The 224,391-nt window shown below is 69.9% G+C and carries 220 protein-coding genes, 2 tRNA genes and 1 pseudogene (2 of these 223 only partly in view); 87 read left to right on the forward strand and 136 right to left on the reverse strand.

Features of this window, described 5'->3' with window-relative positions:
* From J2Y42_RS02915 to nirB, 3 genes and pseudogenes are all read right to left on the reverse strand, one after another.
* On the reverse strand, window positions 1-170 hold the start of the coding sequence (locus J2Y42_RS02915; RefSeq protein ID WP_309854874.1) for a uroporphyrinogen-III synthase. It extends 985 nt beyond the left edge of the window; only the first 170 of its 1,155 coding nucleotides appear in the window; it begins with the start codon at window positions 168-170; the stop codon falls past the left edge of the window.
* A 1-nt stretch (window position 171) separates the two neighbouring features.
* Window positions 172-936: pseudogene (gene cobA / locus J2Y42_RS02920) on the reverse strand (uroporphyrinogen-III C-methyltransferase); the annotation flags it as partial.
* Between the two features lie 8 nt (window positions 937-944).
* Window positions 945-3,536, reverse strand: coding sequence for a nitrite reductase large subunit NirB (gene nirB / locus J2Y42_RS02925; protein WP_309854880.1), 2,592 nt, complete (start codon window positions 3,534-3,536; stop codon window positions 945-947).
* 221 nt (window positions 3,537-3,757) lie between these two features.
* Between nirB and nirD the strand changes: the two genes are divergently transcribed.
* The 5 genes from nirD (at window position 3,758) to J2Y42_RS02950 (ending at window position 10,078) form a co-directional block, all read left to right on the forward strand.
* Window positions 3,758-4,129: a nitrite reductase small subunit NirD gene (gene nirD / locus J2Y42_RS02930; protein WP_309854883.1), complete on the forward strand. Its 372-nt coding sequence runs from the start codon at window positions 3,758-3,760 to the stop codon at window positions 4,127-4,129.
* Window positions 4,126-4,848 carry a CbiX/SirB N-terminal domain-containing protein gene (locus J2Y42_RS02935; protein ID WP_309854886.1) on the forward strand — a complete coding sequence of 241 codons (723 nt, stop codon included), beginning with the start codon at window positions 4,126-4,128 and terminating at the stop codon, window positions 4,846-4,848. The genes nirD and J2Y42_RS02935 overlap by 4 nt, the downstream gene beginning before the upstream one ends.
* Before the next feature lie 111 nt (window positions 4,849-4,959).
* Window positions 4,960-6,375: a glycoside hydrolase family 43 protein gene (locus J2Y42_RS02940; RefSeq protein WP_309854888.1), complete on the forward strand. Its 1,416-nt coding sequence runs from the start codon at window positions 4,960-4,962 to the stop codon at window positions 6,373-6,375.
* A 129-nt stretch (window positions 6,376-6,504) separates the two neighbouring features.
* Entirely contained in the window at window positions 6,505-9,270 is a 2,766-nt protein-coding gene (locus J2Y42_RS02945) for a LamG-like jellyroll fold domain-containing protein (protein ID WP_309854890.1), read from the forward strand.
* Window positions 9,236-10,078 carry a hypothetical protein gene (locus J2Y42_RS02950; protein WP_309854892.1) on the forward strand — a complete coding sequence of 281 codons (843 nt, stop codon included), beginning with the start codon at window positions 9,236-9,238 and terminating at the stop codon, window positions 10,076-10,078. The genes J2Y42_RS02945 and J2Y42_RS02950 overlap by 35 nt, the downstream gene beginning before the upstream one ends.
* An 11-nt stretch (window positions 10,079-10,089) precedes the next feature.
* Here the strand turns inward: J2Y42_RS02950 and J2Y42_RS02955 are convergent, their stop codons facing one another.
* Window positions 10,090-13,332, reverse strand: coding sequence for an alpha-L-arabinofuranosidase C-terminal domain-containing protein (locus J2Y42_RS02955; RefSeq protein ID WP_309854894.1), 3,243 nt, complete (start codon window positions 13,330-13,332; stop codon window positions 10,090-10,092).
* Between the two features lie 122 nt (window positions 13,333-13,454).
* On the opposite strand from J2Y42_RS02955, the gene J2Y42_RS02960 reads away from it, so the two are divergent.
* Window positions 13,455-14,471: a LacI family DNA-binding transcriptional regulator gene (locus J2Y42_RS02960; RefSeq protein ID WP_309854896.1), complete on the forward strand. Its 1,017-nt coding sequence runs from the start codon at window positions 13,455-13,457 to the stop codon at window positions 14,469-14,471.
* Here the strand turns inward: J2Y42_RS02960 and J2Y42_RS02965 are convergent.
* The 7 genes from J2Y42_RS02965 to J2Y42_RS02995 form a co-directional block, all read right to left on the reverse strand.
* Entirely contained in the window at window positions 14,468-15,286 is an 819-nt protein-coding gene (locus tag J2Y42_RS02965) for a carbohydrate ABC transporter permease (RefSeq protein ID WP_309854898.1), read from the reverse strand. The two genes, J2Y42_RS02960 and J2Y42_RS02965, sit on opposite strands and share 4 nt — an antisense overlap.
* Window positions 15,283-16,239 (reverse strand): sugar ABC transporter permease, encoded by a 957-nt coding sequence (locus J2Y42_RS02970; protein WP_309854900.1) that lies wholly within the window; start codon window positions 16,237-16,239, stop codon window positions 15,283-15,285. The genes J2Y42_RS02965 and J2Y42_RS02970 overlap by 4 nt, the downstream gene beginning before the upstream one ends.
* Window positions 16,240-16,321: 82 nt before the next feature.
* Window positions 16,322-17,584 (reverse strand): extracellular solute-binding protein, encoded by a 1,263-nt coding sequence (locus J2Y42_RS02975; RefSeq protein ID WP_309854902.1) that lies wholly within the window; start codon window positions 17,582-17,584, stop codon window positions 16,322-16,324.
* 15 nt (window positions 17,585-17,599) lie between these two features.
* Window positions 17,600-18,493 (reverse strand): family 43 glycosylhydrolase, encoded by an 894-nt coding sequence (locus J2Y42_RS02980; protein WP_309854904.1) that lies wholly within the window; start codon window positions 18,491-18,493, stop codon window positions 17,600-17,602.
* Between the two features lie 104 nt (window positions 18,494-18,597).
* Entirely contained in the window at window positions 18,598-19,530 is a 933-nt protein-coding gene (locus tag J2Y42_RS02985; protein WP_309854906.1) for an arginase family protein, read from the reverse strand.
* The gene (locus tag J2Y42_RS02990; protein WP_309854908.1) at window positions 19,527-21,011 is read right to left on the reverse strand and encodes an MFS transporter; all 1,485 of its coding nucleotides are present in this window, start codon (window positions 21,009-21,011) and stop codon (window positions 19,527-19,529) included. The genes J2Y42_RS02985 and J2Y42_RS02990 overlap by 4 nt, the downstream gene beginning before the upstream one ends.
* Window positions 21,011-21,448: a MarR family transcriptional regulator gene (locus J2Y42_RS02995; protein ID WP_309854910.1), complete on the reverse strand. Its 438-nt coding sequence runs from the start codon at window positions 21,446-21,448 to the stop codon at window positions 21,011-21,013. Before J2Y42_RS02995 ends, J2Y42_RS02990 begins: the two co-directional genes overlap by 1 nt.
* 55 nt (window positions 21,449-21,503) lie before the next feature.
* Between J2Y42_RS02995 and J2Y42_RS03000 the strand changes: the two genes are divergently transcribed.
* The gene (locus J2Y42_RS03000) at window positions 21,504-22,058 is read left to right on the forward strand and encodes an isochorismatase family cysteine hydrolase (RefSeq protein ID WP_309854911.1); all 555 of its coding nucleotides are present in this window, start codon (window positions 21,504-21,506) and stop codon (window positions 22,056-22,058) included.
* A gap of 28 nt (window positions 22,059-22,086) precedes the next feature.
* Window positions 22,087-22,623, forward strand: a complete 537-nt coding sequence (locus J2Y42_RS03005; protein WP_309854913.1) for an MOSC domain-containing protein — start codon at window positions 22,087-22,089, stop codon at window positions 22,621-22,623.
* A gap of 210 nt (window positions 22,624-22,833) precedes the next feature.
* Here J2Y42_RS03005 and J2Y42_RS03010 read toward each other — a convergent pair whose 3' ends face one another.
* A complete protein-coding gene (locus J2Y42_RS03010) occupies window positions 22,834-23,859 on the reverse strand; it encodes an aldo/keto reductase (RefSeq protein ID WP_309854915.1) in 1,026 nt (341 codons plus the stop codon).
* A gap of 157 nt (window positions 23,860-24,016) precedes the next feature.
* Between J2Y42_RS03010 and J2Y42_RS03015 the strand changes: the two genes are divergently transcribed.
* Window positions 24,017-24,640 (forward strand): TetR/AcrR family transcriptional regulator, encoded by a 624-nt coding sequence (locus J2Y42_RS03015; RefSeq protein ID WP_309854917.1) that lies wholly within the window; start codon window positions 24,017-24,019, stop codon window positions 24,638-24,640.
* Window positions 24,641-24,677: 37 nt separating this feature from the next.
* Here J2Y42_RS03015 and J2Y42_RS03020 read toward each other — a convergent pair whose 3' ends face one another.
* The gene (locus J2Y42_RS03020; protein WP_309854919.1) at window positions 24,678-25,058 is read right to left on the reverse strand and encodes a MerR family transcriptional regulator; all 381 of its coding nucleotides are present in this window, start codon (window positions 25,056-25,058) and stop codon (window positions 24,678-24,680) included.
* Window positions 25,059-25,115: 57 nt separating this feature from the next.
* On the opposite strand from J2Y42_RS03020, the gene J2Y42_RS03025 reads away from it, so the two are divergent.
* Entirely contained in the window at window positions 25,116-26,327 is a 1,212-nt protein-coding gene (locus tag J2Y42_RS03025) for an MFS transporter (protein WP_309854920.1), read from the forward strand.
* 304 nt (window positions 26,328-26,631) lie between these two features.
* Window positions 26,632-27,621 carry a diacylglycerol kinase family protein gene (locus J2Y42_RS03030; protein WP_309854922.1) on the forward strand — a complete coding sequence of 330 codons (990 nt, stop codon included), beginning with the start codon at window positions 26,632-26,634 and terminating at the stop codon, window positions 27,619-27,621.
* Between the two features lie 36 nt (window positions 27,622-27,657).
* Here J2Y42_RS03030 and J2Y42_RS03035 read toward each other — a convergent pair whose 3' ends face one another.
* On the reverse strand, window positions 27,658-28,410 hold the full coding sequence (locus J2Y42_RS03035) for a GntR family transcriptional regulator (RefSeq protein ID WP_309854924.1): 753 nt from the start codon (window positions 28,408-28,410) through the stop codon (window positions 27,658-27,660).
* Window positions 28,411-28,605: 195 nt separating this feature from the next.
* On the opposite strand from J2Y42_RS03035, the gene J2Y42_RS03040 reads away from it, so the two are divergent.
* From J2Y42_RS03040 to J2Y42_RS03090, 11 genes are all read left to right on the forward strand, one after another.
* Window positions 28,606-29,685 (forward strand): substrate-binding domain-containing protein, encoded by a 1,080-nt coding sequence (locus J2Y42_RS03040; RefSeq protein ID WP_309854925.1) that lies wholly within the window; start codon window positions 28,606-28,608, stop codon window positions 29,683-29,685.
* A 33-nt stretch (window positions 29,686-29,718) separates the two neighbouring features.
* Complete coding sequence (locus J2Y42_RS03045; RefSeq protein ID WP_309854927.1) at window positions 29,719-31,227, forward strand: sugar ABC transporter ATP-binding protein; 1,509 nt, start codon at window positions 29,719-29,721, stop codon at window positions 31,225-31,227.
* Window positions 31,224-32,225, forward strand: a complete 1,002-nt coding sequence (locus J2Y42_RS03050) for an ABC transporter permease (protein ID WP_309854929.1) — start codon at window positions 31,224-31,226, stop codon at window positions 32,223-32,225. The genes J2Y42_RS03045 and J2Y42_RS03050 overlap by 4 nt, the downstream gene beginning before the upstream one ends.
* Window positions 32,222-33,268: an ABC transporter permease gene (locus J2Y42_RS03055; RefSeq protein WP_309854930.1), complete on the forward strand. Its 1,047-nt coding sequence runs from the start codon at window positions 32,222-32,224 to the stop codon at window positions 33,266-33,268. Before J2Y42_RS03050 ends, J2Y42_RS03055 begins: the two co-directional genes overlap by 4 nt.
* On the forward strand, window positions 33,261-34,133 hold the full coding sequence (gene lsrF / locus J2Y42_RS03060; protein WP_309854932.1) for a 3-hydroxy-5-phosphonooxypentane-2,4-dione thiolase: 873 nt from the start codon (window positions 33,261-33,263) through the stop codon (window positions 34,131-34,133). The genes J2Y42_RS03055 and lsrF overlap by 8 nt, the downstream gene beginning before the upstream one ends.
* 1 nt (window position 34,134) lies before the next feature.
* Window positions 34,135-35,799, forward strand: a complete 1,665-nt coding sequence (locus J2Y42_RS03065; RefSeq protein WP_309854934.1) for a glycerol-3-phosphate dehydrogenase/oxidase — start codon at window positions 34,135-34,137, stop codon at window positions 35,797-35,799.
* Window positions 35,796-37,289 carry an FGGY-family carbohydrate kinase gene (locus J2Y42_RS03070; RefSeq protein ID WP_309854936.1) on the forward strand — a complete coding sequence of 498 codons (1,494 nt, stop codon included), beginning with the start codon at window positions 35,796-35,798 and terminating at the stop codon, window positions 37,287-37,289. The genes J2Y42_RS03065 and J2Y42_RS03070 overlap by 4 nt, the downstream gene beginning before the upstream one ends.
* A complete protein-coding gene (locus J2Y42_RS03075) occupies window positions 37,286-39,241 on the forward strand; it encodes an SDR family NAD(P)-dependent oxidoreductase (RefSeq protein ID WP_309854938.1) in 1,956 nt (651 codons plus the stop codon). Before J2Y42_RS03070 ends, J2Y42_RS03075 begins: the two co-directional genes overlap by 4 nt.
* Window positions 39,242-39,312: 71 nt before the next feature.
* On the forward strand, window positions 39,313-39,915 hold the full coding sequence (locus J2Y42_RS03080) for a helix-turn-helix domain-containing protein (protein ID WP_309854940.1): 603 nt from the start codon (window positions 39,313-39,315) through the stop codon (window positions 39,913-39,915).
* Complete coding sequence (locus tag J2Y42_RS03085; RefSeq protein WP_309854942.1) at window positions 39,912-40,754, forward strand: class I SAM-dependent methyltransferase; 843 nt, start codon at window positions 39,912-39,914, stop codon at window positions 40,752-40,754. The genes J2Y42_RS03080 and J2Y42_RS03085 overlap by 4 nt, the downstream gene beginning before the upstream one ends.
* Before the next feature lie 131 nt (window positions 40,755-40,885).
* Window positions 40,886-41,896: an aldo/keto reductase family protein gene (locus tag J2Y42_RS03090; protein ID WP_309854944.1), complete on the forward strand. Its 1,011-nt coding sequence runs from the start codon at window positions 40,886-40,888 to the stop codon at window positions 41,894-41,896.
* 39 nt (window positions 41,897-41,935) lie between these two features.
* Here J2Y42_RS03090 and J2Y42_RS03095 read toward each other — a convergent pair whose 3' ends face one another.
* The gene (locus J2Y42_RS03095; protein WP_309854946.1) at window positions 41,936-42,301 is read right to left on the reverse strand and encodes a hypothetical protein; all 366 of its coding nucleotides are present in this window, start codon (window positions 42,299-42,301) and stop codon (window positions 41,936-41,938) included.
* Window positions 42,302-42,429: 128 nt separating this feature from the next.
* On the opposite strand from J2Y42_RS03095, the gene J2Y42_RS03100 reads away from it, so the two are divergent.
* Complete coding sequence (locus J2Y42_RS03100; protein ID WP_309854948.1) at window positions 42,430-42,690, forward strand: zinc-ribbon domain-containing protein; 261 nt, start codon at window positions 42,430-42,432, stop codon at window positions 42,688-42,690.
* Here the strand turns inward: J2Y42_RS03100 and J2Y42_RS03105 are convergent.
* Window positions 42,671-43,468, reverse strand: a complete 798-nt coding sequence (locus tag J2Y42_RS03105) for a hypothetical protein (protein WP_309854950.1) — start codon at window positions 43,466-43,468, stop codon at window positions 42,671-42,673. The two genes, J2Y42_RS03100 and J2Y42_RS03105, sit on opposite strands and share 20 nt — an antisense overlap.
* Window positions 43,469-43,676: 208 nt before the next feature.
* Here J2Y42_RS03105 and J2Y42_RS03110 point away from each other — a divergent pair, with 208 nt between their 5' ends.
* Both J2Y42_RS03110 and J2Y42_RS03115 read left to right on the forward strand, forming a co-directional pair.
* Window positions 43,677-45,128: a basic amino acid/polyamine antiporter gene (locus tag J2Y42_RS03110; protein WP_309854953.1), complete on the forward strand. Its 1,452-nt coding sequence runs from the start codon at window positions 43,677-43,679 to the stop codon at window positions 45,126-45,128.
* A gap of 21 nt (window positions 45,129-45,149) precedes the next feature.
* Window positions 45,150-46,406 carry an arginine deiminase gene (locus tag J2Y42_RS03115; protein WP_309854956.1) on the forward strand — a complete coding sequence of 419 codons (1,257 nt, stop codon included), beginning with the start codon at window positions 45,150-45,152 and terminating at the stop codon, window positions 46,404-46,406.
* 7 nt (window positions 46,407-46,413) lie between these two features.
* Here J2Y42_RS03115 and J2Y42_RS03120 read toward each other — a convergent pair whose 3' ends face one another.
* Complete coding sequence (locus J2Y42_RS03120) at window positions 46,414-46,989, reverse strand: dihydrofolate reductase family protein (protein ID WP_309854958.1); 576 nt, start codon at window positions 46,987-46,989, stop codon at window positions 46,414-46,416.
* 312 nt (window positions 46,990-47,301) lie between these two features.
* On the opposite strand from J2Y42_RS03120, the gene J2Y42_RS03125 reads away from it, so the two are divergent.
* Genes J2Y42_RS03125 through J2Y42_RS03135 form a run of 3 tightly spaced genes read left to right on the forward strand, consistent with a single transcriptional unit; the run spans window position 47,302 to window position 49,240 of the window.
* Window positions 47,302-47,757: a hypothetical protein gene (locus J2Y42_RS03125; protein WP_309854960.1), complete on the forward strand. Its 456-nt coding sequence runs from the start codon at window positions 47,302-47,304 to the stop codon at window positions 47,755-47,757.
* A gap of 56 nt (window positions 47,758-47,813) precedes the next feature.
* Window positions 47,814-48,254 carry a MerR family transcriptional regulator gene (locus J2Y42_RS03130; RefSeq protein WP_309854962.1) on the forward strand — a complete coding sequence of 147 codons (441 nt, stop codon included), beginning with the start codon at window positions 47,814-47,816 and terminating at the stop codon, window positions 48,252-48,254.
* Complete coding sequence (locus J2Y42_RS03135; RefSeq protein ID WP_309854964.1) at window positions 48,251-49,240, forward strand: NAD-dependent epimerase/dehydratase family protein; 990 nt, start codon at window positions 48,251-48,253, stop codon at window positions 49,238-49,240. The genes J2Y42_RS03130 and J2Y42_RS03135 overlap by 4 nt, the downstream gene beginning before the upstream one ends.
* Before the next feature lie 6 nt (window positions 49,241-49,246).
* On the opposite strand, the gene J2Y42_RS03140 is transcribed toward J2Y42_RS03135, so the two are convergent.
* The 7 genes from J2Y42_RS03140 to J2Y42_RS03170 all read right to left on the reverse strand — a co-directional run bounded on the left by J2Y42_RS03140 (window position 49,247) and on the right by J2Y42_RS03170 (window position 57,378).
* Window positions 49,247-50,314 (reverse strand): LacI family DNA-binding transcriptional regulator, encoded by a 1,068-nt coding sequence (locus J2Y42_RS03140; protein ID WP_309854966.1) that lies wholly within the window; start codon window positions 50,312-50,314, stop codon window positions 49,247-49,249.
* Window positions 50,315-50,333: 19 nt separating this feature from the next.
* Window positions 50,334-51,896 carry a sugar ABC transporter ATP-binding protein gene (locus J2Y42_RS03145; protein WP_309854968.1) on the reverse strand — a complete coding sequence of 521 codons (1,563 nt, stop codon included), beginning with the start codon at window positions 51,894-51,896 and terminating at the stop codon, window positions 50,334-50,336.
* Between the two features lie 49 nt (window positions 51,897-51,945).
* Window positions 51,946-52,977 carry an ABC transporter permease subunit gene (locus J2Y42_RS03150; RefSeq protein ID WP_309854970.1) on the reverse strand — a complete coding sequence of 344 codons (1,032 nt, stop codon included), beginning with the start codon at window positions 52,975-52,977 and terminating at the stop codon, window positions 51,946-51,948.
* Window positions 52,974-54,020: an ABC transporter permease gene (locus J2Y42_RS03155; RefSeq protein WP_309854972.1), complete on the reverse strand. Its 1,047-nt coding sequence runs from the start codon at window positions 54,018-54,020 to the stop codon at window positions 52,974-52,976. The genes J2Y42_RS03150 and J2Y42_RS03155 overlap by 4 nt, the downstream gene beginning before the upstream one ends.
* Entirely contained in the window at window positions 54,017-55,516 is a 1,500-nt protein-coding gene (locus tag J2Y42_RS03160; RefSeq protein WP_309857997.1) for a sugar ABC transporter ATP-binding protein, read from the reverse strand. The genes J2Y42_RS03155 and J2Y42_RS03160 overlap by 4 nt, the downstream gene beginning before the upstream one ends.
* Window positions 55,517-55,615: 99 nt before the next feature.
* Entirely contained in the window at window positions 55,616-56,593 is a 978-nt protein-coding gene (locus J2Y42_RS03165; RefSeq protein WP_309854974.1) for an ABC transporter substrate-binding protein, read from the reverse strand.
* A gap of 254 nt (window positions 56,594-56,847) precedes the next feature.
* Window positions 56,848-57,378, reverse strand: a complete 531-nt coding sequence (locus tag J2Y42_RS03170) for a hypothetical protein (protein ID WP_309854976.1) — start codon at window positions 57,376-57,378, stop codon at window positions 56,848-56,850.
* 162 nt (window positions 57,379-57,540) lie between these two features.
* Between J2Y42_RS03170 and J2Y42_RS03175 the strand changes: the two genes are divergently transcribed.
* From J2Y42_RS03175 to J2Y42_RS03185, 3 genes are read left to right on the forward strand one after another with little or no spacing between them, the layout of a single operon-like run.
* Window positions 57,541-57,873, forward strand: coding sequence for a heavy-metal-associated domain-containing protein (locus J2Y42_RS03175; RefSeq protein WP_309854978.1), 333 nt, complete (start codon window positions 57,541-57,543; stop codon window positions 57,871-57,873).
* Window positions 57,870-60,101 carry a heavy metal translocating P-type ATPase gene (locus J2Y42_RS03180; protein ID WP_309854980.1) on the forward strand — a complete coding sequence of 744 codons (2,232 nt, stop codon included), beginning with the start codon at window positions 57,870-57,872 and terminating at the stop codon, window positions 60,099-60,101. The genes J2Y42_RS03175 and J2Y42_RS03180 overlap by 4 nt, the downstream gene beginning before the upstream one ends.
* A gap of 9 nt (window positions 60,102-60,110) precedes the next feature.
* Window positions 60,111-60,734, forward strand: coding sequence for an NAD(P)H-dependent oxidoreductase (locus J2Y42_RS03185; RefSeq protein WP_309854982.1), 624 nt, complete (start codon window positions 60,111-60,113; stop codon window positions 60,732-60,734).
* 35 nt (window positions 60,735-60,769) lie between these two features.
* On the opposite strand, the gene J2Y42_RS03190 is transcribed toward J2Y42_RS03185, so the two are convergent.
* On the reverse strand, window positions 60,770-61,432 hold the full coding sequence (locus J2Y42_RS03190) for an NAD(P)H-dependent oxidoreductase (protein ID WP_309854984.1): 663 nt from the start codon (window positions 61,430-61,432) through the stop codon (window positions 60,770-60,772).
* 78 nt (window positions 61,433-61,510) lie between these two features.
* On the opposite strand from J2Y42_RS03190, the gene J2Y42_RS03195 reads away from it, so the two are divergent.
* From J2Y42_RS03195 to J2Y42_RS03205, 3 genes are read left to right on the forward strand one after another with little or no spacing between them, the layout of a single operon-like run.
* Complete coding sequence (locus J2Y42_RS03195) at window positions 61,511-61,846, forward strand: helix-turn-helix domain-containing protein (protein ID WP_309854986.1); 336 nt, start codon at window positions 61,511-61,513, stop codon at window positions 61,844-61,846.
* 55 nt (window positions 61,847-61,901) lie between these two features.
* Window positions 61,902-62,495, forward strand: coding sequence for a sigma-70 family RNA polymerase sigma factor (locus J2Y42_RS03200; protein WP_309854988.1), 594 nt, complete (start codon window positions 61,902-61,904; stop codon window positions 62,493-62,495).
* Window positions 62,492-64,105: a PQQ-binding-like beta-propeller repeat protein gene (locus J2Y42_RS03205; protein WP_309854990.1), complete on the forward strand. Its 1,614-nt coding sequence runs from the start codon at window positions 62,492-62,494 to the stop codon at window positions 64,103-64,105. The genes J2Y42_RS03200 and J2Y42_RS03205 overlap by 4 nt, the downstream gene beginning before the upstream one ends.
* A gap of 25 nt (window positions 64,106-64,130) precedes the next feature.
* Here the strand turns inward: J2Y42_RS03205 and J2Y42_RS03210 are convergent, their stop codons facing one another.
* Window positions 64,131-64,508: a VOC family protein gene (locus tag J2Y42_RS03210; RefSeq protein WP_309854992.1), complete on the reverse strand. Its 378-nt coding sequence runs from the start codon at window positions 64,506-64,508 to the stop codon at window positions 64,131-64,133.
* A gap of 107 nt (window positions 64,509-64,615) precedes the next feature.
* Here J2Y42_RS03210 and J2Y42_RS03215 point away from each other — a divergent pair, with 107 nt between their 5' ends.
* Window positions 64,616-65,695 carry an ankyrin repeat domain-containing protein gene (locus J2Y42_RS03215; RefSeq protein ID WP_309858000.1) on the forward strand — a complete coding sequence of 360 codons (1,080 nt, stop codon included), beginning with the start codon at window positions 64,616-64,618 and terminating at the stop codon, window positions 65,693-65,695.
* 51 nt (window positions 65,696-65,746) lie between these two features.
* Here J2Y42_RS03215 and J2Y42_RS03220 read toward each other — a convergent pair whose 3' ends face one another.
* Window positions 65,747-66,106: a hypothetical protein gene (locus tag J2Y42_RS03220; protein ID WP_089878774.1), complete on the reverse strand. Its 360-nt coding sequence runs from the start codon at window positions 66,104-66,106 to the stop codon at window positions 65,747-65,749.
* 208 nt (window positions 66,107-66,314) lie between these two features.
* Here J2Y42_RS03220 and J2Y42_RS03225 point away from each other — a divergent pair, with 208 nt between their 5' ends.
* Entirely contained in the window at window positions 66,315-66,905 is a 591-nt protein-coding gene (locus tag J2Y42_RS03225) for a sigma-70 family RNA polymerase sigma factor (protein ID WP_309854996.1), read from the forward strand.
* Window positions 66,902-67,507: a hypothetical protein gene (locus J2Y42_RS03230; protein WP_309854998.1), complete on the forward strand. Its 606-nt coding sequence runs from the start codon at window positions 66,902-66,904 to the stop codon at window positions 67,505-67,507. The genes J2Y42_RS03225 and J2Y42_RS03230 overlap by 4 nt, the downstream gene beginning before the upstream one ends.
* 505 nt (window positions 67,508-68,012) lie before the next feature.
* Here J2Y42_RS03230 and J2Y42_RS03235 read toward each other — a convergent pair.
* Entirely contained in the window at window positions 68,013-68,648 is a 636-nt protein-coding gene (locus J2Y42_RS03235; RefSeq protein WP_309855000.1) for a hypothetical protein, read from the reverse strand.
* Window positions 68,649-69,112: 464 nt separating this feature from the next.
* Here J2Y42_RS03235 and J2Y42_RS03240 point away from each other — a divergent pair, with 464 nt between their 5' ends.
* A complete protein-coding gene (locus J2Y42_RS03240; RefSeq protein ID WP_309855001.1) occupies window positions 69,113-69,490 on the forward strand; it encodes a hypothetical protein in 378 nt (125 codons plus the stop codon).
* A gap of 480 nt (window positions 69,491-69,970) precedes the next feature.
* On the opposite strand, the gene J2Y42_RS03245 is transcribed toward J2Y42_RS03240, so the two are convergent.
* On the reverse strand, window positions 69,971-70,690 hold the full coding sequence (locus tag J2Y42_RS03245) for a DUF3800 domain-containing protein (RefSeq protein ID WP_309855003.1): 720 nt from the start codon (window positions 70,688-70,690) through the stop codon (window positions 69,971-69,973).
* Between the two features lie 166 nt (window positions 70,691-70,856).
* A complete protein-coding gene (locus J2Y42_RS03250) occupies window positions 70,857-71,201 on the reverse strand; it encodes a hypothetical protein (protein WP_309855004.1) in 345 nt (114 codons plus the stop codon).
* 234 nt (window positions 71,202-71,435) lie between these two features.
* Between J2Y42_RS03250 and J2Y42_RS03255 the strand changes: the two genes are divergently transcribed.
* Window positions 71,436-72,056, forward strand: a complete 621-nt coding sequence (locus J2Y42_RS03255) for a hypothetical protein (protein ID WP_309855006.1) — start codon at window positions 71,436-71,438, stop codon at window positions 72,054-72,056.
* A 74-nt stretch (window positions 72,057-72,130) separates the two neighbouring features.
* Entirely contained in the window at window positions 72,131-72,445 is a 315-nt protein-coding gene (locus tag J2Y42_RS03260; RefSeq protein WP_309855008.1) for a hypothetical protein, read from the forward strand.
* Between the two features lie 202 nt (window positions 72,446-72,647).
* Here J2Y42_RS03260 and J2Y42_RS03265 read toward each other — a convergent pair.
* The 9 genes from J2Y42_RS03265 to J2Y42_RS03305 all read right to left on the reverse strand — a co-directional run bounded on the left by J2Y42_RS03265 (window position 72,648) and on the right by J2Y42_RS03305 (window position 80,054).
* Window positions 72,648-72,736: transfer RNA gene (locus J2Y42_RS03265), tRNA-Ser, on the reverse strand.
* 70 nt (window positions 72,737-72,806) lie between these two features.
* Window positions 72,807-73,451: a DUF2510 domain-containing protein gene (locus J2Y42_RS03270; RefSeq protein WP_309855010.1), complete on the reverse strand. Its 645-nt coding sequence runs from the start codon at window positions 73,449-73,451 to the stop codon at window positions 72,807-72,809.
* A gap of 7 nt (window positions 73,452-73,458) precedes the next feature.
* Window positions 73,459-73,782: a hypothetical protein gene (locus J2Y42_RS03275; protein WP_309855012.1), complete on the reverse strand. Its 324-nt coding sequence runs from the start codon at window positions 73,780-73,782 to the stop codon at window positions 73,459-73,461.
* Window positions 73,783-73,846: 64 nt separating this feature from the next.
* Complete coding sequence (locus tag J2Y42_RS03280) at window positions 73,847-74,722, reverse strand: serine hydrolase (RefSeq protein WP_309855014.1); 876 nt, start codon at window positions 74,720-74,722, stop codon at window positions 73,847-73,849.
* A gap of 4 nt (window positions 74,723-74,726) precedes the next feature.
* Complete coding sequence (kdpC, locus tag J2Y42_RS03285; RefSeq protein WP_309855016.1) at window positions 74,727-75,344, reverse strand: K(+)-transporting ATPase subunit C; 618 nt, start codon at window positions 75,342-75,344, stop codon at window positions 74,727-74,729.
* 20 nt (window positions 75,345-75,364) lie between these two features.
* Complete coding sequence (gene kdpB / locus J2Y42_RS03290) at window positions 75,365-77,536, reverse strand: potassium-transporting ATPase subunit KdpB (RefSeq protein WP_309855018.1); 2,172 nt, start codon at window positions 77,534-77,536, stop codon at window positions 75,365-75,367.
* A 2-nt stretch (window positions 77,537-77,538) separates the two neighbouring features.
* Window positions 77,539-79,215 carry a potassium-transporting ATPase subunit KdpA gene (gene kdpA / locus J2Y42_RS03295; RefSeq protein WP_309858002.1) on the reverse strand — a complete coding sequence of 559 codons (1,677 nt, stop codon included), beginning with the start codon at window positions 79,213-79,215 and terminating at the stop codon, window positions 77,539-77,541.
* Between the two features lie 14 nt (window positions 79,216-79,229).
* Complete coding sequence (locus tag J2Y42_RS03300) at window positions 79,230-79,319, reverse strand: potassium-transporting ATPase subunit F (protein ID WP_309855020.1); 90 nt, start codon at window positions 79,317-79,319, stop codon at window positions 79,230-79,232.
* Between the two features lie 291 nt (window positions 79,320-79,610).
* Window positions 79,611-80,054, reverse strand: coding sequence for a DUF6069 family protein (locus tag J2Y42_RS03305; protein WP_309855022.1), 444 nt, complete (start codon window positions 80,052-80,054; stop codon window positions 79,611-79,613).
* 91 nt (window positions 80,055-80,145) lie between these two features.
* On the opposite strand from J2Y42_RS03305, the gene J2Y42_RS03310 reads away from it, so the two are divergent.
* Window positions 80,146-80,733, forward strand: coding sequence for a TetR/AcrR family transcriptional regulator (locus J2Y42_RS03310; RefSeq protein ID WP_309855024.1), 588 nt, complete (start codon window positions 80,146-80,148; stop codon window positions 80,731-80,733).
* Window positions 80,734-80,761: 28 nt separating this feature from the next.
* On the opposite strand, the gene J2Y42_RS03315 is transcribed toward J2Y42_RS03310, so the two are convergent.
* The 13 genes from J2Y42_RS03315 to melA form a co-directional block, all read right to left on the reverse strand.
* Complete coding sequence (locus J2Y42_RS03315; protein WP_309855027.1) at window positions 80,762-81,508, reverse strand: Type 1 glutamine amidotransferase-like domain-containing protein; 747 nt, start codon at window positions 81,506-81,508, stop codon at window positions 80,762-80,764.
* Window positions 81,509-81,557: 49 nt separating this feature from the next.
* Window positions 81,558-82,778 carry an ABC transporter permease gene (locus J2Y42_RS03320; RefSeq protein WP_309855029.1) on the reverse strand — a complete coding sequence of 407 codons (1,221 nt, stop codon included), beginning with the start codon at window positions 82,776-82,778 and terminating at the stop codon, window positions 81,558-81,560.
* Window positions 82,779-82,783: 5 nt separating this feature from the next.
* Complete coding sequence (locus J2Y42_RS03325) at window positions 82,784-83,482, reverse strand: ABC transporter ATP-binding protein (protein WP_309855031.1); 699 nt, start codon at window positions 83,480-83,482, stop codon at window positions 82,784-82,786.
* Window positions 83,482-84,498 carry a hypothetical protein gene (locus tag J2Y42_RS03330; RefSeq protein ID WP_309855033.1) on the reverse strand — a complete coding sequence of 339 codons (1,017 nt, stop codon included), beginning with the start codon at window positions 84,496-84,498 and terminating at the stop codon, window positions 83,482-83,484. The genes J2Y42_RS03325 and J2Y42_RS03330 overlap by 1 nt, the downstream gene beginning before the upstream one ends.
* 57 nt (window positions 84,499-84,555) lie before the next feature.
* Complete coding sequence (locus J2Y42_RS03335; RefSeq protein WP_309855035.1) at window positions 84,556-85,728, reverse strand: Gfo/Idh/MocA family oxidoreductase; 1,173 nt, start codon at window positions 85,726-85,728, stop codon at window positions 84,556-84,558.
* Between the two features lie 34 nt (window positions 85,729-85,762).
* Window positions 85,763-86,722, reverse strand: coding sequence for a BadF/BadG/BcrA/BcrD ATPase family protein (locus J2Y42_RS03340; protein ID WP_309858004.1), 960 nt, complete (start codon window positions 86,720-86,722; stop codon window positions 85,763-85,765).
* A gap of 2 nt (window positions 86,723-86,724) precedes the next feature.
* Window positions 86,725-87,894, reverse strand: coding sequence for an SIS domain-containing protein (locus tag J2Y42_RS03345; protein ID WP_309855037.1), 1,170 nt, complete (start codon window positions 87,892-87,894; stop codon window positions 86,725-86,727).
* Window positions 87,887-89,218, reverse strand: a complete 1,332-nt coding sequence (locus tag J2Y42_RS03350; protein ID WP_309855039.1) for a D-tagatose-bisphosphate aldolase, class II, non-catalytic subunit — start codon at window positions 89,216-89,218, stop codon at window positions 87,887-87,889. The genes J2Y42_RS03345 and J2Y42_RS03350 overlap by 8 nt, the downstream gene beginning before the upstream one ends.
* Window positions 89,215-90,093, reverse strand: coding sequence for a class II fructose-bisphosphate aldolase (locus tag J2Y42_RS03355; protein WP_309855041.1), 879 nt, complete (start codon window positions 90,091-90,093; stop codon window positions 89,215-89,217). The genes J2Y42_RS03350 and J2Y42_RS03355 overlap by 4 nt, the downstream gene beginning before the upstream one ends.
* Window positions 90,090-90,977, reverse strand: a complete 888-nt coding sequence (locus tag J2Y42_RS03360) for a carbohydrate ABC transporter permease (RefSeq protein WP_309855043.1) — start codon at window positions 90,975-90,977, stop codon at window positions 90,090-90,092. The genes J2Y42_RS03355 and J2Y42_RS03360 overlap by 4 nt, the downstream gene beginning before the upstream one ends.
* Window positions 90,977-91,906 (reverse strand): sugar ABC transporter permease, encoded by a 930-nt coding sequence (locus J2Y42_RS03365; protein WP_309855045.1) that lies wholly within the window; start codon window positions 91,904-91,906, stop codon window positions 90,977-90,979. The genes J2Y42_RS03360 and J2Y42_RS03365 overlap by 1 nt, the downstream gene beginning before the upstream one ends.
* Window positions 91,907-91,914: 8 nt before the next feature.
* Entirely contained in the window at window positions 91,915-93,210 is a 1,296-nt protein-coding gene (locus J2Y42_RS03370; RefSeq protein ID WP_309855047.1) for an ABC transporter substrate-binding protein, read from the reverse strand.
* Between the two features lie 141 nt (window positions 93,211-93,351).
* On the reverse strand, window positions 93,352-94,665 hold the full coding sequence (gene melA, locus J2Y42_RS03375) for an alpha-galactosidase (protein WP_309855049.1): 1,314 nt from the start codon (window positions 94,663-94,665) through the stop codon (window positions 93,352-93,354).
* 127 nt (window positions 94,666-94,792) lie between these two features.
* Here melA and J2Y42_RS03380 point away from each other — a divergent pair, with 127 nt between their 5' ends.
* A complete protein-coding gene (locus J2Y42_RS03380; protein ID WP_309855050.1) occupies window positions 94,793-95,611 on the forward strand; it encodes a DeoR/GlpR family DNA-binding transcription regulator in 819 nt (272 codons plus the stop codon).
* A gap of 13 nt (window positions 95,612-95,624) precedes the next feature.
* On the opposite strand, the gene J2Y42_RS03385 is transcribed toward J2Y42_RS03380, so the two are convergent.
* The 4 genes from J2Y42_RS03385 to serS form a co-directional block, all read right to left on the reverse strand.
* Window positions 95,625-95,709, reverse strand: a tRNA-Ser gene (locus J2Y42_RS03385).
* 66 nt (window positions 95,710-95,775) lie between these two features.
* Window positions 95,776-97,068 (reverse strand): LCP family protein, encoded by a 1,293-nt coding sequence (locus J2Y42_RS03390; RefSeq protein WP_309855052.1) that lies wholly within the window; start codon window positions 97,066-97,068, stop codon window positions 95,776-95,778.
* Between the two features lie 166 nt (window positions 97,069-97,234).
* Window positions 97,235-98,038 carry an HAD family hydrolase gene (locus J2Y42_RS03395; RefSeq protein WP_309855054.1) on the reverse strand — a complete coding sequence of 268 codons (804 nt, stop codon included), beginning with the start codon at window positions 98,036-98,038 and terminating at the stop codon, window positions 97,235-97,237.
* On the reverse strand, window positions 98,035-99,300 hold the full coding sequence (serS, locus tag J2Y42_RS03400; RefSeq protein WP_309855056.1) for a serine--tRNA ligase: 1,266 nt from the start codon (window positions 99,298-99,300) through the stop codon (window positions 98,035-98,037). Before serS ends, J2Y42_RS03395 begins: the two co-directional genes overlap by 4 nt.
* Window positions 99,301-99,338: 38 nt before the next feature.
* Between serS and J2Y42_RS03405 the strand changes: the two genes are divergently transcribed.
* The gene (locus J2Y42_RS03405; protein ID WP_309855058.1) at window positions 99,339-100,337 is read left to right on the forward strand and encodes a diacylglycerol kinase family protein; all 999 of its coding nucleotides are present in this window, start codon (window positions 99,339-99,341) and stop codon (window positions 100,335-100,337) included.
* A gap of 46 nt (window positions 100,338-100,383) precedes the next feature.
* On the opposite strand, the gene J2Y42_RS03410 is transcribed toward J2Y42_RS03405, so the two are convergent.
* The 4 genes from J2Y42_RS03410 to pheA form a co-directional block, all read right to left on the reverse strand.
* Entirely contained in the window at window positions 100,384-101,634 is a 1,251-nt protein-coding gene (locus J2Y42_RS03410; protein WP_309855060.1) for an SGNH/GDSL hydrolase family protein, read from the reverse strand.
* A gap of 134 nt (window positions 101,635-101,768) precedes the next feature.
* A complete protein-coding gene (locus tag J2Y42_RS03415) occupies window positions 101,769-102,230 on the reverse strand; it encodes a hypothetical protein (protein ID WP_309855062.1) in 462 nt (153 codons plus the stop codon).
* 112 nt (window positions 102,231-102,342) lie between these two features.
* Window positions 102,343-102,966 (reverse strand): hypothetical protein, encoded by a 624-nt coding sequence (locus tag J2Y42_RS03420; protein WP_309855064.1) that lies wholly within the window; start codon window positions 102,964-102,966, stop codon window positions 102,343-102,345.
* A gap of 30 nt (window positions 102,967-102,996) precedes the next feature.
* Window positions 102,997-103,998: a prephenate dehydratase gene (gene pheA, locus J2Y42_RS03425; protein WP_309855066.1), complete on the reverse strand. Its 1,002-nt coding sequence runs from the start codon at window positions 103,996-103,998 to the stop codon at window positions 102,997-102,999.
* A gap of 56 nt (window positions 103,999-104,054) precedes the next feature.
* On the opposite strand from pheA, the gene pgm reads away from it, so the two are divergent.
* Complete coding sequence (gene pgm / locus J2Y42_RS03430) at window positions 104,055-105,674, forward strand: phosphoglucomutase (alpha-D-glucose-1,6-bisphosphate-dependent) (RefSeq protein ID WP_309855068.1); 1,620 nt, start codon at window positions 104,055-104,057, stop codon at window positions 105,672-105,674.
* Between the two features lie 18 nt (window positions 105,675-105,692).
* Here pgm and J2Y42_RS03435 read toward each other — a convergent pair whose 3' ends face one another.
* Both J2Y42_RS03435 and J2Y42_RS03440 read right to left on the reverse strand, forming a co-directional pair.
* Window positions 105,693-106,520 carry a M15 family metallopeptidase gene (locus J2Y42_RS03435; RefSeq protein WP_309855070.1) on the reverse strand — a complete coding sequence of 276 codons (828 nt, stop codon included), beginning with the start codon at window positions 106,518-106,520 and terminating at the stop codon, window positions 105,693-105,695.
* 60 nt (window positions 106,521-106,580) lie between these two features.
* Complete coding sequence (locus J2Y42_RS03440; protein WP_309855072.1) at window positions 106,581-107,480, reverse strand: DUF1287 domain-containing protein; 900 nt, start codon at window positions 107,478-107,480, stop codon at window positions 106,581-106,583.
* 319 nt (window positions 107,481-107,799) lie between these two features.
* Here J2Y42_RS03440 and J2Y42_RS03445 point away from each other — a divergent pair, with 319 nt between their 5' ends.
* The 6 genes from J2Y42_RS03445 (at window position 107,800) to J2Y42_RS03470 (ending at window position 115,959) form a co-directional block, all read left to right on the forward strand.
* Complete coding sequence (locus J2Y42_RS03445) at window positions 107,800-109,866, forward strand: MDR family MFS transporter (protein ID WP_309855074.1); 2,067 nt, start codon at window positions 107,800-107,802, stop codon at window positions 109,864-109,866.
* Between the two features lie 219 nt (window positions 109,867-110,085).
* Window positions 110,086-111,408, forward strand: a complete 1,323-nt coding sequence (locus J2Y42_RS03450) for an ABC transporter substrate-binding protein (protein WP_309855076.1) — start codon at window positions 110,086-110,088, stop codon at window positions 111,406-111,408.
* A 68-nt stretch (window positions 111,409-111,476) separates the two neighbouring features.
* Entirely contained in the window at window positions 111,477-112,556 is a 1,080-nt protein-coding gene (locus J2Y42_RS03455; protein ID WP_309855078.1) for a sugar ABC transporter permease, read from the forward strand.
* Window positions 112,553-113,455 (forward strand): carbohydrate ABC transporter permease, encoded by a 903-nt coding sequence (locus J2Y42_RS03460; RefSeq protein WP_020076363.1) that lies wholly within the window; start codon window positions 112,553-112,555, stop codon window positions 113,453-113,455. The genes J2Y42_RS03455 and J2Y42_RS03460 overlap by 4 nt, the downstream gene beginning before the upstream one ends.
* A 2-nt stretch (window positions 113,456-113,457) precedes the next feature.
* Window positions 113,458-114,909, forward strand: a complete 1,452-nt coding sequence (locus tag J2Y42_RS03465; protein WP_309855081.1) for a GH1 family beta-glucosidase — start codon at window positions 113,458-113,460, stop codon at window positions 114,907-114,909.
* 27 nt (window positions 114,910-114,936) lie between these two features.
* Complete coding sequence (locus J2Y42_RS03470; RefSeq protein ID WP_309855083.1) at window positions 114,937-115,959, forward strand: LacI family DNA-binding transcriptional regulator; 1,023 nt, start codon at window positions 114,937-114,939, stop codon at window positions 115,957-115,959.
* Here the strand turns inward: J2Y42_RS03470 and J2Y42_RS03475 are convergent.
* Window positions 115,947-116,507, reverse strand: coding sequence for a CGNR zinc finger domain-containing protein (locus tag J2Y42_RS03475; RefSeq protein ID WP_309855084.1), 561 nt, complete (start codon window positions 116,505-116,507; stop codon window positions 115,947-115,949). The genes J2Y42_RS03470 and J2Y42_RS03475 overlap by 13 nt on opposite strands.
* A gap of 45 nt (window positions 116,508-116,552) precedes the next feature.
* On the opposite strand from J2Y42_RS03475, the gene J2Y42_RS03480 reads away from it, so the two are divergent.
* From J2Y42_RS03480 to J2Y42_RS03490, 3 genes are all read left to right on the forward strand, one after another.
* Window positions 116,553-117,818: a hypothetical protein gene (locus tag J2Y42_RS03480; protein ID WP_309855086.1), complete on the forward strand. Its 1,266-nt coding sequence runs from the start codon at window positions 116,553-116,555 to the stop codon at window positions 117,816-117,818.
* Window positions 117,819-117,963: 145 nt separating this feature from the next.
* On the forward strand, window positions 117,964-118,356 hold the full coding sequence (locus J2Y42_RS03485) for an SRPBCC family protein (RefSeq protein WP_309855088.1): 393 nt from the start codon (window positions 117,964-117,966) through the stop codon (window positions 118,354-118,356).
* A 12-nt stretch (window positions 118,357-118,368) separates the two neighbouring features.
* A complete protein-coding gene (locus J2Y42_RS03490; protein ID WP_309855090.1) occupies window positions 118,369-119,253 on the forward strand; it encodes an alpha/beta hydrolase in 885 nt (294 codons plus the stop codon).
* 4 nt (window positions 119,254-119,257) lie between these two features.
* Here J2Y42_RS03490 and J2Y42_RS03495 read toward each other — a convergent pair whose 3' ends face one another.
* From J2Y42_RS03495 to J2Y42_RS03505, 3 genes are all read right to left on the reverse strand, one after another.
* On the reverse strand, window positions 119,258-119,998 hold the full coding sequence (locus J2Y42_RS03495) for a DUF4190 domain-containing protein (protein WP_309855092.1): 741 nt from the start codon (window positions 119,996-119,998) through the stop codon (window positions 119,258-119,260).
* 129 nt (window positions 119,999-120,127) lie between these two features.
* The gene (locus tag J2Y42_RS03500) at window positions 120,128-120,952 is read right to left on the reverse strand and encodes a phosphatase PAP2 family protein (RefSeq protein WP_309855094.1); all 825 of its coding nucleotides are present in this window, start codon (window positions 120,950-120,952) and stop codon (window positions 120,128-120,130) included.
* 68 nt (window positions 120,953-121,020) lie between these two features.
* Complete coding sequence (locus J2Y42_RS03505; protein ID WP_309855096.1) at window positions 121,021-121,908, reverse strand: site-specific DNA-methyltransferase; 888 nt, start codon at window positions 121,906-121,908, stop codon at window positions 121,021-121,023.
* 31 nt (window positions 121,909-121,939) lie between these two features.
* On the opposite strand from J2Y42_RS03505, the gene J2Y42_RS03510 reads away from it, so the two are divergent.
* Entirely contained in the window at window positions 121,940-122,827 is an 888-nt protein-coding gene (locus tag J2Y42_RS03510; protein ID WP_309855098.1) for a hypothetical protein, read from the forward strand.
* A gap of 116 nt (window positions 122,828-122,943) precedes the next feature.
* Here J2Y42_RS03510 and J2Y42_RS03515 read toward each other — a convergent pair whose 3' ends face one another.
* Window positions 122,944-123,420: a RimK/LysX family protein gene (locus tag J2Y42_RS03515; protein WP_309855100.1), complete on the reverse strand. Its 477-nt coding sequence runs from the start codon at window positions 123,418-123,420 to the stop codon at window positions 122,944-122,946.
* Between the two features lie 26 nt (window positions 123,421-123,446).
* Between J2Y42_RS03515 and rimK the strand changes: the two genes are divergently transcribed.
* A complete protein-coding gene (gene rimK, locus J2Y42_RS03520) occupies window positions 123,447-124,673 on the forward strand; it encodes a 30S ribosomal protein S6--L-glutamate ligase (RefSeq protein ID WP_018192648.1) in 1,227 nt (408 codons plus the stop codon).
* An 18-nt stretch (window positions 124,674-124,691) separates the two neighbouring features.
* On the opposite strand, the gene J2Y42_RS03525 is transcribed toward rimK, so the two are convergent.
* The gene (locus tag J2Y42_RS03525) at window positions 124,692-125,267 is read right to left on the reverse strand and encodes an XRE family transcriptional regulator (RefSeq protein WP_309855105.1); all 576 of its coding nucleotides are present in this window, start codon (window positions 125,265-125,267) and stop codon (window positions 124,692-124,694) included.
* 65 nt (window positions 125,268-125,332) lie between these two features.
* Here J2Y42_RS03525 and J2Y42_RS03530 point away from each other — a divergent pair, with 65 nt between their 5' ends.
* Window positions 125,333-126,319 carry an NAD(P)/FAD-dependent oxidoreductase gene (locus tag J2Y42_RS03530; protein WP_309855107.1) on the forward strand — a complete coding sequence of 329 codons (987 nt, stop codon included), beginning with the start codon at window positions 125,333-125,335 and terminating at the stop codon, window positions 126,317-126,319.
* On the opposite strand, the gene J2Y42_RS03535 is transcribed toward J2Y42_RS03530, so the two are convergent.
* The 3 genes from J2Y42_RS03535 to J2Y42_RS03545 all read right to left on the reverse strand — a co-directional run bounded on the left by J2Y42_RS03535 (window position 126,279) and on the right by J2Y42_RS03545 (window position 129,392).
* Window positions 126,279-127,622 carry an IPT/TIG domain-containing protein gene (locus tag J2Y42_RS03535; RefSeq protein ID WP_309855109.1) on the reverse strand — a complete coding sequence of 448 codons (1,344 nt, stop codon included), beginning with the start codon at window positions 127,620-127,622 and terminating at the stop codon, window positions 126,279-126,281. The genes J2Y42_RS03530 and J2Y42_RS03535 overlap by 41 nt on opposite strands.
* 150 nt (window positions 127,623-127,772) lie before the next feature.
* Window positions 127,773-128,711 (reverse strand): PrsW family glutamic-type intramembrane protease, encoded by a 939-nt coding sequence (locus tag J2Y42_RS03540; RefSeq protein ID WP_309855111.1) that lies wholly within the window; start codon window positions 128,709-128,711, stop codon window positions 127,773-127,775.
* Window positions 128,712-128,828: 117 nt separating this feature from the next.
* Window positions 128,829-129,392, reverse strand: a complete 564-nt coding sequence (locus J2Y42_RS03545) for a helix-turn-helix domain-containing protein (protein WP_309855113.1) — start codon at window positions 129,390-129,392, stop codon at window positions 128,829-128,831.
* 106 nt (window positions 129,393-129,498) lie between these two features.
* Here J2Y42_RS03545 and J2Y42_RS03550 point away from each other — a divergent pair, with 106 nt between their 5' ends.
* Entirely contained in the window at window positions 129,499-130,404 is a 906-nt protein-coding gene (locus tag J2Y42_RS03550) for an SDR family oxidoreductase (protein ID WP_309855115.1), read from the forward strand.
* Window positions 130,405-130,408: 4 nt separating this feature from the next.
* Here J2Y42_RS03550 and J2Y42_RS03555 read toward each other — a convergent pair whose 3' ends face one another.
* From J2Y42_RS03555 to J2Y42_RS03580, 6 genes are all read right to left on the reverse strand, one after another.
* Window positions 130,409-132,013 carry an amino acid permease gene (locus tag J2Y42_RS03555; RefSeq protein WP_309855117.1) on the reverse strand — a complete coding sequence of 535 codons (1,605 nt, stop codon included), beginning with the start codon at window positions 132,011-132,013 and terminating at the stop codon, window positions 130,409-130,411.
* A gap of 59 nt (window positions 132,014-132,072) precedes the next feature.
* Complete coding sequence (locus J2Y42_RS03560) at window positions 132,073-133,506, reverse strand: glutamate decarboxylase (protein ID WP_309855119.1); 1,434 nt, start codon at window positions 133,504-133,506, stop codon at window positions 132,073-132,075.
* A 180-nt stretch (window positions 133,507-133,686) separates the two neighbouring features.
* On the reverse strand, window positions 133,687-134,061 hold the full coding sequence (locus J2Y42_RS03565; protein ID WP_309855121.1) for an META domain-containing protein: 375 nt from the start codon (window positions 134,059-134,061) through the stop codon (window positions 133,687-133,689).
* Between the two features lie 91 nt (window positions 134,062-134,152).
* Complete coding sequence (locus J2Y42_RS03570) at window positions 134,153-134,863, reverse strand: alpha/beta hydrolase (RefSeq protein WP_309855125.1); 711 nt, start codon at window positions 134,861-134,863, stop codon at window positions 134,153-134,155.
* On the reverse strand, window positions 134,860-135,633 hold the full coding sequence (locus J2Y42_RS03575; protein WP_309855127.1) for an alpha/beta hydrolase: 774 nt from the start codon (window positions 135,631-135,633) through the stop codon (window positions 134,860-134,862). The genes J2Y42_RS03570 and J2Y42_RS03575 overlap by 4 nt, the downstream gene beginning before the upstream one ends.
* Window positions 135,634-135,682: 49 nt before the next feature.
* Complete coding sequence (locus J2Y42_RS03580; RefSeq protein ID WP_309855129.1) at window positions 135,683-136,897, reverse strand: zinc-dependent alcohol dehydrogenase; 1,215 nt, start codon at window positions 136,895-136,897, stop codon at window positions 135,683-135,685.
* A 146-nt stretch (window positions 136,898-137,043) separates the two neighbouring features.
* Here J2Y42_RS03580 and J2Y42_RS03585 point away from each other — a divergent pair, with 146 nt between their 5' ends.
* The 5 genes from J2Y42_RS03585 (at window position 137,044) to J2Y42_RS03605 (ending at window position 141,391) form a co-directional block, all read left to right on the forward strand.
* A complete protein-coding gene (locus J2Y42_RS03585; protein WP_309855131.1) occupies window positions 137,044-137,445 on the forward strand; it encodes a ChaB family protein in 402 nt (133 codons plus the stop codon).
* Window positions 137,446-137,447: 2 nt separating this feature from the next.
* A complete protein-coding gene (locus tag J2Y42_RS03590) occupies window positions 137,448-137,621 on the forward strand; it encodes a hypothetical protein (RefSeq protein ID WP_309855133.1) in 174 nt (57 codons plus the stop codon).
* A 65-nt stretch (window positions 137,622-137,686) separates the two neighbouring features.
* A complete protein-coding gene (locus tag J2Y42_RS03595) occupies window positions 137,687-138,625 on the forward strand; it encodes a helix-turn-helix transcriptional regulator (RefSeq protein WP_309855135.1) in 939 nt (312 codons plus the stop codon).
* A 55-nt stretch (window positions 138,626-138,680) separates the two neighbouring features.
* On the forward strand, window positions 138,681-139,874 hold the full coding sequence (locus J2Y42_RS03600; RefSeq protein WP_309855137.1) for an MFS transporter: 1,194 nt from the start codon (window positions 138,681-138,683) through the stop codon (window positions 139,872-139,874).
* Between the two features lie 44 nt (window positions 139,875-139,918).
* Entirely contained in the window at window positions 139,919-141,391 is a 1,473-nt protein-coding gene (locus J2Y42_RS03605) for an ornithine decarboxylase (protein WP_309855139.1), read from the forward strand.
* A gap of 1 nt (window position 141,392) precedes the next feature.
* Here J2Y42_RS03605 and J2Y42_RS03610 read toward each other — a convergent pair whose 3' ends face one another.
* From J2Y42_RS03610 to J2Y42_RS03645, 8 genes are all read right to left on the reverse strand, one after another.
* A complete protein-coding gene (locus J2Y42_RS03610) occupies window positions 141,393-142,274 on the reverse strand; it encodes a manganese catalase family protein (protein WP_309855141.1) in 882 nt (293 codons plus the stop codon).
* 87 nt (window positions 142,275-142,361) lie between these two features.
* On the reverse strand, window positions 142,362-143,531 hold the full coding sequence (locus J2Y42_RS03615) for an MFS transporter (protein ID WP_309855143.1): 1,170 nt from the start codon (window positions 143,529-143,531) through the stop codon (window positions 142,362-142,364).
* Window positions 143,532-143,535: 4 nt separating this feature from the next.
* Entirely contained in the window at window positions 143,536-144,372 is an 837-nt protein-coding gene (locus tag J2Y42_RS03620) for a carbohydrate ABC transporter permease (RefSeq protein ID WP_309855145.1), read from the reverse strand.
* Window positions 144,366-145,268: a carbohydrate ABC transporter permease gene (locus tag J2Y42_RS03625; RefSeq protein WP_089881700.1), complete on the reverse strand. Its 903-nt coding sequence runs from the start codon at window positions 145,266-145,268 to the stop codon at window positions 144,366-144,368. Before J2Y42_RS03625 ends, J2Y42_RS03620 begins: the two co-directional genes overlap by 7 nt.
* Window positions 145,269-145,313: 45 nt before the next feature.
* Window positions 145,314-146,636, reverse strand: a complete 1,323-nt coding sequence (locus J2Y42_RS03630) for an extracellular solute-binding protein (RefSeq protein ID WP_309855148.1) — start codon at window positions 146,634-146,636, stop codon at window positions 145,314-145,316.
* A 226-nt stretch (window positions 146,637-146,862) separates the two neighbouring features.
* On the reverse strand, window positions 146,863-147,957 hold the full coding sequence (locus tag J2Y42_RS03635; RefSeq protein ID WP_309855150.1) for a LacI family DNA-binding transcriptional regulator: 1,095 nt from the start codon (window positions 147,955-147,957) through the stop codon (window positions 146,863-146,865).
* Between the two features lie 35 nt (window positions 147,958-147,992).
* Window positions 147,993-148,916 (reverse strand): PfkB family carbohydrate kinase, encoded by a 924-nt coding sequence (locus J2Y42_RS03640; protein ID WP_309855151.1) that lies wholly within the window; start codon window positions 148,914-148,916, stop codon window positions 147,993-147,995.
* Window positions 148,917-148,926: 10 nt separating this feature from the next.
* A complete protein-coding gene (locus tag J2Y42_RS03645; protein WP_309855153.1) occupies window positions 148,927-149,928 on the reverse strand; it encodes an SIS domain-containing protein in 1,002 nt (333 codons plus the stop codon).
* Window positions 149,929-150,216: 288 nt separating this feature from the next.
* Here J2Y42_RS03645 and J2Y42_RS03650 point away from each other — a divergent pair, with 288 nt between their 5' ends.
* Complete coding sequence (locus J2Y42_RS03650) at window positions 150,217-151,113, forward strand: glucose 1-dehydrogenase (protein ID WP_309855154.1); 897 nt, start codon at window positions 150,217-150,219, stop codon at window positions 151,111-151,113.
* A 49-nt stretch (window positions 151,114-151,162) separates the two neighbouring features.
* Here the strand turns inward: J2Y42_RS03650 and J2Y42_RS03655 are convergent, their stop codons facing one another.
* From J2Y42_RS03655 to J2Y42_RS03740, 18 genes are all read right to left on the reverse strand, one after another.
* Window positions 151,163-152,326 (reverse strand): molybdopterin molybdotransferase MoeA, encoded by a 1,164-nt coding sequence (locus J2Y42_RS03655; RefSeq protein WP_309855156.1) that lies wholly within the window; start codon window positions 152,324-152,326, stop codon window positions 151,163-151,165.
* Complete coding sequence (locus J2Y42_RS03660) at window positions 152,323-153,177, reverse strand: DUF6457 domain-containing protein (RefSeq protein ID WP_309855158.1); 855 nt, start codon at window positions 153,175-153,177, stop codon at window positions 152,323-152,325. The genes J2Y42_RS03655 and J2Y42_RS03660 overlap by 4 nt, the downstream gene beginning before the upstream one ends.
* Window positions 153,174-153,710 (reverse strand): HPP family protein, encoded by a 537-nt coding sequence (locus J2Y42_RS03665; protein ID WP_309855161.1) that lies wholly within the window; start codon window positions 153,708-153,710, stop codon window positions 153,174-153,176. The genes J2Y42_RS03660 and J2Y42_RS03665 overlap by 4 nt, the downstream gene beginning before the upstream one ends.
* 10 nt (window positions 153,711-153,720) lie before the next feature.
* Window positions 153,721-154,182, reverse strand: a complete 462-nt coding sequence (locus J2Y42_RS03670) for a hypothetical protein (RefSeq protein ID WP_309855163.1) — start codon at window positions 154,180-154,182, stop codon at window positions 153,721-153,723.
* Complete coding sequence (locus J2Y42_RS03675; protein WP_309855165.1) at window positions 154,179-156,551, reverse strand: nitrate reductase; 2,373 nt, start codon at window positions 156,549-156,551, stop codon at window positions 154,179-154,181. The genes J2Y42_RS03670 and J2Y42_RS03675 overlap by 4 nt, the downstream gene beginning before the upstream one ends.
* Window positions 156,552-156,631: 80 nt before the next feature.
* Entirely contained in the window at window positions 156,632-156,967 is a 336-nt protein-coding gene (locus J2Y42_RS03680) for an Lsr2 family protein (protein WP_309855166.1), read from the reverse strand.
* A gap of 74 nt (window positions 156,968-157,041) precedes the next feature.
* The gene (locus J2Y42_RS03685) at window positions 157,042-157,578 is read right to left on the reverse strand and encodes a DUF6328 family protein (RefSeq protein ID WP_309855167.1); all 537 of its coding nucleotides are present in this window, start codon (window positions 157,576-157,578) and stop codon (window positions 157,042-157,044) included.
* Window positions 157,575-158,054, reverse strand: a complete 480-nt coding sequence (locus J2Y42_RS03690) for a CinA family protein (RefSeq protein ID WP_309855168.1) — start codon at window positions 158,052-158,054, stop codon at window positions 157,575-157,577. The genes J2Y42_RS03685 and J2Y42_RS03690 overlap by 4 nt, the downstream gene beginning before the upstream one ends.
* Before the next feature lie 161 nt (window positions 158,055-158,215).
* Entirely contained in the window at window positions 158,216-158,422 is a 207-nt protein-coding gene (locus tag J2Y42_RS03695) for a CDGSH iron-sulfur domain-containing protein (RefSeq protein WP_309855170.1), read from the reverse strand.
* A complete protein-coding gene (locus tag J2Y42_RS03700; RefSeq protein ID WP_396427131.1) occupies window positions 158,419-159,456 on the reverse strand; it encodes an iron-containing redox enzyme family protein in 1,038 nt (345 codons plus the stop codon). Before J2Y42_RS03700 ends, J2Y42_RS03695 begins: the two co-directional genes overlap by 4 nt.
* 116 nt (window positions 159,457-159,572) lie before the next feature.
* Complete coding sequence (locus tag J2Y42_RS03705; RefSeq protein WP_309855171.1) at window positions 159,573-161,783, reverse strand: glycosyltransferase; 2,211 nt, start codon at window positions 161,781-161,783, stop codon at window positions 159,573-159,575.
* A gap of 9 nt (window positions 161,784-161,792) precedes the next feature.
* A complete protein-coding gene (locus J2Y42_RS03710) occupies window positions 161,793-162,287 on the reverse strand; it encodes a DUF4383 domain-containing protein (protein ID WP_309855173.1) in 495 nt (164 codons plus the stop codon).
* Window positions 162,288-162,375: 88 nt separating this feature from the next.
* Entirely contained in the window at window positions 162,376-162,720 is a 345-nt protein-coding gene (locus J2Y42_RS03715; RefSeq protein ID WP_309855174.1) for a PRC-barrel domain-containing protein, read from the reverse strand.
* Window positions 162,707-163,111, reverse strand: coding sequence for a hypothetical protein (locus J2Y42_RS03720; protein ID WP_309855176.1), 405 nt, complete (start codon window positions 163,109-163,111; stop codon window positions 162,707-162,709). The genes J2Y42_RS03715 and J2Y42_RS03720 overlap by 14 nt, the downstream gene beginning before the upstream one ends.
* Window positions 163,108-164,340, reverse strand: coding sequence for a divalent metal cation transporter (locus J2Y42_RS03725; protein WP_309855177.1), 1,233 nt, complete (start codon window positions 164,338-164,340; stop codon window positions 163,108-163,110). The genes J2Y42_RS03720 and J2Y42_RS03725 overlap by 4 nt, the downstream gene beginning before the upstream one ends.
* On the reverse strand, window positions 164,337-164,786 hold the full coding sequence (locus J2Y42_RS03730) for a hypothetical protein (protein WP_309855179.1): 450 nt from the start codon (window positions 164,784-164,786) through the stop codon (window positions 164,337-164,339). Before J2Y42_RS03730 ends, J2Y42_RS03725 begins: the two co-directional genes overlap by 4 nt.
* A 56-nt stretch (window positions 164,787-164,842) precedes the next feature.
* A complete protein-coding gene (locus J2Y42_RS03735) occupies window positions 164,843-165,148 on the reverse strand; it encodes a hypothetical protein (RefSeq protein ID WP_309855180.1) in 306 nt (101 codons plus the stop codon).
* A 157-nt stretch (window positions 165,149-165,305) separates the two neighbouring features.
* Window positions 165,306-168,263 carry a PAS domain S-box protein gene (locus tag J2Y42_RS03740; protein WP_309855181.1) on the reverse strand — a complete coding sequence of 986 codons (2,958 nt, stop codon included), beginning with the start codon at window positions 168,261-168,263 and terminating at the stop codon, window positions 165,306-165,308.
* Window positions 168,264-168,521: 258 nt separating this feature from the next.
* Here J2Y42_RS03740 and J2Y42_RS03745 point away from each other — a divergent pair, with 258 nt between their 5' ends.
* Window positions 168,522-169,169: a response regulator gene (locus tag J2Y42_RS03745; RefSeq protein ID WP_309855182.1), complete on the forward strand. Its 648-nt coding sequence runs from the start codon at window positions 168,522-168,524 to the stop codon at window positions 169,167-169,169.
* Here the strand turns inward: J2Y42_RS03745 and J2Y42_RS03750 are convergent.
* Window positions 169,166-169,351, reverse strand: a complete 186-nt coding sequence (locus J2Y42_RS03750; protein WP_309855184.1) for a hypothetical protein — start codon at window positions 169,349-169,351, stop codon at window positions 169,166-169,168. The genes J2Y42_RS03745 and J2Y42_RS03750 overlap by 4 nt on opposite strands.
* 261 nt (window positions 169,352-169,612) lie before the next feature.
* Here J2Y42_RS03750 and J2Y42_RS03755 point away from each other — a divergent pair, with 261 nt between their 5' ends.
* Genes J2Y42_RS03755 through J2Y42_RS03765 form a run of 3 tightly spaced genes read left to right on the forward strand, consistent with a single transcriptional unit; the run spans window position 169,613 to window position 173,795 of the window.
* Window positions 169,613-170,818: an EfeM/EfeO family lipoprotein gene (locus J2Y42_RS03755; protein ID WP_309855185.1), complete on the forward strand. Its 1,206-nt coding sequence runs from the start codon at window positions 169,613-169,615 to the stop codon at window positions 170,816-170,818.
* Window positions 170,815-172,047: an iron uptake transporter deferrochelatase/peroxidase subunit gene (efeB, locus tag J2Y42_RS03760; RefSeq protein WP_309855186.1), complete on the forward strand. Its 1,233-nt coding sequence runs from the start codon at window positions 170,815-170,817 to the stop codon at window positions 172,045-172,047. The genes J2Y42_RS03755 and efeB overlap by 4 nt, the downstream gene beginning before the upstream one ends.
* A 59-nt stretch (window positions 172,048-172,106) precedes the next feature.
* Complete coding sequence (locus tag J2Y42_RS03765) at window positions 172,107-173,795, forward strand: alkaline phosphatase family protein (protein ID WP_309855188.1); 1,689 nt, start codon at window positions 172,107-172,109, stop codon at window positions 173,793-173,795.
* A gap of 73 nt (window positions 173,796-173,868) precedes the next feature.
* On the opposite strand, the gene J2Y42_RS03770 is transcribed toward J2Y42_RS03765, so the two are convergent.
* The 4 genes from J2Y42_RS03770 to J2Y42_RS03785 all read right to left on the reverse strand — a co-directional run bounded on the left by J2Y42_RS03770 (window position 173,869) and on the right by J2Y42_RS03785 (window position 176,902).
* On the reverse strand, window positions 173,869-174,723 hold the full coding sequence (locus J2Y42_RS03770) for an SDR family oxidoreductase (RefSeq protein WP_309858010.1): 855 nt from the start codon (window positions 174,721-174,723) through the stop codon (window positions 173,869-173,871).
* A gap of 1 nt (window position 174,724) precedes the next feature.
* Entirely contained in the window at window positions 174,725-175,939 is a 1,215-nt protein-coding gene (locus J2Y42_RS03775; protein ID WP_309855189.1) for a prolyl oligopeptidase family serine peptidase, read from the reverse strand.
* A 74-nt stretch (window positions 175,940-176,013) separates the two neighbouring features.
* A complete protein-coding gene (locus tag J2Y42_RS03780; protein ID WP_309855190.1) occupies window positions 176,014-176,418 on the reverse strand; it encodes an NUDIX domain-containing protein in 405 nt (134 codons plus the stop codon).
* 34 nt (window positions 176,419-176,452) lie between these two features.
* The gene (locus tag J2Y42_RS03785; protein WP_309855191.1) at window positions 176,453-176,902 is read right to left on the reverse strand and encodes an SRPBCC family protein; all 450 of its coding nucleotides are present in this window, start codon (window positions 176,900-176,902) and stop codon (window positions 176,453-176,455) included.
* A 90-nt stretch (window positions 176,903-176,992) separates the two neighbouring features.
* Here J2Y42_RS03785 and J2Y42_RS03790 point away from each other — a divergent pair, with 90 nt between their 5' ends.
* Window positions 176,993-177,901, forward strand: coding sequence for a 5'-3' exonuclease H3TH domain-containing protein (locus J2Y42_RS03790; protein ID WP_396427147.1), 909 nt, complete (start codon window positions 176,993-176,995; stop codon window positions 177,899-177,901).
* Window positions 177,902-177,907: 6 nt separating this feature from the next.
* On the opposite strand, the gene J2Y42_RS03795 is transcribed toward J2Y42_RS03790, so the two are convergent.
* Entirely contained in the window at window positions 177,908-179,116 is a 1,209-nt protein-coding gene (locus J2Y42_RS03795; RefSeq protein WP_309855194.1) for a GDSL-type esterase/lipase family protein, read from the reverse strand.
* A gap of 173 nt (window positions 179,117-179,289) precedes the next feature.
* Entirely contained in the window at window positions 179,290-180,219 is a 930-nt protein-coding gene (locus tag J2Y42_RS03800; protein ID WP_309855196.1) for an aldo/keto reductase, read from the reverse strand.
* Window positions 180,220-180,303: 84 nt separating this feature from the next.
* Here J2Y42_RS03800 and J2Y42_RS03805 point away from each other — a divergent pair, with 84 nt between their 5' ends.
* Complete coding sequence (locus J2Y42_RS03805; RefSeq protein ID WP_309855198.1) at window positions 180,304-180,573, forward strand: TetR family transcriptional regulator; 270 nt, start codon at window positions 180,304-180,306, stop codon at window positions 180,571-180,573.
* Between the two features lie 35 nt (window positions 180,574-180,608).
* Window positions 180,609-181,154 carry a hypothetical protein gene (locus tag J2Y42_RS03810; RefSeq protein ID WP_309855199.1) on the forward strand — a complete coding sequence of 182 codons (546 nt, stop codon included), beginning with the start codon at window positions 180,609-180,611 and terminating at the stop codon, window positions 181,152-181,154.
* A gap of 1 nt (window position 181,155) precedes the next feature.
* Here J2Y42_RS03810 and J2Y42_RS03815 read toward each other — a convergent pair whose 3' ends face one another.
* Window positions 181,156-181,482 (reverse strand): hypothetical protein, encoded by a 327-nt coding sequence (locus J2Y42_RS03815; protein WP_309855201.1) that lies wholly within the window; start codon window positions 181,480-181,482, stop codon window positions 181,156-181,158.
* Between the two features lie 65 nt (window positions 181,483-181,547).
* On the opposite strand from J2Y42_RS03815, the gene J2Y42_RS03820 reads away from it, so the two are divergent.
* Window positions 181,548-182,081, forward strand: coding sequence for a TOPRIM nucleotidyl transferase/hydrolase domain-containing protein (locus J2Y42_RS03820; RefSeq protein ID WP_309855202.1), 534 nt, complete (start codon window positions 181,548-181,550; stop codon window positions 182,079-182,081).
* A 9-nt stretch (window positions 182,082-182,090) separates the two neighbouring features.
* On the forward strand, window positions 182,091-182,606 hold the full coding sequence (locus J2Y42_RS03825) for a tetratricopeptide repeat protein (RefSeq protein WP_309855203.1): 516 nt from the start codon (window positions 182,091-182,093) through the stop codon (window positions 182,604-182,606).
* 28 nt (window positions 182,607-182,634) lie between these two features.
* Here the strand turns inward: J2Y42_RS03825 and J2Y42_RS03830 are convergent, their stop codons facing one another.
* The 4 genes from J2Y42_RS03830 to J2Y42_RS03845 all read right to left on the reverse strand — a co-directional run bounded on the left by J2Y42_RS03830 (window position 182,635) and on the right by J2Y42_RS03845 (window position 185,944).
* Window positions 182,635-183,558: an AEC family transporter gene (locus J2Y42_RS03830; RefSeq protein ID WP_309855204.1), complete on the reverse strand. Its 924-nt coding sequence runs from the start codon at window positions 183,556-183,558 to the stop codon at window positions 182,635-182,637.
* Between the two features lie 90 nt (window positions 183,559-183,648).
* Window positions 183,649-184,464 carry a tryptophan-rich sensory protein gene (locus J2Y42_RS03835; protein ID WP_309855205.1) on the reverse strand — a complete coding sequence of 272 codons (816 nt, stop codon included), beginning with the start codon at window positions 184,462-184,464 and terminating at the stop codon, window positions 183,649-183,651.
* Window positions 184,465-184,518: 54 nt separating this feature from the next.
* A complete protein-coding gene (locus J2Y42_RS03840; protein ID WP_309855207.1) occupies window positions 184,519-185,310 on the reverse strand; it encodes a putative protein N(5)-glutamine methyltransferase in 792 nt (263 codons plus the stop codon).
* Window positions 185,311-185,332: 22 nt separating this feature from the next.
* Window positions 185,333-185,944 carry an NAD(P)H-dependent oxidoreductase gene (locus J2Y42_RS03845; protein ID WP_309855209.1) on the reverse strand — a complete coding sequence of 204 codons (612 nt, stop codon included), beginning with the start codon at window positions 185,942-185,944 and terminating at the stop codon, window positions 185,333-185,335.
* A gap of 86 nt (window positions 185,945-186,030) precedes the next feature.
* Here J2Y42_RS03845 and J2Y42_RS03850 point away from each other — a divergent pair, with 86 nt between their 5' ends.
* The 6 genes from J2Y42_RS03850 to J2Y42_RS03875 all read left to right on the forward strand — a co-directional run bounded on the left by J2Y42_RS03850 (window position 186,031) and on the right by J2Y42_RS03875 (window position 190,254).
* A complete protein-coding gene (locus J2Y42_RS03850) occupies window positions 186,031-186,369 on the forward strand; it encodes a hypothetical protein (protein ID WP_309855211.1) in 339 nt (112 codons plus the stop codon).
* A gap of 81 nt (window positions 186,370-186,450) precedes the next feature.
* Window positions 186,451-186,732: a hypothetical protein gene (locus J2Y42_RS03855; RefSeq protein WP_018192703.1), complete on the forward strand. Its 282-nt coding sequence runs from the start codon at window positions 186,451-186,453 to the stop codon at window positions 186,730-186,732.
* 45 nt (window positions 186,733-186,777) lie between these two features.
* Complete coding sequence (locus J2Y42_RS03860; RefSeq protein WP_309855214.1) at window positions 186,778-188,301, forward strand: FAD-dependent oxidoreductase; 1,524 nt, start codon at window positions 186,778-186,780, stop codon at window positions 188,299-188,301.
* 85 nt (window positions 188,302-188,386) lie between these two features.
* Window positions 188,387-189,040, forward strand: coding sequence for a hypothetical protein (locus tag J2Y42_RS03865; RefSeq protein WP_309855216.1), 654 nt, complete (start codon window positions 188,387-188,389; stop codon window positions 189,038-189,040).
* A gap of 61 nt (window positions 189,041-189,101) precedes the next feature.
* Window positions 189,102-189,365 (forward strand): Rho termination factor N-terminal domain-containing protein, encoded by a 264-nt coding sequence (locus J2Y42_RS03870; protein WP_018192707.1) that lies wholly within the window; start codon window positions 189,102-189,104, stop codon window positions 189,363-189,365.
* Window positions 189,366-189,387: 22 nt separating this feature from the next.
* Complete coding sequence (locus tag J2Y42_RS03875) at window positions 189,388-190,254, forward strand: hypothetical protein (protein WP_309855217.1); 867 nt, start codon at window positions 189,388-189,390, stop codon at window positions 190,252-190,254.
* 5 nt (window positions 190,255-190,259) lie between these two features.
* On the opposite strand, the gene J2Y42_RS03880 is transcribed toward J2Y42_RS03875, so the two are convergent.
* The 9 genes from J2Y42_RS03880 to J2Y42_RS03920 all read right to left on the reverse strand — a co-directional run bounded on the left by J2Y42_RS03880 (window position 190,260) and on the right by J2Y42_RS03920 (window position 198,566).
* On the reverse strand, window positions 190,260-191,225 hold the full coding sequence (locus J2Y42_RS03880) for a glycosyltransferase (RefSeq protein WP_309855218.1): 966 nt from the start codon (window positions 191,223-191,225) through the stop codon (window positions 190,260-190,262).
* On the reverse strand, window positions 191,222-191,857 hold the full coding sequence (locus J2Y42_RS03885) for a hypothetical protein (protein WP_309855220.1): 636 nt from the start codon (window positions 191,855-191,857) through the stop codon (window positions 191,222-191,224). Before J2Y42_RS03885 ends, J2Y42_RS03880 begins: the two co-directional genes overlap by 4 nt.
* Window positions 191,850-192,299, reverse strand: coding sequence for a DUF6098 family protein (locus tag J2Y42_RS03890; protein ID WP_309855221.1), 450 nt, complete (start codon window positions 192,297-192,299; stop codon window positions 191,850-191,852). Before J2Y42_RS03890 ends, J2Y42_RS03885 begins: the two co-directional genes overlap by 8 nt.
* Window positions 192,280-192,762 (reverse strand): hypothetical protein, encoded by a 483-nt coding sequence (locus tag J2Y42_RS03895; RefSeq protein WP_309855223.1) that lies wholly within the window; start codon window positions 192,760-192,762, stop codon window positions 192,280-192,282. The genes J2Y42_RS03890 and J2Y42_RS03895 overlap by 20 nt, the downstream gene beginning before the upstream one ends.
* Window positions 192,763-192,836: 74 nt before the next feature.
* Window positions 192,837-193,154, reverse strand: a complete 318-nt coding sequence (locus J2Y42_RS03900) for a hypothetical protein (protein WP_018192713.1) — start codon at window positions 193,152-193,154, stop codon at window positions 192,837-192,839.
* Window positions 193,155-193,228: 74 nt separating this feature from the next.
* Window positions 193,229-194,779, reverse strand: coding sequence for an FAD-dependent oxidoreductase (locus J2Y42_RS03905; protein WP_309855225.1), 1,551 nt, complete (start codon window positions 194,777-194,779; stop codon window positions 193,229-193,231).
* Window positions 194,776-196,035 carry a 6-phospho-beta-glucosidase gene (locus J2Y42_RS03910; RefSeq protein WP_309855227.1) on the reverse strand — a complete coding sequence of 420 codons (1,260 nt, stop codon included), beginning with the start codon at window positions 196,033-196,035 and terminating at the stop codon, window positions 194,776-194,778. The genes J2Y42_RS03905 and J2Y42_RS03910 overlap by 4 nt, the downstream gene beginning before the upstream one ends.
* A gap of 39 nt (window positions 196,036-196,074) precedes the next feature.
* The gene (locus J2Y42_RS03915; RefSeq protein WP_309855229.1) at window positions 196,075-197,109 is read right to left on the reverse strand and encodes a BadF/BadG/BcrA/BcrD ATPase family protein; all 1,035 of its coding nucleotides are present in this window, start codon (window positions 197,107-197,109) and stop codon (window positions 196,075-196,077) included.
* A gap of 422 nt (window positions 197,110-197,531) precedes the next feature.
* Window positions 197,532-198,566, reverse strand: a complete 1,035-nt coding sequence (locus J2Y42_RS03920; protein WP_018192717.1) for a LacI family DNA-binding transcriptional regulator — start codon at window positions 198,564-198,566, stop codon at window positions 197,532-197,534.
* A gap of 418 nt (window positions 198,567-198,984) precedes the next feature.
* Here J2Y42_RS03920 and J2Y42_RS03925 point away from each other — a divergent pair, with 418 nt between their 5' ends.
* Both J2Y42_RS03925 and J2Y42_RS03930 read left to right on the forward strand, forming a co-directional pair.
* Window positions 198,985-199,356 carry a hypothetical protein gene (locus tag J2Y42_RS03925; protein WP_396427132.1) on the forward strand — a complete coding sequence of 124 codons (372 nt, stop codon included), beginning with the start codon at window positions 198,985-198,987 and terminating at the stop codon, window positions 199,354-199,356.
* A 134-nt stretch (window positions 199,357-199,490) separates the two neighbouring features.
* Window positions 199,491-200,744 carry an MFS transporter gene (locus J2Y42_RS03930; protein WP_309855233.1) on the forward strand — a complete coding sequence of 418 codons (1,254 nt, stop codon included), beginning with the start codon at window positions 199,491-199,493 and terminating at the stop codon, window positions 200,742-200,744.
* A gap of 823 nt (window positions 200,745-201,567) precedes the next feature.
* Here the strand turns inward: J2Y42_RS03930 and J2Y42_RS03935 are convergent.
* Window positions 201,568-202,938, reverse strand: a complete 1,371-nt coding sequence (locus tag J2Y42_RS03935; protein WP_309855235.1) for an extracellular solute-binding protein — start codon at window positions 202,936-202,938, stop codon at window positions 201,568-201,570.
* Window positions 202,939-203,198: 260 nt separating this feature from the next.
* Between J2Y42_RS03935 and J2Y42_RS03940 the strand changes: the two genes are divergently transcribed.
* The 4 genes from J2Y42_RS03940 to J2Y42_RS03955 all read left to right on the forward strand — a co-directional run bounded on the left by J2Y42_RS03940 (window position 203,199) and on the right by J2Y42_RS03955 (window position 208,717).
* On the forward strand, window positions 203,199-205,484 hold the full coding sequence (locus tag J2Y42_RS03940; RefSeq protein WP_309855237.1) for a hypothetical protein: 2,286 nt from the start codon (window positions 203,199-203,201) through the stop codon (window positions 205,482-205,484).
* Window positions 205,485-205,775: 291 nt separating this feature from the next.
* Entirely contained in the window at window positions 205,776-206,549 is a 774-nt protein-coding gene (locus tag J2Y42_RS03945; RefSeq protein ID WP_309855239.1) for an ABC transporter ATP-binding protein, read from the forward strand.
* Complete coding sequence (locus J2Y42_RS03950; protein WP_309855241.1) at window positions 206,531-208,102, forward strand: transporter; 1,572 nt, start codon at window positions 206,531-206,533, stop codon at window positions 208,100-208,102. The genes J2Y42_RS03945 and J2Y42_RS03950 overlap by 19 nt, the downstream gene beginning before the upstream one ends.
* A gap of 39 nt (window positions 208,103-208,141) precedes the next feature.
* Entirely contained in the window at window positions 208,142-208,717 is a 576-nt protein-coding gene (locus J2Y42_RS03955) for a DUF2087 domain-containing protein (protein WP_309855243.1), read from the forward strand.
* Window positions 208,718-208,726: 9 nt separating this feature from the next.
* Here the strand turns inward: J2Y42_RS03955 and J2Y42_RS03960 are convergent, their stop codons facing one another.
* Window positions 208,727-209,314, reverse strand: coding sequence for a CGNR zinc finger domain-containing protein (locus tag J2Y42_RS03960; RefSeq protein WP_309855244.1), 588 nt, complete (start codon window positions 209,312-209,314; stop codon window positions 208,727-208,729).
* An 88-nt stretch (window positions 209,315-209,402) separates the two neighbouring features.
* Here J2Y42_RS03960 and J2Y42_RS03965 point away from each other — a divergent pair, with 88 nt between their 5' ends.
* Window positions 209,403-209,588, forward strand: coding sequence for a hypothetical protein (locus tag J2Y42_RS03965; RefSeq protein WP_309855245.1), 186 nt, complete (start codon window positions 209,403-209,405; stop codon window positions 209,586-209,588).
* 65 nt (window positions 209,589-209,653) lie between these two features.
* On the opposite strand, the gene J2Y42_RS03970 is transcribed toward J2Y42_RS03965, so the two are convergent.
* Genes J2Y42_RS03970 through J2Y42_RS03985 form a run of 4 tightly spaced genes read right to left on the reverse strand, consistent with a single transcriptional unit; the run spans window position 209,654 to window position 215,832 of the window.
* Window positions 209,654-211,507, reverse strand: coding sequence for a hypothetical protein (locus J2Y42_RS03970; RefSeq protein WP_309855247.1), 1,854 nt, complete (start codon window positions 211,505-211,507; stop codon window positions 209,654-209,656).
* Window positions 211,504-214,254 carry a glycoside hydrolase family 38 C-terminal domain-containing protein gene (locus J2Y42_RS03975; protein ID WP_309855249.1) on the reverse strand — a complete coding sequence of 917 codons (2,751 nt, stop codon included), beginning with the start codon at window positions 214,252-214,254 and terminating at the stop codon, window positions 211,504-211,506. The genes J2Y42_RS03970 and J2Y42_RS03975 overlap by 4 nt, the downstream gene beginning before the upstream one ends.
* Window positions 214,251-214,835 carry an SIS domain-containing protein gene (locus J2Y42_RS03980; protein WP_309855251.1) on the reverse strand — a complete coding sequence of 195 codons (585 nt, stop codon included), beginning with the start codon at window positions 214,833-214,835 and terminating at the stop codon, window positions 214,251-214,253. The genes J2Y42_RS03975 and J2Y42_RS03980 overlap by 4 nt, the downstream gene beginning before the upstream one ends.
* Window positions 214,828-215,832 (reverse strand): ROK family protein, encoded by a 1,005-nt coding sequence (locus tag J2Y42_RS03985; protein WP_020076289.1) that lies wholly within the window; start codon window positions 215,830-215,832, stop codon window positions 214,828-214,830. Before J2Y42_RS03985 ends, J2Y42_RS03980 begins: the two co-directional genes overlap by 8 nt.
* A 196-nt stretch (window positions 215,833-216,028) precedes the next feature.
* On the opposite strand from J2Y42_RS03985, the gene J2Y42_RS03990 reads away from it, so the two are divergent.
* Window positions 216,029-216,406, forward strand: a complete 378-nt coding sequence (locus J2Y42_RS03990) for a metalloregulator ArsR/SmtB family transcription factor (RefSeq protein WP_309855252.1) — start codon at window positions 216,029-216,031, stop codon at window positions 216,404-216,406.
* Window positions 216,403-216,897 carry an SRPBCC domain-containing protein gene (locus J2Y42_RS03995; protein WP_309855253.1) on the forward strand — a complete coding sequence of 165 codons (495 nt, stop codon included), beginning with the start codon at window positions 216,403-216,405 and terminating at the stop codon, window positions 216,895-216,897. Before J2Y42_RS03990 ends, J2Y42_RS03995 begins: the two co-directional genes overlap by 4 nt.
* Before the next feature lie 117 nt (window positions 216,898-217,014).
* Here J2Y42_RS03995 and J2Y42_RS04000 read toward each other — a convergent pair whose 3' ends face one another.
* The 6 genes in view from J2Y42_RS04000 to J2Y42_RS04025 are tightly spaced (at most 23 nt apart) and all read right to left on the reverse strand, a layout consistent with a single transcriptional unit that may run on beyond the window.
* Window positions 217,015-217,776, reverse strand: a complete 762-nt coding sequence (locus J2Y42_RS04000; RefSeq protein ID WP_309855255.1) for an alpha/beta fold hydrolase — start codon at window positions 217,774-217,776, stop codon at window positions 217,015-217,017.
* A gap of 9 nt (window positions 217,777-217,785) precedes the next feature.
* Window positions 217,786-219,684 carry an MBL fold metallo-hydrolase gene (locus J2Y42_RS04005; protein WP_309855257.1) on the reverse strand — a complete coding sequence of 633 codons (1,899 nt, stop codon included), beginning with the start codon at window positions 219,682-219,684 and terminating at the stop codon, window positions 217,786-217,788.
* Entirely contained in the window at window positions 219,681-221,582 is a 1,902-nt protein-coding gene (locus J2Y42_RS04010; RefSeq protein ID WP_309855259.1) for a hypothetical protein, read from the reverse strand. Before J2Y42_RS04010 ends, J2Y42_RS04005 begins: the two co-directional genes overlap by 4 nt.
* A gap of 23 nt (window positions 221,583-221,605) precedes the next feature.
* The gene (gene gtfA / locus J2Y42_RS04015) at window positions 221,606-223,078 is read right to left on the reverse strand and encodes a sucrose phosphorylase (RefSeq protein ID WP_309855261.1); all 1,473 of its coding nucleotides are present in this window, start codon (window positions 223,076-223,078) and stop codon (window positions 221,606-221,608) included.
* A complete protein-coding gene (locus tag J2Y42_RS04020) occupies window positions 223,075-223,926 on the reverse strand; it encodes a hypothetical protein (protein ID WP_309858013.1) in 852 nt (283 codons plus the stop codon). The genes gtfA and J2Y42_RS04020 overlap by 4 nt, the downstream gene beginning before the upstream one ends.
* Window positions 223,926-224,391 carry the 3' portion of a hypothetical protein gene (locus J2Y42_RS04025; protein ID WP_309855262.1) on the reverse strand. 434 nt of this gene lie beyond the right edge of the window, so the window shows 466 of its 900 coding nt (coding positions 435-900); its start codon lies beyond the right edge, outside the window — the gene reads right to left on this strand; its stop codon occupies window positions 223,926-223,928. The genes J2Y42_RS04020 and J2Y42_RS04025 overlap by 1 nt, the downstream gene beginning before the upstream one ends.

Raw genomic sequence — 224,391 nt, forward strand, 5'->3', positions numbered from 1 at the left:
CGCATGTGCACCGTCGGCGCGTGCAGCACCGTGGCGCCGCGGCGCTCGAACGCGTCGATCAGGTCCGCGGAGCGGCGGTCGCTCGTGACGCCGATGCGGAATCCGGCCAGCTGGTCGGGGCGGAACGCGGCGATGCCGGGGCGCTCGTCACCGGGGCGCTCGTCGCTCATCTCACGGTCCCGTCACCGCGGCCGCGTTCGCGAGGGCGGCGGCCGCTGCCGCATCCCCGTCGTTCGCCAGCCGGACGACCTCGCCGATGACCACCACCGCGGGCGAGCCGACGCCCGCCCGCACCGACTCAGTGAGGATGGTCGACAGCTTCCCGAACGTCGTGCGCTGCCGCGCGGAGTAGCCCTGCTCGACGACCGCGACCGGCATGCCCGGGTCCATCCCGAACCGTGCCAGCCCCGCGGTGATCGAGGGGAGGTTCGTGATCCCCATCAGGATGACGATGGTGCCGCCGAGGCCGGCCAGGTGCTCCAGCTCGGCCGGCGAGAGCGGGGCGTGCCCGGAGACGACGGTGAACATCCTGCTGGTGTTCCGGTGCGTCACCGGGATACCCGCCGCGGCCGGTACCGAGATCGCGCTCGTCACTCCCGGGACGACGCGCACCGGGACGCCCGCGCGCCGGCAGGCCTCCACCTCCTCGCCGCCGCGGCCGAACACGAACGGGTCGCCGCCCTTCAGCCGCACGACGCCCGAGCCCTCCAGAGCGTGCCGGACGAGGATGCGCTCGATCTCGTCCTGCGGGATGGGATGGTGTCCCGGCCTCTTGCCCACGTCGATGAGGTGCGCGTGGGGCGCGAGCTCCGCGAGCGTCTCGTGCGGGGCGAGGCGGTCGTACAGCACGACATCCGCCGCGGCGAGCGCCCGCACCGCCGCGACCGTGAGGAGATCCGGGTCACCAGGTCCGCCGCCGACGAGCGTGACTGTTCCTGTGCGTGTCATCGTGTCTCTCCTCTGTCGGCAACGCCTGGCCGGACCGGGATGGTCGAGCCCGCGACGAGGACGGGACCAGCGGCGCGCTCCTCGGCGGTGGCCGGGCGCAGCTGGCCGCGCTCCTCGACCCGGGCGATCGAGGGGTCGGGGGTGTCCGGCGCGTTCACGAACGACCGGAACCGGCGGAGCCGCTCCGGGTCGCGCAGCGTCGCCGCCCATTCGTCCTCGTACGTGTCGATGTGCTTCGCCATCGCCGCCTCCAGCTCCTCTGCGAGGCCGAGCGAGTCGTCGACGACCACGGCGCGGACGTGCTCGACGCCGCCGTCGAGGTCCTCCATCCACCGGGCCGTGCGCTGCAGCCGGTCGGCCGTGCGGATGTAGTACATGAGGTAGCGGTCGATGTAGCGGATCAGCGTCTCGTCATCGAGGTCGGAGGCCAGCAGCTGCGCGTGCGCGGGCTGGAAGCCGCCGTTGCCGCCGACGTAGAGGTTCCACCCCTTGTCGGTGGCGATGACGCCGACGTCCTTCCCGCGGGCCTCCGCGCACTCCCGCGCGCAGCCGGAGACGCCGAACTTGAACTTGTGCGGCGCGCGCAGGCCGCGGTAGCGGAGTTCGAGGTCGACGGCCATTCCGACCGAGTCCTGGACGCCGTAGCGGCACCAGGTGGATCCGACGCAGCTCTTCACGTTGCGCAGCGCCTTGCCGTAGGCCTGACCGGACTCGAAGCCCGCGTCCACCAGCCGCTTCCAGATCTCGGGGAGCTGCTCCAGACGCGCGCCGAACATGTCGATGCGCTGGCCGCCGGTGATCTTCGTGTAGAGCCCGAAGTCGGTGGCCACCTGGGCGATCACGGCCAGCTTCTGCGGGGTGATCTCGCCGCCCGGGATGCGCGGCACGACCGAGTAGGTGCCGTCCTTCTGCATGTTGGCGAGGGCGCGGTCGTTGGTGTCCTGCAGCTGGCCCCGACCGCCGTCCAGCGGGTACTGGCTGTGCTGGCTGGCGAGGATGGAGCCCACCGCCGGCTTGCAGATGTCGCAGCCCCGGCCGCGCCCGAGACGCGCGATCGTCTCCTCCCAGCTGGTCAGCTCGAGCACCCGGATCGACTCGAACAGCTCCTGGCGCGAGAGGTCGAAGTGCTCGCACAGAGCGCGGGAGACGGTGGCGCCGGTGCGGGTGAGCTCGGCCTCCAGGATCTTCTTCACCAGGGGGACGCACGACCCGCACTGCGTACCCGCTCGCGTGCAGGCCTTCAGCTCGCCGAGGTCGTGGCAGCCGTCCTCCACGGCGGACCGCACGGTGCCGGAGGTGACGTTGTTGCACGAGCAGACCAGCGCATCGTCCGGGAGCGCGCCGCCCGCGGGCGGCTCAGCCCCCGCCGCGGATAGGTAGGCAGCCGGTTCGGCGTCCAGTTCCCGGCCGAGCAGCGGCCGGAGGCTCGTGTACGGCGAAGCGTCGCCGACGAAGACGCCGCCGAGCAGTGTCCGGGCGTCGTCGCTGACCACCAGCTTCTGGTAGAGCCCGCGTGCCGGGTCGGCGTAGACGATCTCCAGCGCCCCGGGTTCACGGGCGAACGCGTCGCCGAAGCTGGCGACATCGACCCCCGAGAGCTTCAGCTTCGTGGCGTCGTCCACGGTGGTGAAGGTCGCGTCGCCTCCGAGCAGCCGGTCGGCGACGGTCTCCGCCATCGCGTTGGCCGGGGCGACCAGACCGACCGTCCGGCCGTCGATCGCCGCCACCTCGCCGATCGCCCAGACGGCCGGGTCGGAGGTGCGGCAGGCCTCGTCGATGATCACGCCGCCGCGTTCGGCCGTTGCGATGCCGGCGTCGCGGGCCAGTTCGTCGCGGGCCCGGATGCCGATCGCGAAGACGACGATGTCGGCCGGGACGGTACGTCCGTCGGCGCAGCGGACGGCGGTCGGGCGTCCGCCTCCGTCGAGCAGGATCTCGCGCGGCCGGGTGCCGAGATGCAGGTCGATGCCGCGCGCCCGGATCAGCCGGCCGAGCGCCTGGCCGGCCCCCTCGTCCAGCTGGGCGGACATGAGCCAGCCGCCCGAGTGGATGATGACGGACTCCGCGCCGAGGGCGGCGACACCGCCGGCGGCTTCGAGACCGAGCAGGCCGCCGCCCGCCACGGCGACCCGCGGGGCGCGACCCAGGGTCTCCCGCAGCTCTGCGACCTCGGCGACCAGCGCATCCACGTCGGCGATGGTGCGGTACACGCGGCTGGCGTGGGCTCCAGGGATGTCGGGGACGGGGGCGGAGGAGCCGGTCGCGAGCACCAGGTCGTCGTACGCGATGACCGCACCGGCGGAGGTGGTCACCGTGCGCGCCACGCGATCGATCTGCGTGACGGCCTCCCCGACGCGCAGCTCGACCGCCGCATCCTCCCAGTGGGATGCCGGCTCGAGCGTGAGGTCGACGTCGCCGTCGGCCAGCCGCTTGCTCAGCTGCACGCGGTCGTAGGGCAGGTGCGGCTCCTCGGCCAGCACCACGATAGACCGCTCGCCCGCTGCCGCGCCGGCTCCGCGCGAGACCAGCGCATCCACCAGCCGATGGGCGGCCGGTCCGCCTCCCACGATCACTGTGCGTCCGGTCATGCGGGCCCCTTCCGATTGTGGCGGCTGCCGCCGCACCGGCGGGATTCGCTCCCGCCTCGTGCCTTTCGAGCGTAGGGCGGTGCGGTTTCCCCCGAATTTCGCGGTTGTAACCGCGCGTTAACACGCGACGCACACCGGCGGTCGGTGGATGTGAGGACCGCTTCATGAGGAAGTAACAGCAGCGGCCGCCGTCCGAAACATCGGCTGCCTAGTCTCGGGGCATGACGATCACGCAGACCTCGCCCCTCTCGGAGTCCCGGAGCGCGGACTGGGTGCGCGCATGCCGGGTCGGCGATCTGGAGCCGTCCTGGGGCGAGGCCGTGCTGCTGAGGATGCGCCAGATCGCCGTCTTCCTCCTCGGCCCGCGCGAGGTCTACGCCGTCGCACACGAGGACCCCGACGGCGGCGCACCGGTGATGGCGCGCGGCATCGTCGGCTCCCGCGGCGACCGGCCGACCATCGCTTCCCCGCTGCACAAGCAGGTGTACGACCTGGGAACGGGCGAGTGCTTCACCGACCCCGCTCTCGCGCTGCAGACCTTCCGCACCCGCATCGTCGGCGGGTTCATCGAGATCGAGCTGGAGGACGCGTGACCACGGCGGTCGTCGCCGCCTCGCACGGCACGTCCTCACCTGACGGGCAGACCGCCGTCCGGCGTCTCGTGGAACGCCTGGCGGCCTCCATGGACGCACCGGTGCTCGGCTGCCACGTCGACGTCGAGCAGCCTGACGTGCCCACCGCGCTGTCGTCCGCCGCCGCGGTCGCGGACGACGCCCTCATCGTTCCCCTGTTGCTGTCGGCCGGCTACCACGTCTATGTCGACCTGGCGGACAGCGCGGCCGAAGCACCCCTGCCTACGTCCGTCACCGGCGCCCTCGGCCCGGACTCCCGCCTGGTCGACGTGCTCGTCCAGCGTCTCACCGAAGCGGGCCTCCGCGACTCCGACGCCGTCGTGCTCGCGGCCGCCGGCTCCTCCGACGCCCGCGCTGTCGCCGACTGCCGCACCACCGGAGCGCTCCTGGCGGAACGGCTGGCGCGCCCCGTCACGGTCGGCTTCATCTCGGCGGCGACCCCGCCGTTGCCCGAGGCGATCCGGCAGACCCGCGAAGCGCATCCCGGCGCCCGCGTGGTCGTGGCGACGTATTTGCTCGCGCCCGGCTACTTCGCCACGCTCGCCGAGCAGGCGGGCGCCGACGTGGTGACCGCCCCGCTGCTGACGCCGCGGTCGACGCCGGACGCGATCGTCGATGTGGTGCGCGACCGGGTGGATGCGGCGGCGGCTGCGCGCTCGGCGGCACGCCTCTCTCGCTGACCTCTTTTCTCTGTGCGTCAGCATATGTATCGATCCACACCCATCCTTGTGTATCGTTAAAATCTCGGTTAGTGTGCTCCCAATATCGTCAGTGCCGACGAAAGGAGAACAATGGATCTCGCTCACCATGGCGGACTCCGGCTCGCTGCGTTCGCGGTGTTTGCTGCCGCCCTCACCGCGATCGGTGTCACCGCACCGGCAGCGCTGCCCGCTCGCGCTGCGACCGTCAACGCGGACTATGTCATGGCGTACTTCGTCGAGAGCCCGAACGGTTCGGGAGACTCGAACACGGTGCACCTGGCGGTGAGCCGCGATGGTCTCGAGTGGACGCCGCTGCACGAGAATCAACCGATCCTGGTACCCACCGCCGGCACCAAGGGTATCCGCGACCCGTACGTGTACCGACTGCAGGACGGCAGCTGGGTGCTGGTCGCCACCGACATTCTCACGGGTGGTGACTTCTTCGCCGCGAATCCTGCGATCCACGTGTGGACCTCACCGGACCTCGTCCACTGGTCGTCTGACCGGATGCTGACTGTCAACGCAGTGAACACGCAGTCCTACTCCTGGGCACCCGAGGTGTTCTGGGACGCCGACCGCAAGCAGTACGGAATTCTGTTCAGCGGCATCCCTAACGGCTCTTCGGTGTCGAAAATCCTCGTCTCGTACACCAGCGACTTCGTCACCGCTTCCTCTCCGCAGGTGTTCTTCGACAACAACGGCCAGGGGAACATCATCGATGCCGACATGATCACCGGCGTCAACGGCGTGAACTACCTCTACTACCGCGGCTCTGACGCCACCCTGCGCGGGGCGAAGTCGACCAGCCTGAACCCGGGATCCTTCACCGAATACGTCACCGCTCCCCCGCAGGGCCAGTGCGTGGAAGCGCCGACGGTGGTGCGCTCCCTGACTAATCCCAACACCTGGTGGCTGTGGGGCGACAACTACTGCCCGAACAACACATTCGATGTCTGGCAGGGCGACATCGCCAGCGGCAACTGGACCGCGGTCAGCAAGGCGAACTACACCGCCCCGCTGGGCTCCAAGCACAACACGATTCAGCCGATCACCTCGACCGAGTACAACGCACTGATCAGCACGTACGGCACCACGTCGACGATGCGGCTGAAATCCTGGGACTACCCCGGCCGGTACGTGCGCCACCAGAACGGGGTCGGCCGCATCGATCCGTTGCCTTTCGACCCGCAAGCCGACTCGCAGTGGAAGGTCGTCCCCGGCCTCGCCGACTCCACCGATGTCTCATTCGAGTCGGTCAACTACCCCGGCTCCTACCTCCGGCACTCGAACTTCGACCTGGTGCTGAATGTCGACGACAACTCCGCCCAGTTCGCCGCCGACGCGACTTTCAAGAAGGTCCCCGGCCTGGCCAACTCGGCGTGGAGCTCGTTCCAGTCGTACAACTACCCCGGCCGGTACATCCGCCACTACAACTACGTCCTCGAGCTGCAGCCGATCGCCACAGCTCTCGACCAAGCCGATGCGACGTTCCACGTCGCTCCCTGATCGCGTGCCGGAGGGGGAGCCCCCGCCTCCCTCCGGCACGTTCCACCCGGCGCACCGATGCACCGGTGACCCTCCCCGACCACGGAGAAAGGCACAGCTGTGAAAGGCATATGGAAACGGCGGGCAGCAATGCTCGCCGTGGGAGCGGTGGCCGCCTTGGCCCTCCCGCTCGCCACCACGACCGCCGCGCAAGCGGCATGCACCACCTACTACGTGTCCCCCACAGGCAGCGACAGCAACACCGGCTGCAGCACGACAACACCATGGAAGACGCTGGCCAAGCTCAACGGCACCACGTTCGCCGCCGGCAACCAGATCCTGTTCCAGAAGGGCGGAAGCTGGAGCGGACAGCTCACTCCCCAAGGTTCCGGAGCCTCGGGAAACCCGATCGTCATCTCCTCCTACGGCACCGGAGCCGCACCGCTCCTCGCCGGCGGAGGCGTCTCAGCGACCGTCTACCTGCACAACCAGCACGACTGGACGATCCAGAACCTCGAGATCACCAACACCGCAACGGGCAATGCCGCCCGCGCCGGGTTCCTGGCGGACAACGACACCGCGGGAACCCTCCACGGAATCCACCTGGTCAACAACCTCATCGACAAGGTGAGCGGCTACTGGCAGAACGGCGACCCGCAGCCTTCGCGCACCTCGGCGATCTCCTTCGACCAGACCGACAACAACGCAACAGCGGCGTGGGATGACGTGCTCATCTCCGGGAACACGCTGAAAGACGACGATGCGGGCGGAATCTACATCGGCTCGGCCATCGGCCTGAACCACAACATCAACTCCACCAACATCGTCATCCAGAACAACACGATCACGAATGCAGGGGGCAACTCCATCGTTTGCGTGTTCTGCTCGGCGCCGCTCATCCAGTCGAACGTCGTGACGGACAGCGGCTACCGGTTCTCGGGCGCCGCGATCTGGGGCGGCTGGACCAACAACGCCGTGCTGCAATACAACGAGGTGGCTCGCAACTGGAGGGCGCTGTACGACGGCGAAGCCTTCGATATCGACAACAACAACACGAACTGGACGCTGCAGTACAACTACACGCACGACAACCCGTGGGGCTCGCTCGAGTTCTGCTGCTCCTCCACGTTCGGCGCCCTGGGTACCACCACGATCCGCTACAACATCAGCCAGAACGACGGAGCATCGAACGCCGTGTGGGCGACCCTGCAGGGCATCGCCAGCGGCGGCACGGCCAACTTCTACAACAACACCGTGTACATGGCTGCGGGTGACAACGGGGACGTGACCAACGGGACGCCTCCGGGGAACGTGAACTTCACCAACAACCTGATCGTCAAGCACGGGACGGGCGGCTACCAGACGACGAACACCACCTGGTCGCACAACCTGTTCTACGGCCAGCACCCGGCGAGCGAGCCGACGGACAGTGCGAAGATCACCGCCGACCCGCTCCTACTGAACCCGGGCGGTGCCGGCGAGGGACGCTCCTCCGCCTCCGTCTATCAGCTGCGCACCGGCTCTCCGGCGATCGGCGCGGGAGCGGTGATCTCCGGCAACGGCGGCGCCGACTACTTCGGCAACGCTGTCTCCGCGACGGCCGCCCCGAACATCGGCGCGTACAACGGAGCCGGGGTCTCCGCGCTCACTCCTACGGCCGGCGCGTACTGGCGGTTCGACGAGAGCACCGGGACCACCGCGAACGACACCTCCGGTCACGCGAACCCGGCCACCCTCCAAGCGGGAGCGTCGTGGACGACGTCCGCGCAGATGGGCGCCGGCGCCGTATCCCTCAACGGCACGTCGACCGGCTACGTCGACGCGTCGGCGCCCGCGGTCGACACCTCGGCCAGCTACACGATCGGCGCCTGGGTCAAGCCCTCGTCGCTCACGGGCAACCAGACGTACGTGAGCATCGACGGCACGACGGTCAGCCCGTTCTACCTGCAGCTCGAGGGCGGGAAGTACGTCTTCACCGTGCGAAGTGCAGACTCCACCTCCTCCACCTATGCGCAGGTGTTCGGGCCGAGCGCGACTGTCGGAACATGGGCGCACGTGATCGGCGAGTACGACGCGACCGCGCACGTGATCAAGCTCTACGTGAACGGCGTACTCCAGGGCTCCACCGCCTGGAGCTCAGGCTGGAAGGCGACCGGCCACACGAAGATCGGGCAGGCGAAGTGGAACGGAGCACCCGTCGACTTCGCCAACGCGGTCGTCGACGATGTCCACGCCATCCCGGGCACCGTCACCGATCGGGAGGCATTCGCCCTCGGAACCGGGGCCACCGCCTACTTCGAGCTGGACGAAGGCGCCGGCTCGACGTTCAACGACGTCACGAGCGGCGTCCCGACCGGTCACCTCGAGTCGGGCGCAGCCTGGGCAGGAAGCGGGAAGATCGGCAGCAACGCGCTGAGCTTCCCGGGGCGCCCCGGCGCTTACGCGGAGACGCCGGTGTCGGCGGTCGACACCGGCAAGAGCTTCGCGGTCGGCGCCTGGGTGAACCTGAACAGCACGGCTGGCAACCAGACCTTCGCCAGCATGTCCGGGTTCAACATCAGCCCGTTCTACCTGCAGCTCTCGGGCGGGAAATTCGCCTTCACCATGCGCAGCGCCGACGACACCAACTCGACGGCGACCTCGGTATCGGCGACCTCCACCGCATCCACGAGCACCTGGTACCACGTGCTCGGGATGTACGACCAGGGAGCAGGGACGATCTCGCTGTATGTGAACGGTGTGCTCCAAGGTTCGACGTCCTACACGACGCCGTGGACGTCCATCGGTGCGACCGTGCTCGGCGGCGCCGAATGGGCGCTGTCGCCCGTGGATCCGGTCAATGGGACGATCGACGACGTGCACTTTTACAACAAGGTCCTCAATGCGAGCCAGATCAGCACACTCGCAGCTCCGTGACCACGACCGGCCGGGCGTCATCCGACGCCCGGCCGGGCGGTCCCGCCTGGTCGTCTGGATCGCGGCCGCCGTCGTCGCCATCCTCGGCGCCGGCGGCTTCCTGACATACGCCCTCGTCACGGCGACCGCCGCAGCTCCGATCGCCGACCGCCCGGCACCGGATGCGACGGTGCTGACCGTCGACCGCATCCCGGTTCCGGTCCGCGAGCTTGCGCTCTACCTCGCCCGCGACCGATCCGCGATCGTCGCCGAGTACCAGGCCCGCGGAGCCGACATCGGGTCAGCCGCGTTCTGGCAGACCCCCATCGACGGTGTCACCCCCGCCCGGAAGCTCGTCGCGAAGGCGAAGGACGACGTCGTGCGACTGCACGTGCAGTTGCAGCTCGCCGCGAGCGCACACGTGAACGCGCCGCAGACCTACGACCAGCTCGTCCGCGCGTGGCAGAACGAGAACGCTCGCCGCGCGAATGCACTCGACAAGGGCCAGCCGGTGTACGGCCCGCAACAGTTCTCCGAATCGGACTTCATCGACTACCTGCTCGGCAACCTGGGTCAGCAGGCGCAGACCGAGCTCGCCGCCCGAGGCGGCCTCGACGGCAGCGACGCCGCCGCCCGCACGTATTACACCGCGCACGCGGACCGGTTCTCCGGCGCATTCGAAACGGTGAAGCAGCAGGTGATCCTGCACATGCTCGACGAGCAGTACCAGCACCTCATCACCGAGCGGACGGCCGATGCCCAGGTCGAAAGTGAACCTCTTCTCGACGATCTGCCCCGCTACTCCTGCCTCGCCGACGGCTCCTGCTGACGCCGTGCGCGTCAGCAGGTCGGCAGGAGCCGGACGGTTGTAAAGCTGAAGGGCGGAACGCTCAACGCCCCGCCGCCACGCCGCTGGGCCACCGGTTCGCGGGGGGCCTCCTGTCGGGGCCAGCCGGCGTCGGGCGGCGCCGACAAGGTCACCACGTCACGTTCCACCGGCTCTGCGCCAGAGACCAGGACCACGTCAGCCTGAAGCTCCGAGCCGGTGGCATTGACCAGCTTGACGATGGTCGTCCCGGTGCGGTCGTCCACGACCGCCGTCGCCGAGACGCGCTGTTCGGGATCGCCCGGATGGGTCACCTCGTGAACCACCTCTCCGTCGATGAGGCAGGTGATGTGCTGTCCCCGGGCGACGACCCGGATCTCCAGGCGATAGGTCTTGCCGTCCGTGAACGTGTACGGCAGAGGCTCGGTCCATTCGTCGTAAAGACCGTCGGCGACCGTACCGAGCACGAGGAACCGGTTCTGCCAGGTGCCGAAGTTCCACTCGAAGTAGTAGTCCGATTCGAGGTCGCCGAAAGACACGGTGAAGCCGTCCGATCCCCCGTCGAGCCGCGCATCCAAAGCGAGGGTCCAGTCCGCGGAGCGGACGTCGAGCGGGAAACGAAGGCGTCCGGTTCCGGTTGCGGCTGGGATATCGAGGCGTCCTCCGTCGTGCTCCAGTCGTGCGGCGTCCACGCTGAGCTGCCCGGTCGCGGCCCGGACGGCCAGCGTCACCCGGTCCGAGAGCTGTCGCTGCCACCGCGGCGCCCCGTGGAGGGTGACAGGCAGGGCCCGGGTCCCCGGAGTCTCCGCGTGCATGCGCTGGACGTGGTAGTTCAGCGTGCGATGGAGGGTGGTGTTGTCGAAGTAGACGAGGTCCGGCTCCCACTGTGTGTCGCCGATCTTGGCGAGAAGAGGAGCGTAGGAGGCCAGGCGCACGATGTCGCCGTTGCGCTCCATCGCCATCATGTACGCCGCCTCCGCCAGCGCACACAGTTGCGTGTTGCCGCGCGAGCCGTACTCGCCCACGTAGACGGCCGGCCCGGAACGATCGTACGAATCGAAGCGGTCGAGGTGCTCGAAGTACCATTTGGGCGACTTGTACGAGTGCTCGTCGACCATGTCGACGCCGAGTTCCCGGGCGATGCGCCATCCCTCGTCGTAGTCGGAGCCCGAGGGAAAGGGCCCGACGGTGCCCACAACGGTGATCTCGGGATGCCGGCCGCGGACAGCGTCGAGCAGCTTCGCGAACCGGTCGCGGAACAGCACGGACTGCTCGTCCTCGTTTCCGATGCCCAGATAGCGCAGGCCGAACGGTTCGGGGTGTCCGGCGGCCGCACGGACGGCTCCCCAGCGGGAGTCGACGGGGCCGTTGGCGTACTCGATCAGGTCGAGCACATCCCGGATGTAGCTGTCCATCTGCTCGCTCGAGTAGCCGGCCTGTCCGCCCGGCGTGTTCTGGCAGCACACCCCCGCGGCGACAACCGGCAGCGGCTCTGCTCCGAGTTGCTCGCAGAACCGGAAGTACTCGAAGTACCCGAGCCCCATCGACTGGTGGTACCCCCAGAGATTGAAATCACCTCGGCGTCGACGGACCGGACCGACGGTGTCCTTCCACCGGTAGACGTTGTCGAGGCCCAGCCCGTGAGCGACGCATCCACCGGGGAAGCGCACAAAGCGCGGCCGAAGTTCGGCGATCGCCTCGGCGAGGTCGGCCCGCATCCCGTTGTCCGTTCCACGGAACGTGTCCCTCGGGAACAACGACACCCAGGAGATCCGCACCGACCCTCCGGTCACCCGGATCTCCAGTGCGGCCGTGGACGCATCGGACAGGGGCCGAATGGACGTCGTCAGCTCGCGTTCCGGACCCGGTTGCAGAAGCGCGAGCACCGCATCCGCAAGGGGCTCCCCGCCTTCGTCGACCAGTCGGACCTCGATCTGCGGGTGACCGGTCAGCGCTTGGGCGACGATCGTGACGTCGCAGTCGACCCTGCCGCGCACGGAGATGCCGCCGAATCCGTGATTGGTCAGGGTCGCCGGAGCGTCGTCCCCCGTCACGACGACGGCGCGGCCGCCCGACGCGCCGGCACGATCGTCGACGATGACCGCGCCGCGCGTGCTCCATCCCGTGAGGGCGTCCCAGTCCGGATGGTCGCGGTCGGTGAAGGAGAAGTCGCGGTTGCGTATCAGTTCGGCGTAGAGGCCGCCGTCGGCGGAGGAGTTGATGTCCTCGAAGAAGACGCCCCACATGTCCGGGTTGATCGGGGTTCCGGGACCATTGTCGTCCACGGTGATGGTGACGTGCGCCGGAGCGTCGCTGAAGGCGGCCAGAAGCCTCTGCTGCTCCTCGTGGGTGATCGGCAGGACGGAACCATGACGCGCCTCGCGCGGAAGCTGCGCATCGGGGACGCGGGTCCACTCGCCTGTTGCCGGGTCGGCGGCGTGGAACAGCTGATATCCGCGGAGCTCGAACTCGTCGATGAGCAGGTACGCGCCGTCGCCGCCCAGATCCAGGAACGGTGCCGGCCCCTCGCCGCGCACGATCTCCGCCGCGCCGACCCTCTGACGTACGGGGGAGAAGTCCGGATCGAGAGGCGAGGTGCCCGCCTCCTGCGACACGTGCTGAGAGGCCTCTGCGGGTTCGGCGCTCAGCGCGTCTGCCGAGAACCGGTACGTGACGCCGTCGAACTCCAGGTAGGCCGCGTCGATCACATCGTGGCCTCGGTCGAGGAACACCTCCGCCGGACTGAAGTGCTCGAAATCGTCCGTCGTTGTCATCAGGATGCGCTGGTAGCCCGCACGAGCCCGGTCGTCGCCCTCGTCGTACAGCGCCGACGCGAAGAACACCACCCACGTCTCCCAGGCACTCGACCACACGGCCTTCGGCGCCCACGCGTTGCCGGCGTTATCGGGCGCCACCGGGACGAGGGACGGCCCGCTCCAGTTCACCAAGTCGTCGCTGTGCCAGACCAGGATGCTGCGGCTCCCCCACCGCACCGCGCGATCCCAGTCGTCGTCCGGGACGGCGCGCAGGTCCGTCGCCAGCAGGTGAAACCTCCCGGTGCGGCTGTCACGGACCAGGAAGGGATCGCGGGCACCGCGCTCCCCGACGTCGGAGACGAGGATCGGCTTTCCGTCCCGCAACGGCGTCCATTCGCGGGGGTCGCGGCCGGCGCTCACGGCGAATCGCACCTGCTCGGCGTCGGCATCGCGTCCATTGGCGAAGTAGGCGAACATGAGCGCCTCGTTGTACCCAGTCATCTGGACCTCCGCTTACAGTGTATCGATACAAACAGGTGGTCCACACGACATTTCGTCGCCCGGGCCGCCGTGATGTAACGTTATAGTCACGCTGCCAGTGTCGGACCGGGGAAGGCTGCACCATGGTGACCATACGCGATATCGCCCAAGCGGCCGGCGTCTCGCCGATGACCGTTTCCAACGTGCTCAACAAGCGGCCGCACGTGGCGGATGCCACCCGGCAGAAGGTCCTCGACACGATCGACCGGCTCGATTATCGCGTCAACGTGGCCGCCCGCAACCTCCGGCGAGGACGCACACACACCATCGGCCTCGCCGTGCCGGAGGTCGACCGCCCCTACTACGGCCAATTCGCCGCCGCCGTCATCGAGCACGGCGCCCGTCACGACCTCAACGTGGTCATCGAGCAGACGGGGCGCTCCCGGGAGAGCGAGCTCAACGCGCTTGCCGCCTCGCGGGTGCGGATGTACGACGGCCTCATCCTCAGCGCCGTCGGGCTCGGCTCCAGCGACCGCGATCTCCTCAACGTGGACTATCCCGTCGTGATCCTCGGTGAGCGGATCTTCCAGGGGCCTGTGGATCACGTGGCAATGGCCAATGTGGACGGGTCTGCGGCCGCAGTGCGGCATCTCATCGAGCGGGGCTGCCGACGTATCGTCGCCCTGCACGGAAGCTTCGGCCCCGACGAGGTGAGCGCGTCGAGCCTGCGCCACGCGGGCTACAGGGCCGCACTCGAGCAGAACGGGATCCCGTTCGACGAGTCGCTGGTCGTGGAGATCGAGGAGTTCACTCCCGAGGCCGGAGCGGAGTCGGTCCGTCGGCTGATCGCCTCCGGCATCCCCTTCGACGGGATCTTCTGCGTGACGGACTACGTAGCCCTCGGTGTCCTCCGCGAGCTGGCGGACGCCGGCGTGGATGTTCCCGGCACGGTAAAGGTCATCGGCTTCGACGATGTGGAGTTCAGTCGGTTCCTCGTACCGTCGTTGTCCTCCGTGAACCCGGACCACGACCTCATGGCACGGACGGCGGTGGAGCTTCTCGCCGCCCGGATCGAGGACAACGACCATGAGGCCGTGGAATTCGTCAGCCCGTTCCGTGTCGTCGAGCGGGGGTCCACGGCCGCGATCGCGAAGGATTAGCCCTTCACGCTGCCGCTCACCAGCCCGCTGACGATCTGTCGCTGGGCCACGATGAAGAAGATGACCATCGGGATCAGGACGATGACGCTGAGGGTCATGAAGGCGGGCCAGTCGGTCGTGAACTGGCCGACCGCGGTGTACACCTGCAGCACGAGCGTCTGCTTCTCCGGGGAGTTGATGAACACGTTCGGGGTGATGAAGTCGTTCCACACCCACATCGTCTGGAACACGCCGACCGTCACCAGGATGGGACGGATCAGCGGGAGAGCCACCGACCGGTAGACCCGGAAGGCGCCGGCTCCGTCGATCCGTGCCGCCTCGAACAGCTCGGTGGGGAGCGTCCGCATGTATCCGATGATCAGGAAGTAGCAGAAGATCGACCCGCACGAGTACATGACGATGAGGCCATTGAGGGAGTCGACGAGTTCGACGCCTGCGAGCATCCGGTAGAGCGGGATGAGCGTCGATTGTCCGGGCACGACGAAGGCGATGACGAGGATGACGCCGATCACGGCGGCGAACCGTCCGCGCCCGATCAGCACCCCGAAAGCCGCCATCGACCCGACCAGCAGCATCACGACGATCGAGACCACGGTGACGTAGAGCGTGTTGAGGAAGCTCTGCAGCACCGGGATGGTCTCGAAGATGTGCACGTAGTTGCCCCAGTACAGCGAGCTCGGCAGAGCGAGCGGGTTCGCCGCCGTCTCCGGCTGGGTCTTCAGGGTGTTCACCAGGATGTAGTAGAACGGCACGGCCACCAGGCACGCGATGGGGATCATCACGACGCTGAGGAGGATGCCCCTGCTTTTCTTCACGAGTAGCGCTCCTCGAGTCGGCGGGAGATGACGAGCTGTGCGGCGATGACGATCCCCACCGCAAGAAGGAAGAGCACGCTCAGCGCCGAGGCCTTGCCGATGTCGGACTGGGCGATGCCGTTCTCGATGATCGATTGCGTCAGCGTGCGGGTGGCGAATCCCGGTCCCCCGTGGGTGAGGGTGAACGGCAGGTCGTAGACCTTCAGCCCTCCGGTGAGAAGCAGCAGTTGGCTGACCGTGATCGCCGGAGTCAGCAGCGGCAACGTCAGATGGCGGAACTCCTGCCAGCGCCCTGCGCCGTCGATTTTCGCGGCCTCGAAGATGTCCGACGGCAGGCTCTGCATGTAGGCGAGGTAGAGCATGGCGTGCCACCCGGTCTGCGCCCAGACGGCAACGAGGATCACGCTGAACTGGGCCAGGCTCTCGTCGGACAGCCACGGGACGGGCGCGATCCCCAGCTGGCCGATCACCGAGTTGATCACGCCGGAGCCGAGCGGAGACAGGATGAAGGTCCAGACGAGGCCGAGCAGCGCGACGCTGGGCACGGCAGGAAAGAAGAACACGGAGCGGACGAAACCGCGGCCGACGAAGCGGCGGTTCAGCACCATGGCCAGCGGGATCGCCAAGACCGTCACCGCGACGGTCGTGAGCAGGGCATAGGCCAGGGTGAAGCCGAGCGCCGAGAGCATGGAGGGGTCGGAGAAGATCCGGGCGTAGTTCTTCAACCCGATGAAGTGCGGAGAGGCTTCGTAGCCGTTGTAGTCGGTGAAGCTCCAGTACAGCGATTGCACCATCGGGACGAGGTACAGGACAACGAACACGACGATGATCGGAAGCACGAACCAGTAGGCGGCGAACCCTTCGCGAGCCCGGCGGAACCGGCTACGAGTGCGTTCGACGGAACCGGCGCCCACGATGCTGGGCGGTCGTTCCACAGTGGTGGCGTTTGCCATGGCGTTCTTCCTCGTTCGGCGCTTCGGAGGGGAAGGAGGGCGGGTCCGGCAGCCCGATGCGCGGGCCCGCCCTCCTGGTTCGTTACTGAAGGGACTTCAGCTTGGTGTCCATCCCCTGAGCGAACTGCTCCGGGGTGATCTTGCCGGAGATCGTCTGCTGGAGCAGCGCGACGGACTCGGAGGTCATCGCGTCGGCGTGGCTCGGCCAGTTGACCGCGGGCAGGTAGATCTTGCCGTCGCGGACGGCCGGGGCCATCGCGGAGAGGGACGGGTCGAGGTCCGGCGTGAAGTCCTTTGTCGTGGTGATCGACTGGGTCTCCTTCTGGTACAGCTCGACCCCCTTCTTGCTCTGGAGGAACTCGACGAACTTCTCCGCACCGGCCGCGTTCTTCGCCTTGGCATTGATCGCGTATCCGGGCGAGACGGCGCCACACCAGTAGAGGTCGCCCTTCGTGTTCGGGACGGCGAGGTAGTCCAGGTTCAGGTTCGGTGCGGCCTGCTTGATACCGCCGAGCGCCCACGAGCCGGTGCCGATCATGGCGACCTTGCCCTGCTCGAACTGCTGCAGCACCTGGTCGCCGGTGAGGCCGGCAGCGGTGCGCGGCTCGACGCCCTTCTCGAACAGCTCGTTCCAGGTCTTCACCGGGTCGGTCCAGGTCTTCTCGAAGCTCGTCTTGCCGGACCAGATCTGGTCGTCCATCTTGCCGTCCCGACTGGCGTTCTCGACGCCGAGCAGGGCGGAGAGGGTCACCGGGATGCCGTCGGCGGCCTCGTAGAACGGTGTGACGCCCGTGTCCTTGAGCTTCGTGCCGAGGTCGATGAACTCCTGCCAGGTCTTCGGAGGAGCGGTGTAGCCCGCCTTCGCGGCCAGGTCCTTGTTGATCAGGATGCCGCCTCCCCACGAAGCCACGGCCGCGCCGTAGACCTTCCCGGACTTGCTGTAGGTGTCCTTCGCGGCCGGCGCGATGTTCGAGATCCAGGATTCACCGCTGAGATCCTTCACGAAACCGCCGTCCATCAGCTGGTGCTTGTTCTCCGCGGTGATGATGAACACGTCGGGCGCGGTGTTCGAGCCCAGCTGCGTCTGCAGCTTCTGGACGTACTGCGTGACGGGCGGCGTGTAGGACGCCTTGACCGTGAGCCCGGGGTTCTCCTTCTGGAACTCGTCGATCAGCGGCTGCATCGTCGTCTTCGGGTCCCAGGACAGGAAGGTGACGGTCTTGGAGCCGGAACCGGAGCCGCTGGAGCAGCCGGTCAGCGCGGCGGCAGCGGTGGCGACCGCCGTCAGGGCGACCAGCGCTCGGGTGACGCGGCGCCGGGTCGGCGCCGAGGTGTGAAGCGACATTGCTTTCTCTTTCTCTTAGGTGTCGAGGGTTTCGGGTATTGCTGTTGAGGTCAAGCGGATTGCTGCGCTTCCTGGAGTGACCGGCTCCAGGTCGCCGTTGGGAAGGTGCCGCAGCGGGTCGATCACGATCTCGCGGTGGAAGCCGTTCCCTCCTGGGATCGCGAACCGGTGATACGCGATGACCCAGTCGTCGGTCCCGGGGAGTCGGAGGATGGAATGGTGACCGGTCGCCAGGATGCCCTCGGCCGGGCGCTGCTCCAGGAGCACTCCACGGTCCTCCCACGGCCCAGTCGGGCTCGTCCCCACCGCCCAGCGGACCCGATACTCCGGATCACGGGTGTCGTTCTCCGACCAGGTGAGGTAATACAGGTCGCCGCGGCGGTGGATGTGGGCAGCCTCCCGGAAGGTGGGGTGCGTCCACGACGTCACCGTCTCCTCGTCGATGCTGAGCATGTCGAAACTGAGCCGGGCCGTGTGGGCCACCGTGTTGCCCCACACCAGGTACGAAGCGCCGTCGTCGTCGATGAACACCGACGGGTCGATCGCTCGTCCCGAATGTGCTCCTTCCGCGACGATGGGACGGCCGGAGTCGATGAACGGCCCGGTCGGACTGGTCGCGACCGCCACCCCGATGTTGTCCTCGGCCGTGAAGTAGAAGTAGTACAGGCCGTTCCTCTCGGCGGCCGCCGGCGCCCAGGCATGGCGGGACGCCCACGCGACGTCCTCGCCGAGCCGGAGGATCTCTCCCTCATCGACCCACTCGCGGAGGTTCGCAGACGACAGCACGCGGAAACTGGTGGAGGACCAATCGGGCGAGCCGTCGGTCGTCGGGTACACGTAGAATCGCCCGCCGAACGCCGCCAGCGCCGGATCTGCGAAATACCGGCCGGCAGGACCACCTGCACCCATGTCGGCTCTCCATCCTCATCGATGATCCTGTATCGATACAAGATCGCTGCGATGTATCGTTACATACTTGCCGTCGATCCGCAAGCTCCACCGCACTCTGGGCGTCAGCCCTCTCGCGCCGACCCGCCGAGCCCGCTCGCGACCAGCTCCACGTACTCCCGCATCGCCGCGTCGTCGGGGGCGTTGTTCGGGTTGACCTCGGTCAGCACGATGCCGGCGAACCGGTCGCTGTCCGAGAACACGCGCAGGCTGGCCACGACCTCCGCCACGCTCAGTCCCCAGGGAGCGGCGTCGGGGTTGGGCATGTTCGCCAGCGGCAGGTGCAGGTGGCCGAGCACATCGACATCGAAGTGGACGACGAAGCGCTCCCCCGCCGCCTCCGCCGCTGCGAGCGCCGCTTGCGCGGCCTCGACGGCATCCACGTGGATGCGCGTCGCCGGAACACGGACGAGTCCGAGCTGCTCCACCAGTGCGCGCTCGAGGTCGTCGCCGTCCTCCGGGAGGGCATCGCCGTAGAGGACCACCTCGTCCGGGCGCAGTAGCGGAGGCTCCCCCTGCAGCGTCGTCAGGATCGGGTCGCTGCCCGGGAGAGCCAGCAGATGCGCCACTCCCATCGCGTCGACGTTGCCGTACGCGATGCGACCGGGCGTGTAGAGGTCGGGGCCGCCGTCCACGTACAGCAGCGCGGTCGGCGCACCCGCCCGTCGAAAGCCCGCCACAACGCCGAGGGTCACGGTGCAGTCGCCGCCGATCACCAGCGGCGTCCGCCCGGCGCCGATCACCGCAGCCACCGCGCCCGCCGTCTCCACGGCGACCCGATGCACCTCGCCGATGTTCTGCCGGTCGGGATTCGCCGGGTCGGGTCGCCGCCGGAAGCCGGGCACATCCCCGTAGTCGCGGAGGTCGTGTCCCTGCTCCTCGAGCAGCCCGATCAAGCCCCATTCACGGATCGCAGCCGGCGCCAGGTCCATGCCGGGCGTGTGACCGCCGGCACTCGACGGCACACCGACGACTCCCCAGTGTCGTGACCTGCTCACGCCCTCATCGTACGAGCGGACGGTTCGCCGGTGGAGGGGCTGCCGCCTGCATCCGCGCCGCCCCCATCCGCGCCGCCCGCATCCCCGCCGCCCGCGCCCTCGTGACCGATCGCCCGCAGGCTGCGGTCGAGCACGGTGATCAGCAGGAAGACCACCGAGATACCGATGACGACCCAGCCGAGCACGTGCAGGCCGCCGGTGGTGGCGTGGGCTCCGTAGACGTTGCCGTAGACGACGGAGGCGACGATGGCGCCCAGGTAGAAGAAGGTGCGCAACAGGCCGGCCGAGGACGCGATCCGCTCCGGCTCGGCCTGGTGGTACAGCGTGTTCTGGATCGCGAGATTGTTGAGTCCCTGCGGGATGCCGAGCACGAGCATCGTGACGACGAGGAACCAGATCGGCGTCGTCCCGCCCATGAACAGCACGAGGACGCCGGCGGCGAGCTGCGCGATCGAACCGATCAGGAGCTTCCAGAGCACCTCAGGACGACGGCCGAAGGCCAGCGCGACTCCGATTCCCGCGGCGAACACGGGCAGCAGCACGAGGCCGGCCGCGGTCGGGCTGAGCGTCCGGCCCTCCTCCAGCCACTGCGTGAACCCATAGACGAACGTGTAGGAGATCGTGGCGGTGAGCAGCGAGCGCGTGTACGTCAGCAGCAGCGGACCGTTGCCGCCGAGCACGCGCAGATCGATGAAGGGCGCATCCACCCGGAGCTCCCACCAGACCAGGCCGGCGCCGGCGACCAGCGCCACGGCGACCATCCACAGCGTCGCCACCGAGATGTTCTGCAGGAAGACCAGCAGGGCGAGCATCGTCACCGCGAAGAAGAGGATGCCGAGGCCGTCGATGCGGGGCCGTTGGTCGCGCGGCGGCTCCAGGCCCGTCGTGCGCGGGAGGAGGATCCAGCCCAGGATGACACTGGCGACGCCGAGCGGGAGGTTCACGGCGAACGTGGCGCGCCATCCCCACGCTCCGATGAGCAGACCGCCGAGGGTCGGGCCGATGACCGCGACCGTCTGCGTCGTCACCGAGAGGACCGTGAGGATGACGGCGGGCGACGCGACGCCGGTGCGCTGCCCCTCCGCTCGGATCATGTGCATCGCCGCCGGATAGCCCGCACACGTGCCCAGGCCCAGCACGACCCGCGCGACGACCAGCCACCAGATGCTGTCGTGGGACGCCGGGATGAGGAGGCCGATCGCGCCCGCCACCGCCACCAGCGCGCCGCCCGCGAGGAACAGCCGCTTCACGCCGTAGATGTCGACTAGCCGTCCGACCAGCGGCTGGCCGATGGCCGTGGCGAGATAGAGGGCGGACACCAGCCACACGGTCTCGGACGCCGGCGCCCCCAGCGCGATCCCGATGGGGGCGAGCGCCACCGCGATGATGGCGGTGTTGATGGGATTGAGGACTGCCCCGAGCATCATCGGCGCGAGCAGGCGCCGATCGAAGCGTTGGGGCGGCGGTGGCTTGAGCGCCATCAGTCGAGGATCCGTTCGAGGATGGCGGTCGCCGCCGCGAGGGTGATCAGCTCTGCCTTCGACGCCTGCTCGGACAGCGCCTGGTCGAGCCAGGCGAGGCCCGCCTCCTTCTGGCCGGCGACCTGCGCCCATCCCGCCTCGGTCAGGTCGACGATCTGCCGACGACCGTCGTTCGGGTCCTGGCTGCGGGTGACGAAGCCCATCGCCTCCAGCGCCTCCACGATCGCCGCCATCGACTGCGGGCGCACCCGTTCGGCCATCGCCAGCGCGCTCACCGTCGACACGCCGCCCTTGCTCAGCCGTGACAGTGCCGACGCCTGCGAGGGCGTGATGGCGTCGGACGTCGCCTCGCGCAGCTTGCGAAGAAGCCGGGCGAGCACCGCCCGGAGGTCGACGGCGATCTGCTGCGGTGTCACATCCGGTTGACCTGTGCTCATATCGACAGTCTAAACTGCACAGTTGTACCTGTCTAGATTCGTCGAGAGGATCCCGATGACCACCGCCCTGCTGCTGATGGACTTCCAGAACGGCATCGCCGGCCGCCCCGGCTTCGAGCCGACGGTCGAGGCGGCCGCCCGAGCCCTCGCCGCCGCACGCGACCACGGCATCCCGCCGGTCTTCGTCCGCGTCGCCTTCCGTCCCGGCTACCCGGAGGTCGCCGCCTCCAACCTGGCGTTCGGCGGCCGCGCGGCGAGCGCCGGCGACGCCATGCTGGTCGACAACCCTGCGACCCAGGTCGTGGACGCGCTCGCACCACGCGGCCAGGAGCCGGTCGTGGTGAAGAAGCGCGTCTCCGCCTTCGCGGGAAGCGACCTGGAGGTGCTGCTGCGCGGCCTCGGCGCCGACGAGCTCGTGCTCGCGGGCATCGCGACCAGCGGCGTCGTACTGTCGACGCTGCGCCAGGCGGCCGACCTCGACTACCGGCTCACCGTGCTCGCCGACGCGTGCGGCGACGCCGACCCCGAAGTGCACCGCGTGCTCACCGAAAAGGTCTTCCCACGTCAGGCCGCCGTCACCACCGTCGACGAGTGGGCCGCGTCGCTCTGAGTCGACGGACATGGGGCACGATGGGGGGATGACGACCGCACGCGTGATCTCGGTGAACAGCGACGGCGACCACCGCTTCTCCAAGCCGCCGCAGGAGTCCATCACCCTGGTCGCCGGCCTCGGTGTCGAAGGGGATGCGCATTTCGGCGCGACGGTCCAGCACCTCTCCCGCGTGCGGCGCGACCCGACGCAGCCGAACCTGCGCCAGGTCCACCTCATCCACCGCGAGCTCTTCGATGAGGTGACGGCCGACGTCGTGCCGGGCCAGCTCGGCGAGAACGTGACGACCGACGGGCTCGAGCTGCTGGGCCTTCCGCGCGGCACCCGCCTGCACCTGGGCGAGGAGGCCGTCGTCGAGCTGACCGGGCTGCGCAACCCGTGCGTCCAGATCGACCGGTTCGAGCCCGGCCTGCTCAAGGAGGTCGTGGGAACCGACGCAGACGGCGCCACGGTCCGGAAGGCCGGGGTCATGGCCGTCGTCGTGACCGGCGGCGTCGTGCGGCCCGGCGACGCCATCGACGTGCGCCTTCCGGCGGAGCCGTTCGAGGCGCTCGCACCGGTCTGAGCCGCCGATTTCCGCGCTCGAAAGGGAAATGGAACCTTTTCGCCCCGTCCGGACATCTCTCTATAGGGACACGGATCAGGTCGGCGAGAAGGGGCGCCCGCTGAACGTGCATCCCTGCTCCGGGGGCCTGAACTTCCGTCCACCGGACGAGGACCGGGCCGCGCACCGTACCGGGGGGTTGGTGCGCGGCCCCCTCGTGGGCACGGAGCGCTATGCCGCCGATCGCGCGGCGGCCGGACGACGGCGGAGAGACGCGTCGCCGACCTCGGGGCCGCGGTAGACCATGTCCATCGCGCCGATGCTCTCGCCGGGCGGCACGATCGCGTCGATCCGGTCGAGCACGTCGTCCGACAGTGCGACATCCACCCCGGCGAGCGTGTCCTCCAGCTGCTCCATCGTGCGCGGTCCCGCGATCGCCGAGGTGACGCCCGGGTGCGCGATGACGAAGGCCATGGCCAGGTGAGTGAGCTTCACGCCGATCTCGTCGGAGAGCTGGATGAGCTCCTCGACCGCCGCCAGCCGGCGCTCGTCACGGAAGTGACGCATCCCCGTCCGGGTCGACCGGAAGTTGTCGTTCTCGCCGCCGGCCCGGTAGCGACCGGTGAGCGTTCCACCCGCCAGCGGGCTGTAGACGAGGGTCCCCATGCCGTAACGCTGCGCGACCGGAAGGATCTCGCGCTCGATCTCGCGGTCGAGGATGGAGTAGTTCGGCTGCTCGGTGCGAAAGCGCTCGTAGCCGCGGCGCTCCGACATCCACTGCGCCTCGACGATCTCGGAGCCGCGCATGGAGGACGAGCCGATCGCCCGCACCTTGCCCTGACGCACCAGGTCGGTGAGGGCGGAGAGGGTCTCGTCGATGTCGGTGTCCGGGTCGGGCCGGTGCAGCTGGTAGAGGTCGATGTGGTCCGTCTTCAGATTGCGGAGCGAGCGCTCGACGGCCTGCATGATCCAGCGCCGGGATGCGCCGCGGTGATTGATGTCGTCGTCGACCGGTCCCCAGAACTTGGTGGCCAGCACGACGTCGTCGCGGCGGCCCGCGATCGCCTCGCCGACGACCTCCTCGGAGTCGCCGTAGCGGTCCGCGGTGTCGATGAAGTTGATGCCGGCGTCGAGCGCGCGGTGGATTATGCGGACGCCCTCCGCTCGATCGGGGTTTCCGAGAGCCCCGAGCATCATCGCGCCGAGCGCGTACGGGCTGACCTTGATGCCGGTGCGGCCGAGAGTTCGATACTGCATTGCTTCTGCTCCAGATGTGATGAGGCCGTGGCACGGTCGTCTGCCGTGCTCTAGAATCCGAAGAAGCGGAACGTCACTCCGGATAACTCGAACTGTACCGGAACAACGTTCCACTTACAACACCCGTCGTTTCTGCCTGCCCACCGGAGGAGTCGCCATGGCCGCCAGCACCCGCCCCTCGGCGACCCCGGACGCCGTCGCACCCGCGGCGAACCGGCCGAAGCGCTCGGACGCCCGCCAGAACGTCACCGCGCTGACCGAGGCCGCGAAGGCGGTCTTCGCCGAGTCCGGAGTGGAGGCACCCGTGCGCGCCATCGCCGACCGCGCGGGCGTCGGCGTCGGGACGCTCTACCGGCACTTCCCTCTGCGGTCCGACCTCATCTCCGCGGTCTTCCGCGCCGAGATCGACGCCTGCGCCGACGCAGCGACCGAGATCGAGGCGACCTACCCGCCGGGCGAGGCGCTGGATCGCTGGATCATGCGTTACACGCAGTTCGTCGGCACGAAGCGCGGCCTCGCCGCGGCGCTCCACTCCGGCGACCCTGCCTACGAACCCCTGGCCGACTACTTCTCCGCGCACCTCGCCCCGACGCTCGAACGCCTGCTCACCGCGGCGCGAGCGGCCGGCGACATCGAGCAGGAGGTGGATGCGACCGAGCTGCTCGGCGCCGTCGCCAACCTCTGCCACGGCGCCGGTCCGCATGGCGGGGTGTCGCCGCGGGCCGACCGCATGGTGCGCATCCTGCTGGCCGGGCTGCGAGCGCCCGCCGACGAGGTCTGAGCGGTCCGACGCGGCCGCCGAGCCGTGCGCCGACCCGTCAGGCCGGTTCGGCGAGGAGTTCCGGATAGCCGGCCGTGGTGAGCCACTCCCGCATCGTTTCGCGGCTCTGCGAGAGGCAGCGCAACCGCTCCTCGACGCGGGCGAGCTCCTCCGCGACCTCCCCGGCGACCGTCCGGGTGCACTGGGCGGCGGACACGGTCCCGCGCACGCCCTCCATGTCGAGCACCATGCGGATGAGCCGGGTCGTCATCCCCGAGGCCAGCAGGCCGCGGATCCGCAGGACGGTGTCGACGTCCTCTTCGGCGTAGTCCCGATACCCGTTCGGCGACCGCGTCGACTCGAGGAGCCCCTGCTCCTCGTAGTAGCGCAGGAGACGGGTGACGACACCCGTGCGCCGGGAGAGCTCACCGATTCTCATGCCGTTCCTCCCCATCCTCTTGACCTTCTCATCGATGTCAATGTTTACGGTACGAGCATGACAGCATCCCCGGCAAGCATCGCCTCGTCTCCGACCGCCCGCACGCGGACGCCCCTCCTGCTCGGCCTCGGCCTCGCCCTGTTCGCCTCCGTCAGCACCGAACTCCTCCCTCCCGCACTCATCCTCGGGATGTCGTCGACCCTCGGCGTCGACGCATCAGCCGTGGGCGCGCTGGTGGCGGTGTGGGCCGTGACGATCGTCGTCGGCACGGTGCCCGCCATGCAGGTCACCCGGCACGTGCCGCGCAAACCGCTGCTGGTCGTCTCGCTCACCGTGCTCGCGGTGGCGACCGTCGCCGTCGCCGTCGTCCCCGTTTTCGCCGTCGTGGTCGTGGCACGTCTCGTCTCGGCGCTCGCGGCCGCCGTGTCATGGTCTGTCGTCTTCGCGTACGTTCCGATGCTGACGCCGCCGGAACGGCTGGGCCGGGCCATGGCCGTCGTGCTCGGCGGGGGAACCCTCGCATCCGTCCTCGGAGTCCCGGCCGGCGCCGCACTGGCCGCGGCGGGTGCGTGGCAATGGGCCTTCCTGGGCGCGGCCGGCCTCGTAATCGTCTCCGCTCTCGTGCTCGCGGTCGGCCTTCCCCGACTGCCGGGAGCACCTGCGGGAGGGACGCGGACCCGCTCCCTCGATCGCTCGGCGATCCCGGTGGCCGCGCTCCTCTCGGCAGGCGCGCTCCTGTTGACGGGGTACATGACCCTGTACGCGTACATCGTGCCGGTGCTGGGCGCCGCCGGGATCCGTCCGGACGGTGTCGGTACCGTGCTGCTGATGGCCGGGATCGCGGGCGCCGTCGCCCTCCTCCTCGGTGGGGCGCTGAGCGACCGGTACCCGGCGACCGCACTGCTCGCCCTGGTCGCCGCCGTCCCGGCCGGCATCCTGCTCATCACCACCGCGCCGGCCTCCGGGCTCCCTCAGCCCCTGGCCGCGGCGGGCACCGCGCTCGTCGGGTTCGGGATCGGCGGGCTGCCCCCCGTCCTTCAGGCGCGGGTGGCGAGGACGGCGTCTGCGACGTTCCGGCCGCTGGCGACCGGCCTCTTCGTCGTGGTCCTGAACATCGGGATCGCCGTGGGCTCCACGGTGGGCGGGTCGCTCATCGCGAGCACAGGGCAGGGAAGCGTCGGGCCCAGTGCGCTTCTGCTGTCCGGAGCCGCCGTGGCGGCATTCGCCGCTCTGGTCGTGCGTCCGGTTCGCAGGCGATCTCTCCTCTAGCGCCGCCGTCGCATCGGTGCGACCATATGAGCATTCGCCCCGGACCCCGGCGATGCTGTCCCCGAATTCTTTCGGCGCTTCACCCGGGTCGGGCCTGGGTGATCGCCGTTCGGGTACGCCGCCATCCGGGTCCCGCCGTGCGGCAGGCGTATCAACAGTGGGATGCGACGCACCCGAGCTGTCGCAGACCAGGGAGTCGCGCGACTCCCGCGAGACGGGGGCCCGGTGACCCGACGCCGGGCTCCCGTCGACGCGTGCGGCCATCGGTCGCTTCCCGGGGCCCGCTTCCGCGTACGGTGGTCGAGTGAGCTCTGACCTGATCCCGTCACTGCCGGCTCGGCGGGCGGCGGTCGTGTTCAACCCGAGCAAGGTCCAGGTGGCCGCCCTGCGCACCGCCGTCGCCACGGAGGAGTCGGCCGGCGGATGGGCGGAGTCGGCGTGGTTCGAGACCAGCGCGGCCGACGACGGGCGCGCCGCCGTCCTGGACGCGGCCGCATCGGAGCCGGAGCTGATCGTCGTCGCGGGCGGCGACGGAACGCTCCGGGCGGCCGCGGAGGCTCTCGCGGGCACGGGCATCCCGATGGGCCTCATCCCGTCGGGCACCGGCAACCTTTTCGCCCGCGAGCTGGGGCTGCCGCTGAACAACCTGCGCACGGCCGTCACCGTCGCCTTCACCGGCCGCGACCGCCCGGTCGATCTGGGCCTCGCGACGCTCGAACGACCGGACGGCGAGTCGGTGCAGCGGGCGTTCCTCGTCATGGCGGGCATCGGGCTCGATGCGCAGATGGCCGCGAAGACCAATCAGGCGCTGAAGAAGCGGATCGGTTGGCTGGCGTACTCCGACCCGATCGCCCGCAGCATCCTCGGCAACCGGCAGTTCGACCTCACCTTCCGCCTGGACGACGAGCCGGAGGTGTCGACCCGCGCGCACACCGTCATCGTCGGGAACTCCGGCAGCCTCACGGCCGGTCTGCTCCTGATCCCCGCCGCGACCATCGACGACGGGATGCTGGACGCCGTTATCCTGCGGCCCGGGCGCGGCGCGGGCTGGACGAACATCGGCTACCGCCTCACCTTCAACCGCCTGCTGCACCGGACCGGCTTCGGCCGGTTCGTCGGCGGCCTGACGCCCGAGCCGCGGGCGATCCGCTACGCGCAGGCGCGCAGGCTCCAGGTGCGGTTCGAGGAGCCGCAGGAGATCCAGCTCGACGGCGACCCCAACGGCGCGGTGATCGCGGCGACGCTGACCGTGACGCATCACGCGCTGACGCTGCGGGTGCGGGACCGGGCCTGAACGCCCGGCTGTCCCGCATCGCCTCCGGGGCGGTGGTCAGCGCACGCCGACGTAGAAGCGCGACTCGTCGCTGCGGTGCAGCGCGTGGTAGTACTCGAACGGCACGCCGTCCTCGTCCCAGGCGACCGACACGATGTCGAGCGCCGGTGCGCCGGACGGCAGCTCCAGCAACGACGCCTCCTCCGCCGAGGGGATGATCGCCTTCAGCCACCGGTCGGCGCCGGCCGGGGCGACGCCGTAGGTGCGGCGCAGGTGGTCGTAGAGCGAACGGTTCTCGAGGTGAGCCTTGAGAAGCCCGGCGAAGCGGTCGCGGGGAAGCGTCGTCTGCACCAAGAGCCACGGTGTCCCGTCGACCGTACGCAGGCGCCGCATCCGGATGACGGGGGTGTCCTCCGGTACGCGGAGGGCGGCGGCTTCGAACTCGTCGGCGAGCCCCTCATCGAGCGAGAGGATGCGCGTGGCGACCGTTCGGCCGGTGCCGGCGAGGTCTTCCGAGGAGCCCGCGTTCGACCCGATGAAGGACAGATCGCGGCGCGGCGGCGCGACGAACGATCCCTTCGCTCGGATCTTGTAGATCTGACCGCGCCGCACCAGTTCAGCCAGCGCCTCCCGGACCACCGTGCGCGAAACGCCGTACCGGTCGATCAGGTCGGCCTCGGACGGAAGGGCCTGGTCAGGAGTAAGAGCGCCGGTCTCGATCGCGTCGCGCAGCACGGCCACGAGTTGCTGCCAGAGCGGCTCCTTGGCCTCCCGGTCCAGCCGCGCGTCGCGCAGTGCGTTGGCGGGCATCGCATTCCCCTTCGTTCGGCCGGCTCCACCGTCGGCTCGGGCCTCGCTTGACACTCCGCCAGGCTACTGTCTAAGGTCTTGTCACTACAAGCTTGTCATGATGAGTTAGACGTGACAAGTTGACCGGAAGCAATCACCTGGCAGTCCCCGAACACGATCCGTTTCGCAGAGAAGCGAAACCCTGGAGGCAGAACAATGTCGTTTCAATCCTGGCGCCGCATCGGCGTCGTCGCCGCCGTCGCGGCGACCCTCACCCTCACCGGCTGCTCGGCCGGCGCTGCCGGCGACGGCGGCGACGGAGCGGGCAAGACGTCCGGCATCTCGGTCGCGCTGAGCAACGGCTTCGTCAACGGCTGGCGGCTCACCCTGATCGACAAGTTCGAGAAGGAGGCCGACAAGCTCAAGAAGGACGGCGTCGTCTCCAAGTACACGACCGTCAACGCCCCCGGCGAGAACAGCGCGACCGAGCAGGCCTCCCAGATCCGGAGCCTCGTGCTGCAGAAGCCGGACATGCTCATCGTGATCCCCGCGTCCTCCACAGCCCTGGTTCCCGCCGTCGAAGAGGCCTGCACCGCCGGCATCACGGTGCTGGTGCTGGACGCCGACATGAAGGCGCCGTGCGCGCACATCGTGCGCAACGACTACGCCAAGTGGGGTGAGGTCTCCCTCGTCCCCGCCCTCAAGGCGATCAACGGCAAGGGCGACATCATCATCAACCGCGGCGTGATCGGCTCGCAGCCGGAGGAGGAGTTCAACAAGCGCCAGCACGAGATCCTCAAGGAGTACCCGGACGTCAAGGTCGCCGCCGAGGTCAACGGCTACTGCGACGGATCGACCGCGCAGAAGGAGATCGTGTCGGTGCTCGGCTCACTGCCTCCGATCTCGGCCGTCCCCGGCTGCATCGGCGGGATGGGCGTGGTGCAGGCGTTCGAGTCGGCCGGCCGGCCCGACCCGGTCGTGGTGTTCGACACGGACGGCAAGTCGCTGAAGTTCTGGAAGGACAGCGGCATCAGCAACGGCTCCTTCGCCGCACTGACCGACCCCGGCCAGGGCGTCGCCGCCCTCTACGTCGGCCTCGAGCTCCTCGCCGGCAAGAAGGTCCCGTCGACCGTCGTGCTCCCACTGCTGGAGATCGGACAGGGCGACCTCGACTACTGGGCGGGCAAGCTCTCCGCCGACGAGTACGCCGCGTACCCGTGGGACGAGGAGAGCGTGAACGCCGCCATCGCGGCCGTCGCCGACGGGAAGGACGCCGAGGCTCCCGCGCTCAAGTAGCGCGAAGCGACCGGCGAGTTCGAAGGAGCAACCATGCCCACGACGATCACACAGACGCCCGCGGACGCGGCCGCCGGCCCGGCGACGGAGGCCGCCGCGCTCCGGCCGACGGCCGCCATCGCCGCCCGCGGCGTGAGCAAGCGCTACGGGAGCACCCGCGCGCTGACCGGGGTCGACCTGCACGTCGAGCGCGGGGAGATCCTCGGACTCGTCGGTCACAACGGCGCAGGCAAGAGCACGCTGATGCGCATCCTCGCCGGGCGCGAGCAGCCCGACGAGGGCGCGGTCACGGCCGGGGATGCGACCCCCGGACACCCCTGGGATGCCACGACGGCTGCTGCCGCCGGCGTCCGGATGGTCTACCAGGAGCTCGCGCTCTGCCCCGACCTCACCGTCGCCGAGAACGCGTACCTCTCCGATCGCCGCGGCGGGTCGCCGTTCGGGTGGAGGGGCCGCGCCGAGCGCAGGATCGGCGAGGTGCTGGACACCGTGTTCCCCGGGCACGGGATCGCGGTGGTCCGTCGCGTGGGAGAGCTCACCCTGGCACAACGCCAGATGGTGGAGATCTCCCGCGCCCTCTGCACCGAGCGGCTCGGTCTCCTGATCCTGGACGAACCGACCGAGTCGCTCGGTGTGGACGCCGCCGACCAGCTGTACACGCACCTCCACCGGCTCACGGCGGACGGCGTGAGCGTGCTCCTGATCTCGCACCGCATGGCCGAGATCGTCGCCCACAGCGACCGGGTCGCCGTGATGCGCGACGGTGCGGTCGCCGGTGTGTTCACCGACGCCGACGAGGGCTCCCTGCTGCAGGCGATGGGCGGCGACGTCCACGCGCCTGCGTCCGTCGAGGCCGCGGCTGAGGCCCGTGCCACCGGCGACGTCGTCGCGGCGATCCGCGGCGACGGCATCCCCTTCACCGTCCGCGCCGGCGAGATCGTCGGGCTGGCCGGACTCGCCGGGCAGGGCCAGGAGCGCATGCTCGGCCGGTTGTGGTCGGCCGGCGCCCTCACCCGCGGAGTCGACGCTCCCCGGCGCCGCGCCTATGTGCCCGGCGACCGTCAGACCTCGGGCATCCTCCCGCTCTGGAGCGTCGCCCAGAATCTCACCATCGCCGCACTCCGCGGCATCAGTACCGCCGGAGTGGTCGACGGCCGTGCCAAGCGCGCCCTCGCGGCCCGCTGGATCGAGGCGCTCAGCATCCGTGGCACGGCCGCGTCACCGATCACCGCGCTCAGCGGCGGCAACCAGCAGAAGGTCCTCGTCGCGCGTGCGTTCGCAACCGACGCAGCGCTGGTGCTCCTCGACGACCCGTTCCGCGGAGTGGATGTGGCGACGAAGAGCGAGCTCTACACGCTGATGAAGTCGGAGGCAGCGGCCGGTCGGGCCATCGTCTGGTACTCGACCGAGAACGCCGAGATGGCGCACTGCGACCGGGTGTACGTGCTCCGCGCCGGCCGGATCGTCTCGGAGCTCTCCGGCGACAGCAACACCGAGGAGCGGATCATCGCCGACTCGTTCGAGGAAGGGACCGTCCGATGACCGCCACCACCGCCTCCACCGGGCGGAAGCGCACGGCGAGCGCCGGTCGCCCCGCCCCTGCGGTCCGGCTCCGAGCGGGCCTCGCCCACGGCTCGCCGGCCCTCCTCTCGCTCGTCGCCCTGGCGGTGATCGTGGCGATCGCCGCGGCCATCCAGCCGGGCATCCTCTCGGTCACCGGGCTCAGCCTGATGCTGATGTCGGCCGTACCGCTCGCCTTCGCCGCCCAGGCGCAGATGATCATCATGTCGGTCGGCGACATCGACCTCGGCATCGGCAACCTGGTCGGACTGGTGACCGTGATCGCCGCGACCCTGCTGGCGACCGACCCCCTGCTGGGCGTCGGGATGCTGGCCGGCGTGCTCGTCGTCTACGCGCTTCTCGCGGTGATCGTGCAGAAGCGCGGCGTGCCCTCGATCATCGTCACCCTCGGGATGTCGTTCGTCTGGCTCGGGATCGGGCTGCAGCTGCTGCCTACGCCCGGCGGCGCGACCCCGGCGTGGCTGACCGCCATCGGCGCCTGGCGCAGCACCGTCGTGCCGCCGCCGCTGGTGTTCGTCGCCCTCGCGGCCATCGCCGGGTGGTGGATCATGCGACGCACCCGGGCAGGCGCTCGCATGCGAGCGTTGGGCTCCAGCGCGGCGACGCTCGACAAAGCCGGATGGTCGGCGACCCGCACCCGCATGACGGCCTACGTGCTCGCCGCCGTGCTCATCCTGGCCTCCGGCCTCCTCCTCGCGGCCCAGACCCGGTCGGGCGACATCAACTCCGCGAGCAACTTCACCCTCACCACCATCGCCGCGGTCATCCTCGGCGGCGGCACGTTCTCGGGCGGACGCGCGCTGCCTCTCGGCACCGCGCTGGGCGCCGTCACCCTCGGACTGATCTCCGTCCTGCTCAGCCTGGTGGCGCTCCCGTCGAGCATGCAGGCGGGTGCACAGGGCGTGATCGTCCTCGCGGTCCTCGCCGGCCGCATCGTCACCGAGAGGTTCAGCCGATGACCACGTCCACCCAGACCCCCGCCGTCTCGACGCCCGTCGCCGAGCCTCGCGCCCGGTTCCACTGGCCGGCCTGGGGCTGGTCGCTGATCGGCGTGCTCGCGGTCTGGCTGTGCATCGTCGCGGTCCGCCCCGCTCAGCCGTTCGATCCACTGGCCCAAGCGCTCTCGCTCGCCCCCTTCCTGGTGCTGGTCGCCCTCGGGCAGATGCTCGTGATCACGCTCGGCCCCGGCAACATCGACGTCTCCGTCGGCACCGTCGTCTCGATGGCGTCCTACGTCTCCGTCGGCGTCGGCGCGGCGGCCGGGCCGGTGCTCGGCGTCGCCGCCGGCGCCGGTGCAGGCCTCGCGGCCGGGTTGATCAGCGTGATCGCCATCCTCGTGCTGCGGGTTCCGCCGATCATCGCGACACTGGCGACCAGCCTGATCGTGCAGTCGACGACGCTCCTGCTCGCCGACGCGAACCGCGCCTCGGCCTCCGCCGCCCTCCGCGGGTTCGTCAACGCGAAGGTCTTGGGCATCCCGGTCATCGCGCTGCTCGTCGCCGTCATCACGGTGGTCGTCGCGCTGACCCTGACGCGCACCCGGTTCGGTCTCTCGGTGCTCGCCGTCGGGCAGAGCCCGCGAGCCGCCGAGCGGGCGGGCGTCCGGGTGTGGCGCGTCACCGCCATCACCTACCTGGTGAGCGGCGGTCTCGCCGGCCTCGCCGGAGGACTGCTCGCCGCCTTCATCTCGCCGAGCACCGTTCTCGGCACCTCGTACATGCTCGACTCCGTCGCCGTCGTCGTGATCGGCGGGACGCTCATCTCGGGCGGCCGGGCCGTGCCCGTCGGCGCCTGGACCGGTGCGCTGTTCTTCGTTCTGCTGTCCGGCCTCCTCAACCTCGTCGGGTGGAGCGTCGGCGCCCAGAACATCCTCAAAGGCGTGCTCGTCGTCGCCGTGGTGGTGGTCTCCGCCACCGCGACCGGCACGGGCCGCTCCAGCCTGGCGCGACTCCGCGCCTCCCTGACCATGACCCCCAAGAAGAAAAGGAACACCCATGCCTGACCTCGACGACCTCCGCGAAGGAACCGACTTCACCGGAGCCGTCGCCCCGACGGGCGACGCGGCCCTGAAGGGCACCGGCGGACTCGACTGGGGGATGCGCTCACGCCTCTCCCGCGTCTTCGATCCTGCCGACGGCAAGACGGTCATGCTCGCCTTCGACCACGGCTACTTCCAGGGACCGACCTCCGGGCTCGAGCGGCTGGACCGCTCCATCGTTCCGCTGATCCCCCAGGCGGACGCGCTGATGTGCACCCGCGGCGCCCTGCGCACCACCGTTCCGTCGAACGCCGGCAAGGGCGTCGTGCTGCGCGCCAGCGGCGGCCCCAGCGTGCTCGGCGACCTCAGCCAGGAGGACCTGGCCGTGAGCATCGACGACGCCGTTCGGCTCGACGCCGCCGCGCTTGCGGTGCAGGTCTTCGTCGGGGCGGAGAACGAGAGCCGGTCCGTGAAGAACCTGACCACGCTCGTCGATCAGGGACAGGCCGCCGGCATCCCGGTGCTCGCCGTCACCGCCGTCGGGCGCGACATGGTGCGCGACGCCCGCTACTTCCGACTCGCGACGCGCATCTCGGCCGAGCTGGGCGCCGCCTTCGTGAAAACGTACTACGTCGAGGACGGGTTCGAGACCGTCACCAGCGCCTGCCCGGTGCCGATCGTCATCGCCGGCGGCAAGAAGGTCGAGGAGAAGGAGGCGCTCCGCATCGCGTACCGCGCGATCCAGGAGGGCGCAGCCGGCGTCGACATGGGCCGCAACGTCTTCCAGTCCGAGCACCCCGCGGCGATGCTCGCGGCCGTCCGCGGCGTGGTTCACGACGGCCTCACGGCCGACGACGCCTTCGCTCTCTACGAGCAGCTCTCTCACTGACATGGCCGCACTCACCACCTACACTCCCGAGATCCCGTCCGTCGACGTCGCCGTCATCGGCGCGGGCATCAACGGTCTGGCGGTCGCGCGGGAGGCCGCGGCCCGCGGTCTGACCGTCGCCCTCTTCGACCAGGACGACCTCGCCGCCCGGACCTCCGCGATCTCGACCCGCCTCATCCACGGTGGACTGAAGTACCTGGAGCGGTTCGAGCTGAACCTCGTCTACGAGTCCATCCGCGAGCGCAACATCCTGCTCGCGAAGGCCCCGCACCTGGTGCACCCGTACCCGATGCTCATCCCGTTCTCGAAGCAGCAGAGCCGACCCGGCTGGCTGCTCGCCTGCGGCCTGATGCTGCACGACGTGCTGTCGCTGGGAAAGCCGCTCCCCCTCAACCGGGTCGTGTTCCGCAAGCGGCTGCAGCGCGACTGGCCGGCCCTCGCGGCCGCCGGTCTGCGATGGGGCGGCCTGTTCCACGACGCGAACGTCCCGGTCACCGAGCGCCTCGCCGTCGAGCTGGCGGTGGATGCGCAGCGTCACGGCGCGATCGTGTCCACCCACTCCCGCGTGGAGTCGCTGGTTCGTACCGGCGGCCGGATCACCGGCCTCCGCTACCGCGACCGCGAGACCGGCGAGACCCGGACGGTGCCAGCCAGGGTCACCGTCAACGCCGCAGGCCCCTGGGTCGACCGGGTGCTCGACCTCGCAGGAGCCCATGACCGGCGGATCGGCCCGACCAAGGGCAGCCACCTGATCGTGGACGACTTCCCCGGCGCGCCCGAGACCTGCATCTTCTTCGAGTCGCCCGCCGACGCCCGGCCGATGTTCGTGCTGCCGTGGGAGGACAAGTACATGATCGGCACGACCGACCTCCCGTACGACGGTTCGATCGACGACATCGCCATGGACGACGCCGAGACCGCGTACCTCCTCGGCGCCGTCAACGACCTCATCCCGCAGGCCGGGCTCACCCCGGAGGACGTGCTGTGGTCGTACTCCGGCGTCCGGCCGCTCCCGTACGTCGGCGAGCTGGACGACCCGTCGAAGGTGAGCCGCGACCACGAGATCGTCGTGCACACCGGCGCCGACGCCGGCCTCGTGACCATCATCGGAGGCAAGCTCACCACGCACCGCGCGCTCGGCGAGCTCGTGGTCCGGAGGCTGGAGCGGGAGCTCGGACGACGGCCGGGGCCCTCCCCGACACGGGGTGCGCGGCTCCCCGGCGCGCCAGACGGCGACTGGCAGGAGTTCCGGGCGGACTACCTCCGCCGCAGCACCCTGCCCGCGCACACCGCCCAGCGCCTGGTGGAGACCTACGGCACGGTCGCGGCCGACATCGAGCGGCTGGCGGTCGGAACGCCGGCACTGGCTGAGATCGTCGACCCGGACACCGGCGCCATCGCCGCCGAGGCCGTGCATGCGGTGCGCGAGGAGGGCGCCCTCACCCTGGAGGACGTCGTCGTCCGGCGCATGGCCGTCGCCCTCAACCGGGACGTCGGCCTGGCCGCCGCCCCCGCCATCGCCGCTGTGCTCGTCGCCCACGCCGGCTGGAACGAAGCGCGGGCCGAGAGCGAACTTGACCACTACCGCGCGGCGATGCGACGCTTCAAACCGCGCGCCCTGACCGCCGAGCGCGAGGCCGGAACCATGCGAGGAAGCACGGAATGAAGCACTGCCTGATCGGGATCGACGTCGGCCTCACCGCCGCCAAGGCCGCCGCCTTCGACGAGAGCGGGCGCGAACTGCGCACGGTCTCGGCGGCGAACCCGCGCGTCGCGGTCGCCGCCGACCGGCAGGAGATCGACATGACGGCCCTGTGGGAGGTCGTCGCCGGTGTGCTCACGGAGCTGACCGCCTGGCTGACGGCGGAAGGCTGGACCGTCCGCGGTATCGGCGCGACCGGGCACGGCAACGGGCTGTACCTCGTCGACGACGGGCTGCGCCCCGTCCGGCCGGCCGTCGCCTCCACCGACAGCCGCAGCGAGCGCATCGTCGCGGCGCTCGATCCGGCGGAGGTCGAGCGGGTGCGCGGCGTCACCGGCTCCGTCCCGTGGGCCGGACAGCCCGCCGTGCTGCTGCGGTGGCTGCAGGACAACGAGCCCGAGACGCTCGACCGCGCCCGCTGGGCGCTCAGCTGCAAAGACTGGATCGTCGCGTGCCTCACCGCGACGGCCAGCGCCGACTTCTCGGACGCCTCCGCCTGCGGCCTGGTCGACCTCGCCGAGCGGACCTACGAGCCGGCGGTGTTCGGCCTGCTCGGCCTCCCGCGCGAACTGATGTCCCTGCTGCCTCCGCTGTCCCGTTCCGACGAGGTCGTCGGGCGCGTCACCGGCCCGGCCGCATCCCTCACCGGGCTGCCCGAAGGCACCCCGGTCGTCGCCGGCTGCATGGACTGCATCGCCAGCCCGATCGGCGCCGGATCGACTGCACCCGGCGACGTCACGGTGATCGTGGGAACCTGGGCGATCAACTCCGTGGTCGTTCCCGCCGACTCGGAGCCTCCGCGCGTGACTCTCAACGCCCTGCTGCCCGACCCGCGGTACATGCTCGCGCAGGAGGTCGCCCCCACCTCGGCCGCGAGCGTCGAGTGGTTCTCCTCACTCATGTCCTCCGTCGCGGTGGATGTGGTGAGCCCGCGCGATCTGCTGCACGCCGCCTCGACGGTTCCGGCCGGGGCGGAGGGACTGCTCTTCCTTCCCTTCGTGCACGGCGCCCCCGAGCACCTCGGCGCCTCCGGCACGCTGCTCGGCGTGAAGGACAAGCACGGCTACCGTGAGATCGCCCGTGCCGTCGCCGAGGGCATCACCCAGTATCACCGCGTCCAGCTCGACAAGGTGCGGGTCAGCGGCGCGACCGTCTCGCCCGAACCGTGGACGCTCGCCGGCGGCGGCGCGAAGAACCCGTTCTGGGCGCAGATGTTCGCCGACATCATCGATCACCCGGTGCGGCGTCAGCTCGGCACGGAGCTGGGTGCGCGCGGCGTCGCCTCCCTGGCCGCGGCGGCGGTCGGTGTCGACACCGCCTGCTGGCGCGTCGACCCGGACCCTGCACTCGTGGTCTCGCCCGGCGAGGACCGAGACCTCTACCGGGTGCAGGCCCAGCGCTTCGACCGCACGCTCGCCGTGATGGGCGACGTCTGGACGGAGGTGGCCCGGTGACGTCTTTCCTGCATGGATTCACCGGCCTGGGCGCCGACGTGGATGCCGCTCTCGCCGATATCACGCGCGTGTCGCGAGCGCTCGGCGCCGACCCGTCCCTCGTGCTTCACGGGGGCGGGAACACCTCGATCAAGGCCGTCGGCCGCGACATCACGGGTGACGACGTGGAGCTCGTGCTCGTGAAGGGCAGCGGCTGGGACCTCGGCAGCATCCAACCGGCGGGATTCGCGCCGCTGCGGCGGGAGCGGCTGCGGCGCCTGCTCGCCCTCGACGAGTTGAGCGACAGCCGGATGGTCAACGAGGTCCGGCAGGCGTCGCTCGACGCGTCCGCTCCGACCGCATCCATCGAGGCGCTGCTGCACGCCCACCTCCCTGCACGCGTCGTTCTGCACTCGCACGCCGACGCGGTCGTCGCCCTGACCGACCAGCCCGACGGCGTCCGCCACGCGGCGGAGGTGCTGGGTGACGGCGTCCACGTGATCCCCTATATGATGCCGGGGTTCCCGCTGGCGCGCGCGGTCGCCGAGGCTCCCCTGGACGGAGTGGATGCTCTCGTCCTCGCCAACCACGGGCTGTTCACCTTCGCCGACGATGCCGATGAGGCGCTCCGGCGGCACCGCGAGCTGGTGGACCGCGCGTCGGCCTCGTTCGGCGACCCCGCGTGGGGGGACGAGGGGCCCGCTGCGGAACGCAGGGGATCGGCTCGTGAGCTGGCGGAGCTGCGCCGCGACGTGTCGCGCACGGCCGGCCGCGCCCTGGTCGTGCGCCAGTCCGCGTCCTCGCGGGCGCGCGGCTACGCGCAGCGCGCGGACCTGGCGGAGGTGACCGGCCGCGGCACGGCGACCCCGGAGCACGTGATCCGCACCAAGCGCGTACCGCTCATCGGCCGGGATGTCGACGGCTACGCCTCCGCGTACCGCGCGTACGTCGACGCGCACCGGGACCGCGTGCCCGGCGGTCTGGAGCCGATCGATCCGGCTCCCCGCGTCATCCTGGACCCCGAACTCGGCCTGCTGACTGCCGGCGCTTCGCGGGCCGCGGCCGACGCCGTTCACGACATCGCCCTGCACACCATGGACATCGTCGAGGCGGCCGACCGCCAGGGCGGGTACCGCTCGCTCGACGAGGCACTCACCTTCGACATCGAGTACTGGGAGCTGGAGCAGGCACGCCTGCGCTCCGGCGCCTCCGTCCGGCCGCTGGACGGCGAGGTCGCCCTGGTAACGGGAGCGGCCTCGGGGATCGGCAAGGCCACGGCCGCCGCGCTGCTCGCTCAGGGCGCGTCCGTCGTGGGCGTCGACCTCAGCCCGGGCGTGATCGACGCCTTCTCGGGTCCCGCCTGGCGTGGGGTCGTCGGCGATGTTTCCGACGCCGCGGTGATCGACGACGCCATCGAGGCGGCTGCACGCGAGTTCGGAGGACTGGACATCCTGGTCGTCGCTGCCGGCATCTTCCCGTCGGCCGAACGTCTCTCGGAGTTCGGCGACGACGTCTGGGAGCGGTCGCTACGGGTCAACACGACGGCTGTCGCCCGCGCTTTGCGGGCCGCGCATCCCCTTCTCGCCCTCGCCCCCCGAGGCGGCCGCGTCGTGCTGGTCTCCACGAAGAACGTCGCAGCACCCGGACCCGGTGCCGCCGCCTATTCGGCGAGCAAGGCGGCCGCTGCGCAGCTGGCGCGCGTCGCCGCGCTGGAGTGGGCGGCCGACGGAATCCGCGTCAACCAGGTCGAGCCCGACGGCGTCTTCGACACCGCGATCTGGACACCGGAGCTGCTCGCCGACCGCGCGGCCCGCTACGGTCTGACCGTCGACGAGTACCGCACCCGCAACCTCCTCGGCGTCGAGGTCACGAGCGCGATCGTCGCGGAGGCGGTGCTCGCGTTCGTCGCCGGGCTCACAGCGACGACCGGAGCCCACCTCTCGGTCGACGGCGGCAACGACCGCGTCGTGTGAACAACGCCGGGCACTGCGGGCCCCACCGTGCTATAACTAACTAACTGATTAGTTAGTTGCGGGAGGCGCCGATGGATGGTTCCACGACGGTCCGACGGAGGGACGCGGCGGCTTCGACCGCCCGCCTGCTGGCCGCGGCCACCGAGGAGTTCGCCGCGCACGGGTACGAAGGGGCGCGCGTGGACCGGATCAGCGCATCCTCGGGCCTCAACCGCGCCCTGCTCTTCCAACGCTTCGGCGACAAGGACGGCCTGTACCGCGCCGTGCTCGCCCAGGTGGCCCAGGATGCGGCGGCGACCCGGTCCGCTATCGTCGCAGACCGTACGGTGCCGGTCGACCGCGCACAGTTCGTGGGCATGGTCCGTGACCTCGTGCGGGAGACCGCACGCTTCCTGGTCGCTCATCCCGACGCTGCGCGCATCCTCGCCTGGGAACGCGCGGCAGGGTGGGCCGCCTTCCGCGCGGCGCGGCCGGAGTCGGACGACCCGGCCGCCGAGCAGATCATGGAGTGGTTCCGCCAGGGAGCCGAGCGCGGGTGGCTCAGAGAAGGGCCGTCTCCGGATCGCCAGCTCGCCCTCGTCCTGGAGCTCGTCACGGCCGTGCTCACCGAGAGCCCGGAGTTCGTCGAGGGCGCCGTAACGGCGGCCCTGGTGCGCGAGGAGGAGACACGATGAACCGTCTGCACCTGCCCGCGGACCTCTCGCCGGTCGAGCGCTCGGCGCTGCTGCCCATCCTCGGACGCGCCCGCGACGCTTCGAGCGAGACGCCCATCCTCGCCGATGCGTGGTCCCAGGTCGTGGTCGACACGGTGGCCGTCGACTGGGAGGGTCTCGGCCTGCCCCGGAAGGAGGCGTCGAACGTGGCTGCCCGCGGCCGGCTCATCGACGATGGATGCCGTGCGTTCCTGGCCGCCAACCCCGACGGCGTGGTGCTCGATCTCGGGTCCGGGCTCGACGATCGTGGGCAGCGCGTGCAACCGCCCGCCGGCTCTAGCTGGTTCGATCTCGACCTTCCCGGGATCCTGGCCTTTCGCCGCAGACTGCCGGAGCGTCCGCCTGTGCTCGCCGGCTACAGCGAACTCGAGGTGGATGCGACATCGCCCGATTGGATCGCCGCGGTTCCGGCCGATCGACCGCTGGCGATCCTGGCGGACGGCTTCTTCCCGTTCCTCTCCCCTGACGACTCCCGTGAGGTGGTCCACCGGTTGGTGGACCGCGCGCCCGCCGGAGTGCTGCTCATGAACGGCTACACGACGCTCGCGCGCTCACTCATGCCCCGTGTCAAGGCCATCCGCGACCTCGGCATCGACACGGCCGGCGGCACGGCGTTCGACGACCCTCATGAACCCGAGAGCTGGCATCCGCGACTGAAACTGGCGGAGCGGACGATGCTCAGCCGTTCGCCCTACGTCGACAGGATGCCCCGACGCGTCCAGACGGCGATCCGGGTCATGAACGCGTTCCCGCGGCTCGCCGAGCGCAGCGATCTGGGAGTCCTGCGGTTCACTTTCTGAATCACCGTCCGGTGGGTGCCGCATTCATCGACCGGCGGACTCAATCCGAGAAGATTCTCCTGTTGGATTCGCACAACGGATGCGGCCTACCATCGCGGTGACCACGCTTCAGCGGTGCGAAAGGAACGACAGTGCAGTTCAGATACCTGGGAAACTCCGGCTTCAAGATCTCCGAGATCACCTACGGGAACTGGTTGACCCACGGCTCGCAGGTCGAGAACGACACAGCCGCCGCCTGCGTGCGGGCCGCCCTCGACTCCGGGATCTCGACCTTCGACACGGCCGACGTCTACGCCAACACGATGGCCGAGACGGTCCTCGGCGAGGCGCTCAAGGGGGAGCGCCGTCAGTCGCTGGAGATCTTCACGAAGGTCTTCGGTCCGACCGGTCCCAAGGGCCACAACGACGTCGGCCTCTCGCGCAAGCACATCCTCGAGTCGATCGACGGGTCTCTGCAGCGCCTCCAGACGGACTACGTCGACCTGTATCAGGCGCACCGCTACGACTTCGAGACGCCCCTCGAGGAGACGATGCAGGCGTTCGCGGACGTCGTCCGCGCCGGTAAGGCCCTCTACATCGGTGTCAGCGAGTGGACGGCCGACCAGTTGCGGGCCGGACACGCGCTGGCGAAGGAGTTGAACATCCAGCTGATCTCGAATCAGCCGGAGTACTCGGCCCTGTGGCGCGTCATCGAGGCTGAGGTCGTGCCGACGTCGAAGGAGCTCGGCATCTCGCAGGTCGTCTGGTCGCCCGTCGCGCAGGGCGTGCTGAGCGGCAAGTACCGCCCCGGTGCGCCGCTGCCCGAGGGCAGCCGAGCCACCGACGAGAAGGGCGGCGCCGGGGCGGTCAAGCGCTGGCTCACGGACGACGTGCTGACCCGGGTGCAGGAGCTCACGCCGATCGCGCAGGAGCTCGACCTCACGCCGGCGCAGCTCGCGGTCGCCTGGGTGCTGCAGAACGACAACGTGGCCACGGCGATCATCGGCGCCTCCCGCCCGGAGCAGGTCGTCGAGAACGTCAAGGCCTCCGGCGTGACCATCCCGGCGGAGCTGCTCGGCCGCATCGACGAGGTGCTCGGCGGTGCGGTCGAGCGCGACCCGTCGCACACGGCCACGCGGTCGCCGAAGACCCGGGAGGCCTGAGCCCGGGGAGGCGGCCGAGTACCTCGCGCGGCCGCCTCCTCATCGCGGTCGGATCACCACGCCGCCCAACGTCCGCTGGATGAGTCTCAACGTCTGGATCGTGTCGGCATCCGTGAGCCCTGTCGTCGTCGCCCAGTCGACGCCCGACCCGACGACATCGCTTGCGAAGACGACCTCCGTGGCCAACAGCGCGCGGGTCCAGTCCAGGCGAGTGAGCGGGATCCGACCCGCTATCGCCTCGGCGAGCCGACGCCCTTCGCGGCGCAGAGACTCGGCACTCTCGAATCCGAGGGCCACGGCCATCGGCTCGCCGCTTCGGGCAGGACCGCCCCACTCCCCGAGCCCACGTACCAGCAGGGTGCGCTCCCGATCCGACAACTCCACATCGATCAATTCGTCCACCACGACCGAATCATGACACCGGCCGGCGGTCGGCGCAGACTTTCGCGGGCGGATTCGGCCGGGTCAAGGGCTTACCCCACCCGGGAACCGCGCTGCTAGATGGGGGAGCTGTTCAGAGGAAGGCCCAGCGCATGCTCCTGATATTCGGTTCCAGCGTGCACGAGACGATCATCAACGTGGTCCGGTTCGTGTGCGGCTACTGCGGCGTCGACGCGCGCCAGAATGTCGTCAAGCGCTCGAACCGCTTCACGCTGTTCTTCCTCCCGCTCTTCCCGATGTCGACCCGCTACCTCAACCGGTGCACCAACTGCGGGGGCGAAACCGCTCTCACGGCGGAGCAGGCGCGGCATTCGCTGACGTGGAGCGCACGCGCTAGCGATACGCGACGCTGAGGTTCAGCTCCGTGTCCCGAAACAGCGTGGTGTCGCCGCGACGCAGCTGCGGGTTGAGGTAGAACAGCTGATCGAGCTTGAGCCCGAAGCGATCGGCGACCGCCTGGGAGTTGTCGTTGCCCCAGACGACGTATCTGGCGGGTTGCCCCTCGTACGACGTCACGGTTCCACGCGCATATGGCCGGGGGCCCGAGTCGGTGACGGTGAGGCCGGGGTAGAAGCCGGGAATGGTCCAGGTGATCGGCGCGGCTGCCTCGACCGTGCCGTCGGTCACCAGCTCCACGCTGTGGAAGTACGACAGGTCGCCGCGGTCTGTCCGTCCGCTCGAGTCGAACGGCAGCACCTGGTCGCCGCTGGTCGACTCGATCACGCCGACGGGGTCGTCGCGCGCCGGTACGGTCGGCGCTCCGGCGGTCGCCCCGAACCGGTCGACGCTGAGCGCGACGGTCACGCCTGGCGCGGCCGTCGTGCTGAATCCGCTGAGCACGACCTGAAACCGCAGATCGGGTGCGACGCTGACCGTCACGTCACCCGTGGCATGCCCCTCGACATCGCCGAACCTGCCCGTGCCCATCACTGTTCCTGCGGGAGGGAGGTACTGGTACTCGTCCGCGAGCGACGTGTCAGCGGTCCGGGTCGGAGTCGGAGTCGGATGCGCGTTCCCGGCGGGATGCGCAGAGTGCGCGGGCCGATCGTGCGCGGGCGCTGCCGTGCATCCCGTCGCCAGACCGCCGACCGCGGCGAGCGCGGCCCCGGCCACCAGGATCTTTCGACGCATCCCCCGCACCACAGTGACACGCTGCCGGATGCGCCCGCCGAACGCAATGGCCGATGCCCGCATCCCGCGGCTCGTTGAAAGCATTCGCAGATGATTTCGGTTCTTGCCAGCCGCCCGCCCGGCGAGTTGAATGTGCGCGTCGAACCGTGTCGCGGGGAGCGTTCTCGCCTTCCCGACAGGCGACGCGGCGCACCCCTGGGGAGGGTCGATGACGAGAACGGACGAAGCAGCGCGGCGGGAGGTCGCTCCCGTAGCGAAGCTGTCCATGTTGACGATGACCGGGATGGTCGTCGGTTCGATGGTCGGAGCGGGCGTGTTCTCGCTCCCGCGCCGGTTCGCCCAGGAGACCGGGGTCGCCGGCTCGTTGATCGCCTGGTCGATCGCGGGCGTCGGGATGCTGATGCTCGCGTTCGTCTTCCAGATGCTCGCCAACCGGAAACCCGAGCTCGACGCCGGCGTGTACGCGTACGCGAAAGCCGGATTCGGCCAGTTCCTGGGCTTCTTCTCCGCGATCGGCTACTGGGCGAGCGCCGGGATGGGACTCGTCTTCTACTGGGTCTTCATCATGTCGACCATCGGCGCGGTCGCCCCGGCGCTGGGTGACGGCGATACCCTCCTCGCGATCGGGATCTCGTCGCTCGGGCTGTGGGGGTTCTTCTTCCTCATCCGCCGCGGCATCAAGGAAGCGGCGGTCATCAACCGCATCGTGACCGTGGCGAAGCTCGTTCCGATCGTCGTCTTCGTCCTGCTCTGCCTGTTCGTGCTCAAACCGCAGGTGTTCGCCGAGAACTGGGCAGGGGCCGACTACGCCGGGTCGCTGTTCGACCAGGTGACCGGCACCATGCTGGTGACCGTCTTCGTCTTCCTCGGCGTGGAGGGGGCGAGCGTCTACTCCCGTCACGCGAAGCGGCGCGCCGATGTCGGCAAGGCGACGATCCTCGGGTTCCTCAGCGTGTTCGCCACCTTCGCGTCGGTGACCCTGGTGTCGTACGGCGTGCTGCCGATGGGCGAGATCGCGCAGCTGCGGCAGCCGTCGATGGCCGGCGTGCTGGCCGCCGCCGTGGGGCCGTGGGGTGCCTGGTTCGTGAGCATCGGACTGGTCGTGTCGGTATTGGGCGCCTATCTGGCCTGGTCGCTCATGGCGGCCGAGGTGCTGTTCGTCGCCGCCAAGGACAACGACATGCCGCGCTTCCTCTCGCGCTCGAACTCGGCCGACGTGCCCGTGCCCGCCCTGCTGATGACGGCGATCTTCGTGCAGGTGATCCTGGTGATCACCTACTTCTCGCACGACGCCTTCAACCTGGCGCTCGATCTCACCAGCGCGCTGACGCTCATCCCGTTCTTCCTGGTCGCCTGCTACGCGATGAAGCTGGTGATCACGAGAGAGACGTACGGCGACACCCCGCGCGGCTGGGGGCGCGAGACGACCATCGCCGTCCTCGCGACCCTCTACACGGCGTACCTCCTCTTCGCAGCGGGCGTGACCTTCGTGCTGCTCTCGTTCATCATCTACGCGCCGGCGACGGTGCTGTTCGTCATGGCGCGCCGCGAGCAGGGTCGGCGCGTCTTCAGCGGTCGGGAGCTGATCATCCTGGCCGTCGCGGTCATCGGCGCGGTCACCGGCATCGTCGCCCTCGCCGCCGGCTGGATCAGCATCTGAGGTCTCATCCAAGGAGGAACGATGACGGATTCATCCCCAGCGCCCACGTACGGCGTCCATTCCGAGGTCGGCCGGCTGCGGAAGGTGCTCGTCTGCTCGCCCGGGCTCGCCCACCACCGGTTGACGCCGAGCAACGCCGACGACCTCCTCTTCGACGACGTGATGTGGGTGGACAACGCCATCCGGGATCAGGCCGCATTCGTCGCCGACCTGCGCTCGAACGACGTCGAGGTGGTGGAGCTCCACGACCTCCTCGCCGAGACGGTCAGCGACCCCGACGCGAAGGCGTGGCTGCTCGACCGCAAGATCGTCGCCGGCGAGGTCGGCGTCGGCCTCATCGAGGGGACGCGCGCCTATCTCGACTCGCTCGCTCCCTCCGAACTCGCCCGCTACCTGATCGGCGGACTGGCCACCTCCGACCTTCCCGACGACTACCGCACCGACTACGTCGCCCTCGCCCGGGAGTCCACCGGCGTCCGCGAGTACCTGATGCCTCCCCTGCCGAACACGCTGTACACGCGCGACACCACCTGCTGGATCTACGGCGGGGTGACGCTCAACCCCCTGTACTGGCCGGCCCGTCACGACGAGACGCTGCTCATGAAGGCGGTCTACGGCTTCCACCCGGACTTCCGCGACGCCACCGTCTGGTGGGGCGACCCGGAGACGGACTGGGGGCAGGCGACCCTCGAAGGCGGCGACGTCATGCCGGTCGGCAACGGCGTCGTCCTGATCGGGATGAGCGAGCGCACATCGCGGCACGCGATCACGCAGGCGGCCGCAGCACTCTTCGCGCAGGGCGCCGCGACGCAGGTCATCGTCGCCGGGATGCCGAAGCTGCGCGCGGCCATGCATCTGGACACCGTGTTCACCTTCGCGGATCGCGACATCGTCACCCTCTACCCGAAGATCATGGATGCCGTTCACACGTTCACCCTCGTCCCGGAAGACGCCGCTCCCGGCCTCCGGGTGATCGACCACGGCGACCGCGCCTTCGTGGACGTCGTCGCGGAGGCGCTCGGCCTTCCCCGGCTGCACGTCATCGAGACCGCAGGCGACAACTACGAATCGGAACGCCAGCAGTGGGACAGCGGCAACAACGCTGTCGCTCTGCGCCCGGGCGTGGTGTACACGTACGACCGGAACACCGCCACCAACGCGCTGCTGCGTGACGCGGGTGTCGAGGTCATCCCGATCGTCGGAGCGGAGCTCGGCCGGGGACGCGGCGGCGGTCACTGCATGACGTGCCCGATCATCCGCGACCCTGTGGAGTTCTGACCTGTCGCTAACGGACCACGCGGTACTGCAGGTGCGTCGCCGCCGGGGTGAGCTGCGCCCCGACGCGCTCCAGCGGGATCGCCGCGTCGAGCGCTCCGAAGAGCGGCGTTCCGGCACCCAGCAGCACCGGCATCACGTGGAGGTGCAGCTCGTCGACGAGGCCCAGGGGCAGCGCCTGCTGCATCACGGTGGCGCCGAAGAGGTGCACGTCCTGATCGCCCGCGACCTGCCGGGCCTGCCGGATGGCGTCGGGAACGCCGTCGGAGACGAACGTGAACACCGCGGGATACGGCCGGTCCGGCGGGTGGTGTGTGAGCACGAAGACCGGCACGTCGCCCATCGGGCCGGCGTCGCCCCATCCCCCGTCTCCCTCGTTCTTCTCGAACGACGTCCGCCCCATGATGATGGCGCCGACACTCCCGACGACGCTCTGGAGCACAGCGCGATCCTCGTCCGAGGCGGTCGGCCGCAACCAGGCGTGCAGGCCGTCCGCTCCGTCACCGAAGGGCTTATCGCGGCTGTCGTTCGGGCCGGTCACGTAGCCGTCGAGAGAGACGGACATGTCGCAGATCGTGCGCCCCATGGCGGCCTCCTCGCCGAGAGTCGATGCAACAGAAGCACTCGGCGCTGCGGGCGTCAAGAAGCACGCGTGAAGTCCAGACCTTCATCACGGAGGGGGACAAATGACCCCCGTTTTGGTGTCCGCGCTATGGAGGACATCGGAGTAGTTTTGGGCTACCGGTGAACCCGAATCACCGGCCGCGAACGCTTCAGGCTCCCAACCCGACATCCCGGTGGCCCACGCGAGCGCCTTCATAACGCGTCCCGAAACCTAAGTGACCCGACATCACGCCGGCCCGTTCGAGACGCCGTAACGGAAAGTACCCGAACTTCCATGTTGCGCAACATCAGCTCCACTGTTCCCACCCGCCTTCTCACGCGCCTGACCACGCTCACCAGCGGGCAGTGGATCGCCATCACCTCGCGCCCGGTCCCGAACCGCGCGGACAGCGTGACGGTCGACTCATCCCTCGACGAGACGATCTCGGCGATCCTCACTGCGCTGCCTGTGAGCGACGCCACCGACACTCCGCTCGTCGGCTGGCTCGGCGACCCGGCCAACGAGGCCGGCCTCGACGCCTTCTTCACCGTGCAGGGCCTCGCCCGCGACATCGAGCGCCGCCCGCTCGAGATGGGTCGCCTGCAGAGTCTGCCGACCGACCCGTGGCAGAACGTCGCCGCCGTCGTCACGGTCCCGGCAGCGACGGAGTTCGTCTTCTTCGTCTGCGTCGGCCACGGCGAGCAGACCCCGGTGACCCTCTTCGGAGCACGTCAGCACCTGGCCGCCTGACCCGGTCACGACGGAGCGCTTGACTTCAAGCGCTTGAGGTCTGTTCTGATGGGGACATGACCACGTTGACCATCCAGGACGTCTCCCGGCAGAGCGGGCTGAGCGAGCCGACCCTTCGGTACTACGAAGAGGTCGGCCTGCTCGGCCCCATCGCGCGCGACGAGCGCAGCGGGCACCGGCGGTACGCCGAGGGCGACCTCGACGCCGCCCAGGTGCTCGCCTGCCTGCGCGCCATGGGCGTCGGGATCGAGGACATGCGCACGTACCAGGCGAACCGCCGGCGCGGGCGCGATGCGGCGGGCGAGCAGCGAGACATCCTGCTGCGTCACGCCGAACGCGTCGAGGAGCAGATCGCGACCCTCCGCGTGCACCTCGACTACCTGAGGGTGAAGGCCGCCCTGTGGGATGCGCGGGAGCAGGCGGACTCCGCCGCCGAGGCTCAGGCGTACGCCGAGCTCGAAACCATCCTTCCCCGACTCGAGGAGACCTTCCGATGACATCCCCCGCTCCGACCATCCTCGTCACCGGCGGCACCGGCTACCTCGCCACGCGCCTGCTGGCCGACCTGCTGGCGTCCGGCGCCGCGGTCCGCACCACCGTCCGCTCGCTCGACCGCGCGGACGAGGTCCGCGACGCCGTCCGCCGCGCGGGCGTCGACGACGCCGGTCTGTCGTTCGTCGCCGCATCCCTCACCGAGGACGACGGCTGGGCCGACGCCCTCGCCGGCATCGAGGAGGTGCACCACACCGCGTCGCCGATGATCCAGACGGCCGTGCCGGAGGAGGTCGTCGTCCCCGCCCGCGACGGAGCCCTCCGGGTGCTGCGGGCCGCTCGCGACGCCGGTGCGCGCCGCGTCGTGCTCACGTCCTCCTTCGCTGCGGTCGGCTACTCGCCGAAGCCCGTGCGCGACTACGACGAGAGCGACTGGACCGACCCCGCAACCCCCGGCCTTCCCGCCTATCCGCTGTCGAAGGCGGTCGCCGAGCGCGCCGCGTGGGACTTCATCGAGCAGGAGGGCGGCGACCTCGAGCTGGTCGCCGTCAATCCGACGTGGATCGCCGGCCCGACGCTGACATCCTCTGCGCGGTCGTCCCTCGCCGTCTTCACGGGGATGCTGGACGGCACGATGACGGCGGTCCCGCGGCAGCGCTTCGGCATGGCGGATGTGCGGGACGTCTCGGCGGCCCACCTCGCCGCCATGTCCACCCCGAGCGCCGCCGGCAACCGCTACCTGGTCCTCGCCGACGGTCCGACCATGACGTTCCTGGAAGTCGCGAACGTGCTGCGGGAGCAGCTCGGCGACCTCGCCGCCCAGGCGCCCACCGAGGAGCTGCCCGGCGACGAGCCCGCTCCTCTCGTCATCCACAACGAGCGCGCGAAGCGGGAACTGGACCTCCGGCCGCGTCCCGCCGTCGAGACGATCGTGGAGACGGCCGAGAGCCTGCGCGATCTCGGGCTGCTGGCCGACCAGCCGGTACGGTAGGCGGGCTCAGACCGCTTGCCGGGACGGCGCCTGCGTCGTCGTGTCATCCCGCGCCGGACGAACCGGGGCAGTGGATGCGCGCACCTGCAGGGCGGGCGGGAGCACCACCGGGTCAGGGGTGCTCTCGCCGTCGTCCAGCACCTCCAGCATCAGCGCGAGGGCTGCCTGCCCGACCGCCGCGAAGTCCTGCCGCACCGTCGTCAGCGCCGGGCGCACGTAGGGCGCCTCCTGGATGTCGTCGAACCCGACGACACTGAAGTCCTCCGGGATGCGGTACCCGCGCTCCGCCAGCGCGCTGATGAAGCCGATGGCCATCTGATCGTTCGCGATGAAGGCAGCGGTGAACGGCTCGCCGACAGGGAACGTCCTGCCGAACTGGTACCCGCTGGCCGCCGTCCAGTCGCCGAGGCCGTGCGGGCGAGCCACCAGCCCGTGGTCGGCCAGCTCGGCCCGCCACCCGTCGATCCGCGCCTGTGCGTCGGGCGAATGGGTCGGACCGGCCAGGTGGGCGATGTCCCGGTGACCGGCGTCGATGAGGTGGCGTACGGCCTGCCGCGCGCCGGCGGCCTGGTCGATCGCCACAGAGAAGGCGTGGCCTGGAGCAGCTGCGTCGATGGCGACGACCGGGATGCCGACCTCGGTCTCGTAGATCGCGTCGAGCACGTACCGGTTGTCGCAGATGAGCACGACGCCCTCCACGTTCTGGCGCACCAGGGTCTCCACCGCCTGGCGGACGGCCCCGCCCTCCCCGGTCGCCATCTCGATCGTCAGGACGCCGTACTGCGCGGCCCGCGCCGCCTCGTTGAACGCGACGACGGTCTGCGACGGCCCGTATTCACCGGCCGACGCCTGCACCAGCCCGACCATCCGCGACCGCTTGGTGACGAGGGCGCGCGCGGCGGGCGACGGCGTGTAGTGCAGCTGGCGGATGGCGTCTTGCACGCGTTTGCGCGTGGCCGGGCGCACGTTCGGCAGGTCGTTGAGCACGCGCGACACCGTCTGATGCGACACGCCGGCGAGCCGGGCGACATCGAAGATGTTCGCCTTCCGCGCGTTATCCGGTTGCTTCGCCACTTGTCCGTCCGTCAGCCTGCTACTCATTATGGCTGGCAGGCGGAACAGCGCCCGCCATGCCGTCGGGGGACGCGGCGTATGCGATGAGCGCCAGGACGTTGTCGATCGTCAGCCCGTCGTTCGCGATGTCGGCGACGAGCTCGCGATCCCGCAGCACGACGATGCGACGGCCCAGCCGGAGCACCTCCTCCAGTTCGGCCGAGATGTACATGACCCCCATGCCGTTCGCGGCCAGTTCGAGGACAAGGCGCTGCAGATCGACTTTCGCGCCGATGTCGACGCCGCGGGTCGGCTCGTCCAGGATGAGCAGCTTCGGCGCCATCGCGAGCCACCGTGCCAGCAGCACCTTCTGCTGGTTGCCGCCGGAGAGGGTCCCGGCGAGCGCCTCGGGATCCGCCGGTCGGATGTGGAGGGACTCGATGTAGCTGCGCGCCAGCTCGGTCTGGCGGCTCTTCGACAGCGGCCGGAACCATCCACGGTCCGACTGCAGCGACAGCACGATGTTCTCGCGGATCGTCAGTTCGGGCAGGATGCCGTCCGCCGCCCGGTTCTCGGGCGAGTAGATGACGCCCGCCCGGATCGCGTTCCGTGGCGACGCGAAGCGCCGTCGCCGGTTCTCCACGACCAGCGAGCCGCCGTCGGGCTGATCCGCTCCCGCGAGGAGCCGCGCGAGCTCGGTCCGGCCGGAGCCGAGCAGCCCGGCGACCCCGATCACCTCGCCCTCGTGCACCTCCAGGTCGAACGGCTCGATCGCGTTCGAACGGCGGAGCTGCCGCGCCTCCAGAAGGGGCGGTGCCTCCTCGCCGTCGATGTCGCCCAGGGGCCGGCGATGCGGACCCGTCAGCTCGTCGATGTCGCGTCCGACGATCTTCTGCACGAGCTCGATGCGCAGCAGCTGATCCGGCTGGTACTCCCCGACGAGCCGTCCGTCGCGCAGCACCGTGAGGCGGTCGCTGATCTCGTAGACCTGCTCGAGGAAGTGCGACACGAACAGGACGGCGACCCCCTGCTCCTTCATCGCCCTGATCACCCGGAACAGGTCGGTGACCTCGTCGTTGTCGAGGCTGGACGTCGGCTCGTCCAGCACCACGATCCGGGCGTCGGCGGCGACGGTGCGCGCGATCGCGACGAGCTGCTGCACGGCGAACGAGTGCGCGCTGAGCGGCGTGCGCGGGTCGATGTCGACGTTGAGCGCCTCCAGGGCCTCCGCCGCGAGGAGGTGCGTGCGCTTCCAGTCGATCGAGCCGCCCCGGCGGGCCTCCCGCCCGAGCATGATGTTCTCCCCGACGCTGAGCGTGGGGATGAGGTTGACCTCCTGGTAGACCGCGCTGATCCCGGCGCGCTGCGCCTCCACCGGGCTGGCGAACCGCACAGCCTCGCCGAACAGCCGCAGCTCGCCGGAGTCGAACCGGATGGCGCCCGTCATCGCCTTGATCAGCGTCGACTTGCCGGCACCGTTCTCACCGAGGAGCGAGTGCACCTCGCCCGGGAACATGCGGAACGTGACCCGGTCGAGCGCGTTGACGCCAGGGAACGCGACGGAGATGTCCTCCATCTCGAGCACCGGGCTCTGCTGCGTCATCGCACCTCACACGTCGGACCGTCCGCCGACTGCACTCTAGCGGCTCGGGTCACCTGCTCCGTCGCCGGGAGACGATGAAGCGCTGCAGCACCACGAAGAGCAGGAGCAGCGAGCCGATGACGATCTTCGTCCACCAGGAGTCGACACCGATGTAGGTGATGCTGATCTCGATGAGCCCGTAGACCATCACGCCCAGCAGCGAGCCGATCACGTACCCGCTCCCGCCGGTCAGCACCGTGCCGCCGATGACGACCGCGGCGATGGCGTCGAGCTCCATCCCCAGGCCGGTCAGGCTGTAGCCCGACCCCGTGTAGGAGGCGAAGATCCAGCCCGCGACGCCGGCGCAGGTGCCGCTGATCACGTACACCGCCAGCCGCACCCGGCGCACCGGGAGACCCATCAGCCGAGCGGACTGCTCGTTGCCGCCGATCGCGTAGACCGTCCGGCCGAAGCGCGTGTAGTGGAGCACCCAGAACGCGACCGCGACGGTCAGCAGGGCGAGGACGACCGTCGGCGTGAAGTACCAGCCGCCCCCGAGCTTGATCCGGGTGGACTGCAGCCACAGCACCGTCGGGTCGGTGATCGGCAGCGACTGGAGGCTGACGACGTAGGCGAGGCCGCGGGCCAGGAACATGGCGGCCAGGGAGGCGATGAACGGCTGGATGTCGAAGACCTGCACCATGATCCCGATCACCAGCCCGATGACCGATCCGCTCAGCACCATCACCGGGATGACGATGTACGCCGGCCAGCCGGTGTGCAGCAGCTGGGCTCCGAGGATGCCGCTGAAGGCGACCACCGCGCCGACCGACAGGTCGATGCCGCCGGTGATGATGACGAAGGTCATCCCGACCGCCAGCACGATCAGGTACGCGTTGTCGAGCAGCAGCGAGGAGATTAGCCGCGGGGTGATGAAGTTGCCGAACAGGATCTCGCCCGCGACGAACATCGCGACGAGGATGCCCGCGGTCGCCAGTACGGGCAGCCACGCGACGAGCCGCACCTGCCAGCGGTGGCGGCGGCTGTAGGTCGTGATCCTCGGCGCGCCCTCGGTGGGCGGGGCCGTGATGCTGGTTGTCATTGTGCGACCGGGACCCTTTCTGCGTTGACCCGCGCACCGGCACGGGCTCGGCGGCGGGTGGCCAGGTACTCGCGCACCCGGCGGGACTGGATGAGGCAGACCGCGATCACGACGATCGCCTTGAACAGCGGGGTGACCGCGGGCGGTACGCCGAGGAAGGTGATCGTGGAGGTCAGTGTCTGGATGATGTAGACGCCGACCACGGTGCCGGAGAGCAGGAACTTGCCGCCGGCCAGCGACGTTCCGCCGATGACCACCGCGAGGATCGCATCCACTTCGGTGTTGAGCCCCGCGTTGTTGGCGTCGGCGGCCATGATGTTGGAGCTGTAGAGGATGCCCGCGACACCCGCCAGCAGCCCGCTCACGCCGTACACGGCCCAGACGATGCCGCGGCTGCGCACACCGGCGAGCCGGCTCGCCTGCGGGTTGATGCCCACCGACTCGAGCAGCATCCCGAGGGCGCTGCGCCGCACGATCACGCTCACCAGCACGACTGCGGCCGCGGCCACGTAGAAGGCGAAGGGCAGGCCGAAGACGTACCCGGACGCGAAGAACGCGTACGGCGCGCTGGTGATCGTGGTGATCTGACCCTGGGTGATCAGCATCGCGATGCCGCGGCCCGCAAGCATCAGCACGAGGGTGGCGATGATGGGCTGGATGCCGAGCCCGGCGACGAGGAAGCCGTTCCAGAGTCCGCAGACCAGGCTGATGGCGACGGCGGTGAGTACGGCGACCGCGACGACGCCCGGCGAATTCGGGTCGGGCGATCCGGCGATGATGCTCAGCGCGACAGCGCCCGAGATGGCGATGACCGCACCGACCGACAGGTCGATGCCGCGAGTGGCGATGACCAGCGTCATCCCGAGCGCGACCAGCATGAGCGGCGCGCTGTTGCGCAGGATGTCGATCAGCGAGCCGTACAGCTGCCCGTTCTGGACGCTGATGCTGAGGAAGCTCGGCCGCGAGATCGTGTTGATGGCGACCAGCACGATGAGGGCGAGGATCGGCCAGAACAGCCGATGGTGGAATGCGCGGGAGATCATGCGGGTGCCGGTCCGTTCGCGATGAGGGTGACGATGTCGTCCACGTCGATGCCTTCCTGGTTCTCGATCTCGGCGATCGTCTGACGATCGCGGAGCACGTAGATGCGCTGTGACAACCGGGCGACTTCCTCGAGCTCTGACGAGATGAATAGCACAGCCATCCCATCCGCAGCGAGCTTCGTCACCAGTTTCTGGATGTCGGCCTTCGCCCCGATGTCGATGCCGCGGGTCGGCTCGTCGAGGATGAGGATCTCGGGCTGGGTGGCCAGCCAGCGGGCCAGGAGCACCTTCTGCTGGTTGCCGCCGGAGAGGTTGCGGATGAGCGCGTTCGGGTTCGCCGGGCGGATGTCGAGCATCGAGATGTACTCGCTGACCAGGGTGTCCTGCAGTCCGCGCGGCAGCGGCCGCGCCCAGCCGCGCTTGGCCTGGAGGCCGAGCACGATGTTCTCGCGCACGGTGAGATCGCCGACGATCCCCTCGCTTCGGCGGTCCTCCGACGAGAAGGCGAGGCGGTGATCCACCGCGGCGCGCGGGCTGCCGATGTGCGCGGGCTTGCCGTTGACCCAGGTGGATCCGCTGTCGGGCCGATCGGCGCCGTAGAGGATGCGGGCGAGTTCGGTGCGGCCCGAGCCGAGCAGACCCGCGAGGCCGACGACCTCGCCTTCGTAGAGTTCGAGGTCGAACGGCTGGATCTGGCCGCGGCGGCCGAGGCCGAGCACCTTGAGCGCCGGTTCGGTATTGCGCTCGATCCGTGCCTGGGCCGTGCGATGCTCCAGCTGTTCCAGCTCGGCCAGTTCGCGGCCCAGCATCTTGCCGATCAGCTGGTCGCGCGGCAGTTCCGACACGGGGTACTCGCCGACCAGCCGACCGTTGCGGAGCACCGTGAGCCGGTCGGAGATCTCGTACACCTGGTCGAGGAAGTGCGAGACGAAGAGGATGGCGACGCCGCGGTCGCGCAGCTGGCGGATGACCGCGAACAGGCGCTGCACCTCCGAGCTGTCGAGGCTGGAGGTGGGCTCGTCGAGGATGAGCACCGAGCTGTCGATGACGGTGGCCCGGCAGATCGCGACCAGCTGCTGGACGGCGATGGAGTGGCTCGACAGCGGCGACCGGGGGTCGATGTCGAGGTTGAGCGCGGCGAGGTGATCGGCGGCCCGGCGATGGGTGGCCTTCCAGTCGACGCCCCACGGCTTGCGCACCTCGGCGCCCAGCATGACGTTCTCGCCCACCGTGAGGTTGGTGCAGAGGTTGACCTCTTGATACACGGTCGCGATTCCCGCCGCCTGCGCGTCGGCGGTGCCGGCGAACTCGACGGGACGCCCGTGGACCGTGATGCTGCCGGAGTCCGGCGTGTAGACGCCCGTGAGCGCCTTGATCAGGGTGGACTTCCCCGCCCCGTTCTCGCCCATCAGCGAGTGCACCTCTCCCGGGAACAACCGGAAGGACACCTCCTGCAGGGCTTTGACCCCGGGGAACTCGATCTCGATGTCGCGCATCTCGACGACGGCGGTTGCTTCGGTGGTCACGTCGACCCTCCTGCTTCCAGACGTGGTGGACGGTGGCCGCGGCCCGTCGGACCGCGGCCACCGGGTGGGTCAGTACGGACGGGTGGGGAGGGCCTTCTTGGCGGCCTCCTGGTCGAACGCCTCGTCCTTGGCCAGGTAGAGCTTGTCCACCTTCTTGCCGGCGACCGCGGCCTTCACGACCTCGGCGACCTTGTCGCCCAGCAGCGGGTTACACTCGACGACGTAGTTGAACTGTCCGTCGGCGAGCGCCGTCAGACCGTCCTTGGTGCCGTCGATGGTGACGATCTGGATGTCCTTGCCCGGGGTCAGACCGGCCGCCTTGATCGCGTCCAGCGCTCCGAGCCCCATGTCGTCGTTCTGCGCGAAGAGCACGTTGATGCTCTTGCCGTACTTCTGCAGGAACCCTTCCATCACGGTCTTGCCCTCGGAGCGGGTGAAGTTGCCCGTCTGCGAGTCGAGGACCTTCACGTCGGTGCCCTTGATGGCCTTGTTGAAGCCGGTGGTGCGGTCGTTCGCGGCAGCGGAACCGGTGGTGCCCTCGAGCACGACGAGGTTGGCCGACTTGCCCGCGAAGTTGTCGGCCACCCACTTGCCGGCGGTCTCGCCCTCCTTCTCGAAGTCGTCGCCGACGCGGGAGGTGTAGAGGCTCGGGTCGGAGTCGACGGAGCGGTCTTCGAGGATCACCGGGATCTCGGCGTCCTTGGCCTCCTTGAGCACGTCATCCCACCCGGTCTCGACGACGGGTGCGAAGACGATGGCGTCGACACCCTGTGTGATGAAGCTGCGGATGGCGGAGATCTGGTTCTCCTGCTTCTGCTGCGCGTCGGAGAACGTGAGCTTGAAACCGTTGTCGGAGGCCAGGGCCTCTTTCAGCGACTTCGTGTTGGCGGTGCGCCAGCCGCTCTCGGCGCCGACCTGCGAGAATCCGACCTTGATCGGGCCGGAACCGGAATCGCCGGACGCGCCTCCCGCTCCGCTGGAGCATGCCGAGAGAGCGAGCGCTGCGCCTGCCGCGAGGGCGATGACTCCGAAATGACGTCGTTTCATACTTCCCAAACCTCCTTGTTCAGGGAGGCATCAATGCCTCTGGTGAGTGTGACTGCATTCGGCCGCGGCGGCGGCCGATGTGATGATGTTAGCCTTCACAATTTTTGCGCGCAATAGCTGTGACTCATCGATTTTTGGCGGGATGTTCCGCCGGTGGGCCATCACATCCGCCCGTCTCCACGCACGGAATGCGGGCGTCGTTCGGCGAGGCGCGCCACCTCGGAAGGCTGGTCGAGGCGCTGCGGGCTGATCTCTCAGCGCGCGCACTCCTCGGACTGCTCGGTGATGATCCAGGCCGTGCCTGCCCGGTGCATGACGACGGTTCCGCAGTCTCCGGAGGCGCCATACGTGACGAACAGCGTGGCATCGGCCGCGGTCTCGTGCTGGACGGCGATGTCGACGCTCGCATCTTGTCCCGCCGCCTTGTACAGCTGAGCGCTGGCCGCGATCATCTCCTCGCACGTGGACACACTGACTCCCGCGTTCGCGTTGAGCTCCGCGATCATCCGCTGCACGAGCTGGGGCGCCAGTCCGGCACAGGCCGTGTCCACCTCCGGGACGCGCGACGCCGCGAGCCACGCCGAGAAGCTCTCGGCCGCTCCCGTGGTCGCCCGCTGCCCGCTGTCGGGTTGGCGGCTCGGGTTCGGGCTCGCGCTCGTCGTGGGCTCGGAGACCGACGCACTCGGTTCGGGCGAGTCAGCACCCGTCGTGCAGGCGGTGGTCGCGGTGAGGGCGAGCGCGACGATTCCGATGGCCGTCAGGACACGAGAGCTCCGATGAGTCACTCGTCGATCCTGACAGAGAAGCAGTTTGTACGGTACCGGGCCGGGGTATAACCTATACCCATAGGGGGTACTTCAAACCCGACCCATCGACCGGACGACAACGCGCCTCGTGGAGGCACGAACACCGGGACATTTCCTAGGCACGAAAAAGGAGACACCAGTATGTGCAGCACCACGTCCACGCATGGCGACCTCGGTCTCACCGACAAGAACGGCGCCTGCACCTGTAGCGCGGACGCGCACGGACACGCGGACGCGGTGATCGGATCCACCGCGGCGTCCTCTGTCGACTACCTGGTGGCCGGGATGACCTGCTCGCACTGCGTCGCCAGCGTCACCGAAGAGCTCGAAGCGCTGGATGGCGTCGAGGCCGTCAGCGTCGACCTGAACGCGGGCGGAACCTCCACGGTCACCGTCTCCTCGGCCGCGCCTCTCGACGCCGACGCCGTCCGCGCGGCGATTGGCGAGGCGGGATACTCGCTGGTCTCGGCATGAGCGGCGGAGCCGTCGAACTCGAGATCGGCGGGATGACGTGCGCCTCCTGCGCCACCCGGATCGAGCGCAAGCTTAATCGGATGGAGGGCGTCGAGGCCACCGTCAACTACGCCACCGAGAAGGCCCGGATCACCGCCGACGGCGTGGACACCTCCACGCTGATCGCCACCGTCGAAGCGGCCGGGTACACCGCCGCCGTCCCGGCACCGCCCGAGGTCGAGGCACCGGCCGTATCCGCCGCCGACCGGGAGACGGAAGAGCTGCGGCGGCGCCTTCTCATCTCGGCAGCGTTGACCGCGCCCGTCGTCGCGCTGTCGATGGTGCCGCTGCTGCAGTTCACCAACTGGCAGTGGCTTGCTCTGGCTCTCGCGGCACCCGTGGCGGTCTGGGGCGCGTGGCCGTTCCACCGCGCCGCCTGGGTGAACGCCCGCCACGGCGCAGCGACGATGGACACCCTGATCAGTGTCGGCGTCATCGCCGCCTTCGGATGGTCGCTGTACGCGCTGTTCTTCGGCATGGCCGGCCGGCCCGGCATGCACATGACCTTCCAGCTGATCGCCGAACCCGGCTCGGGCGCGAGCGAGATCTACCTGGAGGTCGCCTCGGCGGTCACCGTCTTCATCCTCGCCGGCCGCTACTTCGAGGCCCGCGCGAAGCGGGAATCCGGCGCGGCGCTCCGGGCCCTGCTCGAACTGGGCGCCAAAGACGCCTCCCTGCTCACCGACCGAGGCGAGTCACGGGTGCCCGTCTCCTCCCTCACCGTCGGAGATCGCTTCGTGGTCCGGCCCGGTGAGAAGGTGGCGACGGACGGACGGGTGATCGAGGGATCCTCCGCGATCGACATGAGCATGCTGACCGGCGAGTCCGTCCCGGTCGAGGTCGCCCCCACCGATCACGTGACCGGAGCGATGCTGAATGTCGGCGGACGCCTGGTGGTCGAGACCACGGCGGTCGGCGCTGACACCGAGCTGGCTCGTCTGGGTCGCCTGGTGGAGGAGGCCCAGACCGGAAAAGCGGAGGCACAGCGGCTGGCCGATCGGGTCTCCGCGATCTTCGTGCCCGTCGTGATCGGCCTCTCACTGCTCGCGCTCGTGCTCTGGCTGGTGCTCGGCGCCGGCGTCGAGGCCGCGTTCACGGCGGCGGTGGCGACCCTCATCATCGCGTGCCCGTGTGCGCTCGGCCTGGCGACCCCGACGGCGCTGCTGGTGGGGACCGGCCGCGGCGCTCAGCTCGGCCTGCTCATCCGGGGTCCCCAGGTGCTGGAGCAGACCCGCCGCATCGACACCATCGTGCTGGACAAGACCGGCACGATCACGACCGGTCGGATGAGCCTCACCGCCGTGCACGTGGCAGCGGACGAAGAGGAGGGTACCGTCCTCGCACTGGCCGCCGCCGCCGAAGACGGCTCCGAGCATCCCGTCGCCCGGGCGATCGTCGAGGGCGCCCACCGCCGCGGAATCCCGCTGCTGACGGCGGAGTCGTTCCGTTCCGAACAGGGCCTCGGCGTGCAGGCCGTCGTCGACGGCCGTCATGTCACCGTCGGACGGGCGTCGTGGCTGGCCGACGCGTGGGCGCTCGACCTGCCGGTCGAGCTTCTCGAGCGGATCCGTGATGCCGAGCGCGAGGCCATGACCGCCGTGGGGGTCGCGTGGGACGGCGCGGTGCGCGGCGTCGTGGTCGTCAGCGACACGATCAAGGAGTCCAGCGCCGCGGCGATGGCCGAGTTCCGTCGGCTCGGGCTGACCCCGGTACTGCTGACCGGCGACAACGCGGGCTCCGCGAACGCGGTCGCGGAACGCGTCGGAATCGCGGATGTGCGCGCCGGCGTCACACCGCGGGGAAAGCTGGATGCCATCCGGCAGCTGCAGCAGGACGGCCACGTCGTCGCGATGGCGGGCGATGGCGTCAACGACGCAGCGGCACTGGCCGCCGCCGACCTCGGGATCGCCATGGGAACCGGCACCGATGCGGCGATCGCCGCCGGCGACATCACCGTGATGAGCGGCGATCTGATGGCCGTCGGCGACGCCATCCGGCTCGCCCGCCGCACGCTCGGCACGATCAAGGGCAACCTGTTCTGGGCGTTCGCCTATAACGTGGCCGCGATCCCGGTCGCGATGCTCGGCCTCCTGAACCCGCTCCTCGCCGGGGCTGCGATGGCGCTCTCCAGCGTCTTCGTCGTCACCAACAGCCTGCGGCTCAGGGGGTTCCGAGCGGCGAATCGGTGAAGATGGAGTGTGAAGACCGTCATCGTCACCGCACATCCCGAGCATGATTCGCTGACCAACCAGATCGCGCACCGACTCGCGAGCGCGTTGGACCCGTCACCGGTCGAGATCGTCGACCTGGCCGCCGAGGGCTTCGACCCTCGATTCACCGTTGCCGACCGCCGCACGTACCTGACCGGCGAGCACGTCACTCCCGACGTGGCCGCGGAGCAGCGGAGACTGGATGAGGCGGACCAGCTGGTCCTGGTGTTCCCGGTCTACTGGTGGTCGATGCCGGCCCAGCTGAAGGGGTGGATCGACCGCGTCTTCGTCAACGGATGGGCGTTCTCCGTCGACCCCGAGCACGGCATCCGTCGCAACCTCGACCGGCTCACCATCCACCTCATCCCGGTCGCCGGCGATGACGCGGGAGTCTACGAGCGGCACGGCTACGAGCAGGCCCTCCGAACGCAGATCGAGCACGGCATCATCGACTATTGCGGCAGCCGCCGAGGGGCGACCGCGTTCGTGTACGACTCGGAGCAGGAGGATGCGGCGGCGCGCGAGCGGGTCATCGACGAAGCGGTGAGTGCCGTCCAGCGGGCGATCGACGCTCAGCGCGAGGCTCTCGTGAACGAGAACGGCGGCCGATGATCAGCCGCCGTTCTGGAGGCCGCGTCGGGTGAGTTCTATCCGGCGAGCGAGGCCGCTCCGGCGCTCTGTGCGATGTGGCGGCCCGAGTGCACGGCTTCCTCTTCGGCGGTCTTCTTCAGCTCCGCCGCCGCATCGGCGAACGCGTCGAGAGCGGGGTTGACGCCGACGAGCGTGAAGGGCCGCTGGACGACGCGGAGGTCGAGTCCCCAGACATCCTGGAGGACGCGGCGGAGCCAGGCGGTGGAGTGGTCCCATCCCTCTTTGGGCGTTCCCGGCGCGTAGTTGCCGCCCAGGACGGTGACGAGAGTCGCCGGCTTCCCACGCAGTGCGGTACCGGTGGGGTTCGTCCGGGGATCCGTGTACACCAGGTCGAACCAGGTCTTGAAGTGCTGCGAGACACCGTAGTTGTAGAGGGGAACGGCGAACACCAGCGCGTCGGCGCTGACCAGCTCGTCGGCCAGCTCGGTCGCAAGGCGGTGCGCTGCGCGCTGACGATCCGTACGATCCGACTCCGCGATGGCGCCCGAGGTCACGACGTCGGGCCACGCCGTCGCAGGGATCGGATCTGCGGCGAGGTCGCGGCGGACGACCCGGGAATCGGGATGCGTGGACAGCCATTCGGATTCGACCAGGTCGGCGAGCGAACGGCTCGCAGAGGTGGCCGGTGTGATGCTGGCGTCCAGTCGGTACAGCTCCATGCTTCTCCAATCACTTTGTACTAGTCACTCTTAAAAACATAGCGACTATGCGAACTGTAGCATGCGTAGAATTGGGGCATGGACGCGCCCGAGCACGATGTCATCCGCTGTGATGCTGCCGTCACCCTCGCGTTCTCCGTCCTCGGCAAGCGGTGGAACGGAATGATCGTGTCGGCTCTCGGCAGCGGCGCCTCCACCTTCCGCGGAGTGAGTCACGCCGTGCCCGGAATCAGTGACGCCGTGCTCTCCGACCGCCTCGCCGACCTGGCCGAAGCCGGTCTCATCGTCCGCACGGTCACACCCGGCCCGCCCGTGACCGTCTCGTACGGCCTCACCGACAGCGGCAGCCGTCTGCTCCCGATCCTCGATCAGCTCGGCGAGTGGGCTGCCGGAAACCTCACCGCGCGCCCCTGATCGTCAGGGCGGGGTCGGCGTTGGAACCTTTCCCGCCCATCGGACACTAGGGGATATGCACAACGCTGGTTTGGACGAGGCGGACGCCTGGTCCCGGGCGCGAGACGGGGACCCCGACGCGTTCACGTCGCTGTTCGACAAGCATCGAGACCGCGTCTTCGGCCACGCTCTGCGGCTGGTGCGCCACCCGCACGACGCCGAGGATGTCACCGCGGTCGTCTTCCTGGAGGCCTGGCGCCGTCGCGACGCAGTGCGCGTCGTGGACGGATCCATCATCGCCTGGCTGCTCGTCACGGCGAACAACACCGTCCACAACCTGGAACGGGGCAAGCGCCGCTACCGTGCGGCGCTCACCCGCATGTCCGAACCCGGTCGCACGCCCGATCACGCCGACGACGTCGCCGAGGACCTCGACAACCGGGAGCGGGACCGACGCGTCCGTGACGCGTTCGCCACCCTGTCCACCGCAGATCAGAACGTGATCACGCTGTGCGTCCTGGAAGAGCTTCCGCTGGCCGATGCGGCTCGCACTCTCGGCGTCCCCGTCGGGACGGTCAAGTCCCGGCTCTCCCGCGCCAAGCGCCGTCTCGGCGATCTCACCCTCGTCTCCGAACCGATCCACCCCGCCCTCGAAGGAGGTGCAGAATGACCACCACCGGACCCGCCTTCGACCCGGCGCGCAGCGCCATCCTCCGCGACATCCTCCACGAGACGGTCGCCACTGCACCGCCACGTCCTTCACGCACGCGTTTCGCTGTTGTCGCGGGCCTCGTCGGCGCGGCCGCTCTCCTCGCGGGTGGAACCGCCGCGCTCGCACTCAGCGGCGCCCTGCACTTCGGGTCGCCGGACGTCCCGCCCCCGCCAGCCCCGAGCACCACTCTCACGCCCACCCCGACTCCGACGCCGACGTCCACCCCGACGCCCACGAGTCGCCCGATCGTCGTTCAGACGACGCCGATCCAGCGGCACGACGTCGACCAGCTCGGAGCGGCTTCGTGGTCCCTCGACCTCCCCGGCACGGGACGATCCTGCGAGCAGCGCGACATCTACGACATCGCGGACGGCCTGGCCCTCGTCCAGCTGGGAGCGCACGTCGTGGGCGACGGCAGCCCCGATTGTGAGGACGACCTGCAGCACGTCTCGCTATCGCTTGTCGACACCCAGCGGGGTACGGCCATCTGGTCGCGTGAGTGGAGCTGGCGTGCAGCGCCGATGTACGACGTCGACGTGATCGTGCTCGGCACGTCGGGAAGGGTTCTCGTCGCCGACCAGATCTTGGGGGACGGACCGCACGAGGTCATCGACCTGGCCACTGGGAGAACTGAGGGCGAATTCGCGGGCCAGAAGGCCGACATCGTCCTCAACGCGGTGGCCGTGCCGGGTGATTCCGGGGACATCGTCATGACCACTCCCGGCGCGATCGTCCGGGTCGATCCTCGTGACGCTCGGACGCCTCGATGGTCCACGGCCATCTCTGGAAAGTCCTCCTGGGTCTACCCGCCGGCGGGAGAGTCCGACTTCCTCCCTGTCAGCATCCAATTGAACGAGCCCTACCCCAATGGATACCCGTACGAGTACGGGCGCATCGATCTCGAGACGGGAGGGCTGGATTCCGGATGGAGCATCAACGCTTTCCTGAACACCGAGACCCACCCGGCTGTGGTGTCGAAATACGACGCTTCTGGACTGCCCGTCGAGCTGACCGGTCTCGACTCTTCGGGAGGGACGACCTGGGTCAAGCAGCTACCCTCGGACTCCGACACCTTCGTCGTCCGCTCGCTGACCGGGACTCCCGGTGCGGACACGAGGTATTCCGGCGCGACGGATCTCATCGCTGTCGTGTCCACATCGGAGCTCACCATTATCGACTCCAGCTCCGGGACTGCCCTCTGGACGGCAGCCGCGACTCGCTGCGGTCTGGTGACCGGCGCTGGGCGACCTACGCCTCTGGTCACTGTCTACCTGGATAGTGAGCACGACGCGATCATCGTCCAGCACGACGGTACCGGGACCTGCACCTTCGCAGCGTCGACGGGCGCTTCCCGGCCGCTGCCGGATGTCCCGAGCGGTTCCTCACTCTTCTTCGGCCCGGAGAACACGTACGTCTTCTCCAACAAACCGACTGGCGACCTTGTCGCCTATGACCGGCAGTCGGGCGCGAAGCTGTGGAGCTCGACGGCCCCCAATCCGGGTTCCTGGTTCTTCGCGGGCGGTTATCTGGTGCGCCTGGACGGCGACCGACTGATGTCCGCAGGCTGAGTCGCGGGACGGGCTGAGTCTGTCCTCACAGGGCCTTCTCGCCGGCGTCGACGACGCAGAAGCGATTCCCGTCAGGGTCGGCCAGCACGACATAGTCCGCATCGTCCTCGTAGTCCCAGTCGACCTCCCGGGCACCGAGCCCGATCAGCCGCTGAACCTCAGCGGCTTGATCGGATGCGTAGAGGTCGAGGTGATGCCGCGGACTCTGATTCGCCTCGCTGCCGACCTGCTTGATCGCGAGCTGGGGACCCGTCGCGCGGTCTGCGCTGCCCTCCGCCGACCCCAGCAGAGCCCAATCGTCGTCGGGTTCCCGGAGCGGCCTGTAGCCGAGCGCCGCGCACCAGAACTCGACAGCGCACGGCACATCCCGAGCACCCCACACGATCGAGCCGATCCGGATCACATCCCCACCGTCGGCCTCCAGCCGGCGAGTGGCAAGGGGCGCGCCGGTGGCATCGCCGTAGCGAGCACTCCGACCGCTGCATCTCGCTAGACTCGGCCATCGTGGCGATGCGCGCGAACGGGGTCGACTCGGTTCTCCTGGACTCCGAGGAAGACCTCGCGCGCCTGGTCGCCTACAACGAGTACATCGACGGCATCCAGTCGACCCTGCCGGCCGGTGTACGTTCTCTCCTCGATATGAGTGTCCACGACGGACGCGTGAGCCGATGGAGCCTCGGTGCGGACGGTGTCGCAGAGCTGTCCTTCATCACCGAGAACGCGCTCGAGAGTCTTGCCCGGATAACTCTGCGCTTCTTCGGCGCGACGGCGCTCGCGAACGACGCCGACGACGTGGAGACGCTGAGACTCCTCGACGGCTCGACGGAACTCCTCTCGCAGGAGTTCGACGTTCTCGATGACGGACGATACCGCTTCCAAGTGCTGGTGAGCCCGACGGGTGAACTGGCCGTGATGTTCGGGGACGCGGAAGTCGAGCGAACGCCGGCGACGTGGGACGAGTTCGTCGAGCTGTCCGATCGTCCCGACACCGGGCGGTGGGGACGGTGGGATGATGCGTGGCTCGCCGACGATCCACCACTTCATCGGGCCGCCCAGCTGGGCCGGCTCGACGAGTTGACTGCGTTGATCGCGTCCGGCGAAGACGTCGACGCGCGTGATCCGGACGATGCGGAGACCCCGCTCCACGCGGCCGCCAGGCGCGTGCAGGTGCAGGCGATGGCGATCCTGATCTCGGCCGGCGCGACCGTCGATTCGATGGACCATTTCGGAAGGACCCCTCTGACGATCGCGTCCGCAGATCGAGACGAACGCGGACTCGAGTTCCTCCTCAACGCCGGAGCCGACCCGAACGCGGGCACGGACGAGGTTCCCCTGGCTGCGGCAGCTGGTGGTCGCACTTCAGGTTCCGTTCAACGTCTCCTCGCCGCCGGTGCCGACGTCGACCACCGAGACAGCGATGGCTGGACAGCCCTCATGTACGCCGCCCAGGCCGGCAACACGGAAGCGGCGACGGCGCTGATCGCTGACGGCGCCGACCGCACTGCGCTCAACGACGATGGTCAATCCGCCGCAGACATCGCTCGCGAGTGGAAGCACATGGATCTGCTCGGTCTGCTTTCCGCCGGCTGACCCGTTCCGCATCCCGCTGGTCGACCGATTTGCGGACGTTGTGAAGGCGTCTCAGCGAAGGTGTGGCGTGTCTGCGATCTCGTCGGGAATAGGCAGTCTCGGTATCTCGTCCCCATATCCGTAGACCTCAAGCGAAGTGATCAGGCCGGACGTGACCCACAGCATCAAGCCACCTTGTTCGCCCGACGCCAAGGTGAAGTACTTGTCTGAGGGCCTGTAAATTCCGTCTCCGGTTGGCAGCGGGGTGACATCCGGCCCCGGTTCGATCTCGAAGCTTTGATCATGCGCACCCCAGTAATCAAGGAACTTGGCTGCGCCAACTTGAACCCGTGCGAGTTTCGCTGTCGGATCCTCGCCTGTCGTGAGGAAGTGGAGGAGTATTCGCTCCTCGTCAGTGAAGTCACGGGACACAGGGGCATCGTAGGGGGCGGCTCGTCTCCGAAGCGCGGCCGACACACAGAAGAAACACCAACGCGACGTTGAGGGAGCCCAAGCTTGCGGTTACTCCTGAGCACGTCGAGACGCCTCGCAGACGTATACGCGCTGAGCGGGCGGCTGTGGATGCAGACAGGCGCTTGGGTCGCGGGAACCGTTTCACGGGTTCGGACATTATCGAGATGTGAGAAGCGATGACATCGATGAGCCGGCCCTGCTGGCGCGCGCTCGAGAGGGCGATCCGGACGCGTTCGGCGACCTGTTCGACCTGCACCGCGACCGCGTGTTCCGCCATGCCCTGCGTCTGACTCCGTCGGTGCACGACGCCGAGGACGTGACCGGGATGGTGTTCTTGGAGGCGTGGCGGCGGCGCGAGGTGATGCGCGATGTCGACGGCTCGGTCATCGGGTGGCTCCTGGTGACCGCGAACAACGTCAGCCGGAACTTCTCCCGTTCACGACGCCGCTACCAACACGTGCTCACGGTTCTGCCCAAGCAGGAGAACGCACCGGATCACAGCAACGCGGTCGACGACCGGCTGGATTCCGACCCGCGGCGGAGCGCTCTGCGGTCGGCGCTTCCGCGCTTGTCGCGGAGAGATCAGGACATCCTCTCGTTGTGCGTCATCGAGGAGCTCAGCACGGCCGACGCCGCAGCGGTATTGCAGATCCCTCCCGGCACCGTGAAGTCACGCCTCTCGCGGGCCAAAGCCCGGCTGGCCGGTCTGCTCCATGAAACGACCCCGCTTGTCTCGATGGAAGGAGACTTCCGATGAATGACGACATCCGCTTCGACAGTGGCCGAAGTGCGGCCTGGAGGAACGCCATCGTGGAGGCCGCACGCGCGGACCGAGCCGGGCGAACCAGTACCCGCAAGCGCGTGGCGCTGATCGTCGGTCTGGTCATCGCGGCGCTTCTGGTATCCGGTGGCGGTGTCGCTTACGCGCTGAACGCCCACCTGCTCACGCCCACCACGGCGCCGATGGTTTACACCGCGACTCCGGAGGTTCGAAACACGGAGCCTCCGTCCGTCACCCCCGCTCCGACCCCGACCCCGACGCCGACGGAGACGTCGGCACCGTCGACGGCCGACTACACCGTGCTGGGCTTCGATGCCGTTCAGCTTCGAGACATGTGTCAAGAAGCAGTTCGAACTCAGTACGCGAGTTGGGAGCAGACCAGTCCTGGTGTCACCGAGTTCGGGCCCCTCACTCCCGACACCCTGAGAGACGCTCAGGAGAACGGCGCGGGTCACGTAGCGATCTTCGCGTCCTCCGTCGGGAACAATCAGGGAGGCCAGCCCCAAGTGTGGATCTGCGAGTTCGAGGGCGACCCGACGAAACCGGAGCTCATCTACGCTTCGTTCCCGGACAGATGACGAATCGCTGAGGCCGCTACGCCGCCCCGTGACCCGGCTGCGCTCGAGCGGTTAGCCGACGATCCTCCTGCGATTTGGTCCGTGGATGCGCTGTCGACAGTAAGCACTGGCAGGCGAAAGGGGCGCCGCTCTCATCAAGCCCCAGCGAGTCGAAGAGGGGCCGGACAGACCGTCCGACCCCTCTTTCACCGTTTCGTCTGACGTCATCACACAGCGCTGAGCGACTTCTCGCTGTCGAGGATCTCCATCTCATCAGCGGTCAAGGACAATCGCACCGCTGTATGGCCGTCTGCCGAGATCGTGACCGCAACCATTGCGTCACGGAGGCCGTCGAGACACCATCCAGCCTGCCGACCCAACCCCGCAGTGTCAGCTCTTCACGACCCGAGTCGCCGACAGTGCGGCGCCGATTCGTTGGCGGGGAGCGCACAGTCCGGGTCGATGCGGGGAGGGACGCTGACGTGCCATGGTGGGCGTCTTAGGCAACTCTGCCGCGATGAGGGGCTTACACCCACTCCCCCATCCTCTTGCCGTTCGGATATTCGAGTTTTCGTTTCCGCACTTTCTTATTGCGAGGCGGTTCCCGCCATGTCAGCCAGCCGATTTGCTTCACCCCATCGGACTCCACCCCGATGCCCCACACCTCCAACCCTTCCCACCGTCGACGGCCCGCGAAGGAGGTCCCGTACTTGATGTCATCAGACATGACGAAGGCGGCCTCCTCGCCTTCTTTCAGGACAGTTTTCCGAACGACGACAATGTCTCCGAGCAGCATTCGCGCGGAGGACGTCTCACCTGGGATGTCGATGTGCAGTTCAACGTCGTATGCGGGTCCGCTGCCGTGGTTTGCGACGGTGACGTGATACCCGGGGATCACCTGCTCTGAGTCGGTCGGCTGGTTCCAGAAGTCCGTGATGTTGACCATGACGACACCACTGGTCGCGATGTGGGCACGGTCCAAGAAGCCGTCGAGATCTAATTGCTCAATGTGTCCTGCGGTCTGGTCGAACCTGAATTGGAGATAAGGCCTTGGACGCCATTTGCTTGCTTGGACCGCAACAGCAACAGAGACAAGCAGGGCGAGCGAGGCGATCACAACAGTCGCTACGTTCTTTACGACGTCCCAGTCAGCCCCAGTCATGGCGAGATGCTACGGAACTTGAGAGCCAGCCCGCAACTGTCACCGAACCCGTCCGGGCCACAGACCCTTGTTGAGCTTGGACTCCATGCGGACGATAAAAACGAGGTCCGGGTAGGAGTCACCAGCGAGTATTCGACGCAGGTGCGTGTGGTCGACTTCCAAGAACTTCGCCGCCGAGCGGGTGCTGACGTTGCCTAGCTTGTTGTCAATCGCTGTTCTTGGGTCCCGACACGAGTGATCCTGAACCACGGCGTCCTCGAGCCGTCAGAACCACATCCCGCGCCCCAGTGGATGCGAGCAACGTGGATCATCGAACACTTCGAACGCGGACTGCCGATCGACGTTCTCCTGCAGCTCACCGGGCACAAGTCCATCAAGTCGCTAACGGTGTACGCCAACCGACTCACCAAACGACCAATCGGCGACTTCCACGAAGAGATTGTCGGAGATGCCGCACGATCGGCATGTTCGACGACTGGGACGGCGCCGCTCTCACGGACCGAGAGATTCTCGAGTACAGCGGCCCGAGTTCGAAGTATCCGCTGGAGGATGTCGAACTGGCCGACCGGCCGGTCGGCTCCACTGGCATCCTCGAGGACATCAAGGCGTGGGCAGCTGAAGAACGTCAGCTCGCCGGAAAACGCAACGGTGGAAGGCCACCCTATATCGGCGACCGCGCCAGCCTCGTTGTCCTCATACTGCTCGCGCGTGAGGGCCGGCCGCTTCTCATCACTGAAATGGGCAACGTCCTCCATCGACGGCCAACTCCAGAAGGTCGCGAACTGCTAGAAGAGGATGGTGGACTGTCGTCGACAAGAATCCGGACTCAGATGGCCGTCTGATCACAGACTTAGCGCTAGCCGTCGGAGACCAGGAGATCATCTACCTCGATCCCAAGATCGAATACGAACCGGTGACCGCCTCCGTGTACACCGAGCATCTCCTTGTTCGCGCCTCGTTCAGCCCGTATTCGCAAGCGCAAGACCATACAACAGTGAAGATCACCTCGTACCCTCACCGCGGACTGGTGAGCTTCAGCGCCTCCGGGAGAGTCCCGACCGGGAGTGGCGATACTCGGCGGGAGTGGCCAGGTCCAGGCCTCTCGCACTGGTCAGTTCACTCAGATCCGACCTCGACCGCTGACCATTTGAGGAAATCAAGGTAAAGCGTCGTCGCGAGAAGAATGTCCCGGACATCTTCTTAGACGGCCCCCTCCGAGCGCGACAGGATGATGTCGCGGCACTAGATGGTTCCGTCGAACAGTGCATCACGTCACAAGTGACTAAGGGGACGACGAGGACTCCCGGCTGGCGACGTGAACCTCACGGCCACGCGGCTCGCCAGGTACGTGTTTTGCTATCGATTTCAGCCGACAGCCGCTGCACCGCGGCCTTAGCGGCCGGGTGTTCATATGCTGTCCGCCGGTTTCTGTGGATGATGTAGGCAACGCAGTCAGCGAGCTGAACACCAGGGCTACTCTTGGAGTCCACGAAATGGATGGAATCGATGACTGTTGACAGCAGCCTCCCCGGGACTTCGCCGCCCAGCGGCCTCCATTGCATCTCGCCAACCATATCCGTTGCCCTGAGTTGATGTTCCTGAGTCTGGTCTGCAATAAGGATCCGGAGCGGCTGGCCAGCACGATAGCTGTCCAGCTTCTCCAACATGAACTGCAAGGCCAAAAGATAGGCATTGTCGTCAAAATGGCCGAGATACTTTTGGTGCAGCGCCGGGATGTCGATCGTCGCGTGCACGACAAAAATGTCGAGGTCGAGCAACACCTTGATCACGTCGTCGAACACCGCCAGCAGCTCGGTCGGGGACTTCCCCTTCCAATAGCCGCCGCCGCCCCAGAGCTCGTTAGCGTGAAACTCGAAGTCGTGGGGTAGCCACCCAAGATGGTGATGTACAACCGCCCTCATGCGTTCGGCGAGCGCACGCACGGAGTCCTCCTCGACCGCGACGCCGACGACGGTCAGGTATTTCGGAAGCCGATCTTCGCCGTTCGAAATTGTCTCGTCGATGTACACAAGCTGGGCCACTCACCCAGGATGGCACGACCCAACAACACAACAGCGACCGGGGCGCGCGGGTTGGTGCGCTTCGTTCACGCCTGACCTACTTGCCGATGCGGGCGTTCGATGCCGGCCCGCCGTCGGGCCTTGCCGCAGGCAATCGCAAGCTCAGGGCCTCGCTCGTGGGCTGGCGCTAGAGTTCTGCCCGCTTCCGGTCGAGGTCGATTCCACTCCGCGAGTTGAGCTCTGTCGGCTCGGTGACCGTGTATGGGGGAGACTCGACCGTGGCTAGGCGGGGTGGTCGATGGTTAAGGTACAAGCTCTCCCATGTCTCGACGCCGTCGACGACAGGCTGGGCGGCAGCTTTGACCTTCCGGCCACGCGCCGCCGAAATGATTCGGATGGTCGTGCCGATCGCGACGATGGTCCAGAACGAGATCGTGAGATAGAGGCCCGTCGGCGCGCCCGCGACAAAAGCCCAAGACGCCAGCGCAGCCGCGAGCACAAGCCCAATGAGAACCCAAATTGTGGGACGCATTCGTCCTCCTCTCTTCCAGAATAACTCTCGAATGGGCCAGTGGGTAGACGGCGAAGTCTAGCGAAAGCGAACTGATTTCACAGGACTCGTTCTCGGCGACTGTGATCCATAGCCTGACGATAGGTTCCGTAAGTCGACCGGCGGGGGTTCGGTCGCTGGATGTGATGGGGGTCTCGCTCGGGAGCGGCAGCTCACGATGCGGTCGATGCTGCGCGGGACTTTAAGGAGTAAGGAATGCAAGCAAGAACGAGGAAGTTCGCCCTTGGTGTCGCCGTCGTGGCGGCAACGATCAGCACGCTGGCGATCGCGCCCGCAGCGAATGCCGCACCAGCGCCGGCAGCAGCCATTCAAGCGGCCACTGCAGACGCAGCGCCGCCTGCAGTCGCCCTGGACCCGTCGACGTTCTCCGGTCCGCTGGTGATCGCTGTTCCGTCCGGCCACGAGGTCGTCGTCAACGTCAAGGCAGGGGACGCTCCGAAGGTCATCGCTGATGTCCAGGCCGCGGACCGGGCAGGCAAGACCCAAACCCTCGGAAAGGTCATGGCGCCGATGTCTGGCTGCGGGGAGACGGTGCGTTCGGTCGCCGGACCCGGGACCTGGTGGACGAGCGTTCAGGGGTGCGCGGTTGCCGGATACAACGGGTACAACCGCCAGTACCACTGGGAGAACGGTTCGGACGTCGAGCTGTGCACGAACGGCCGCGGCTACAACTCCAGTCACGCAGCAGCCTGGTACTCGACCGGCTGCTCTGGCGGGGATTACAGCGTTCCGTGGGGCAACGTGTTGGCCTACACCCAGATGCAGGGATTCTCACTGTCCGGCGTAACCGGGGCTGCATACCTTTGGCGCGCCTGACCCACATATGGTGAAAGGAGCCGGCTCGCCGGAGACCTGGCGAGCCGGCTCCCGAGTAGGAGGAGACCGAAACGATGAACTCATCCAAGCTTCGACCCAATGTCGTCCTCTGGTGGGGCGTCGGCCTGGCCGTTGTCGGCGCGCTGCTCGGGATCTTTGTCCCGAGCCTCAGCTACTACCTCGCCGACTCCAGCAACTCGGCCGGGGGAGTAAGTAATGGCCTGCTCTCATTCATGGAGATCCTCGTGCGCGTGCTCGGAGCCATCGTGCCCACACTCGGCATCGTCCTCATCGGCGCCTCGATCGTCATGGCCTACCTCCGACAGCTGCTGCGTCCCACGTTGGGGGCTATGGTGACCGCGCGACGGCAGTCGATGGAGACTGACTAGGTCTAGGCATTCCTGCCTCGGGTCTGCACCGGCTTTTGAAATGGTCCCCCGGGCGCCGACGAGAAGCCCACGCACGGCGAGGGTTTCTGTGCTCGCGGCGCGAACTCGGCGCGTCAACCACCGAGATGCCGGTCAGGGATGGGTTCTTCGACCGGCTGAATTGTTAGGACAGATTTCCCGAATCGTTGGAACAGCCCTCGAGCGGAGACGGAGGGATTTGAACCCTCGGTCCCCTTACGGGGACTCCACCTTAGCAGGGTGGTGCACTAGGCCTGACTATGCGACGTCTCCAGCGCGACCGCGAACGGACGCACGACAGCCATCATAACGGACGCCGCGGGGGTGCCCGGACACGGTTCTCTCAGGCGCCGACGGGGACGTGTTGCGTCACGGTGCCGAGGATCTCGCTGACGAGCAGGATCGACCAGACCGTCGCCAGGACCATCGTGACGACGTACGCCGCGATCGCCACCCAGAGGGGCGCCAGCCCGCGGCCGTCGGCGACCTTGCGCACGATGACGCTGCGGCCGATCGGGTAGACGATCCCGAGGAACGACCACGCCCAGTGGAAGGGTCGCTCCATTCCGCGTCGGACGAGCTCGCGGTAGTCCAGCCAGGAGAAGACGATCGTCGCTGCCGAGATCAGCCAGCTCACACCCATGACCACGAAATACAGCGGGCCGCCGAGAAGGGCGAACGGGTCCGTCAGCACCACACCGGAACCATCGGGCGCGGTACGGAACATCGCCTGCGGGTGCAACAGGAACAACAGCAGTCCGGTCACCACCGGTGCGACCGCGACAAGCCAGATCCACACCGTGTACACCGGGGTGCCCGGCGCGAGCGGGCGGCGCGGCGGGGGCCCGTACGGAGACGGCGCCGCGTACGGAGACGGCGCTGCCGGTGCGAGCTGGTCGCCCCAGCGGGAGCCGTCCCACCAGCGCAGCGCGCCGGACCCGTAGGGGTCCGGATACCAGCCGGCGGCGGGAGGGACCGGGTCGGTCATCGTCGGATCAGGAGTCGTGGCCGACGGCGGGCTCGCCGACGAACTGGTGCGACTCGCTGGCGAGCTCCGGCCAGTCCTCGGTGTCGGCGATGCGCACCCAGGAGCCCTTGGCCTCGCTGCGGCCGGCGGGGACGGCGGTGGCGACGTCGCGGCCGATCAGGTCGTCGGCGCGGCCGGTGGGGAGGTCGACCACGAGGTCCGTGCCGTCCAGGTAGGCGAACAGGCGGCCGTGCACGTGGAGTCCGGTGGCGGTGACCGACACGTCCAGGTCGGGGTCCTCCAGCAGCTGCGCCGCAAGCAGTTCGAACGACGGTACGGGGCTGTCGGTCATGCGATTCCTCTCCCTCTGTGCTCCGGGTGGGGCACGCTCGAAACACTACCCGGTCGCCACATGGTCAGCCGAGGAGCGCCTCGTGCGCGACCTCGAGCAGCCGGCCGGTCCGGAACTCCTCGTGAGCCGTCACCGTCAGGACGGCGCCGTGCGCGTCGTCGACGACGACGTACTGCCCGTACCGTCCATCGAATCGCCACAGGCCTGACGGGCCCTCCCAGGTCGCGATCCCGTAGTGGGCGGAGGTGCCGTCGCTGCCGGTGTCGCGCCAGTCCGCGTGCATCCCGTCGATCCAGGCGGCGCTCACGATCCGCGATCCGCGCCACTCGCCGCGGTCGCGCAGCACACGGCCGATGCGGGTCAGCTCCTCGGTGCGCAGCTGGAGGCCGCTGCCCGCGACGATCCAGCCCAGCGGGCACCTCATCCACTGCGGGTTGTCGATGCCCAGAGGCTCGAACAGCCGCGGGAGCAGCCAGTCGCGCACGTCCCCCACGGCAGCGCCGAGCATCCGCATGGCAACGTAGGTGCTCGCGTCCGAGTAGAGGAAGTGCTCCCCCGGGCCGCGGGTCGGGAGGCGGAGCATCTCCTGCGCCAGGTCGGCGCCCGGCACCGGCTGGTCGCCGAACCACTGGAAATCGATGCCGCTCGACATGGTCAGCAGGTGGCGGAGCGACACCGCTCCTACCCCGTCGCCGAGCTCCAGCCCGGGGAGCGCCTCCGCGACGGTCGTGTCGAGGGTCAGCACGCCTTCGTCGACCGCGATGCCCGCGGCCAGCGCGCTGACCCCCTTCGATACGGAGTACACGTTCACCCGGTCGTCGCTGCGCCAGCGGTGGTCCGCCTCGTCGTCACCCACCAGGGCGTGGGCGCCGTACGCGCCCAGCCCTTCCCGATCCACGGTGCGAACGAAGCGGTCCAGGAGCTGGTCGGCGGCAGTCATACCCTCATTCTGACGGCGCCATCGCCTCGAGAGCGATGTTCAGCTGCAGGACGTTGACGGTCGGCTCCCCCAGGTAGCCCAGGTCGCGCTGCTGGACGTGCTTCTCGACGAGGGCACGCACCCGGTCCGCGCTGATGCCTCGGGCCTTCGCCACCGCATCCACCTGGAGCAGCGCGTACACCGGCGAGATCTGCGGGTCCAATCCCGAGCCGGATGCGGTCAGCGCGTCGGGCGGGATCCGGCCGACGCTGACGCCGTCCACCTTCTCGATGACCTTCGCCCGCTCGTCGATCGACGTCAGGAGGTCCGGGTTGTTCGGTCCGAGGTTGCTGCCGCTGGACGCGCCGCCGTCGTACCCGTCGCCCGCCGCAGACGGCCGGGACTGGAACCACTGCGGCAGCGGGTTCCCCTTCTTGTCGGTGAAGGACTGACCGATCAGGCTCGAGCCGACCACCTTCCCCTGCGCGGTGACGGTCGAGCCGTTCGCCTGCGCGGGGAGGGTGAGCTGGCCGATCCCCGTGACCACCAGCGGGTAGGCGACGCCGAGGACGACGGTGAAGATGAGCAGTGCCCGGAGGGCGACCCAGTACTGGCGCCCGGTTCCCCGTGTCGAAGCATTCATGATGAGTTCCGTTCTGATTTCTAGAATCCGGGGATCAGGCTGACGACCAGGTCGATCAGCTTGATGCCGATGAAGGGGGCGATGATGCCGCCGAGGCCGTAGATCAGTAGGTTGCTGCGCAGCAGGGCCGAGGCCGAGGCGGCCCGGTAGCGGACACCGCGCAGTGCGAGCGGGATCAGGATCACGATGATGATCGCGTTGAAGATCACCGCGGACAGGATCGCGGACGACGACGAGTGCAACTGCATGATGTTGATCGCCTGCAGCCCGGGGAACACCCCGACGAACATCGCCGGGATGATCGCGAAGTACTTCGCCACGTCGTTCGCGATCGAGAACGTCGTGAGCGCGCCGCGGGTGATGAGCAGCTGCTTACCGATGCGGACGATGTCGATCAGCTTGGTGGGGTCGGAGTCGAGGTCGACCATGTTGCCCGCCTCCTTCGCCGCCGAGGTGCCCGTGTTCATCGCGACGCCGACATCCGCCTGCGCGAGCGCCGGGGCGTCGTTCGTGCCGTCGCCGGTCATGGCGACGAGGTTGCCGCCCTCCTGCTCCTTGCGGATGAGAGCGAGCTTGTCCTCGGGGGTCGCCTCGGCCAGGAAGTCGTCGACACCGGCTTCCGCGGCGATGGCGCGGGCGGTCACCGGGTTGTCGCCCGTGATCATCACGGTGCGGATGCCCATCCGGCGCATGTCCGCGAACCGCTCGGTGAGCCCCGCCTTGACGATGTCCTTCAGATAGATCACGCCGAGGATGGTGGCCTCGCCCGTCGCGGACTTCGTGGCGACCGCCAGCGGGGTGCCGCCGGCTTCGGAGATGTGCAGCACCTTCTCGTCGAGATCGCTGAGGATCGAGGAGGCGACGGGAGTGGACTCCTGCGCCCACGCGACGACCATCGACGCCGCCCCCTTGCGCACCTGCGACCCGTCGGCGAAGTCGACGCCGCTCATCCGGGTCTGCGCGGTGAACGGCACCACAACGCCGTCGAGGGTTCCGGCCTGAACGAATCCCTGCTGTTCGGCGAGCGCGACCACCGAGGAGCTCTCCGGGGTCGGGTCGCTCAGGGATGCCTGCGCAGCCGCCTTCACGAGCTCACGCTGGTCCACTCCCTCCACCGCCGTGAAATCCGCAGCCTGGCGGTTGCCGTACGTGATGGTGCCGGTCTTGTCGAGGAGGAGCGTCGTCACGTCGCCGGCCGCCTCCACCGCACGCCCCGACATCGCGAGGACGTTGTGCTGCACCAGGCGGTCCATCCCCGCGATGCCGATCGCCGACAGCAGCGCGCCGATCGTCGTCGGGATGAGACACACCAGCAGGGCGACCAGCACCGTGACGCTCGGTGCGGCATCCGCGAACCCGGCCGTGGGGCCGAGCACCAGGACGACGACGACGAACACGATCGTCAGCGCCGCGAGCAGGATGTTCAGGGCGATCTCGTTGGGCGTCTTCTGCCGTGCCGCGCCCTCCACCAGCTTGATCATCCGGTCGACGAAGGTCTCCCCCGGCTTGCTGGTGATCCGCACCACGATCCGGTCGGACAGCACCCGGGTGCCGCCCGTGACGGCGCTGCGGTCGCCGCCCGACTCGCGGACCACCGGAGCGGATTCGCCCGTGATGGCCGACTCGTCGACGGAGGCGATGCCCCAGACGATGTCGCCGTCGCCGGGGATGAGTTCCCCGGCCGTGACGACCACGACATCCCCCAGGCGCAGCTCGGCCGAGGGGACCTGGGCCACGGCTGCGGCGAGCGCCGCACCATCCGACTCGGGGTCGTAGTCGGCGACCCGGTTGGCGACGGTCGTGGTCCGCGTCTTGCGGAGGCTGGCGGCCTGGGCCTTGCCGCGGCCCTCGGCGACCGACTCCGCCAGGGTGGCGAAGAGCACGGTGAGCCACAGCCAGACGGCGATCGCCCAGGTGAAGGCGAGCGTGGTGACCGTGCCGCCGGAGGTCTGCCGGCCGAGGAACGGCTCGGCGATGGCCAGGACGGTGGTCAGCGCAGCGCCGACCTCGACGATGAACATGACCGGGTTGTGCCACATGTCGCGCGGGTCGAGCTTGCGGAACGCGCCGGGGAGCCCGGCCCAGAGCTGCCGGATGCCGAACGCGCCGGTCGGTGTTTTGGCGCCGGGCGCCTTTCCGCCGTGGGGCTGGTTCTGGCCGCGGTCCTCCGCGGTGTCGGTGAGAGTGGACATGATCAGTGAAGCCCTTCCGCCAGGGGACCCAGCGCGAGAACGGGGAAGTAGGTGAGTGCGGCGACGACGAGGACCACGCCGACGACGAAGGCGACGAACAGGGGTCGATGCGTCGGGAGGGTGCCGGTGGTGGCGGGCACCTTGTCCTGGGCCGCCAGCGAGCCGGCGAGCGCCAGGACGAACACGATCGGCAAGAATCGGCCGAGGAACATGGCCGTGCCGAGCGCGGCGTTCAGCCAGGGCGTGTTCGCGGTGAGTCCGGCGAAGGCCGACCCGTTGTTGTTCGCCGCGGAGGTGAACGCGTAGAGCACCTCGGAGAAACCGTGCTGCCCGGGGTTCCAGATCGAGACCTTCTCGACGTTGTCCTTGATCGCGGGGATGGCGAAGCTGAGCCCGGTGCCGAGCAGCACCAGTGTCGGCGTGATCAGGATGTACAGGCTGGCCAGCTTGATCTCCCGCGACCCGATCTTCTTCCCCAGGTACTCCGGGGTGCGACCGACCATCAGGCCGGCGAGGAAGACGGAGATGATCGCGATGATCAGGATGCCGTAGAGCCCCGCGCCGATGCCGCCGGGAGCGACCTCGCCGGTCATCATGTTCAGCATCGTCATCATCCCGCCGAGAGGCGTGAAGCTGTCGTGCATCGAGTTCACCGCGCCGGTGGAGGTCAGCGTGCTCGTCGTCGCGAAGAAGGTGGATCCGAGGATGCCGAACCGCTGCTCCTTCCCTTCGAGCGCACCGCCCGCGGCGTGGGTCGCCGTCCCGGCGCCCTGGAGCTCGAAGAGGGTGAGCGCGACGAGGGAGACGAGGAAGATCGCGGACATCGCACCGAGGATGGCGTAGCCCTGACGGTTGTCGCCGACCATCCGGCCGAAGGTGCGCGGCAGCGAGAAGGGGATCAACAGCATGAGGAAGATCTCGATCAGGTTGGTCCACGCCGTGGGGTTCTCGAAGGGATGCGCCGAGTTGACGTTGAAGAACCCTCCGCCGTTGTTCCCGAGCAGCTTGATGACCTCCTGCGACGCAACGGGTCCGCCGGGGATCGTCGCCGATCCGCCCGTCAGCGTGCTCACGCTGGTGAAGCCGTTGAAGTTCTGGATGACGCCGCCGACGATCAGGATGATCGCGAACACCACCGAGAGGGGCAGCAGGATGCGCAGCACGGCGCGGGTCGCATCCACCCAGAAGTTGCCGATGGTGCCGGACCGGTGGGCGGCGAACCCGCGGACCAGCGTGATGGCGACCGCGAGCCCGACGGCCGCGGAGAGGAAGTTCTGCACCGCCAGACCGGCGATCTGCACGGTGTACCCGACGGTCACCTCCGGCGAGTAGGACTGCCAGTTGGTGTTGGTCACGAACGAGATCGCGGTGTTGAACGACAACCCCTCGGGAACCGCGGGCAGCCCCAGCGAGTACGGGAGGACGGCCTGCGCACGCTGCAGTGCATAGACGAGCAGCACGCCGAGGATCGAGAACGCGAGGACGCTGCGCAGGTAGACCGGCCAGCTCTGACCCACGCGGGAGTCGACTCCGATGATCCGGTAGAACCCGCGCTCGATCTTCAGATCTGTGCGGGTGGTGAAGGTCGCGGCCATGTAGTCGCCCAGCGGGCGGTAAGCGAGGCCGAGCAGGAGGACGAGCGTGGCGAGGAAGGCCACGAACAGCCACAACGTATCCATCGAATCCGGCATCGCTAGAACTTCTCCGGCTTCAGCAGGGCGTACACGAGGTACGCGACCGAGGCCAGGGCCGCCGCGGCCGCCAGCAGGTCGAAGAAGATCACAGCTTCTCCACCCCTCGGCCGACCAGGGCGACGATCGCGCCCAGCGCGACGATGCCCACAACGCACATGAGGTCCAACACGGAATCACTCCATCCGGGTCAACCGCCGCGCCGATGTCCGGCGGGGCGGTGAGGACTGGCGGCACGCCAGAACCCCGGACCTATGTAAGTGCGGCGGGGAGCGCAGGACGGCGGTCCTAACGCGATCCATACGGCGCGCGCCGGAGTCCTAACGCTTTCCCTCCGGTGTCAGCGCCGTGTCACGTCACTGCATTCGAGAGCCGCCTGCCGATCACGACCGCCGAGCCGGAGTGCCGCGGGAGGCCAGGGCGTACGCGGGGATGGCGAGGCCTGCGACCACGATGTGCATGAGCGCGAGCGCCAGAACTGCTCCGGACGTGGTTCCCGGAACGAAGCGCAGGACTGCCAGCAGGACGTCCGGCACGAAGGACGCGACGACGACGATCGGGACGATGATCGTCAGTGCACGCCGCGGGTTGCGGGCGCGGCGACGGATCAGCACCCATCCCGCCCAGCCTGCGACGACTCCGAGCACGGTCATCGACGCGTAGGCGGGAACGGTCAGCGGGCCGTAGGCGGACGAGACACCCAACGCGTGGGCGACGGACGCGATGACGGCGTTCAGGCCGATCGCGATCAGTGTCGCTGCGATGAGGATGATCGCCGCGCGAACTTTGGATGCGGACGCCACCGGGGTGAGGGTCTGCGTAGTCATGAGTACCTCCATGCAGTTCGGTTTACGGTTCCGGGTGGTACCGTAATGGAGTTACGGTACCGTCAATTCCCGAAAGGTACAATGGCCTCCTATGCCCGACACGTCTGCGAACCCGGTGGGCCGGCCGCGCGATCTGGAGCTGGAGTCCCGCATCCTCTCGGCGACGCAGGATCTACTCATCGAGATCGGCTACGGCGGCACGACGATTGCAGCGGTCGCGGAGCGGGCGCACTGCGGAAAGTCGGCCATCTACCGCCGCTGGGAGACGAAGGCGGACCTCATCGTCGCCGCAGTCCGGGCGTCCCAGCCCCGATCGACGCCACCCGACACGGGCTCGCTGCGCGGCGATCTGCTCGCCGCAGCCTTGCACTTCGCCGGGTCCGACGAGCGCTCCGGCCGGGTGCTCGCCAGCCTGCTGAGTGCGATCGGCGGCGATCCGGCGCTGTACGAGGCGGCGTACCGGGAGGTCGGCCAGCCGCCCGTTCAGGCACTGGCCGCGGTCATCGAGCGGTGGATGGCGGAGGGCACGGTCCGAAGAGATGTTCCGGTCGGATTAATCGCGGGCATCGTGCCGACCGCGGCATTCGGAAGCGTCGTCCTCCGGAAGCAGTACCTGGATCGGGAGGCCGTCACCGAACTCGTGGACCACGTCCTCCTGCCGGCCCTGCTGCGCCCGTGAGCGACCCGGGCGTACGGGCGACGAGGCGCTAGCGGGCTTCGCCAGTCGTTGCGGCGATCATCGACACCGACACGCCACCGCCTCCGCCGCCGCCGGACGACCGCACCCTCCACACGCTGCCGCTGCCCACGACCCGGAGGCCTCCATCGCCGACGATCAACACGGTGCGCTCATCGACGCCGAGCGCACCGTCGGTAAGCCCGGACTCCACGGCGGCGACCAGTCTCGAGAGTGTGCCGCGCTGTGCCACGTGCGGGTCGACCGAGCCGTCGACGAGACCGATGCCCGGCTCCACCTCGAGTTCGATCCCCGGCTCGGACGGATCCTCCGGGCAGACGAGCACGCCGTGGATGCGGGAACCGCCGCCGAGCGCTCGCTCGGCGGCCACCATCGCGCCGGCCGAGACGCCGAGGTACGGCACGCCGGCTGCGACCTGGCGGCGGAGCTCGCCGAACAGGGGTTCGAGTCCCTCCCGCACGGCTTCAACGATGCCGCCGCCGACCAGGATGCCGTCGACCTCCGCGATCGCGCTCGGCGACAGCTCCTCGCCGCCGTACGAGCTCGTCACATGTACGTCGACCTCGCCGGCCGCCGCGAGCACGCGGTGCAGCACCTCGGCCCGCTCCGGACCGCCGGGATGGATGGAGACGATCGCGACCCGAGGCACCGCGCGTCCGGCAGCGTGGGCACGCGCGGCCGCTTCAGCGAGGAAGGGCGCGTACAGCGGCGCATCTGACGGTTCCAGTGCACCGCCGCCGACGAGGTGGACGCTCATCCCGCAACTGTACGGCGTCTCGCGCCGCGGGAGACCAGACGGAGCCCGGTCAATACCGGATGGCGTCGATCGGCCGCACCCGGACGGCGACGATGGAGGGCAAGAGCCCTGCGAGTGCGCCGACGCCGACGGAGATCAGCATCCCGAACGCCGCGGCGGAGAGGGGGAACGCCGGCACGTCCTGAAGGCCCTGGCGGTGCAGGAAGCCGGTGACGACCGGGTTCTCGAGTGCGAGGATCGCGACCATCACCCCGATGACTCCGGCCACGGCGGTCGCGACGACGCTCTCCATCATGACCCCGGCGAACACGCGACCCGCCGTCGCGCCGAAGCTGCGCCGGATCCCGATCTCCCTGATGCGCGCTCGGACGGTCACCATCGAGATGTTCAGGAGCCCCAGGGCGCCGAGCAGCAGGATGAGGCCCGCGCCGGCGCCGCCGACGATCTTCAGGAAGAGCAGCGGGTCCGGGCCGTCCACAGATTGATAGTCCTGTCGGTTCACGCTCACCGTTGCGCCATTGCCGACAGCGCGCGAGAGGTCGGCGGAAAGACGTTCCGACAGCGACTCAGCGGCCTCGGGCGGCACCCAGGCGAAGTACTGCGTCGAGCCCACGTCTCCCTCGGCCGTGCCAGGAGGCTGGAGCGCCCGGTAGGCGTCGTAGAGCATCCACAGCTGCGCCAGGTGCTCGTCCCCTCCCGCGGCCACCCCGACGACCACCGCGTCGACGGATGCCGGGCTGATCAGGTGCAGCATCGGGTGCGAGGCCACGTCGGGTGAGCCGAGCAGACGCCATAGGCCCTCGTTGATGACCACCGCGGGCACGAGCCGGTCGGCATCGCGTGCGGAGAACCAGCTCCCGGAGACCATCCGGGTGCGGAACATCACCGCGTAGTCCGGATCGACCAGCTGGCCGCTGAGGTTGGCGTCCGGCGACAGCCCGCGCACGACCGGCTGCGCATATCCCTGGCGCGTCGAGTAGCTCACCTGGTACCGGGCGAGCGCGTCGGTCACCAGGGGGGCGAACTCCTCATCCGTGGTGAGCGGTCGGCCGTCCTCGGAGTACGGCAAGCTGATGTTCATCATCGCCGGCCTCCCCTGACCGCGTTCGAGCCCCTCGACCACGCCCTGCTGAGCGACCGCCGAAATGGCCGCGATGGAGGTGAGCGCCATGATCGCCACCGCGACACCCACGATCGCCATCAGCACCCGCGCCCGGTAGACCCGGAACTCCGACCACGCCTCGACGAGGACGCTGTAGACCGACGTCAAGGCCCTCACCGGACGGCCTCGACCTCGTCGGGATGCAGGACGCCGCCGTCGAGCCGGTGGCGGCGGTCGGCCAGGGCTGCGATGTGCGGATCGTGCGTGATGGTCACGAGGGCGGCCCTGCTGTCGCGGGCCACGCCGTCGAGCAGCCCCATGACCGCCTGACCCGTCTCCACATCCAGAGCTCCCGTCGGCTCATCGGCGAGGATCACACGCGGCTCGCGGACGAGTGCCCGAGCGATCGCGACGCGCTGCTGCTCGCCGCCCGAGAGTCTGCTCGGCAGCCAGTCGGCCCGGTCGGCCAACCCGACCCTGTCGAGCATTTCGAGCGCCAGACGCCGGCGACGCCAGAACCGGTGCGGTTCGGCATACAGCAGAGGGGTCGCGACGTTCTCGGCCGCCGTGCGGCCGGGGAGCAGATTGAACTGCTGGAAGATGAACCCCACCTCCCGGCCCCTGCGCTTGTCCCGCTCCGCGGCCGACATCCGCTGCACCTGGACGTCATCGAACCGGATGCTGCCGCCCGTCGGCTCGTCGAGCAGCCCGAGGATGTTGAGCAGCGTCGACTTGCCGGACCCGCTCCGGCCGACGATCGACACGTGTTCGCCGGCGTCGACGACGAGGTCGACCCCGCGCAGGATGTGCAGAGGCTCGGCATCCGGGATCTCCACCACGCGGGTGACCCCGTCGAGCACCAGGATCGCCATCAGCCGCTGATACCGTTCGCCGCCGCCTGCTCGTCGACCTTGGACGGGACGAACTGCAGGATCTCGTCGCCCTTCTTCAGCCCGGAGACGATCTGCACCTGCTGACCGTCGAAGATCCCCAACTGCACCTTCACGGCCGTCGGAGCGCCTCCATCGGCGGCCGGCCGGTACACCGTCCCGGCCGCACCGGCTCCCTCGACGGCCGTCGCGGGAACAAGGAGTGCGTCGTCGGCCGAGCCGGCGCTGATGGTCAGCTTGGCCGCCAGGCCGGCGAAGACCGTCACATCGGCGGGCACCGCGCAACGCACGCTCGGGCCGCCGGTTGATCCCGACCCGGAGGGCGAGCCCGTGGATGCTGCCGGGGCCTGCGCCGATCCGTCGGACCCGGCGCTCGCGCCTGCCAGCGGTGCGGTGACGCTGAGGCCGGTGCACGTGAATGGCGCCGGCCCGCCCGCGATGGTCACCTTCGCCTCCGTCGGCTTGCTCAACAGACGGTACTGCTGAACGGCGGCGATCGACCCGGTCACGTTGAACGTCGGCGGAGCCACCTGGGCGAGCACATCGCCTACGGCGACCTGCTGACCGACGAGCACGTCGACCGCGGACACCGTCCCGGTCGCTCCCGCGGTGATCGTCACCGTGCCGTACCGCGGACTGCCGTCCGCCGCGGGCGTGGCGAGCTGCTGCTTGACGACCGCCACGGGGGTTCCGGCGTCGACCGCAGCGCCCTGCGCCACGGCGACCTTCGTCACCTCGCCCGCCGCGGTGGCCCGCACCGGGGCCGCCGCATCCGCGAACACGGTCGCGTCAAGAGTGAGGTCGTTGCGGATCGACCCGCTCGCGACCGTCGTCGTCGGCTCGGAAACGACTCCCGTCGGACTGATCCCGTCCGCGCCGGCGGTCGCACCGCTGAAGAACGCGAGCTTCACCAGCGCAGCGGCAATTGCCGCGAAGACGACGAGGCGAAGGACGGGGAACACCCAGCGGCGCATCACGCCAGGGGACGACACACTCATTCATTCAGTCTGGCCGAGGCGGCGAAGCGATCTCGTCATCCTCTGGGCTGACTCCGTTCAGCGAGGGCGCTGACCCGAAGCGAAATAGCTCATGAGGTCGTCGTTCAGCGCGGGCACCGGGAGCGTACGGCCATCGCCACGCAAGGATGCCGTGGCCGTCACACCGGCGGCGACCGCGTTCCTCGCGGCCACGGGTGACGTAAGGGTGTCCTCGCCGTCGCGCACGAAATCGAGGAACTCCGAGATCATGAGCGCGTCCGCGCCTCCGTGACCTTCGATCCCACCGTCGACGATGAAGGTCTCGTCGGCTGGGGCTGCGCCCTCGTGCCGACGATTCCACAGTCGCACTTCCGAGCCGGCCGTGTCGCCGAAGTTCTCGATGCGTCCCTCGCTTCCGATGACGGTGTAGTTGCGCCAGTAGTCGGGCGTGAAGTGGCATTGCTGGTAGGAGGCGAGAGCACCGTTGTCGAGCGCGAGGTTCACCTGGGAGATGTCTTCGACGTCGATCACCGGGTTGAGGCCTTCCGCCGAGGAGGGCGGCCAGTTCTCGAGGCTGAACCAGTCCTGCATCCGCTCCCCCGACCGGTCCCGGCGGTCGGTCAGGGCGCCGTACACGGCGAGTGCGCCCATCGCCTGCACCCTGCTGGAGTACCCCCCTGCGAGCCAGTGGATCACGTCGATGTCGTGAGCGCCCTTCTGCAGCAGGAGTCCCAGGGACTTCGACCGGTCCGCATGCCAGTCCTTGAAGTAGTAGTCGCCCCCGTTTCCGACGAAGTGCCGGCACCAGACGGCTTTCACTTCGCCGATGCGGCCCTCGAGGATCAGCCGGCGCATCAGCGTGATCACGGGCATGTGACGCATGTTGTGCCCGACGTACAGGCGCGAACCGGTCCTGCGGGCGGCCTCGAGGATGCGGTCGCAGTCTTCGATGGATGTCGCCAGCGGCTTTTCGCAGAACACCGCCACTCCTGCTTCGAGCGCCGGGATCGCGACGTCAGCATGCCGGTCGTCCGGCGTGAGCACCATGACGGCGTCCAGACCGAGGCTCAGGAGCTCATCGAAGCTCCCGGTGACCAGCGCATCGGCGAAGTCCTCACGAGCGCGAGCACGAGCGCCGTCGTCGCGATCGCAGATGCCGACGACGGCCGCGCCACGGCCCGGGCGGTGTGCTTCACGGGCGATTTCGCCGCGGTTGCCATAGCCGATCACGCCGATTCTCAGGTCGGTCATGTGGTCATCCCTTCAGGAGGTTTGTGGGAGGAGGTCATCGCCGCGGAATCCGGCGCAACGCATCGTCGCTCAGAGGGCTTCCGGAGACCTTCGCGGCGTAGAGCGCGGCGCCGATGTCCGGCTCGAAGGCCGGGACACGGAGGTCGTAGCCGTCGTACAGCTCGTCGAGCGACCGCCCGAAAGCCGCGAGAACCGGTTCAGAGCGGAAAACGCCCCCGGAGTAGGAGACGGGGATCGTCTCGCCGTCCGGGTACCCGAGCGCGACGCGGGTGGCGTCGACCATCTCGGCGAACTCCGCCCCGGCGTCGGCGAGGATGTGTGCGGCGACCGTGTCGCCGGCGGCGGCGGCATCGGCGACCGTCGTCGACAGCGCGGCGATCCGTGTCCGCTCCTTCTGCCAGTCGGTGAGCACCAGGCCGATCGCGTCGAGGTCGTTTCGGACCCCGAGCCGTTCCCGCAGCAGCTCGTGCAGGGGACCGCGAGGGAGCCGGCCGTCACTCATCCGCGTGAATGCGTTGAGGCCGCGGGTGGCGATCCAGTAGCCCGAGCCTTCGTCGCCGAACACCTCGCCCCAGCCGCCGACGCGCACGCCTGCTCCCTCACGCTCGCCGTACGTCATCGACCCGGTGCCGCCGACGACGTTGATACCGTCGGCGGCGCACAGCGACCCGGCCCACCCGCACACCATGTCGTTGACGCACAGATAGCGGTCGCTGCCGAGCACCGACTTCGGGACGGCGTCGAGCACCGGGACGTCCGCGCCGACCTCGCCGTATCCCGGCATGCCGACGACGGTGAAATCGAGCTGACCGGGGTCGATCCCGGCCTGCCGGCACACGTCGTGGACGCCGTTCGCGAGCGTCCGCGTCACCGTCTCCACCCCTAGCCGGTAGTAGTCGCTGCTCGGCTGCCGGGAGCGGGCGAGCACTGTGCCGTCGGACTCGAGCAGAACGAAGGCGGTCTTCGTGCCGCCTCCGTCGATGCCGAGGTACATGCTCACCCGCGCCCGCTTCCGTCGCCGCCGAGCGGGTAGAGCCGCACGCCCTTCACGACGCGGTTGACGTTCCCGTCCGGGAACGGGTTGTCCGGAGTCGTGCCGACGTGGAGCGCGAACGACAGGGCCAGGATCTGTGCTACGACGACGTACACGCTCGCGAGGTACGCGTCGTTCACTCCGTCGAGCCCGTCGAACGTGACCGGCCGGCCTCCCTGCGCGACGACGCCGTCCGGGGCCACCGCGACGACCCGTGCCGGGTCGATGGTGTCGCGGAGCTCGGCGACGATGTCCAGGTCGTACCGTCGCGTGTACTCGTCCGAAGAGAGGAAGACGACCACGAGGGTCCGGTCGTTGAGCACGGATTTCGGTCCGTGCCGGAAACCCAGCGACGAGTCGTAGTGGCTCACCACCCGCCCGGCGGTGAGTTCGAGGAGCTTGAGCGCGGACTCGCGGGCGAGCGCCGTCAGCGGTCCGCTGCCCAGGTACACGACGCGGTCGCAGTCGGGGGCGGCGAGGTCGGCGATCGCATCCCAGCCCGGGCCGACGAGCCCCTCGGCCGCACGGATCAAGGGCTCCACCGTCTGCGCGTCGCCGCCGAACACCAGGAGCACGGACAGCAGCATCGAGGTGAAGCTCGACGTCATGGCGAAGCCCTGGTCGTTGGCGCCGGCCGGCATGAGCAGGACGCACGAATGCTCGAGGTCGCGGTGCTCCTGATTGAGCTGACCCGCGGGGTCGCACGTCACGATCAGGTGGCTGACGTCGCTGAGGCATTCGTCGGCCAAGCGGGTTGCGGCGACGCTCTCCGGGCTGTTGCCCGAGCGGGCGAACGACACGAGGAGTGTCGGCACGTCCTCAGCCAGGAACTCACGCGGGTTGGACACGAGGTCCGTCGTTGCGATCGCCTCGATGCGCCGTGAGAGGAGGCGGGACAGTTCGGGAGCGGCGACGCCCCCGACGAACGCGGAGGTGCCGGCGCCGGTGAGGACGATGCGCAGATCGGGTCGCGCCAACAGTGGTGCGAGGAACTCGTCGATGCGAGACCGATCGACCGCGATGCCCGTCGCGACCTGGTGCCATACCTCCGGCTGGTGGCAGATCTCTCTGACGGTGAACCGTGAGCCTTCGCTCTCGGCGCGTTCGGTGGTGACGGAGCGTGATTCAGGCAAGGAGGTCTCCCTGGTTTGTAGCGGTTGTTGAGAAAGCGTGGATCGGTCGGAGGGTGGCGGCGGCGTACGGCCGAAGGGCGTCGCGGATCTTGTCGAGCACCAGTGCACGCGGTGTCGGCTCGAGTTCGCCCGCACGAACCCGGGCGTATTGGTCCGGCAGGAACTGTCCGATCAACGGGAGCGGAACGGGCCGCCGCGAGAGATTGGCGTACAGCGTGCTCTCGGCTTCCTCGATCGCGGGATCGGACCAGTAGTACCTCAGCCGGTCGCTGTAGCTGTAGCGGCGGGCGATCCGCTGCTCGTCGGCGTCGCCCTCGTAGTAGCTCTGCCAGTATCCGGGCTCGGCGAGCATCCGCCCCTCGATCACCTCGACCAGTTTCGAGCGCTCGGCGTCAGGGACCAGCTCGTCCTCGATGGCGGCGAGGGCGAACAACGCCTCCCTCATGGCGAACGTGAGGCCGGGCCCGACCTTGAGGATCGCCCAGTGGTCCTGCACCAGCTCGCTGAGCCGAGACTCCAGCTGATAGTCGGTCGAGTGCGCCTCGAAGACCATGCCCGGCTCGCCGTCGAGGACCTCGCTCAACGCCTCCGCGCGGGACCGCTGATAGTCGATGACCTGGAGGTGGTCGAACTCGACGCCCGGCTGCACGACCAGCGCGACGATCCGCGGCCAGACGTCGAGCACACCCGCAGCCTCGAACGCCTCACGGTGGCGACGGAGCGTCTCCCGCGCCGCCTCCGGGGCGGTGGGCGTGAGCTCGTCGAGGGTCTCGTGCGCACCTCCCGGGACAGGCACCTCGGAACCGATCACGTACAGCTGGCGGCCCCACTGCCCCGTGCTGCGGGCAGTCTCCTCCGCGACCCGGAGGAGACGCGCACTGCGGGACGCGACGAGCTCGTCGCCGAGCGGCACAGGGTCGCCGGCGCAGGACATGCTGCAGTCGAGGTGGATCTTGGTGTACCCGGCCTCGACGTAGGAGGCGACGAGGGCGTCGGCGTTGGCCATGGCCTGCTCGGCGGGAAGGTGCTGCCACCGGTTCGGTCCCAGATGGTCGCCGCCGAGCACGATGCGCTCGTGCGGGAAGCCCTGCTCGTCGGCGATCGCGTAGACGAGCGCGCGGAAGTCCGCGGGTCGCATACCGGTATAGCCGCCGAACTGGTCGACCTGGTTGGAGGTCGCCTCGATGAGCACGTATCCGGCGTCGGCCGAGGCCTGGGCGATGGCAGCCTCCAGCACGACGGGATGGGCGGAGCAGACCGAATAGATCCCCACCGGTTCTCCCGCCTTGTGCCTCCGGATCGTGTCCCACAGGTGGTCGTTCATCGTGCTCCCTCGTACGTGGTCGGAACCGGCGCGACCAGCTGCCCGCAGAGCGCGGCCACCGTCTCGGCGATGTTGTCGCGGCCTCGAGCCAGGTAGCGCCTCGGGTCGTTCGCTGCGGAGTCCGAGTCGAGGAACGAGCGGACCCCGCCGGTGAAGGCCACGTTGAGCGCGGTGCCGACGTTGACCTTGCGGATGCCGGAGGAGATGGCCGCGGCGAGCGTTTCAACGGGGACACCGGAGGACCCGTGCAGCACAAGGGGCACGGTGACCGCGCGGGCCAGCTCGGAGATCAGCGGGAGGTCGAGCCGCGCGTCGGCGGTCGTCATCGCGTGCGACGAGCCCACCGCCACGGCCAGCCCGTCCACGCCGGTCGCCTCGACGAACGAGGCGGCTTCGGCGGGGTCGGTCCTCACCCCGGGCGCGTGCGCGCCGTCCTTGCCGCCGATCGCTCCGAGCTCCGCCTCCACCCACAGCCCGCGCTCGTGCGCGCGCCGGGCCGATGCTGCCGTGCGGGCGACGTTCTGTGCGTAGTCGTGGTGAGCCTCGTCCACCATGATGGAGGTCGCGCCGAGGGCTCCCGCGAACGAGATGAGCTCTTCGCTGAGCTGCGCGTCCTGGATGTGGTCGAGGTGGAGGCCGACGGGCACCGCGCTCTCGTCCGCCAGGCGATCGCATGCCGCCAGCAGCGGCGCGAACCGACCGCCGTGATACCGGATCGCGTTCTCGCTGAGCTGCAGCAGAACCGGGGTGCCGGCCGTCTCCGCGCCCGTGACGATGCCTTCTGCGTGCTCGAGCGTGATCACATTGAACGCGAGCACGGCGCCGTCGCGGGAGACCGCATCGTCGACGAGCTCACGAGTCGTCGTCCGGCTCATCCCTTCAGTCCCGAGAATGTCATGGTCGCGATGAACTGCCGCTGAGCGAACAGGAAGAACAGGATGAGCGGCAGGGTGGCGATCACATTGCCCGCCATGATGAGGCTCCAGTCGGTCTGGTGTGCGCCCTGGAAGTTCGCGATGCCGAGCTGCAGGGTGAAGGACGAGGTGTTGTTGATCGCGATGAGCGGCCAGACGAGGTCGTTCCATGCGCCGAGGAGGGTGAAGATCGCGAGGGTCGCGAGCGCGGGTCGCGCCAGCGGGAGCACGATCCGGAAGAAGATCTGCCAGCGGTTGCAGCCGTCGATCGCACCGGCCTCCTCCAGCTCGGCCGGCAGGGTGAGGAAGAACTGCCGCATCAGGAAGATCCCGAAAGCCGTCGCCAACCAGGGGACGATGGCCGCGCCCAGCCCGTTCAGCAGACCGAGCTTCGCGAACAGGATGTAGGTCGGGATCATCAGCAGCTGTGTCGGGATCATGATGGTCGCGAGGATCATCAGGAACCCGAAGTTGCGGCCCCTGAACCGCAGCCTCGCGAATCCGTAACCGGCGAGCGAGCACAGGATGAGGTTGGAGACGATCGCCGTCGCGGAGACGACGACGGTGTTGCCGAGCCACAAGAGGATGTCGGTCTGGCCGAAGAGCTTGGCGTACCCGTCCAGCGTGAAGTGGGACGGGATGAACGGAGGCGGGAAGGCGACCAGCTCCTTCGCCGGCGAGAAGGACGCCAGCGCCATCTGCAGGAAGGGCACCAGGAAGAGGATCGCGATGGGGAGCAGCACGAAGTGCCACCCGCTCATCCGTGACCGCTTCGCGGGACGCTGAGCGGTCTCCCCCGCGATCTGTGTCGAGGCCTGGGAGACCTCATCGAGTACCGTCACCATCAGAACGCCTCCGAGCCCCGTCGCCGCTGCAAGACGACGACGCCGATCGTGATGAGCAGGGTGACCGCGAAGAGCACGTAGGCGGCGGCCGACCCGTAGCCGAATTGCAGGGCGTGGAACGCCTTGTCGTAGAGGAAGTAGACGATCGTCCGTGTGGCGTCCAGCGGGCCGCCACGGGTCGTCGTGTACACGAGGTCGAACAGCTGAATGGCCTGGATGGTCTGCCAGATGCCGACGAATACGGTGACAGGAGCGAGCTGCGGCCAGACGATGCGCCAGAAGGTCTGCCAGCGGTTGGCGCCGTCGATGCGGGCCGCCTCGATGAGGTCGGCAGGGACATCCTGAAGCGCTGCCAGGTAGATGACCGTCGTGAACGCGGCCGACCCCCACAGCGACATGATCGCGATCACGAGCATGGCCTGATGCGGGTCGTCCAGCCACCCCTGCTGCGGCAGGTGCAGCACGCGCAGGACGTTGTTGACCAGGCCGAACTGCGGGCTGAACAGGTAGGTCGACAGGATGCCGGTGGACGCCGCCGACGCGACGAACGGGACGAAGATCGCGGTGCGGTAGAACCCCATCCACCGGATCCGCCGGTTCAGCGCCACCGCGAGGAACAGCCCGAGCAGCACAGACGCCGGCACGAACAGCAGGGTGAACCCCACCGTGTTGAGGACGGAATTGCCGAAATCGGCGTCCGACATCAGAGCGGTGTAGTTGTCGGCGCCCACCCAGGTCGGCTCGCTGAAGCCGTCCCAGCTCTGGAGTGAGAGCACGAACGCCCACAGGGCCGGGAAGATGGAGAGACCCAGGATGATGACGGTCGCCGGGGCGACGAACCCCCATCCTGTCAGCGATGCCTTCCACCCGGGGCCCGACGGCCGTCGGGACCTGGTCGGCGCCGCTGCCGGCGCGATGCTGTCTGCCATGGCCGCTCCTACTTCTTGTTCAGCGCGACGTCGGCAGCGCGGGCGGCCTGCTTGAGCGCATCCCCGGGCTGTCCTTCGCCCTGCAGCACCTGGGAGATGGACTTGCCGATCGCGACGGAGAGGCCCGCGTAGCCGGTGGTGGTCGGCCGGGTGTTCTTCACGTTGTCGGAGTTCGCCACGAACACCTCATAGCCGGGGAAGGCCTTCGCCTCCTCCTTCACGGCGTCGGATCCCGCCTCGGAGGACCGCAGGGGAAGGTTGCCCAGGGCGACGTTGAAACGCTCGTCCTGCTCGGCCGATGTCAGCCACTGTGCGAACTGGGTGGCCCAGTATGCGCGGTTCTTGTCCTTGTGATCGAACAGCGCCCAGATGTCCGGTCCGGACACCGTCTGATGGTCGCCGTTCGTGCCGGGGAGCTGCACGGCGCCGTAGTTCGTTCCCCCGGTCTTCAGGTCGGACAGCTGCCAGGGGCCGGAGGTGATCATCCCGATCCGGTTGCTGGTGAAAAGCTGACCGAACTTCGTGTCGGTCTGGTCGAGGTACACGCTCTTGTCGTCGATCGCCATCTTCTGGAGGAAGGTGAGCGAGTCGACACCGGCCTGCGACGCGAACTCGGCCTTCGTCGCATCCTTGTTCACGATGCTGCCGCCGGACTGCCACAGGTGCGGCCAGAACTGCCAGGTCGTCTCTTCGCTGCCGGAGACCGAGTATCCGTAGCCGTAAACGTGGTTGGCGCTGTCGGTCAGCTTCTTCGCGGCTTCGCGGAAGTCGTCCCAGGTCCAGTCGTCCGTCGGGTACGCGAGACCGGCCTTGTCGAAGAGGGTCTTGTTGTAGAGGAGGCCGATGTTGTCGACGACTGCGGGGAAGCCGATGGTCTTCTTGCCGCTCGGCTGGGCGGTCCCGCGGGCGGCCGTGGTGAACTCGTCCCACTTCACCTCGGGTTTCTTGACCTCGTCGGTGATGTCGAGGGTCCGGCCCGTGGACTCGAGCTGCCCGGCCCACGAGCCGAAGGCGTAGGACATGTCGGGATACTGGTTGCCCGCGAAGCCGGCTGAGAGCTTCTGGAGCAGCTGGTCGGTGGACGAGGCGCCCGGCGAGAGGTCGATCGACACGTTCGGGTGGAGCTTCTCGAACTCTGCGGCCAGCGACTCCATGATCTTCTCCGCGGCGTCGGCCTGGCCCGACCACACCTGGATGGTCGTCTTCGCCTTGGGATCGAGCGTCGTGGCGCCCTGTGAGCCGCTGCATCCGGCCAGGGCGGCAAGGACGGCCGCGGCGGCGACCACGCCGGTCGTTCGGAGCATGCGCTTTCGTGACGGGGACTTCATCGTCTGTTCCTCTCTCGGGTTCTGCAGGATGACGGTGCCGGGTGAACCCGGCACGATCGACTGGACAGGTGGTGCTGGTCGGTGTGGTCCGCTCGGCTGATCGTTTCCGCCGGTCGGTCAGCGGGACTCGGCGAGCGTGCCGCCCAGCGCGACCGGCAGCAGGGGTGCGTGCCGCGCCGTGAGCTCGTCGCACAGGGCCCAGATCTGTTCGGGCGTCAGCGTCGAGGAGGCGTTGGGGTCGGTCAGCACGGCCCGGCGGACGAGTTCCGGGTCGCCGGTTCGCGCCGCCTCGATGGTCAGCTCGGCGACGGAGAGGTAGGTGCGGTTCAGTGCTGCGCCCTGCACCGGGATCGACCCGAAGGGCAGCGGGTGGACGCCGTCGGCATCGACCCGGCTCGGAACCTCGACCACCGCACCCTGGGGCAGGTTGTCGATGAGTCCGCGGTTGACGACGTTCGCGTGGATGATGCGCTCGGTCCCCGTGAGGATCGAGTGGATGACCTGCGGCGCGTACTCCGCGGCCCCTTCCTCCAGCTCCAGTTCGTCCCCGGCGGCGAGCGCTGCCTTCGCGTGCACGAACTCGGCCACGTTCTCCTCGGAGATGCCGATGTACTCCAGCGGGTTCAGGCGGAACCGCTCGATCTGCTCGGGCGACCGCAGGAACCAGTCGAGATACTCGGAGGAGTGCTCGCTGGTCTCGGTCGGGTAGAAGCCGATGCGACGGAACATCTCGACACGGACGCGGCGCAGCAGCTCGGGGTCGCGCTCGATCGCCTCACGCAGCCGGGGGTAGAGGTCCTCGCCGTCGCGCGACCACTCGACCAGCCAGGCCTGGTGATTCACCCCCGCGGCGCGGTAGTGCGTGCCCTCCATCGGGACCCCGATCAGCCGGCAGAGGTCGTGCACGGTCCAGTACACGCTGTGGCAGAGGCCGACGGTCTTGATCTGCGGGGCGACGACCGACATCCACCAGACATTCATCGCCATGGGGTTCGTGTAGTTGAGGAACCACGCGTCCGGGCACAGCTCGGTCATGTCAGCCGCGATGCCGGAGAGCACCGGGAACGTGCGCAGTCCGCGGAACACACCGCCGACGCCGGTGGTGTCACCGATCGTCTGGAGCAGGCCGGCCGCTGCCGGCACCTCGAGGTCGATGCGGGTGGCGTCGATGCCGCCCACCTGGATCATGTTGATGACGAAGTCGGCTCCGACGAGGGCCGCGCGGCGGTCGAGCGTTGCGACGATCTCGGTCGCACGGCCGAAGCGGGAAGCCACCTGCTCCGCCGTACCGCGCGCGACCTCGAGCCGCTCGGCGTCGATGTCGTGCAGCACGATCTTCAGGCTCGGGAGGTCGTCGAACCGGTACAGGTCGGCGAGAAGCTGGCGAGTGAACACGACGCTGCCCGCGCCGAGGAAAACGATCTGTGGCATGACGCGATCCTGCGATACCGTGTCAACTTCGCGCAACAGAATGAGCGATTTGGGGCTAAAGTGCTCACATTGATTGATCGCTTGCGCTGTCGGAGTCCGTTCGACGTCAAGCCCGGAAAGGCTCCCGATGCTCTCCCCGACCACCGAATCCCTGATTGCACGCGTCAGCACCGGCCGACGTGCCGAGCGACTCGTCGCCATCCTCGACATGATCACGGAGCGCGGCACGATCAGCCTGACCGACCTCTCCGACGGCCTGGGGATCTCGGCGGCGACAGCGCGCCGGGACCTCTCCGACCTTGCGGACCAGAACCTCATCGTCCGCACCCACGGCGGTGCTACGGCTCTGGAGCGCGGCGGCCACGAGATCCCGGTGGCTCTGCGCGACACGCGCTTCCAGGAGGCGAAGCGCGCGATCGCCCGTGCGATGGTGCGGCGGCTCCCGACCGGGCGCTACGTCGTGGCGCTCAGCGGAGGGACGACGACCGCAAGTGTGGCGCGCGCCCTGGCGAACCACCGTGACATCACGATCGTCACCAATTCGTTGACGATCGCGAACCTGCTCTCCAGCAACGCCGACGTGCGCCTCGCGATGACCGGGGGCTTTCTCCGCCCCCAGTCATTGGAGCTCGTCGGCGCTCTCGCCGAGAGCACGTTCAACGCCGTGAACGTCGGAACGGCCATTCTGGGTGCAGACGGCGTCAGCGCCGCGGCCGGCGTCACCACCCACGACGAGACGGAAGCACGCACCAACCGCGCGATGGTCGTCAAGGCCCAGCGCACCGTCGTCGTGGCCGACGGCTCCAAGATCGGCAATGTCGCGATGGCGCAGGTCGCCGACATGGACCAGGTGGAACTTCTCATCACCGACTCCAGCGCGGACCCCACCGAACTCGAGCGCCTGCGCGCCGCTGGTGTCCAGATCGTCATCGCCGACCAGGAGTGACCGACGATCGCTGCGGAGGGCGTGGGATTCGAACCCACGAGACATTTCTGCCCACCAGTTTTCAAGACTGGCTCCATCGGCCGCTCGGACAGCCCTCCCGGCGCCGGGAGAACCCGGCGTCGCCCGATTCTAGCGAACCCGGGCGGCGGTGATCACTCGGGTGGTCACTCGGTGAACGGCTTCGAGCAGGTGTACTGCGCCGCCGTCTGCCCGTGCACGTCCGACGGGAGCTCGACCGCGCCGCCGCCCGTGCCCGCGTCGGGGGTGCCGGTCGTCGGAGCCTGCGTCGCCGGAGCCTGGGTGGCGGGCGCCTGCGTCGCCGGAGCCTGGGTCGCCGGGGTCTGCGTCGCCGGAGCGTTCGGGTCGGCCTCCGAGCCCACGCCGGTGTCGCCCGTGAGGGTGACCGGCTGGTCGTTCTGGAGGGCGCTCATCAGCTGGTCCGCCGCATCCGTCGTCGGAGCGACACCGCCGTCCACATAGTGGTTCGGGTACTGCACGAACACGACCTTGCTGATGTCGATGTTCTTCAACGCCATGGCCATGGAGACGATCGTCGTCGGGTTGTTGAGGCTGTCGGAGAGCGTGATGCTGCTCGTCGCGGCCTTCGCCAAGCCGTACAGCTTGACGGGGTTGCTCAGCACGTCGGCGCTCTTGATGGTGCGGACGAGCGACGACAGGAACACCTGCTGGTTGCTGATGCGGCCCAGGTCCGAGCCGTCGCCGACGCCGTGACGGGTGCGGAGGAAGGCGAGGGCCTGCGAGCCCTCGAGCACGTTCTGGCCGGCCTTCACATCCAGTCCGGTGTACGGGTCTTCGATGTCACCGGCGACGCAGACAGGCACGCCACCGACCGCGTTGGACATCTCGATCACGCCGTCGAACTCGATCACGCCGGCGTACGGGATGTCGAGGCCGGTCAGCTTCTCGACAGTGAGCACCGTGCAGGCCAGGCCGCCGTAGCTCAGGGAGTTGTTGATCTTCTGGCGGCTCATCGAGTCGAAGCTGCCGCCCTTCGGGTCGGGGCAGGACGGGATGGAGACGAACATGTCGCGCGGGAAGCTGACGACGGTCGCGTTCTGGTGGTCGGCGGAGACATGCAGCAGCATGGTGACGTCGTTGAGGTTCTCCTCACGATCACCGTAGGCGCTGTTGCCGCCGCCGCTGTCGCTACCGGCGAGGAGGACGTTGAACGCACCGTTCATGGCGCCGACGCCGGGCGTCGTCTCCTTGCCCTTCGCGTCGACCAGCTTGACCGACTTCTTGACGCTGGACACCACATCCACCGCCGCGTAGGCCGCCAGGGAGACGCCGGTGACGCCGAAGACGGCGACGACCGCGACGAAGATCTTGAGGAGTGCCTTGAGCGGATGGTGCTGCTTCAGTCGACCGTGGCGGACCGCTGGTCCTGCCGCCTTCTCCTGCGCTCGCGCTTGCGCGCGGGTGTGCATCTCGCTCATTCACTTCCTTCCGGCCGGGTGTGCGCACGTTCACAGGCGGGCGCCCGGAAAGGAGCACACGCCGTCTTAAAGGGTGGCACGGGAGGCTGGCAATGCTCTGGATGAGCGCGCGTCGTTCCGCCCGCTGGCCGCCCCGGATCGAGGGACGCCAGCCGAGGGACGCGGGTCAGAGCGCTTCGAGGACCTGCGCGAGTCCGTCGTCGACGACCGGCGCTGTCGACCGCGTCGCGACCGCCTTCACCTCGTCCGGCGCCTGACCCATCGCGACCGCGAGGCCCTCGGCGCCCGCCCAGGTGAGCAGCTCGATGTCGTTGCGGCCGTCGCCGACCGCGACCACGTGCGACCGCGGGATGTCGAGCGCGTGCCGCACCCGCTCCATCGCCGTGGCCTTGCTCACGCCGTCCGGCGAGATGTCGAGCCACGCGGTCCAGCCGATGGCGTAGCTGACCCGCTGCAGGCCCATCCGGTCGACGATCGAGAGGAACTCCTCGGTGTCGTGCTCGGGCGACACCACGACGACACGGGTCGCGGGATGCTGCAGCAGCTCCTCGAACGGCACCTGCTCGGCGTTGACCAGCTCCCAGTCGGTCATTCCCTCGGTGTACCGGCGGAACCCGGTCGGCCCCTCCACCATGAAGCTGCCGCTCGGGAGGTGCGGACGGATGGTCTCCAGCACCTCGGTCGGATCGAACACCTCGATGAACTCGCGCCGGTAACCGCCCTCGACGGTGTCGTCGCGTTTCATCGTCAGGGCGCCGTTGGCGCAGACGACGTATTCGCTGGTGAGGCCGAACTCCTCGTGGATGGGCCGCGCCGTCTCCCAGCTGCGGCCGGTGGCGAGCATCACCTCGTGGCCGGCGTCGCGCACCCGGGTCACGGCGGCACGCACGGCGTCGCCGACCGTCTCGTCCTCATGGATCAGCGTGCCGTCGACGTCGAGCGCGATCAGCAGGCGGGAATCGTCGCTCACGAACGCGTCGGCTCCAGCAGCTCCAGTCCGCCGAGGTAGGGCCGCAGCGCCTCCGGCACGCGCACCGACCCGTCCTCCTGCTGGTGCGTCTCGAGGATGGCGACCAGCCAGCGTGTGGTGGCCAGCGTGCCGTTCAGGGTCGCGACCGGCGCCGTCTTGCCGCTCTCGGTGCGGTAGCGGATGTCGAGGCGGCGAGCCTGGAAGGTCGTGCAGTTCGAGGTCGAGGTGAGCTCGCGGTAGCGGCCCTGGGTCGGGATCCAGGCCTCGACGTCGTACTTGCGCGCTGCGCTCGAACCGAGGTCGCCCGCCGCGGTGTCGATGACGCGGTAGCTGAGACCCAGCGCCTGCATCATCTCCTCCTGCCAGCCGAGCAGGCGCTCGTGCTCGGCCTCCGCCTCCTCCGGCCGGGTGTAGACGAACATCTCCAGCTTGTCGAACTGGTGGACGCGGATGATGCCGCGCGTGTCCTTGCCCGCCGAGCCGGCCTCGCGCCGGTAGCAGGTCGACCAGCCGGCGTAGCGGATCGGCTCGTCGACCTCGATGATCTCGTCGGAGTGGTAGCCGGCGAGCGCGACCTCGCTCGTCCCGGTCAGATAGAGGTCGTCGTTCTCGAGGTGGTAGACCTCGTCGGCGTGGGCCCCGAGGAAGCCGGTGCCCTGCATGATCTCGGGCTTCACCAGGGTCGGCGTGATCAGCGGGATGAACCCGTTCTGCAGGGCTTTGTCGAGCGCCATGTTCATCAGCGCGAGCTCGAGCCGAGCGCCGATGCCGCGGAGGTACGAGAAGCGGGCGCCGGCGACCTTGGCGCCGCGGGCCATGTCGATCGCGCCGAGCAGCTCGCCCAGCTCCAGGTGGTCGCGCGGCTCGAACGGGAACTCGGGGATGTCGCCGACCGTCTTGAGGACGACGAAGTCGTCCTCCCCGCCCGCCGGGACGCCGTCCACGATCGGGTTGCCGATGCTGCGGACCAGCTGCTCGAACCGGGCATCCGCGTCGTTGGCGGCCTGCTGGGCCTCCTTCACGCGACCGGCGAGCTGCTGCGCCTGGGCGACGAGCTCCTTCTTCTGCTCCTTCGGCGCTTTCGCGACCTGCTTGCCGAACGCGTTCTGCTCGGCGCGCAGCTCCTCGAAGGCCGTGATCGCCGCGCGGCGCTCGATGTCGGCCTGGATGGCCTCGTCGACGAGCTGCACGGAGTCGCCCCGGGCCTCCTGGGAGCGCCGGATGATGTCGGGGTTCTCACGGAGAAGTACGGGATCGATCACCTGACCAGCTTATCGACCGATGCCGAACAGGTAGCGTGATGTGCGTGAACGGACGGGACGGGGAGCAGCGCCGCGTCGCCGCCGTCATCTACAACCCCGTCCGGGTCGACGTGCCGCGGGTCAGGGCGGCGGTGGAGACCGCCGCCGCCGGCCGGTTCGAACTGCTCTGGCTCGAGACGACGCCGGAGGAGGGCGGGCAGTCGCAGGTCGGCGAGGCGCTCGCCCGCGGCGCGTCCCTGGTGCTCGCGGCGGGCGGCGACGGCACCGTGCGCGCCGTGGCCGAGGCACTGCGCGGACGGGATGCGACCCTCGGCATCATCCCCGGCGGCACCGGCAATCTTCTGGCGCGGAACCTGGGCATTCCGATCGCGAGCGTCGAAGCGGCGTGCGCCGTCGCGTTCAGCGGCCGAGAGCGTCGGATCGACATCGGTGTCGCGCTGGCGCACCGCCCGGACGGGTCGGCGACCGAGCACGCGTTCCTGGTGATGGCCGGTGTCGGGATCGACGCGACGATGATCGCCAACGCCCGGCCGCAGCTGAAGCGCCGTTTCGGCTGGCTGGCGTATGTCGATGCGGCCTTCCGGTCGCTCCCGAAGGCGTCGAAGGTCCCGGTGCGCTACCGGCTCGACAACGGACACGAGCGGTCGGCGCACGTGAGCACGATCCTGGTCGCGAACTGCGGCGCGTTGCCGGGGAACATGGAGCTCATCCCGGACGGCGAGCTCGACGACGGTCTCCTCGACGTGGCGATCGTCCAGCCCGCGACGATCTTCGGCTGGCTGGCGATCTGGCGCAAGGTGACCTGGGAGAACCGCGTCCTGCGGAAGTCGAGCATCGGCCGCAGGATCATCCGTTTCACCGACCGCGCGATCCGCACCCGGCTCAGCTACCTCCGCGGCGCCTCGGTGCAGCTGGCGGTGGATGCGCCGGAGCCGTTCGAGTTGGACGGGGACGCGTTCGGCGAGATCCTGCGCCTCGACCTCCGGGTGGACGAGTTGGCGCTGCGCGTGAAGGCCCCGGGGATCCCGGTCGGCTGACGCGGCCGCCGCCCCGGAATCCGGGAGGGCGACCGCGCCGCTCGGCCTACGCCTTCGGCGTCAGGGTCAGCACCTGCACCGCGCCGGTCGCCGTCCGCAACCGCACGGTGTCGCCCGGCTTGACCGTGACGGTCACGTGGTACACCCGGGTGTCCTCACGGTTCTCGAACCAGACGTACCAGCCGTGCTCGCCGTTGACGTTCGCGACGTACGACCCGTTCACCTCGGCCGCGACATCCGGCGTGGTGTGCAGGGTGGCCAGCGGCACGTGGATCTGCAGATCGGCGGAGGTCCCACCGAGGGAGACCAGCGCGCCGGTCACACCCTGGAAGTCGCGCGGCGCCTTCAGCACAGCGCCGACGGCCCGGCCCTGGTAGCCGAGGCCGGCCAGGTTCGGGTGCATCGAGGTCGGCGAAAGCGTGAAGCCGGAGAGCGTGATCCCGTCGATGTACGGCGTCGCGCTGCAGACCGAGTGCTCGGCGGTGTCGGCGAGCAGCGAGACGTACTCGGCGCCCGCCGCGCGGACCGCGGCCTGGGTGCGGGTGTCGAGGGTCGACTGGACGCCGTGGAAGTAGTCCAAGTCAGTGGTCGCGAACGGCAAGGCCGGCTTGCTCGAGGTCAGCGGCGAGAAGCAGCCTCCTGCGGGTGTGTGTGCGGCATCCGGCATGAGCGTGGGGTAGCCCACCACGACCACGCGGGCGTTCGGCGCCTTCGCTCGGATGCGGGTGACCGCCTCGCCGACCGCCGGGGCGACGACTCCGGCAGCCTTCGCATTGAGGGTGTCCACTCCGCCGACCGTGTACTTCTGGCGGCACGACTTCTCGCCGCTCCACAGCGGACCGTCCGCGGAGGCGGCCAGGCACGAGCGCAGAATCGCCGAGAACCCGAGGTCGTTGCCTCCGATCGAGAGGGTGACCACCTGAGTGGATGCGCTGAGCGCGTCGGTCTGCGCCGGGATGGCGCCCTTCGCGGCGAAGAGGTCGGGGATCGTCGCGCCGGAGCAGCTCTGGTCGTTGGCGATCAGTCCGGCACGCCATGCGGCCGTTCGCGGGTAGTTCGCCACCGACTGGAGGCACTCGGGGTATGCGCCCGTCAGGTGGTCCAGCGCCTGACCCGCGACGTACGAGTCGCCGAGCGCCACGTACGAGCCGGGACCGGGTGTCGCGGCGGCCCCCTGCGCCGGGACGACGGCGGCGGCCGCGGCCAGGCCGAGGACGGCGGCCACGGGCCAGGCGCGCCGGGCTCGCCTCCGTCTCGGCGATCGTGCGCTGCTGTTCGGAGGGGTGTCTCGATCCATCGTGGACTCCTTGACTGTCGAAGGTGGCTTCACCTGGACAGAGAGGTCTACGGGTCGAATCATGACGAGGAGCACTCGAAGTCGCGCCTATAGAGCGGAAATCGGGCGCAGATGGAACAGCCCGGGAGGGAGTGTCACCCCACCCCGCGCAGCACGCACACGGTCTTCGACGTCGGGGTCAGCTTCGAGGCGACGGTCCACGACGCCTCGGCCTGCGGTTCCACCGCGACCTTCGTGTCACCGGTCCCGAGAACCGTGCCCTTGTCGCTCGTGAAGAAGATGGTGACCGTCAGTTCGACGGGCGCGTCGGTGGTGTTCTTGGCCGTGCCAGCCGCCTTCCAGCCGCCGTCCGCCTTCTCGCAGGACGAGACGGTGACGGCGCGGCGCAGTTCGGGTGTGTTCGGCACGGCGGTCGGCACGTCCGTCGCCTGCTGGACCCCGGCGGGCAGCCCGTTGACGTCTGCTGCGGCCGACGGCGAGGGGGTGGCGCTCGGCTCGGGCGACGCCGTGCAGCCGGCGAGCAGCGGGAGGGCGGCCGCGAGGGCCATCGCGCCGACGGCGATACGGGCGGGGAAGGGAGTACGGCGCAGCGTCACGGTGGATCCTCTCTCGCGTCGGCCGGGCGGTCGTCGACATCGTCGAGAACCGCCGTCCTGGCCGCAGTGTATGGCGACCTCGGCGCGCTCCGAGAGACAGCTGTGCCCGGCGTCATCCCGCCGGGGCGTCGTCCTCCGGAATCGCATCCCGCATCCGCCGGCCCGAGAGCGCGGTGAGGAAGAGCAGCCCGACGAGGGTCAGCAGGCCGACCGTGATGAGCGGCCCCGCGAGCATCCACCCGAGCTGGGCGAACACCAGCGCACCGACGTCGGTGCTGGGCGTCGGGCCGCTGTACGACGACGTCACCGAGACGGCGTAGAGCACGATGCCGAGCACGACGAACCCGCCGCCGATCAGCCAGAGGGCGAGGATGAAGGGGTTGCGCCGCGGGTTCAGCTCGACGCCGGACAGCGCACCCGCGGAGGCGACGACCACCGTCTGCCCAGCGGAGGTGCCCGGTTCCAGCTGCTCCGGCAGGGCCGGGCGACCCTCGTCGAGCGAGAGCGCCGCCTCCTCGTACGGGGTCAGCGGTTCGGAGGGCGTCGCGGGCGCGGAGTCCTCCCGGGTCCGCAGCAGCGACGACGGCCGGCGGTAGGCCGAGTCGGGAGCATCGGCGCGGACGCGGGTGCGGGCGCGCTCACCCGGCTGCGGCTGATAGCCGCGCTGGAATGCGGGGTCGAAACGCGGGTCGAATCCGCCCGCCCGACCGCTGTCGTCACGCTCGTCTGCGACCATGATGACCTCCCGGCTGTCCTGTTCGGCAGCCTACGCCGACGCGCCGTCCTGCGCGCCTGCCGGCCGCTCCTCGTCGGTGAGCGAGGCCAGCCACTCGCGCGCCTCGGTGAAGACGTCGTCGCGATAGCGCTGGTCGAACTCCACCCTCTGTCCGTCTGCCCGTGGGTACGAGCCGAGGAACATGACGGACGGGCTGAACCGGCGGAGACCGAGCAGCGCATCGGCGACGCGCTCGTCCTTGATGTGCCCGTCGGCGTCGATGACGAACCGGTACCGGCCGAGCGCGTCGCCGATCGGGCGCGACTCGATGAGGCTCAGGTTGATCCCCCGGGTGGAGAACTGCTCGAGGAGGTCGAGGAGGCTGCCGGGGCGGTCGTCGGGAAGCTCGGCGATGAGGCTGGTCTTGTCGGCGCCGGTCGGCTCCGGCACGCTGCGCGTGGTGCTGACGAGCACGAAGCGGGTGACGGCGTTCGGGTTGTCGCCGATGTTGTCGGCGAGGACGACGACGTCGTGGTGGTCGACGATCCCGGGCGGCGCGACCGCCGCATCCGCCGCGCTGCCTTCGAAGAGCGATGCGGCAGCGGCGACATTGCTCGAGGCCGGCAGGTGTCCGTGGTCGGGGAGGTGCCGGTCGAGCCACTGGTGGCACTGCGCGTAGGCGACGGGATGCGCGTTCACGGTGTGCACGTCGGCGAGGGTCGTACCCGGGCGGGCGACCAGCACGAAGTTCACCGGTACGAGGTACTCGCCGATGATGCGCAGGCCCGGGATGGTGGCCAGCGCATCCTGCGCCACCGACACCCCGCCCTCGATCGAGTTCTCGATCGCGATCATCGCGGCGACGCTGCGACCCTCCACGACGTCGGCCAGCGCCTCACCGAGGTTGTTGACCGCCCGCCACTGCTTGCCGCGCGCCTCGGGCACCTGCTTGAGGGCCGCCTCCGTGAACGTGCCCGACGGTCCGAGGAAGCTGTACACGTCGTCGAGGGAGGCGGGCAGCTCCGCGGGGGCGCTGTCGGGGGCGGAGGACATGCCGCTCAGCTTACCGAGCCGTTGGCGTGGCCCCCGTGCCGTGGAAGAGTAGTGACATGGACGAACGAGCCGGCACCCCCGCCCAGCCTTCCGACCTGATCGACGTCGACGCCCTGCGGCGCGCGTACTACGAGCTGAAGCCGGATGTGAGCATCCCGGAACAGCGCGTGGTGTTCGGCACGTCGGGCCACCGCGGCTCGTCGCTGAACACGGCGTTCAACGAGGACCACATCGCCGCCACCACGCAGGCGATCGTCGAGTACCGCAACAGCCAGGGCATCACCGGCCCGCTGTTCCTCGGGGCGGACACGCACCTGCTGAGCGAGTTCGCGACGACCACCGCCCTCGCCGTGCTCGTCGGCAACGAGGTCCGCGTGCTGGTCGACGAGTTCGACGACTGGGTGCCGACGCCCGCGCTGTCGCACGCCATCATCCGCTACAACCGCGGCCGCCATGACGACCAGGCCGACGGCATCGTCGTCACCCCGAGCCACAACCCGCCGTCGGACGGCGGCTTCAAGTACAACCCGCCGCACGGCGGACCGGCCGACACCGACGCGACCAGCTGGATCGCGAAGCGCGCCAACGAGATCATCGCGAACGGGATGACCGAGGTGCGGATGGCGGAGCCGTCGGGCGTCGAGACCTACGACTTCCGCGGCCACTACGTCGACGACCTCGAGAACATCATCGACGTGAAGGCGATCCGCGACAGCGGCATCCGCATCGGCGCCGACCCGCTGGGCGGCGCGAGCGTGAACTACTGGCAGGCGATCGCCGAGCGCTACGACCTCGACCTGACCGTCGTGAACCCGGGCGTCGACCCGACATGGAGCTTCATGACGCTCGACTGGGACGGCAAGATCCGGATGGACCCGTCCAGCGCGTCCGCGATGGCCTCGGTGGTTGCCCGCCGCGCCGACTTCGACATCCTCACCGGCAACGACGCGGACGCGGACCGGCACGGCATCGTCACGCCCGACGGCGGTCTGATGAACCCGAACCACTACCTCGCGGTCGCGATCGACTATCTGTTCCGCACGCGCACGGAGTGGCGGAAGGACGCCGCGGTCGGCAAGACCCTGGTCTCGTCGTCGATCATCGACCGGGTGGCGGAGTCGCTGGGCCGGCGGCTGTGGGAGGTTCCGGTCGGGTTCAAGTGGTTCGTCCCCGGCCTCATCGACGGGACGGTCGGATTCGGCGGCGAGGAGAGCGCGGGCGCCTCCTTCCTCCGCTTCGACGGGACGGCGTGGACGACGGACAAGGACGGCATCCTGCTGGCCCTCCTCGCGAGCGAGATCCGCGCGGTGACGGGCAAGTCGCCCTCCCAGCTGTACCGGGAGCTGACCGAACGCTTCGGCGACCCGGTGTACCAGCGTGTGGATGCTCCCGCCACGCCGGAGCAGAAGGCCGCGCTCTCGAAGCTCGACGGCGACGCCATCGCCGCCACCGAGCTCGCGGGCAAGCCCATCACCGCGAAGCTGAGCCGCGCGCCGGGCAACGACGCGCCCCTCGGCGGCGTGAAGGTGCAGACGGAGTCGGCGTGGTTCGCCGCGCGTCCCTCCGGCACCGAGAACGTGTACAAGATCTACGCCGAGTCGTTCGTGGGCGAGGACGACCTGCGCGAGGTGCAGGACGAGGCGAAGCGGATCGTCGGGGACGCGCTCGGCGCCTGACTCAGCGTCGCCCCGCCGTCAGCCGGGGTAGGTCTCGCCGCCCGGGAGCCCGAAGAACTCCTCGAGAGTGGTGACGCCCGTGGTGTGCAGCTGCGTGGAGAGGAGCACTCCGACGTAGCGGAAGTGCCACGGCTCGTACGTGAATCCCGTGACGGCGACCTTGTCGACCGGATAGCGGAGGATGAATCCGAAGCGCCAGGCGTTCGCCGCCAGCCAGCGGCCCTGCTCGGTCTCGCCGAAGCAGGCGTCGAGAGAGCAGTGCGCGGGGACGGCACTGATGTCGACGGCCAGGCCCGTCTGGTGCTCACTGTGCCCCGGGCGCGCGGTGTCCGTGTCGGCGTAGGCCTGACCGTTGCGGGCGACGTCGTCGGCGTACACGCGCGTCTGCGAGTCGAAGGAGCGATAGGCGCTCTGGATGGAGAGGCTCAGGCCCGCCTCCGACTTCGCCGCCTGGAACATGGCCACGACAGCGGCGGCGGTCTCCTGCCGCATCGGCTGGTCGTTGAGGTTCGGGACATCCGGATAGATGAGGTCGGCGGGGGCGTAGTCCACCGGGTTCAGGCCGCGCGCCTTGTTGACCACGACCCAGGGACTGGCCGGGTCGTCGGTCGACTGGGCCGTCTTGTCGAAAGCGACCGGGGTCGGCGTCGGCGGAAGAGTCGGCGTCGGGCGCGGCGGCCGCGGCGACGGGGCGGAGCGGTGGGGTGTCGGACGATGCGTCGCGCCGGCCGCGGCGACCGAGCCGGGGACGCATCCCGACAGCACCAGCATCGCCACGAGTGCGCCGCCGATGACAGCGGCGCGCCTCATCCCCACCCGCCGTTCGCGGGCACCCCCCAGAGTCACGCGATGAGCATAGCTCACGCGCGTGACGCGGCCCGGCGGGTGTGGCCGGAATAGCGATCGCTACTTGGAGAGGCTCCAGAAGTGGCCGATGCCACCCGGGTGGTCGACCGTGATGGCCTCGTCGAGGTCGCGGTAGTCGCTGTCCTCGTTGTGGCCCACCATCTTGATCTTGATCTGGCCGTTCACGTTCTGCACGGCGGAGACGATCTGCACGTGGTCGAGCGAGTTGTTGTCGTTCCAGTCGAACATCACGATGTCGCCGACCTTGATCTTGTCGCGCTGGTCGAACGAGTACTCGGTGAGACCGAGCTTCGCGGCGTTCTCGCGGAAGTAGTTGTCCATGGCCGGCACGTATCCCCAGGCCGGGCTCCAGTCGGCCGCGGCGTCATGGTTGTACCAGTCGCCGTTCATCTGCCAGCCGCGGGCGATGAGGGTCTGGCTGACGAAGTTCGCGCAGTCGCCGCCGACGGGGTTCAGGTCGCCGTACTCGGCGGTGTTGTAGTTCTTCCAGTAGGTGAGCGCGTAGGCGAGCTGCTTGTCGACCGGCGTCTGCACCTGGTAGTCGTACGTGGCGGTCGTGGTGGTCACGGGCTTCCCGCTCTTGTCGGTGACCGTGATGGGCACGCTGCCCGCCTGGAAGTTGGCGGCGGCGGGCACGGTGACGACGACCTTGTCGTCGGTCGCCTGGGTGACGGTGGCCGGCTGGCCACCCACCTGGACCGCGGCGACCTTCTCGAGGTTGGAGCCGGTCAGGGTGACGGTTCCGCCAGAAACGCTGCCCGCGGCGGGCTGGACCGACGACACGACGGTCGCGGACGGGGATGGCGTGGGCGCGGCGGCCTGGGCGACGGCCTTGGTCACGGGCGACGGCTCACCGGCGCACGCCGTGAAGACGAGCGCCGCGGAGGCGGCGACAGCGGCTGCGGCGAGGATCCGGCGGGGACGGCTGAGAGATCTCATAGAACTTTCGAGGCGATTTAAGAGATGGTCGGGGGTCGGCGTTTCCAACGTACGCCTCCTATATATGCGTGACCTGGATGGGGGTCACCGGCGTTCGTTTTCCGCCACAGGGATGGCGCGGTTTCCTGCGGATGGCAACGTTGCGTCCGCCTCGTGTTCGCCGCTGGCGAACGGAGCCGCGCGGCACGTCCCGCGTGCGTTGTGAGCATCGAGGCAGCGGGTGTAACTTTGCAGTCTCCGCAAAATTCTCTTTGCCCCACACCGGTGTGACGTCCCGCGTGCCGGGCGTCCCCACACCCGACTCTCGACCCGGAGACAGATGTCCAGTCAGACCAGCGCGGCGACAGCCGCCCCCAAACCGATCATGTCGCATCGCGAGATCCTTCTCGTGATCTTCGGCCTCATGGCCGGCATGTTCCTCTCCGCCCTCGACCAGACGATCGTCGGTACGGCGATCCGCACCATCGGCGACGACCTGCACGGACTCAGCGAGCAGGCGTGGGTCACCACCGGCTACCTGATCGTGTCGACGATCTCCACCCCGATCTACGGCAAGCTCTCCGACATCTTCGGCCGCCGGCCGCTGTTCGTGATCGCCATCGTGATCTTCATCATCGGATCGATCCTCGCGTCGTTCTCGACGTCGATGGTCGAGCTCGCGGCCTTCCGTGCCATCCAGGGCCTCGGCGCCGGTGGCCTCATGTCGATGCCGCTCGCGATCATGGGCGACATGCTCGCTCCGCGGGAGCGGGCGAAGTACCAGGGCTACTTCCTCGCCGTCTTCGGCATCTCCAGCCTCATCGGCCCGCTGATCGGCGGACTCTTCGCCGGCGCGGACCAGATCCTCTGGATCACCGGATGGCGCTGGGTCTTCCTCATCAACGTGCCGATCGGCCTCGCCGCACTGGCGATGGTGCTGCGCTTCCTGCACCTGCCCAAGCGGGAACGCGGGTCCGCCCGCATCGACTGGTGGGGTGCGGCCGGCGTGATCGTCGCGCTCGTCCCGCTGCTGCTGGTGGCCGAGCAGGGCCGCACGTGGGGTTGGGACAGCCCGGCCTCCATCGCCTGCTACGTGATCGGCGTCATCGGCGTCATCGCCTTCATCCTCATCGAGATCGCGATGAAGGACGACGCGCTCATCCCGATCAAGCTGTTCCGCTCGAGCACCTTCTCGATGGCGACCATCATCGGCGTCTTCGTGGGCTTCGGGATGTTCGGCGCCATGCTGACCCTGCCGCTGTACCTCCAGCTGGTGCTCGGCTCGACTCCGACGGAGTCCGGTCTGCAGCTGCTGCCGATGATCCTCGGCCTGATGGTGTCGTCGATCGTCTCCGGCCAGATCATCGCGCGCACCGGCCGCTACCGGCAGTTCCCGATCATCGGCACCGCGATGCTCGCCGGCGGGTTCTTCTACCTGACCTTCATCAAGGCGGACGACTCGTACTGGTTCATCGCGGGCGCCATGCTGCTGATCGGCCTGGGCCTCGGCCAGCTGATGCAGACGCTGACCATCGCCAGCCAGAACTCGGTCGGCCTGCGGGACATGGGTGTCGCGACCAGCGCATCCACGTTCTTCCGGCAGATCGGTGGAACGCTCGGCACGGCCGTTCTGCTGTCACTGCTGTTCACGGTGTTCCCGACGAACATCAAGACGGCCCTGACCGACACCCCGACGCTGACCAGCGCCCTGGATGCCGCGCTCACCCCCTCGGTCGCCAGCGCGCCCGAGAACAAGCAGATCATGGACCAGATCTACAACAAGATCGTCGACCCGATCGAGAAGCAGGCGCAGGCCCAGGCGCACCAGGCCGGCGTCCAGCAGGCGGTCGCCCAGGGCGTGCCGCAGGCCGTCGCCGAGCAGCAGGTGCCGGCCGAGCCGATCGACTTCTCGAACGCCGATCAGCGCAACCAGGTCGTCGACGCCGTCGTGCCGACGGTCGCCGACAAGCTCAAGACGACGAACAGCGGCTCGAGCAGCGCTGACGTCAACGACACGTCGTTCTTGAACGACGCCGATCCGCGCCTTGCTAAGCCGTTCCTCGTGGCCTTCAACGCGTCGGCGGTGACGGTCTACTGGGTCGCGATGATCGTGGTGCTGATCGCCTTCGTGCTGTCGCTGTTCTTCAAGACCCCGCCGCTGCGCGCGAAGTCGGCTCTTCAGGAGGCGGCGGACGACGCGGCCGATGCGGCGGACGCGCAGGCAGAGAAGGATCGGGCGCTCACCCCGGCGGGCGTGCTCGCCTCCGCGGCCGAGGACGACGACGCCGAGCAGTACGACACCGGCATCATCGCCAATCGCGCCGCTGCCGAATTCGGTGCGCTGATCGAGCCGGGCGCGGACACCGCATCGACTCGGGCGCAGCGCCCGCGGCCCGCGGTCGACTAGCGCGACCTCACGGAACGGCCGTCACCCCTCGGGGGTGGCGGCCGTTTCGCATGTCCCGGAAAGACGCGGATGAGAGCGCGACCACACAGGACTTGACAACCTCTGCCCAACCGTTCTAGATTCACCTGCAACGCGTGAGAGCGCTCTCACGCCTTCGCAATGAGAGCGCTCTCAGCGCGCACCAGGCGCACACAAGACACACGCACAAAGGAGTGAACCGTGAAGCTTTCACGACGCACCAGGATCGCCGCGGCCGTCGCCGGCGCAGCATCCTTCGCCCTCATCGCAGCCGGATGCTCATCGAGCGGAGGCAGCGGATCGAGCTCGGACCCCGTCACGCTGACCGTCACCACGTTCGGCACGATGGGTTTCGACAAGCTCTACTCGCAGTACGAGAAGGAGCACCCGAACGTCAAGATCAAGGCCACCAACATCGACACCGGTGACAACGCGCTCACCGACTGGCAGACCAAGCAGGCGGCCGGAAGCGGCCTCCCCGACGTCCAGGCCGTCGAAGAGGGCTGGCTCAGCAAGGTCATGCAGGTCTCCGACCAGTTCAACGACCTGAAGGACTACGGCGCGAACGACATCAAGGACCGCTGGGTCGACTGGAAGCTGAAGCAGGCCACCGACAAGAGCGGCCGGATCATCGGCTACGGCACAGACATCGGACCGGAGGGCCTCTGCTACAACGGCAAGCTCTTCGCCGCGGCCGGCCTCCCCAGCGACCGCGAGTCCGTCGCCAAGCTCTTCGGCGGCGACAACGCCACCTGGGACGACTTCTTCAAGGTCGGCGAGCAGTACCACGCCGCCACCGGCAAGCCCTGGTACGACCAGTCCGGCTTCATCTGGAACGCCATGGTGAACCAGCAGGAGGAGGGCTACTACACCAAGGACGGCAAGCTCAACATCGAGGACAACAGCGACCTCAAGGCGCTGTGGTCGAAGCTCGCGGCCGGCGCCGCTGCCGGACTGTCCTCCAACCAGACCCAGTGGGACTGGGGCAAGGGCAAGGCCTTCACCGACGGCTCCTTCGCCACGTTCGTCTGCCCCGGCTGGATGCTGGGCGTCGTGCAGGGCCAGGTCAAGGCCGGCGGCGGGGATGCCACCAGCGGGTGGGACTTCGCCAACGTGTTCCCGGGCGGCGCGGCCAACTGGGGCGGATCGTTCCTGACCGTCCCGAAGCAGTCGAAGCACCCGAAGGAGGCCGCGGCCCTCGCTGCCTGGCTGACCACCGCCAAGTCGCAGGTCCAGACCTTCCAGGCCGCGGGCACCTTCCCGTCGGTGACCGCCGCCCAGACCGACGCGGGTGTCACCGGTGAGAACGACCTGACGAAGTTCTTCAACAACGCGCCCATCGGCCAGATCCTGGGCGAGCGTGCCAAGGGCGTCGTCGCCCAGTACAAGGGACCGGACGACTCCGTCATCCAGTCGCAGGTCTTCGGGCCGTCCGTCCAGGAGCTCGACTCCAAGAAGGCGAACGGCGACCAGGCGTGGAGCAACGCCATGAAGTTGCTCAACCAGCTGGTCGTCAACAAGTAACCCGAAACCGCACAAGGGCCCCCGCCGTCGCAACAGCGGCGGGGGCCCGCTCCACGGGGAGAACCGCCATGACCACCACCGCACCCACCGCCCGGGACGACGCCGCAGGCGCCGCCCCCGCCGCATCGCCGCGGCGCGGCCGCGCACCGCGCGCCGACCTCAGCTTCCGACAGCGCCTCAACCGCTTCGACGTCAAGGCGTCGCCCTACTTCTACATCGCGCCCTTCTTCATCCTCTTCGGGCTGGTCGGGCTCTTCCCGCTCGTCTACACGTTCGTCGTCTCGCTCAACAACTGGAACCTGCTCACCGGGCCCGGCGAGTGGGTCGGCTTTAAGAACTACGCAGCGGAGCTCAGCGACCCGTTCTTCTGGAACTCGCTGTTCAACACGATCAGCATCTTCCTGCTCTCCGCCATCCCGCAGCTGGTCGCCGCCGTGTTCATCGCCGCGATCCTCGACCAGAACATCCGCGCCAAGACCTTCTGGCGGATGAGCGTCTTGCTCCCCTACGTCGTCACCCCGGTCGCGGTGACCCTCATCTTCTCGAGCGCGTTCGACGAGAAGTACGGCCTCATCAACAACATGCTGCAGGCCATCGGCCTCGACCCGGTGATGTGGAAGACCCAGACCTTCCCGTCGCACGTCGCCATCGCCTCCATGGTGAACTGGCGCTGGACGGGCTACAACGCGCTCATCCTGCTGGCCGCCATGCAGGCGGTCCCCCGCGACATCCACGAGTCGGCCGCCCTCGACGGCGCCGGATCGTTCCGCCGCTTCTTCTCGATCACGCTGCCGAGCATCCGCCCGACGATGATCTTCGTCATCATCACGGCCACCATCGGCGGCCTGCAGATCTTCACGGAGCCGAAGCTGTTCAACCCGTCGAGTGCGGTGCCCGGAGGCCCGCAGCGGCAGTACCAGACCACCGTGCTCTACCTGTGGGATATGGCGTTCAACCGTCAGAACTTCGGAAAGGCCTCGGCCATCGCGTGGCTGCTGTTCCTCCTGATCGTCGTGTTCGGCGTGCTCAACTTCCTGATCTCGCGCCGCATCGCCTCGACCGAGAGCCGGCTCGGTAAGAAACGGACCGCGAAACGACTGCAGGCCTCGCGCATCCTGGCCGCAGCGAGCGAGGAGAAGAACCTGTGACCGCCACAGCACGCGAGACCCGCGCGCCCCGCCCCGTAGCCGGGACCCGACCCGGACGGGCCCCCAAGCGCAAGGCCCTCGGCATCGACCGCCGGCCCGGATTCCTCACCTACGGCATCCTGCTCGCCCTGTTCATCGGCGGCGCCTACCCGCTGTGGTGGTCGTTCGTCGCCGGCTCCAGCGACAGCACCGTGCTCACGTCGACCTGGCCGCCCCTGCTGCCCGGCGGGCAGTTCTGGACCAACGTCGGGGAAGTGCTGAACACCGTGCCGTTCTGGCTGGCGCTCGGCAACTCGATCATCGTCGCGTCGGTCATCACCGTCTCGGTCGTCGGATTCTCGACGCTCGCCGGCTACGCGTTCGCCAAGCTGCGCTTCCGCGGGCGGGAAGGCCTCATGGTCTTCGTCGTCGGGACGCTGGCGGTGCCGACGCAGCTCGGCATCATCCCGCTGTTCATGGTCATGAAGCAGTTCGGCTGGACGGGCACCCTCGGCGCGGTCATCGTGCCGACCCTGGTCACGGCGTTCGGCGTGTTCTTCATGCGGCAGTACCTGGTCGACGTGATCCCCGAGGAGCTCATCGAGGCGGCGCGTGTCGACGGCGCGAGCATGATCCGCACGTTCTGGCACGTCGGCGTCCCCGCCGCGCGACCGGCGATGGCGATCCTCGGTCTCTTCACGTTCATGACCGCGTGGACGGACTACCTCTGGCCGCTGCTCGTCGCGCCACAGAACCCGACACTGCAGGTGGCGCTCAGTCAGCTGCAGTCGGCCAAGTACGTCGACTACTCGATCGTGCTCGCCGGAGCCGTGCTCGCCACCATCCCCCTGCTGATCCTCTTCGTGCTCGCCGGCCGGCAGCTTGTGTCCGGCATCATGGCCGGCGCGGTGAAAGGTTGAGAATGAACCGCACCTGGCCCGACGGCTTCCTCTGGGGGTCGGCCACCGCCGCAGCGCAGATCGAGGGCGCCGCCCACGAGGACGGCAAGGAGGACTCCATCTGGGATGCCTTCGCCCGGGTCCCGCAGGCGATCGCCGGCGGTGACACCCCCGAGGTCGCGGTCGACCACTACCACCGCATGCCGGAAGACGTGGCGCTCATGGCCTCCCTCGGGCTGCAGTCGTACCGGTTCTCGACGTCGTGGGCGCGGGTGAAGCCGGGCGACCGGACCGTCAACCCCGCCGGGCTCGCGTTCTACGACCGGCTGGTCGACGAGCTGCTCGGCGCCGGCATCCTGCCGTGGCTCACGCTGTACCACTGGGACCTCCCGCAGGCGCTCGAGGAGAAGGGCGGCTGGGCGGACCGCGACACCGCGTACCGGTTCCGCGACTACGCGATCGCCGTGTACGACGCCCTCGGCGACCGGGTCGACCACTGGACGACCTTCAACGAGCCGCTGTGCTCCTCGCTGATCGGCTATGCGGGCGGCGAGCACGCCCCCGGGCGGCAGGAACCGCGCGCCGGACTCGCCGCGCTGCACCACCAGCACCTCGCCCACGGGCTCGCCGCCGCCGCGATCCGGTCGCGAGCCGCGGAGCGCGGTAAGGGCGATGAGCTGAAGCTCGGCATCACCCTCAACCTGACGACCGCCGTGCCGAACGATCCCGCCGACCCGGTGGATCGGGAGGCCGCCCGCCGGATCGACGGGCTGTGGAACCGGATGTACCTCGAGCCGCTGCTGCTCGGCGCTTACCCGGCCGACGTGCTGGAGGACGTGCGCGAGCACCGGTTCGAGGAGCTCGTCCACGACGGCGACCTCGCCGCGATCGCGCAGCCGCTCGACTTCCTCGGCGTGAACCACTATCACGACGACAACGTGAGCGGGCATCCCCTCGGCGCGGACGAGCCCGCGCCGGTCGTGCCCACGGCGCGGCCGACCTCGTCTCCGTTCGTCGGCAGCGAGTACGTGACCTTCCCGTCGCGGCACCTGCCCACCACCGCGATGGGATGGGAGGTCAACCCCGACGGGCTGCGCGCCCTGCTGGTGCGCCTCACCCGCGACTATCCGACCCTGCCGCCGCTGTACATCACCGAGAACGGCGCCGCGTACGAGGACGTCGTGTCCGGCGACGGCCGTGTGCACGACAGCGAGCGCGCGGCGTACATCCTCGCCCACATCGACGCGGTCGGCCGCGCCATCGACGAGGGAGCCGACGTGCGCGGGTACTTCGTCTGGTCGCTGCTCGACAACTTCGAATGGGCGTGGGGCTACGCCAAGCGGTTCGGGATCGTCCGCGTCGACTACGAGACGCAGGAGCGCACGGTCAAGGACTCGGGGCGGGCGTTCGCCGAGGTCATCGCGGCAGCACGCGCGGAGGGCGTCGCGGAGGAGGTCGCCGCGTCGCACGTCTAGCATGGACGCGAGCGACGAGGAGACCCGATGACGACCGAGCAGATCACGGGCGGGGCGGTGCCGACCCTGGAGGCGGTGGCCGCGCGCGCCGGGGTGTCGCGCGCGACCGTGTCGCGGGTCGTTAACGGATCGCCCAAGGTGACGGCGGAGGTCGTCGCCGCGGTGGAGCGGGCGATCGCCGACCTCAACTACGTGCCCAACCGTGCCGCGCGCTCGCTGGCGTCGCGGCGCACGCAGGTCGTCGCCCTCGTCGTGCCGGAGTCGACGGCCAAGGTCTTCGCCGACCCGTTCTTCGCATCCATCGTCCAGGGCGTCGCGCTCAGCCTCGCCGACACGGAGTACACACTCAACATGGTGATCTCGTCGGAGACCACCCCCGACAAGACCCGGCGCTACCTGATGGGCGGCAACGTCGACGGAGCGCTCGTGGTCTCGCACCACTCGGGCGACCACTCCTATGCGCAGCTGGGCGCATCCCTCCCGCTCGTCTTCGGCGGACGCCCGGTCAGCGAGACCGAGCACCTCTCATATTACGTGGATGTCGACAACGTCGCCGGCGCGCAGGTCGCCACCCAGCACCTGATCGACCGCGGGCGCCGCAACATCGCCCTCATCACCGGACCGCAGGACATGCCGGCCGGCCTCGACCGCTACACGGGCTGGAAGCGGGCGATGGATGCGGCCGGGCTCGACGCCACGCGCGTCGCGTACGGCGACTTCTCGCCCGCGTCGGGCTCCGAGGCGATGCGTCGGCTGCTGGCGGAGGGCCGTCCGATCGACGGGCTCTTCGCCGCGAACGACCAGATGGCGGCCGGAGCGTACTCGGCGATCCATGAGGCGGGCCTCAGCATCCCGGGCGACATCGCGGTGGTCGGGTACGACGACGACAGCTTCGGCCTGATGTCGACGCCGCCGCTGACGACGGTGCACCAGCCGTCCATCGGGCTCGGCGAGACCATGGCGCGGGTGCTGGTGCGGCGCCTCGCGGGCGAGCACGTCGACCGCGTGACGCTGCTGCCGACCGAGCTGGTGGTGCGTCAGAGCACCTGACGCGCGCTGCGGGCGGTGCGCTTGCGGGCGCGGTAGGCAGCGGCCTTCGCGCGGTCGCCGCAGCCGGCCATCCCGCACCAGCGGCGATTGGATGCGCGCGATGCGTCGAGGAACGGCCGCGTGCAGTCGGTGCCCTCGCACCACTTGAGGTGCCGGGCGTTCTCGGGGCGGAACGCGTCGATGGCCGCCCGCGCGACCGCGGCGAGGCAGCCGCCGAGGTCGCCCGTCGTGGTGACGGTGCGGTCTGTGGCGAGGACGGCGACCGGGAGAGGCGCGGCGGCGTGATGCTGCAGCCGCCGGACGGCGTCCGCGTCGAGCGGTTCGCCCGGATCCGTAGTGAGGAGCTGCCAGATCGTCTCGCGGAGGCGGAGGGCCTCGCGGTGGCCCGCGTCGTCGACGAGCGGAGGCGCATCCACCACTCCCGCATCCGCGAACCAGCGGGCCAGCGCCTCAGGGGTCGGGACGCGTTCGACCGCCGTCGTCCGCCGTTCGGCGACGGTTGCCACGAAGTCGAGGGCGAGATTGCCCGCGACGAACTCGAAAGTCACGTCACTATCTTGACAGGTGACGCGAGCGGGGGCAACGTGTGGCGCATGAGCGAGCGGAGAGCCGGCGTCATCGCCTACGTCACCTCTGCCGTGACCGCGCGATCGGCGGACGCGGGGGCGATCGTCGCGGCGGTGCTCGCCGGGACAGCCGTCGGCGGTCCCGCCGCGGGAGGGCTTCTGGCCGCCGCGCTCACCATCCCGCACCTGATCGGGCCGCTCGCCGGACGGCTGCTGGATGCGCGCGAGCGGCCCGGGCCGGTGCTCGCGGCCGCGTTCGGCTGGTACGCGGCGTTCCTCATCGTCGCCGCGGTGACGCTGCCGGTGAGCATCATCGGCGCGGCAGCGGCGCTGGCAGCAGCCGGATGCGCGGGGCCGCTCGTCACGGGAGGGTTGAGCAGTCGGCTGGCGCCCATCCTGGCGACGGTGTCGACGTCGGATGAGCCGGTGGCGGACGCCGGAAGTGTCACCCAGCGCCGTGGGCAGGCGCTCGACGCGCTCACCTACGGCGTCGCCGGGACCGTCGGCCCGGCCGCCATCGCCGCCGGCGCCGTCATCCTCTCTCCCGGCGGAGCGCTGGCGGCGACCGCGGGACTGCTGGTGATCGCCGCGGTGCCGGTGCTCTGGCTCCCGCGCTCCCGCCAGACGGCCGCGCGCGACACGAGTGGCGGCATTCTGCGAGTGCTGCTCGCGTCCGCGCCCCTTCGGCGCACCACCGTCGCCACGGTGGGCTCGGCGACGGCGCTCGCGTCGGCACCGGTCATCGCCGCCGCCCTGGCGGCGAGCCGGGGCGCATCGCCGGCTTCGGCGGCCTTGCTCATGGCGCTGTACGGCGCCGGCGGTCTGGGGGCGGCGCTGCTCCTCATCGCGCGGCCGTTGTCCGGGTCGCCGGAACGTCTGGTGCGCATCGGGGTCGCGGTCGCGAGTCTCGCGCTGCTCCTGCCGTTAGCGGCGCTGCTCGTGCCGTCGGCCGCGACGGTGATCGCCGGGGCGGCGTTCGCCCTCGTCGGTGCCGCGAGCTCCGCCCTGTTCGCCGCGACCCTCGCCGCCCGCACGGAGTACTCGCCGCCCGGGGCGGCCGCACGCGTCTTCGCGACCGTCGCCGGGGTGAAGGTGGCCGGGACCGCGATGGGGGTGGCCGCCGCCGGACTGATCGCTCCGTTCGGTGCCGGGGTGCTCATCCTCTGCGCCGCAGGCGTCTGCGCCCTCACGCTCGCCGCGGTCGCCCTCGACGCCGCGATCACGTCCCGTCCCTCCCGCGCCGCCCGCTCGTCCCGCTCGTCCCGCTCGTCCCGTACCTCCCTCGCCCCCTGACCCCCACCGTCGAGTCCGCAAACTTTGCACGCTCCTGCGGTGCGGCGCGTGCAAAGTTTGCGGACTCGACGGTGGGCGGAGGGGCGGTGGGGCAGGGGCGGACAGGGGGGATGCGGAGGGAGCGGGGCGAGCGTACGGTCGCGGCATGCCTACATACACTGCGAAGCGAGCGCTCGAGGGCGACGCCGACGAGTACTTCGACTACGTCTCCGACCCGGAGAATCTTCCCGCCTACTTCCCGCGCATGACCGAGGCCCACGAGCTGCCCGACGGCAAGGTCGAGACGACCGCCCACGTCGATGCCGACCAGGACGGCACCGACGAGACGGTCACCTCCGAGGCGAACTTCGACGTGGATCACGCCGCGCGCGAGGTGCGCTGGTCGGCTCCCGGCCCGCACGACTACCACGGCTCGCTCCGCCTGACCGACGACGGCGTCGAGCTCAGCATCCACACCACGCAGGAATTCGACGGGATGCAGCAGGCGCTGGACGGATCGCTCGAGAAGATCGCGCAGAACCTGCGCGAGAAGGCCTGACCGACCAGCGCGATGTTCGACGGGTTCGAGGTCGCCGACGTCGATGTCGGCGAGGCGCGCATCCACGTCCGGATCGGAGGCGACGGACCGCCGATCGTGTTGCTGCACGGCCACCCGCGCACAGGCTCCACCTGGCATCGGGTCGCGCCGCTCCTGGTGGAGCGCGGACACACCGTGGTCGTCCCCGACCTCCGCGGCTACGGCCGCTCGACTGCGCCCGCGCCGCAGCCCGATCACGCGCAGGCGTCGAAGCGGGCGATGGCCGAGGATGTCCGCGAGCTGATGCGCCGACTCGGCCACGACCGTTTCGACCTGGTCGGGCATGACCGCGGCAGTTACGCGGCGTTCCGACTGGCGATAGACCATCCCGAAGCCGTCCGCCGTGTCGCGCTGCTCGACTGCCTCCCCATCGTCGAGCACCTCGACCGCATCACGCCGGAGTTCGCCACCCAGTGGTACCACTGGTTCTTCTTCGCCCAGCCGGACACTCCCGAGCGCGTCATCAGCGCCGACCCGGACGCCTGGTACCACGGCGATCCGGATGCCATGGGGCTCGAGAACTTCGCCGAGCGACGGGAGGCCATCCACCGCCCGGAGGTCGTGCGCGCGATGCTGGAGGACTATCGCGCGGGGCTCACCGTCGACCGGGCCGACGAGGAGGCGGACCGCGCCGCCGGCCGCAGGCTGATGATGCCGCTGCTCGTGCTCTGGTCACTCCGCGACGACCTCGAGCAGCTCTTCGGCGACCCCCTCGCGATCTGGGATGCGTGGGCCACCGACGTCCGGGGACACGGGATCGACTCGGGTCACCACGTCGCCGAGGAGGCGCCCGCGGAGCTCGTCGGTGCGCTCGTCGGGTTCTTCGACGAGCACGAGGACGGCTCCGCGGCGCCCTGATCCGCTAACGGCAGGCCGTCTCCAGCTCCTTCATCGAGGCTGAAAGCGTCGTGAGCTGCTCCTTGGCCCGGGCGATCGTGTCGTACGCGCTCCCCGGGTCGGCCGGGGCATCGGTGGACGCGGCCTCGAAGGTCACGATGACATCGTCGAGCGCCGTCACTGCGTTCTCCGCAGCGTCGGCGACCTCCGGGTCGTCGATCGTCACGGCGAGCGCGTGCGCCTCAGCGGAGAGCTCCTGCATTTCCGAGATCGCCTCGATGCGCTCAGCACCTGTGGCCTGGGCGATCCCGCCCATCTGCTCGCTGATGTCGACGACGAGTTCGCCGATCTCCTGGCACCCTGGCTTGTGGAACGCGGACGGCGAGCCCTTCTGCGATGCCGTGTCGACGGCGCTCTGCACGGCGGCCGCGGTAGCGACGACGATCAGGATCGACACCACGATGGCGAGCACGCTCATGACCGCGCCGACGATGATGCCGGACCAGGCCAGACCGCGTCCTTTGTCACCCGACCGCTTGATCTGGGAAAGAGCGATGCCTCCGCAGATGAAGGCGGCGAGAGGAACGAGGAAGCCTGCGATCAGGGCGATGATCGCGAGGACGTTGGTCTTCTGCGGACGCGCGTGCGCAGGAAGGCCGGGCGGGATGGGCGGGGCCGAATCACCGGGTGTGACCGACGCGGCGGGTTCGATGGGAGCGGCGGGTCGGGCGTCCGCCTCCGCGGGGGTGGGGGTGTCGTCGTTCATGGGGCCTTCCTGGGCGCGGCCTGCGCGCCGGGCGTCGTAGGGCGGCGCGAATCACCGCCCACCCGTGCAGACGTACCGAATGTCGGCAATATGACGCGGCTGCGGCCGAGGCGAACACCCGCCCGAGCGTCAGGCCAGGCGGCGGTACAGGCGGTTGCCCAGCGCGGCCAGCACGAACCCGGTCGCCACGATCGCGGCGACGCCGCCCGCGTAGGCGATAAACAGGTGCTCCGTGCCCGACTGCGCCGAGAAGTACGTGACGAGAAGCGCGATGACCGAGCCGGCGGCGCAGACCGTGCCGATCCACACCAGCGGCCACAGCTTGCTGCGCACCGGCGGTTCGGCGCCCGGCAGGTGCAGCCACGCCAGCACGATCCCGGCGAGGCAGCCCCAGAACGCGACGACGAGCATTCCGGCCACGACGTCGCTGGGCCGGTGCCACTGCTCGACCAGGGTGGATGCGCCGGCCGCGATCGCGAAGATCGAGCCGATGACCGCGGCGACCGGGCGGAGGCGCGGCGACGCCACCAGGAACACGACAAGCGCAGCAGAGGCGGCGACCGCCGTGTGACCGGAGGGCAGCGAGTTGGAGAGCCCCACATCCACGCCCTTCTCGGGCCGGGACAGGATGGTGTACTTCAGCACCTGCGTGCTCACGTTCGCACCGATGGCCGCCCCGACAGCCACCGCGAACACCAGCCAGTTGCGCCGGACCAGCACGATCACGATGGCCACGATCGCCCCGATCACCACCGAAGCGACCGGCAGCGCGTTGAGGAACGTGTGCGCGAACTCGATCACGTCGCCCTTCCAGGCGTCGGCCCCGGCGAAGGCCCGCTCATCGATGACCTGGCCGATGTAGCTCTGCACGAACACCAGGTAGACGGCGACGAACGAGCCCGCGGAGACGAGCGCACCCCAGAGGAAGGGGAGGGCGCGGAGGCTCGATCGCATAGTGCATCCACCCTTCCACACACGACTCTGAGATTTCCGGACGAACGCCGAGGATCGCGGGGATCCGCTCAGTCGACGAAGCGAACGCCGGGTTCGCAGGCCGCCAGCCGGTCGCGCATGACCGCGACGGCGGCCGGATTGCTGTCCACCAGCACGAAGCGCCGGCCGAGCGCCGAGGCCACAGCGCCGGTCGTGCCGCTCCCCGCGAAGAAGTCGAGCACCCAGTCCCCCTCACGGCTGGACGCCTGGACGATGCGGCGCAGCACGCCCTCCGGCTTCTGCGTCGGGTACCCGGTCTTCTCGCGACCCGTCGGCGACACGATGGTGTGCCACCAGACGTCGGTGGGCAGCTTTCCGAGCTGCGCCTTCTCGGGGGTCACGAGGCCGGGCGCCATGTACGGCTCCCGCTCGACCGCGGCATTGTCGAAGTGGTACGCGGTCGGGTTCTTCACGTAGACGAGGATCGTGTCGTGCTTGGCCGGCCACCGGTTCTTCGGCTTCGCACCGTAGTCATAGGCCCAGATGATCTCGTTGAGGAACGACTCCCGGCCGAACAGCGCATCCAGCAGCACCTTGGCGTAGTGCGACTCGCGGTAGTCGAGGTGGAGGTACAGCGTCCCGTCGTCGGCCAGCACCCGCCAGGCCTCGATCAGGCGCGGCTCCAGGAAGCCCCAGTAGTCCTCGAAGCGGTCGTCGTAGCTGAGCAGGTCGCCCTTGATGCGCTCGTAGCTGCGCCCCTTGAAGCCGATCACGCTGCCGACGCCGCCCTCGGAGCGCACCGACGTGAGGGTCTGGCGCGCCTGCGGCCGCCCGGTGTTGAAAGGAGGGTCGAGGTAGATCAGGCGGAAGGACGCGTCCGGCAGAGCCGCCAGCACCTCCAGGTTGTCGCCCTGCACGACCGTGCTGGGCGCATCCGGATGCCACAGCGGTTCGGCTGCGGGAGCGGGCTGCGACATGCGACCATTCTCGCAGCGGAGAGAATGGACTGTGCACAACCTCGGCCTCCTCTTCGACGTCGACGGGCCCATCGCGAGTCCCGTCACCCGCACCATCGCCATCCGCAGCATCGTCACCGACCTCGTCGCGATGGCCGCCGCGGGCGTTCCGATCGCGTTCATCACCGGACGGTCGGGCGATTTCATCCGCAACCAGGTGGTGAATCCGCTGTGCGACGCGGGCCTCGGCGATGCGCTCGATCAGCACGGCGCGCGGATGTTCGGCGTGTTCGAGAAGGGCGGCGCGTGGGCGCCGATCACCGGCGAGGGGATGGGCGAAGTCACCGTGGACGAGACGGTCGCCTTCACGCCCGAGGCGGTCGACGCGGTCCGCCGGCTCGTGCGCGAACGCTTCGCCGACACCATGTTCTTCGACGAGACGAAGCGCGCGATGATCTCGGTCGAGCAGCGCACCGACGTGGATGCAGAGACCTACGCCGAGGCCCAGTCGCGCTTCCAGGACGCCGCCTTCGACGCGCTGACCGGCCTCGGGGTCGGCCTGCGCTACGGCGACCGGGAGGCGCCCGACGCCGATGGTGCCGTGCCGTACCGGATCGACCCGACCATCATCTCCACCGACATCGAGTCGGTGCTGCTCGACAAGGACCGCGGAGCGCAGCGCGCCTTCGACTACTTCGCGGCGCGCGGGCCGCTCCCTCGCCGCTGGCGGTCGGTGGGCGACTCGCGTAGCGACTACAAGATGGCGGACTTCGTGCACGACGCGGGCTACGAGGTCGCGCACGTGGATGTGCGACCCGCCGACGGCGTGCTCGAGCGGCCGTACCAGGTGATCACGATCGGCGACGCCATCCACGACGACGCCGGCGCGGAGTTCCTCGCCCACTGGCGCCGCGAACTCGGTCTGGACGCGACCGCCTGACAGCCTCGATGCGCGCGATTTGCGCCAAATCGCTGTTATGCGGCCGTCATAACCGAGATTTGGCGCAAATCTCGCGGCAGCGGGAGGCGGGGGCGGGGCGTGGGGAGACGCGCGCGTCAGGCGAGCTCGCGGCCGCGGTTGCGGCGGCGGATCTCGCGCGGCGCCCGCCCGCCGAGGAAGGAGCGCGCCGGGTCGACCATGAAGCCCTGGCGGAGCGCCTCGCGGCCGACCAGCATCCGGAAGCCCATCTGGTCGCGGTTGGTCAGCGTCGTCTCCGCGGTCACCGGGCGGCCGCCGAGCACCAGCTCGAGCAGCACGACGATCCGCTCCTCCGTGTGACCGGACGAACTGCGCACCACACGGCGGTCGTGCACCGCGCACTCGGCGGTGACCGCATCCCGGTCGGAGTCCTGCCACGGCTGCACCCGGAACCGCACCCGGTCGCCCGGCAGCTCCTCGATGTCGAAGGCGTGCAGGGACGAGCTACGGGCGCCGGTGTCCACCTTCACCTTGATCCACGGCACGCCGATACCGGGAAGACTCACCCACTCACGCCAGCCGACCGTGTCGGTGGTTGGATGGAGGTCGGCCATTCCCCCATCTTTGCAGGAGCCCTCCCGTGAAACTCGCCATCCTCTCGCGCGCCCCGCACGCGTACTCGACGCAGCGGCTGCGTTCGGCGGCCGAGAACCGCGGTCATACGGTCAAGGTGCTCAACACGCTGCGGTTCGCGATCGACCTCTCCGGCGACGAGCCGGACCTGCAGTACCGCGGCCGGCTGCTGTCCGACTACGACGCGATCCTGCCGCGCATCGGCAACTCGATCACCTACTACGGCACCGCGGTCGTGCGGCAGTTCGAGCAGATGGATGTGTACACGCCGAACACCGCGAACGGCATCACGAACTCGCGGGACAAGCTGCGGGCCACGCAGATCCTCTCGCGCCACAACATCGGGATGCCGCGCACGGCGTTCGTGAACAGCCGCGCGGACGTGCGCATGGCGATCGAGCGCGTCGGCGGCGCGCCCGTCGTGATCAAGCTGCTCGAGGGCACGCAGGGCATCGGCGTCATCCTGGCCCCGGAGGCGAAGATCGCGGAGTCGATCATCGAGACGCTGCACTCCACGAAGCAGAACGTGCTCATCCAGAGCTTCATCGCCGAGAGCCGCGGGCGCGACATCCGCGCGCTCGTCGTCGGGGACCGGGTGGTGGCCGCGATGCGGCGGGTGGCGAGCGGCGACGAGTTCCGCTCCAACGTGCACCGCGGCGGCACCGTCGAGAAGGTCGCACTGACTCCCGAGTTCGAGGAGGCGGCAGTGCGGTCGGCCCAGATCATGGGACTTCGCGTCGCCGGCGTCGACATGCTGGAGGGCAAGGACGGCCCTCTGGTGATGGAGGTTAACTCCTCACCGGGGCTCGAGGGCATCGAGCGGGCGACCGGACTGGATGTGGCCGGTGCGATCATCGACTTCATCGACAATCAGGTGGCGTTCCCCGAGATCGACGTCCGTCAGCGCCTCACCGTCTCGACCGGCTACGGAGTCGCCGAACTGCTCGTGCACACCAACGCGGACCTCGTCGGCAAGACCCTCCGCGACTCCGGTCTCGGCGACCGCGACATCTCGGTGCTCACCCTGCACCGGGGCGCGTCCGTCATCCCGAACCCGCGCAGCGGCGTCGTCCTGGAGGCCGGAGACCGGCTGCTCTGCTTCGGGCGGCTGGAGGAGATGCGGTCGATGATCCCGGACCGGCGCAAGCGCCGCGCCAAGGTGCGCAAGCTGCCGAAGGAGGCGCAGGAGGCGCTGACCGAGAGCGAGACCGCGCCCGTCGCCGCGACGGAGTGAGAGCGGGCGACGGTGCTGCTATGCCGCCGCCGTCGTCCGGGCGCGCACGTGCGCCCGTTCGCCCTGCGCCCCGAACAGGGACACCAGTTCGACCGCGCCTCCCGGCTCGGCTCCGAACCAATGCGGCACTCGCGTGTCGAACTCCGCCGCCTCCCCGGGCTCGAGCACGACCTCCTCGTCGCCGAGCAGCAAGCGGAGCCGTCCGCTGAGCACGTAGAGCCACTCGTAGCCCTCGTGGGTACGCTGCCGCGGGACGGCGCGAACGCGGGGCGGTACGACGATCTTGTAGGCCTGCAGTCCCGTCGCGTGCCGGGACAGCGGCAGAAGGGTCATCCCCTCGCAGTCGATCGGCCGGGCACGCACCCGCGGGTCTGACGGCGGCGTCCGGACGAGCTCGTCGAGCGTTGTGCCGTACACGCGCGCCAACGGCAGCAGAAGTTCGAGAGTCGCCTTGCGGCGGCCGGACTCCAGGCGGCTCAGCGTGCTGGTGGAGATACCGGTGGCCTGCTCGACCTCGGCGAGTGTGAGGCCGCGGTCGGTGCGCAGGCTGCGCAGCCGGGCCCCGGCGGCCGCGATGGCGTCTTCGGTGTCCATGGGACTATTTTGCCATTTCGGCAAGATTATTTGCCATCCCGAGGACCGGCACCGACACTGGCTGCATGACGGACCAGTGGGAACAGCAGGACGAGATGGTGGACGCCGTGGTGATCGGCGGCGGCGCGGCGGGACTCAACGGCGCGCTGATGCTGGCGCGCTCGCGCCGCGATGTGCTCGTGATCGACTCCGGGTCGCCGCGCAACGCGCCGGCGGACGGCGTGCACGGTCTTCTCGGCCGTGAGGGGATGCCGCCGGCGGAGCTGCTGCGGATCGGGCGCGAGGAGGTCCGGCGCTACGGCGGACGCATCCTCGACGGCGAGGTGACGGATGCGGTGCGCTCGGACGACGGATTCGTCGTCACCCTCAGTGACGGACGTAGGGTCGGGGCGCGCCGCCTGCTGGTCGCGACCGGCCTGCGGGATGTGCTCCCCGACATCCCGGGCCTCGCCGAGCGTTGGGGCCGCGATCTCGTGCACTGCCCGTACTGCCACGGCTGGGAGGTCCGCGACCGGGCCATCGGCATCATCGCGACCGGGGAGGGATCGGTCCATCAGGCGCTGCTCTTCCGGCAGCTCTCGGACGACGTCGTGTACCTCGCGAACGGTCACGACCCCGACGAGGCCGCGCGGACGCGGTTCGAGGCGCTGGGCGTCCCAGTCGTTGCGGGGCGTATCGCCGCCGTCGAGACGGCGGACGACCGCATCACCGGCGTCCGGTTGGACGACGGCACGCTGGTCGCGCGCGACGTGCTCGCCGTCGGCTCGCGCATGGAGGCACGTATGCACGGCCTCCAGTCCCTGGGTCTGCACAGCGTTGACCTGCCGGGCGGGATGGGCACCAGCATCGAGGCGGACGCGTTCGGTCGAACAGGCGTGCCCGGAGTCTGGGCGGCGGGCAACGTCGCCGACGCCAAGGCGCAGGTCGGCGCGGCCGCGGCCGCCGGCGCGCTGGCCGGCGCCCAGATCAACGCGGAACTCGCGCTGGAGGACGCCGACCGGGCGGTGGCGCTCAGACGGTCGGCTGCCGCGGGCCGCCCTGCGGGTCGCTGACGGGAGTCAGGCCGCGACGCCGGTTCCGGGCGACGAGCAGGGCGGCTCCGGCGGCGAGGAACACGCCCCCGCCCGCCAGCATCGGTCCTGCCGGGGTCGACGAACCGGTGTCCGCCAGGGTGGCCGTCGGCCCGTCGGCGGAGGTGGAGGCGGTCGCCTCGACGTAGGTGAAGTTCAGTCCCGATCCCGGAAGGAATTCCGGGCATGCGGCCGACGGCTGCACACCGACGCTGACGACGCCGGAACCTGCGGGTGCGATCGCCCGGATCGTGGTGTCGCTCACGACCGTGAAACTCTGCGCGGGGGTGCCTCCGAATGTGACCCCCGAGGCCCCGGTGAAGCACTCGCCGGTCAGCGTCACTTCCGTACCTCCGGTGCTCGATCCGCTGGCGGGACTCACATCCGTGACGATGAGGGTGGGATCGTAGGTGAAGGTCACAGGAGCCGACACACCGACGGCCGTTTGCACCTGGACGGGCACCTTCCCGCGCGCCTTGGGCAGTGTGAAGGTGATCTCGCTGTCCGACACGACGGTGAAGAGAACGGGCGCTTCCTCGACGAGGACGAACAGCGTCCCCGAGAACCCGGCGCCCGTGATGGTGATGGTCGGGTTGCCGTCGGACGGCCCATGGTCGGGCGACAGGCTCGTGATGACCGCGGTCGTCAGGGGGACGTACGTGATGGAGCCCGGGTTCGAATCCCCGTTGGGATGCTCGACCACCACATCCACAGTGCCCGGCGCATGCGCGGGGGTGGTGACGGTGATGAACGTGTCCGACGTGACCGTGAAGGCCGGCGCGGCCGTGCCGCCGAAGGTGACGCCCGTGGCCCCCGTCAATCCGGTGCCCGAGACGGTGACGACGGTCCCGCCGGCCTCCGAGACCCGATTGTAGGAGACGTCGGTGACGGTCGGCGGTGCGAGGAAGGTGTAGGTCAGCGGCGCGGAGTCTCCCGTCGGCTGCTGCACCACCACATCCACCGCACCCGGCGCGTGCGCAGGCGTGGTCGCGGTGACCGTGGTGTCGTCCACCACGGCGAACGTCGTCGCCGAGGTTCCGTCGAAGGTGACGCCGGTCGCACCGGTGAAACCGGTGCCGGTGATGGTGACGATGTCGCCGCCCAGCGGGGTCCCGCTCGTGGGTGCGATCAGCGTCGCGGCCGCGGCGGCGACCACCCTCGGCACAACGGAGGCCTGCGCCGGAAGGACGCCGAGGCCGAGGAAGCCGAGGAGCACGGCGAGAGCGGCCCCCACCGCGCCTCCCCCGGCGATGCGGCCGCGCACGCGGCTCATGGATGTTGTCATGTGGTGTTCCCCCTGTTGGTTCATGCGTGATTCCCCCAAAAAGCAAACGCCGACCTCCACCGTGTCCGGGGGGTCGACGTTTGTACTTAGCTTCGGGCAAGCACCCGCTTTTCGCTGCCCCCCGTTTGCGGGTGATTTCGGAGGCGGCTGTCAGGCAGTCGGCCGCTCGACCGCCCGCAGCCGCTCGGCGCGGCGGTAGTGCCGCAGCACGAGCCAGAGCGTCAGGATGCCGCCGGCGGCGACGACGATCAGCACGACGATGTAGAGGATGCCCGCAAGCGCGGTCACGGCCGACGCGGTCTGCGCCGTGAGGCCGCCGGCCGTGGTGAGCTCCTCGACCGCGCGGCCGTTCGCGAGCAGGGCGATGACGGCAGCCAGGTCGCTCGCCGAATCCCAGAGACCGTGCAGGATGGCCACGCCGACATAGGTCACCACGATCCAGATCGAGAAGCGGAAGCGGTCACGGCCCCGTGCCGCGCCGAACAGCACGGCGCCGAGAACCGCCGTCCAGAGCACATGGCCGACCGGCGCGAGGATCGCGCGGAGCACCTCGGTCTGGAGCAGCGAGACGAGGTCGATGCCGCGCGCCGTGATCGCCGCGTTGAAGGCGTAGCCGGCCGACTCGAAGGCGGCGAAGCCCGCCCCGACCGTCGCCCCGAGCAGGGCGCCCTGCGTGGCCGTCTTCGGCACGACCCGCCAGCCGATGATGACCAGCAGGATGCCCTTCACCAGCTCCTCGATCAGACCCACCAGCAGGTACAGCCAGTAGCTCTGGTGCAGGTTCACCTCGAGCAAGGAGGCGCCGAGAACACCGAAGATCCCGCCGATGAAGAAGGCGAGCACCAGCTGCAGCGAGCTGACACTGCCGCTCACGCGCTCGATGGCGAAGAGGACGACGCAGAACGGGACGAGGAAGCTCCCGAACAGGATCAGAGTCGGGATCAGGTTGGTGTTGCCGGTGACGATCGTCACGACGATGGTCAGGATCCACAGCGCCAGGCCGGTGAGCAGCGTCTTCCACCACCAGCCGTGATGGTGATGCGGGTGCGGCGCTGCTTCCGGCCGTTCCGTCCACGTCTGTGCCGTCATCCGACTCCCCTTCGCTCGATGCCGCGCCACCGCTGACAGTGCGAACATCTTCCCACCGCTGCGGGTCTACGCCAGGGCCGGCGATCAGCCAGGGCCGGCGATCAGCCAGGACTCCGGTCAGGCGAGGGAGCGGAACCGGGCAACGCCCTCGGCCACGAGTTCTCGGAGGTCGAGGGCTTCGTCGGACGCCACCCAGCGCTCGAAGGCGAGCCGGAACGCGGCCATCGCGGCCTCGGCGGCGATGGCGGCCTCGTCCGGATCGAAGCCGCGCTCCACCAGGGCGGCCGCGGAGGTGGATGCGACGGTCGCGAGCTTGAGCAGCTCGCGCTCCTGGAGGCTCGCGTTCGCCGCGATGACGGCCGCGCGCCGACGTGCGAACGTCGGGTCGGGGTTGCTCTCGAGAAACGCCGCCGCGGCATCCATCCCGGCAGCGGCGGCAGCAAGTGCGGTCGTGCCGCCTTCGTGCTCGGCGATCGCCGAGAGGACCGTCGCCTGGAACGTCGCCGACCCCGCGAAGAGCACCTCGCGCTTGTCGGCGAAGTGACGGAAGAACGTCCGCTCCGTCACGCCCGCGCGCGCGGCGATGTCGGCGACGGTCGTCTGCTCGTACCCCGGGTCGAGGTAGAGCTCGAGCGCGGCGCGCGCGAGGCGGCCCTGCGCGTCCGGCTCCCAGCGTCCCATGGCTCCAGTGTAGTGATGACAGTTGCTGACATGAGTGCTACGCTGACGTCAGTCTCTGACATCAGCGGTCGATCGACCGGGATGAGACGAGCGAAAGGAGCACATCATGCGTGTATTCATCACCGGAGGGTCGGGCTGGATCGGATCAGCTGCCGTCCCCGAACTCCTCGTTGCCGGCCACGAGGTCCGCGGGCTCGCCAGGTCTGACGCGTCTGCCGCGCGCCTCCGATCCGCAGGCGTCGAACCGATCTCCGGCGGGCTGGGCGACCTCGAGGTGCTGCGCGCTTCCGCCGCCGAAGCCGACGCCGTCATCCACCTCGGCTACAACCACGACTTCAGCGACCAGGCGGGAGCGGGGCGCTCGGAGCGCGCCGCGCTCGAGGCCTTCGGCGACGCTCTCAAGGGCAGGAACGCCCCCCTGCTGTTCGCCTCCGGAACGGCTTTCATCGCGCCCGGCCGGATCGCGACGGAGGACGACCGCGCGCCGTTCTCCGGACCGGATGCCCCGCGCGGCGGCGCGGAGGAGCTGGCGTTCGGGTTCGTCGACCGCGGCATCCACCCGGTCGCCCTGCGCTTCGCCCCGACCGTCCACGGCGCGGGTGACCACGGCTTCACCGCCGAGCTGGTGCGCGTCGCCCGTGAGAAGGGCGTCGCCGGGTACGTCGGCGACGGGTCGAACCACTGGCCGGCCGTGTATCGGGGGGATGCGGCCCGCCTGGTCGTCCGCGCGCTGGAGAACGCCGGGACCGCGACCGTCGTGCACGCCATCGCCGAGCAGGGGGTGCCCACCCGCGACATCGCCGAGGCGATCGGCGCCGGGCTCGGCGTTCCCGCCGCCTCGATCGACCCCGCCGACGTCGACGCGCACTTCGGGTGGATCGGGCGGATCTTCGCCCTCGACCTCCGGGCGTCCAGCGCGCTCACGCAGCGCCGGTTCGACTGGGAGCCGACCGGCCCGACCCTCCTCGAGGACCTGGCTGCCGGCTCCTACTTCGCCCGCCCCGCGGCCTGACCCCTCACGGGGCTTGAGGCGGGGAGGGCGGCGACGACGATTCGGCGGGCGGGTTCACCAGCACGTCGTCGAAGGTCGTCTTCTCCGCGGGCGTGCGCTGGTCCCAGCCGGGGCGACGAGCCGCATAGAAGATCAGCGGGGGCACGCCCAGCAGGATGACGATCACCGCGACCAGGGCCGGGTACGCCCATCCCGGTGCACCCGCCGCGAAACCCTCCGGCGGCACGAAGCCGAGCGCGAACGCGGCCAGGCAGGCGAGGAAGCCGATCGTCGCGATCACCCCCATCGCGGGCGTGCGGTAGCTGCGCGTGACGTGCGGGTGGGTGCGACGGAGCCGCATGGCGGCCGCGAACATCATCATGTACATGATCAGGTAGAGGGCCGCCGCCATGTCCACCAGCAGGATGAACGCGGTGTTGATGTTCGGCACGAAGATGAACAGCGCGGCGAGCAGCGTGACCACGATGCCCTGCACGTTCAGGATGCCGACCTGCACTCCCGCCTTGTTCCGTCGCTGCAGGAACGTGGGCAGGTAGCCGGAACGCGCCGCCGCGAGCAGACCGCGCGACGGGCCCGCGATCCAGGTGACCACCGACGCGAACGCGCCGAGCGCGATCAGCAGGGAGATGAGCGGGGTCGCCCACGACATCCCCCAGGTGTCGAAGTACGTCTGGAACGCCAGGTTGATGCCGGTGGTGAGCCCGAGCTCGGACGACGGCACCGCCACCGCGATCGCGATCGTCGGGAAGATGAAGATCCCGAGGATGAGGATCGAGGCGATGAGCACCGTCTTCGGGTAGCCCTTGCCCGGGCTCTTGAGGTCGTTCGCGTGGACGGCGTTGACCTCCATGCCGGCGTACGCCAGCACGTTCGAGACGATCAGCACGATGGAGGCGATGCCGGTGAACGGCGGGATGATCGCCGACGCCTGCAGCGGAGTCTCACTCGGCTGACCCGTCCCGAGCCAGATCGCCCCGAACACGATCAGCAGGACACCCGGGAAGATCGTGCCCGCGAGCCCCGACCACGACCCGACCTTCGCGAACAGATTGCCGCCGCGCAGGGTGATGAAGGTCGAGAACCAGTAGATGACGAGGATCACGATCGCGGTGTAGAGGCCGGAGTTCGCCAGATTCGGGTCGAGGAACACGAACGCCAGCGACGCCGCGATGAACGCGATCTGCGTCGGATACCAGACGACGTTCTGCACCCACTGAAGCCAGATCGCCTGGAATCCCCAGCGCTCACCGAACGCCATCCGCACCCAGGTGAACACGCCGCCCTTCCAGCCGGTGGCGAGCTCGGCGGCGACCAGCGCCACCGGGATCAGGAAGAAGATCGCCGGGATGATGAACAGGGTCACCGAACCCAGCCCGTACCCGGCCATGGCGGGAAGGCTGCGCAGGGACGCGACGGCGACGACGGTGAGCATCGCCAGCTGGGTGATGCTCATGAACGTACGCGCCGTCGTGCCCGGCGACCCGATCGCCGGCTTGTGCGGTACGGAGTCGAAAGGATGCGGCTTGACGTGGCCCGGGCCGGGCGCCGGCGTGCCGTCCGCCCGCGTGTAGTCCGTCGCGGCCTTGTTCGGCTCGCTCGTTGCGGTCATGGTCTTCTCCCGCTCGTGTGAGGCGCGGTGCGCCGGGTTCTCGATCGCCAGTCAGACGGTCAGTGGGTGAAGGAGGCCGTCTGGCCCTCTATCGGCATCGGGCCCTCGAGCTGGTCGAGGTACGCGACGGCCTCGCGGATGTCGCTCACCAGCGACTCCGCCAGGTTGCGGCTCAGCCCGTTGCGCACGACGATGCGCTGCACGGTCAGGTTGCTGATGTCGTCGGGCATCGGGTAGGCGGGGATGAGCCATCCCTTCAGCCGGAGGCGCTCGGACAGGTGGTACAGGTTCCAGTTCTCGGTGTGCCCCTCCTTCAGCTGCCAGGCGAAGACGGGGATGTCGGAGCCGTCGTTCCACAGCTCGAACGCGGGCATCTTGGCGATCTCCCCCGAGAGGTAGAGCGCGACATCCTGCGACGCCTTCTGCACGCGGTAGTAGCCGTCGAAGCCGAGCCGCAGGAACAGGTAGTACTGCAGCAGCACCTGCGCGCCCGGACGTGAGAAGTTGAGCGCGAACGTCGGCATGTGGCCGCCGAGGTAGGTCACGTCGAACACGAGGTCGGCCGGGAGGTCCTCGACCGTGCGCCAGACCACCCAGCCGAGGCCCGGGTAGACGAGGCCGTACTTGTGGGCGGAGGTGCTGATGGAGACCACGCGGTCGACGCGGAAGTCCCACGACAGCTCCGGCTGCAAGAACGGCGCGATCATCCCGCCCGATGCTCCGTCGACGTGGATCTTGATGTCGAGTCCCGTGTCGGCCTGGATGCGGTCGAGGGCCTCGGAGATCTGCTCGACCGGCTCGTACATCCCGGTGTAGGTGACGCCCATGATCGCGACGACGCCGATCGTGTTCTCGTCGACGTACTTCTCCAGCTCGTAGCCGTCGAGGACTTTGTGGTCGAGGCTGATCGGCACGTACCGGGCTTCGACGTCCCAGTAGTTGCAGAACTTCTCCCAGCAGACCTGGACGGCGCTCGAGAGCACGAGGTTCGGCTTCTCGGTGGACTTCCCTGCGGCCCTTCTCGCCTGCTGCCAGCGGCGCTTCAGCGCGAGACCGCCGAGCATGCACGCCTCCGACGAGCCGATGGTGGAGGTGCCGATCGCCTTCTCCGGGTCCGGTGCGTTCCACAAGCCCGCGATCATCTTCCAGCACCGCGTCTCGATCGCCGCGGTCTGCGGGTACTCGTCCTTGTCGATCATGTTCTTGTCGGCGGACTCGGCGTACAGCCGCGCGGCGTGATCGTCCATCCAGGTACCCACGAAGGTGGCCAGGTTGAGGCGGGCGTTGCCGTCGAGCATCGACTCGTCGTGGACGATCTGGTACGCGGTCTCGGGCAGCGACTCGTTGTCGGGGATGCGGTCCACCGGCAGATCGGTACTCTCGCCCGGGCGGGCGAAGATCGGGTTGAGCTGGGTCCGGTCGCTGGTGCCGGTGTAGGCGGTGGAGGGCGACTGCGACGCCTTCGCCCGCTCCTTCGACTCTGAGATGGTCATTCGCTTCACTCCTCGGACGGCGCGGGCACCGGCTCGCGCAGTGGACGTTCGCTTGTACGTCGTCCGGCCGGTCGATCCGTGACCGCGTCGAACAGCGTCACCGTAACGAGGGCGTGATTCGCCGCGATAGACAGTTATCGCGGCTTTTCCGGGTTCCGCGACGTCCGTAGCGAGCGGGCCTCAGGAGCCGGATCGCTTCAGCGTGCCGATCGTGGAGCCGCCGTCGTCGAGGACGGTCATCGTGTCGCCCGAGACGTTGCCCGTGGCCGCCTTGCCGAGCCAGGTGTCCACGTTCTCGCAGGCCATGAGAGTGGATGCGATGGGCCCGAAGGTGATCTCGTCTCCGTCGATCTGACCCTTGCCGGAGAGCGTGTTGCAGCCGTCGGAGCCGGAGAAGGTGCCGTCGTTCTCGATGTCGAGGTTCGGCTGCCCCGTGGACGTGGAGCCCCAGCGCCCGACGACCGCCTGGCCGCTCGGGGTGCCGGCGCAGCCGGCGAGCAGCAGGACCGCGGCGGCCACCGCCGTCAGGTGTCGTATCCGTCGCTGGCGCAGCATGGCCCCTCCCCGCTTTCTCGGCGTCAGGGTAACGCCGCGGCGGCTGTCGGCGACAGGGGGAATCGGCGCGCGCGGCGGGCCGCCCGACGGCTCAGTCGTCGGATCGATCGTCGGCGACGGCGGCCGGGGACAGCACCTCGTCGACGATGGCGAGCAGCTCGGGTCGGGCGAGAATGCGGAAGTGCCCGCCGACGTCCAGCTCCATGTTGCGCGCGCCCTCGAGCCTGCTGCCGGCGGGGACGTGCGGGTCGAACCATCCCCAGACCGAGATGATCTGGGCGTTCACCGCGCGATTGAGCGCGAGCCGGACGAGTCCGGGCGACGACGGCATCAACGCGCGGACGCTCGAGATGGGGATGAACCGGGCGAGCGACGAACCGCCGAACGGCGTGGCCACGGCCACGGTGGTGCGGATGCGCGGACCCGAGTCCGGCATCCCCATCAGGTATTTGGCGATCAGGCCGCCCTTGCTGTGCGCGACGATGACGACATCCGTGAGGTCGTGCTCGTCGAGATGGCGCTGCACGAGCGCGGCGGCCTCCGGCACGGACATCCGGTTGTCCTCGAGCGCGGTGACGACGTGCACCGGGTGACCGGACGCGTGGATGTGCTGGGCGAGCGGGCGAAGGAAGCGCCACGTCTCGAAGATGCCGGGGATGAGCACGACGGGCGTGCGCGAGCCCTCGCCGGCCACGAGCGCGTCCGGGTTGCTGCGGTCGAACGCGGCGCGCAGCTGATGACGGCCGGCGTACAGCCAGTCGAGCGCGAGCACGCCGGCGCGGCGCAGCAGGGTGCGCCTCATCCGGGCACCCGCACCAGCTGAGAGATGAGGGCGGCCGTACGCCAGGGCGCGCCGTGCATGACCAGGTGGGCGACGGACGGGACGCGCACCGCCGCGCCGCCGGAGCGCTTCGCCAGCTCGGCGACCCATTCGTCGCGGGCGATCGGGTCGCGGGCCCCGCGGACCACGACGACGGGCACGCTCGCGTGCTCCAGCTCGTCTTCGATTCGGTACTCCAGCATGGCGGGCAGCGTAGCGAGATACCAGGCCGGTCCGCAGTGCAGGTAGTCGCCGATGACGATGCGGTTGCCGCGTGCATCCTCCCGCAGGGTGTCGAGCCCGAGCAGCACCCCGGCCTTCACGGCGTTGCGATCTTGCGGTGCCATCACCGGGCCGAGCAGGGCGAGGCCGCGCACGAGGTCCGGTCGGCGGACGGCCAGGCAGACGGCGACCTGGGTGCCCATCGAGTGGCCGACCACCACGGCGTCGGCGATTCCGGCGTCGTCGAGGAGGGCGGCGACGGAGTCCGCGAACTCCGCGATGGAGAGCCCGTGATCCGGACGGAACGGCTTGGCCTTGCCGAACCCGGGCAGGTCGACGGCGACGACCCGGCCCTCCTCGGCGAGCGCCGGCACCAGCCGCTCGAAGTACCGCGAGCTGACCCCGATGCCGTGCACGAGCACGAAGACGGGAGCCGTCGCGTCGCCGTCCTGCGGCGCCGGCCGCTGCGGACCGGTGTCGACCGTGACGACGGCGCGGGGCGGGAGCGGAGGCGTCAGGTCGTCGGTCACCCCTCCACGCTACCCGGGCCGTCTCCGCCCGCCCGCCGGCGGCTCGGCCTCACGCCGACGGCTCGAGCACCGTCTTGAGCCAGCCCTCCTCGCGGCGGTCGAAACTCTCGTAGGCCTCCAGCGCATCGACAACGCCGACCTCCTGCGTGATGAACCGCGTCGGGTCGAACAGGCCGGCCGCGACGAGGTCGATGAGCGGTGGCGTGACCGCGCGGTGGTTGCAGTTGCCCATCCGCACGGTGAGGTTCTTGTTCATCGCGGCGCCGATCGGGTAGTGCGTCAACTGCGGCGAGTAGACGCCGATGATGCCGATCCGCCCGGCCTTCGCGACCGACTCGACCGCCCACTGCGAGACCAGGGTCGGGGCGTCGCCCGGCACCCAGAGGTCGCCCTGGGGGTTCGTCTCCGGCGCGACCTCCTGCTGCGCCTCCTCGAACTCCGACGCCTGCTCCTGCCCCTGCTCGGCGGCCGGGCCGCTCTTCGGGCGCTGCGCATCCACCCCGACGGCGTCGATCACCGCGTCGACGCCCGCCCCGCGGGTCAGCTCGAGGATCGCGTCGACCGGCGTCTCGGAGTTGAAGTCGATGATCTCGGCGTTCTGCTCCAGAGCCTGCGCGAGCCGGGTCTGGATGCCGTCGACGGCGAACACCCGGCCGGCGCCCTGCCGGAAGGCCGAGGCGATGGCGAGCTGACCGACGATGCCCGCACCGAAGACCGCGACGGTGTCGCCGCGCTTGACGCCGGCGAGCTGCGCGCCGAACCACGCCGTGGGGAAGATGTCGGAGAGCAGGATGGCCTGCTCGTCGCTGACCGCCGCCGGAAGGGGGATGAGGGTGTGCTGCGCCCAGGGCACCCGGGCGTACTGCGCCTGCAGCCCGTTCACCGGGCCCGTCGTCTCCGGTCCGCCGAAGAAGGAGGTCCCGGCCGCGGGGCCGTTCGGGTTGGCGACGTCGCACTGGGCGGTGTTCCCGGCGCGGCACTGCGGGCAGACGCCGCACGAGATGGTGGAGCAGACGATCACGCGGTCGCCGGGCGAGAAGCCGCGCACCGCATCCCCCACCTCCTCGACCACGCCGACGGCCTCGTGACCGAGCACCGTGCCCGGAACCATGCCGGACATCGTTCCGCGCACCATGTGCAGGTCGGTGCCGCAGATCGCACTGGTCGTGATGCGCACGATCGCATCCGTGGGTTCTTGGATGGTCGGGTCGGCTACGTCGTCGAGCCTGATGTCGCCCACTCCGTGCCACACGATCGCCTTCATGATGTCTCCTCCCGGTTGCTTCTCCAGACTGGCGCGACGGTACGCGCGGCGGGGGCCGAAGGAGCACCCGGTTGAAAACCCGGAGGAGCGGGGTAGCTGTGGAGAAGTACTAGCCCCGACGGCAGCGGAAGGAGTACCACAGGACCATGCCCGCATCGCAGGAGCTGCCCTCCACCCTCGAGCGTTCCGAGAAGCACGCCCAGGCCCTCTGGTCGAAGGCGCACGACTCGGCGGTCGAGGAGTACGGCGAGGGTGAACGGGCGCACCGCACCGCCTTCGCTGCACTCAAGCACGAGTACGAGAAGGTCGGCGACCACTGGGAGCGCAAGGCCGAGAACGGGCCGTCGGACCGGAAGGCGGCAGGCGGCCGCGACACGGACGCACCGACCGAGGAGGGCGTGGACGCGAACGCGTCGAAGGCCCACCTGCTCGACATCGCCAAGCGCCTCGACATCTCCGGCCGCACGCGCATGACGAAGGACGAGCTGATCGACGAGATCAAGCGCGCCAATCGCCGCGAGACGGCGGCCAAACGAAAGAAGGGCTAGCAATGGGCGACGTGCTCGCGTTCATCGGATGCTTCATCCTGTTCTTGGTGGGGCTCCTCCTCCTCGGGTTCGCAGACACCTTCCCGGCGTGGCAGGGCCTCGTGTTCTTCGCGGGCATCGTCTGCATCGCCCTCTCCTTCGGCATCCCGGTCGGTGTGCTCGGCCATACCGAGTAGCGGTCGCCGCGTCAATCACCCCCCTCGCCCTCCCTTTCCTCAGGAGAGCGAGGTAGCGTTGGTGGATGGCTGACTTCACGCGCCTGCACAGCCACACCTCCGATCCGGAGGAGGCGGATGCCGCGATGGCCGCCGCCGGAGGCCGCTTCGCCTTCGCGCAGCTGCCGCAGAACGACTTCTCCTTCGACGTCGACCAGGCGATCGACCCCTCGTTCTCGGTCGCGCGATACGCGATCGGCGGCCAGTGGGAGACGTCCGGTGACTTCGACGACGTCGTCATCGTGAACGTCAAGAGCGACGTGTACCGCTGGGACATCGACGGCGAGCGCGGTTTCGGCACGCGGTCGCCGTTCCTGATCCGGCCGGGCCACGACTTCACCTGCTTCGCCGAGGACAGCGACGTCGTCAACATCTTCCTGTCGCCGCAGATCCTCAGCGACGTGGCGGCCACGGCGCTCGGCCACGAGGGCCCTGTCGTGTTCGGATCGGCCGAGACGCGCAGCCCGAAGCACGCGGAGTACATGATGACGGCCGCGACGGTCGCCGCCGAATACATGGAGTCGGGCACGTTCCGGCACCCGCTGGTGCGCGCGAGTCTCTTCCACACGCTGTCGCTGGCCGCGCTGAACTGCTTCTCGCTGAGCACCGATCCCCGGGAGCAGGCGCAGACGCCCGCCGCTCAGCTGGAGTCGTACCGCCGGGCGGTCGGGTTCATCGAGGACTACGCCTCCCTTCCCATCACCGTGACGGACATCGCCGGGGCGGCCGGGACGACCATCGCGCAACTCCACGCCGCCTTCCGCACCCACGCGGGGACGACGGCCCAGGGCTACCTCCAGCAGGTGCGGCTGTCGGCGGCGCACACCGAGCTCCAGGTCTCCGACCCGGCGACCACGGATCTCGCCGACCTAGCCGGTCGCTGGGGTTTCGCCGACCTCGACCGCTTCGCCCGCCGCTACCGCGAGGCGTACGGCATGCATCCCGCCGTTGCGCTGCAGGACTGAGATTTCTCGCCGCTGTCGCTGACGAAGCGGGCCGCCGACTTCGTAGAATCCCCGGATGGACCCGCGACGCTCCTTCGCCCTGCTCTGGCTGTCGCAGGCCTTCTCGCAGTTCGGGACGAGCGTCTCCTCCCTCGCCTACCCGCTGCTCATCCTCCAGCTCACCGGATCGGCCGCTCAAGCGGGCCTGGTGGGCGCGGTCGTCGCCGCCACCGGCCTGCTGACCCGGCTCCCGGCCGGCTCGGTGGCCGACCGCAACCCGCCACGCGCGCTGATGCTGACCGCCGACGGGATGCGATGCGCGTTCCTGGCGGCGCTGGCCGTCACCGTCGCCTCGGGTGCAGCGGGAACAGGTCTCGTGGTCGCGATCGTCGCCCTCGAGGTGACCGCCGGCGCAGTGTTCGGGCCGGCGGAGTTCCGGATGATCCGGGCGATCACACCGCCCTCGGAACGCTCGGTGGCGGTGGGGCGGATGCAGTCGCGCTCGCAGCTGGCCGGGCTGCTGGGGCCGCTGGCCGGCGGGGCCCTGTTCGGCGTCGCTCCGTGGCTGCCGTTCGCGGTCGACGCCGGAAGCTATCTCGTGTCGCTCGTCCTCATCCTGGCGGTACCGTCCGTCCCCGCTCCGCGGACGGCGGCCGGCGCGCGCGGAGGCGCATGGCGCTGGCTGCGCTCGGACCCGCTCCTGCTGCCCGCGGCTCTCTGGGTCGCCTTCCTGACGGCGACGTTCTCGGCGGTGGGCCTGATCGTGATCGTGGTGGCGCAGGATCGCGGCGCGGGCAGCGCCGGCATCGGGTTGATGTCGAGCATCAGTGCGGCGGGCGGTCTGGTGGGCGCCCTGATCACCCCGGCCGTACAGCGACGGCTGCGGCCGGGCGCGGTCTTCCGGATCGCGGCGACGCTCGACACCGCAGCCACGCTCGCCCTGCTCCCGCTGCAGTCGCCCGTTCTCATCGGCGTTGCCGGTGCGGTCGCGTTCCTCTCCGCTCCGATCGTGGCGGCATCGCTGTTCGGCGAGGTCTCCCGTCGCTCCCCCGACGAGCTGGTCGGCCGCGTGCAGTCGACGGTCGTGCTGGTGGTCGGTCTGGTCGCGCCGGTCACGCCCATCCTCGCCGGTCTGGTGCTCGACCGGTCGGGGTCGGTCGGCGGCATCATCGCGTGCGCATCGGCCTTCGCCGTCCTCACGCTCGTGGCGGTCCTGCTGCCGGCGTTTCGCCGGCGGTCGGCGGCACTCGACGCCCCGGCGAACACCTGACAAGGGACTCCCGACTCGACGCGGGGCGGTGTACCGAAGAAGTCATGGATCACAACGACGCACCGGTCCTCGATGCCCTGGTCGACTACCACCGCCTCGACCGCTACGGCTTCACCCCTCCCGGGCACCGGCAGGGGCGCGGCGCCGACGAGCGGGTCAGCGCCGTGCTCGGCGGAGCGCTCCGCCAGGATGTCCTCGCCACCGCCGGGCTCGACGACCGGAAGGCGTCCAACGGCTACCTCTCACGCGCAGAGGAGCTGATGGCGGACGCGGTCGGGGCCGACCGCGCGTTCTTCTCGACCTGCGGCTCCTCGTTGTCGGTGAAGGCGGCGATGCTCGCGGTCACGCGGGGTGAGGGCGAGATCATCGTCGGGCGCGACGCCCACAAGTCCACCGTCGCCGGCCTCGTGCTCTCTGGACTCCAGCCGCGCTGGGTGCCCACCCGCTACGACGAGGAGCAGCACATCGCACACCCGCCGGGGCCGGAGGAGTTCGAGCGGATGTGGCAGCGCTATCCCGACGCGTCCGCGGCGCTCGTCACCAGCCCGACGCCGTACGGCACCTGCGCCGACCTGCAGGCGATCGTCGAGGTGTGCCACTCGCGAGGCAAGCCGGTCATCGTCGACGAGGCGTGGGGCGCGCATCTGCCGTTCCATGACGACCTGCCCACCTGGGCGATGGATGCGGGGGCCGACATCTGTGTGGTCAGCGTCCACAAGATGGGCATCGGGTTCGAGCAGGGGTCCGTCTATCACCTGCAGGGATCGCTGGTAGACCCGATCCGGCTGCAGCAGTGCGCGGACGTGCTCGCGACCACGAGCTCCAACGTCCTGCTCTACGCGGCGATCGACGGCTGGCGGCGGCAGATGGTCCAGCACGGGACCCGGCTGCTCGATGACGCACTCACGCTGGCAGACCGCACCAGGAAGGCGATCGAACGCATCCCCGGCCTGCACGTGCTCCGCGACGAGCTCATCGCCCAGGAGGCTTCACACGATTTCGACCCGCTGCACGTGCTGATCGACGTGCAGCAGCTCGGGGTGTCCGGCTACCAGGTGGCCGACTGGCTGCGCGCCGAGCACCGCATCGACGTCGGGATCAACGACCACCGGCGCGTCGAGGCGACGCTGTCGATCGCGGACGATGAGGAGACCACGGCCCGGCTGCTGGAGGCGCTGGAGCAACTCTCAGAGGCAGCCGAGGAGATGCCGGAGCCGACGCCCGTCACCCTCCCGTCGTCACGCGACCTGGAGCCGATGATGGCGGCTCTCCCGCGCGACGCGTTCTTCGGCCCGGTGGAGGTGGTCTCCGCCGACCAGGCTGCGGGCCGCGTGGCCGCCGAGCAGGTGACGCCGTATCCGCCGGGGATCCCCGCGATCCTTCCCGGCGAAGTCATCAACCCCGTCGTGCTCGAATACCTTCGCACCGGGCTCGCGGCCGGGATGGTCATCCCCGATGCGGCAGACCCGAGCCTCGAGACGTTCCGAGTGGCCCGGAGCCTGCCGCACGCGGAGTGACTCACTCCTTGTTGAGCTTGTCCTGAACGGCCCCCGCCACCTTCTCCACGGTGTTCGGCAGCTCCGTCGTGCCGTAGAACCGGGAGTCGGGGTGGGTGGGCGGCGGCATCGGGACCGTCGCCTGCGGCCCGTCGAGGTACGTGAACTCGCCCTTGCCATCTGGCGTGGGTCCGCTCGCCCAGCGGCCCTCTGCGGCAGCCGCACCATCGGAGAAGTTGATGTACTGATAGGCCACGTCGCGGTCTTCCTTGTTGAGCGGGAAGTTGCTCGGAACCGGGAGGTCCTCCGCGCCTTCCTCGCGCAGCTCGGCGGCAGCGGCGATCCACTGGTTCTGGTGCATGGTGTCGCGTGCGAGCAGGAACGAGAGCAGATCGCGGACGCCCGCGTCGTCGGTCATGTGGTAGAGCCGGGCGACCTGGAGCCGACCCTGCATCTCGGCGTTCGCGTTGGCGGTAAAGTCGGCGAGGAGGTTGCCGCTCGCGGTGATGTAGCTGCCCTGCCACGGGTTGCCGTTGCTGTCCACCGGGCGGGCTCCGGCGCCTGCGACGATGGCGTGCTGCACATCCGTGCCGCCGACCACCGCTGCGACGACCGGGTCGTCCTGCACAGCGTCCTCCGTGATCCCGAGCGGCGACTTCTCCAGCAGCTGCGCGATCATCACGGCGAGCATTTCGACGTGGCCGAACTCCTCCGCGCCGATGCCGTAGAGGAGGTCGCGGTACTTGCCCGGGATGTGCGCGTTCCAGGCTTGGAACCCGTACTGCATGGCGACGGTGATCTCGCCGTACTGGCCGCCGAGCACCTCCTGGAGCTTCCTGGCGTAGACGGCGTCCGGCTTGTCCGGCTTCGCGGTGTGCTGCATCTCCTGACGGTGGAAGAACATACGAAGATCCCCTTTCTGGTTGGTGCTTCCAGAGGTACGCGGGGTATTCGCACATCCCAGCCGTTGACAGCTCGGCGGGCCCGGCGATTAATGGGCGTCAGTGTTGTGCCCGGGTGCGGGGCGCAGGCCCGGCGTGAGGGGCAGCAGCGCGGCGACCACGGATGCGACGGTCGCCGCGACGAACGGGCCGGCGGGGCCGAGCGCATCCCCGAGCACCCCCGCGACCGCGGTGCCGGTCGCTCCCCCGACCAGCCCCGCCGTGTTGAGCCAGCCGAAGGCCTCCGGGGTCGCGGTCTCCGGAAGAGCGGATGAGACCATCGCGTAGAGGGCGGCCAGCGACGGCGCGAAGCCGAGCCCCGAGAGGAACAGCACGCCGTAGAGCAGGGGGATGCCGGGGACCAGCCCGGCGGCCGCCGTCGCGACGGCCACCCCGCCGAGCACGGCCGCCAGACTCCGCGTCCCGAAGCTCCGGTGACCGAACGCGATCCCTCCGATCAGCGACCCCAGGCTCGACACGGCGATCGCCAGCCCGGCGAGGACGCCGTGGCCATCGAAGCGCGCCACCAGCGCGATCTCGAGCGCGGCGAACGACGCGATCAGCGCGAAACTCGTCGCGGCGGCCAGGCGAACGGACCGCGTCAGCAGCACAGTGCCGGGGCGCGTCCTGCTGCGCGGCAGCCGGACGCTCGCGATGTGCGGAGCGAGCAGGAACCACACCGTGCCCCCGAGCGTCACCAGCGCTGCGAGCACGAGCGGCGCCTGCGTCGACACCGCCCCGCTGAGCAGCGTGGCCACCACCGGCCCGGTGATCCAGATCAGCTCCTGCGCGGAGGTGTCGAGGGCGAACAGCGCCGGGACGGTCCGGCGCGGCACCAGCCGCGGGTACAGCGCGCGCACCACCGGCATAAGCGGAGGAACGGACGCGCCGATCACGACCCCGAGCGCCACCATCAGCGCGGGATGCGGCGGCCCGAACGCGAGCAGGAGCATCCCCGTCGCGTTCAGCAGGGCGGCCACCAGCACCGGCGGCCGGATGCCCAGCACCCCGACCGACCGGCTCACCAACGGCATGGCCACCGCCTCGCCGACGCTCACGCAGGCGACGACGAGGCCGGCCAGCGCGTACGACCCGCTGGCCTGCCGCACGTGCAGCAGGACGGCGAGCGACAGCATCCCGAGCGGGAAGCGCGCCACCAGCTGCGAGACCGTGACGCGCAGGACCCCGGGGACGCGGACGAGCTCCAGGTACGTCCGCACCCCGCTACTTGCCCACGCCGCCGGCGAGACCGCGCACGAAGTAGCGCTGGCACACGAAGAACAGGATGACCATCGGCAGGGCGGCCATCACCATCCCCGCGAACACGACCGGGTACTGCGTGCCGTTCTTCGACATCATGTCGGCGAGGCCGACGGGAAGCGTCTGCACGCCCGTCCCGCTGGTGAAGATCATCGCGAACAGGTACTCGTTCCAGTTCTGCAGCACGTTGAGGACGATCGTCGTCGCGACGATCGGCATGCTCATCGGGAGGATGATCCGCCAGAACGTCGCCGCCCGCGAGGCGCCGTCGATCGACGCGGCCTCATCCACCTCGCGCGGCAGGTCGAGCATGTACGCGCGCATCAGGAAGACCGTGAACGGGATGCGGAACGCCGTGTACAGGATCAGCAGGCCGAAGAAGGTGTCGTACAGACCCCACGCCTGGAACAGCTTCACCAGCGGGATGAGCGCGACCGTCGGCGCCAGCATCAGACCGGCGAGCACGATCACGGTGAAGGTGCGGTTGAGCGGGATGTTCACCCGCGTCAGCCCGTATGCCGCCCACGCGCTGATCAGCTCGGTGATGAGGGTCGCCAACACGGTCAGCGAGACGCTCGTGAGCACGAAGTCGCCGACGCCCTGGTTCCAGGCTTTGGCGAAGTTCTGCCACAGCCACTCGGTCGGAAGCGCGAAGGGGTTGCCGAAGAGCTCGGCGTTGGTCTTCAGAGCGTTGGTCACCATCCACAGCAGCGGGTAGAGGACCACGACGACGAGGGCCAGCAGCAGAGCCCAGACCAGGGCGCTGCGCGACCAGCGGCCGAGACGGGCGAGGACTACCATTCCACTCTCCTCTTGCGCGAGTAGGCCAGCTGGGCGGCGGCCAGCAGCAGGGTGATGACGAAGATCGCCACGCCGATCGCGGCCGCAGAACCGAAGTCGTTGGTGACGAATCCCGCGTGGTAGAGCCACGTGCCGAGCACCTGGCTGGAGTTGTTCGGACCGCCGCTCGTCATCACCATGACCTCGTTGAACACCTGGAAGGCGCCCGAGATGGTGACGATCATCATCAGGCCGGTCATCTCGCGCACGAGCGGCAGCGACACCTGGAAGAAGCGGCGGATCGGGCCGACGCCGTCGAGGTTGGCCGCCTCGTACAGTTCCTGCGGGATGCGCTGGAGCGCCACCGAGAACAGCAGGACGCTGTAGCCGAAGCCCTGCCACTGGCTCATCGCGATGATCGCGAAGATCGCCGTTCCCTCGTGCCCCAGCCACGCCTGCGAGAACTGCCCCAGCCCGACGTTGTCGAGGAAGACGTTCAGCATGCCGGTCTGCGGCTGGTAGATGAAGTAGAACAGGAGGCCCGCGACGGTCAGCGAGATCGCCGACGGGATGAAGTAGATCGCCCGGAACGCCTTGCGCCAGCGCTCACTCCGGACGCTCTCGACGATCGCGGCGAGCACGAGGGCTCCGAACACCTGGAACACGATCGAGAGCACCGCGTACCAGGTGTTGTTGCCGAGCGCCTTCCAGAAGATCGGGTCCTGGGCGAGGTCGGCGTAGTTGTCGACCCCGACGAAGGTCTGGTCGCCGCTGTAGATGTTCCACTTCAGGAAGCTGAAGACGACGTTCTGGATCAGCGGCCAATAGACGAAAACGGCCAGGACGGCCAGCGCCGGGATGAGCCAGACCAGCCCCCGCCAGCGCGCGGAGCCCCGCCGGGCCGCCCGCGGGGCCATGTCGCCCGGAGCCGGGGCCGTGCGGCCGGGGCGCCTGCGTCGTGGTCATTTCGCCTTCTCGGACGCCTGTCGCACGGCCTTCAGCGCGGCCTCGGGGGTGAGGCTGCCGGAGACGAGGCCCTCGGAGACGGAGACCCATGCGTCGCCGACATCGGGCACGTTGGCCATGTCCAGCCACACGACGGTGGACTTCGCGTCGTTCACGAGCTTCGTGCCCTCCGCCACGGCGGGGGTGGCGATCTGGTCGGTCACCACATCCTTCACCGCGCTCGGCTGACCGTAGGGCGGCGAGGACAGCGTCGTCGCGTTCTTCTTGTTCATGACGAACTTCATGAAGTCGAGGGCGAGGGCGGCGTTCTTGCTCTTCTTGTTGATCATGTAGCCCTCCGGAGCCGCCTCGAGCGTCGAGCTGTCGCCCTTCGCGTCGGCGGGCGCCGGGAGCTGGAAGATGCCGAAGCCGTCCTTGCTGAGCTGGCTGTCCTTCGTGTTCACCGAGTCGAACTCGATGAGCTCCTGGTAGTACATGGCCGCCTTACCCGTTGCCTGCTGCTGCTGGGCCGTGGTGTAGGTGACGCCGTTGGAGTTGGAGGCGTCGCCGGTGCACTGGGTGACGAGCTCCTGGAACTGCTTCATGCCCTCCACGTAGCCGTCGTCGGTGTACTTCGCCGTCTTCGGCAGCAGGTCGGCTTCGAGCGTCTTCTGCGGGACGTCGTACGCGAACAGCTGACCCAGGTAGTGGAGGCCCGGCCAGCCGTCCTTGTTGCCGAAGGCGATCGGGACGATGCCCGCGGCCTTGATGGTCGAGCAGTCGGAGATGAGCTCGTCGAGCGTCTTCGGCACGTCGAGGCCGAGGTCGGCGAAGATCTTCTTGTTGTAGCCCATGAACTTGCCGTCGACGTACTGCGGGATGCCGTAGTACTTGCCGTCGTACTTGAACGCGTTCAGGGATCCCTCGCCGAAGGTGTCGCCCCAGGTCGTGCCGGGCGCGATGACGGAGCTGAGGTCGACGGCCAGGCCGTTGGCGGCGAAGTTCTCGCCCCAGTTGCCGGCGTAGCTGAAGTAGATGTCCGGCAGGGACTGCGACCCGATGAGGACCTTCTCCTTGTCCTTGATCGCGTTGTCGTCGGTCTCCTGCGCGAGGGTGATCTTCACGTCGGGGTGGAGCTTCTTGTAATCCTTCACCAGGTTCTCGAAGTACGAGCCCAGCGGGTCGCCCGCTGCGGCGGTGAGGATGCTGATGCTGCCGGAGTAGTCCGGCTTCGCGGTGATGTCGGCCGAGCCGCCGCCGCCGGAGGAGCACGCGGTGAGTGCGAGCGCCATGACACCCGCTGCCGCTGCCGTGATGGTCCTGGTCTTCTTCACGCTCATCTCCCGTCGTGCGGGTCGTGCGGTCGGGGTGTCCGCTGACCCGTCTTTGGATCGTGGGTCGCTCTCGGCGACCGATTGCGACGACTATACGTGATTTTGGTACCGGTATCAACACTGCCCAATAGTGGCATCCCCCGCCCGTGCACGATTTGCGCCAAATCTCGGTTATGGGTCGGCGATAACCGCGATTTGGCGCAAATCGCGTGAGGGGAGGGCGCGGGAGGGGTTAGCGGCGGGGCGGAGCGACGGAGGCGCGCTCGACGAAGTCGGCCTCGAGGACGTGCGTGGCCGTAGGGGCGTCGCTCCCGGCGACCCGGGCCAGCAGGCACTCGGCGGTGAGCTCGCCGAGCTGGTGCATCGGCTGGGCGACCACCGACATCGGCGGCGTCATCACGCTCGCCCACGAGCTGTCGTCGAAGCCGATGAGCGAGACGTCCTCCGGGCAGCGCAGCCCGCGCTGCCGCAGGGCGCGCAGCGAACCGGTCAGCGCATCCGTCTCGGTCGCGAAGATCGCGGTCGGCGGATCCGACAGCGACAGCATCCCCAGCACCGCCCTCGTCGCCTGCGACTCGTTCTTCAGCACGTGCGTCACCAGCGAGGTGTCGAAGGGGATGCCGGCCAGCTCGAGCGCGTCCAGGTACCCGAGCAGGCGCTCGCCGTCACTCCAGAGGGCGTGGTCGATGATGCGCCGCAGGTCGTCGGCGTCCGCGGCCGGCTCGGTCGTGACCGGGCCCCAGACGAATGCGATGCGCCGGTGGCCCTTGTCGATCAACGACATGACGGCCTGGCGCGATGCCTCGCGGTTGTTGATGACGACCGCGTCCGCATCCACCGTGTCCACCAGGCGGTCGAGCAGCACCAGCGGGATCTCGCGCTTCGCGACGATGTCGAGGTGCGCCAGCTCGGCGCTGCGGCCGGCGGCCGGCGCCAGTGCGATCCCGTCGACCTGCTTGTCGACGAGCACGTCGATCGCGGCCGCCTCCAGCTGCAGGTCCTCGTCCGTGCTCAGCACGAGCACGTCGTAGTCGGCCCGCCGGGCCGCGTCCGTGATGCCGCGCAGCACGCCGGCGAAGAACGGGTTGCCGACGTCGGCGAGAACGACGCCCAGCGTGCGGGTCTCGCCCGTCGTCATGCTGCGCGCGATCGTGTTCGGGCGGTAGCCGAGCTCCTTCGCGACGGCGAGGATGCGATCCCGCGTCTTCGGGCTCACCGAGCCGTAGCCGCCGAGCGTCCGGGCGACCGTCGCCCGCCCGACGCCGGCGGCCGCCGCCACCTCCGAGATCGTCGGCGAGGGAATGCGGTGGTCGCGCTCCGTGGACATCGCCACCCCTTCCTGATCCGGGGCGGCTCACGCCCTCAGCCCACGTCGCCCGCCGCCACCGGCGGAAGCGAACCGACCGTCCTCGCCGCCTCGTCGACGGCACGCCCGTGACCGAACGCACCCTCGACCGTGCACTGCCGGGCGGCGAACTGTGCCGCACGCCGCATCGACCGATGCAGCGCCGCGCCACCGGGCCGGGCATTCCTGCGCCAGCCGGATCGCAGCAATTCAACCACGAACGCGCTCACGTAGGCGTCGCCGCATCCCATCGTGTCGACGAACGGACCGGGCACGGGAGCCGCGTCGGAGTAGTAGTACGCATCGCCGTCGAACAGCACGGCGCCGGCATCCCCCTGGGTCCCCAGCACGAGCGAGGGGCCGTGCGAGGCGATCCGCCGCAGTTCGGCCCAGGTGTCCGTGCGCGACAGTTCGCCGAGCGACACCAGTGCCAGGTCGATCCACGGGCCCACCGCATCCAGGTACTCCCCGGTGCGGTACTCCGGCTCGGACGAGAAGTCGTACGAGCGCAGGGTCCGCGTCGCCGCCAGCTTCGGCAGCTCCGGGATGACGCCCGAGTAGGCGCTCGAGTGGATGAGGGAGAAGCCGGATGCGTAGCGCACGTCGTCCTCCCCCAGCCGGACCGGATCGCTCAGGGTGACGCCGCCGTGGTTCCACCCGAGGAACCTCCGCTCGCCGTCGACCGTCTCGATCTCGGTCACGCCGTTCGGGCCCGGGCGCACCGAGGACCGCGAGGTGTCGACCCCGCAGTCCTCGATGGCCTGCCGCACGAAGCGCCCCTGCTCATCGTCGCCGAACACCCCCAGGTACGCGGCCTCGGCGCCGAGCTGCCGGGCGAACACCGCGACGTTCACGGCGTTCCCTCCCGGGTACTCGACCCCGCGGTCGACGAACCGGTCGACGATGTTGTCCCCGAGACCGAGGACGCGCACCGTGCTCATCGGCGCCCGCTCAGTACGCCACGACGCGGTAGTACCGGCGCAGGTCGAGCGAGTGGTCGCGCACCTGGGCGAGGTGCTTGCTGAAGCGGTCGACGACGGCGTCGGCGACGATCGGGGCCAGCAGCCCGCGGAACTCGTCGCTCACTCCCGGGAGCTCGTAGTCCTTGGTGTCGATCACCGTGACGTCGTCGCTGTACTCGTTCGCGAAGGCGATGACGCGGTCGGTGAGCGGGCGGGTCTCATCCTCGCCGGCGAAGACCAGGATGCTGGTGTCCTTCTCGATGAGCTCGAGCGAGCCGTGGAAGAACTCGGCCGCGTGGACGCGCGTGGTGGTGAGCCACTGCATCTCCTCGAGGATGCACATCGAGTACAGGTAGGTGAAGCCCCACAGCTGACCCGAGCCGGTCAGGAAGTGGTAGTCGGTGTCGGCGTGCTTCTCGGCGAACGCCTTGCCGATCGGGTCGGCCTGCTCGGTGACCGAGACGAGCGCCTCGGGGATCGCCTCGAGATCCTTCACCAGGCGGTCGTAGCCGTCGAACTCGCCCCGCAGCGAGAGGAGCTTCGCGCCGAAGGTGAGGAACTGGACGTCGAACGGCCACGCCTTGGGCGCCGAGAGCAGCACCTCGTCGACCGCGGAGGCGATCGGGCTGTCGGCCTGGCCGGTGAAGCCGATGGTCAGCGCACCCTTCTCGCGGGCGAACTCGACGCAGTCGATGATGTCCTCGGTGGTGCCGGAGACGGAGGCGAAGATCGCGACCGAGTCCGGGCCGAACTGCGGGTCCGGGGCGAGGATGAACTCCTTGCCGATGACGGCGCGCACCGGGAACGACGAGCGCGTCTGGAAGAAACGCTCGTACGGCAGCGCCGCGGCGTAGGTGCCGCCCGCGCCGATGAAGTAGATGTTCTTCCAGCGCCCGGCGCTGACGCGCTCGGCCAGCTCCTCGATCTGCGATCGCAGCGCGACGGTGCTGCGCACCTGCTCCAGGAATTCCTCTTCGTTGAAGCCCAGCATGTGTCTCCCTCCACCGATCCGTTTTTGGTACCGGTATCAATTCGTCTCAATCGTGACACAGCCCGACTCCTTCCGCAACACCCCCTCCCCTCTCCCGTTCTCGTGCCGGCCCTCTCTTTCCCTTTTCGCCGAAGTGCACGTTGTTGCGGTCGACACGCCGTGGGAATGCGCCACAACGTGCACTTCGACGAAGAAGGAGGGCGGGAGGGGGAGGGGAGGGGGCGTACCCCGGGATGCGGGCGCGCGCAGCCCCCTGGACGCACGCGCGCGCGGTGATTGCGTGGGGGCATGCCAGAGAACCAGTACACCTTCGACAACCCTGTGGACCGCTACCCCAGCATCTCCCCCGACGAGGAGCAGGTGCCCGAGCCGGGTCTCGAGAGCGACCTGAGCCCCCGCGCCGACCTGGGCGAGGACAGCTACGTCGGCACCGGCCGCCTCACCGGCCGAAAGGCGATCGTGACGGGCGGCGACTCCGGGATCGGCGCCGCCACCGCGATCGCGTTCGCGCGCGAGGGCGCGGACGTGGCGCTCGTCTACCTCCCGGAGGAGGAAGAGGATGCGCAGCGCATCGCCGGCCTCATCCGCGACGCCGGCCGCACGGCCGTCACCATCCCGGGCGACCTCAAGGAGCGCGCGTTCAGCGACGAGATCGTGAAGCGAGCGCTGGATGAGCTCGGCGGCATCGACATCCTGGTCAACAACGCCGGGAAGCAGATCTCCATGGAGAGCCTCACGGACATCCCCGACGACCAGTTCGACCACACGATGAAGACCAACGTCTACGCGATGTTCTGGCTGACGCGCGCGGCGCTGCCGCACCTCCCGGCGGGGGCGACGATCATCAACACCACGTCGATCCAGGCGTACCAGCCGGGCGAGCAGCTCGTGGACTATGCGACGACGAAGGCCGCGATCAACGCCTTCACGAAGGCTCTCGCGCAGCAGCTCGCGCCGAAGGGCATCCGCGTCAACGCGGTGGCTCCCGGCCCGATCTGGACCCCGCTTCAGGTCAGCAAGGGACAGCCGGCCGAGGCCATCCCCGAATTCGGGGAGCAGACGCCGCTCGGACGTCCCGGCCAGCCCGCCGAACTCGCCCCCGCGTACGTCTTCCTCGCGTCGCCCGAGTCGAGCTACGTGATCGGCGAGACGCTCTCCGTGACGGGCGGCATGCCCACTCCGTGACCGGTGCGCCGGGCGGGCCGTCGGCTCGCCCGGCGTCCGCGCGCCTGCGTCAGTGCCAGGCCCAGGGCAGGCGGAGGACGGCAGCGTCGTCCGAGCCGACGATCGCGAGCCGGGTCGCCGTCGCCACGCCGCGCAGCATCCCGGAGCGCTGGTACGGCACCGGAGCGAGCGCTCCGCCATCGACGACGCAGGCGATGGCGCGGTCGGGGCCGCCCGCCGTCGGGATCGCTTCCGGCGGGATCGCCGCCGGCACAGCCTCCAGACCGGGAGCAGGCCGCCCGAGCCTCCCGCGCACCAGCGGCCACCCGACCACGAGCAGCGAGACGACGGCGGCGAGGGGATTCCCGGGCAGCGACAGCACGTGGCGACCGTCGGGCAGACGGGCGAGCAGCAGCGAGCCGCCGGGTCGCAGGTGCACGCCGTCGATCAGGACGCGGGCCTCCAGCCGCGCGAGCGCGTCGCGTACCGGATCGGCCGGCCCGTGCGCGGTCCCACCGGACGTGATGATCGTCTCGGTGCGCGCCCGGCGGATGGCCGCAGCGACGTCGGCCGTGCGGTCGAGGGCGCGTGCGGTGGTCGCGCAGCGGGCTCCCACCGCGGCGAGCAGCGACGGCATCATCGGGGTCAGGCTGTCGGTGACGCGCCCAGGCGTCGGGTCCGACCCGGTCAGCTCGTCCCCGATCGCGACGAACGTGACGAGCGGCGGTGCGGAGACGTCGACCTGCTCGACTCCCGACGCCGCGAGCAGCCCGAGTGCCGGGGGCGACAGCACAGCGCCGGTGCGCAGCACGACATCGCCCGGCGCGGCCTCCTCGCCCGCCCGACGGATGTGGCTGCCCGGGCCGGGAGCGGGGTCGGCGTCGATCTGCGGCTCGTCCTCCAGGCGCACCGCGTGCTCCGACCGCACGACCGTCGCCGTTCCGGGAGGAACGGGTGCGCCCGTGGCGACCGGTCGCGCCTCGCCGGGCTGCAACGGAAGGGTCGGAGGGATGCTGCCCGCCAGCACCGGGTCGCCTTCGCGCCAGGGTCCGTCGCCCGCGACCGCCCAGCCGTCCATGGCGGAGTTGTCGAACGGCGGCAGCGGCCGCTCGCAGCGCACATCGGCGGCGAGCGTCAGACCGGCCGCCCGACCCACCGGCACCCGGAGCACGCGCGTCGGCGTCTCGCGACCGAGATCGTTCGCGATCGCCCGGGCGTCGCGCCACGCGGTCACGACGATCGCTTCTCGATCGCCGCGTTGAGCGCTGCGACGGCCTCCGCGAGCGGCTGGTTGCGACCGACCGCGATGCCGGCGATGAAGGTGGTCAGCGGCGCGGCCGGTCGGGCGATGCCGTGGGCGGCGTCGCGCGCGAGGTCGAGCACGGCCGCGATGTCGCCCGGTTCGAGCTGGACGCCCACCGCTGCCGCCGCCTCGTCGGCCCAGTCGTCGAGTTCGGACGGTTCCATGCGTGAGCTCCTCTGTTCGGGCCGTTCCGGCAGGTCGGCGCGGTCGGGCAGGTCTTCGGGCGTGTCGATGTCGGCGTGGATGCGCGCGGGCGCGGGGTGCCGCCCCTCAATACTGCCGAGAAGGGCCGCCGCAGGCAGTCCGTCGAGCGTGCCCCGCTCCCGGCGCAACTCGGCGACCCGGCGGGCGAGCTCGGCGACCGGCGCACGTGCGAGAAGCCATTGCGGGCCGCCCGACTCATCCGTGAGCACGCCCGCCTCGATCTCGCGCAGGGCGGCGAGCGCGGCGTCGGGGTCGGCCAGGTCGGCGGCGACGATCAGCACATCGGCGGATGCGTCGTCGGCCCCGTCCGCGAGTCCGCTGACCAGCGCATCCACCCCCGCCCCGATCGCCGCGCACGGTCCTCCCCACCGCGGGTTCTCGGAGACCGTGACGTGCACCCCGTCGGGAGTGCCGCCGGCGCCGGCAGCGGACACGAGCACCACCACGTCCGCTCCGGCAGCGGCGGCGACCGTGCGCTCGAGCAGGGTGCGGCCGTCGATCCTGTGCCGAAGCTTGTCCGAGCCGAATCGGGTAGACCGGCCACCGGCCACGACGATGACGGCCTCCCGTCGCGTCACCGGACGGCTCCGGGCGGACGCTCACCGAGCGCCCAGTTGATGCCCCAGCCGGCGATGATGGTGAACGCGATCGCGGCCGCCATCGAGAGGATGCCGAGCGGGGTGGCGATGACGCCGAGGCTGACGATCAGCGTCGTGGCGCCGGCCGGTGGATGCTGCAGCTTGAGCGCATGCAGGACGAACGCGGTGATCGCCACGGAGAGCGCACCGGCGAGCACGTATCCCGTCGACAGGCCGGCGGATGGCGCGGACGGCTTGCCGTTCATCCCGAACAGGAACAGACAGGCCACCCCGGCGACGAGCGCGACGGCGTGGCCGACCGCAGCGTTCAGCGGACGCGAGGAGGGATGCTCCGGCGCGCCGAAGACGAGCATGACCGTCGGCCCGAGACTCGGGAACAGCCACGGCGAGCTGAGCACGAGCCCGATGGTACCGGACGCGGCGAGCACGACGAGGGAGAGCACGGCGGTGTACGCACCGGCCCCCGCCGATCCGGCCCGCTCGGAGACGCGCGAAAGCAGGGACGGCTTCATCGGAGGCTCCTCACTTCGCGGCGATCAGCGCCTGCGGCGCCGCCTGCTTCATCCGGGTCATCAGCCAGCGCAGCTGCACCGACGTCTCGTGCTCGCATCCGGTGATGACCTCCAGGAGTTCCGCATCCTGGAGCGCCTGCGCCGCCTGTTTCACCATCGTCCAGGTCACATCGGTGAGGCGGGCCAGCAGGTAGAGGTCTTGCAGGTCGCGGAGAAGGCCGAGCGGGCCGCTCCGGGGCTCCTCGATGGCGTCGGCGTGCAGGCGCTCCGGCTCGTCGTCGGTGGCCGCGCCGCCGAACCGGGCGATGACCGGGTCGAGCTTCTCCCTGTGGCTCTCGCACTGCTGGGCGAGCGTCAGGCAGAGGAAGTGGACGTCGGGCTCGTCGCCGTGGGCGTCGGCGACCTGCCGGAACGACGTGGCGAGGGTGGATTCGGACTCGGCGAGCAGGGTGAGGTAGACGGGCAGCTTCACGATGCGTCCTCCGCTCCCTCGAGCCGACGGACCTGCACGGCGGCGGACTTGAAGACCGGCTGCTTGGACACCGGATCCCACTCGGTCGCCGTCAGCTCGTTCGCGGCGGTCGGGCGGCGTTCCTCGGCGCCGGGCGGCGCATCCCAGTAGCCGTAGTGGAAGGGAGCGAACACCGTCCCGGCGCGCGCCTTCCCGATCCGCACCGGCGCGACCAGCCGGCCGCGCCGCGAGACCACCTCGACGAGATCGCCCTCGCCGATGCCGCGCGAGGCCGCATCCACCTCCGACAGCTCCACCCAGACGTGCGGTGCCGCGTCGACCAGCTCGGGACTCCGCCCGGTCTTGGTGCGCGTGTGGAAGTGGTACGGGCTCCGCCCGGTCGTCAGCTGGAGCGGGTACTCGTCGTCGGGGGGCTCGTGCGGTCCGGAGTACGGCGCCGACTTGAGGATCGCGCGCCCGTCGGGCCGCAGCGCCCGGAACGCCTCCTCGCCGACCGTCGCGCCGGTCAGCAGGTCGTGACCGAAGCTCTCGCAGTAGTCGGCATGCGACGGGAAGTCGCCGTCGGCGTACAGCCGGGTGACGCTCTCGGTCTCGCCCTCACGCCGCGGCCAGCGGATGCCGGACTCCCGCCGCAGGTCGTCGTACGAGATGCCCGTGTAGTCGCAGGGGCGTCCGCGGGAGCATTCCTGCCAGGCCCGGTACGCATCCTCCGGCCCTTCCCACTCCAGGAGCGGCGCTCCGTCGTTGCGGCGGAAGTCCATGCGCCTGGCGTAGTCGAGGAAGATGTCGAGGTCGGCGCGTGCCTCGCCCGGCGGCTCGACCGCCTTCTCCGACAGGTGCACGGTGCGGGTCGCGTTGGTGAAGGTGCCCGTCTTCTCACCCCAGCCGGCGGCCGGGAGCACGACGTCGGCGAGCTCGGCCGTCTCGGTCAGATACAGGTCTTGCACGACGAGGAACAGATCCGGCTTCGCCAGGATCTCCCGGATGCGCGGAAGCTGCGGCAGCGACACCGCCGGGTTGGTCGCCGAGACCCAGAGGAACGGGATGGAGCCCTGCTCGACGTACCGGAACAGCTGCATCGCATGGGTCGGCGGCGCCCAGTGCGGGATGACGAGCGGGTCGACGCCCCACAGTTCGGCGAGCTGGTTCACGTGCTCCTGGTTCTCCCAGTTGCGGAACCCGGGAAGGTCGCCGTCGGCGCCGCACTCGCGGTTGTTCTGCGCGGTCGGCTGCCCGTTCATCTGCAGGATGCCCGCGCCCGGCCGCCCGATCATCCCGCGCAGCAGATGCAGGTTGTTGACCTGGCACGATGACGCCGTGGCCTGCGGAGCCTGGTAGAACCCCTGCAGCACCGTCGAGAGCACCCGCGGCGATTCGGCGAAGATGCGGGCAGCCCGGCGGATGTCGTCCGCAGGCACCCCGCAGACCTCGGCCGCACGCTCCGGCGTCCACTCCGCCACCTGACCCGTCAGCTCGTCGAGGCCGACGGTATGCGCGGCCACGTACTGCTCGTCGATCCAGCCGTTCTCGATGAGCTCGCGTTCGAGCGCGAGGAGGAGGGCGAGGTTCGTGCCCGGGCGGAGGGCGAGGTGGACCTCGGCCTTCTCGGCCGTCGCCGTCCGTCGGGGGTCCACCACGACGAGCCGCGGCGGGTTGGGTCCGGCGAGCCGGTCGAGGACCCGCGCCCAGGTCACCGTCTGCGTCGCCGCCAGGTTGTGCCCCCAGAGGAACATCGCGTCGCACTCGTCGATGTCCTCGTAGCACCCCGGCTGGCCGTCCGCGCCGAACGTCTCCTTCAGCGAGGATGCCGCCGTCGCCGTGCAGAGCCGGGTGTTGCCGTCCATGTGCGGGGTGCCGATCCCGGCCTTCCCGATCACGGCGAGCGCGTAGTACTCCTCCAGGAACAGCTGGCCGGAGGTGTAGAAGCCGTGGCTGAGCGGCCCCGCGTCGTCGAGCAACGCGCGGCTGCGGTCGACGATCGCCGACATGGCCTCGTCCCACGTCGCCGGCACGAGCTCGCCGTCACGGCGGATGAGCGGATGCGTCAAGCGGTCGCGCCCGCGCATCCCCTCCCAGCTGGCGTAGAGGCCCTTCGGTCCGAGCCGGCCGTGGTTGATCGGGTCGTCGACCCGGCCGCGGATGCCGACCATCCGTCCGTCCTTGACCGCGATGTCGCATCCGCACCCGTTGCTGCACAGCACGCAGGCGCTGCGCACCCAGTGGTCGACGTCGTTCTCGGTCAGGCCGTCCTGCAGCATGAGGTCGGCGCGGTCCGGCCAGCGGCCACCGCGGGCGAAGGGGGTGCGTTCACCCCAGATGTCGTCGATCCGGGAGCGATCCCCGGCGGAAACCGTCGTCGGCTGGTCCATGCAGCCACTGTCGGCTCACCTGGCCGCGGCTTCAAGCCCCTGCGCACTCGCAACCGTTGTGCGCGGGCACGGCGCGCGGCTCAGCGCGCGAGCGGTCGCCCGGTGCGGAACGCGTCGACGACATCCCGCGGGATCTGGCCCCTGCTGCCGACCTCGACGCCGTTCTTGCGCGCCCACTCCCGGATGGCCCGGCGCTCGTCCGGCGACGGCGGGGCGTCCGATGCGGGGGCGTCGTTGCGACCGGCGGCTTCGATCCACTTGGCGAAGTCCGCCCGCAACTGGTCTGCGTGCTCGGAGGACAGGTCGATGACGTACTGAACGCCCGCGAGCGAGAACTCGATCGTCTCGCCCTCGCCCTCCGGGATGACGGACTGGTCGAGGTCGTCGATCAACTGGTAGGTGACTCGCTTGGCCATATCGGTCCCGCCACTTCGTCGATGGGATGCACCCGCGGGTGCGCTTGTCGCGAAGCCTACCGGTGAGGCGCGCGTCAGCGACGGGCGACGTGCGCCCTTCGCTGAGCCCGGATCACCAGCGGCAGCACCACCCAGATGACGATGAGCACGACGAAGACGCAGCTCGCCGCGATGATGCCGGCGGGCGGCGCGAGCAGGAAGTCGACGATGAACAGGACGATGCCCGTGAACAGCAGGGATGCGGCCGCCAGGCAGACGATCAGGATCTTGCTGCCGAGCCCGACCAGCTCCGTCTTCGCCTTCTGCCGGAAGAGGAGGCGGTGGAGCGCGACCGGCGCGAGGGCGAGGAGCGTCACGATCACCGCGAGGAAGACGAGGACGAGGTAGACCACCACGTCGAACGGCGCCAGCTGGGCGAAGCGCTGCTGGAACGGCAGGGTCAGCAGGAACGCGGCGAGGATCTGGGTGCCCGTCTGGAAGACGCGGAACTCCTGCAGCAGCTCGTTCCAGTTGCGGTCCGCTCGCTGCGCGGATGTCTCGTCGCGCCCGTCGCCGGGATCGACGTCCGCGCCTTCGCCCTCCGGCGCCTCCCATACCTCATCACTGCTCATGGTCGCTGCGCCTCCAGGTCTCGCGCGAGAGCCGCCAGCGCCTTGTCGACGGTGGCCTTGACCACCTCTTCGGGGTCGCCGTCGAGGTGGAGCTCCTCGACCTGCGGTGCGGCCGGCCGGCCGTGGGCGAGGAAGACCGTGCCCGCCTCCTTGCCCTCCTCGGGCCCGGGGCCGCCCGCGCCGGTGACCGCGGCGACGAGGTCGGCGCTGAGCAGCCTCCCGACGCCCGACGCCATCTGCTCGGCGCACTCGGCCGTGATCACGGGGCCGGGCGTCACTCCGAGCACGTCGAACTTGACGTGCTCGGAGTAGGCGACGACCCCGCCGGCGAACCAGTCGCCCGCCTGCGGCGACGCGCCGAGGGCCGAGGCGATCGCATCGCTGGTCAGCGATTCCGCGACCGCGATGGTGACGCCGGCGGAGGAGGCGAGGTCGGCGATCGTCTCGCCGAGGTCGGTGTCGTTCTCCGTCGTCATGCAGGAACCTTAGCCGTTGTCGCTGTCGCCCTCGTCGCCTTCCGCCTGCGACGGCTTGTCGAGGATCTGCTGCTCCGCCTCGGTGTTCTCGTCGTGGCGGTCGCCTTCGGTGTTCTGGGGGTCGGACATGTCCGCTCCTTCTCTCGTGTGGTGGGTGGTCTTCAGCGGTCGGTGCGGAAGTGCACCGCTTTGTGGCTGCCGTCGCAGAACGGCTTGATCGTGGAGACGCCGCAGCGGCAGAGCGCGACCGTGCGCCGGTGCTGCTCGATCGGCGTGCCGTCGGGGGTGGTCAGGTCGACGTGGCCGCGGACGAGCAGGGGGCCGTCCGGGCAGGCGACGATGACCGGCTCCTCGTCGTGGGCGGTCATGCGGCCACCGCCACGGGCTGGCGGAGCGAGCTGCGGCCCGCCTCGAAGCTCTCCAGCATGTGCTGACCGGCGAGGCCGTCCACGTAGAGGCAGGCGGCGGCGCCGAAGACGATGTCGGGCAGGAGTTCGGGATGCTGCTCGGCGAGGCCCCCGGCGAGGTCGCGGCCCGCGATCTGCTCGTGCACCGCATCCGCCTCGACGTGCTCGTCGTAGTACCAGGTGACCTCGTCGTCGTGACCGAGCCGCCGGAAACCGTTTCCGTAGAAACGGTTCGGGATGGACGAGGTCATCTCGAAGGCCGCGAGGTGGCCGGTGATCGCGCCGCGGAGGCTGCGGTTGAGACCGAACATCGACATCATCGTGAACGACGCGAGCGTGATGGCGGGCACGTTGTCGATGTAGGCGCCGTAGCTGTCGTCGAGCCCGAGGTTGCGCATGGTGCGGCCGAAGATCTCCGCGTGGATGCGGTCCGGGCGCCCGGCGCCGTACTCGTCGGACTGCACCTCGACGAGCGCGGCCTTCGCCCGGCCGGTGAGGCGCGGGATGGCCCAGGAGTGCGGGTCCGCCTCCTTGCGCGTGTAGATGGAGCGGTGGATGACGAACTCCACCGCCTGCTCCTCCGTCGCCTTCTTGGCGAGGAAGCGCGAGAGGCTGGGGCCACCGTCCTCGGAGGTGAGGTCGAACAGGTAGGCGGCGACCGCATCCGCGTTCGGCTCCGGCAGCTCGCCGACGGGAACGCGTTCGCGGAGCTGGCTCTCGAAGACGCGCTCGATGGCTCGGCGGGTGCGCAGCAGGTCCGGGTTCCACTCCCACTCGTCGTCGGCTTCGACGGTATCTCCGTAGTGGAGGCCGTAGAGCAGGAGGAGGGTCAGCTGGAGGTCCTCGTCGGTGAGCAGGTCCGGCTCCGCTGCGAGCGCGGCGGTGGCATTCTCGGTAAAGCGGACGACGTCGTCCGATGCGGCGGAGGGATCGGCTCTGAGCGCGTCCAGCAGCGCCTCGCTCACCGGCCCCCGCGGGGTGATGCGTGGTGTCATGCTCCCAAGCAACCGGGGGAACGGCGCCCGGTCAAGTGGTTGCCTGAGCGCCGCTTCGGTGCGTGCGCGCCAGAATTGGCGCTCGATTCGTGCCGAATGTGCGTTTAGGCGGGTCGTTAGCGCACATTCGGCACGAATCGTCGGCGTGACGAAGCGCGGCGGAGAGTACGGAGCGGGGTCGCCGCACGGCGGAGGCGGCCGTCGGAGTAGCGGACCCCGCCGCGCAGGCGGGCGCCGACGGCCAGCCAGACGCAGACGGCGCGCTCGGCCAGCCACGCGGGCGCCCACAGGGCGGCCGTCGGCGGGAACAGCCGTCGGCCTCCGGCACGGCGGCGGCCCGCCTCGGCGAGCGCCACCACGGCGAGAACTCCGAGGAGCAGACGGCGCGGACGCCGCAGCGAGGCGAGGGCAAGGGGCAGCACGGCCAGTTCCACCGCAAGCCGCGCCGGTTGGGCGAAGTCGTCGTACGCCTGCCGCACCCGCTGCCGGAGGAAGTGCCCGACCTCGGGCGGCCGCCGGGTCACGCCGATCCGATCGGCGGCGATCACCCGTCCGCCCGCCGCCTGGACGGTGCGGATGAGCTCCAGGTTCTCGAAGAGCACGTCGCCGTCGTACCCGCCCGCCGCCAGCACGAGCGAGTGGCGAACGGCGAGCGTGCCCGGGTAGTCGTGGCCGAGGGCGCGGTTCAGGAGGGTGCGCCCGGTGTCCCAGCGCGCATGCCACGGCGCGGGGTCGAACACGTTCTGGGGCCGCACGAGGTCGCCGACGTCGAGCATGGCGACGACCGCGCGCAACGCCCCCTCGTCGTACCGGACGTCGTCGTCGGCCAGTACGACGCGATCGTGGCGGGCGGTCCGGAGACCGGTCATGACCCCGGCGACCTTGCCGTTGTGACCGGGCCACGGCTCTGCGGGGAGGTGGCGGACGCCCGGCGGGAACGCCCGCGCATGCGCGCTGAAGCGCTCCGGCTCCGATCCGTCGACCACCGTGACGTCGATCTGCTCCCGCAGGCGCGTGAGGTACTCCACCAGCTCCGCGAGGCCGGTGTCGTCCGACCAGCGGAGCGGCAGCACGTACTCGGCGTCGAGACTCATACGGCCGCCGGCTCCGACGCCCGCAGACCGGTCACGACCAGTCCGCTGCGCGGGCGGGCGGGAAAGGTGCGGAGGCTGATGCGGAGGTCCTGCTGCGGCACCGCCCAGTCGAGTTCGCGGGCGAGCATGCGGATGCCCGCATCCACCAGGTCGACCGTCACAGGCTCCCCGGGGCAGCGGTGGTCGTCGTGATAGCCGCCACCGCCCTGCGGGATCAGGGTGTTGGGCTCCACCACGAGCCCGTCGAAGCGCTGCGGCAGGAAACGGTTCGGCTGGTCCCAGATGGCCGGATCGTGCGTCGTGCCGTACAGGTCGAGCGCCGGTACGCACGTGCTCGTCCTTCCAGTCGAGGTCGCGGGTCGCCCGGCCGCCGATCACCGGGAAGAAGGGATAGAACCGGCGCACCTCCTGTGCGAACCAGCGCACCCCGGCATCATCCCCGCCGGCGAGGTCGGCCCGCCAGCCGGGGTGCCGGTGCAGCGCAAGGGCGGCGAACGTGAGGTACCGGCCGACGGCGACGACCGGCCGCAGCAGATTGAGCAGCTCGACGGCCGCGACCTCGGGAGGAAGGGGATGGGCGGCCTCGGCGCCGGACGTGGGCTCTGTGTACGCGGCGATCACCGCGAACGGCGAGTCCTCCGGCGCCGTCGGCGTGGCGCGTTCTTTGCGAACGGCGTCGGCGAGCAATCGCTCCGCCCGCGACCGCCGAGCGCGGACGGCCCAGTTCTCCGGCCCGACCGTCCCGGCCGCATCCACCATCTGGGCGAGCACGCGGCTGCTCCGCAGGTCGGCCGCCACCGCGTCGGGCAGACCAGCCCAGCCGGTCACGGCACGCGTGAGCACGTCGTGGAACAGGTCGAGCAGCACGACTTCGTCGCCGCCCGCCTGCGCCACCGCCCGCAGGAGCTCCTCGCGGAACCGTTCGACCAGAGCGTCGCCCGACGGGCCCATCAGGAGTCCGAGGAACAGCTCCTTGCGCCGGCGGTGCGCATGGCCCTCCAGCGACTGCACGCTCCCCTCGTCCTGCAGCAGCTTCAAGACGCTGCGCGGCATGGCGCCCTCCCGAGAGAAGCGGCCGCCTTCGTAGAAGAAGCGCGCGGCGTCCGCCCCGCGCATCACGAGCACGGGACGGCCGAGCAGACGGCTGCGGAAGTGGTCGCGTCCGGCAGAACGGAAGCCGCGCGTGCCGAAGAGGTAGCCGTCGCGGAGGAAGCGGAGGGTGCTGTCGCCCATGCCCACCCCTCAGACCCGCGTCGCCGGACGATTGACGCCCGCCCCGCGCGGACTCAGCAGCACGCCGAGCAGGATCATGGCGGCGGCGAGGAACAGGTGCAGCCAGTTGTCGGCGGAGTTCAGCGGCACGATGTTCGCCGGATGGTCGCCGCCGAACAGGAGTCCGTACAGCCAGATCACGGCGTACACGATTCCCCCGACGACGAGGTACATGCGCGAGCCGATCCGGGTCGCGGCGAACGCCAACCCGCCGACGCCGTAGATCAGGTGCACCAGATTGTGCAGCACGGACACCTGGAACACGCCGAGCAGCATCGCCATCGAGTCGTGCCCGGCGAACGTGAGCGCGCCGTAGTTCGTCGTCAGGCCCGGGATGAACCCGGCGATGCCCACGACGAGGAAGACGATCCCGGCGACGAGCGACGCCTTCTGGACGGCGGTGCCCGCGTAACGACGGTCGTCGCGGTCGGCGAAACCGCGGTCGGTGGGGTCTGCGGTGGTCATGGTGGCTCCCTTCTCTCAGCAGGTCTCTCTCAGCAGGCAACCAGGCTTCCGGCCGTCCCGTCAGTGCTTGACAACGCAGAGACGGCGCTCATACCTCCGAGGAGTCGAACCGCGGCGAGTAGAGCGTCGCGCCCGCGCGGAGCCGGATGACGTCGTCCGTGAACGACGCGAGGTCCGGCCACAGCACCAGCACGGAACCGCGCGCACGCCAGCGCAGGAAGCGAGCGATCAGTGCGGGCGCATCCACGTCTCTCCGCTCGTAGCCCGCGAAGGAGCCGTGGGCGTGCGGGCTCACGACAAGACCGTGCAGGCGGGCCGCGGCGAGCATTCCGTCCGGCGGCCCGTCGAGAACGAAGCGGGCGTCGACCACGACGCCGAGCCGTTCCCCTTCCGCGGTCAGCACCGGGCTGCCGAGCAGGTCACTCAGGATCATGGCGACCCCCGGGGATGCGCGCGATCACGTGGTCGCGCATCCATCGTTCGGTCCAGCTGGCGTCGAGGGAGTCGGCCGCGACGCCCACCGACACGACCGTTCCCGTGTCGGCGACGACCTTCCAGGGGATGCGGATGAACCGCGAGTCCGGAAGCCGCCCGCCGAAGACCCGCGTCATGAGGATGGGCCCGGTCAGCAGCGACGCGATGATCGGCGGGGTGTCCGGGTCGAGATGCTCCAGGTCCTCGGGAGTCGTCAACTCGAGGTCGTCGACGGTGCTGACCGGGACGCCGTCGGGATCGAGGATCTGCCTGTCGAGGAGGTCTAGGCCGGCGTCCAGCACCCGGCCGGCGACGGCCGGCGCCGGAGGGAGGTCGCGCTTCTGCGTCATGCTCCTGCTCCCGTCACGATCATGAGGGGGATGGCGGCGATCGACGCCACCAGGATGAGCCCGAGATAGATCAGGCCGAAGAAATTCGTCGCTCTGCCGTTGACCTCGTCACCCATGTATTTCGGGTCGTTGGCGACGATCAGGATCGGCAGATACGTCAACGGCAGGGCTATGGCGGAGAACACCACCGAGAACTCGGTGACCTGCACCGGATCGACGCCGGTGAAGAGGATGCCGAGAGCGACCACCAGCGACAGGATCATCACGGCGTGGAACCGCGACGCGGACGCCGGGCGCCGGAACTTGCCCCACGGCCAGCCGAAGAACTGGCCGAGGGTGTACCCGCTCGACAGCGTCACCTCGAGTGCCGCGCCGAAGGTCGCGGCGACGAAGCCGAGGATGACGATGATCAGCCCGATCTTGCCGAGCGCCTGCGCCACCGGAAGGGCCGTCTCGAACAGCGACTCCACCTGGATGCCCTTCGGGAGCAGAACGACCGTGGCACACGCGGCGATGGCGAGCGAGAGCAGCCCGCCGAGCGGAAAGCCGACGAGCACGTTCAGACGCGACTGAGCGAGGTCCTTCTTCTTCCACTTCTCCTCGATCGCGCCGGAGGAGAAGAAGAACACCTCGTACGGCGTCATCGCGGCGCCGAACAGGGCGATCGCGTAATACCAGTACGTCCCCGGCGTCTCGTCGGTGTGCGGCGACGGCTGGAGCAGCACCTGCGAGCCGAGGGCGGACCAGTCGGGGTGGAGGAAGAACAGGGCCACGGCGAACACGACAAGAGCGAGGCCCAGCATCCCCGTCACGTTCTCCATGATCGAGAACTTGACGCGCCAGATGACGATCCACACGGCGACGGCCGCGACAGGGAACCAGAGAACGGGCTCGATGCTGGAGGCGAGCTGCAACGCCAGCGCGATACCGCCGATCTCCGCGGTCAGGGTCAGCAGGTTGATCAGGAACGAGGCCGACAGGTTCGCGAGGGCCATCCGGGCCCCGAGCCGCTCGCGGATGATCTCGAACGTCGCCCGGCCGCTCACGGCGGCCACCCGGCCGGACATCTGGGCGAACAGGCAGATGCCGACCACGCCGACGATGACGACCCAGGTCAGCGTCATCCCGAACCGCGAGCCGACGACGCTGTTGGTCACGAGGTCACCGATGTCGACGAATCCGCCGATGGCGGTCAGCACGCCGAGCGCGACGGCGAAGATCCCCTTCATCCGCGGTCCAGCTGCTGGGAAGCCGCCTGCAGTTCGCGGGCCAGCCGGTCGAGCTCGCGCCGCTGCCGGTCGACAGTGGCGGCCGAGTCCGTGCCGGACGTCTGGGCCCTCTGCGCGGCGGTCACCACGTCCTGGGCCGCGCGGATGTCGGCCAGCACGCTGTCGCGCCGGGCGCCGATCCCGCCGATGGCGGTCATCGTCGAGACCGTCTGCGCCTCCTGCGCCAGCCGGTCGGCCACGTCGGTCAAGCCGGTGTCCTGCACGGTGGACAGGATCTGGTCCTGCTCGTGGAGCCCCAGCACGAGGCCGCCGGCCCGGGCGGCCGATGCGGCGGTGCCCGCGGACTGGGACAGGGAGCTGCGAGCGCTGTCGTCGGCGGAGCAGCCCGTGAGCACGCCCACCATCAGCAGCGCCACCGCCCCCGTGGCGATGTGTCGATGCCTCACGCCGAGGACTGTACGCGCGCTGTGAGAACGGTGAAAGTGCTGCTCCCTGTGGACTCCTACATGTCGGGCGCCGTCCCCGCGGGCACGTCCGGGCGGAAGCCCGCCGTCGCCTCCTCGTAGGTGGTGTGCCTCCGCGCGGGGTGCGAGTCCGCCGGTGGTGGCACGTCGGCCCTGCTCAACGCGTGCAGCACCAGCTTCTCCACCAGGGCTGCTGCTGTGGTCTCGCGTGAGCGCGCTATCCGGACGAGGGCGGCGTACTCCTGCTCACCCAACCGGATCGTGAGGGGCATCCCAGCCGGGGCACGACCCGGCCCGTGAACGGACGCCGGTTCCGTGATCTCGGCGCTGTGAGATTCCTTCATGTCCGAAGCCTTGCACAAGAGAGCGCTCTCCTTGGCTAGCGGACTTGTTCGCACGACGCACAGAGGAGTGTGCGCACCGTTGCAGGCGGCGGCGTCAGAAGCGAGGATCATGTGCGTCGCGCAGGCGCCGTCCCGTTCCCCCCGGTCCACGACGGTGTCAGCGCGACACTTCCGCGGCGGGATCCTGGTCTTCGGGTGGCCAGGATCCCGCCGCCATGAGCCGCAGGCCCTCCTCCAGCCGCTCCCGGATGTCGGCCGCCTGGACGATATCGGCGCCGAACGAGAGCGCCATCGCCGCGGAAGCCGCGGCACCGATGATCCGGTGGATGCGCGGGTCGGACGCGCGATCGCCCAACGCCAGTTGCGACGACTCGGCCGCCGCCGTCAGCGAGGCCCGGAGCCGCTCGCGCTCCGTCTCGGAGGGGAGCCCCTCCTGGAGGGCGACGACCGCATCGCGGAGCGCCGGCTCGACGAGGGTGCGGAGGACGGCGTCCGGTGCGACGTTCCTGTGCTGCTTCAGAGCCGAGTCCAGTGTCGCGAGCAGGGCGGACGGAGTGAACGGCTTGGCGAGGAAATAGGCTCCGTCGCGCTCGACCGAGGCCCGTGCGGACGGCCCGGGGAGCATCCCGCTCATCAGCACGATCGCCGCTTCGGGCTGCCGCTCGGCCACCATCCGGGCGATCCGGTCGCCGGGGACGCCGGGCATCATGATGTCGGTCACCACCGCGTCGAAGCGTCGCCCGCCGGCCAGCAGTTCGAGGGCTTCCGGGCCGCGCGCCACCTCCGTCACGAAGCCGTTCTGGTCGAGGGTCTGCCGCACCAGCTCGCCGATCGCCGCCTCGTCGTCGACGACGAGCACCCGGCGCCCGGCTCCGCGCGGCACGGCCGGCGCGCGAACGGGCGAGCGGCCATCCGCCTCCCCCTTCGCCGGCGGAAGGACGAAAGCGATCGACGTACCCGCGCCGGGTGCCGTCTCCACCTGCAGCTCACCGCCGTGCGCCTTCACGATGGCTGCGGAGGTCGGCAGGCCGAGGCCGGTCCCGCTCTCCTTGGTGGTGAAGAACGGCTCCAGGATACGCCCCGCCGTGCGCCCGTCCATCCCGCATCCCGAGTCGCGCACCTCGAGCCGCACCCCGTCGTCGCGCGCGGTCGCCCGCACGGTCAGCACGCCGCCGTCGGGCATCGCGTCGCGGGCGTTCGTGATCAGGTTGACCAGCACCTGGAAGAGTTCGGTGTCGTCGCCCGTCACGGGAGGCAGCTCGGCGGCCGCATCCACCACCAGCTCGATCGACCGCGGCAGCGTCTCGCGGCAGAACCGCTCCACCTCCCGCAGCAGGGCGACGAGGTCGACGGGCTCCCGCCGGCCTTCCGATCCGCGCGCGAACGACAGCACCTGACGGATCATCCCGGCGCCCCGCTGCGCCGCGGCGTCGAGGGTGTCGAGCAGGTCGCGCCTGCGCGCATCCTGCTCGTCCTGGCGCAGCAGCTGCACCGACATGAGGATGGGCGTGAGCACGTTGTTGAGGTCGTGCGCGATGCCGCCGGCGAGCGTGCCCAGGCTCTCCAGCCGCTGCGTCCGGATGCGCTGCTCCTCCTGCATGCGGTGCTCCGTGATGTCCGAGTTGACGGCGAAGACGGTCACCTCGCCGTCTTCGCCGCGCGACAGCTGCCAGCGGCAGTCGGCGATCAGCTGCGACCCGTCGACCCGTCGCTGCCGCAGTTCGCCCACCCAGAACCCGTCGCGCATCAGCGACTCGGTCGCCGCGTCGAACTCGGCCGGGTCGTCGTAGAGCAGCTCGCGCACCGAATGCCCCACCGCCTCCGACGCCGGGATGCCGTAGATGGCCTCCGCGCCGCGGTTCCAGTAGCGGATGACGCCGTCGAGGTCGCGCACCAGGATCGCGTCGCGCGCAGCGTCCAGCAGAGCGGCCTGCGACGCCACCCGCCGCGTGTACTGCTCGAGGGTGCGCCGGGCCTCCTGATCCTCCGTCACGTCGCGGACGATGATCGCGATGCCCTCCTCGGTGGGGTGCGCGTCCACCTCGAACCAGCAGCCCCACTCGGGCGAGAAGGCGCGGGCGCTCCCGGCCTCGCCGCGATCCATGGCGTCGCGGTAGATCCCCTCGAAGGCGCTGCCGAGGGCTGTCGGGAACATCTCCCACACGGTCTTCTCGCGCAAACGCGTCTCGTCGATCCCGCCGAGCTGCAGCGCCCACGAGTTGGCGAACGTGAACCGCCACGAGCGATCGACGAACCCGATCGCGTCGTGCACCTGGTCGAGCGAGTTCCGCAGCAGGCGGGCCATCGCACGCTGCTCCTCCCGATGGCGCACCAGGGCGGTGACGTCGTGGAACGCGCCGTGGATGCGCACCACCTCGCCGTTCTCGTTGCGTTCCGGCTCGCCCACCAGGTGCGCGTGCACCGTCCGGCCGGATGCGTCGACGATCGTGGCCCGCACATCCAGTGGGTCTCCGTGCATCGCGGTGCGCTGGAAGGCCGTCCGCACCGCCCTCCGGTCCTCCGGCTCGAACAGCGCGAGAGCCTCCGCGTCGACGGGGACGCGGCCGGGCTCCATGCCGAGCAGGCGGAAGAGTCCCTCGCTCCACTCGACGCCGCCGCTCGTCACGTCGACCACCCAGCCGGCGAACCCGGCGATGCGGGCCGCCATGCGCACGAGCGCCTCGTTGCCGGCCGCCGCGGCGGCCGAGCGCTCCACGTCGCCGATGTCGCGGGCGATCGCGAGCACGGCGGCCACAGCGCCGTCGGTGCCGCGCAGGGGGATGATCGTCACATCCAGTGAGCGGATGCGACCCTCGGGCGTGACGACGCGCGTCACGTACCGCCGGTTCTCCCCGGCGAGCGCCTCCTCGAACCGGGCGAGCGTGTACCCGAGGGAGTCGGGATGCAGCAGCCGGGCGAACGACATCCCCACCAGCTGCTCGGCCGTATACCCGGTCAGGTCGGCGAGCGCGCGGTTGCACTCGACGAACGTGCCGTCGACATCGACGACGCAGACCCCGTCGGGGTGACCGTGGAAGAGCGCATCCAGCCCGTTCAGCCGCAACGCGTCGGACGGCGTCGTCTGCGACGCGCGCGGAGGGTTCGGCTGGGGCATGGGGGGATTGTAGGCGGACTTTCGGGCCTACACTGACGGCCATGGGCACGGAAACCCCGGGCCGACAGGTCCTCGCGGTCGCTGACGACCCGATCCCCCGCGGATGTTCGCTGCGCGAACGCCCGCGCCACCTCGCCCGCCGGGGGCGCGGACGCGCTCAGCCGATACTGGTCAGGAGCGGCTGCCCGACCCGACCTGCTGAGCTCGCCGCGTGGCGTCCACCTCTGGGACGGTGACGAAGGGGCAGGAGCCAGAACCATGACCGACACATCCGCGCGAACACGGACCCTGCGTGCCGTGGTGGCCGACGACGACGTCTTCACGGCGTCGATGGTCGCGTCCGCCCTTCGCTCCACCGGGATCGAGACCTCCCAGGCGACCAGCGCGGCGGACGCCTGGGACATCATCGCCGAAGTCGAACCGAACGCCGTGGTCACCGACCTCGATTTCGGCGGCGGCGACTCGGGCGCTGAGCTGCTCTGGCGGGTGCATCGCGAGCAGCCGTGGGTCGGCCTCGTCGTGCTCACGTCACACCTCTCCCCGCAGCTGGCGGTCGGCGACGGCACCCTCCCGCCCTCGGTCGTCTACCTGGTCAAGTCGCAGGTGAAGGACGTGGACGTGCTGGTCGCCGCGGTCGATGCCGCGATCGTCGGAGGCGAGCACCAGCTCGCCGAACCGGACGACGACGTCCGCACGGTCACGCGGGCGCAGGCGGAGGTGCTGCGCCTCGTCGCCTCCGGCGCATCCACCCGGCGCATCGCCGCCGAACGCGGAACGAGCGTCCGCGCAGTCGAGACCATGCTCGGCCGCCTCTACACGGCGCTGGGAGTGGATGCGGACGAGCAGGCCAACCCGCGGGTGACGGCCGCGCGCCTGTGGCAGCAGGGGCGCGTGCGGATCCGCTAGCGGCCGGTCACCAAACGCAGCATCCGCCGCAGCACACTCTCATGCGGCTCCGCCGTCGTCTCGTCGGTCGGGGCATCGTCGTTCTCCGCGAAGCCCGAATAGCCGCAGTCCTCGCAGACCAGGAGGTCGCGGTGCACGGCCAGTCCGGCGCCGTAGTAGGGGTTGCTGACGAGTCGGGCCACGCCGCGGCACTGCGGACAGCTCGCCTGACGCATCGCCCCTCCTCCCGTCCGTCCCATCATGCGCCCGCCGCAGCGCCCGATCGGGCCCATCTGTTCGGCTCCCGAACGTCTTCGGCGTGCTCTCACCCCCCTTCCGGGGGCATACCGGTGACGGTCCGATGAACAGCGGGTGAAGCCGGGGACGACGCGCGGGAGCCCGCTTCTAGGATCGCTGACGCCGGCCCGTCGCCGGCGTCCATCCCCCACAGGAGTCCTGCCCCGATGTCGACCCGCGCCCGGCTCGCCGCCTTCTTCGCGGCGCTCGGAGCGCTCGTCGTCGTCGCGACGATCCTGACGATCGCGCTGCGGCCGGTGGCCGTCGCGCCGAATGCGCCCGACGTGTTCGACATCACCGCGGGGATGGACGACTGCGGGCGTGGATGGGGCGAGAGCGGCGCCCCGAGCGGCGCGGCCGCCTCCGGTCGGACCGTGCCCGGGGGCGACCAGACCTTCACCGTCACCAACACGACCGTCGGCGGCATCGAGGTCTACGTGCAGGCCGTCGACAGCAAGCGCGTCTACCTCGACCTCGAGAGTCTCGGCTCCGGCGCCCATGCCACCGCACGCGTCACCCTCGGCGCCGGCCGCTACCGGTTCGTCTGCCTGCCGGCCGACGCCGACCCCGTCCACGGGCCCGTCGTCACGGTCGGGAAAGCGCCGCCGGGTTCGCCGCTCACGCCCGGCATCGTGCCCGTCACACGCACCGATCTCATCCCGGTGGCCAAGGCGTACACCACCTGGGTCGCCTCCCGGCTGCCCGCGCTCCGCCAGCAGGTCGCCGCCGTCGCGGCCGACGCCGAGGAGGGCGACTTACCGGCCGCACGACGCGACTGGCTGACGGCACACACCACCTACGAGACGCTCGGCGCGGCGTATGACGCCTTCGGTGAGCTCGGCGACCAGCTCGACGGGCTCCCGCGCACAGATCCGACCGGTTTCCACCTCGTCGAATCGCAGCTCTGGCACGGGGATGCGGCGGCGACGGTCGCCGCATCCGCCCGCGACCTCCTCGGCCTGGTCGACCGGCTGCAGACCGCGTTCGCCGGCGTCCAGCTCGACCCCGGCGATGTGGCGCTGCGGGCGCACGAGATCGTCGAGGACGCCATCCAGGACACCCTGACGGGTGCGACCGACGCCGGCTCCGGCACCTCGCTGGCCAGCGTCGACGCCGAGCTGACCGGCGCCGAGCAAGCGCTCGCGCCGCTGGAACCGGTGCTGACCGGGCGATACGAGCAGCTCGGTGACACGCGGGCCGCCCTCGCTGCCGCCCATGCGGTCGTCGAGGCCCACCGCGCTCCCGACGGCACCTGGACGCCGCTCGGCCAGCTCAGCCGGACCGACCGGGAGCAGGTGGATGCGGCACTCGACCGTGCCGCGGAACTGCTCGCGCCGGTCGCCGCCATCTGCGACCCGAGGAGGGACTCATGACGCCCATCGACCGCCGCGGCTTCCTCCAGGCGGGTGCCATCGGAGCGGCCGGCGCCGCCGTCGCTGCCGGGGCGGGCCTGACGGCCGACGCACGAGCCGCGGCCGCCTCTCGGCCGTCAGCCGCCCATCCCGCCTCTCTCCCGTTCCACGGGCAGCACCAGCAGGGCATCCTCACCCCGCCGCAGCGCGAGGCGTCGTTCGTCGCACTCGACGTCACCGCCGCATCCCGGGCCGAGCTCGCCGACCTGCTGAAGACGATCACCGAGCGCGCGCGCTTCGTCACCACGGGAGGGACACCTCCCGACCCGGGGCTCGTCGCGCCGCCCCGCGACTCGGGTGTGCTCGGACCGACCGTCGTCCCCGATTCGCTGACCGTCACGCTTTCAGCCGGCGCCTCGCTGTTCGACGACCGCTTCGGGCTGGCCGCGCGGAAGCCCGCCCGGCTGCGGACGATGGACGAGTTCCCCGACGACGCCCTGCGGCGCGAGGTCTGCGACGGCGACCTGCTGCTGCAGGTGTGCGCGGCCGACCGGGACGCGGTCACGCACGCCGTCCGCGAGATCGCCCGGGCGACGCGCGGCGCGATGCAGGTGCGCTGGCGGCAGGACGGCTTCGTCTCGCCGCCCCGCCCCAGCGGCACGCCGCGCAACCTGATGGGGTTCAAGGACGGCACGAGCAACCCGGACACCGGAAACGCCGCCGAGATGGCACGGCTGGTCTGGGCGAAAGCCGGCGACGAGCCCGCCTGGGCGGCGGGAGGCAGCTACCACGTCGTCCGCGTCATCCGCATGCTCGTCGAGTTCTGGGACCGCGTGAACCTGCACGAGCAGGAGAACATGATCGGCCGGCGACGCGACAGCGGCGCCCCGCTCACGGCCTCCGCCGAGTTCGACGACCCGCACTTCGAGAACGACCCGACCGGCGACGTCATCCAGCTCGACGCCCACATCCGGCTCGCCAATCCGCGCACGAAGGACACCGACGACCAGCGGATGCTGCGCCGCGCCTACAACTACGACGGCGGTCTCGACGCCAACGGCAACCTCGACATGGGCCTCGTCTTCGTCGCCTTCAACCAAGACCTCGACCGGCAGTTCGTCACCGTCCAGAAGCGCCTCGCCGGCGAACCGCTCACCGACTACATCCAGCCCTTCGGCGGCGGCTACTACTTCGCGCTCCCCGGAGCCCGCGACTCCTCCGACTGGCTCGGGCGCACCATGCTCGCCTGACCAGTGGAGGCCGCCCGTCACGACCGTGCCGGGATCAGTGAAACAAGGAAGAAGGAATCGTGTTCAGACCCTCCCGTCTGCGCCGCTCCCCGGTCGCCCTCGCGGGCGTCGCGCTCGCCGGCGCGGCCGCCCTCGCCGGCGCCGGAATCCTCGCGGGTGCGCCCGCGGTCGCCACGGCCGGCGGCTCGCACGCCGACCACTCCGCCCAGACCCTCACCCCGATCAAGCACCTCGTCGTGATCTTCGACGAGAACGTCTCGTTCGACCACTACTTCGGGACCTACCCGAATGCCGCGAACACCGACGGGACGCCGTTCCAGGCGTCGCCGCGCACCCCGCGCACCGACACCCTCGCGTCCTCCGGCACGCTGACGAACAACCCCAACCTGTACGCGCCGAAGCGGCTCACGTCCGCTCAGGCGGTCACGTGCGACCAGAACCACAGCTACGCCGCCGAGCAGGCGGCCGTCGACGGCGGGAAGATGGACCTCTTCGTCCAGAAGACCGAGAGCGACACCTGCACCGGCGCGTACGGGGCACCGGGGCTCGTCATGGACTACTACGACGGCAACACCGTCACCGGTCTGTGGAACTACGCCCAGAACTACGCCATGAGCGACAACAGCTGGGACACCACGTTCGGCCCGTCCACGCCCGGCGCACTGAACCTCATCTCCGGCCAGACGCACGGCGGCACCGCGTACGACCCCAAGACCGGGGCCGTGCTCACCGCGTCCACGGCCATCCAGTCGCCCGACGCCACCGGCGTCGGAACGGTGATCGGCGACCCCGACCCGGCCTACGACGACTGCTCGGACAACGACCACACGTCGTCCTCCGCAGTGGTCGGCATGTCGGGCCGCAATGTCGGCGACCTGCTCAACGCGCGCGGCGTCAGCTGGGGATGGTTCCAGGGCGGATTCACGCCGACCACGGCCTGGAACGGTCAGGCCGGTTCGTACGCCAAGTGCGACGCGGTGACGGCCAACATCGCCGGCGCGACGCCGAAGGACTACTCGCCGCACCACTCCCCGTTCCAGTACTACAAGTCGACCTCGAACCCGCACCACCTGCCGCCGACCTCGGTGAAGGCGATCGGGCACACCGACCAGGCGAACCACCAGTACGACCTGACGTCGTTCGACGCGGCGCTGAAGGCGGACAACCTCCCGGCCGTGTCGTTCCTCAAGGCCCCGGAGGCGCAGGACGGCCACGCGGGATACTCCGACCCGCTGGACGAGCAGAAGTTCCTGGTGAACGAGATCAACGCCCTCCAGAAGTCGGACAGCTGGTCGAGCACCGCGGTCGTCGTCGCCTACGACGACTCGGACGGCTGGTACGACCACGTCGCGCCGAAGGTCGCCAACGGGTCCGCCGACCCGGCCGTCGACTCGACGGTGTGCACGAGCGTGAAGCGCACGCAGGGCGGCTACGCCGATCGCTGCGGGCCGAGCCAGCGCCTCCCGATGCTCGTCATCTCGCCCTGGGCCGCCCAGAACCGCGTCGACCACACGCCGGTCGAGCAGACCAGCGTGCTGCGGTTCATCGAGAACAACTGGCTGACCGGACGCATCGGCGACGCCTCGTTCGACACGCGCGCCGGATCGCTCGGCGGGATGTTCGACTGGTTCCACCCGCAGCAGCGGGAGGTGCTCCTCGACCCGGCGACGGGTGCGGTCAGCTCGATCGTCCCCACCCGCCCGCACTGGCCGACGCCTCCGCGCGGCGGTTGGTCGGCGCAGCCGTAACGCCACCACGGAGGGCGGTTCGCAGCCTGCGGGCCGCCCTTCGTCGTGCGTGGCTGCGGCGGGGGCGGTGCCGTCAGGCGATGGCGCCGCGCAACAGCTCGTCGAGCGACAGCGGGCGTCGGCCGGTCACGCGCTCCACATCGTCGGTGACGCCCGCGAGCTCGCCCGCCGCGATCGCCGTGTAGGTCGAGACCCAGGCGTCGACCTGCCAGTCGGGGGCGTTCCACTTCGCGCGCGAGGCATACGCCTCGGGGATGGTCTCGTCATGGAACGAGACCGCCCGGCCGGAGTGGGCGCTGAGCTTCTCGGCGACCTCCGCCAGCGTGAGCTCCTCGGGACCGGTCAGATCGTAGGTGACGTCGGCATGGGCCGATGGATCCTGCAGGGCCACGGCCGCCACCCGGGCCACGTCAGCACGGGCGACCATCGCCGCCCGGCCGTCACCGGCGGGCCCGCGGATGACGCCGTCGTCGCCGACCAGGAACTCGGCGAAGTCGAGGTACAGGTTGTCGCGCAGGAACGTGTGGCGCATTCCCGACGAACGGATGCGCTGCTCGGTCGCGTAGTGGTCGCGGGCGAGCGTGAAGGTCGCGTCCGGCGCCGCCCCGAAGAACGACGTGTAGACGATGTGGCCGACGCCCGCCTCCTCGGCCGCATCCACGAAGGCCAGGTGTTCGCCCAACCGTTCGGCGTTCTCGGCGGCGGACACCATGAGCAGGGTCTCCACCCCGTCGAGCGCGGAAAGGACCGCCTCGCGGTCGCTGTAGGTCGCCGCGGCAACAGTCGTCCCGGGATAGCGCGGGGCCCGTTCGGGAGACCGCGCGAGCATCCGGAACGGCACGCCGGCGTCGGCGAGGAGGTCGGCCGTCATCCGCCCGACGGCGCCGGTGACGCCGGTGACCGCGAGCGCGGGAAGGTCGCCGCTCATCTCAGCGCCCCAGCCGTTCATCCAGCCAGTCGAACATCCGCTGCTCGGTGAGCGCGCGGGCGAGCGGCTGGACATGGAAGTCGGCGCCTTCCGCCTCGGTGAACTTCACGAGGGTCGAGACGCCCGGCGTCAGCGATGCGAGCTGCTCCGACTGCCCCGGCCAGAACTGCTCGTGCTCCGGATCGGTGATGAGCAGTGGAGTGGTGATCCGGCCGGCGACCCCGGTGACGTTGTACTGCAGCACGGCGCGCATGGTCTCGGCGTAGCCGGTGGTGCCGTACGGCCGCGCGCGGAACTTCCAGGTGTACGCGAGCTCGTGCGAGAACTTCATCCCCAGCTGCATGTCGCGGTCGAACTTCTCGTCCTGCCCCTCGTCGAGCAGTTTGCGCATGTTCGCGGGGAGGTGCTCGGTCCAGGAGGTCGAGACGTCCACCACTCCCGGGTCGGCGATCGCGGCCGCGAACCGGTGCTCGAAGGCGAGAGCACGCGGCACCCAGTACCCGGCTTGGCTGATCCCGTAGAGGGCGATGCGGTCGGCGTCGACGCCGTCCTGGGTGCGCACGAAGTCGAAGACGGGGGTGAGGACGGCCTCCCAGTCCGGCCGGAACGGCACGTTCCGCTCGAACAGCATCGACTGCTGCCCCGGCCCGTCGAAGACGAGGGCGTGATAGCCGCGCGCGAGCGCTCCCGAGACCGCCGACGACCACAGGCTGGTGAGCGCCCCGTCGCTGCCGTTCACGACGACCAGCAGCGGGCGATCGTCGCCCGCCGTGCCCGGCGCGCGGAACAGGTAACCGGGCAGCGTGGTGTCTTCGTAAGGGATCTCGACGCGCGCGATATCGCGATCGACGAGGTCAACCCATCGGTCCCACGCAGCCCTGTGCTTGCGGAACGTCGGCAGCAGCTCGTCCTCTGTCGGCAACGAAGCGACGGCGTTCAGGGCCGTGGCGTAGTACGAGGCAGCCCGCAGGTACGCGCCGGCGGCACTCACCGCATGACCGGCCGAAGCGGACGCGTCCGCCTGGGCGACGATCCGGTCGCCGAGGGCGAGCCAGGCGCGGAACCAGCCGTCGTGGTCCTTCTCGCCGACCCCCTCGACCGCGGCGAGCACCTCGCCGATGTCGGCTGCACCGCTGAAGGCCTGACCGATCGTGGTGCGGATCTCGAAGTCGAAGTCGGCATTCCCGGAGAATCGGAACTCATGCGTTCGCGCCATGCCACCAGCCTGGCCGCAGGCGGGCGCGATCGCCAGCCCTCGCGTGGGGCACATGCGGTCGATGGATGCGTCGCCTAGTCGATGAGGCCGAGTTCGACCAGGCGGCGCAGCACCTCTCTTCCGGCCGGCGGGCAGCGGTCCGCGTCGGCGCTGGTGGTCCAGTGGATGGAGTCGACCTCGGCAGACGGAGCCGGCTCTTCGTCGGTCGTCGCACGGAACACGCGCATGTGCACCTGTCGTCCGTCCGGCTCACCATGCGCCTGCGTCCGCACCTCGAAGAGCTCCTCCAGGTCGTCGGGCGCCAGGCGGAGCGCCACCTCCTCGAATGCCTCGCGGGCGGCGGCTTCCGCCGCGGTCTCGCCCGCATCCACTTTGCCGCCCGGCATGTAGTAGACGTCGCGGCGGCGGGCGGTCACCATGAGCACGGTCCGGTCGCGCACGACCGCGACGGCGGACACGATGAGTGGAGCGGAGGTCACCCCTCCACGCTAGCGAAGGCGGCGGCGGTCGCCGTCACCCGGCCTCGGCCACCTGCTTCAGGTTGCGGAGGCCCCTCTCGAAGTCGCCGCCGACGAGCTTGTCGAGGTTGACGAACCGCGTGTAGAGCTTCTGCGGCGTCTCCATCCGCCAGATCACCCGCGTTGCGTCGCCCTCCGGCTCCAGCACGAACCGCAGCTCGTTCGACGACCGGAAGGGCCGGGTGAAGTCGAGGTGGATGCCCACGCCGGTGTCGTCCACGGCGGTCACCCGCATCGCGCCGGCGCCCGCCTTGCGGTTGCCGGACCAGGTGTACGTCGATCCGATTGCGCCCGGCTCGCCCGAGTAGTCGCGCTTCAGCTCCGGATCCATGTCCTCCCACGGCGACCACTGCGTCCACTCGGGCAGCCGCGAGAGCAGCGGCAGCAGCCGCTCCCTGCCCGCCTGGATGCGTTCGGTGCGTTCGACGACGACGGTTCCGGCCATGCGCTGACCCTAGCGCTCGGGTGCCTGCAGGAGGAAGCGTTCCGGTGACCGACCGGACGTGCCAGGATCGGGGGCGTGACCGGCCGAACGATGCTGCTCGACAGCGCCTCCCTCTACTTCCGCGCGTTCTACGGCGTGCCCGACACCGTGAAGGCGCCCGACGGGACGCCGGTGAACGCCGTGCGCGGGTTACTCGACATCATCGCGAAGCTCGTGACCGACTACCAGCCGGATGCGCTCATCGCCTGCTGGGACGACGACTGGCGGCCGCGCTGGCGGGTCGACCTCATCCCCAGCTATAAGGGGCACCGCGTCGCACAGCTGGTCCCGGGCGGTGTCGACGTCGAGGAGACGCCGGAGGCCCTGGTGACACAGGTGCCGGTCATCCGCGAGATGCTCGACGCCGTCGGCATCCCGATCGTCGGTGCGGCGGAGCACGAGGCCGACGACGTCATCGGCACCCTCGCGACGACGACCGAGGGGCCCGTGGATGTGGTGACCGGCGACCGCGACCTGTTCCAGCTCGTCGACGACGAGCGCGAGGTCCGCGTGATCTATACCGCTCGCGGCATGAGTAACCTCGAGCTCGTCACGGGCGACGTCGTTCAGAGCAAATACGGCGTGAGGGCCGACCAGTACGCCGACTTCGCGGCCATGCGCGGCGACACCTCGGACGGCCTCCCCGGCGTCGCCGGCATCGGCGAGAAGACCGCGGCCGTGCTGTTGTCGGAGTACGGCGACCTCGCTGGGATAGTCGCGGCGGCGGCGGATTCCTCCAGCGGCATGAAGCCGGCGGCCCGGGCGCGCTTCGCGGCGGCGGTCGACTACCTGGCGGTCGCCCCGCGGGTCGTCGAGGTCGTCCGCGACCTGCCCCTCCCCGAGGTGGATGCGCGACTCACGGCACCGAGCGACGAGCAGCGCGAAGCGCTCAGCGCCCTCTCCGAGCGGTGGGGGCTGGGCGGTTCGCTCGACCGGCTGCTCACGGCGCTGGAGCGCTGATCGCGTTCACGCCTCCGAGGTCGGCTCCCAGCGCCACAGCTCCCGCTGGGCGAGCAGCGCCAGCTCGCGCAGCACATCGAGGTCTGCCTCGCCGTCGGCCTGCTCCCGTGGCGCGCGACCGAACACGCAGAGCGCTCCGATCCGCGTGCCGTCGGGGGCCTCGACCGGATAGCCCGCGTAGTACCGCAGACCCGCCGGTCCCGTGACCAGCGCATTCCCGGCGAAACGCTCGTCCTCGACGGCGTTCGGCACGATCATCCCGTCGGGCGTCTGGATGGTGTGGATGCACGCCGACTGCTCGATCGGGATGGACTCGAGCACCGATCCGGTCGACGCCAGCGGCCACTCCCGTTCGTCGTCGAGCACGGTGAACATCGCGATCTCCGTGCCCAGGGTGCGTTTCGCCGTGCCGACGATGCCCTCCAGCCGGGCGTCCCCGCCGTGGCGGCTCAGCTTGAGGCGCTCGATCGCCTCGACCCGCTCGGCGCCCTCCGTGGCCGGGGCCGTCCGCTCCGCGGCGCACTCCTGCAGCGAGGGCGCCAGAGCATCGACGATCTGCCGGGCCCAGAACAGGTAGTCGCCGGGCGTGCGGTGCCGTCGACCGTCCACACGCGGGGGCGCTGACAGCGCGACGTACAGGCTCCCCGTTTCGGCGCATGCCGCGCGGGCGATCGCGTTGAGGCGCTCGGCGTGCGCCTCGGCCTGCATCCCGGCCGGCGTGTCGTACGGGCGGATCGAGCGGATCGGTTGCGCGCCCAGCCACAGCACAGAGCGGGGGCCGCGCTGGTGCACGTCTGCGAGCAGACGCCGGAGCCGCCTCCCCCACCGGCGCGGCTCGGCGAACCGGAGCGCGTCGGCGACGGCCGCGCTGAGCACGACGGCGTCGTAGCGGTCAACGTCCGCCGCACCCACCATCCGCTTCAGACGGCGAACTCCCGCCGAGGGATGCGGCACCACATCCACCACGGCGCCGCGATCGGTCACGGCGGCGAGCGAGCGGGCGACCGCCCCGGGAAGAGCGAGATCGTGACTGCCGACACCCCAGCCGACCACCGGCCCGGAACCGATCAGCAGGACGCGCAGCGGACGGCGCCCGGCGACGGAGCCCTGGCGTCCGTCGAGCGGACGCACCAGCCGCGAGCGGACGGCGGCGACACGCACCAGCCGCGCGCGCCTCGCGAGCCGGCGCGGCAGCGACACTCGTTCGTCGTCCACCTCTCGACCGTATCCCGCGCGCTGCCGGCAGCCGCAATCGGCTCGGCGCGCCCTGTTCGCTGGGCGACGCGCTCGGCGGAAAGGGAGGCGGACGGCCGGCGACACGCCAGCGGGGCCCGGAAACGGAGGAGGATGCGCGGGCCCGGTCGCGCATCCTCCTCCCGTTCAGCCCGCTACGGCAGGATGTGGCCCGCCGACGTGAACAGCCGGTACCACTCCTCGCGCGTCAGCGGGATCTCGGAGCCGGCCGCCGAGTCGCGCATGCGCTGGTCGTTGGTCGTGCCGAGGACGACCTGCATCCCCGCCGGGTGGCGCGTGATCCACGCGACCGCGATCGCGGTCGGGGTCACGTCGTACTTCTGCGCGAGCTCGTCGATCGCGTCGTTGAGCTCGGCGTAGTTCTCGCGGTCGCCGAGGAAGACGCCGTCGAAGAAGCCCTTCTGGAACGGCGACCACGCCTGCAGCACGATGTCGTGGAGGCGGGCGTAGTCGAGGATGCCGTTGTCGCGCGAGATCGACTGGTCGAGGCCCGCCATGTTGGCGGCGACCCCCTGCGCGATCAGCGGGGCGTGAGTGATGCTGAGCTGCACCTGGTTGGCGATGAGCGGCTGCGAGAGCGACCGCTGCAGCAGCTCGATCTGGCCCGGGGTCTGGTTCGAGACGCCGAACGCGCGCACCTTGCCCGCGCTCTGCAGCTCGTCGAAGGCGAGGGCGACCTCGTCCGGCTCCACCAGGGTGTCCGGGCGGTGCAGCAGCAGGATGTCGAGGTAGTCGGTCTTCAACGCCTCCAGCGACTCGTCGACGGAGCGCAGGATGTGCTCGCGGGAGAAGTCGAAGAATCCGTCGCGGATGCCGACCTTGGACTGGATGACGACCTGGTCGCGCTCGGCGGCGGGGATGGCGCCCGCGTCGCCGAAGCGGCGCTCGCAGCCGTGCCGCTCGGTGCCGTAGATGTCGGCGTGGTCGAACATGGTGATGCCCTCGTCGCGGGCGGTGCGGACCAGCGTGCGGATCTGCTCGTCGTCGAGGGACGAGATGCGCATCAGGCCGAGAACGATGTTGGAGGCGGTGATGTCGGTTCGGGGGAAGGTGAACGTCTTCATGCCTTCCATCTAACCCCGCGTCAACCCCCTGCCTAGCGCGGTTTTCCGCGACTACCGTCGGCGAGGCTAGAGAAGGAGCCCCCGATGACCATGACGCCCGATTTCCACGTCGCCGTCGACGACTTCGCGCAGGAGACGGCGCTGGGTCGCCGTCCCTCCACTCGGTCGGGGTACATCGTCCACGCTCTGGGCCGCGACTTCCGGGTCACCGACGAGATGGCGCGCATCTTCCTCAACCAGGTCGAGCGGGTGGCGGCGACCGACGCCTCCGCTCTGGTGGTGCTCCGTCACGAGGCGGGCGTCGAGCTGCTGCTCGTCACCGACGACAACTCGTTCTCCATCCGTACGGTGTAGCCGGAAGCGGGTGGCGCGCCCGTAGGCTTCCAGGCGTGGGTGCGGAGACGGACGACGGCGCCGATCGGGCTGCGGTCGAGCGCATTCGGGCGGCGATCGCCGTCGCTGTCACCACGCTCACCGAGGCGAGGGCTCGCCAGGAGGCGTTGGCGGAGTACGTGCCCGCCCGCCGTCAGTTCCTGATCCAGCGCGAGCCCGTGCTGCGCGGGATCGGTAGCGTGTGGCGTCTCGGTGTCTTCCTGCTGGATGCGGACGGCATCCTGCGGGCCACCGGGACTCTGGTGCGGGCGACGCCTCCGGGGCGTCCGCAGTACCAGTCCCGGTCGGCGGAGGAGCGCCGGGCGTTGCGGGCGGCGGCAGCGCGGGGGCGGTTCCGGAACGGTGAGACGGTGAACTTCGACGCGCCGGTCATCCCGCTCGACGCATCCACCCTCCGCGCCTCGACGGGCCCGCTGTTCATCCGTGACGGTCAACCGCTGGTGCGCTGGAGCCCGGCAGCCGACGACACGGATGCGCGGGACTTCGGCGCATACCTGAGCGAGCGGGTGGACCTGCTGGCCCACCCGCCCGAGGGAGCCTGACTCAGACGGCCGGCGAAGCGGTGCCCGAGGTCGAGCCGGAGCCGGTGGAGCCGGAGCCGGCGGAGCCGTTCCCGCTCTTGCCCGTGACCTCGTCGATCTTCGAGGTCGCCTTCTCGGTGACCTTGCTGACGGTCTCGCTGACCTTGTCGCCCACGTCGGAGGCGGCACGTCCGGCGAAGTCCTTGACGTCGCCCTTCACGTGCTGCACGGTGTCCGAGTCGGCGAAGCCGCGCCACTTGCGGCGCATGTCCTCGTACGCACCGCGCCCGGCGCGCGACCCGATGATGAAACCGACGGCGACTCCTGCGGCAAAGGTGATGATCTTCATGGCTCGCACCGTACGCGCGGCTTCGCGACCGCGACAGGGGTCGACGGCGAGTGCACAATGTGACCGTGGCCGGACAGTGGGTGGATGCCAGCACGGCGATCCTGGTCGAGGGCGCCAGTGACCGGGCGGCCGTGCTCGCCGCCGCCCGCATCCTGGGCGTCGACCTCGCGTCCGACGGAGTCGCGGTCGTGCCGATGGGCGGTGCGATGAGCGTTCGCCGATTCGCTGCGGAGCTCGGCGGGGACGCCGGCCTGCGGCTGCGCGGACTCTGCGACGCCGCCGAACTTCGCTTCTTCCAGCGCGCCGGCCTCGACGAGGGAGCCGTGTTCGTGTGCCGCCCGGACCTCGAGGCAGAGCTCGTGCGCGCACTGGGGCATCGACGGACGGAGGACGTGCTCGAGCGGGAGGGCGACCTCCGGCTGTTCCGGATGTTCCAGCAGCAGCCGGCTCAGCGCGTGCGGTCGCTCGACCAGCAGCTGCACCGGTTCTTCGGAACCACCTCGGGCCGCAAGGAGCACTACGGCGCCGTTCTGACCTCCGCGCTGGCCGCGCACGAGTTGCCCGCGCCGCTCCGCGGCGTGATCGGGGCCGGCCAGTAGGGTGGGCGGATGCCCGAGACGACCGACCCGGCCCTGCTGCAGCGGCTGAAGGACCTGTTCGAGGCCAGGGACCGCGACGACATGGCGCCGACGATCGCCGCGCTGCGCGCCGTGCTGGCCGAGCATCCCACCGATCCGCACGTGCTCTACGAAGTCGGCGGCGCCTACGACACCGCGGGCGAGGAGGAGACGGCCGCGGGATATTACGAGCGCGCCCTCGACGCCGGGCTCGCGGGCGACACCCTGCGGCGCTGCCTGCTGCAGTACGGCAGCACGCTGCGGAACCTCGGCCGGTTCGACGAGTCGCTCGCGGTGCTCGACCGGGCGCGGGAGCTGTTCCCCGAGTCCGAGTCCGTGCTGGTGTGGCATGCGCTCTCGCTCCACGCCGCGGGCCGAAGCGACGGCGCGGTCGCGGAACTGATGGAGCTCGCCGCCGACCGCATCCAGACTCCGGACCTGCTGCGCTACGAGGCGGCGATCCGCGGCAACGCCGAGTACCTGCGGTCGCTCGACGCCGAGCGCTGACCAGGTCGGGTCGCGCGGTCAGGCGCAGTCAAGGCGCGAGGAGCGCTGCGATGACCAGCAGGGACGGCACGGCGAAGATCGTCGTGAACAGCACGATGTCGCGCGCGACGGGCATCCCGCGTTCGTAACGCGCCGCGAAGTTGTAGACGTTCTGCGCCGTCGGCAGTGCGGCGAGCGCGACCGCCGCGAACAGCGACTGTCCCTCCATTCCGAAGACGAACCTGGCGACCAGGAAGGCGAGCAGCGGCATCACCGCCGACTTGAGCGCGACGGCCACGACGATCGGTGTGCGGCTCGTCCCCGCCTCCAACGGCTTCGAGCCGACGAGCGACATCCCGAACGCCATCAGCACCAGCGGCACCGCGGCACCGCCGAGCAGCTCGAACGGCTGGTAGACGGCATCCGGCAGTTGGATCCCGCTCACGTCGACGAGGATGCCGAGCACCGATGCGATGATCATCGGGTTGCGGATCGGCTGGGTCAGGATGGAGCGCACCGACATCGTCCCGCGGCTGGTGGTGTCGAGGATCGTGAGGGCGATCGGCGCGAAGACGATGAGCTGGAGGAGCAGCACGGGCGCGACGTACGACGCACTGCCGAGCACGTACACGGCGACCGGGATGCCGATGTTGTTGGCGTTGACGTATCCCGCGCCCAGCGCTCCGATCGTCGTCTCCGGGGCGGGCGACCGGAAGAACGCACGGGACAGCGCGACGAACGCGCTGGCCGAGGCGACGGCCGCGATCGCAGCGACGAGCAGCTGGGTCGAGAACACCACCCGCAGGTCCGCGTGGGCGAGCGTGACGAACAGCAGAGCGGGATTCGTCACGAAGAACGCGATCCGATTCAGCACGTACGGGGCGGTCGGACCGCCGATCCGCAGCCGCCCGGCGACGTACCCGACGAGGATCACGAAGGCGATGATCCCGAACCCGGTCAGTACGCCGCCCACCGGTCAAGCGTACGGGAGGGTGCGCCGCCGATCGAGTTGACGCAACGCGCCGTCGCCGACCGCCGCGCGACGGCGTGTTGCGTCAACCCGTCACGCGCGACCGCGCCGCGAAGACAGGGTGACCCGCACGGCGAGCGCGACCAGCAGCACAAGCAGCGCCGCCGCGAACGCGGTGATCGCGACCGGCGCCGAGACGAGCGAGCCGGTCAGGCGCGAGACGCCGATCCAGGCGAGGCCCCACGCCGCCGCGACGGCCGGGGCGAAACGGCCGCCGTCCCATACCGCCAGGATGCAGCCGATGACGGCGAAGACCGCGAGGAGGGCGATCGCCCAGGCATGCGGGTTGCCGCCGAAGCCGTCGAACCCGGCCACCTGAAGCAGCGAGGTGATGTTCGCGACCGTCGCCACCATGACCCACCCCAGGTACAGGCCCATCACGCCGTCGAGGAGCACCGCGTCGGCAGTCGAGTCGCCGGGGTGGCGGCGCAGCACGACGAACGCGGCGATGAGCACGACCAGCAGCGCCACGATCGCGACCACCGAGAGCGCCAGCTGCCCGGCTTGCACGGAGAGGATCCACGCGGCGTTGAGCAGCAGGGAGGCCAGCACCCAGAACCCGGCTCGACGCTGACGGTCGCGCGCGGCCTGCGACGGCAGCGCCTGCCAGATGGCGTAGGCGACCAGCCCGCCATAGATCACGGACCAGATCGCGAACGCGGGTCCGGCGGGGGCCAGCAGGGTGGCGTCCGCGCTCAGGGCGCCGCCCGCGACTTTGGGGATGGGCGTTCCCCCGGCGAAACCGGAGCCGACCACCGCACCGATCAGCGCCACAACCGTGCCGGCGATGACGAGGGATTGGCGGACGCGGTCGGCCGGCATGGGCCGCGCGGCGGCGAGCGTGCTCATGCCACGCACGGTAGTCCTGTCGCCCGCGGCGGTGAAGGGATGCGCCCGCCGGCGCTACGCGGACGGCGCGGACGCGACGACCACCGTCGCGCCCAGGTCGTCGTCCGATTCGATGCGCGACGTGAGCCCGGCAGCTGCGAAGAGGGCGGCCGAGACGGCTGCCTGCTTCTCCCCGGCCTCGATCAGCAGCGTCCCGCCCGGTGCGAGCCAGTCCGCAGCCTCCGCGGCGATGCGGCGGTGGATGTCGAGGCCGTCCGCGCCGCCGTCGAGCGCCATCCCCGGCTCGTGGTCGCGCGCCTCCGGCGGCATGAGGGCGATCGCCTCCGTCGGGACGTAGGGCGCGTTGACGGCCAGCACATCGACGCGGCCGCGCAGCTCGGAAGGGAGCGCCGCGAACAGGTCACCCTCGAAGACACGGTCGGGAGCGACGTTGCGCCGCGCGCATGCGACGGCGACCGGATCCAGGTCGGCGGCATACACCTCGGCGGCGGGCGCGCGGTCGGCGACGACCGCGCCGATCGCACCGACACCGCAGCACAGGTCGACCACGACGGCGGCGCCGGACACGGCGACCGTGGCCGCGGCGAGATCGGCCGCGCGCCCGGCGAGCAGTTCGGTGCGCCGCCGCGGCACGAAGGCCCCCGGGGCGACGTGGAGGCGGAGCCCACCGAACTCGACCCAGCCGAGCAGCGGCTCGAGCGGCTCTCCGGCGACACGACGCGACACCAGGGCGTCGAGTTCGGCGGGCGAACCGGCCGCCTCGATCAGCAGGCGCGCCTCGTCTTCGGCGAAGACGCATCCCGCAGCCCGCAGGCGCGCGACGATCCGGGGGTCGGGTTCGGTCACGCGGCCATGCTAGCTGCGCCCGTCAGTACGGGCGCTCGGAGAGCAGCCGCGCCAGGTGGGCGGCGTTCTTCGCCACGACGGCGTTCGCGCTCGCCACGGCCTCCGGGGTCTCGTCGAGGTCCTTGTAATCGACGGTCTGCATCGCCTCGCCGTTCCAGTACGTCGCGCCCTGCGACGGGATGCTGAAGCCGACGTCGTTGAGCCCCTGGAAGAGGTCGGCGATGATTCCGTGCGCGCCGTCCTCGTTGCCCACGACGCCGACGATGCCCACCTTGCCCTCGACGAGCGGTCGGCCGGCGTCGTCCGTCTCCGACAGCTCGGCGTCGAGGCGCTCCAGCGCGCGCTGCGCCACCGACGAGAGGTGTCCCATCCACGTGGGCGTGACGATGAGCAGGATGTCGGACGCGATGATCTGCTCGCGGATGTGTGGCCACTGGTCGCCATCGCCCTCGTCGAGCTCGACACCGGGCTTGATGTCGTAGTCGACGAGGCGCACCGCGGTGCCGGTCACGTCGTGGGTCGCCAGCTCGTCCAGAAGCTGGCGGGCGAGGAGCTGGCTGCTCGACTCGCTCGGCGACGGCTTGAGCGTGCAGACGAGGGCGAGCGCGGTCAACGGTCTGGTCTGATCGGTCATTCCGCGAGTGAACGCGCATGGCCCGGCGACCGCAAGGCCGCCCTGCAAGCCTTGACCTTTTCCCCAGGTGATCGTATGGATTGGTGATGAAGCGCATCCATTATGCGAGCGGTTCTCTCCTCACCGGAGACGACATCGCCGACGTCATCGTGCGCTTCGCCGCCGCGCTGGCCCAGAACAACGCCGCCGCCGAAGTGCGTGCCCCCGTGGTTGTCGACGGGGGCGGGCACGGGGAGGTCCTGCTGCTGCTCGGCCCGGCCAGCCAGATGCTGGCGGAGGACGCGGAGTACTCGGGTACGGAGTTGCACGACCAGCCGTTCGTCGACGAGTTCGAGCACAGGATCGCGGCGCTGGCGCCGCAGCGGGCGACGTACGTCGAGCACGGCACGGACGAGGTGCCCGACGTCGATCTCGACCTGCTCTGACCGCAGCCGATACAGAGTCGGACTGGCACAACGCGGGGGGCCGCGTACTATCGGGCAGGAAACGACGACCGGGAGAGGTAAATGCAGGTGTTCCACGTCTACATCGACGACCTGAGATTCACCTTCGTCGACCGCGCACCGGTCGAGGAACTGAAAGCCCGGGTCGTCCAGGCGAGCAGGAACGACGGCGACTTCGTCTCCATCTCGCAGTCCAGCAGACCTCCGAGTGAGATCTTCGTCACCGCGCAGACGCGCGTACGGATCGAGACCGCCACGATCCCGCGCGACCCCGTCGCCTCCGGAGCCACCGCCGGGGAGGACGACGACGACGCGTTCTGGTTCGACTTCGACTCGCTGGCCTGAAGTCAACCGCTTCCCACGGCGTCCTCGACGGGGGATGCTCGTCTCATGCCGCCGACGACGTCCCTCTGGCTCGAGACCTCCCCGCACATCCCGACCGACACGTTCGAGTGGGATGGGCACTACGACACGATCGTCGTCGGCGCCGGCCTGACCGGCCTCGCCACCGCCCTCATGCTCGCCCGCTCGGGGATGCGCGTCCTGGTGCTGGAAGCCCGCACCGTCGGCGCGGTCACGACCGGCAACACGACCGGCAAGGTCAGCCTGCTGCAGGGGACGACGCTCTCGTCGATCCGCCGCCACGCCTCCGAGGCCGTGCTGTGCGCGTACGTCGACGGCAACACGGCGGGCCAGGGCTGGCTGCTCGACTTCCTCGAAGAACAGGCCGTCCCCTACGAGACCCGTGACGCCGTCACCTACGCCACGACGCTCGACGGCCTGGACAAGCTGGATGCGGAACTCGCCGCCGCACGTGTAGCAGGCCTCGACGCCGTGGAGGAGCGGACCACCGAGCTCCCGTTCGTCGTGGAGGGAGCCCTCACCCTCGGCGGGCAGGCGCAGGTGCATCCGCTGAAGGTGCTGGCCGCGCTCGCCGCGGAGTTCCGACGGCTCGGCGGGCGGATCGTGGAGGGCGAACGGGTCACCGACGTCTCGGCCGCGAAGCCGGCCGTCGTCACCAGCACCTCGGGCACATCCCGCGCCGACCAGGTCATCATCGCGACCGGGACGCCCATCCTCGACCGCGGCCTGTACTTCGCCAAGGTCGAACCGACGCGCTCATACGTCACCGCCTTCCGTGTGCCGGGCGACATCCCGGAGGCCATGTACATCTCCGCCGACTCGCCCACCCGCTCCCTCCGCACCGCGACCGCGGCGGACGGCACCCGTCTGCTCCTCGTCGGCGGCAACGGGCACCCGGCCGGCCGCGCCGACTCCCCGGCCGAGAAGCTCGCAGACCTCACCACCTGGGCCGAGCGCACATTTCCCGGCGCGGAGCGGACCCACTGGTGGGCGGCGCAGGACTACCGGTCGGCAAACCGCATCCCCTTCGTCGGCTGGCTTCCCCGCGGCCGCGGCCGCATCTATTTGGCCACCGGCTACGACAAGTGGGGGATGACGAACGCCGTCGCCTCGGCACTGAGCCTCACCGCCGACCTGACCGGGGAGACCCTCGAGTGGGCGCGCGTGATGCACCACCGGGTCACCCGGCCGGCCGACATCGCGTCGGGCGTCGCAATGAACGCCGGCGTCGGCAAGGCCGCGGTGACCGAGTGGGCGTCCGCTCAGACGGGCCCGGAGGTCGGCGATGAGCCGGTCGCGGAGGGCACCGGAACCGTCGGCCGCCGCGGTCGCACCCCGGTCGCCGTGTCGACGGTCGACGGGACGACGTGCGCGCTCACCGCAGTGTGCAGCCACCTCGGCGGCGTGGTCCGATGGAACGACGCCGAGCTGTCGTGGGACTGCCCGCTGCACGGCTCGCGTTTCGCGCCGGACGGCACGGTGCTGGAAGGCCCGGCCACCCAGCCGCTCGCACCGGCTCCCGCCGTCCGGGCGCCGGAGACGACGGCCTGACAGGCGCGTCCGTCCTGGATCGCGCGCGGCCAGCCCGCCCCGTGAGGCCTAGTCAGGCTGATCGGGCCGGGAGTATGGTCGCCGCATGACGAACCCAGACGACGAGAGCACGCCGCGCCCCGCCGGACCCGCCGGGGCGGGCGAGCCGGTCAGCCCGCCGCCCGCATCCGGTCCGACTCCTCCGCCTCCGCCGCCGCCCAGCCACAGCATCCCCTCGGCGCCGCCGCCGCCCCCGAGTTCGTACCCGGCCGCAGCGACCGGCCCGTCCGCCACCGTCGCGCCGACGTCTCCGCCCAACACCGTCAACATCGCTTTCTGGCTGTATGTCGCCGGCGCCGTGCTGAGCGTGATCAGCGGCATCATCACGATCGCGGTCGTCTCCGGTTCGCGCGCCGACCAGGTGCGCATCATCGAGCAGCAGGGCAGCGACCTCAAAGGGCTCACGGCGCAGCAGGTCGCCGATGCGTCCGTCACCTTCCTGGTGACCTGGTCGATCGTCACGCTGATCTTCTGGGCCGTCGTGTTCGTCCTCTTCGCGTACTTCATGCGTCGCGGCGCGAACTGGGCGCGCATCGTCCTCACGGTGCTCACCGTGCTCTCGCTGCTCAACCTGCTGACCGGCTTCGGAACGGGCCTCCTGCAGGTGCTGGCGACGATCGTCGCCGTCGTGCTGATGTGGCTCCGCCCCTCCAACGAGTACTTCGGCGCGGTGAAGGCCGCGAAGGGGCCGCGCGTCTGATCGCACCCTGACAGCCGGCTGTGCCGGGCGTACTGTTCCTGCCGAAACGGAAGGAGCGGATATGCCCGGCAACAAGCCCCAGCTGAAAGACCAGGAGCTCTACGAGAAGCTGCGCAAGGAGGGCGACTCCAAGCAGAAGGCGGCTCGCATCTCTAACGCCGCAGCATCCCGCGGCCGATCCTCGGTCGGCCGCAAGGGCGGCGACTCCGGTTCGTACGAGGACTGGACGGTGCCCGAGCTGAAGAAGCGCGCGAAGGAGCTCGGCCTCAGCGGGTACTCCAAGAAGAACAAGGGCGAGCTCGTGAAGGAGCTCCGCAACCACTGAGTCCCGCGCGTACACTCGCCGCATGGACCTGCGGGATGTGGCCGGCGAGCTGTATTCGGTCGCACCCGGCGACTTCATCGCCCGGCGCAACGCCGCCGCGGCCCAGGCCGACCGCTCGACGGCCAAGCAGATCAAGACCCTGCGCAAACCGTCGGCGTCGGCGGCCGCGATCAACGCGCTCACCCGGGAGCACCCGGACCTCGTGGGCGATGTGCTGGAGATCGGCTCGCGGATGCGGGATGCGTTCGCTTCCCGCGACCGTGCCGAGATCCGCGCGCTCACCCAGGAGCGCCAGCGGCTGCTGCAGCGCGCGACCGACGGGCTGGACCTCAGCCCGGCGGTGCAGCGCGAGGTCGAGGAGACCTTGCAGGCGGCCGTCATCGACCCGGCAGCGGCGGCGGCGGTTCGGAGCGGGATGCTGGTCCGCGCCCTCGAGTCGACCGGTCTCGAGCAGGTCGACGTCTCCGACGCCGTCGCGCTGCCGATCGACATCGAGGACTTCCCGGCGCCGCGACCCGGCCGCCGGAAGTCGCAGAGCGGAGGGGAGGACGCCGGCGCGGCCGAAGCGGACGACGAGCCGGCCGAGGAGGGGCACACCGAGTCGCCCAGTGAGCGCCGGGAACGGCAGCGCCGCATCCGGGCCGCCGAGAAGGCCGTCGCGCGCGCCCGCGAAGACGCCGAGGCCCTCGACGACGAGCTCGACGAGACGGTCGACCGGCGCGGCGACCTGGAGGCGGAGCGGGACTCGCTGCAACGACGGCTGCAGCGGATCACCGACGATCTGAGCGAGGCGCGTGCCGCCGAGCGCGAGTTGCGCACCCGGATCTCCGACGCGCAACGCGCCGTCCGCGACGCGGAGAAGGCCCTGCGGGACGCGCGAGACGACTGACGGGGTCAGCCGACCCAGTGCGCCAGCAGGTCGTCCCAGTCCGCCTGATAGCGGCCGAGGCCGAACCGCTCCAGCGCCCACTCGCGCGCACGTCCGCCCGCCTCCGCCCCACGACCCGGGTCGTCGACGAACGCCCGGACGGCGTCGTGCAGCTCGGTCAGGTCGGTGGAGATGGCGCCGACTCCCGGTACCACGGCGCGGCGCGCATCCGTCGCGTCCAGCGCCACGACCGGGATCCCGGCCGTCATCGACTCGAGGAGCGAGAGTCCCAGCGACGTCCAGCGGTTGGGATGCACGTACACACGCCGACGCCCGACCTCGGTGAACAGCCGAGGCGCCTCGATGTCGCCAGCGGCGACCACTCGGTCGGCGCCGACGCCGAGCGCGTGCGCCAGGTCGTCCACCTGCATGCCGAAGACGTCGACCGGGGCCACAGCGGCGAATCCGCCGAGGAGATCCGAGCCGGTCACCCGCCAGCGCCGCACCGGCTCGTTGATCACGGCAGCGGCGCGCGGGAGCTCGCCGGTGAAGTGGTTGCCGTGGTCGACGACGCCGTGCTCGATCACCCGGGTGCGGGTCGAACCGGTGTCCCAGAACAGCGCGTTGAAGTGGGTCACGTGGGCGATCAGCAGGTCGTCCCGGTCGGCGAGGGGATGCCGCGAGTTCGGCACACCCTCCTGTGGCGTGTTGTGCTCGACGAACACGACCGGCACATCCACACCGGGGCGCCGGCCCGTGAGCCGTTCGACCAGATCGAACTCCTCCAGCCGCTGCAGCACGACGGCGTCGAACGGCGTGGACGCCAGCTCGGCCTCCGGCACGTCGACGACGTTCGCCGGCCAGTCGCGTGCGCCGACCCCGCCCTCGCCTGCCGCATCCACGGGAAGAAGGTAGGTGTGACGACCGCGCACGAACGCATCCATCCAGCCGCCGTGGACCTGCCAGACGAGCAGCCGCAGAGCGCGGCTCACAGCTGCGACCCTGGGCCGGGGTGGCCCCTCACTTCCAGGGGCCCGGTCTCGGGCGCCGGCCCGTCCTGGTCCTGGCCCGCGGCGACGCCGGCGTGCGTGTGCCCGGCCACGCCGTGTGCTGCGGTGTGCGGCTCCTTCGTGGGGCAGAGCTTGCCGCAGTACGAGCAGATGTAGCCGTCGCCGATCCGCGCCTCGCCGTCCAGCCGGTACTCCAGCACGTCACCGTCGCTCTCCAGCGCGAACTCCACGTACGCCGGTCGATCCAGCGACGGGATGGGCACCCGCATCCGCGCGAACGGGCGACGTTCATCGTCCAGCGGCACCCACAGCTTGTCCGGAGTCGGCCCGAAGATCGAACCCGCCTTGTCGACCCGCGCGGGCCGATGGTCGTCCCGGACGTGCAGGATGTGACCGGCGCGCAGCATGTCCCGCGGAAGCACCTGGTACAGCTCGGGCACCCCGTAGGCGATCGCGCCGCGGCGCAGCCGCGAGAAGCCTTCCTCCGTGTCGTCGCCCATCACGACGAACGGCGGCGCCTCGGGCGTCCGCAGCACGATGGCCGTGCCGCCCGACGGGCTGTCGGAGATGAGCTGCAGGATGGCCGTGGCCTCGACGAGCAGACCTTCAGGCATGCGCCACCGACACCAGCTCCGCTTCGCGACGCCCGGGCTCCGCGTCGAACCGCTCCTCGCACACCCGGTCGGCCTCGGCGATCAGACACTCCGCCAGCCGGCCGACCACCTCGACGTCGGCGACCAGCGCCTCGCCGTCCAGACCGTGACCGGCCGGGCGGCCTCGCAGCAGCCAGGCGAAGCGCTCAGGGCGCACACCGTCGAACGGGGCGTGCCGGGGAGCCGGAAGACGGGTCAGCTGCCGGGCGATCCACTCGCGCGGGGGAAGGCTCCACCAGGCTTCGGGATCGAGCGGCCGGGCAGGCAGGCCGGGGAGCGGGAGGCCGCTCTCGGTGTCGAAGGGGCCGGCCTCGAGATCGGCCGCATAGCCCGCCGAGTATCGCACGTAGAGCCCGGGCGCCTCGTCGAGAAGGCGCTCGATCTCAGAGAGCTGATAGAGCATGGGAACCTCCGGTCGGGACACCGTCGCGCTGCGGCACGACGCGGTACCGGCACTCCATGCGGGTGCGCGACACCAGCTCGAACTCATGCCACGACGGGCGATCGAGCGAGGGGATGGGGATGTCGATGCGTGCAGGCGCCTCCGCTTCGTCGTCCAGGGGAACGAAGACGACGACGTCCGACGCCCCGAAGACCGAAGCCGAACAGGCGAAGCGGGCTTGGGCATAGCGCTCCGACGTCACCACCAGCGCCGGCTCCGACTCCGCCGGATAGTCGTCGCGCGGCACCTCTCGGTAGGGCTCGCTCAGACCGTGGACACCCGGCCCGCGCCGCATGCGGACGAAGAGGTCACGTCCGCCGAAGACGTCGAGACGGAGGGAGGACGGAACAACGCCATCCGTCAGGACGGCGACCGGCGTCCGCGCACGCCGCGGCAGCATCATCAGCACTGCCGTCGCAGTCATATCGCCCATGCAAGCAAAAGTAAGTCGAGACGGATTCGAAAGCAGGGGATTGACGTACCGCCCGGACCGTGCGGTCAGCTCGGCAGGTGACGCCCGACCTCGTCCTCGGGCATGATCACCATGCCCCCGGTGCGCTGGGAGGTGTGCATCAGCGCTTCGAGCCACTGCGGGTTGATGGCGGGCGGACGGCTGCCGCTGAATTGGAACGCCAGCGGCACTTCGCGGCTGATCCAGAGCGAGACGCGGCCGGAACCCTGCTCGACCGGGACATCCCAGTTCAGCAGGAAGCTCTCGTGACGGCGAAGCTTGGCGACGATGGCCAGCTTGACGTGGCTGAGCACCCGATCGTCGAGGTCATACTCCTGGCCTGCGCCGTAGACGAGTTTTCCCATGGTCCTCATAGTGCCCTAACGACGCACGCAAATCCTGTCGCGTCAGGGGGATTGACACCGGTACCAGAGCGTGGTTAAGCGAGGCGGATCACCTGTCCGGCGGCCTCCAGCCGGTCCTGAAGCAGAGCAATTCGCACATCCTGCACCGGTGTGCCGGCGCTCGCCGCGAGCGCCGCCGCCGTGCCTGCGGCCTGACCGAGCATCATGTACTGCGGCTCCATCCGAACCGACGCGAAAGCGACAGCCGAGGCGGACAGGCAGACCGGTACCAGAAGGTTCGTCGCATCATCGCGTTTCGGCAGCAGAGCGGAGTACGGGATGCCGTAGACCGGCACGGGGACAGAGACGTACCCCTCCGTGAAGACGGTTCCGATGGGGTCAGGATGCTCGTACACCCAGCGCCACACGCGCTGCACCTCGCGGATGTCGATGTGGTATGAGCCGAGCGCGACGGTGTCCTCCGGCATCCTGCCGGCGAGCAGGTCGTGCTCGGTCAGGATGCGCTCGCCGAGCATCCTTCTCGCCTCCCGAACGTAGAGCTGGTGCGGAAGGTGGCCGGTGTCGGCGAACTCGCCGCGCGGGAGTCCCCAGCGCGACAGCTCGCGCCGGATCGCGGACGGCACCGCGGGATCGTGCGACAGGAAGTGGAGAAAGCCGCGCGTGTGGTCGACGTGGTGCCGACGAATCTCCTCGCGCCGCTCCGGCGAGGCGTCGGGGTACTCCCACGCCGATCCGTCCAGAACGCTCAGCGACACCGGTCCGAGCGAGTTGCCGTCCGCCATGCCGCCCGGCAGGTTCGGTTCGAGCCCCAGCATCCGACCGGCCGGGCGTTCGACGCCCTCCCTCCGATCGCGGGCGAAGAGGCGGCGCCCCAGCTCCCAGTACTCGTCGTCGTAGCCGTCGGGACGATCGAACGGGATGCGGTCGGCGGCCGTGGTGAGGCAGACCCGGAAGCCGTACGACATCACGCCGCCGTCGCCCTCCCCCAGCCGCGCGAGCGGGCGGTCATGGAGCTGCGGCAGGAGGCGTCCCGCCGTCAGCCCGGTCGGATCGTCGGCGAACGGCGACACCCACGGCGGCATGTTGTGCATGCCGGGAAGGAGCTCCTGCCTGCCCGCGAACCGCTCGCCGTGCAGGCCGCGGTCCTCGCGCCCGACCCGGTACGGCACGCCCGCTGCCGCGAGCAGGTCGCCCTCGTAGCTCGCATCCACGAATACTCCGGCCTGGATGCGGTTGCCTCCGGTCACCGTGAACGAGCGAAGCTCGCGGCCCTGACCCTCCTGCACGGTCTCGACGTCGGTCAGGCGCGCGCCGAAGACCACGTCGACGCCGGCCTCCTCCAGCCACCGCCGGAAGATCCCTTCGGCCACGTGCGGTTCCGGCCCGGCGTAGTGCCCGGGGGTGGTGCCGTAGTGCTCGGCGATGTCGGCTCGGAGGCGTGCGGCCGCGCCGCCGAGAGCGCGGACGTCTCCGACGTCGGTGTAGCCGAGGCCGCCGGAGGTCATGCCGCCGAGATGACGGCCGGGCTCGACGAGGACCGTCCGGGCGCCGCCCTCGGCCGCCGCGACGGCTGCTGCGACACCGGCGGAGGTCGCCCCGTAGACAGCGACCTCGAACGCGCTCATGCGAACTGCGGCAGAAGCTGGCCGCCCGTCTCGAAGATGCCCTTCTCGAGAGCCGTCACCAGATCCCACTGGCCGACGAGGGGATGCGTCAGCAGCGCCTTCCGCACCAACTGACGGTCGCCGGTCACCGCGGCGCGGGCGGCGAGCCGCTCGTACGCGCTGACGTGCTGGATGAGCCCGAGCAGTTCCGGTGCGACCGGCTCTTGCGGCAGCGGGGTCGCGCCCGACGCATCCACTCGGCACAGGGTCTCGACCACGTCGCCGTCCGCCAGGCCGGGGATCAGCCCGTTGTTGCGTACGTTCACGACGTGGTTGTCGCCGGTGCCGGCCACCAGCGACGCGAGCAGCGCCGTCGCCGCCTCGCTGTAGAAGGCGCCGCCGCGGGCCTCCAGCTGCGGTGGTTTGGTGTCGACCGTCGGGTCGGCGTACAGGGCGAGGAGCTCGCGCTCCACGTCGGCGACCACGGTCGCCCGGGGCGTTCCCGCGACCATCTCGGCGACCGTCGCGTCATGCGCGTAGTAGTACTTCAGGTAGTAGGAGGGGAGCACGCCGAGGTCGCGGATGAGCTCGCCCGGAACGCCTCCGCGGCGGCCCAGGTCGTCCGAACGCTCCGCGATCATGCCGGGCAGCACATCCACGCCGTCCACCCGGATGTGCCGCACCCACGACAGGTGGTTGAGGCCGACCGGGTCCACCTCGACGCGGTGCGGCTCGACGCCGTGCTCACGTGCGATCCACCGCTGGACGCCGATCGCGAAGTTGCACAGCCCGATCGCGCGGTGGCCGTCGTCGAGCAGCGCGCGCGTGTTGATGCCGACGGGATTCGTGAAGTCGACGATCCACGCGCCCGGGTTGGCGCGCTCGCGCGCCTCGCGCGCTATGTCGAGCACGACCGGGACGGTGCGCAACGCCTTCGCCAGACCGCCCGCGCCCGTCGTCTCCTGGCCGACGCAGCCGCAGGCGAGGGGGAACAGCTCGTCCTGCAGCCGCGCACTCTGGCCGCCGACGCGCAATTGGATGAGCACCGCATCCGACCCGTCGATGGCGGCCGTGCGGTCGGTCGTCACGGTGACCGGGACGTCGGCTCCCTGACGGGCGAGCATGCGCCGCACCATGCCGCCGACGATCTCCAGGCGCGGGCCGTCCACATCCATCAGCCAGAGTTCGTCGACCGTGAGGCGCTCGCGCTCGTTCCACAGCCCCGAGACCAGCTCGGGAGTGTAGGTGGAGCCTGCGCCGATGACCGTGACCTTCATCGCGGGTCCTTTCGTGGTTCGGAATGGGGCGTGGGGATGTCAGGGACTGTGTGGAGCGTCGGCAGGGGCGTCGGTCGACGTCTGGGCCAGGGCCTCGCGAAGAGCGCGGACGAGGCCGTCGACCGGGCGGAACTCCAGCGGCCGCGGGTCGAAACCGAGGCGGCGGAGGCCGGAGGTGACGGCTCCCCGGAAGCCGGGGTCGGAGAACGTACCTCCAGCGAGGACGGCGGGCGTGCCGGGCGGGATGAGGAGACGCGGCCCGGGCGCATCCCCTGTGGAGGCCGGGTCGGCTGCCCAGGCTCTTCGCGCGACGACGGCTGCCAGCGCCACCGCCTCCGCCGCCGCCCGCTCGATGATGCCGGATGCGACCGCGTCGCCCTCGGCCGCGGCGCGGGCGACCACCGTGGCGAGGGAGCCGACCTGGCGCATCGAGACGTCGCCGTCGCGGATCGCCCGGGACAGGGCGACGGTGTCGGCGGCCCCCGTCTCGGTGAGGACCAGCGGCAGCAGTGAGGTGGACGGCCCGCGCCCGTCCTCCGCGCGCGCGGCCGCGCGAACCGCGTCACGGCCAAGTTCGTCGCCGCCGCCCCAGTCGCCGCTCGGCCAGCCGAGCGCGGGGACCGTCGCGAGCCCGTGCGGTCCGCGGGCGACGGCGTTCAGGCCCGCGCCGCAGACGACGGCGAGCGCGTGGCCGAGTCCGGCGCCCGCATCCAGGACCGTGACCGCGTCGCCGACGACCTCGACAGCCGCGCGCGGGAACAGCTCGGCCAGCGCTGCGCGGTGGCCTCGCTCGTCGCCGGGGAAGTCGAGGCCCGCCACAGCCGCGGAGACGCGGGTGACGGCGGACGGGTCGACGTGGAGGTCGCGAAGGACGGCTGCCACGGCGGACGCCACGGCCTGGGGTCCGGCGCCACTGCCGGGGCCGATGCCGCGGGCCCGCTCCGTCAGGCCGTGCGGGCCGCCCTCCAGCACGACGACCTCCGTCTTCGAGTTGCCGCCGTCGATGGCGACGGACAGCCCGGGGTGCGGTGCGCGATGCGTGTTCGTCAGCGTCGATCCTTTCGCCGCGCCCATCCTGCCGCAAATATGGGATCGTTTCCACTCTGCCGCTGTGGGCGGCGCTGACGCCCGCGTCGCGAGATTTGCGCCAAATCGCGGTTATCGGCCCGCCATAACCGAGATTTGCGCCAAATCTCCCCCGGGCACCGGCCACCGACGCCGAGATTCGTGCCGAATGTGCGCTATCGGCCCGGCATAACGGACATTCGTGCCGAATGTGCGCCCGACCAAATCGAGATTTGCGCCAAATCGCGGTTATGGGCCCGCCAAAACCGAGATTTGCGCCAAATCTCGGTCATCAGGCCGCGCGATCGAGATTTGCGCCAATTCGCCCCCACCAGCAGCCACCGCTTCAGAGATTCGTGCCGAATGTGCGTTATGGACGCGGCATAACGTACATTCGCGGCGAATGTGCGGCCAGGGCAGTCGCCGCGCCGCTACAGCGCGCGCGGGGCCGCCGTGGAGCCGCGGGGCAGCACCTGCGCCTCGAGCACGATGGTCTGCGGTTCGGCCGCGGGGTCCTGCAGGCGCCCCAGCAGGCGGTCGAGCGCGGTCTCGCCCAGCGACACCGCATCCTGAGCCACGGCCGTGATGCCCGGGCTCACCATGCTCATCCATTCGGAGTCGTCGAAGGAGACGACGCTGACGTCCTCGGGGATGCGCAGCCCGAGATCGTTGGTGGCACGCCAGACGCCCTCGGCCAGCAGGTTGTTGGCGGCGAAGATCGCGGTCGGATGGTCGCGGCGGGCCAGGATGTCGATCGCCGACTTGCGGGCGCCGTCCGCATCCCAGCCGGTGGAGATCACGAGGGACGGATCGGCGGGGATCCCCGACCCCTCCAGCGAGCTGCGGTAACCGGCGGCGCGCTCGCCACCGGTCGTCCACGTCGTCTCGTCGATGAACAGCGCGATGCGGCGGTGACCGAGGTCGATCAGGTGGTCCGTCATCCGCTTCGCCACGCCCGCGTTGTCGATGATGACGGCGTCGCAGCGGCCGGCGGAGAACTGGCGGTCGGCCTCGATGACGGGGATGTGCTGGCGCATCAGGTAATTGGAGACGTCGCCCGAGAGGGGTGTGACGATCACTCCGGCGACGCGCGTCGCCACGAACGCTCGCGCCGCATCCATCTCGGCCTCCGTGGAGCCCTGGTCGTCGACGAGCATCATCGTGTACCCCTCGCGGCGGGCGCGGGCGGCGATGCCCGCGGCGAGATCCGCGTAGAAGGCGTTGCGCAGGTCGGAGACGAGCACGCCGATCGTGCGGCTGTCCTGCTTGCGCAGGCTGCGGGCCATGGCGTGCGGGACGTACCCGAGCGACTCGGCGGCGGCGAGCACCCGCTCGCGGACCCCCGCGGCGACGTAGCCCTCGCCGCTCAGGGCGCGGGAAGTCGTCGACTGCGACACCCCGGCGGCCAGCGCGACATCTTTCAGCGTCGCGCGCCGCTGCGTGCCGTCGGCGTCGTTCTCGATCATCGAACCCTTTCCACGGGCGCCGGAGCGCCGGACGCCCGGCGAATCCACCCTAATGGCCGCCGCGCCGGCCCGCTGCCGTGCCGTCACGGATGCGTCACAGCCCCTGCGAGTGGGCCGCCGATAAGCGTCGCGGAGGGCGCTGGGCCCGGTGACGACCGGTGCAACCGGGTGTACCGTTCGCGTCACACAGGCAGTTCCCCCGCCGGCACCGCCCACATAGCCGAGACGGTCCGCATCCCGAGAGGCCGCCCGTGCCCGGGAATGGGCTGGGCTCCGGTTGCAGGCACGCTCGGGAAGACTTATAGTCGCTGCTATGTGGTAACGATGCCACACACCACGCCGACGGAGGCGGGGGACGGATCGAAAGGGTGGCGATGAAGATCACCGAGCTCGATGGCGCAAGGAAGAGGAGCCGGTGATGGCCGTCCTCTCCGATACGTCGCGCAGCAAGACCCGGACGGGCGACGACAAGCCCGCCAAGAAGAAGCGGGGCACCAAGTACAACAGGCGCGAGGCGATCGCGGGTTACCTCTTCATCAGCCCGTGGATCATCGGCTTCCTCGTGTTTACGCTCGGCGCGATGCTGTACAGCCTCTTCATCTCGTTCAGCAACTACAACCTGGCGACCAACAGCGCGACGCCGGCCGGCTTCGACAACTACTCGGAGCTGTTCAACGACCCCAAGGTCGGCCTCTCGCTCGGCAACACGCTGTTGCCCATGCTGCTGCTGTTCGGCTTCGGCCAGCGGTACTTCATAGAAGGTGTGGCGACACAGGGCCGCAAGGGCTGACCTCATCCCGGACACCGGGCGCGGTTGGACATCGTCCACCGCGCCCGGTAACGTTCAACCCCCCTAGCGACGATTCTCGGATCGAGCCGGCGGGTGGGAGGACCACCTGTTCCGGATTCGAAAGGCCCCTCGTCGTGACATCTCCTTCCCCCTCTCTGTTCGCATCCCGCGACTTCCGTCTGCTGCTCATCGGGCAGACCACCAGCCAGCTCGGCGCCCAGGTCTCGGGTGTCGCCCTGCCGTTGCTCGCCGTGGTGAGCCTCGACGCGACACCGTTCGAAGTGGGGATGCTCGGGGCGGCATCCACCGTGGCGTTCGCCGTGCTCGGGCTCCCCGCCGGCGCGTGGATCGACCGGATGCGTCGGCGGCCGCTCCTCGTCGCCAGCGATCTGGTGCGCGCGGTGCTGCTGGCGACCATCCCCCTGGCGGCGGTTTTCGGACTGCTCACGATGGGTCAGCTGCTCGTCGTGTCGTTGCTGGCCGGTGTCGCTCGCGTGTTCTTCGATGTCGGCTATCGGAGCTATCTGCCGGCCGTGATCGGACGGGAGCGCGTGCTCGCCGGCAACTCCTCTCTCGAGTTCGTGCGCGCCTCCGGGCAGGTCGCCGGGCCCGCCCTCGGCGGAGTGCTGGTGTCGCTGATCGGCGCGGCGACGGTCGTGCTGGTTCAGGCGGGCACGTTCGCGGTGTCCGCGCTGTGCCTTCTCGGCATCCGGGCGCGGGAGGAGGAGCCGACCGCTCCTGAGCACCGTCGCCGGATGCGGACGGAGATCGCGGAGGGTCTCGGCTTCGTGTTCCGCTCGCGCGTGCTGCGATCGACGGCGCTCGCGAGCGCCCTGAGCAACTTCTCGTTCGCGATCGCGTCGGCGGTGAACATCGTGTTCCTGTCCAGGACGCTCGGCCTCTCCCCCGCGCTGATCGGCATCGTCATCGCGGTCGGCTCGGTCACGGTCATGATCGGCGCAGCCTTCACCACGCGCCTGTCGCGGGCGGTCGGGTCGGTGCGCATCGTCTGGCTCTCGCTCGCGGTCACCGCGCCGCTGTCGCTGCTCGGCGCCTTCGCCCAGCCGGGATGGTGGACTCTGCTGATCGTGCTCGGCATCGCGGCCGGCGAATTCGGGCAGATCGTCTACGCGATCACGCAGGTGAGCGTGCGGCAGCAGATCTGCCCCGACCGCGTCCTCGGGCGGGTCAACGCGACCATGCAGGTCGTCGTGATGGGCCTCTTCCCGGTCGGCGCGATCGTCGGCGGCCTGCTGGGCGATGCGATCGGCGCACGCTGGACGCTCATCGTCGCGGGCATGCTCCTCCTCGCGTGCCCCGTCATCCTCTGGACGTCGCTGCGCGGCGTGCGCGAGGTCGCGGACCTGCCCGCCCCCGCGGACGCGTAGCGCGGCCGGCGCGCGCTTCCGCGCTCGGCGCGCGCATCCCGCACTTGTCCGCCCTCGAAGTGCACGTAGGTGCGCTCGACACGCCGCGGGAGGTCGCAACTACGTGCATCTCGACGCCAAGCGGACCGGCGCGAGACGTGTGTGGATGTGTGGAGCGGGACGAGTTACCGCACGCACTCACAGCTCGGCGGGCGCATCCCGCACACGGAAGAACCCGCGAAGTGCACGTAGGTGCGCTCGACACGCCGCAGGCGACCACAACAACGTGCACCTCGACGCCAGGCGGACCGGCGCGACAGCTGAGTGGATGCAGGCAGCGGGACGACCGCACGTACTCGCAGCGGCAGGCGCATCCCGCACACGTCCGCCCCCCGAAGTGCGCGTAGTTGCGCTCGACACCCCGCAGGCGGACGCAATTACGTGCTCCTCGACGCAGGCGGACCGGTGTGAGACGGGAGTGGATGCGCGAAAGCGGGGCGAGTTGCAGCACGTACCCGCAGCCCAGCGCGCGCATCCCGCACCTGTCCGCCCGCGAAGTGCACGTAGGTGCGCTCGACACGCCGCGGGAAGCCGCAACTACGTGCACCTCGACGCCAGGCGGACCGGTGTGAGACGGGAGTGGATGCGCGAAAGCGGGGCGAGTTGCAGCACGTACCCGCAGCCCGGCGCGCGCCTCCCGCACAGGGAAGAGCCCTCGAAGTGCACGTAGGTGCGCTCGACACGCCGCGGGAGGTCGCCACTACGTGCACCTCGACGCGAGGACGCGGCAGCAGGCACGCAAAAGGGGCGGCCTCCGCGAGGAGACCGCCCCTGTGCGAGCGTGTTACTTGCTGCTCTTGGTCGACTGGTCGTAGGCCTTCATAGCCGCTGCCTGCGCATCCTTCAGGGCCTCGCTCGGCGACTTGTTGCCGAGGAGCACCGACTGGATAGCGTTCTGCAGCTCCGTCTGGATCTGCTGGCCGGCCGGCGAAGCACCGAACGACTTTCCGTTGCCCACCACGTCGTAGTAGGTCGAGATCGCCTTGTCGAAGCCCGCGTTGCCGGACGGCTTCACGTACTTCTCACGCAGCGTCTTGTCGGCCTCCGGCGAACCCGTGAAGAGGCCGGTGTTGATCGCGCCCGGCGTCTTCTTCAGCGTCTCGGCACGGGCAGCGCCCGCAGCCTCCCACGCCTGCAGGTTGGTGAGGTTCAGCGCCCAGGCGCACGCGGCGTCCTTGTTCTTGGCGCCGGTCGGGATGACGAACGACGTTCCCGAGGCGACCGTGAACGGCTGGCCGTCCGGGCCCTTGAACGGGACAGCGCCGATGTCGACCTTGTCGACGAACGGGGTCAGCACGTTGACGTACCACTGGGCGTTGACCTGCGCGCCGACCTGGTCCTTCACGTACTGGTTGTTCTCACCGAAGGTGTCGAACGAGTCGGTGAAGCTCTTCACCTTGGCGTAGCCGCCCTGGGCGTCGGTGATCTGCTTGAGCACCTCGAGGCCCTTCTCGTTCTTCGAGTCGTCGAGGGTCGGCTTGCCGTCGCTGCCGATGATCTGTCCGCCGTAGCCGAGGATCCACAGACCGGCCTGGCCGCCCGCGACCGGGTCGAAGCCGAGCACGGACGGGTTGCCGCCGGACGACTTGTACATCTTCTTGATCGCGGCGACGAGGGTGTCCGGCTTGGACGTGTCGATCTCGGCGTCGGTCACGCCGGCCGCCTTCATGACGCGCTCGTTGGTGATGATCGCCGGCGGCTGGTAGAACTGCGGGACCGCGTAGACCTTGCCCTTGTACGTGATGTCGTCGATGACGGAGGGGTAGTAGCTGGACGTCGGGTCGACGTCGTGCACCTTGTAGCACTGGTCGAGCGGCTGGATGAGTCCCTGCGCCGCGTAGGTGGCGACGAAGTTGCGGTCCATCTGGACGACGTCCGGGACGTTTCCGCCGGCGACGCGGGTGGTGAACTTCTGCGCGTCGAACGGCGTCTGGTCGATCTTGATGGTGACGTCTTTGAGCTGGCTCTTGGCGTAGTCGATTCGGGAGGTGCCGACGTCGTCGGCGTTGTCGAAGCCCCAGGCGTTCAGGCTGCCTTTGGCGTCTTTGGAGAAGTCCCCGCCGGACGAGCTGCCGCCGCTGGAGCTGCAACCGGCGAGGAGCGCCACCGACGCGGTGAGTGCCAGCGCGGCGAAGGCGGTGTGCCTCTTGTTCATCTGATTTCCCTTCAGTGGTGTCGCAGCGGGCGTCCTCGCCCGTGCGAAGAGGTACGGGATCCCCTACTGCCGGGGTCTGAGCGACAGTATGGAAACCTTCCCACATCGCACGCTAATGCAGCGGTGACGCTCTTCACAAGGGGACCGGGTCCTCGGAGCCGGTTTTCGTTACTTGATCGTTTCTTACGCTTGAAGCTTGCGCTTCTCAAGCCCTAGGGTCGTATGGCAACGATGCCACATTCACCGCGAGGAAGGCCCTGATGCCCCGCATCCGCCGTTTACTGCTGCTCGGTCACACCCACCACGACGTCGGCTACACCAACAGCCCCCGCATCATCGACGGGATGCACGCGCAGATCGTGCGCGAAGTGATCCGGCTGGCCGACCAGGACGCCGCCGCGCCGGACGCTCCCGACCGCTTCCGCTGGACCTTCGAGGTGGCGCGGCCGGTGCTCGAATTCCTCCGAACGGCGACCCTCGCAGAAACGGCACGTCTGCGGGAGCTGGCCGCCGACGGCACCATCGCGGTCACCGGCGGGTACCTCAACATGACGCAGCTGCCCGACCTCGCCGAGTTCGAGGCCGCCTACCGGTCGCTCCAGCGCATCCGCGACGCCGGCATCCCGGTGCGCACCGAGCAGCATGGTGACGTGAACGGCATCGCCTGGGGCGTGGCCGATGCGATGCTGGACGCCGGCATCGACCGGCTCGTCATGGCGCTCAACCCCGACCACGGCCGCGCACCCCTGGAGCAGCCGAGCGTGTTCTGGTGGGAGGCGCCGTCCGGTCGCCGTGTCCTCACCCTGCTCTCCACGCACTACGGCTTCGGTGAGGAGTGGGGCATCGTCGACGGGGATGTCGCCCTCGCCGAGCAGCGCATCCTCGAGTTCGTCGAGCGCCTCGACGCGCGCGACGACTACCCGTTCGACACCGCGGTGGTGCACGCGGGCAACGACAACCGCTGGCCGACGGCGCTGTTCACCGGCGTGGTGCGGCACTGGAACGAGCGGCACCCCGACATGCCGATGGAGACCGCGACGATCGATACGGCGATGGATGCACTGGCCGCGCAGGCGCCCGCCGACCTGCCCGTGCTCCGTGGGGAGTGGGCGGACTGGTGGTCGCACGGCCACGGCTCCACCGCACGTGAGGTCGCCGTCTACCGCGAGGCGCGGCGGTTCGCGCTCTCTGCACGCGCGGCCCTCGACCTCGCCCGGGAGCGCGGGGAGGGCGAGCCGGCGCTCGCCACGGTCCTGGGCTACCGGCGTGGTCCGGTTCGCGTGCGCGACGACGCCGAGCTCGCGGCGACGTTCGAGCGGGTGGATGAGGAGCTCCTGCTCTTCGGCGAACACACCTGGGGCTCGTGGGAGACCTACTCCAAACCGCACTCGCATTTCAGCCATTCGCACTGGAACGCGAAGGCCGGCTTCGCCTACGGGGCCTGGGATCTCGCCCGCGACCTGAACGTCGAGTCGCTGTACCGCCTCGCGGCGTCCGGCCGCGAGGCAGAGCCTGCGGACGGCGTGCTGGTCGCCAACCTCACCGACCGCCGGCGCCGGGAGGCCGTCGAGGCGGAGGTCGGAGGGTCCCGCCGGGTGACGCTGGTCGCGGACGTGCACGCGTCGTCCGTCGTGGTGCTGCCCGCGCCCGCCGAGGAGCCCGCGGCCACGAGCGGAACGACCGTCGAGACGGGTCGTTTCCGGGCGACCGTCGACCCGGGGCGCGGCGGCGTCGTCTCGCTCGTGGACCTCCGGACCGGCCGGGAGCTGGTGGATGCGCAGGCACCGCACGGTCTAGGGGCCGTCGTCGCCGAGACGGTCACCACGGCCGGTCGCTCGCACGCCGTCTTCGACAACCCGAAGAACTTCAACCCCGGCTTCCCCGGCCCCGAGTTTGAGCGCTCGCACGCCGCATCCACCTCGTCGCCGGAGACGATCGAGACCGACGCCTACGCGCGCATCCGATGGTCGAGCGACCTCCCCGGGAGCCTCACTGCCACGCACACGCTCACCCTCTACCGCGACCTGGACGACATCGACCTCGCCGTGCACCTCGCGAAGCCCGAGCACTTCGGGCCGGAGAGCCTGTTCGTCGCCTTCCCGTTCGCGGTGGACCGCCCGGAGTTCCTGCTGGAGACCGCGGGCGCCGTCTTCGCCGCCGAGACCGAACAGCTGCCGGACACGTCGAAGGACTGGTACTCCGTGCAGCACGCCGTCGGCGTTCGCAGCGCCGACGGCGGATCGGCGATGCTGTGGGGCACGGTGGATGCGCCGCTCGTCCAGCTGGGCGGCTTCCACACCGGAAAGTGGGCGCGCACGCTCGATGCGCCGGTGGGGCACATCAACAGCTGGGTCATGAACAATCTGCACTTCACCAACTTCCAGGCGCGGCAGGAGTTCACCGGGACGCTGCATTACCGATTCCGCCCGGCGGAGGCGGCGGAGGGATCGGACGCTGTCGACCTGCGCGCGGAGGTCGCCGCATTCGGCGCCGACCTCGCCCTGCCGCTGCAGGCGCGCTCGTATGCCGGTCCGCTGGGGAGCTGACCGCCGCATCCTCGACCCGAACCTGGGAACGGCCTGCCAACCGGGCGGATCCGCCATCCGGTCGCGTCCTCGCCTCCGGAGGACTCCCTGGCGGGCGTTCCCTCCCCCGCCGGAGAACAGGCGCGGCATGCCGACGCGAACCCGAGGCGTGCACGGCATGCCGCGTCCTGTCCGGCCTCGCCGAAGCGGCCGTGTCGGATCGTCCGTACTCCTGGACATGGCGTCGGGCCCCGCCGATAGGGTGGTCGCACGGGCTGTCCGACGTGCGGGCGGCACGGACGACGTGAGGGGGTGCGCGTGGCGGAGGACGACGACCTCGCGATCAGGGTTCGCGGGCTGCACAAGCGGTTCGGCCAGAAGGTCGCGGTCGACGGGATCGACCTGGATGTGCCGTCCGGCAGCTTCTACGGGCTGGTCGGACCGAACGGCGCGGGCAAGACGACGACGCTCAGCATGGCGACCGGCCTGCTGCGTCCGGATGCCGGCGAGGTGCTCATCCACGGCGTCGACATGTGGAAGAACCCGCTCGCGGCGAAGGCGATGGTCGGCGTCCTGTCGGACGGCGTCCGGCTGTTCGACCGCCTGACCGGGCAGCAGCTCGTCGAGTACGCGGGACTCCTGAGCGGGATGGACCGCCCCACCGCCCAGCAGCGCACTCACGACCTGCTGCAGCTGCTCGACCTGGAGTCGGCGGGCGGCACGCTCGTCGTCGACTACTCCGCGGGCATGACGAAGAAGATCGCCCTCGCCGCCGCGATGGTGCACGCTCCGCGCGTTCTCGTGCTGGACGAGCCGTTCGAGTCGGTCGACCCGGTCTCGGCGGCGAACATCCGCGACATCCTCCGCACGTATGTCGACGGCGGAGGGACCGTGGTGGTCTCGTCGCACGTGATGGATCTGGTGGAGCGGATGTGCGACCACGTCGCCGTCATCACGGCCGGGCGCGTGGTCGCCGCGGGCTCGGTCGACGACGTGCGTGCGGGTTCGACGCTCGAGGACCGTTTCGTCGAGCTCGTCGGCGGACGCCGTGTCGGGGAGGGGCCGGAGTGGTTGCGACACTCGTAAGGCTGCGCCTGCTCGTCCTCAAGAACTCGTTCCGCCGCAGCACCGGGCAGCTGGTCGCCGTGATCATCGGCGCGATCTACGGCGCCGTCGGCCTCCTCGTCGTCCTCGGCGCGCTCGTCGGCCTCTCGTTCGCGCCCGCGGAGGTCGCGACCACCGCCGTGGTGCTCGCGGGCTCAGCGGCCGTGCTCGGCTGGGCGGTGCTGCCGCTGCTGCTCTCCGGCGTCGAGCAGACGCTCGACCCGGGCCATCTCGCGGTCTACCCGATCGCGCTGCGGCCGCTGATGATCGGGATGCTGCTGAGCGGCGCGGTCGGTGTGGCCGGGGCCGCGACGACGCTCGCGTCCCTCGGCACCGCCCTGCCCTGGCTGCATTCGCCGGGTGTCGCTCTGATCGCCCTCGTCACGGGCGTGCTCGGCGCCGCGACCTGCATCGTCGTGTCGCGCGCGGTCACCTCCATCGCGAGCGGCCTGTCGTCGGGCCGCCGCTTCCGCGAGGCCAGTGGCCTGCTCATCCTGATCCCGCTCATCCTCGCCGGGCCGATCATCATCGGGATCACCAGCGGCTTGCGGTCGTCCGCAGACGCCCTGCCCGCGGTCGCCGCCGGCCTCGGCTGGTCGCCCCTCGGCGCGGTGTGGGCCGTGCCCAGCGCCGTCGCCGCGGGAGACCCGCTCGGCGCGCTGCTGCGGCTGCTCATCGCCGTCGCGACGTTCGCGGTGCTCTGGGCGGTCTGGCGGTGGGGGCTCGCGCGCTCCCTGGTCACACCAGCCCGCGCTTCGTCGCGCGTGCGCGCGCCCGGCAAGTCGGGCCTGTTCGGCATCCTGCCGGGCACACCGGCCGGCGCCATCGCGGCGCGCTGCCTCACCTACTGGTTCCGCGACCCGCGATACCTTCGGCAGCTGCTCATCATCCCGCTGCTCCCGGCGATCATGTGGTTCTACTCGAGCATCAACCACTCGACCGGCTACTTCTTCGCCGCCGGCCCGGTGGTGGCGTTCACGCTCGGGATCGGGATGATCGCCGACGTCTCGTACGACTCGACCGCGTTCGCGCTCCACGTGTCGAAGGCCGTGCCGGGTCGCGCCGACCGCTGGGGTCGCGCATCCGCCCTGCTGACGTTCGCGATCCCGGCGGTCGTCATCATCTCCGTCGGCGCCACGGCCTTCGAGGGCGACTGGCTGCCCGCACCCGGCCTGCTCGGGCTGTCGCTCGGGATGCTGCTCAGCGGCGCCGCCGTCTGCTCGGTGACCTCGGCACGGTTCGTCTTCCCGGTGCCGGAGCCCGGCGACAACCCATTCCGGTCGCGGCCGGGCAGCAACATCTCGCTGCTCGGGCCGACGTTCGCGGCGTGGGGCGTCATCGCCGTGCTGTGCCTGCCGGAGATCGTGCTGCTCATCGTCTCCCTGGTGACCCGCGAAGCGATCTGGGGATGGATCGGCCTCCTCGTCGGCATCGTGCTCGGCGCGATCCTGCTCGTCGTCGGCGTGCGCGTCGGCGGCCGGGTGCTGGACTCCCGGGCGCCGGAGCTGCTGCTGCAGCTGCGGAAGGACGCCTGAGGACGCCCACACGGCGAACTCGTGCGGCAGGCTGGGGACGTGGCACAGGACGACAGAGCGAGCGCCGATGGAACGCCGGCCGACGGGCAGCGGCCCGTGGACTGGCGGCCTGTGGACTGGCGGCCCGTGGTCGCCGCGCTGGCCAACCGGGACGCGCGTGCGGTGTGGGCGCAGCTCATCGCGGACGGCGGACCGGTCGCCGGGATGAGCCCGGCGAGGCAGCGACGCGCCCTGGCGCTGCTCGAGGGCGTCGGCCTGGTGCACCGCGCGGGCGACGACTCCTACGAGCCGGTCGACACCGCGTTCCGGGAACTGCTGGCCGCGTCGGCGTCGCTGCAGCCGCGCCGCGAGGGCGTCGAGCGGTTCCTGCGCCCGGACGGCCGGATCGACCGCTTCCCGGCGGCCGCCGACGACCGCTCCGCGCTGCTCGCCCACATCGGAGACCGCGTGCTCGCCGACGGCGAGACCGTCACCGAACGCGACCTCACCGACCGCCTGGCACGATTCGGCGACGACCCGGTGACGTTGCGGCGCTACCTGGTCGACGCGGGCATCCTGCTGCGCACGCGCTCGGGGTCGGAGTACACCCGCGCGGAAGCTCCCACAGACTCCTGACCGGACCGCTCAGGATGCCGTGGATGCGCGCCGCGCGTGCGCCTTCTGCATCTTGACCGCGTTTCCGCAGCCCGCCATGGTGCACCACCGGCTGGAGCGGTTCTTGGAGTAGTCGTAGTACGCCCACCGGCAGGTGACCCGATCGCAGACCTTGAGCCGCGCCCAGCTGCCGTCCTCGCGGGAGGCGCGCACCGCATCCAGCACTCCGGCCAGAGCGGCGCGGGCGCCGCGATCGGTCGCGGGTGCCAGCGCGAACGACGACGGACCGCCGAAGGACAGCCGGAGCGGCAGCTCGGCGAGCGCGTCGTCGAGGCCGCGGAGCGCGGCAGGGTCGGCGTCGTGGCCGGCGTGCGTGGCGAGCACGGAGCGGAGCCCTTCGCGCACGGTCTTCGCGAGCATCAGGTCATCATCGGTGGCGGCGACGCCCTCCGCGAGCAGACCGCGGCCCTTCAGCCACGCCGCGAGGTCGTCCGGGCTCTCCCAGCCCTCCTCGTCCTCCTGGTACTCGACGGTGTTGACGAAGTCCCGCACCAGCCGCAGCTGCGCGGGGATGACTTCGTTCTCCCGTTCGAACGCGAGATCCGTCTGCCGACCCATGACACCAGCATACGCTCTTGACAGGTGTCTATGCAGTGGGCATGGTGTTGACACCGGTATTAACGCTTAGCCGGTGTAGGAGGTTATCGTGGATCAGACAGCACAGCAGATCATCGCGGTCGGACATCGACCGGCCATCCCGGCCGAGCGGATCGGGCGGTGGATGCGCATCCACTACCGGGCGATGCGGGTGGGGCGCCGACGACCGCGAGCCGTTCGAGACCCGTGGATCGACCACGTCTCACCGTGGGCGTTCTGGGGCCTCCACCGCTAGCCCTCGAGGTGCACCTTGTGGCGCTTATTCGGGCGGGATAGCGACCACGACGTGCACCTCGGCGCTCAGGCCGCGAGCGTCTGCTCGCAGGCGAGCAGCGTCACGCCGACGCTCCAGGCGTGCGAGAGCGTCAGCAGCATCCCCTTCGGCTGGAAGCACGCCGTCTGGTAGTACCGCTCGCTGACCATGCCGCGGTAGGCGTTGAAGTCGCCGTCCTCGCGGGCGATGAACTGGCGGAAGCACGCCAGCGTCTCGTCGGCGCGTTCCGCATAGTGCTGGTCGCCGAGAGCTGCCGACAGCTCGCGCAGCTCGGCCGTGCAAACGAGCCCGTAGGCGTGCAGGTGCTGATTCGACGGCGATGCGTTGTCGGCGCCGCGGGTGCGGAAGCCGTACGCCCCGAGCAGGGTGTGCGCCGGGAACGTGACGTCGTACGTGTAGCGGAAGGTCAGCATCCAATCGGCCCCGCGCCGCGCCACATCGAGCCAGTGCCGATCGCCGGTCGCGCGGTGCAGGGCGACGTAGGCCATGACGGCGGCGTAGCCGTCCTCCGAGGTCGGCGCGAGGTCCACGTCCTCGGGGGCGCCGTGGACGAACTCGCGGTCGACGAACTGCTCGTAGTACCTCCCGGCCGCGAGCGCCGCGGGCAGATAGCGCTCGTCGCGTTCGGCGGCCTCCACCAGTGCGGCGATCCAGGTCAGGCCCGACGCGCCCGACCACGACAGCACCTCTCCGGTCTCGGCGTGGTGGACGGAGCCGAGGTTGCCGTCGTCGCGCTGACGGCCGACGACGACATCGAGGTTCGAGCGGATGGCGTGCTCCCATCGCTCGTGCGGGTCGAGCGCCTGCGCACGGACGAGGAACAGCGTCGCCTCGGCCAGGGTGCGCGAGTGCAGCCCGCGCTTCAGCTCGGTCCAGCTCTGCGTCCAGCCGTGGTCGCGGTACCAGACGCCCCAGAAGGTTCCGGAGGGCGACAGGGATGCGGTGATGAAGTCGATGACCTGACGCGCCGCTTCCGCCTCGGCCGGCCGGCCGGCCCGCAGCCCGTGCGCGAGGAGCGCGTACGCCCACGGGATGCCGCTGACCCAGCCGACGTGCATGGCCTGCCGGTCGACGCTGAGCCCGTCCCGGCCGCTGACCTCGCGGTCGAAGCCGACGGTCTCCAGCAGCACGCCGGGGTCGGGATCGTAGTGCCAGTCGAGCAGGCCGGCGGCGGTGAGGTCGGCGGCGCTGGCCACATCCACCCACGGGTTCTCGGTCGTGTGCTCAGCCGCTTCGGCGTGCAGCGCGCGCAGGATCGGGGCGTAGGCGTGGCGGGATGCGTCCAGCGCGAACACGCGCACCGTCAGCTCCACGGTCTCGCCAGGCGCGAAGCGCTGCGTCGCCACGTCGGCCGGCCGCGGGCGGTCGTCGCCGTAGTACGTGACCGGGTACTCGCGGTACGGGAAGCGCAGGCTCACCGTCGCGTCTCCCCACTGCGGGTCGTGCGCGAGCCCGAGCCCGGTGAGTCCGAGCGGGGAGGTCTCGGCCGCGGCGAGCGCGACCCCTCCGCGATCCGGACCCGCCCAGGCGAACACCGCCGGCGTCGCCGCGCGGTCGGCACGGAACTCCCAGGCGTCGCTCACCAAGGCGGCGTGCTGCTCGGGCGTGCTCGCCCCGATCTCGAAGCGCGGGAACGCCCGGGTGTTCTCGGCCGGCCGGTTCTCGCCGTAGAAGGCGCCCGGGATCAGCCACCACGGATCGTCGGCGCCGTGCACCGGAGCCTCCACCAGCACCGACCCGTCGGCCGGCTCCGCGCCGCTGTACGTCACGCGCACCGCAACCTGCCAGCCGGGCTGGGCCTCGCTCCACTCCAGTTGCACCTCGGCCGCCGCGGAAGCGGGACCGACGACGGTCGCCCGGACCTCGGGGCGCGCGCTCACGGCAGTGGGCGCTCGATCAGGTCGACCTCGCGGACCGGCTGGGCCGGGTCGGCCGGCACCACGAAGGTGCGCAACTGCGACGGGCCGAAGTCCTCCTCGATGGTGCGCCCGAGCAGCGGGAGCTCGATGCGCGAGCGCCCGCCCTCGCCGCGCGTCTCGACGGCCCGCACCACCACATCCGCGCCGCCGGGGGCGTCCGTCTCGTCCTCGGTGCCCTTCAGCGCGGTCACCATGACGGCGTCGCCGCCGTCGCTCGCGAACGAGTTCACCGGAGGCAGCATGCCGTCGTGGAACGACTCCTGCATCGCCCGCACCGGGTTGCCGAGCACGAGCGCACGACGGATCGGGTCGGCGTCACGCCAATCGCCCGCGTGCGGCACCAGCTCGTAGCTGAACCGCTGGACGCCCTGATCCTGGAAGGAGTAGATGCCCTCCGGGTCGAGCAGGCGCGGGTCGTGCCACGAGTAGACCGGGCTGCGGACGGCGGTCACGCCGATGCTCGGCTGCTCGCCGTTGTCGGCGGTTCCCGGCGACACGTCGTAGGCGTGCTTGTCGGTCGTGATCACCGTGAGACCGGCGGCGGCGCCGTCGATCGTGCCGGTCAGATCCACCCACGACTGCGCAGGCTCCTCGGCGCCGTCGACCGGGCGCTCCAGGTGACCGAACGGGATCTCGTAGGTCGCCGTCGGGTCGTCGAGCACGGTGGGGAAGCGCAGCTTCAGCAGGTGCGCCTGCTCGCGCCAGTCGAGCGTGACGTTGACCCGCAGCACGGGCGAGTCGTGGTCGAGGATGAGCTCCTCGACCAGAGTGGATGCGCCCCACGCCCGCTCGACCCGGACGCGCGACCGCAGCGGGCCGGTCTCGCGGACCACGATGCGCTTCAGCTCCATCGTCGCGCCCGGCCAGGCGTACGAGATGACCCGGTGGCCCCACGTATCGGTCGGGTCGTCGTTGATCTGGGTGTGCTGGGCGCCGTCGACGCCGGCCATCACATCCACGCCGGTCGCCTTGACCAGGTAGGACGAGATCCAGCCGGTCTCCTGGTCGATGCGGATGCGGACGTGCTCGTTCTCGAGGGTGTCGGCCGTCACGGTCAGGGCATCGGATGCCGCACCCGGGCCGGCACCGGGGCGCAGGCGGTAGAGGCGGTAGCCGAGAGCCGGGACGTCGGCGCGGAACACCACGGCACCGCGCGAGACGTCGTCCGTCGTCGCGGTGGACTGCGAGTTCTGGAAGACGACGGGCTCGCCGTTCTCGTCGACCACGTGCACGCCGGCGCGCTGTGCGCCGTACTGGAAGTCCACATCCACCGACACCGGCCAGGGGTGCGGGTTGAAGACCAGGACCGGCTGGGTGCCGTCTTCCCGGTCGACCTGCACCTGGCGGGCGATGATGTTGTGCGCCCGCGTGATGATGCGCTTCGAGATCGCGACAGCCTCGCCGAGCTGATCGCGTGCGTCGTCGTACGACGGCTCGATCGCCGAACCGGGCAGGATGTCGTGGAACTGGTTGAACAGCACCTGCTTCCAGGCGGTCTCCAGCTGCTCACGCGGGTAGTCGACGCCGTCGGTCGCGGCGACCACCGCCGCCCAGCGCTCGGCATTCAGCACGCCGAACTGCGCGCGACGCTGCCACGCCTTGATGCCGGAGTGCGCCGAATAGCAGCCGGGCGCATGGTGCTGCAGGTCGTCGCGGCGCACCGGGAGGGTGTCGAGGAACGCCTCGCCCCGGCCGAGCACCTCGTCGAAGTACGTGCGCGGTGACGACATCGTCATCCTTCCGAAAGAGCCCATGCGGTCGTAGCGGTGGATCGACTCGATGTTCGCGATCGTGGGGCCGCCGCCGTGGTTGCCCACGCCGTAGAACACCATCGCGGTCGCGTTCTCGCCGAAGCCGACCGTGCGGTCGAGGGAGGCGAGCGCCTTCTCGGTCTGGCCGTCGACCGACCCGGGCGGACTGCAGTACTCGAACGGGATGCGGTAGGCCAGCACGCGCGAGCCGTCGGGCGCCTCCCACCAGAACAGGCTCGGAGCCAGGTCCGACTCGTGCGGGCCAGGCCGCAGGAACGTGTACGAGTCCATCCCCTGGCCGCGCAGGATCTGCGGGAGCATCGCGTTGTGACCGAACGGGTCCACGTTCATCCCGACGGTCGAGGGCTTCCCGAAGCGAGACTCGAGGTAGCGCTGGCCGTACAGACCCTGGCGCACGAAGCTCTCACCCATCGGCATGTTGTTGTCCGGCTCGACCCACCAGCCTCCGACGTTCACCCAGCGGCCCTCGGCGACGCGGCGCTTGATCTGCTCGAACAGCTCGGGGTCGGACTCCTCCACCCAGCTGAGCAGCACGATCTGGTCGCAGGTGAAGACGAAGTCCGGGTACTCCTCCATGCGGTGGATGGCCGACCAGAAGGTCGCGCGGGCCTCCTGGTAGCCCTCCTGCCACGGCCACAGCCACACCGGGTCGAGGTGCGCGTTGCCGATCATGTGGAGGGTGCGCTGCGGGGTCGCCGTCGGGCGCTTCGCGGGCGGGAGGTCGCGTGGCTGGGTGCCGGCGGGCGCGTTCGCGACGGGGGCTTTGCCGTTCGCGTCGGGTGCGCCCGTCTCGCCGGCGACCTCGTTCCCGGATGCGCTCTCGCGCGACTCCTGCGCCGCATCCACCGCGATCTGTTCCGGAGTTTCTCCGCCCACACGCGGCGTGTCGGCCGGAGAAAGTCCGGAATCGACGGCTGCCTGCTCGGGGGTGGTCACAGTGCGTACTCCTCGTCGCCGTCGGCCCATGCGTCCACGATCTCGGAGAGCACGTGGAGCATGAACGTGTGGAATTCCTGGATCCTCGGGGTGGTCGTGGACGGGCTCAGCAGCGCGTAGTCGGCGAACTGCTTCGCCGGGCCGCCGTCGCCTCCGCCGAACAGCACCGTCGTGGCGCCGACCGACTTCGCCGCTTCGAGCGCTGAGACGATGTTCGCACTCCGTCCGCTCGTCGTGAAGGCCGCCACGACGTCGCCCGGGCGGGCGAGGCCGAGCACCTGGCGCGAGAAGACGTCGTCGTACGAGTAGTCGTTGGCGATGCAGGTCATCGTCGTCGGGTCGGTGCTGAGCGTGACCGCGCCGAGCGGCCGGCGGTCGCGCTTGTAGTGCCCGATGATCTCACCGGTGAAGTGCTGCGCATCCGCCGCGCTTCCGCCGTTGCCGAACGTGTACAGGATGCCGCGCTCGGCGAACGCATCGCAGAGCAGCTTCCCGACCTCACGCAGGGCCGGCAGCAGTGCCTCGCCCTGCTCGGCGACCTGGATGTGCGCCTCCAGCTGCTGTCGCATCCACTCAGCCACGGTGGTCTCCCTTCCGGACGCCTGCGCCCGCACCGGCGAGCTGGTCGAGGCGGTCGAACGCGACGGCGCCGGCGCCGACGACGCAGACGACGTCGCCCAGCGCGGCGAGCACGACGGTGGATGCGGCCGCGGCTGGCGGCATGGCGTCAGCAGCGACGCGCTCGCGCACGGGCACGAGCAGGGCGTCGCCGGAGCGGGTCACCCCGCCGCCGAGCACGACGAGGTCGGGCTCGAAGACGTTGACGAGATCGGTGAGGGCGACGGAGAGCACGTCGACCGTCTCGTCCCAAAGCTCGACGGCGAGGGCGTCGCCGTCGGCGGCGGCTGCGACCACATCCTCCGCCCGAACGACGGGCAGCTGGGCGAGCGTGGAGCCGGCGCCGCGCTCGGCGACGGCCTCGCGGGCGCGCTGGGCGATGGACGTGCCGGAAGCGTATCCCTCGAGGCACCCGCGCCGCCCGCACAGGCACGGGCGGCCGCCGGTGCGGACCATCACGTGGCCGAACTCGCCGCCGTTGCCGGCCGCTCCGCGGTGCAGGCGACCGTCGATGACTGCGCCGCCGCCGATGCCGGTGGAGATCGTCAGGTAGACCATGGTGTCGGCGTCGCGTGCGGCACCATAGCGGAACTCACCGAGGGCGCCGGCGGTCGCGTCGTTCTCGAGCACGGCCGGGATGCCGAACTCGCGCTCGGCGAGCTCGACGATCGGCAGGTCGATCCAACCGGGGAGGTGCAGCGGGCCGGTCAGCACACCGGCCTTGGCGTCGAGCGGACCGCCGCAGGAGATGCCGACCGCCTCCACCTCGAGGCCGGATTCGGCGATCGCGCGATGACCCATGTCGAACAGCCTGGGAACGATCGCACCCGGGCCCTCCTCCCGACGAGTGGGTTCGACGATCAGTGCGTGGGTTCGTCCGTCTTCCGTGACAACACCGACGGCGAGCTTCGTGCCGCCGATGTCGAGCGAGAGGACGGCGCGGAGGCCGTTTGCCATCATGTCCTTCCGAGGGTGCACGACCGCGCCAGCGTCGGTGGATCGTGTGGGATCGTTCCCACAGATACTAGGACGCCGCGGGCAGGCGGGTCAACACGGCACGTTCGCTGAGCGCGTCCGCGGCCGCCACTCACAGCCCGAGCACCTCGCGAGATTCGGGGATTGCGCACCACGCTGCGTCGCGCTAACGTACAACCAAATGGTTGTAGATGAGTTGACGGACGCAGAGGTCGATCGCATCTTCCAGGCACTGGCGGATGCGACCCGGCGGGATATCGTCGCGCGGTCGCTGCAGGGGGAGCACTCGGTGAGCGAGCTCGCCCGGCGGTACGACATGAGCTTCGCCGCCGTGCAGAAGCACGTCGCCGTGCTCGAGCGGGCCGGCCTCGTCCGGAAGCGGAGCCGCGGCCGCGAGCGCGTCGTCTCGGGCGACCCGGAGACGATCCGGCGGGCGTCCCGGCTGCTCGACGCCTATGAGGAGATCTGGCGCCGTCGCGATCGCGCCATCGACGGCATCCTCGCCGAGGAGGCCCGAACCACGCTGAGCACCACCGAACCAGAAAGGAACGAGCGATGACCTTCATCGAGTCGAACAAGGACGTGGATGCGCTGACGCTCACGTTCGTCACCGAGTACGACGCGCCGTTGGAGCGCGTGTGGCAGCTGTGGTCCGACCCGCGCCAGCTGGAGCGGTGGTGGGGACCGCCGACCTGGCCGGCCACGTTCGAGGTGTTCGAGTTCGAGCCGGCGGGACGGGCGACCTACTACATGACCGGACCGGACGGGACGAAGGCCCGGGGCTGGTGGCGGTTCGTGGAGATCGAGCCGCCGGTGCGCCTTTCGCTCGACGACGGCTTCGCCGACGACGACGGCAACCCGGCGCCCGGGGAGCCCGTCCGGATGACGACCACGCTAGAGGAGCGCGACGGCCGCACCCGCATGACGCAGCTCGCCCGCTTCGCGAGCACGCAGCAGCTCGACGAGATGGTCGCCATGGGCATGGAAGAGGGCATGCGCGAGGCCGTCTCTCAGATCGACGACCTCCTCGCCGCCGACCTCACCCGCTGACGCCTCCCATCCCCCGTCGAGTACACACAAATTGCACGCCCAGAGCACCTCGGGCGTGCAATGTGTGCGTACTCGACGGGGGGCGGAGAAGGGCGAGAGGCGGAGGCGCGCGCGAGGTCAGGGGGCGTCGAGGAAGGCGAGGAGGTGCGGCAGCGTGCGGCGGAGCGGGCCCGGGTCGCCCGCGGCGGCGAGACGCTCGCCCAGGTAGTCGCCGTGGATGCCGGGGACGATCAGCAGACGGGCGTTCGGGAGCAGCGACGCCAGCTCGACGAAGTGTTCCGCCCGCACCACGTCCCGATCCGCCCCGACCACGAGCGTCGGCGCGGACACGGAGGCGAGGAGCTCGTCGGGGAAGTCCTCGAACCCGAGCATCAGCTCGCGGTCGAGATCGAACATCCGTCGCGCGTGCTCGGGGTCGCGGCTGACCGCGAGGTCGGCCTCCCGGTACGGCGCGGGCAGGTCGTCGAACGTCCCGGCGGCGAGGCCGTCCCAGAAGCCGTCCACCATCCCGACTCGATGCACCGGGGCCGAGGCCGCGATCAGCCGCCGCACCGCGGACGGATGCCGCGCCGCCAGCTGCAGAGCGACCTGGCCTCCGTTGCTGAAGCCGAGCACATCCACCGGGCCCAGCCGGAGCTCGCCCAGCACGGCCGCGACATCATCCGCGGAGCCTTCGAAGCTCGCCGGACGGTCACCCGAGGTCGTCCGGCCGTGCCCCTGCAGCTCGACCGCGAGCACCGACCGGGTCGGCGCGAGCAGCGGCAGCAGCATCCCCCAGTTCGACTCGATCGTGGACCCGCCGCCGTGGATCAACAGCAGCGGTGGATGCGGAGAGTCCGGGTCGCCGTGCCATTCGCGATACAGGGGGATGCGGTCCACGCCCGCAGGTTAGCGGAGGGCCGTCGGGGTGTCGAGAGCGGAGAGCGGTGCCACGGTGTCGACGACGGCATCCCCCGCCTGGCCGTAGCGCGCGGCGCCGATCGTGACGTCCGCGGCGATCCGCTGCCGTTTGCGGACGTCGGCCGTCGCCCGGACCGAGAACCGCAGCCGCACGGTCTCCCCCGCTCCCGCCACCACTGACGCGGCGTCCGGGTCGCTCCAGCCCGCGGGCGTCACCAGCCGCGCCACCACCTCGCGCGGCTCGTCGTAGGCGTTGACGACGACGACCTCGTACTCGAGCTCCGCGCCCGGGGCCACGCGCTGATAGAACGGCTCCACCAGCACCAGGTTGCCGTCGGCGGGCGGCAGCATCCCGTCGTCCGGCAGGAGTCCGTCGTGGATGGCGGCCAGCTCGTCGCCCTGCTCGGTCAGCAGCTGCAGGTAGTCCTCGTCCACCTCGCGACCCTGCCAGTGCCCGGTGATCATGAGACCGGGGGCGACACGGCGGTAGAGGGCTGCGCTCTGGATGAAGTCGTCACGCCGGAACCGGTTGCGGTACTGGTAGTTGAGGATCTCGCGCTGCACCCCGAGCCGCCCCTCCGCCGTCTGCTGGTCGCCGGTGGCGAGCACCCGCAGGCCGTCCACCTCGAACTCGAACGCCGCGGCGTAGAGGGTGTGGCCGGGCAGTTCGTGCGTGACGATCTCGTACTCCTGCCAGCGCACCGTCTCGCCGAGCCCGAGCACCCGGTCGGCCGGGATGGGCTCGAACCACTGGCACGGAAGGTCGGTGCGCATCGGGTCGGCCATGATCGGCGCGACGTTCTCGGGCAGCCACACCTCGGTGCCCTCCACGTCGCGCAGCAGGTTCAGCCCGGCGATGTGGTCGTCGTGATAGTGGGTGCCGAGCACGACCTCCACCGACGTCACCCCGAAGTCGCGCTTGAGCGCCGGGATCGACGCCAGCCAGGGGCGCCGGGCGGCACGGTCGGTGCCCGCGGGCCAGCCGGTCGACATGTCGTACCCGTAGTCGATGAACAGCGCGGCGCCGGAGTCGCTGAGCAGCACATACACGCACGAGTTGGCGGTGCGGTTGAGCAGCAGGTGGTCGGTGAGGCGGACGAAGGGACGCTCCAGCCAGTCGCGCAGATCCCACGGGTGCGTGCGCCGCGAGTCGACGTAGCCGCTCATGCGGGTGGCCAGCTGGTCGAGCGCGTCGACGGCCTCGGGCATGGGCTCGCCGTGCGACGGGAGCAGGATGGTCGGCTCCTCCTCCTGCAGCAGCAGGCACGAGAGCACGTTCATCGCCGGGCCCTCGCTCTCGGTGTACGACCACTGCGTCGCGGCCAGCGACCACACCTTGCCCGGCGCGTAGATGAGGTCGCCCGTGAAAGCGACGCGCGCATCCCCGCTGTCGACGAGGTAGGTGACCGACCCCATGGTGTGGCCGGGCGTCGGGATGGTCTTCACGTCGACGCCGCCGAACCGCGCGGTGCGGTACTCGGGAACGGTCCCGGCGATCGGCACGGGGTCGAGCAGGGAGAAGCGGTCCTGGCGCAGGTTGTAGTCGTTGTACAGCGCGCGGGCCGACCACATCTCGTCGACGCGGGCGAAGAGGTCCTGCTCGACCGGGGGCACGAAGATCGGGATGCCGGCCTCGACCGCGCGCGGAAGGCCCTGCCCCTGGTCGCGATGGTGGTGCGTCATGAGCACCGCGTCGAGCGTCTCGAGCCCCAGCTCGGCGAGGTGGTCGAGCACGTCGCCGGAGCCGAAGTCGATCGCAATGGCGCCGGAGCGTCTCGCGCCGGAACGCGCACCGCCGGCCGAATCGGCCGGCGGGATCAACACGTACACGTTGCACGTATCCGTGAACCGGTGGACGCCCGGGGCGACCTCGGTGAACGCGCTCATACGGCGGACGGCTCCTTCTCGGCGGGTTCGCCTGCGAGGCTCGCACGGGCGGCACGGTACGCACTCCAGAGGCCGGCGATCTCATCTAGGTCGGCGTCGGTCACCGCCTCGCGGCTGTTGTCGATGGACTCCACGTAGTACAGCGCCGGAACACCGAGCTCGGGCTGGATGCGCGAGTAGGCGAGCCACTCGTCGCGGTTCGGCATCGGCCACTGGTCGGTATCGATCGGGTGGCCGGGGAGGGCGGCCGCGGCGATGTCGTGCCGGTAGCGCAGCTGGTCGCCGACGGGCACCGGGTCGCCGTGGACGGAGTCCTCGAGAACGTCGTTGAGGCGCACCATGTCGGTGACACCGGAGAACGAGGGATGCACGGTGTGCGTGACGACCAGCGCATCCGGCTTGACCGCCTTGGCCGCTTCGTGGATGGTCGCGATGATCGTGTGGAGGGCGCTGATGCCCCACACGTCGTCGCCGTGCGTGCGGAGGGTGACACCGGACGGCGCGCGCTGGGTGAAGTCGACCTTGAAGCCGTCGGCGTCGAGTCCGTCGGCGGAGAGCATCCCCGTGACCTGCTCCCGCAGCGCGTCGAGGTAGGCCGGGTTCGACGGGTCGACGGCCACCGGGCGCCCGAACGCGTCGCGCACCGTCAGCTCCGGCGGCAGCCCTGCCGGGTCCCACGCTTTGAACCACAGCAGGACGCGCTGGCCGGCGGCGTGGCGCGCGTCGATCCAGCCGCGGAGGTCCGGCCACTTCTCGGTGTCGACCGCGTTGGTGCCGTAGTCGGCCTGCCAGCGGTCGTCGATGACGACGGTGCCCGGGTGGATGTCGCGCTCGGCGAGGCGGTTCAGCCAGCGGTCGTAGAGGTACTGGCGGGCGAGGTCGGGGGCGAAGGCGGCGCCCGCCGGGAGCACGAACCCGTCCGCGTTGTCGGTCGCGAGAGCTTCACCCTCGTGGCTCATCCGCACCGCGAGCGCGCACTGCGCGCCCCAGCCGCAGAAGATCGGTTCGTGCCACCACTCGGCACCGACGCTCGGCTCCTCGGCCCAGCCGCGTTCGAGCAGGTCGTCGCGGTAGTCGCGGATGAGGCTCAGCGGTGCGCCGCCGGGCCGCAGCACGAAGTCGGGAGACACCCAACCGCCCGCGCGGACCCGCGTGTGGCCCTCGTACGTGAGCCGGAAGAGGAAGCCGCCGTCGATGACGTCGTAGCGGAACGTGGTGAAGCCCAGCTGCGCGATCGGTGCGACGACGGAGACGCCGAGCCAGTCGCCGACCGGCATGTCGGTCGGTCCGTGCGGCGCGTCCGGCGCGATCGACGGCCGGCCGAGGCCGAACACCAGCGGGGGCGGCGAGAAGATCCCGTGCAGACGTCCCGGTTCCGCGTCGCCCACGACGCCGAGCTGCGCCGGGGTGTTGGAGGCGCGGACGACCTGGATGGGCTCGGTCGGCGTCGGCACGAACACGGACGGGAAGCGGATGCCCGAGCGGAACGTGCCGGCCGCACCCGACGGCAGGGCCGCCTGGCCGCCGAACATCGTCAGGTCGGTGATGCGCGCATCGTCGTCCTCCGTCGTCACCTCGACGCGGGCGCGCACCTCGGAGGGCGTGCAGTGCAGGACGACGGCCTTGGTCGCCCAGGCGCTGGAGTCGGTGAGCACCGTGATGCGGACTGTGCCGTCCTCCTGCTCCTCCACCGTGACCGCGGTCGGGCCGGACGACTCGTCGGGGAGGCCGACGCGATCGACGCTCGCGAGCAGCGACAGATCGCTCCAGAGCTCCCCGTCCAGGCCGGCGATGGTCGCGCGTGGGCGGGTCAGCGCGACGCCGAGCGTGTACGCGGGCGCGACGAGGACGACCTCGGTCGCGCTGCGGGTGACGGTGATGTCCTGGATGGTCTGCATGGTCCTCGGTGGGGGAAGAGGGATCAGAGAGAAGCGAGCGCGGGTACGGAGTCGGCGGTGAGCTGGCCGCCGGCACCCGCGATGCGGATGCGGAATTCGGGTTCGGGGGCGAACGAGACGGTGAGGGTCGTGCGCTCGTCGCCGAGCACCCACTCGAGGTCGAGCGAGCCGTCCGAATCCACACGGTAGCGGAACTCGCCCGTGAAAGCCGGATGCGTCGAGCGCAGACGGACGAGCGCGAGTTGCGCGCGGGTCACCTCGCTCGCGAGCGCCGCCTCCACCTCGTCGGGCGTGTACACGTGACGGTTGACATCGCGGCCCTGGCCGGTGCGCTGGAAGAGCGCCACGTCATCCAGACCGCCGAACAGCCCGACGTAGTACAGCTGCGGTTTGCCGGGCAGCCAGAGCTGCACCGCCCGGGCGAGCAGGTAGCTGCGCGCGTCGGCGCCCAAGGCGGAGAAGAACGTCGCGTTGATCTGGTGCGGAAGGCTCATCCAGGCGGGGATGACGGACGCGACGGTCGAGTGCCCGCCGGTCGCGACGGCGGCGCGCTCGAAGATGGCGGCCATCTCGCCCTGGTCGATGAGTCCCGGCCGGTCGCCGGAGGGTCCCGCGTCGATGATGCCGATGCCGTCGTGGGTGTCGAGCACGGTGATCGCGTTCTGCGGGCGGATGCGCATCCACTCGACGAGGCGATCGGAGGTGCCCGTGCCCAGGCTGTGGAGCAGCAGCGGGGCGAGCGCGAAGTCGTAGACGTAATCGACGAGCGGGGCGATGGCGAGCTGCTGCGTGTAGTGGGCGTGCACTTCAACGAGCACACGGAGCCCCTCGTCGCGCGCCATCGCGACGATCTCGCGGACGAACTCCAGCGTCTCGGGCGTCATGAAGCTGTCGGTGCCGGGTGTCTTGACCGCGTAGCCGACCGCGTCGAGACGGACCGTGGTGACGCCGCCCGACCGCAGGGTCGCGAGGATGCGGCGCAGATACGCGCGGGCGCGGTCGTTGGCCACATCCAGGTCGACCTGGGTCGGCATGAAGGTGGTCCACACCAGCCGGCGGCGGCCGTCCGCTATCCGGTACGCCGTGAACGGCAGACCGGGCCGCGGGCGGTAGAACGCCGTGATGCCGTCCTCGGTCGCGCCGTCGGGGAAGACCGCGTCGAAGGTGAGGAACATCCCGTCATGCGGGGACTCGTCGCCGTTCGCCAGCCAGTCCACGAACTCTTCCGAGTCGCTCGACACGTGGTTGACGATCAGGTCGGCGGTCACCTCGCGCTCCGCAGCGAGGGCGCGCACGTCGTCCCAGGTGCCCAGGCGCGGGTCGACCGCGCCGTGGTCGATGGGGTCGAAGCCCGCGTCGGCGCCGTCGAAGGGCACGAAGAACGGCAGGATGTGCACCCCGGCGAAATCACGCAGCGAGCCCTCGAGCAGGGCGCGCAGGCGGGGCAGGTCGCCGCCGAGGCGGTCGGCGTAGGCGAGCAGGTCGACGCCGGTCATGCGCGGGCTCCGTCCGTCGGCCCGTCCGCCGGGCCCGCCGCGGCGGAGGTACCGCCGGACCCGGGAGGCGCCGGCCGGTTCGCGCTGGCGTCCGGCGTTCCCGGGTCCGACGGGGTCAGGGCCTCCCGCAAGCCGGCGACGCCGCCGGCCGGGGAGGTGAGCACGGGGAGGTCGACGCCGGCCGATTCGGTGGCAGGGGCCATGGAGGCCTGGGCGAGGACGAGGACGGAGGCCGTTCCGCTCTCCGCGAGCCGGCGCACCTCGTCGGCGATGAGCCGGTCGTGGGTCGCCTGGTCGCCGGCGGCCCGTGCGGCCGCAGCGCCCTCGACGACCGTCGCGGTGACGTCGACCGCGACGCCGCGCGCCGCCGCCTCCCGCTCGATCAGCCGGGTGGTCGGCCCGAGTGTCGCGGTGTTCGTCGCGAGCACCGCGATCCCCCCAGCCGCCAGCTCCTGAGTTTTTCCGCCCTCGGACGGCGTTTCAGGGCGAAAAACTCCGGAGCTGTGGGCGTGGGCGGGGGCGGATGCGGCGGCGAGGCGGACGGACTCGGCGGCCATGGCGGCGTCGACTCGGATGACGGGGATGCGGAGCGCGGCGGCCGCCTCCTCCGCGGCCTCGCCGATCGACGAGCAGGTCACGAGCACGGCGTCGGCGCCGGACTCGGCGAGATGACGGAGGTGCCCGGCGACGCGCTCGCGCACCGCGGGGGTGACGCCCTCGGCGATGGCGGTCTCGAGCATCCACGCGTCGACGACATGCTCACGCGAGGCACCGGGGACGGCATCGGCGACGAGCGCGTCGAACGTCGGCGCGAGCGCCGGGACGGTGTGCAGCAGCCCCGCGATCATCACGCCTCCCGCCACGGCCGGGCCTCGCGGTCGACGACCTCGATGAGCGCTTCGAGACGCGGGACCGACAACTCGCGCAGAGCCGACGGCACGTCGTCGCGGCCGACGACGTCGCTCCACAGGGCACGTCCGGCGAGGAAGCCGCTCGCACCCGCCCGGCAGGCCGCCTCGACCGCGGGCAGGAACGCCGGCCGGTCGACACCCTGCGAGAGCACGACCCACGGCCCGGTGATCGCGGCGTTGAGCTTCTCGCTCGCGTCGCGCTGCGCGGCTTCGTCACCTGTGCCCGACATCGGCACCTGCACCTTGTACAGGCTCTGGCCGAGCGGCGACAGCTCCTCCGCCGCCTCGCGGATGGCGACATCCAGCTCCCAGGTGCCCGCGTCGAGCTCCTCCGGGGTGGCCCGGACGACCGGCTCCAGCACGGAGAGCACGCCCCGCGCACGGCACTCGGCGACGAACCGC

The organism is Leifsonia sp. 1010, assembly GCF_031455295.1.
GTDB lineage: Bacteria > Actinomycetota > Actinomycetes > Actinomycetales > Microbacteriaceae > Leifsonia.

Coding starts and splice junctions, on each gene's coding strand:
- nirB (WP_309854880.1), bottom strand. CDS start 3,536: ATGACCGGACGCACAGTGATCGTGGGAGGCGGACCGGCCGCCCATCGG.
- nirD (WP_309854883.1), top strand. CDS start 3,758: ATGACGATCACGCAGACCTCGCCCCTCTCGGAGTCCCGGAGCGCGGAC.
- J2Y42_RS02940 (WP_309854888.1), top strand. CDS start 4,960: ATGGATCTCGCTCACCATGGCGGACTCCGGCTCGCTGCGTTCGCGGTG.
- J2Y42_RS02945 (WP_309854890.1), top strand. CDS start 6,505: ATGCTCGCCGTGGGAGCGGTGGCCGCCTTGGCCCTCCCGCTCGCCACC.
- J2Y42_RS02950 (WP_309854892.1), top strand. CDS start 9,236: ATGCGAGCCAGATCAGCACACTCGCAGCTCCGTGACCACGACCGGCCG.
- J2Y42_RS02955 (WP_309854894.1), bottom strand. CDS start 13,332: ATGACTGGGTACAACGAGGCGCTCATGTTCGCCTACTTCGCCAATGGA.
- J2Y42_RS02960 (WP_309854896.1), top strand. CDS start 13,455: ATGGTGACCATACGCGATATCGCCCAAGCGGCCGGCGTCTCGCCGATG.
- J2Y42_RS02970 (WP_309854900.1), bottom strand. CDS start 16,239: ATGGCAAACGCCACCACTGTGGAACGACCGCCCAGCATCGTGGGCGCC.
- J2Y42_RS02975 (WP_309854902.1), bottom strand. CDS start 17,584: ATGTCGCTTCACACCTCGGCGCCGACCCGGCGCCGCGTCACCCGAGCG.
- J2Y42_RS02980 (WP_309854904.1), bottom strand. CDS start 18,493: ATGGGTGCAGGTGGTCCTGCCGGCCGGTATTTCGCAGATCCGGCGCTG.
- J2Y42_RS02990 (WP_309854908.1), bottom strand. CDS start 21,011: ATGGCGCTCAAGCCACCGCCGCCCCAACGCTTCGATCGGCGCCTGCTC.
- J2Y42_RS02995 (WP_309854910.1), bottom strand. CDS start 21,448: ATGAGCACAGGTCAACCGGATGTGACACCGCAGCAGATCGCCGTCGAC.
- J2Y42_RS03000 (WP_309854911.1), top strand. CDS start 21,504: ATGACCACCGCCCTGCTGCTGATGGACTTCCAGAACGGCATCGCCGGC.
- J2Y42_RS03005 (WP_309854913.1), top strand. CDS start 22,087: ATGACGACCGCACGCGTGATCTCGGTGAACAGCGACGGCGACCACCGC.
- J2Y42_RS03010 (WP_309854915.1), bottom strand. CDS start 23,859: ATGCAGTATCGAACTCTCGGCCGCACCGGCATCAAGGTCAGCCCGTAC.
- J2Y42_RS03015 (WP_309854917.1), top strand. CDS start 24,017: ATGGCCGCCAGCACCCGCCCCTCGGCGACCCCGGACGCCGTCGCACCC.
- J2Y42_RS03020 (WP_309854919.1), bottom strand. CDS start 25,058: ATGAGAATCGGTGAGCTCTCCCGGCGCACGGGTGTCGTCACCCGTCTC.
- J2Y42_RS03025 (WP_309854920.1), top strand. CDS start 25,116: ATGACAGCATCCCCGGCAAGCATCGCCTCGTCTCCGACCGCCCGCACG.
- J2Y42_RS03035 (WP_309854924.1), bottom strand. CDS start 28,410: ATGCCCGCCAACGCACTGCGCGACGCGCGGCTGGACCGGGAGGCCAAG.
- J2Y42_RS03040 (WP_309854925.1), top strand. CDS start 28,606: ATGTCGTTTCAATCCTGGCGCCGCATCGGCGTCGTCGCCGCCGTCGCG.
- J2Y42_RS03045 (WP_309854927.1), top strand. CDS start 29,719: ATGCCCACGACGATCACACAGACGCCCGCGGACGCGGCCGCCGGCCCG.
- J2Y42_RS03050 (WP_309854929.1), top strand. CDS start 31,224: ATGACCGCCACCACCGCCTCCACCGGGCGGAAGCGCACGGCGAGCGCC.
- J2Y42_RS03055 (WP_309854930.1), top strand. CDS start 32,222: ATGACCACGTCCACCCAGACCCCCGCCGTCTCGACGCCCGTCGCCGAG.
- lsrF (WP_309854932.1), top strand. CDS start 33,261: ATGCCTGACCTCGACGACCTCCGCGAAGGAACCGACTTCACCGGAGCC.
- J2Y42_RS03065 (WP_309854934.1), top strand. CDS start 34,135: ATGGCCGCACTCACCACCTACACTCCCGAGATCCCGTCCGTCGACGTC.
- J2Y42_RS03070 (WP_309854936.1), top strand. CDS start 35,796: ATGAAGCACTGCCTGATCGGGATCGACGTCGGCCTCACCGCCGCCAAG.
- J2Y42_RS03080 (WP_309854940.1), top strand. CDS start 39,313: ATGGATGGTTCCACGACGGTCCGACGGAGGGACGCGGCGGCTTCGACC.
- J2Y42_RS03085 (WP_309854942.1), top strand. CDS start 39,912: ATGAACCGTCTGCACCTGCCCGCGGACCTCTCGCCGGTCGAGCGCTCG.
- J2Y42_RS03100 (WP_309854948.1), top strand. CDS start 42,430: ATGCTCCTGATATTCGGTTCCAGCGTGCACGAGACGATCATCAACGTG.
- J2Y42_RS03105 (WP_309854950.1), bottom strand. CDS start 43,468: ATGCGTCGAAAGATCCTGGTGGCCGGGGCCGCGCTCGCCGCGGTCGGC.
- J2Y42_RS03110 (WP_309854953.1), top strand. CDS start 43,677: ATGACGAGAACGGACGAAGCAGCGCGGCGGGAGGTCGCTCCCGTAGCG.
- J2Y42_RS03115 (WP_309854956.1), top strand. CDS start 45,150: ATGACGGATTCATCCCCAGCGCCCACGTACGGCGTCCATTCCGAGGTC.
- J2Y42_RS03120 (WP_309854958.1), bottom strand. CDS start 46,989: ATGGGGCGCACGATCTGCGACATGTCCGTCTCTCTCGACGGCTACGTG.
- J2Y42_RS03125 (WP_309854960.1), top strand. CDS start 47,302: ATGTTGCGCAACATCAGCTCCACTGTTCCCACCCGCCTTCTCACGCGC.
- J2Y42_RS03130 (WP_309854962.1), top strand. CDS start 47,814: ATGACCACGTTGACCATCCAGGACGTCTCCCGGCAGAGCGGGCTGAGC.
- J2Y42_RS03135 (WP_309854964.1), top strand. CDS start 48,251: ATGACATCCCCCGCTCCGACCATCCTCGTCACCGGCGGCACCGGCTAC.
- J2Y42_RS03145 (WP_309854968.1), bottom strand. CDS start 51,896: ATGACGCAGCAGAGCCCGGTGCTCGAGATGGAGGACATCTCCGTCGCG.
- J2Y42_RS03150 (WP_309854970.1), bottom strand. CDS start 52,977: ATGACAACCAGCATCACGGCCCCGCCCACCGAGGGCGCGCCGAGGATC.
- J2Y42_RS03155 (WP_309854972.1), bottom strand. CDS start 54,020: ATGATCTCCCGCGCATTCCACCATCGGCTGTTCTGGCCGATCCTCGCC.
- J2Y42_RS03160 (WP_309857997.1), bottom strand. CDS start 55,516: ATGCGCGACATCGAGATCGAGTTCCCCGGGGTCAAAGCCCTGCAGGAG.
- J2Y42_RS03165 (WP_309854974.1), bottom strand. CDS start 56,593: ATGAAACGACGTCATTTCGGAGTCATCGCCCTCGCGGCAGGCGCAGCG.
- J2Y42_RS03175 (WP_309854978.1), top strand. CDS start 57,541: ATGTGCAGCACCACGTCCACGCATGGCGACCTCGGTCTCACCGACAAG.
- J2Y42_RS03180 (WP_309854980.1), top strand. CDS start 57,870: ATGAGCGGCGGAGCCGTCGAACTCGAGATCGGCGGGATGACGTGCGCC.
- J2Y42_RS03190 (WP_309854984.1), bottom strand. CDS start 61,432: ATGGAGCTGTACCGACTGGACGCCAGCATCACACCGGCCACCTCTGCG.
- J2Y42_RS03195 (WP_309854986.1), top strand. CDS start 61,511: ATGGACGCGCCCGAGCACGATGTCATCCGCTGTGATGCTGCCGTCACC.
- J2Y42_RS03200 (WP_309854988.1), top strand. CDS start 61,902: ATGCACAACGCTGGTTTGGACGAGGCGGACGCCTGGTCCCGGGCGCGA.
- J2Y42_RS03205 (WP_309854990.1), top strand. CDS start 62,492: ATGACCACCACCGGACCCGCCTTCGACCCGGCGCGCAGCGCCATCCTC.
- J2Y42_RS03215 (WP_309858000.1), top strand. CDS start 64,616: ATGCGCGCGAACGGGGTCGACTCGGTTCTCCTGGACTCCGAGGAAGAC.
- J2Y42_RS03230 (WP_309854998.1), top strand. CDS start 66,902: ATGAATGACGACATCCGCTTCGACAGTGGCCGAAGTGCGGCCTGGAGG.
- J2Y42_RS03235 (WP_309855000.1), bottom strand. CDS start 68,648: ATGACTGGGGCTGACTGGGACGTCGTAAAGAACGTAGCGACTGTTGTG.
- J2Y42_RS03240 (WP_309855001.1), top strand. CDS start 69,113: ATGTTCGACGACTGGGACGGCGCCGCTCTCACGGACCGAGAGATTCTC.
- J2Y42_RS03250 (WP_309855004.1), bottom strand. CDS start 71,201: ATGCGTCCCACAATTTGGGTTCTCATTGGGCTTGTGCTCGCGGCTGCG.
- J2Y42_RS03255 (WP_309855006.1), top strand. CDS start 71,436: ATGCAAGCAAGAACGAGGAAGTTCGCCCTTGGTGTCGCCGTCGTGGCG.
- J2Y42_RS03260 (WP_309855008.1), top strand. CDS start 72,131: ATGAACTCATCCAAGCTTCGACCCAATGTCGTCCTCTGGTGGGGCGTC.
- J2Y42_RS03270 (WP_309855010.1), bottom strand. CDS start 73,451: ATGACCGACCCGGTCCCTCCCGCCGCCGGCTGGTATCCGGACCCCTAC.
- J2Y42_RS03275 (WP_309855012.1), bottom strand. CDS start 73,782: ATGACCGACAGCCCCGTACCGTCGTTCGAACTGCTTGCGGCGCAGCTG.
- J2Y42_RS03280 (WP_309855014.1), bottom strand. CDS start 74,722: ATGACTGCCGCCGACCAGCTCCTGGACCGCTTCGTTCGCACCGTGGAT.
- kdpC (WP_309855016.1), bottom strand. CDS start 75,344: ATGAATGCTTCGACACGGGGAACCGGGCGCCAGTACTGGGTCGCCCTC.
- kdpB (WP_309855018.1), bottom strand. CDS start 77,536: ATGTCCACTCTCACCGACACCGCGGAGGACCGCGGCCAGAACCAGCCC.
- kdpA (WP_309858002.1), bottom strand. CDS start 79,215: ATGGATACGTTGTGGCTGTTCGTGGCCTTCCTCGCCACGCTCGTCCTC.
- J2Y42_RS03305 (WP_309855022.1), bottom strand. CDS start 80,054: ATGACTACGCAGACCCTCACCCCGGTGGCGTCCGCATCCAAAGTTCGC.
- J2Y42_RS03310 (WP_309855024.1), top strand. CDS start 80,146: ATGCCCGACACGTCTGCGAACCCGGTGGGCCGGCCGCGCGATCTGGAG.
- J2Y42_RS03315 (WP_309855027.1), bottom strand. CDS start 81,508: ATGAGCGTCCACCTCGTCGGCGGCGGTGCACTGGAACCGTCAGATGCG.
- J2Y42_RS03325 (WP_309855031.1), bottom strand. CDS start 83,482: ATGGCGATCCTGGTGCTCGACGGGGTCACCCGCGTGGTGGAGATCCCG.
- J2Y42_RS03330 (WP_309855033.1), bottom strand. CDS start 84,498: ATGAGTGTGTCGTCCCCTGGCGTGATGCGCCGCTGGGTGTTCCCCGTC.
- J2Y42_RS03335 (WP_309855035.1), bottom strand. CDS start 85,728: ATGACCGACCTGAGAATCGGCGTGATCGGCTATGGCAACCGCGGCGAA.
- J2Y42_RS03340 (WP_309858004.1), bottom strand. CDS start 86,722: ATGTACCTCGGCATCGACGGAGGCGGCACGAAGACCGCCTTCGTTCTG.
- J2Y42_RS03350 (WP_309855039.1), bottom strand. CDS start 89,218: ATGAACGACCACCTGTGGGACACGATCCGGAGGCACAAGGCGGGAGAA.
- J2Y42_RS03355 (WP_309855041.1), bottom strand. CDS start 90,093: ATGAGCCGGACGACGACTCGTGAGCTCGTCGACGATGCGGTCTCCCGC.
- J2Y42_RS03360 (WP_309855043.1), bottom strand. CDS start 90,977: ATGGTGACGGTACTCGATGAGGTCTCCCAGGCCTCGACACAGATCGCG.
- J2Y42_RS03365 (WP_309855045.1), bottom strand. CDS start 91,906: ATGGCAGACAGCATCGCGCCGGCAGCGGCGCCGACCAGGTCCCGACGG.
- J2Y42_RS03370 (WP_309855047.1), bottom strand. CDS start 93,210: ATGCTCCGAACGACCGGCGTGGTCGCCGCCGCGGCCGTCCTTGCCGCC.
- melA (WP_309855049.1), bottom strand. CDS start 94,665: ATGCCACAGATCGTTTTCCTCGGCGCGGGCAGCGTCGTGTTCACTCGC.
- J2Y42_RS03380 (WP_309855050.1), top strand. CDS start 94,793: ATGCTCTCCCCGACCACCGAATCCCTGATTGCACGCGTCAGCACCGGC.
- J2Y42_RS03390 (WP_309855052.1), bottom strand. CDS start 97,068: ATGAGCGAGATGCACACCCGCGCGCAAGCGCGAGCGCAGGAGAAGGCG.
- J2Y42_RS03405 (WP_309855058.1), top strand. CDS start 99,339: ATGTGCGTGAACGGACGGGACGGGGAGCAGCGCCGCGTCGCCGCCGTC.
- J2Y42_RS03410 (WP_309855060.1), bottom strand. CDS start 101,634: ATGGATCGAGACACCCCTCCGAACAGCAGCGCACGATCGCCGAGACGG.
- J2Y42_RS03420 (WP_309855064.1), bottom strand. CDS start 102,966: ATGGTCGCAGACGAGCGTGACGACAGCGGTCGGGCGGGCGGATTCGAC.
- pheA (WP_309855066.1), bottom strand. CDS start 103,998: ATGTCCTCCGCCCCCGACAGCGCCCCCGCGGAGCTGCCCGCCTCCCTC.
- pgm (WP_309855068.1), top strand. CDS start 104,055: ATGGACGAACGAGCCGGCACCCCCGCCCAGCCTTCCGACCTGATCGAC.
- J2Y42_RS03440 (WP_309855072.1), bottom strand. CDS start 107,480: ATGAGATCTCTCAGCCGTCCCCGCCGGATCCTCGCCGCAGCCGCTGTC.
- J2Y42_RS03445 (WP_309855074.1), top strand. CDS start 107,800: ATGTCCAGTCAGACCAGCGCGGCGACAGCCGCCCCCAAACCGATCATG.
- J2Y42_RS03455 (WP_309855078.1), top strand. CDS start 111,477: ATGACCACCACCGCACCCACCGCCCGGGACGACGCCGCAGGCGCCGCC.
- J2Y42_RS03465 (WP_309855081.1), top strand. CDS start 113,458: ATGAACCGCACCTGGCCCGACGGCTTCCTCTGGGGGTCGGCCACCGCC.
- J2Y42_RS03470 (WP_309855083.1), top strand. CDS start 114,937: ATGACGACCGAGCAGATCACGGGCGGGGCGGTGCCGACCCTGGAGGCG.
- J2Y42_RS03480 (WP_309855086.1), top strand. CDS start 116,553: ATGAGCGAGCGGAGAGCCGGCGTCATCGCCTACGTCACCTCTGCCGTG.
- J2Y42_RS03485 (WP_309855088.1), top strand. CDS start 117,964: ATGCCTACATACACTGCGAAGCGAGCGCTCGAGGGCGACGCCGACGAG.
- J2Y42_RS03490 (WP_309855090.1), top strand. CDS start 118,369: ATGTTCGACGGGTTCGAGGTCGCCGACGTCGATGTCGGCGAGGCGCGC.
- J2Y42_RS03495 (WP_309855092.1), bottom strand. CDS start 119,998: ATGAACGACGACACCCCCACCCCCGCGGAGGCGGACGCCCGACCCGCC.
- J2Y42_RS03500 (WP_309855094.1), bottom strand. CDS start 120,952: ATGCGATCGAGCCTCCGCGCCCTCCCCTTCCTCTGGGGTGCGCTCGTC.
- J2Y42_RS03505 (WP_309855096.1), bottom strand. CDS start 121,908: ATGTCGCAGCCCGCTCCCGCAGCCGAACCGCTGTGGCATCCGGATGCG.
- J2Y42_RS03515 (WP_309855100.1), bottom strand. CDS start 123,420: ATGGCCGACCTCCATCCAACCACCGACACGGTCGGCTGGCGTGAGTGG.
- J2Y42_RS03525 (WP_309855105.1), bottom strand. CDS start 125,267: ATGGACACCGAAGACGCCATCGCGGCCGCCGGGGCCCGGCTGCGCAGC.
- J2Y42_RS03530 (WP_309855107.1), top strand. CDS start 125,333: ATGACGGACCAGTGGGAACAGCAGGACGAGATGGTGGACGCCGTGGTG.
- J2Y42_RS03535 (WP_309855109.1), bottom strand. CDS start 127,622: ATGACAACATCCATGAGCCGCGTGCGCGGCCGCATCGCCGGGGGAGGC.
- J2Y42_RS03540 (WP_309855111.1), bottom strand. CDS start 128,711: ATGACGGCACAGACGTGGACGGAACGGCCGGAAGCAGCGCCGCACCCG.
- J2Y42_RS03545 (WP_309855113.1), bottom strand. CDS start 129,392: ATGGGACGCTGGGAGCCGGACGCGCAGGGCCGCCTCGCGCGCGCCGCG.
- J2Y42_RS03550 (WP_309855115.1), top strand. CDS start 129,499: ATGCGTGTATTCATCACCGGAGGGTCGGGCTGGATCGGATCAGCTGCC.
- J2Y42_RS03555 (WP_309855117.1), bottom strand. CDS start 132,013: ATGACCGCAACGAGCGAGCCGAACAAGGCCGCGACGGACTACACGCGG.
- J2Y42_RS03560 (WP_309855119.1), bottom strand. CDS start 133,506: ATGACCATCTCAGAGTCGAAGGAGCGGGCGAAGGCGTCGCAGTCGCCC.
- J2Y42_RS03565 (WP_309855121.1), bottom strand. CDS start 134,061: ATGCTGCGCCAGCGACGGATACGACACCTGACGGCGGTGGCCGCCGCG.
- J2Y42_RS03570 (WP_309855125.1), bottom strand. CDS start 134,863: ATGAGGCGCACCCTGCTGCGCCGCGCCGGCGTGCTCGCGCTCGACTGG.
- J2Y42_RS03580 (WP_309855129.1), bottom strand. CDS start 136,897: ATGAAGGCGATCGTGTGGCACGGAGTGGGCGACATCAGGCTCGACGAC.
- J2Y42_RS03585 (WP_309855131.1), top strand. CDS start 137,044: ATGCCCGCATCGCAGGAGCTGCCCTCCACCCTCGAGCGTTCCGAGAAG.
- J2Y42_RS03590 (WP_309855133.1), top strand. CDS start 137,448: ATGGGCGACGTGCTCGCGTTCATCGGATGCTTCATCCTGTTCTTGGTG.
- J2Y42_RS03595 (WP_309855135.1), top strand. CDS start 137,687: ATGGCTGACTTCACGCGCCTGCACAGCCACACCTCCGATCCGGAGGAG.
- J2Y42_RS03600 (WP_309855137.1), top strand. CDS start 138,681: ATGGACCCGCGACGCTCCTTCGCCCTGCTCTGGCTGTCGCAGGCCTTC.
- J2Y42_RS03605 (WP_309855139.1), top strand. CDS start 139,919: ATGGATCACAACGACGCACCGGTCCTCGATGCCCTGGTCGACTACCAC.
- J2Y42_RS03610 (WP_309855141.1), bottom strand. CDS start 142,274: ATGTTCTTCCACCGTCAGGAGATGCAGCACACCGCGAAGCCGGACAAG.
- J2Y42_RS03620 (WP_309855145.1), bottom strand. CDS start 144,372: ATGGTAGTCCTCGCCCGTCTCGGCCGCTGGTCGCGCAGCGCCCTGGTC.
- J2Y42_RS03625 (WP_089881700.1), bottom strand. CDS start 145,268: ATGGCCCCGCGGGCGGCCCGGCGGGGCTCCGCGCGCTGGCGGGGGCTG.
- J2Y42_RS03630 (WP_309855148.1), bottom strand. CDS start 146,636: ATGAGCGTGAAGAAGACCAGGACCATCACGGCAGCGGCAGCGGGTGTC.
- J2Y42_RS03635 (WP_309855150.1), bottom strand. CDS start 147,957: ATGTCCACGGAGCGCGACCACCGCATTCCCTCGCCGACGATCTCGGAG.
- J2Y42_RS03640 (WP_309855151.1), bottom strand. CDS start 148,916: ATGAGCACGGTGCGCGTCCTCGGTCTCGGGGACAACATCGTCGACCGG.
- J2Y42_RS03645 (WP_309855153.1), bottom strand. CDS start 149,928: ATGCTGGGCTTCAACGAAGAGGAATTCCTGGAGCAGGTGCGCAGCACC.
- J2Y42_RS03650 (WP_309855154.1), top strand. CDS start 150,217: ATGCCAGAGAACCAGTACACCTTCGACAACCCTGTGGACCGCTACCCC.
- J2Y42_RS03665 (WP_309855161.1), bottom strand. CDS start 153,710: ATGAAGCCGTCCCTGCTTTCGCGCGTCTCCGAGCGGGCCGGATCGGCG.
- J2Y42_RS03675 (WP_309855165.1), bottom strand. CDS start 156,551: ATGGACCAGCCGACGACGGTTTCCGCCGGGGATCGCTCCCGGATCGAC.
- J2Y42_RS03680 (WP_309855166.1), bottom strand. CDS start 156,967: ATGGCCAAGCGAGTCACCTACCAGTTGATCGACGACCTCGACCAGTCC.
- J2Y42_RS03685 (WP_309855167.1), bottom strand. CDS start 157,578: ATGAGCAGTGATGAGGTATGGGAGGCGCCGGAGGGCGAAGGCGCGGAC.
- J2Y42_RS03690 (WP_309855168.1), bottom strand. CDS start 158,054: ATGACGACGGAGAACGACACCGACCTCGGCGAGACGATCGCCGACCTC.
- J2Y42_RS03695 (WP_309855170.1), bottom strand. CDS start 158,422: ATGACCGCCCACGACGAGGAGCCGGTCATCGTCGCCTGCCCGGACGGC.
- J2Y42_RS03700 (WP_396427131.1), bottom strand. CDS start 159,456: ATGACACCACGCATCACCCCGCGGGGGCCGGTGAGCGAGGCGCTGCTG.
- J2Y42_RS03705 (WP_309855171.1), bottom strand. CDS start 161,783: ATGGGCGACAGCACCCTCCGCTTCCTCCGCGACGGCTACCTCTTCGGC.
- J2Y42_RS03710 (WP_309855173.1), bottom strand. CDS start 162,287: ATGACCACCGCAGACCCCACCGACCGCGGTTTCGCCGACCGCGACGAC.
- J2Y42_RS03715 (WP_309855174.1), bottom strand. CDS start 162,720: ATGATCCTGAGTGACCTGCTCGGCAGCCCGGTGCTGACCGCGGAAGGG.
- J2Y42_RS03720 (WP_309855176.1), bottom strand. CDS start 163,111: ATGACGCAGAAGCGCGACCTCCCTCCGGCGCCGGCCGTCGCCGGCCGG.
- J2Y42_RS03725 (WP_309855177.1), bottom strand. CDS start 164,340: ATGAAGGGGATCTTCGCCGTCGCGCTCGGCGTGCTGACCGCCATCGGC.
- J2Y42_RS03735 (WP_309855180.1), bottom strand. CDS start 165,148: ATGAAGGAATCTCACAGCGCCGAGATCACGGAACCGGCGTCCGTTCAC.
- J2Y42_RS03740 (WP_309855181.1), bottom strand. CDS start 168,263: ATGCCCCAGCCGAACCCTCCGCGCGCGTCGCAGACGACGCCGTCCGAC.
- J2Y42_RS03745 (WP_309855182.1), top strand. CDS start 168,522: ATGACCGACACATCCGCGCGAACACGGACCCTGCGTGCCGTGGTGGCC.
- J2Y42_RS03755 (WP_309855185.1), top strand. CDS start 169,613: ATGTCGACCCGCGCCCGGCTCGCCGCCTTCTTCGCGGCGCTCGGAGCG.
- efeB (WP_309855186.1), top strand. CDS start 170,815: ATGACGCCCATCGACCGCCGCGGCTTCCTCCAGGCGGGTGCCATCGGA.
- J2Y42_RS03770 (WP_309858010.1), bottom strand. CDS start 174,723: ATGAGCGGCGACCTTCCCGCGCTCGCGGTCACCGGCGTCACCGGCGCC.
- J2Y42_RS03775 (WP_309855189.1), bottom strand. CDS start 175,939: ATGGCGCGAACGCATGAGTTCCGATTCTCCGGGAATGCCGACTTCGAC.
- J2Y42_RS03785 (WP_309855191.1), bottom strand. CDS start 176,902: ATGGCCGGAACCGTCGTCGTCGAACGCACCGAACGCATCCAGGCGGGC.
- J2Y42_RS03790 (WP_396427147.1), top strand. CDS start 176,993: ATGCTGCTCGACAGCGCCTCCCTCTACTTCCGCGCGTTCTACGGCGTG.
- J2Y42_RS03800 (WP_309855196.1), bottom strand. CDS start 180,219: ATGAAGACGTTCACCTTCCCCCGAACCGACATCACCGCCTCCAACATC.
- J2Y42_RS03805 (WP_309855198.1), top strand. CDS start 180,304: ATGACCATGACGCCCGATTTCCACGTCGCCGTCGACGACTTCGCGCAG.
- J2Y42_RS03815 (WP_309855201.1), bottom strand. CDS start 181,482: ATGAAGATCATCACCTTTGCCGCAGGAGTCGCCGTCGGTTTCATCATC.
- J2Y42_RS03825 (WP_309855203.1), top strand. CDS start 182,091: ATGCCCGAGACGACCGACCCGGCCCTGCTGCAGCGGCTGAAGGACCTG.
- J2Y42_RS03835 (WP_309855205.1), bottom strand. CDS start 184,464: ATGAGCACGCTCGCCGCCGCGCGGCCCATGCCGGCCGACCGCGTCCGC.
- J2Y42_RS03845 (WP_309855209.1), bottom strand. CDS start 185,944: ATGACCGATCAGACCAGACCGTTGACCGCGCTCGCCCTCGTCTGCACG.
- J2Y42_RS03850 (WP_309855211.1), top strand. CDS start 186,031: ATGAAGCGCATCCATTATGCGAGCGGTTCTCTCCTCACCGGAGACGAC.
- J2Y42_RS03855 (WP_018192703.1), top strand. CDS start 186,451: ATGCAGGTGTTCCACGTCTACATCGACGACCTGAGATTCACCTTCGTC.
- J2Y42_RS03860 (WP_309855214.1), top strand. CDS start 186,778: ATGCCGCCGACGACGTCCCTCTGGCTCGAGACCTCCCCGCACATCCCG.
- J2Y42_RS03865 (WP_309855216.1), top strand. CDS start 188,387: ATGACGAACCCAGACGACGAGAGCACGCCGCGCCCCGCCGGACCCGCC.
- J2Y42_RS03870 (WP_018192707.1), top strand. CDS start 189,102: ATGCCCGGCAACAAGCCCCAGCTGAAAGACCAGGAGCTCTACGAGAAG.
- J2Y42_RS03875 (WP_309855217.1), top strand. CDS start 189,388: ATGGACCTGCGGGATGTGGCCGGCGAGCTGTATTCGGTCGCACCCGGC.
- J2Y42_RS03885 (WP_309855220.1), bottom strand. CDS start 191,857: ATGCCTGAAGGTCTGCTCGTCGAGGCCACGGCCATCCTGCAGCTCATC.
- J2Y42_RS03890 (WP_309855221.1), bottom strand. CDS start 192,299: ATGCTCTATCAGCTCTCTGAGATCGAGCGCCTTCTCGACGAGGCGCCC.
- J2Y42_RS03895 (WP_309855223.1), bottom strand. CDS start 192,762: ATGACTGCGACGGCAGTGCTGATGATGCTGCCGCGGCGTGCGCGGACG.
- J2Y42_RS03900 (WP_018192713.1), bottom strand. CDS start 193,154: ATGGGAAAACTCGTCTACGGCGCAGGCCAGGAGTATGACCTCGACGAT.
- J2Y42_RS03905 (WP_309855225.1), bottom strand. CDS start 194,779: ATGAGCGCGTTCGAGGTCGCTGTCTACGGGGCGACCTCCGCCGGTGTC.
- J2Y42_RS03910 (WP_309855227.1), bottom strand. CDS start 196,035: ATGAAGGTCACGGTCATCGGCGCAGGCTCCACCTACACTCCCGAGCTG.
- J2Y42_RS03915 (WP_309855229.1), bottom strand. CDS start 197,109: ATGGGCGCGGCGAAAGGATCGACGCTGACGAACACGCATCGCGCACCG.
- J2Y42_RS03920 (WP_018192717.1), bottom strand. CDS start 198,566: ATGATCGAGAACGACGCCGACGGCACGCAGCGGCGCGCGACGCTGAAA.
- J2Y42_RS03925 (WP_396427132.1), top strand. CDS start 198,985: ATGGCCGTCCTCTCCGATACGTCGCGCAGCAAGACCCGGACGGGCGAC.
- J2Y42_RS03935 (WP_309855235.1), bottom strand. CDS start 202,938: ATGAACAAGAGGCACACCGCCTTCGCCGCGCTGGCACTCACCGCGTCG.
- J2Y42_RS03940 (WP_309855237.1), top strand. CDS start 203,199: ATGCCCCGCATCCGCCGTTTACTGCTGCTCGGTCACACCCACCACGAC.
- J2Y42_RS03960 (WP_309855244.1), bottom strand. CDS start 209,314: ATGGGTCGGCAGACGGATCTCGCGTTCGAACGGGAGAACGAAGTCATC.
- J2Y42_RS03985 (WP_020076289.1), bottom strand. CDS start 215,832: ATGATGGCAAACGGCCTCCGCGCCGTCCTCTCGCTCGACATCGGCGGC.
- J2Y42_RS03990 (WP_309855252.1), top strand. CDS start 216,029: ATGGTTGTAGATGAGTTGACGGACGCAGAGGTCGATCGCATCTTCCAG.
- J2Y42_RS03995 (WP_309855253.1), top strand. CDS start 216,403: ATGACCTTCATCGAGTCGAACAAGGACGTGGATGCGCTGACGCTCACG.
- J2Y42_RS04005 (WP_309855257.1), bottom strand. CDS start 219,684: ATGAGCGCGTTCACCGAGGTCGCCCCGGGCGTCCACCGGTTCACGGAT.
- J2Y42_RS04010 (WP_309855259.1), bottom strand. CDS start 221,582: ATGCAGACCATCCAGGACATCACCGTCACCCGCAGCGCGACCGAGGTC.
- gtfA (WP_309855261.1), bottom strand. CDS start 223,078: ATGACCGGCGTCGACCTGCTCGCCTACGCCGACCGCCTCGGCGGCGAC.
- J2Y42_RS04020 (WP_309858013.1), bottom strand. CDS start 223,926: ATGATCGCGGGGCTGCTGCACACCGTCCCGGCGCTCGCGCCGACGTTC.